General features: G+C 63.9%; 218 protein-coding genes, 2 tRNA genes and 1 riboswitch (2 of these 221 only partly in view). Of the genes, 89 read left to right on the top strand and 131 right to left on the bottom strand.

Annotated elements, in window-relative coordinates; translation table 11 throughout:
- The 15 genes from argH to AC1C2Q_RS15510 form a co-directional block, all read right to left on the bottom strand.
- Positions 1-859, bottom strand: the 5' portion of a protein-coding gene (argH, locus tag AC1C2Q_RS15580; RefSeq protein ID WP_495432158.1) for an argininosuccinate lyase. It extends 572 nt beyond the left edge of the window; only the first 859 of its 1,431 coding nucleotides appear in the window; it begins with the start codon at positions 857-859; its stop codon lies off the left edge, out of view.
- Between the two features lie 9 nt (positions 860-868).
- Positions 869-1,948 carry a DUF418 domain-containing protein gene (locus AC1C2Q_RS15575; RefSeq protein ID WP_495450843.1) on the bottom strand — a complete coding sequence of 360 codons (1,080 nt, stop codon included), beginning with the start codon at positions 1,946-1,948 and terminating at the stop codon, positions 869-871.
- A 10-nt stretch (positions 1,949-1,958) separates the two neighbouring features.
- Positions 1,959-2,882 carry an ornithine carbamoyltransferase gene (argF, locus tag AC1C2Q_RS15570; RefSeq protein ID WP_495432155.1) on the bottom strand — a complete coding sequence of 308 codons (924 nt, stop codon included), beginning with the start codon at positions 2,880-2,882 and terminating at the stop codon, positions 1,959-1,961.
- The gene (locus AC1C2Q_RS15565; RefSeq protein ID WP_495450842.1) at positions 2,879-4,096 is read right to left on the bottom strand and encodes an acetylornithine transaminase; all 1,218 of its coding nucleotides are present in this window, start codon (positions 4,094-4,096) and stop codon (positions 2,879-2,881) included. The genes argF and AC1C2Q_RS15565 overlap by 4 nt, the downstream gene beginning before the upstream one ends.
- Positions 4,093-5,010, bottom strand: a complete 918-nt coding sequence (argB, locus tag AC1C2Q_RS15560; RefSeq protein ID WP_495432153.1) for an acetylglutamate kinase — start codon at positions 5,008-5,010, stop codon at positions 4,093-4,095. Before argB ends, AC1C2Q_RS15565 begins: the two co-directional genes overlap by 4 nt.
- Entirely contained in the window at positions 5,007-6,164 is a 1,158-nt protein-coding gene (argJ, locus tag AC1C2Q_RS15555) for a bifunctional glutamate N-acetyltransferase/amino-acid acetyltransferase ArgJ (RefSeq protein ID WP_495450841.1), read from the bottom strand. Before argJ ends, argB begins: the two co-directional genes overlap by 4 nt.
- Positions 6,161-7,204: an N-acetyl-gamma-glutamyl-phosphate reductase gene (gene argC, locus AC1C2Q_RS15550; RefSeq protein ID WP_495432151.1), complete on the bottom strand. Its 1,044-nt coding sequence runs from the start codon at positions 7,202-7,204 to the stop codon at positions 6,161-6,163. Before argC ends, argJ begins: the two co-directional genes overlap by 4 nt.
- Before the next feature lie 250 nt (positions 7,205-7,454).
- Entirely contained in the window at positions 7,455-9,590 is a 2,136-nt protein-coding gene (locus AC1C2Q_RS15545) for a bifunctional hydroxymethylpyrimidine kinase/phosphomethylpyrimidine kinase (protein ID WP_495450840.1), read from the bottom strand.
- Positions 9,587-10,432: a hydroxyethylthiazole kinase gene (gene thiM, locus AC1C2Q_RS15540; protein WP_495450839.1), complete on the bottom strand. Its 846-nt coding sequence runs from the start codon at positions 10,430-10,432 to the stop codon at positions 9,587-9,589. Before thiM ends, AC1C2Q_RS15545 begins: the two co-directional genes overlap by 4 nt.
- Positions 10,423-10,518, bottom strand: a riboswitch (TPP riboswitch). Its footprint overlaps the gene before it by 10 nt.
- Before the next feature lie 75 nt (positions 10,519-10,593).
- The gene (locus AC1C2Q_RS15535) at positions 10,594-11,301 is read right to left on the bottom strand and encodes a DUF402 domain-containing protein (protein ID WP_495450838.1); all 708 of its coding nucleotides are present in this window, start codon (positions 11,299-11,301) and stop codon (positions 10,594-10,596) included.
- Positions 11,302-11,303: 2 nt separating this feature from the next.
- A complete protein-coding gene (locus AC1C2Q_RS15530) occupies positions 11,304-11,738 on the bottom strand; it encodes a cupin domain-containing protein (protein WP_495432147.1) in 435 nt (144 codons plus the stop codon).
- A gap of 42 nt (positions 11,739-11,780) precedes the next feature.
- Entirely contained in the window at positions 11,781-12,341 is a 561-nt protein-coding gene (locus AC1C2Q_RS15525; protein ID WP_495450837.1) for a pyridoxine/pyridoxamine 5'-phosphate oxidase, read from the bottom strand.
- A 69-nt stretch (positions 12,342-12,410) separates the two neighbouring features.
- Positions 12,411-13,694 carry an HNH endonuclease signature motif containing protein gene (locus AC1C2Q_RS15520; protein WP_495450836.1) on the bottom strand — a complete coding sequence of 428 codons (1,284 nt, stop codon included), beginning with the start codon at positions 13,692-13,694 and terminating at the stop codon, positions 12,411-12,413.
- A gap of 65 nt (positions 13,695-13,759) precedes the next feature.
- Positions 13,760-14,410, bottom strand: a complete 651-nt coding sequence (locus AC1C2Q_RS15515; protein ID WP_495450835.1) for a response regulator transcription factor — start codon at positions 14,408-14,410, stop codon at positions 13,760-13,762.
- Positions 14,388-15,680: a sensor histidine kinase gene (locus tag AC1C2Q_RS15510; RefSeq protein WP_495450834.1), complete on the bottom strand. Its 1,293-nt coding sequence runs from the start codon at positions 15,678-15,680 to the stop codon at positions 14,388-14,390. The genes AC1C2Q_RS15515 and AC1C2Q_RS15510 overlap by 23 nt, the downstream gene beginning before the upstream one ends.
- A gap of 124 nt (positions 15,681-15,804) precedes the next feature.
- Between AC1C2Q_RS15510 and AC1C2Q_RS15505 the strand changes: the two genes are divergently transcribed.
- From AC1C2Q_RS15505 to AC1C2Q_RS15495, 3 genes are all read left to right on the top strand, one after another.
- On the top strand, positions 15,805-16,578 hold the full coding sequence (locus AC1C2Q_RS15505) for an ABC transporter ATP-binding protein (protein WP_495450833.1): 774 nt from the start codon (positions 15,805-15,807) through the stop codon (positions 16,576-16,578).
- Positions 16,575-17,927, top strand: coding sequence for a hypothetical protein (locus AC1C2Q_RS15500; RefSeq protein ID WP_495450832.1), 1,353 nt, complete (start codon positions 16,575-16,577; stop codon positions 17,925-17,927). The genes AC1C2Q_RS15505 and AC1C2Q_RS15500 overlap by 4 nt, the downstream gene beginning before the upstream one ends.
- 100 nt (positions 17,928-18,027) lie before the next feature.
- Positions 18,028-18,675, top strand: a complete 648-nt coding sequence (locus AC1C2Q_RS15495) for a class I SAM-dependent methyltransferase (RefSeq protein WP_495450855.1) — start codon at positions 18,028-18,030, stop codon at positions 18,673-18,675.
- Between the two features lie 110 nt (positions 18,676-18,785).
- Here the strand turns inward: AC1C2Q_RS15495 and AC1C2Q_RS15490 are convergent, their stop codons facing one another.
- The 8 genes from AC1C2Q_RS15490 to AC1C2Q_RS15455 all read right to left on the bottom strand — a co-directional run bounded on the left by AC1C2Q_RS15490 (position 18,786) and on the right by AC1C2Q_RS15455 (position 27,174).
- Positions 18,786-19,169: a hypothetical protein gene (locus AC1C2Q_RS15490; protein WP_495450830.1), complete on the bottom strand. Its 384-nt coding sequence runs from the start codon at positions 19,167-19,169 to the stop codon at positions 18,786-18,788.
- A gap of 155 nt (positions 19,170-19,324) precedes the next feature.
- On the bottom strand, positions 19,325-21,823 hold the full coding sequence (gene pheT, locus AC1C2Q_RS15485) for a phenylalanine--tRNA ligase subunit beta (protein WP_495450829.1): 2,499 nt from the start codon (positions 21,821-21,823) through the stop codon (positions 19,325-19,327).
- A complete protein-coding gene (gene pheS / locus AC1C2Q_RS15480; RefSeq protein WP_495450828.1) occupies positions 21,823-22,863 on the bottom strand; it encodes a phenylalanine--tRNA ligase subunit alpha in 1,041 nt (346 codons plus the stop codon). Before pheS ends, pheT begins: the two co-directional genes overlap by 1 nt.
- A gap of 77 nt (positions 22,864-22,940) precedes the next feature.
- The gene (locus AC1C2Q_RS15475; protein WP_495432128.1) at positions 22,941-23,852 is read right to left on the bottom strand and encodes an amino acid ABC transporter permease; all 912 of its coding nucleotides are present in this window, start codon (positions 23,850-23,852) and stop codon (positions 22,941-22,943) included.
- Positions 23,849-24,505, bottom strand: a complete 657-nt coding sequence (locus tag AC1C2Q_RS15470) for an amino acid ABC transporter permease (protein ID WP_495432126.1) — start codon at positions 24,503-24,505, stop codon at positions 23,849-23,851. Before AC1C2Q_RS15470 ends, AC1C2Q_RS15475 begins: the two co-directional genes overlap by 4 nt.
- 60 nt (positions 24,506-24,565) lie before the next feature.
- A complete protein-coding gene (locus tag AC1C2Q_RS15465) occupies positions 24,566-25,474 on the bottom strand; it encodes a glutamate ABC transporter substrate-binding protein (RefSeq protein WP_495432124.1) in 909 nt (302 codons plus the stop codon).
- 35 nt (positions 25,475-25,509) lie between these two features.
- Positions 25,510-26,259: an amino acid ABC transporter ATP-binding protein gene (locus AC1C2Q_RS15460; RefSeq protein ID WP_495432123.1), complete on the bottom strand. Its 750-nt coding sequence runs from the start codon at positions 26,257-26,259 to the stop codon at positions 25,510-25,512.
- 102 nt (positions 26,260-26,361) lie between these two features.
- The gene (locus AC1C2Q_RS15455; RefSeq protein WP_495432122.1) at positions 26,362-27,174 is read right to left on the bottom strand and encodes a TrmH family RNA methyltransferase; all 813 of its coding nucleotides are present in this window, start codon (positions 27,172-27,174) and stop codon (positions 26,362-26,364) included.
- Between the two features lie 96 nt (positions 27,175-27,270).
- On the opposite strand from AC1C2Q_RS15455, the gene AC1C2Q_RS15450 reads away from it, so the two are divergent.
- Entirely contained in the window at positions 27,271-27,693 is a 423-nt protein-coding gene (locus AC1C2Q_RS15450; RefSeq protein ID WP_495450827.1) for a ribosomal maturation YjgA family protein, read from the top strand.
- A gap of 54 nt (positions 27,694-27,747) precedes the next feature.
- On the opposite strand, the gene rplT is transcribed toward AC1C2Q_RS15450, so the two are convergent.
- From rplT to infC, 3 genes are all read right to left on the bottom strand, one after another.
- The gene (gene rplT / locus AC1C2Q_RS15445; protein ID WP_495432120.1) at positions 27,748-28,134 is read right to left on the bottom strand and encodes a 50S ribosomal protein L20; all 387 of its coding nucleotides are present in this window, start codon (positions 28,132-28,134) and stop codon (positions 27,748-27,750) included.
- 33 nt (positions 28,135-28,167) lie between these two features.
- Positions 28,168-28,362 carry a 50S ribosomal protein L35 gene (gene rpmI, locus AC1C2Q_RS15440; protein ID WP_439280486.1) on the bottom strand — a complete coding sequence of 65 codons (195 nt, stop codon included), beginning with the start codon at positions 28,360-28,362 and terminating at the stop codon, positions 28,168-28,170.
- Positions 28,363-28,435: 73 nt separating this feature from the next.
- The gene (gene infC / locus AC1C2Q_RS15435) at positions 28,436-29,077 is read right to left on the bottom strand and encodes a translation initiation factor IF-3 (RefSeq protein ID WP_495432119.1); all 642 of its coding nucleotides are present in this window, start codon (positions 29,075-29,077) and stop codon (positions 28,436-28,438) included.
- A gap of 241 nt (positions 29,078-29,318) precedes the next feature.
- Here infC and AC1C2Q_RS15430 point away from each other — a divergent pair, with 241 nt between their 5' ends.
- Positions 29,319-29,705 (top strand): DUF1844 domain-containing protein, encoded by a 387-nt coding sequence (locus AC1C2Q_RS15430; protein ID WP_495432183.1) that lies wholly within the window; start codon positions 29,319-29,321, stop codon positions 29,703-29,705.
- A gap of 23 nt (positions 29,706-29,728) precedes the next feature.
- Here the strand turns inward: AC1C2Q_RS15430 and AC1C2Q_RS15425 are convergent, their stop codons facing one another.
- Both AC1C2Q_RS15425 and priA read right to left on the bottom strand, forming a co-directional pair.
- Positions 29,729-30,568: an SseB family protein gene (locus tag AC1C2Q_RS15425; protein ID WP_495450826.1), complete on the bottom strand. Its 840-nt coding sequence runs from the start codon at positions 30,566-30,568 to the stop codon at positions 29,729-29,731.
- Positions 30,552-31,298 carry a bifunctional 1-(5-phosphoribosyl)-5-((5-phosphoribosylamino)methylideneamino)imidazole-4-carboxamide isomerase/phosphoribosylanthranilate isomerase PriA gene (gene priA, locus AC1C2Q_RS15420; protein WP_495432117.1) on the bottom strand — a complete coding sequence of 249 codons (747 nt, stop codon included), beginning with the start codon at positions 31,296-31,298 and terminating at the stop codon, positions 30,552-30,554. The genes AC1C2Q_RS15425 and priA overlap by 17 nt, the downstream gene beginning before the upstream one ends.
- Before the next feature lie 162 nt (positions 31,299-31,460).
- Between priA and AC1C2Q_RS15415 the strand changes: the two genes are divergently transcribed.
- On the top strand, positions 31,461-32,633 hold the full coding sequence (locus AC1C2Q_RS15415) for a MinD/ParA family ATP-binding protein (protein WP_495450825.1): 1,173 nt from the start codon (positions 31,461-31,463) through the stop codon (positions 32,631-32,633).
- Positions 32,634-32,669: 36 nt separating this feature from the next.
- On the opposite strand, the gene hisH is transcribed toward AC1C2Q_RS15415, so the two are convergent.
- The 4 genes from hisH to AC1C2Q_RS15395 are packed head-to-tail and all read right to left on the bottom strand — an operon-like array spanning position 32,670 to position 35,386.
- The gene (hisH, locus tag AC1C2Q_RS15410; RefSeq protein ID WP_495432113.1) at positions 32,670-33,305 is read right to left on the bottom strand and encodes an imidazole glycerol phosphate synthase subunit HisH; all 636 of its coding nucleotides are present in this window, start codon (positions 33,303-33,305) and stop codon (positions 32,670-32,672) included.
- Positions 33,302-33,907 (bottom strand): imidazoleglycerol-phosphate dehydratase HisB, encoded by a 606-nt coding sequence (hisB, locus tag AC1C2Q_RS15405; RefSeq protein WP_495432111.1) that lies wholly within the window; start codon positions 33,905-33,907, stop codon positions 33,302-33,304. Before hisB ends, hisH begins: the two co-directional genes overlap by 4 nt.
- A complete protein-coding gene (locus AC1C2Q_RS15400) occupies positions 33,904-34,998 on the bottom strand; it encodes a histidinol-phosphate transaminase (protein WP_495450824.1) in 1,095 nt (364 codons plus the stop codon). Before AC1C2Q_RS15400 ends, hisB begins: the two co-directional genes overlap by 4 nt.
- A gap of 13 nt (positions 34,999-35,011) precedes the next feature.
- On the bottom strand, positions 35,012-35,386 hold the full coding sequence (locus AC1C2Q_RS15395) for a LysM peptidoglycan-binding domain-containing protein (protein ID WP_495432109.1): 375 nt from the start codon (positions 35,384-35,386) through the stop codon (positions 35,012-35,014).
- A gap of 263 nt (positions 35,387-35,649) precedes the next feature.
- Here AC1C2Q_RS15395 and lexA point away from each other — a divergent pair, with 263 nt between their 5' ends.
- On the top strand, positions 35,650-36,336 hold the full coding sequence (gene lexA / locus AC1C2Q_RS15390; RefSeq protein WP_495432108.1) for a transcriptional repressor LexA: 687 nt from the start codon (positions 35,650-35,652) through the stop codon (positions 36,334-36,336).
- Between the two features lie 123 nt (positions 36,337-36,459).
- Here the strand turns inward: lexA and metE are convergent, their stop codons facing one another.
- On the bottom strand, positions 36,460-38,775 hold the full coding sequence (gene metE, locus AC1C2Q_RS15385) for a 5-methyltetrahydropteroyltriglutamate--homocysteine S-methyltransferase (protein WP_495450823.1): 2,316 nt from the start codon (positions 38,773-38,775) through the stop codon (positions 36,460-36,462).
- A gap of 23 nt (positions 38,776-38,798) precedes the next feature.
- Positions 38,799-39,746 carry a methylenetetrahydrofolate reductase gene (locus tag AC1C2Q_RS15380; RefSeq protein WP_495450822.1) on the bottom strand — a complete coding sequence of 316 codons (948 nt, stop codon included), beginning with the start codon at positions 39,744-39,746 and terminating at the stop codon, positions 38,799-38,801.
- A gap of 198 nt (positions 39,747-39,944) precedes the next feature.
- Here AC1C2Q_RS15380 and AC1C2Q_RS15375 point away from each other — a divergent pair, with 198 nt between their 5' ends.
- On the top strand, positions 39,945-41,804 hold the full coding sequence (locus AC1C2Q_RS15375) for a S9 family peptidase (protein WP_495450821.1): 1,860 nt from the start codon (positions 39,945-39,947) through the stop codon (positions 41,802-41,804).
- Positions 41,805-41,806: 2 nt separating this feature from the next.
- Here AC1C2Q_RS15375 and smpB read toward each other — a convergent pair whose 3' ends face one another.
- From smpB to prfB, 4 genes are read right to left on the bottom strand one after another with little or no spacing between them, the layout of a single operon-like run.
- On the bottom strand, positions 41,807-42,283 hold the full coding sequence (smpB, locus tag AC1C2Q_RS15370) for an SsrA-binding protein SmpB (protein WP_495432104.1): 477 nt from the start codon (positions 42,281-42,283) through the stop codon (positions 41,807-41,809).
- A 57-nt stretch (positions 42,284-42,340) separates the two neighbouring features.
- Positions 42,341-43,258, bottom strand: a complete 918-nt coding sequence (gene ftsX, locus AC1C2Q_RS15365; protein WP_495432103.1) for a permease-like cell division protein FtsX — start codon at positions 43,256-43,258, stop codon at positions 42,341-42,343.
- Positions 43,255-44,274: a cell division ATP-binding protein FtsE gene (ftsE, locus tag AC1C2Q_RS15360; protein ID WP_495450820.1), complete on the bottom strand. Its 1,020-nt coding sequence runs from the start codon at positions 44,272-44,274 to the stop codon at positions 43,255-43,257. The genes ftsX and ftsE overlap by 4 nt, the downstream gene beginning before the upstream one ends.
- Positions 44,275-44,331: 57 nt before the next feature.
- On the bottom strand, positions 44,332-45,444 hold the full coding sequence (gene prfB / locus AC1C2Q_RS15355) for a peptide chain release factor 2 (RefSeq protein ID WP_495432101.1): 1,113 nt from the start codon (positions 45,442-45,444) through the stop codon (positions 44,332-44,334).
- A 48-nt stretch (positions 45,445-45,492) separates the two neighbouring features.
- Between prfB and AC1C2Q_RS15350 the strand changes: the two genes are divergently transcribed.
- Together AC1C2Q_RS15350 and AC1C2Q_RS15345 are read left to right on the top strand one after the other, a co-directional pair.
- Positions 45,493-46,308: an endo alpha-1,4 polygalactosaminidase gene (locus AC1C2Q_RS15350; protein WP_495450819.1), complete on the top strand. Its 816-nt coding sequence runs from the start codon at positions 45,493-45,495 to the stop codon at positions 46,306-46,308.
- A 64-nt stretch (positions 46,309-46,372) separates the two neighbouring features.
- Positions 46,373-47,602: an MFS transporter gene (locus AC1C2Q_RS15345; RefSeq protein ID WP_495450854.1), complete on the top strand. Its 1,230-nt coding sequence runs from the start codon at positions 46,373-46,375 to the stop codon at positions 47,600-47,602.
- Here AC1C2Q_RS15345 and AC1C2Q_RS15340 read toward each other — a convergent pair.
- The gene (locus AC1C2Q_RS15340; protein WP_495450818.1) at positions 47,599-48,204 is read right to left on the bottom strand and encodes a TetR/AcrR family transcriptional regulator; all 606 of its coding nucleotides are present in this window, start codon (positions 48,202-48,204) and stop codon (positions 47,599-47,601) included. The genes AC1C2Q_RS15345 and AC1C2Q_RS15340 overlap by 4 nt on opposite strands.
- A 192-nt stretch (positions 48,205-48,396) precedes the next feature.
- On the opposite strand from AC1C2Q_RS15340, the gene AC1C2Q_RS15335 reads away from it, so the two are divergent.
- Genes AC1C2Q_RS15335 through AC1C2Q_RS15325 form a run of 3 tightly spaced genes read left to right on the top strand, consistent with a single transcriptional unit; the run spans position 48,397 to position 50,720 of the window.
- Entirely contained in the window at positions 48,397-48,960 is a 564-nt protein-coding gene (locus AC1C2Q_RS15335; protein ID WP_495450817.1) for a hypothetical protein, read from the top strand.
- On the top strand, positions 48,957-50,375 hold the full coding sequence (locus AC1C2Q_RS15330; protein WP_495450816.1) for a dihydrolipoyl dehydrogenase family protein: 1,419 nt from the start codon (positions 48,957-48,959) through the stop codon (positions 50,373-50,375). The genes AC1C2Q_RS15335 and AC1C2Q_RS15330 overlap by 4 nt, the downstream gene beginning before the upstream one ends.
- A 39-nt stretch (positions 50,376-50,414) precedes the next feature.
- A complete protein-coding gene (locus tag AC1C2Q_RS15325; RefSeq protein WP_495450815.1) occupies positions 50,415-50,720 on the top strand; it encodes an EthD domain-containing protein in 306 nt (101 codons plus the stop codon).
- Between the two features lie 63 nt (positions 50,721-50,783).
- Here AC1C2Q_RS15325 and AC1C2Q_RS15320 read toward each other — a convergent pair whose 3' ends face one another.
- The 7 genes from AC1C2Q_RS15320 to AC1C2Q_RS15290 are packed head-to-tail and all read right to left on the bottom strand — an operon-like array spanning position 50,784 to position 55,220.
- On the bottom strand, positions 50,784-51,209 hold the full coding sequence (locus tag AC1C2Q_RS15320) for a pilus assembly protein TadG-related protein (RefSeq protein ID WP_495450814.1): 426 nt from the start codon (positions 51,207-51,209) through the stop codon (positions 50,784-50,786).
- On the bottom strand, positions 51,206-51,661 hold the full coding sequence (locus AC1C2Q_RS15315) for a TadE/TadG family type IV pilus assembly protein (RefSeq protein ID WP_495450812.1): 456 nt from the start codon (positions 51,659-51,661) through the stop codon (positions 51,206-51,208). Before AC1C2Q_RS15315 ends, AC1C2Q_RS15320 begins: the two co-directional genes overlap by 4 nt.
- Positions 51,633-52,031, bottom strand: coding sequence for a TadE/TadG family type IV pilus assembly protein (locus AC1C2Q_RS15310; protein WP_495450811.1), 399 nt, complete (start codon positions 52,029-52,031; stop codon positions 51,633-51,635). Before AC1C2Q_RS15310 ends, AC1C2Q_RS15315 begins: the two co-directional genes overlap by 29 nt.
- A 1-nt stretch (position 52,032) precedes the next feature.
- Positions 52,033-52,230 carry a hypothetical protein gene (locus AC1C2Q_RS15305; protein ID WP_495432180.1) on the bottom strand — a complete coding sequence of 66 codons (198 nt, stop codon included), beginning with the start codon at positions 52,228-52,230 and terminating at the stop codon, positions 52,033-52,035.
- Positions 52,231-52,279: 49 nt separating this feature from the next.
- Positions 52,280-53,224 carry a type II secretion system F family protein gene (locus AC1C2Q_RS15300; protein WP_495450809.1) on the bottom strand — a complete coding sequence of 315 codons (945 nt, stop codon included), beginning with the start codon at positions 53,222-53,224 and terminating at the stop codon, positions 52,280-52,282.
- Entirely contained in the window at positions 53,221-54,081 is an 861-nt protein-coding gene (locus AC1C2Q_RS15295; RefSeq protein WP_495450808.1) for a type II secretion system F family protein, read from the bottom strand. Before AC1C2Q_RS15295 ends, AC1C2Q_RS15300 begins: the two co-directional genes overlap by 4 nt.
- Positions 54,078-55,220, bottom strand: a complete 1,143-nt coding sequence (locus AC1C2Q_RS15290) for a TadA family conjugal transfer-associated ATPase (RefSeq protein WP_495450807.1) — start codon at positions 55,218-55,220, stop codon at positions 54,078-54,080. Before AC1C2Q_RS15290 ends, AC1C2Q_RS15295 begins: the two co-directional genes overlap by 4 nt.
- Before the next feature lie 135 nt (positions 55,221-55,355).
- Here AC1C2Q_RS15290 and AC1C2Q_RS15285 point away from each other — a divergent pair.
- Positions 55,356-55,437: transfer RNA gene (locus tag AC1C2Q_RS15285), tRNA-Leu, on the top strand.
- A gap of 36 nt (positions 55,438-55,473) precedes the next feature.
- On the top strand, positions 55,474-56,175 hold the full coding sequence (locus tag AC1C2Q_RS15280; protein ID WP_495450806.1) for a DedA family protein: 702 nt from the start codon (positions 55,474-55,476) through the stop codon (positions 56,173-56,175).
- Between the two features lie 9 nt (positions 56,176-56,184).
- Here the strand turns inward: AC1C2Q_RS15280 and ku are convergent, their stop codons facing one another.
- On the bottom strand, positions 56,185-56,991 hold the full coding sequence (gene ku, locus AC1C2Q_RS15275; protein ID WP_495432088.1) for a non-homologous end joining protein Ku: 807 nt from the start codon (positions 56,989-56,991) through the stop codon (positions 56,185-56,187).
- 60 nt (positions 56,992-57,051) lie between these two features.
- On the opposite strand from ku, the gene ligD reads away from it, so the two are divergent.
- The gene (gene ligD / locus AC1C2Q_RS15270; protein ID WP_495450804.1) at positions 57,052-59,019 is read left to right on the top strand and encodes a non-homologous end-joining DNA ligase; all 1,968 of its coding nucleotides are present in this window, start codon (positions 57,052-57,054) and stop codon (positions 59,017-59,019) included.
- 7 nt (positions 59,020-59,026) lie between these two features.
- Here the strand turns inward: ligD and AC1C2Q_RS15265 are convergent, their stop codons facing one another.
- The 5 genes from AC1C2Q_RS15265 to murI all read right to left on the bottom strand — a co-directional run bounded on the left by AC1C2Q_RS15265 (position 59,027) and on the right by murI (position 62,701).
- A complete protein-coding gene (locus AC1C2Q_RS15265) occupies positions 59,027-59,944 on the bottom strand; it encodes a cation diffusion facilitator family transporter (protein ID WP_495450803.1) in 918 nt (305 codons plus the stop codon).
- A 98-nt stretch (positions 59,945-60,042) separates the two neighbouring features.
- Positions 60,043-60,441, bottom strand: a complete 399-nt coding sequence (locus AC1C2Q_RS15260) for a hypothetical protein (protein WP_495450802.1) — start codon at positions 60,439-60,441, stop codon at positions 60,043-60,045.
- 61 nt (positions 60,442-60,502) lie between these two features.
- A complete protein-coding gene (gene rdgB / locus AC1C2Q_RS15255; protein ID WP_495450801.1) occupies positions 60,503-61,099 on the bottom strand; it encodes an RdgB/HAM1 family non-canonical purine NTP pyrophosphatase in 597 nt (198 codons plus the stop codon).
- A gap of 4 nt (positions 61,100-61,103) precedes the next feature.
- Positions 61,104-61,841: a ribonuclease PH gene (rph, locus tag AC1C2Q_RS15250; RefSeq protein ID WP_495450799.1), complete on the bottom strand. Its 738-nt coding sequence runs from the start codon at positions 61,839-61,841 to the stop codon at positions 61,104-61,106.
- Complete coding sequence (murI, locus tag AC1C2Q_RS15245) at positions 61,838-62,701, bottom strand: glutamate racemase (protein WP_495450797.1); 864 nt, start codon at positions 62,699-62,701, stop codon at positions 61,838-61,840. The genes rph and murI overlap by 4 nt, the downstream gene beginning before the upstream one ends.
- A 64-nt stretch (positions 62,702-62,765) precedes the next feature.
- On the opposite strand from murI, the gene AC1C2Q_RS15240 reads away from it, so the two are divergent.
- Positions 62,766-64,091, top strand: coding sequence for a nicotinate phosphoribosyltransferase (locus AC1C2Q_RS15240; protein WP_495450796.1), 1,326 nt, complete (start codon positions 62,766-62,768; stop codon positions 64,089-64,091).
- A 20-nt stretch (positions 64,092-64,111) separates the two neighbouring features.
- Here AC1C2Q_RS15240 and AC1C2Q_RS15235 read toward each other — a convergent pair whose 3' ends face one another.
- From AC1C2Q_RS15235 to AC1C2Q_RS15225, 3 genes are read right to left on the bottom strand one after another with little or no spacing between them, the layout of a single operon-like run.
- Positions 64,112-64,378: a DUF3039 domain-containing protein gene (locus AC1C2Q_RS15235; protein ID WP_495432080.1), complete on the bottom strand. Its 267-nt coding sequence runs from the start codon at positions 64,376-64,378 to the stop codon at positions 64,112-64,114.
- 51 nt (positions 64,379-64,429) lie between these two features.
- Complete coding sequence (locus tag AC1C2Q_RS15230) at positions 64,430-65,959, bottom strand: hypothetical protein (RefSeq protein WP_495450794.1); 1,530 nt, start codon at positions 65,957-65,959, stop codon at positions 64,430-64,432.
- Between the two features lie 11 nt (positions 65,960-65,970).
- Positions 65,971-67,599 (bottom strand): ABC transporter ATP-binding protein, encoded by a 1,629-nt coding sequence (locus AC1C2Q_RS15225; RefSeq protein ID WP_495450792.1) that lies wholly within the window; start codon positions 67,597-67,599, stop codon positions 65,971-65,973.
- Between the two features lie 208 nt (positions 67,600-67,807).
- On the opposite strand from AC1C2Q_RS15225, the gene AC1C2Q_RS15220 reads away from it, so the two are divergent.
- The 3 genes from AC1C2Q_RS15220 (at position 67,808) to AC1C2Q_RS15210 (ending at position 69,977) form a co-directional block, all read left to right on the top strand.
- Positions 67,808-68,500, top strand: a complete 693-nt coding sequence (locus AC1C2Q_RS15220) for a phosphocholine cytidylyltransferase family protein (protein ID WP_495432077.1) — start codon at positions 67,808-67,810, stop codon at positions 68,498-68,500.
- Between the two features lie 131 nt (positions 68,501-68,631).
- Complete coding sequence (locus AC1C2Q_RS15215; protein WP_495450791.1) at positions 68,632-69,597, top strand: hypothetical protein; 966 nt, start codon at positions 68,632-68,634, stop codon at positions 69,595-69,597.
- Between the two features lie 74 nt (positions 69,598-69,671).
- Positions 69,672-69,977 (top strand): hypothetical protein, encoded by a 306-nt coding sequence (locus tag AC1C2Q_RS15210; RefSeq protein WP_495432075.1) that lies wholly within the window; start codon positions 69,672-69,674, stop codon positions 69,975-69,977.
- A 34-nt stretch (positions 69,978-70,011) separates the two neighbouring features.
- Here the strand turns inward: AC1C2Q_RS15210 and AC1C2Q_RS15205 are convergent, their stop codons facing one another.
- Positions 70,012-70,317 carry a helix-turn-helix domain-containing protein gene (locus tag AC1C2Q_RS15205; protein ID WP_495450790.1) on the bottom strand — a complete coding sequence of 102 codons (306 nt, stop codon included), beginning with the start codon at positions 70,315-70,317 and terminating at the stop codon, positions 70,012-70,014.
- Between the two features lie 145 nt (positions 70,318-70,462).
- Here AC1C2Q_RS15205 and AC1C2Q_RS15200 point away from each other — a divergent pair, with 145 nt between their 5' ends.
- Both AC1C2Q_RS15200 and AC1C2Q_RS15195 read left to right on the top strand, forming a co-directional pair.
- Positions 70,463-72,220 carry a type I restriction-modification system subunit M gene (locus AC1C2Q_RS15200; RefSeq protein WP_495450789.1) on the top strand — a complete coding sequence of 586 codons (1,758 nt, stop codon included), beginning with the start codon at positions 70,463-70,465 and terminating at the stop codon, positions 72,218-72,220.
- Positions 72,217-73,410 (top strand): restriction endonuclease subunit S, encoded by a 1,194-nt coding sequence (locus AC1C2Q_RS15195; RefSeq protein WP_495450788.1) that lies wholly within the window; start codon positions 72,217-72,219, stop codon positions 73,408-73,410. The genes AC1C2Q_RS15200 and AC1C2Q_RS15195 overlap by 4 nt, the downstream gene beginning before the upstream one ends.
- 46 nt (positions 73,411-73,456) lie before the next feature.
- On the opposite strand, the gene AC1C2Q_RS15190 is transcribed toward AC1C2Q_RS15195, so the two are convergent.
- Both AC1C2Q_RS15190 and AC1C2Q_RS15185 read right to left on the bottom strand, forming a co-directional pair.
- Complete coding sequence (locus tag AC1C2Q_RS15190) at positions 73,457-73,822, bottom strand: DUF5615 family PIN-like protein (RefSeq protein ID WP_495450787.1); 366 nt, start codon at positions 73,820-73,822, stop codon at positions 73,457-73,459.
- Positions 73,819-74,241 (bottom strand): hypothetical protein, encoded by a 423-nt coding sequence (locus AC1C2Q_RS15185; protein ID WP_495450786.1) that lies wholly within the window; start codon positions 74,239-74,241, stop codon positions 73,819-73,821. Before AC1C2Q_RS15185 ends, AC1C2Q_RS15190 begins: the two co-directional genes overlap by 4 nt.
- A gap of 86 nt (positions 74,242-74,327) precedes the next feature.
- On the opposite strand from AC1C2Q_RS15185, the gene AC1C2Q_RS15180 reads away from it, so the two are divergent.
- Positions 74,328-77,453, top strand: coding sequence for a type I restriction endonuclease subunit R (locus AC1C2Q_RS15180; protein WP_495450785.1), 3,126 nt, complete (start codon positions 74,328-74,330; stop codon positions 77,451-77,453).
- Between the two features lie 78 nt (positions 77,454-77,531).
- On the opposite strand, the gene AC1C2Q_RS15175 is transcribed toward AC1C2Q_RS15180, so the two are convergent.
- Complete coding sequence (locus AC1C2Q_RS15175) at positions 77,532-79,127, bottom strand: isocitrate lyase (RefSeq protein ID WP_495450783.1); 1,596 nt, start codon at positions 79,125-79,127, stop codon at positions 77,532-77,534.
- A 208-nt stretch (positions 79,128-79,335) separates the two neighbouring features.
- Between AC1C2Q_RS15175 and AC1C2Q_RS15170 the strand changes: the two genes are divergently transcribed.
- Entirely contained in the window at positions 79,336-80,931 is a 1,596-nt protein-coding gene (locus AC1C2Q_RS15170) for an acyl-CoA carboxylase subunit beta (protein ID WP_495432072.1), read from the top strand.
- Positions 80,928-81,158 (top strand): acyl-CoA carboxylase subunit epsilon, encoded by a 231-nt coding sequence (locus AC1C2Q_RS15165; RefSeq protein WP_495450782.1) that lies wholly within the window; start codon positions 80,928-80,930, stop codon positions 81,156-81,158. The genes AC1C2Q_RS15170 and AC1C2Q_RS15165 overlap by 4 nt, the downstream gene beginning before the upstream one ends.
- A 6-nt stretch (positions 81,159-81,164) precedes the next feature.
- Here AC1C2Q_RS15165 and AC1C2Q_RS15160 read toward each other — a convergent pair whose 3' ends face one another.
- The 6 genes from AC1C2Q_RS15160 to AC1C2Q_RS15135 all read right to left on the bottom strand — a co-directional run bounded on the left by AC1C2Q_RS15160 (position 81,165) and on the right by AC1C2Q_RS15135 (position 89,909).
- Positions 81,165-84,194: an alpha-mannosidase gene (locus AC1C2Q_RS15160; RefSeq protein WP_495450781.1), complete on the bottom strand. Its 3,030-nt coding sequence runs from the start codon at positions 84,192-84,194 to the stop codon at positions 81,165-81,167.
- 99 nt (positions 84,195-84,293) lie between these two features.
- Positions 84,294-85,493 (bottom strand): ROK family transcriptional regulator, encoded by a 1,200-nt coding sequence (locus AC1C2Q_RS15155; RefSeq protein ID WP_495432069.1) that lies wholly within the window; start codon positions 85,491-85,493, stop codon positions 84,294-84,296.
- A 263-nt stretch (positions 85,494-85,756) separates the two neighbouring features.
- A complete protein-coding gene (locus AC1C2Q_RS15150) occupies positions 85,757-86,782 on the bottom strand; it encodes a hypothetical protein (protein ID WP_495432068.1) in 1,026 nt (341 codons plus the stop codon).
- Positions 86,779-88,008 (bottom strand): sensor histidine kinase, encoded by a 1,230-nt coding sequence (locus AC1C2Q_RS15145; RefSeq protein WP_495450780.1) that lies wholly within the window; start codon positions 88,006-88,008, stop codon positions 86,779-86,781. The genes AC1C2Q_RS15150 and AC1C2Q_RS15145 overlap by 4 nt, the downstream gene beginning before the upstream one ends.
- Positions 87,998-88,660 (bottom strand): response regulator transcription factor, encoded by a 663-nt coding sequence (locus AC1C2Q_RS15140; RefSeq protein WP_495432066.1) that lies wholly within the window; start codon positions 88,658-88,660, stop codon positions 87,998-88,000. Before AC1C2Q_RS15140 ends, AC1C2Q_RS15145 begins: the two co-directional genes overlap by 11 nt.
- A gap of 49 nt (positions 88,661-88,709) precedes the next feature.
- On the bottom strand, positions 88,710-89,909 hold the full coding sequence (locus AC1C2Q_RS15135; protein WP_495450779.1) for a class I SAM-dependent RNA methyltransferase: 1,200 nt from the start codon (positions 89,907-89,909) through the stop codon (positions 88,710-88,712).
- A 23-nt stretch (positions 89,910-89,932) separates the two neighbouring features.
- Here AC1C2Q_RS15135 and AC1C2Q_RS15130 point away from each other — a divergent pair, with 23 nt between their 5' ends.
- Together AC1C2Q_RS15130 and AC1C2Q_RS15125 are read left to right on the top strand one after the other, a co-directional pair.
- Positions 89,933-90,571, top strand: a complete 639-nt coding sequence (locus AC1C2Q_RS15130) for a Maf family protein (RefSeq protein ID WP_495450778.1) — start codon at positions 89,933-89,935, stop codon at positions 90,569-90,571.
- A gap of 78 nt (positions 90,572-90,649) precedes the next feature.
- Complete coding sequence (locus AC1C2Q_RS15125) at positions 90,650-92,413, top strand: acetyl/propionyl/methylcrotonyl-CoA carboxylase subunit alpha (RefSeq protein ID WP_495450777.1); 1,764 nt, start codon at positions 90,650-90,652, stop codon at positions 92,411-92,413.
- 175 nt (positions 92,414-92,588) lie between these two features.
- On the opposite strand, the gene AC1C2Q_RS15120 is transcribed toward AC1C2Q_RS15125, so the two are convergent.
- On the bottom strand, positions 92,589-94,028 hold the full coding sequence (locus tag AC1C2Q_RS15120; protein ID WP_495432062.1) for an NAD(P)H-quinone dehydrogenase: 1,440 nt from the start codon (positions 94,026-94,028) through the stop codon (positions 92,589-92,591).
- A gap of 57 nt (positions 94,029-94,085) precedes the next feature.
- On the opposite strand from AC1C2Q_RS15120, the gene AC1C2Q_RS15115 reads away from it, so the two are divergent.
- From AC1C2Q_RS15115 to AC1C2Q_RS15105, 3 genes are read left to right on the top strand one after another with little or no spacing between them, the layout of a single operon-like run.
- On the top strand, positions 94,086-94,919 hold the full coding sequence (locus AC1C2Q_RS15115; protein ID WP_495450776.1) for a purine-nucleoside phosphorylase: 834 nt from the start codon (positions 94,086-94,088) through the stop codon (positions 94,917-94,919).
- Positions 94,916-96,604 carry a phospho-sugar mutase gene (locus AC1C2Q_RS15110; RefSeq protein ID WP_495450775.1) on the top strand — a complete coding sequence of 563 codons (1,689 nt, stop codon included), beginning with the start codon at positions 94,916-94,918 and terminating at the stop codon, positions 96,602-96,604. Before AC1C2Q_RS15115 ends, AC1C2Q_RS15110 begins: the two co-directional genes overlap by 4 nt.
- 11 nt (positions 96,605-96,615) lie before the next feature.
- The gene (locus AC1C2Q_RS15105; RefSeq protein ID WP_495432059.1) at positions 96,616-96,879 is read left to right on the top strand and encodes an HPr family phosphocarrier protein; all 264 of its coding nucleotides are present in this window, start codon (positions 96,616-96,618) and stop codon (positions 96,877-96,879) included.
- A 64-nt stretch (positions 96,880-96,943) separates the two neighbouring features.
- Here the strand turns inward: AC1C2Q_RS15105 and AC1C2Q_RS15100 are convergent, their stop codons facing one another.
- Complete coding sequence (locus tag AC1C2Q_RS15100) at positions 96,944-98,863, bottom strand: BglG family transcription antiterminator (protein ID WP_495450774.1); 1,920 nt, start codon at positions 98,861-98,863, stop codon at positions 96,944-96,946.
- 153 nt (positions 98,864-99,016) lie between these two features.
- Between AC1C2Q_RS15100 and AC1C2Q_RS15095 the strand changes: the two genes are divergently transcribed.
- The 13 genes from AC1C2Q_RS15095 (at position 99,017) to AC1C2Q_RS15035 (ending at position 113,708) form a co-directional block, all read left to right on the top strand.
- Positions 99,017-99,382, top strand: a complete 366-nt coding sequence (locus tag AC1C2Q_RS15095; RefSeq protein ID WP_495432057.1) for a PTS sugar transporter subunit IIB — start codon at positions 99,017-99,019, stop codon at positions 99,380-99,382.
- Positions 99,379-99,663 carry an HPr family phosphocarrier protein gene (locus AC1C2Q_RS15090; RefSeq protein ID WP_495432056.1) on the top strand — a complete coding sequence of 95 codons (285 nt, stop codon included), beginning with the start codon at positions 99,379-99,381 and terminating at the stop codon, positions 99,661-99,663. The genes AC1C2Q_RS15095 and AC1C2Q_RS15090 overlap by 4 nt, the downstream gene beginning before the upstream one ends.
- Positions 99,660-101,345 (top strand): phosphoenolpyruvate--protein phosphotransferase, encoded by a 1,686-nt coding sequence (gene ptsP, locus AC1C2Q_RS15085; protein ID WP_495450773.1) that lies wholly within the window; start codon positions 99,660-99,662, stop codon positions 101,343-101,345. Before AC1C2Q_RS15090 ends, ptsP begins: the two co-directional genes overlap by 4 nt.
- Positions 101,342-102,967: a PTS mannitol transporter subunit IIBC gene (locus AC1C2Q_RS15080; RefSeq protein ID WP_495450772.1), complete on the top strand. Its 1,626-nt coding sequence runs from the start codon at positions 101,342-101,344 to the stop codon at positions 102,965-102,967. The genes ptsP and AC1C2Q_RS15080 overlap by 4 nt, the downstream gene beginning before the upstream one ends.
- A 59-nt stretch (positions 102,968-103,026) precedes the next feature.
- Positions 103,027-103,461, top strand: coding sequence for a PTS mannitol transporter subunit IIA (locus tag AC1C2Q_RS15075; protein WP_495432053.1), 435 nt, complete (start codon positions 103,027-103,029; stop codon positions 103,459-103,461).
- A gap of 14 nt (positions 103,462-103,475) precedes the next feature.
- Entirely contained in the window at positions 103,476-104,633 is a 1,158-nt protein-coding gene (locus AC1C2Q_RS15070; RefSeq protein ID WP_495432179.1) for a mannitol-1-phosphate 5-dehydrogenase, read from the top strand.
- 222 nt (positions 104,634-104,855) lie between these two features.
- Entirely contained in the window at positions 104,856-106,973 is a 2,118-nt protein-coding gene (locus tag AC1C2Q_RS15065) for an alpha/beta hydrolase-fold protein (protein ID WP_495450771.1), read from the top strand.
- Between the two features lie 103 nt (positions 106,974-107,076).
- Positions 107,077-108,123: a LacI family DNA-binding transcriptional regulator gene (locus tag AC1C2Q_RS15060; RefSeq protein ID WP_495450770.1), complete on the top strand. Its 1,047-nt coding sequence runs from the start codon at positions 107,077-107,079 to the stop codon at positions 108,121-108,123.
- A 96-nt stretch (positions 108,124-108,219) separates the two neighbouring features.
- Positions 108,220-109,509, top strand: a complete 1,290-nt coding sequence (locus AC1C2Q_RS15055) for a flavin-containing monooxygenase (protein WP_495450769.1) — start codon at positions 108,220-108,222, stop codon at positions 109,507-109,509.
- Positions 109,506-110,456, top strand: coding sequence for a bile acid:sodium symporter family protein (locus AC1C2Q_RS15050; RefSeq protein WP_495432051.1), 951 nt, complete (start codon positions 109,506-109,508; stop codon positions 110,454-110,456). Before AC1C2Q_RS15055 ends, AC1C2Q_RS15050 begins: the two co-directional genes overlap by 4 nt.
- Positions 110,453-111,427 (top strand): SDR family oxidoreductase, encoded by a 975-nt coding sequence (locus AC1C2Q_RS15045; RefSeq protein WP_495450768.1) that lies wholly within the window; start codon positions 110,453-110,455, stop codon positions 111,425-111,427. Before AC1C2Q_RS15050 ends, AC1C2Q_RS15045 begins: the two co-directional genes overlap by 4 nt.
- An 80-nt stretch (positions 111,428-111,507) precedes the next feature.
- Positions 111,508-112,887 (top strand): MFS transporter, encoded by a 1,380-nt coding sequence (locus tag AC1C2Q_RS15040; RefSeq protein ID WP_495450767.1) that lies wholly within the window; start codon positions 111,508-111,510, stop codon positions 112,885-112,887.
- A 20-nt stretch (positions 112,888-112,907) separates the two neighbouring features.
- Positions 112,908-113,708, top strand: coding sequence for an HAD hydrolase family protein (locus AC1C2Q_RS15035; protein ID WP_495450766.1), 801 nt, complete (start codon positions 112,908-112,910; stop codon positions 113,706-113,708).
- A 30-nt stretch (positions 113,709-113,738) separates the two neighbouring features.
- On the opposite strand, the gene AC1C2Q_RS15030 is transcribed toward AC1C2Q_RS15035, so the two are convergent.
- Positions 113,739-116,510 carry an AfsR/SARP family transcriptional regulator gene (locus AC1C2Q_RS15030; RefSeq protein WP_495450765.1) on the bottom strand — a complete coding sequence of 924 codons (2,772 nt, stop codon included), beginning with the start codon at positions 116,508-116,510 and terminating at the stop codon, positions 113,739-113,741.
- A 77-nt stretch (positions 116,511-116,587) separates the two neighbouring features.
- On the opposite strand from AC1C2Q_RS15030, the gene AC1C2Q_RS15025 reads away from it, so the two are divergent.
- The gene (locus AC1C2Q_RS15025; RefSeq protein WP_495432046.1) at positions 116,588-117,325 is read left to right on the top strand and encodes an alpha/beta hydrolase; all 738 of its coding nucleotides are present in this window, start codon (positions 116,588-116,590) and stop codon (positions 117,323-117,325) included.
- Here AC1C2Q_RS15025 and AC1C2Q_RS15020 read toward each other — a convergent pair.
- The 10 genes from AC1C2Q_RS15020 to AC1C2Q_RS14975 all read right to left on the bottom strand — a co-directional run bounded on the left by AC1C2Q_RS15020 (position 117,322) and on the right by AC1C2Q_RS14975 (position 128,827).
- Positions 117,322-118,176, bottom strand: coding sequence for a carbohydrate kinase family protein (locus AC1C2Q_RS15020; RefSeq protein WP_495450764.1), 855 nt, complete (start codon positions 118,174-118,176; stop codon positions 117,322-117,324). The genes AC1C2Q_RS15025 and AC1C2Q_RS15020 overlap by 4 nt on opposite strands.
- A gap of 39 nt (positions 118,177-118,215) precedes the next feature.
- Complete coding sequence (locus tag AC1C2Q_RS15015; RefSeq protein WP_495450763.1) at positions 118,216-119,364, bottom strand: polysaccharide deacetylase family protein; 1,149 nt, start codon at positions 119,362-119,364, stop codon at positions 118,216-118,218.
- A 24-nt stretch (positions 119,365-119,388) separates the two neighbouring features.
- A complete protein-coding gene (locus tag AC1C2Q_RS15010) occupies positions 119,389-120,507 on the bottom strand; it encodes an adenosine deaminase (protein WP_495450762.1) in 1,119 nt (372 codons plus the stop codon).
- Between the two features lie 58 nt (positions 120,508-120,565).
- Complete coding sequence (locus AC1C2Q_RS15005) at positions 120,566-121,858, bottom strand: thymidine phosphorylase (protein WP_495450761.1); 1,293 nt, start codon at positions 121,856-121,858, stop codon at positions 120,566-120,568.
- On the bottom strand, positions 121,855-122,253 hold the full coding sequence (locus tag AC1C2Q_RS15000; RefSeq protein WP_495432041.1) for a cytidine deaminase: 399 nt from the start codon (positions 122,251-122,253) through the stop codon (positions 121,855-121,857). Before AC1C2Q_RS15000 ends, AC1C2Q_RS15005 begins: the two co-directional genes overlap by 4 nt.
- Positions 122,254-122,260: 7 nt before the next feature.
- Positions 122,261-123,541 (bottom strand): ABC transporter permease, encoded by a 1,281-nt coding sequence (locus tag AC1C2Q_RS14995; protein ID WP_495450760.1) that lies wholly within the window; start codon positions 123,539-123,541, stop codon positions 122,261-122,263.
- Positions 123,538-124,824 (bottom strand): ABC transporter permease, encoded by a 1,287-nt coding sequence (locus AC1C2Q_RS14990; protein ID WP_495450759.1) that lies wholly within the window; start codon positions 124,822-124,824, stop codon positions 123,538-123,540. The genes AC1C2Q_RS14995 and AC1C2Q_RS14990 overlap by 4 nt, the downstream gene beginning before the upstream one ends.
- Positions 124,821-126,374, bottom strand: coding sequence for an ABC transporter ATP-binding protein (locus AC1C2Q_RS14985; protein WP_495450758.1), 1,554 nt, complete (start codon positions 126,372-126,374; stop codon positions 124,821-124,823). The genes AC1C2Q_RS14990 and AC1C2Q_RS14985 overlap by 4 nt, the downstream gene beginning before the upstream one ends.
- A 111-nt stretch (positions 126,375-126,485) precedes the next feature.
- Positions 126,486-127,583 (bottom strand): BMP family lipoprotein, encoded by a 1,098-nt coding sequence (locus AC1C2Q_RS14980; protein WP_495450757.1) that lies wholly within the window; start codon positions 127,581-127,583, stop codon positions 126,486-126,488.
- Between the two features lie 128 nt (positions 127,584-127,711).
- Positions 127,712-128,827 carry a mannose-1-phosphate guanylyltransferase gene (locus tag AC1C2Q_RS14975; RefSeq protein ID WP_495432036.1) on the bottom strand — a complete coding sequence of 372 codons (1,116 nt, stop codon included), beginning with the start codon at positions 128,825-128,827 and terminating at the stop codon, positions 127,712-127,714.
- A gap of 167 nt (positions 128,828-128,994) precedes the next feature.
- Between AC1C2Q_RS14975 and sdhC the strand changes: the two genes are divergently transcribed.
- From sdhC to AC1C2Q_RS14930, 9 genes are all read left to right on the top strand, one after another.
- Entirely contained in the window at positions 128,995-129,429 is a 435-nt protein-coding gene (gene sdhC, locus AC1C2Q_RS14970) for a succinate dehydrogenase, cytochrome b556 subunit (RefSeq protein WP_495450756.1), read from the top strand.
- A complete protein-coding gene (locus AC1C2Q_RS14965; RefSeq protein ID WP_495450755.1) occupies positions 129,429-129,881 on the top strand; it encodes a succinate dehydrogenase hydrophobic membrane anchor subunit in 453 nt (150 codons plus the stop codon). Before sdhC ends, AC1C2Q_RS14965 begins: the two co-directional genes overlap by 1 nt.
- Before the next feature lie 17 nt (positions 129,882-129,898).
- Positions 129,899-131,704 (top strand): succinate dehydrogenase flavoprotein subunit, encoded by a 1,806-nt coding sequence (gene sdhA, locus AC1C2Q_RS14960; RefSeq protein ID WP_495450754.1) that lies wholly within the window; start codon positions 129,899-129,901, stop codon positions 131,702-131,704.
- Between the two features lie 2 nt (positions 131,705-131,706).
- Positions 131,707-132,468, top strand: a complete 762-nt coding sequence (locus tag AC1C2Q_RS14955) for a succinate dehydrogenase iron-sulfur subunit (RefSeq protein ID WP_495432032.1) — start codon at positions 131,707-131,709, stop codon at positions 132,466-132,468.
- 55 nt (positions 132,469-132,523) lie between these two features.
- The gene (locus tag AC1C2Q_RS14950; RefSeq protein WP_495450753.1) at positions 132,524-133,735 is read left to right on the top strand and encodes a YihY/virulence factor BrkB family protein; all 1,212 of its coding nucleotides are present in this window, start codon (positions 132,524-132,526) and stop codon (positions 133,733-133,735) included.
- Positions 133,736-133,744: 9 nt separating this feature from the next.
- Positions 133,745-134,584 carry an exodeoxyribonuclease III gene (locus tag AC1C2Q_RS14945; protein ID WP_495450752.1) on the top strand — a complete coding sequence of 280 codons (840 nt, stop codon included), beginning with the start codon at positions 133,745-133,747 and terminating at the stop codon, positions 134,582-134,584.
- 80 nt (positions 134,585-134,664) lie between these two features.
- A complete protein-coding gene (locus AC1C2Q_RS14940) occupies positions 134,665-135,192 on the top strand; it encodes a hypothetical protein (protein WP_495450751.1) in 528 nt (175 codons plus the stop codon).
- 51 nt (positions 135,193-135,243) lie between these two features.
- Entirely contained in the window at positions 135,244-136,248 is a 1,005-nt protein-coding gene (gene trpS, locus AC1C2Q_RS14935; RefSeq protein ID WP_495450750.1) for a tryptophan--tRNA ligase, read from the top strand.
- 34 nt (positions 136,249-136,282) lie between these two features.
- Positions 136,283-136,915, top strand: a complete 633-nt coding sequence (locus tag AC1C2Q_RS14930; RefSeq protein ID WP_495450749.1) for a hypothetical protein — start codon at positions 136,283-136,285, stop codon at positions 136,913-136,915.
- Between the two features lie 23 nt (positions 136,916-136,938).
- Here AC1C2Q_RS14930 and pth read toward each other — a convergent pair whose 3' ends face one another.
- Complete coding sequence (gene pth, locus AC1C2Q_RS14925) at positions 136,939-137,520, bottom strand: aminoacyl-tRNA hydrolase (RefSeq protein ID WP_495432026.1); 582 nt, start codon at positions 137,518-137,520, stop codon at positions 136,939-136,941.
- A gap of 87 nt (positions 137,521-137,607) precedes the next feature.
- On the bottom strand, positions 137,608-138,213 hold the full coding sequence (locus AC1C2Q_RS14920; protein ID WP_495432025.1) for a 50S ribosomal protein L25/general stress protein Ctc: 606 nt from the start codon (positions 138,211-138,213) through the stop codon (positions 137,608-137,610).
- Between the two features lie 224 nt (positions 138,214-138,437).
- On the opposite strand from AC1C2Q_RS14920, the gene AC1C2Q_RS14915 reads away from it, so the two are divergent.
- Together AC1C2Q_RS14915 and gnd are read left to right on the top strand one after the other, a co-directional pair.
- Positions 138,438-138,563, top strand: coding sequence for a hypothetical protein (locus AC1C2Q_RS14915; RefSeq protein WP_495432024.1), 126 nt, complete (start codon positions 138,438-138,440; stop codon positions 138,561-138,563).
- A gap of 138 nt (positions 138,564-138,701) precedes the next feature.
- Positions 138,702-140,150 carry an NADP-dependent phosphogluconate dehydrogenase gene (gnd, locus tag AC1C2Q_RS14910; RefSeq protein WP_495450748.1) on the top strand — a complete coding sequence of 483 codons (1,449 nt, stop codon included), beginning with the start codon at positions 138,702-138,704 and terminating at the stop codon, positions 140,148-140,150.
- A gap of 119 nt (positions 140,151-140,269) precedes the next feature.
- Here the strand turns inward: gnd and AC1C2Q_RS14905 are convergent, their stop codons facing one another.
- The 7 genes from AC1C2Q_RS14905 to AC1C2Q_RS14875 all read right to left on the bottom strand — a co-directional run bounded on the left by AC1C2Q_RS14905 (position 140,270) and on the right by AC1C2Q_RS14875 (position 147,659).
- Positions 140,270-141,508: an FAD-binding oxidoreductase gene (locus tag AC1C2Q_RS14905; protein WP_495450747.1), complete on the bottom strand. Its 1,239-nt coding sequence runs from the start codon at positions 141,506-141,508 to the stop codon at positions 140,270-140,272.
- A gap of 62 nt (positions 141,509-141,570) precedes the next feature.
- A complete protein-coding gene (locus tag AC1C2Q_RS14900) occupies positions 141,571-142,587 on the bottom strand; it encodes an alcohol dehydrogenase catalytic domain-containing protein (RefSeq protein WP_495450746.1) in 1,017 nt (338 codons plus the stop codon).
- A gap of 51 nt (positions 142,588-142,638) precedes the next feature.
- Complete coding sequence (locus tag AC1C2Q_RS14895; protein ID WP_495450745.1) at positions 142,639-143,286, bottom strand: bifunctional 4-hydroxy-2-oxoglutarate aldolase/2-dehydro-3-deoxy-phosphogluconate aldolase; 648 nt, start codon at positions 143,284-143,286, stop codon at positions 142,639-142,641.
- A 10-nt stretch (positions 143,287-143,296) separates the two neighbouring features.
- Positions 143,297-144,448 carry a galactonate dehydratase gene (gene dgoD, locus AC1C2Q_RS14890; protein ID WP_495450744.1) on the bottom strand — a complete coding sequence of 384 codons (1,152 nt, stop codon included), beginning with the start codon at positions 144,446-144,448 and terminating at the stop codon, positions 143,297-143,299.
- Positions 144,449-144,456: 8 nt separating this feature from the next.
- Complete coding sequence (locus AC1C2Q_RS14885; RefSeq protein ID WP_495432018.1) at positions 144,457-145,356, bottom strand: carbohydrate ABC transporter permease; 900 nt, start codon at positions 145,354-145,356, stop codon at positions 144,457-144,459.
- Entirely contained in the window at positions 145,353-146,279 is a 927-nt protein-coding gene (locus tag AC1C2Q_RS14880; RefSeq protein WP_495450743.1) for a carbohydrate ABC transporter permease, read from the bottom strand. The genes AC1C2Q_RS14885 and AC1C2Q_RS14880 overlap by 4 nt, the downstream gene beginning before the upstream one ends.
- A 69-nt stretch (positions 146,280-146,348) precedes the next feature.
- Entirely contained in the window at positions 146,349-147,659 is a 1,311-nt protein-coding gene (locus AC1C2Q_RS14875) for an ABC transporter substrate-binding protein (protein ID WP_495432016.1), read from the bottom strand.
- A 135-nt stretch (positions 147,660-147,794) separates the two neighbouring features.
- Between AC1C2Q_RS14875 and AC1C2Q_RS14870 the strand changes: the two genes are divergently transcribed.
- Complete coding sequence (locus tag AC1C2Q_RS14870) at positions 147,795-148,553, top strand: FadR/GntR family transcriptional regulator (RefSeq protein WP_495432015.1); 759 nt, start codon at positions 147,795-147,797, stop codon at positions 148,551-148,553.
- Between the two features lie 27 nt (positions 148,554-148,580).
- Here the strand turns inward: AC1C2Q_RS14870 and AC1C2Q_RS14865 are convergent, their stop codons facing one another.
- Both AC1C2Q_RS14865 and AC1C2Q_RS14860 read right to left on the bottom strand, forming a co-directional pair.
- Positions 148,581-149,309: an ABC transporter ATP-binding protein gene (locus tag AC1C2Q_RS14865; RefSeq protein WP_495450742.1), complete on the bottom strand. Its 729-nt coding sequence runs from the start codon at positions 149,307-149,309 to the stop codon at positions 148,581-148,583.
- A 26-nt stretch (positions 149,310-149,335) separates the two neighbouring features.
- The gene (locus AC1C2Q_RS14860; RefSeq protein ID WP_495450741.1) at positions 149,336-150,823 is read right to left on the bottom strand and encodes an ABC transporter permease; all 1,488 of its coding nucleotides are present in this window, start codon (positions 150,821-150,823) and stop codon (positions 149,336-149,338) included.
- A 180-nt stretch (positions 150,824-151,003) separates the two neighbouring features.
- On the opposite strand from AC1C2Q_RS14860, the gene AC1C2Q_RS14855 reads away from it, so the two are divergent.
- Positions 151,004-151,732, top strand: a complete 729-nt coding sequence (locus AC1C2Q_RS14855) for a response regulator transcription factor (RefSeq protein ID WP_495432012.1) — start codon at positions 151,004-151,006, stop codon at positions 151,730-151,732.
- A gap of 5 nt (positions 151,733-151,737) precedes the next feature.
- A complete protein-coding gene (locus AC1C2Q_RS14850; RefSeq protein ID WP_495450853.1) occupies positions 151,738-153,231 on the top strand; it encodes a sensor histidine kinase in 1,494 nt (497 codons plus the stop codon).
- A 76-nt stretch (positions 153,232-153,307) separates the two neighbouring features.
- Here the strand turns inward: AC1C2Q_RS14850 and AC1C2Q_RS14845 are convergent, their stop codons facing one another.
- The 6 genes from AC1C2Q_RS14845 to AC1C2Q_RS14820 all read right to left on the bottom strand — a co-directional run bounded on the left by AC1C2Q_RS14845 (position 153,308) and on the right by AC1C2Q_RS14820 (position 158,800).
- Positions 153,308-154,882 carry an FAD-dependent oxidoreductase gene (locus AC1C2Q_RS14845; protein ID WP_495450740.1) on the bottom strand — a complete coding sequence of 525 codons (1,575 nt, stop codon included), beginning with the start codon at positions 154,880-154,882 and terminating at the stop codon, positions 153,308-153,310.
- Positions 154,883-154,896: 14 nt separating this feature from the next.
- Positions 154,897-155,766 carry an FAD:protein FMN transferase gene (locus AC1C2Q_RS14840; RefSeq protein WP_495450739.1) on the bottom strand — a complete coding sequence of 290 codons (870 nt, stop codon included), beginning with the start codon at positions 155,764-155,766 and terminating at the stop codon, positions 154,897-154,899.
- Positions 155,767-155,772: 6 nt separating this feature from the next.
- Positions 155,773-156,195, bottom strand: coding sequence for an FMN-binding protein (locus AC1C2Q_RS14835; RefSeq protein WP_495450738.1), 423 nt, complete (start codon positions 156,193-156,195; stop codon positions 155,773-155,775).
- Between the two features lie 55 nt (positions 156,196-156,250).
- Positions 156,251-157,285 (bottom strand): ribose-phosphate diphosphokinase, encoded by a 1,035-nt coding sequence (locus AC1C2Q_RS14830; protein WP_495432008.1) that lies wholly within the window; start codon positions 157,283-157,285, stop codon positions 156,251-156,253.
- A gap of 8 nt (positions 157,286-157,293) precedes the next feature.
- Positions 157,294-158,727 carry a bifunctional UDP-N-acetylglucosamine diphosphorylase/glucosamine-1-phosphate N-acetyltransferase GlmU gene (glmU, locus tag AC1C2Q_RS14825; RefSeq protein ID WP_495450737.1) on the bottom strand — a complete coding sequence of 478 codons (1,434 nt, stop codon included), beginning with the start codon at positions 158,725-158,727 and terminating at the stop codon, positions 157,294-157,296.
- 1 nt (position 158,728) lies between these two features.
- Positions 158,729-158,800, bottom strand: a tRNA-Gln gene (locus tag AC1C2Q_RS14820).
- Between the two features lie 150 nt (positions 158,801-158,950).
- Between AC1C2Q_RS14820 and AC1C2Q_RS14815 the strand changes: the two genes are divergently transcribed.
- Genes AC1C2Q_RS14815 through AC1C2Q_RS14800 form a run of 4 tightly spaced genes read left to right on the top strand, consistent with a single transcriptional unit; the run spans position 158,951 to position 162,535 of the window.
- Entirely contained in the window at positions 158,951-160,195 is a 1,245-nt protein-coding gene (locus AC1C2Q_RS14815) for an HNH endonuclease signature motif containing protein (RefSeq protein ID WP_495450736.1), read from the top strand.
- A gap of 35 nt (positions 160,196-160,230) precedes the next feature.
- A complete protein-coding gene (locus AC1C2Q_RS14810) occupies positions 160,231-160,725 on the top strand; it encodes a MarR family winged helix-turn-helix transcriptional regulator (RefSeq protein ID WP_495432005.1) in 495 nt (164 codons plus the stop codon).
- Between the two features lie 5 nt (positions 160,726-160,730).
- On the top strand, positions 160,731-161,639 hold the full coding sequence (locus AC1C2Q_RS14805) for a pseudouridine synthase (protein WP_495450852.1): 909 nt from the start codon (positions 160,731-160,733) through the stop codon (positions 161,637-161,639).
- Entirely contained in the window at positions 161,636-162,535 is a 900-nt protein-coding gene (locus AC1C2Q_RS14800) for a L,D-transpeptidase (protein WP_495450735.1), read from the top strand. Before AC1C2Q_RS14805 ends, AC1C2Q_RS14800 begins: the two co-directional genes overlap by 4 nt.
- Before the next feature lie 34 nt (positions 162,536-162,569).
- Here the strand turns inward: AC1C2Q_RS14800 and AC1C2Q_RS14795 are convergent, their stop codons facing one another.
- The 9 genes from AC1C2Q_RS14795 to rsmA form a co-directional block, all read right to left on the bottom strand.
- Positions 162,570-164,387, bottom strand: a complete 1,818-nt coding sequence (locus AC1C2Q_RS14795) for an ABC-F family ATP-binding cassette domain-containing protein (RefSeq protein WP_495450734.1) — start codon at positions 164,385-164,387, stop codon at positions 162,570-162,572.
- Positions 164,388-164,472: 85 nt separating this feature from the next.
- A complete protein-coding gene (locus tag AC1C2Q_RS14790; RefSeq protein WP_495432002.1) occupies positions 164,473-165,594 on the bottom strand; it encodes a substrate-binding domain-containing protein in 1,122 nt (373 codons plus the stop codon).
- 37 nt (positions 165,595-165,631) lie between these two features.
- Entirely contained in the window at positions 165,632-166,984 is a 1,353-nt protein-coding gene (gene mmsB, locus AC1C2Q_RS14785) for a multiple monosaccharide ABC transporter permease (protein ID WP_495432001.1), read from the bottom strand.
- Positions 166,981-168,531 (bottom strand): multiple monosaccharide ABC transporter ATP-binding protein, encoded by a 1,551-nt coding sequence (mmsA, locus tag AC1C2Q_RS14780; RefSeq protein WP_495432176.1) that lies wholly within the window; start codon positions 168,529-168,531, stop codon positions 166,981-166,983. Before mmsA ends, mmsB begins: the two co-directional genes overlap by 4 nt.
- 161 nt (positions 168,532-168,692) lie before the next feature.
- Positions 168,693-169,706: a LacI family DNA-binding transcriptional regulator gene (locus tag AC1C2Q_RS14775; protein WP_495432000.1), complete on the bottom strand. Its 1,014-nt coding sequence runs from the start codon at positions 169,704-169,706 to the stop codon at positions 168,693-168,695.
- 128 nt (positions 169,707-169,834) lie between these two features.
- Positions 169,835-170,254 carry a hypothetical protein gene (locus AC1C2Q_RS14770; RefSeq protein WP_495450733.1) on the bottom strand — a complete coding sequence of 140 codons (420 nt, stop codon included), beginning with the start codon at positions 170,252-170,254 and terminating at the stop codon, positions 169,835-169,837.
- 110 nt (positions 170,255-170,364) lie between these two features.
- Entirely contained in the window at positions 170,365-171,300 is a 936-nt protein-coding gene (locus AC1C2Q_RS14765; protein WP_495450732.1) for a 4-(cytidine 5'-diphospho)-2-C-methyl-D-erythritol kinase, read from the bottom strand.
- A 7-nt stretch (positions 171,301-171,307) separates the two neighbouring features.
- Complete coding sequence (gene mgrA, locus AC1C2Q_RS14760; RefSeq protein ID WP_495431997.1) at positions 171,308-172,375, bottom strand: L-glyceraldehyde 3-phosphate reductase; 1,068 nt, start codon at positions 172,373-172,375, stop codon at positions 171,308-171,310.
- Between the two features lie 9 nt (positions 172,376-172,384).
- Complete coding sequence (rsmA, locus tag AC1C2Q_RS14755) at positions 172,385-173,233, bottom strand: 16S rRNA (adenine(1518)-N(6)/adenine(1519)-N(6))-dimethyltransferase RsmA (RefSeq protein ID WP_495450731.1); 849 nt, start codon at positions 173,231-173,233, stop codon at positions 172,385-172,387.
- Positions 173,234-173,268: 35 nt separating this feature from the next.
- On the opposite strand from rsmA, the gene AC1C2Q_RS14750 reads away from it, so the two are divergent.
- On the top strand, positions 173,269-174,525 hold the full coding sequence (locus AC1C2Q_RS14750) for an MFS transporter (RefSeq protein ID WP_495450730.1): 1,257 nt from the start codon (positions 173,269-173,271) through the stop codon (positions 174,523-174,525).
- A gap of 99 nt (positions 174,526-174,624) precedes the next feature.
- Here the strand turns inward: AC1C2Q_RS14750 and AC1C2Q_RS14745 are convergent, their stop codons facing one another.
- From AC1C2Q_RS14745 to rsmI, 4 genes are all read right to left on the bottom strand, one after another.
- Positions 174,625-175,521, bottom strand: a complete 897-nt coding sequence (locus AC1C2Q_RS14745; protein ID WP_495450729.1) for a TatD family hydrolase — start codon at positions 175,519-175,521, stop codon at positions 174,625-174,627.
- Between the two features lie 16 nt (positions 175,522-175,537).
- Positions 175,538-177,115 (bottom strand): methionine--tRNA ligase, encoded by a 1,578-nt coding sequence (gene metG / locus AC1C2Q_RS14740; RefSeq protein ID WP_495450728.1) that lies wholly within the window; start codon positions 177,113-177,115, stop codon positions 175,538-175,540.
- Positions 177,116-177,160: 45 nt separating this feature from the next.
- On the bottom strand, positions 177,161-177,796 hold the full coding sequence (locus AC1C2Q_RS14735; protein ID WP_495450727.1) for a class I SAM-dependent methyltransferase: 636 nt from the start codon (positions 177,794-177,796) through the stop codon (positions 177,161-177,163).
- Positions 177,797-177,864: 68 nt separating this feature from the next.
- On the bottom strand, positions 177,865-178,683 hold the full coding sequence (gene rsmI / locus AC1C2Q_RS14730; RefSeq protein ID WP_495431991.1) for a 16S rRNA (cytidine(1402)-2'-O)-methyltransferase: 819 nt from the start codon (positions 178,681-178,683) through the stop codon (positions 177,865-177,867).
- Between the two features lie 36 nt (positions 178,684-178,719).
- Between rsmI and AC1C2Q_RS14725 the strand changes: the two genes are divergently transcribed.
- The gene (locus AC1C2Q_RS14725) at positions 178,720-180,270 is read left to right on the top strand and encodes a dolichyl-phosphate-mannose--protein mannosyltransferase (protein WP_495450726.1); all 1,551 of its coding nucleotides are present in this window, start codon (positions 178,720-178,722) and stop codon (positions 180,268-180,270) included.
- A gap of 13 nt (positions 180,271-180,283) precedes the next feature.
- Positions 180,284-180,874 carry an HAD family hydrolase gene (locus tag AC1C2Q_RS14720; RefSeq protein WP_495450725.1) on the top strand — a complete coding sequence of 197 codons (591 nt, stop codon included), beginning with the start codon at positions 180,284-180,286 and terminating at the stop codon, positions 180,872-180,874.
- Here AC1C2Q_RS14720 and AC1C2Q_RS14715 read toward each other — a convergent pair.
- Positions 180,864-181,619 (bottom strand): phosphotransferase, encoded by a 756-nt coding sequence (locus tag AC1C2Q_RS14715; protein ID WP_495450724.1) that lies wholly within the window; start codon positions 181,617-181,619, stop codon positions 180,864-180,866. The two genes, AC1C2Q_RS14720 and AC1C2Q_RS14715, sit on opposite strands and share 11 nt — an antisense overlap.
- 213 nt (positions 181,620-181,832) lie before the next feature.
- Positions 181,833-182,576: a hypothetical protein gene (locus AC1C2Q_RS14710; protein ID WP_495450723.1), complete on the bottom strand. Its 744-nt coding sequence runs from the start codon at positions 182,574-182,576 to the stop codon at positions 181,833-181,835.
- An 855-nt stretch (positions 182,577-183,431) separates the two neighbouring features.
- Here AC1C2Q_RS14710 and mpaB point away from each other — a divergent pair.
- From mpaB to AC1C2Q_RS14655, 11 genes are all read left to right on the top strand, one after another.
- Positions 183,432-184,514: a daptide biosynthesis RiPP recognition protein gene (gene mpaB / locus AC1C2Q_RS14705; protein ID WP_495450722.1), complete on the top strand. Its 1,083-nt coding sequence runs from the start codon at positions 183,432-183,434 to the stop codon at positions 184,512-184,514.
- A complete protein-coding gene (gene mpaD, locus AC1C2Q_RS14700; protein ID WP_495450721.1) occupies positions 184,511-185,770 on the top strand; it encodes a daptide-type RiPP biosynthesis aminotransferase in 1,260 nt (419 codons plus the stop codon). The genes mpaB and mpaD overlap by 4 nt, the downstream gene beginning before the upstream one ends.
- Positions 185,767-186,960 (top strand): daptide-type RiPP biosynthesis dehydogenase, encoded by a 1,194-nt coding sequence (gene mpaC / locus AC1C2Q_RS14695; RefSeq protein WP_495450720.1) that lies wholly within the window; start codon positions 185,767-185,769, stop codon positions 186,958-186,960. Before mpaD ends, mpaC begins: the two co-directional genes overlap by 4 nt.
- A complete protein-coding gene (mpaA1, locus tag AC1C2Q_RS14690; protein WP_495450719.1) occupies positions 186,957-187,079 on the top strand; it encodes an MpaA1 family daptide-type RiPP in 123 nt (40 codons plus the stop codon). Before mpaC ends, mpaA1 begins: the two co-directional genes overlap by 4 nt.
- A gap of 37 nt (positions 187,080-187,116) precedes the next feature.
- Positions 187,117-187,242 (top strand): MpaA2 family daptide-type RiPP, encoded by a 126-nt coding sequence (mpaA2, locus tag AC1C2Q_RS14685; protein WP_495450718.1) that lies wholly within the window; start codon positions 187,117-187,119, stop codon positions 187,240-187,242.
- A gap of 43 nt (positions 187,243-187,285) precedes the next feature.
- On the top strand, positions 187,286-187,405 hold the full coding sequence (gene mpaA3, locus AC1C2Q_RS14680; protein ID WP_495450717.1) for an MpaA3 family daptide-type RiPP: 120 nt from the start codon (positions 187,286-187,288) through the stop codon (positions 187,403-187,405).
- A gap of 64 nt (positions 187,406-187,469) precedes the next feature.
- Complete coding sequence (gene mpaM / locus AC1C2Q_RS14675) at positions 187,470-188,279, top strand: daptide-type RiPP biosynthesis methyltransferase (RefSeq protein WP_495450716.1); 810 nt, start codon at positions 187,470-187,472, stop codon at positions 188,277-188,279.
- A 26-nt stretch (positions 188,280-188,305) separates the two neighbouring features.
- Positions 188,306-189,952, top strand: coding sequence for a daptide biosynthesis intramembrane metalloprotease (gene mpaP, locus AC1C2Q_RS14670; RefSeq protein WP_495450715.1), 1,647 nt, complete (start codon positions 188,306-188,308; stop codon positions 189,950-189,952).
- Between the two features lie 23 nt (positions 189,953-189,975).
- Positions 189,976-190,692: an ATP-binding cassette domain-containing protein gene (locus tag AC1C2Q_RS14665; RefSeq protein ID WP_495450714.1), complete on the top strand. Its 717-nt coding sequence runs from the start codon at positions 189,976-189,978 to the stop codon at positions 190,690-190,692.
- A complete protein-coding gene (locus AC1C2Q_RS14660) occupies positions 190,689-191,417 on the top strand; it encodes an ABC transporter permease (protein WP_495450713.1) in 729 nt (242 codons plus the stop codon). The genes AC1C2Q_RS14665 and AC1C2Q_RS14660 overlap by 4 nt, the downstream gene beginning before the upstream one ends.
- The gene (locus AC1C2Q_RS14655; RefSeq protein ID WP_495450712.1) at positions 191,414-192,151 is read left to right on the top strand and encodes a hypothetical protein; all 738 of its coding nucleotides are present in this window, start codon (positions 191,414-191,416) and stop codon (positions 192,149-192,151) included. The genes AC1C2Q_RS14660 and AC1C2Q_RS14655 overlap by 4 nt, the downstream gene beginning before the upstream one ends.
- 358 nt (positions 192,152-192,509) lie before the next feature.
- On the opposite strand, the gene AC1C2Q_RS14650 is transcribed toward AC1C2Q_RS14655, so the two are convergent.
- The 8 genes from AC1C2Q_RS14650 to AC1C2Q_RS14615 all read right to left on the bottom strand — a co-directional run bounded on the left by AC1C2Q_RS14650 (position 192,510) and on the right by AC1C2Q_RS14615 (position 199,306).
- Complete coding sequence (locus AC1C2Q_RS14650) at positions 192,510-194,321, bottom strand: thioredoxin domain-containing protein (protein ID WP_495450711.1); 1,812 nt, start codon at positions 194,319-194,321, stop codon at positions 192,510-192,512.
- A gap of 19 nt (positions 194,322-194,340) precedes the next feature.
- Positions 194,341-194,910: an FMN reductase gene (gene msuE, locus AC1C2Q_RS14645; protein WP_495431985.1), complete on the bottom strand. Its 570-nt coding sequence runs from the start codon at positions 194,908-194,910 to the stop codon at positions 194,341-194,343.
- Between the two features lie 76 nt (positions 194,911-194,986).
- A complete protein-coding gene (locus AC1C2Q_RS14640; RefSeq protein WP_495450710.1) occupies positions 194,987-195,823 on the bottom strand; it encodes an aldo/keto reductase in 837 nt (278 codons plus the stop codon).
- Between the two features lie 47 nt (positions 195,824-195,870).
- A complete protein-coding gene (locus AC1C2Q_RS14635; protein WP_495450709.1) occupies positions 195,871-196,656 on the bottom strand; it encodes an ABC transporter permease in 786 nt (261 codons plus the stop codon).
- The gene (locus AC1C2Q_RS14630) at positions 196,653-197,534 is read right to left on the bottom strand and encodes an ABC transporter ATP-binding protein (protein WP_495450708.1); all 882 of its coding nucleotides are present in this window, start codon (positions 197,532-197,534) and stop codon (positions 196,653-196,655) included. The genes AC1C2Q_RS14635 and AC1C2Q_RS14630 overlap by 4 nt, the downstream gene beginning before the upstream one ends.
- Positions 197,531-197,827 (bottom strand): transcriptional regulator, encoded by a 297-nt coding sequence (locus tag AC1C2Q_RS14625; protein WP_495431981.1) that lies wholly within the window; start codon positions 197,825-197,827, stop codon positions 197,531-197,533. Before AC1C2Q_RS14625 ends, AC1C2Q_RS14630 begins: the two co-directional genes overlap by 4 nt.
- A gap of 1 nt (position 197,828) precedes the next feature.
- Entirely contained in the window at positions 197,829-198,482 is a 654-nt protein-coding gene (locus tag AC1C2Q_RS14620) for a hypothetical protein (protein ID WP_495431980.1), read from the bottom strand.
- Between the two features lie 2 nt (positions 198,483-198,484).
- A complete protein-coding gene (locus AC1C2Q_RS14615; RefSeq protein WP_495450707.1) occupies positions 198,485-199,306 on the bottom strand; it encodes a CPBP family intramembrane glutamic endopeptidase in 822 nt (273 codons plus the stop codon).
- A 69-nt stretch (positions 199,307-199,375) separates the two neighbouring features.
- On the opposite strand from AC1C2Q_RS14615, the gene hrpA reads away from it, so the two are divergent.
- The 8 genes from hrpA (at position 199,376) to AC1C2Q_RS14575 (ending at position 209,585) form a co-directional block, all read left to right on the top strand.
- Complete coding sequence (gene hrpA, locus AC1C2Q_RS14610) at positions 199,376-203,329, top strand: ATP-dependent RNA helicase HrpA (protein ID WP_495450706.1); 3,954 nt, start codon at positions 199,376-199,378, stop codon at positions 203,327-203,329.
- Between the two features lie 106 nt (positions 203,330-203,435).
- Positions 203,436-204,410 (top strand): methionine ABC transporter ATP-binding protein, encoded by a 975-nt coding sequence (locus AC1C2Q_RS14605; protein WP_495450705.1) that lies wholly within the window; start codon positions 203,436-203,438, stop codon positions 204,408-204,410.
- The gene (locus AC1C2Q_RS14600; RefSeq protein ID WP_495450704.1) at positions 204,407-205,150 is read left to right on the top strand and encodes a methionine ABC transporter permease; all 744 of its coding nucleotides are present in this window, start codon (positions 204,407-204,409) and stop codon (positions 205,148-205,150) included. Before AC1C2Q_RS14605 ends, AC1C2Q_RS14600 begins: the two co-directional genes overlap by 4 nt.
- Before the next feature lie 71 nt (positions 205,151-205,221).
- A complete protein-coding gene (locus AC1C2Q_RS14595) occupies positions 205,222-206,049 on the top strand; it encodes a MetQ/NlpA family ABC transporter substrate-binding protein (RefSeq protein ID WP_495450703.1) in 828 nt (275 codons plus the stop codon).
- Positions 206,050-206,119: 70 nt separating this feature from the next.
- Positions 206,120-207,064, top strand: coding sequence for a quinone oxidoreductase family protein (locus AC1C2Q_RS14590; protein WP_495450702.1), 945 nt, complete (start codon positions 206,120-206,122; stop codon positions 207,062-207,064).
- 57 nt (positions 207,065-207,121) lie between these two features.
- Positions 207,122-208,123, top strand: a complete 1,002-nt coding sequence (locus AC1C2Q_RS14585; RefSeq protein ID WP_495450701.1) for a Gfo/Idh/MocA family protein — start codon at positions 207,122-207,124, stop codon at positions 208,121-208,123.
- Complete coding sequence (locus tag AC1C2Q_RS14580) at positions 208,116-209,096, top strand: NYN domain-containing protein (RefSeq protein WP_495450700.1); 981 nt, start codon at positions 208,116-208,118, stop codon at positions 209,094-209,096. The genes AC1C2Q_RS14585 and AC1C2Q_RS14580 overlap by 8 nt, the downstream gene beginning before the upstream one ends.
- 12 nt (positions 209,097-209,108) lie before the next feature.
- The gene (locus AC1C2Q_RS14575) at positions 209,109-209,585 is read left to right on the top strand and encodes a heme-degrading domain-containing protein (RefSeq protein WP_495450699.1); all 477 of its coding nucleotides are present in this window, start codon (positions 209,109-209,111) and stop codon (positions 209,583-209,585) included.
- A 29-nt stretch (positions 209,586-209,614) separates the two neighbouring features.
- Here AC1C2Q_RS14575 and AC1C2Q_RS14570 read toward each other — a convergent pair whose 3' ends face one another.
- On the bottom strand, positions 209,615-210,655 hold the full coding sequence (locus AC1C2Q_RS14570; RefSeq protein WP_495450698.1) for a Gfo/Idh/MocA family protein: 1,041 nt from the start codon (positions 210,653-210,655) through the stop codon (positions 209,615-209,617).
- A 67-nt stretch (positions 210,656-210,722) separates the two neighbouring features.
- Between AC1C2Q_RS14570 and AC1C2Q_RS14565 the strand changes: the two genes are divergently transcribed.
- Both AC1C2Q_RS14565 and AC1C2Q_RS14560 read left to right on the top strand, forming a co-directional pair.
- On the top strand, positions 210,723-211,343 hold the full coding sequence (locus AC1C2Q_RS14565; RefSeq protein ID WP_495450697.1) for a DUF4166 domain-containing protein: 621 nt from the start codon (positions 210,723-210,725) through the stop codon (positions 211,341-211,343).
- A complete protein-coding gene (locus AC1C2Q_RS14560; protein WP_495450696.1) occupies positions 211,340-212,320 on the top strand; it encodes an epimerase in 981 nt (326 codons plus the stop codon). The genes AC1C2Q_RS14565 and AC1C2Q_RS14560 overlap by 4 nt, the downstream gene beginning before the upstream one ends.
- Here AC1C2Q_RS14560 and AC1C2Q_RS14555 read toward each other — a convergent pair.
- Together AC1C2Q_RS14555 and AC1C2Q_RS14550 are read right to left on the bottom strand one after the other, a co-directional pair.
- Positions 212,306-212,689 carry a PLD nuclease N-terminal domain-containing protein gene (locus AC1C2Q_RS14555; RefSeq protein ID WP_495450695.1) on the bottom strand — a complete coding sequence of 128 codons (384 nt, stop codon included), beginning with the start codon at positions 212,687-212,689 and terminating at the stop codon, positions 212,306-212,308. The two genes, AC1C2Q_RS14560 and AC1C2Q_RS14555, sit on opposite strands and share 15 nt — an antisense overlap.
- Before the next feature lie 37 nt (positions 212,690-212,726).
- Entirely contained in the window at positions 212,727-213,656 is a 930-nt protein-coding gene (locus AC1C2Q_RS14550; RefSeq protein ID WP_495450694.1) for an aldo/keto reductase, read from the bottom strand.
- A gap of 33 nt (positions 213,657-213,689) precedes the next feature.
- On the opposite strand from AC1C2Q_RS14550, the gene AC1C2Q_RS14545 reads away from it, so the two are divergent.
- A complete protein-coding gene (locus AC1C2Q_RS14545) occupies positions 213,690-214,292 on the top strand; it encodes a GNAT family N-acetyltransferase (protein ID WP_495450693.1) in 603 nt (200 codons plus the stop codon).
- Positions 214,293-214,349: 57 nt separating this feature from the next.
- Here the strand turns inward: AC1C2Q_RS14545 and AC1C2Q_RS14540 are convergent, their stop codons facing one another.
- From AC1C2Q_RS14540 to AC1C2Q_RS14530, 3 genes are all read right to left on the bottom strand, one after another.
- A complete protein-coding gene (locus tag AC1C2Q_RS14540) occupies positions 214,350-216,695 on the bottom strand; it encodes a glycoside hydrolase family 3 protein (RefSeq protein ID WP_495450692.1) in 2,346 nt (781 codons plus the stop codon).
- Positions 216,696-216,831: 136 nt separating this feature from the next.
- On the bottom strand, positions 216,832-217,041 hold the full coding sequence (locus AC1C2Q_RS14535) for a hypothetical protein (protein WP_495450691.1): 210 nt from the start codon (positions 217,039-217,041) through the stop codon (positions 216,832-216,834).
- Positions 217,042-217,138: 97 nt separating this feature from the next.
- Positions 217,139-217,777, bottom strand: a complete 639-nt coding sequence (locus AC1C2Q_RS14530) for an HD domain-containing protein (RefSeq protein ID WP_495450690.1) — start codon at positions 217,775-217,777, stop codon at positions 217,139-217,141.
- 116 nt (positions 217,778-217,893) lie between these two features.
- On the opposite strand from AC1C2Q_RS14530, the gene AC1C2Q_RS14525 reads away from it, so the two are divergent.
- Complete coding sequence (locus AC1C2Q_RS14525) at positions 217,894-218,847, top strand: GlxA family transcriptional regulator (protein ID WP_495450689.1); 954 nt, start codon at positions 217,894-217,896, stop codon at positions 218,845-218,847.
- Between the two features lie 51 nt (positions 218,848-218,898).
- Here the strand turns inward: AC1C2Q_RS14525 and AC1C2Q_RS14520 are convergent, their stop codons facing one another.
- Positions 218,899-219,480 (bottom strand): TetR/AcrR family transcriptional regulator, encoded by a 582-nt coding sequence (locus AC1C2Q_RS14520; protein ID WP_495431960.1) that lies wholly within the window; start codon positions 219,478-219,480, stop codon positions 218,899-218,901.
- A gap of 76 nt (positions 219,481-219,556) precedes the next feature.
- Here AC1C2Q_RS14520 and AC1C2Q_RS14515 point away from each other — a divergent pair, with 76 nt between their 5' ends.
- Positions 219,557-220,480 (top strand): NADP-dependent oxidoreductase, encoded by a 924-nt coding sequence (locus tag AC1C2Q_RS14515; RefSeq protein WP_495450688.1) that lies wholly within the window; start codon positions 219,557-219,559, stop codon positions 220,478-220,480.
- Positions 220,481-220,565: 85 nt separating this feature from the next.
- On the opposite strand, the gene nrdF is transcribed toward AC1C2Q_RS14515, so the two are convergent.
- The 6 genes from nrdF to AC1C2Q_RS14485 form a co-directional block, all read right to left on the bottom strand.
- Positions 220,566-221,546: a class 1b ribonucleoside-diphosphate reductase subunit beta gene (nrdF, locus tag AC1C2Q_RS14510; RefSeq protein ID WP_495432175.1), complete on the bottom strand. Its 981-nt coding sequence runs from the start codon at positions 221,544-221,546 to the stop codon at positions 220,566-220,568.
- Between the two features lie 40 nt (positions 221,547-221,586).
- Positions 221,587-223,773 (bottom strand): class 1b ribonucleoside-diphosphate reductase subunit alpha, encoded by a 2,187-nt coding sequence (nrdE, locus tag AC1C2Q_RS14505; protein WP_495450687.1) that lies wholly within the window; start codon positions 223,771-223,773, stop codon positions 221,587-221,589.
- A complete protein-coding gene (gene nrdI, locus AC1C2Q_RS14500; protein ID WP_495450686.1) occupies positions 223,728-224,189 on the bottom strand; it encodes a class Ib ribonucleoside-diphosphate reductase assembly flavoprotein NrdI in 462 nt (153 codons plus the stop codon). The genes nrdE and nrdI overlap by 46 nt, the downstream gene beginning before the upstream one ends.
- A 9-nt stretch (positions 224,190-224,198) precedes the next feature.
- On the bottom strand, positions 224,199-224,432 hold the full coding sequence (gene nrdH, locus AC1C2Q_RS14495; RefSeq protein ID WP_495431937.1) for a glutaredoxin-like protein NrdH: 234 nt from the start codon (positions 224,430-224,432) through the stop codon (positions 224,199-224,201).
- Between the two features lie 332 nt (positions 224,433-224,764).
- On the bottom strand, positions 224,765-225,505 hold the full coding sequence (locus tag AC1C2Q_RS14490; protein ID WP_495431936.1) for a TetR/AcrR family transcriptional regulator: 741 nt from the start codon (positions 225,503-225,505) through the stop codon (positions 224,765-224,767).
- 83 nt (positions 225,506-225,588) lie between these two features.
- A protein-coding gene (locus AC1C2Q_RS14485; RefSeq protein WP_495450685.1) for an SDR family NAD(P)-dependent oxidoreductase crosses the window boundary here: on the bottom strand, positions 225,589-226,190 show its 3' portion. The gene runs 154 nt beyond the window's last position; the window shows 602 of its 756 coding nt (coding positions 155-756); its start codon lies beyond the right edge, outside the window; its stop codon occupies positions 225,589-225,591.

Raw genomic sequence — 226,190 nt, 5'->3', positions numbered from 1 at the left:
CGGTCGAGTAGCTGTCGTGCAGTGTGACGAATCCGAACTCGCGCGTGTTCCAGAGGATGATCTCCTCAGCGAAGCGCGACAGGTCGACACCGATCATCGCCGTGATGAACGCGAACTCCGCCACCACATCACGCGCCGAGGTGCCGTCGAGCGAGTTCTCCGCCGGGCGGTCAAGCCCGAGTTCGCGAGCGACCAGCTCAGGGTCAAGGCCCAACGTTGAGCCAGCGAGCGCTCCCCCGCCGTAGGGCGAGACTCCGGCGCGCACGCGCCAGTCGACGAGGCGTTCAAGTTCGCGCACGAGCGGCCAGGCATGTGCCTGCAGATGGTGCGCGAGCAGCACGGGCTGCGCGTGCTGAAGGTGGGTGCGACCGGGGAGGATAGCACCGGGGTGCGCCTCAGCCTGCGCTACAAGAGCATCGATGACGCGCAGGATGTCGCGGGCGATGACCTTGGCGTGATCGATCAGATACATCCGTACGAGCGTCGCGATCTGATCGTTGCGGCTGCGGCCGGCACGAAGGCGACCACCAAGTTCAGGTCCGAGTTCGACGATCAGCGCCTGCTCGAGGGCGCCGTGCACATCCTCGTCAGAGGGTGCCGGGCGCAGTGTGCCGTCGGCTACCTTTCGTGCGACGGCATCCAGGCCCGCGTGCATCCGCTGCTCTTCGTCTGCCTCAAGGTAACCGGCTGCGGCAAGCGCCTTAGCGTGTGCGTGCGAGCCGGCGATGTCGTAGGGCGCGAGGATCCAGTCGAAGTGCGTGGAGCGGCTGAGCTCCACCAACTCGGGCGACGGCCCACTTGCGAATCGTGCACCCCAGAGTGCGCCCTCGTTCGTGCCGTCGTTCTTCGCCTCGCTCATGGTTCCAGCCTAGCGGCGCACCGGGCTGGGCCCGACGGCTCTGGTCGCTCTCTCGAGCAACCACTCCAGCGGACCACGGCCGATCAGCAGCGCCCACGCCGTGCATCCCAGAATCGTTCCGATCGTGAGCGGCCAGAACGGCTCGAGCGCCACGAACCCGAAGAAGTCGCTCGTGTCACCCAGCGTCGCCAGCGCCACCACTGCCCAGACGAGCAGTTGAACCGTATAGGCGGTCAGCGGCATAGCCCCGGTCGCGCGCAGCGGCAAAGTGACCGCCTTCACCACACGCAGGCGACACAGCAGAAGGCACCCGCCGATCACCGCGATGACGAAGCCGCCCGAGCCGATGACCTCGAACAAGCCGGAGGAGTGTGGATCGGCCGTCCACACCGCTGACCAGTACGTGTCGTCCTGCGGCGCCGGCAGGGCCGCCAGTGTGTAGCCAACCGCTGCCAGTGCCGCTCCCCCGAACAGCATCCGCACCTGCACGACGAGTCGCGTCACTCCCGCTCGCGCGACACCGAGGCCCGCAAGCACGAACGCGATCCATACCGTGAACGGGTAGTGCCACCCCAGCATGGCGTCGACTTCGCCGTCGATCGGCAGCCCAGCAAGCACCGGCTGCACGAACGACATCACGATGCCCGACCCCGCTGCGATCCACAGAGGCGTGCGCGCGGATAGGCCGGTGAACGGCAGCGCGATCAGGAACAGGATCGCGTAGGCGGGCAGGATCATGTACACCGGCACACCGGTGAGGATCAGCAGCACGCCGAGCACCCAGAGCATGAGCGCGCGCAACACAAGCTTCCAGCGTGCGACAGTCATCGTTTTGGTGGGCAGCGGCGTGCGCCCACCGGTCACCAATCCGATGGAGACACCAGCGAGAGTCGCGAACAAGATCGACGACCGACCGTCGACGACCGCCATCCAGGTGGAGGGATCGGTCCAGACGAATCCATCGGCGATCAGCAACAGGTGTGCTGCGAACATCCCGACGACGGCAAGACCGCGCGCCAGATCGATGCCCGCGATGCGAGCAGGACCGTTCAGACGACGCCAGTGCTTTGCTGGCCATCCCGCTCGCATAGTTGGGGGATCAGCTCTGCCGAAGCAGCCAGACCAGAAGTGCCTTCTGGGCGTGCAGACGGTTCTCTGCCTCGTCCCAGACGACGCTCTGCGGGCCGTCGATGATTTCGGAGTCGACCTCGTAGCCGCGGTCGGCCGGGAGGCAGTGAATGAAGATCGCCTCCGGGTCAGCGAGACTCATCGTCTCCGCGGTGACCTTGTACGCACCGAGATCGCGGATGCGCGCGAGCTTCTCCTCTTCCTTGCCCATCGACACCCAGGTGTCGGTGACGATGACGTCCGCACCGGCGGCAGCCTCGACGGGATCGGTGAACAGGGTGATCGAACCGCCGGTCTCGGCAGCGCGGCGGTCGGCGTCCGCAATGACATCGGCGCGCGGAGCGTACGACTCCGGCGATGCGATCCGCACGTGCATGCCGGCCGTTACGCAGGCAAGCGCATAGGAGTGCGCCATGTTGCTCTCGCCATCGCCGAAGAACGTCAGGGTCAGGCCCTTGAGCTCACCCTTGTGCTCACGGATCGTCAGCAGGTCGGCGAGCAGCTGGCACGGGTGGAAGTCATCAGAGAGCGCATTGACCACTGGCACGCGGGTGCCCTTGGCCATCTCCTCAAGCCCAGCCTGCGCATAGGTGCGCCACACGATAGCGGCGACCTGACGCTCGAGCACGCGAGCAGTGTCGGACGGGGTCTCCTTACCGCCGAGCTGACTGCTCGCGGTCGAAATGATCAGGGGCGTTCCACCGAGGTCGGCGATACCGACGGCGAACGAGACACGGGTGCGAGTGGATGACTTGTCGAAGATGACCGCGACGGTCTGCGGGCCTGCGAGCGTTTTGTCAGCCCAGCGGTCCTTCTTCAGTTCGACAGCGAGGTCGATGATCTCGGCCTGCTCGGCCGAGGTCAGGTCATCGTCACGCAACAGGTGGCGGGTCATGCGGGTACCTTTCCGGTTTCGGATGCCGCAAGGCTCGCCTGAACGTCGGCGAGGGCTGCGGAGAACAGCGTCTGGAATTCTTCGATCTCGGCGTCGCCGATGTTGAGGGCTGGTGCGAGGCGCACCGTGCTCGAGTTCGCGGCGTTGATGATGAGGCCGCGCTCCTGGGCTGCGGCGACGATGGCACCGGCGACGGGAGCATTAAACGCCACACCGATCAGCAGTCCGCGTCCGCGGACCTCGTCGACCAACTCAGAGCCGAGGCCCTCGATCACAGCACGCAGCTGCGCACCGCGCACGGCGGCGTTCTTCACAAGCCCCGCGTTCTCAATCTCGGCGAGAACCGCGTTCGCGACGGCGGCACCCAAGGGATTGCCGCCAAAGGTCGACCCGTGGGACCCGGGCGTGAACAGGGCGCTTGCCCCACCGTAGGTGACGAGCGCACCGATCGGGAAGCCGCCACCGATGCCCTTGGCGAGGGTGATCACGTCTGGAGTGATGCCCTCGTGATTGAACCCGAACCAGTCTCCGGTGCGTCCGGCACCGGTCTGAATCTCGTCAACGATCAGCAGCGCGCCGTGCTTCAACGTGAGCGAACGTGCTGCGGCGAGGTAACCCGCCGGCAGTTCGACGACGCCGGCCTCTCCCTGAATGGGCTCGACGAAGACAGCTGCGACACGTTCATCCAGCGCAGCCTCTAGCGCCTCGATCGTGGCGGGGATGTGCTCGACGCCTCCGGGCATCGGCTCGAAGGGCTCTCGATACGCCTTCTTCGCGGTGAGCGCGAGCGAGCCCATGGTGCGTCCGTGGAACGCGCTCTCGAGGGCGATGATGCGGGGGCGCTCGGCGCCGCCGTGCAGGCGGGCAAGCTTGAAAGCCGCTTCGTTTGCCTCAGCGCCCGAGTTCGAGAAGTACACCCGCCCGTCGATGCCAGCGCCCGCCAAGCGTTTCAGGCGCGCAGCGAGTTCGAGCTGCGGCGGCGTGGCGAAGTAGTTTGACACGTGCGTGAGGATTGCGGCCTGCTTCGAGATCGCCTCGACAAACACCGGATGTGCGTGGCCGAGCGAAGTCACCGCGATGCCAGCGAGGAAGTCAAGGTGTCGCTTGCCGTCACCGTCCCACAGATAAGAGCCTTCGCCGCGGGTCAGCAACGCCAACCGGTCGCCCGCATTGAGCACCAGATCTCGTGCTGCTTCTTCCTGCCAGACGGTCATGCCGTCACCCCCGAATTTCCGAGTACCACTTGTGTTCCGATTCCCTTGCTTGTGAAGAGCTCTACGAGCACCGAGTGCGGCACGCGTCCATCGATGATGGCCGCCGCATCCACTCCGCCTTCGACGGCATCCAGGCATGCGCGCATCTTCGGGATCATTCCCGATTCCAGCGTCGGCAGCATCTCGGTGAGTTGCGCGGACGTCAAGTGCGAGACGAGTGAGTCCCGGTTGGGCCAGTCCGCATACAGCCCAGCCACGTCGGTGAGGACGACCAGTTTGCGTGCATTCAGTGCGATAGCCAGAGCGGATGCCGCGGCATCCGCGTTCACGTTCAACGACTGACCTGGGTGATCAAGGTCGGGCGCGATGCTGGAGATCACCGGAATACGGCCCGCCGCCAGGTGATCGAGCACCGCGGTCGGATCGACCTGCACCACGTCTCCGACGCGACCGAGGTCGACCGTCTCACCGTCGATCACGACGCCGCGGCGACGTCCACCGAATAGGCCGGCGTCCTCACCACTCAGACCGGTCGCGATCGGACCGTGCGAGTTGATCTTCGCAACGAGCTGCGGGTTCACCTGGCCGGTGAGCACCATACGCACAACGCTGATCGCCTCGGTGTTGGTGACCCGGTATCCGCCCTTGAACTCGCTGGGGATCGCAAGGCGATCGAGCATGCTCGAAATCTGCGGCCCACCGCCGTGTACGACGACCGGCTGCACGCCGACGTAGCGCAGATACGCGATGTCCTGCGCGAACGCCTCTTGCAGTGCATCCGAGACCATCGCGTTGCCGCCGTACTTGACGACGACGATCTGATCGCGGAACTTTTTCAGCCACGGCAGCGACTCAATGAGCGTCGTGGCCTTCTCGGCAGCGACGTCGGGCGGTGTGTCCTGAATGTCGGTCATGAGGCGTACGCACTGTTCTCATGCACGTAATCGTGCGTGAGGTCGTTGGTGCGGATCGTGGCCTCGGCCTCGCCCACCTGGAGGTCAATCAGCAGGTCGGTGGCGCGCGGGGTGAGGTCGACTTCCTCACGGGGCCGGTCAGGTCCGCCCTCGCTGCAGACCCGCACGCCGTTCATCCAGACGTCGACGTTGTACGGGTCGAACTGGGCATTGGTCGTGCCGATCGCGGCAAGCACGCGGCCCCAGTTCGGGTCGTTGCCGAAGATCGCCGCCTTGAAGAGGTTGTTTCGAGCGACGGAGCGGCCAACTTCCACGGCCTCCTGCTCGCTGATCGCGTTGGTGACACGGATCGTGATGTCGTGGCTCGCGCCCTCGGCATCACCCTGCAGTTTGATCGCGAGCTGATCGCTGAGCTCGGTCAGCGCTGCCGCGAAATCGTCGAGATCAGGGCGGATGCCGCTCGCGCCGTTGGCAAGCAGCGTCACCTGGTCATTGGTCGACATGCAGCCGTCAGAGTCGAGCCGGTCGAAGGTCTGGCCAGTGGCGCGGCGAAGCGCGGTGTCGGCTTCGAGCGCTTCGAGGTCGGCGTCGGTCGTGATGACGACGAGCATCGTCGCAAGGCCCGGTGCCAGCATCCCCGCGCCCTTCGCCATGCCGCCGATCGTCCAACCGTCACGCGAGACCACGGCGGTCTTGACGACGGTATCTGTCGTCATGATCGCCTGGGCGGCAAGGTCTCCACCCTCGGCGCTGAGCTCGGCAATCGCCTGCTCGGTGCCGGAGAGGACCCTGGAACGGAAGACGTCATCGCCGGTGCCGATGAGACCAGTGGAGCAGACCAGGATGTCGCCGGCGCTGACGTCCAACAACTCGGCGGCCTTCTCGGCGGTCTGATGCGTGGTCTGGAAGCCGAAGCTACCGGTGAAGCAGTTCGCGCCGCCGGAGTTCAGCACAATCGCTTCCACTGTGCGGTCGGCGATCACCTGCTGTGACCAGATGATGGGGTTCGCCTTGGCGCGGTTGCTGGTGAAGACAGCGGCGCCGATCTTGCGCGGACCACGATTCACGACGACAGCGAGGTCGGGCTTCCCTGTCGATTTGAGCCCTGCGACCACGCCGGCCGCTTCGAATCCTTGAGGTGCAGTGACGCTCACGGGGCGACTCCGTTCAGTGAAAGGGCACGGTCTTCGGGAAGACCAAGCGCGAGGTTCATGGATTGGATAGCCGCACCGGCGGTACCCTTGACGAGGTTGTCGACCGCTGTGACGACGGTGACGCGGTTCGCGCCGCGGTCGATGGCGAGTCCGATGAGGGCTGTGTTGGCGCCGATGACGTCGGCGGTGCGAGGGAACTGACCTTCCGGCAGCAGCTGCACGAAGGTCTCGTCGCCGTATGCGTTCTCCCACGCTGCGCGAATCTCGGCGTCGGAGACGCCCGGCATGATCGGCGCCGTGGACGTGGCGAGGATGCCCCGCGCCATCGGCACAAGAACGGGCGTGAAGGAGATGCGCACGCTGTCGGCACCTGCTGCGGCGAGCGCCTGCTGAATCTCGGGGATGTGCCGGTGCGTGCCGCCGACCGCATAGGGGTTGGCGGAGCCCAGGACCTCACTCGCCAACAGGTTGGTCTTCAGGCTCTTGCCTGCACCCGAAGGCCCGACCGCGAGCACCGAGACGATGTCGCTCGGGTCGATGACACCTGCAGCGACTCCCGGTGCGAGGCTCAAGCTCACCGTGGATGCGTTACAGCCAGGGGCGGCGATGCGCTTCGCATCACGTAGGTGCTCACGCTGCTTCACACCATTGTCGATCAGCTCCGGCACGCCATAGGCCCATGGCTCATGGAAGTGCCCACCATAGAAGGCGTCCCAGGAAGCCTGCGAGGTCAGGCGGTGATCTGCACCCGCGTCGATGATGAGCGGCACATCGTCCAGGGCATCCGTGTACTGGCCGGACTGGCCGTGCGGAAGCGCGAGGAAGACGATGTCGTGGCCAGCAAGGATCTCGGGGGTGGTGTCCTGCAGAGTCAGGTGCGCGAGTGAACGCAAGTGCGGTTGGTGCTGGATGAGCGGCTGGCCGGCGTTGGAATGCGCGGTCACGGTGCGGATCTCAATGTCAGGGTGACTCGCGAGCAGGCGCAGGATCTCGCCGCCCGCATAGCCGGATGCGCCGGAGACGGCGACGGTATACGTCATTCTTCTACCTTAACGGTCTGGAGTGGTGGGCCGAAGGCGGCGACACCGGTGCTCGACCCGCAAAGCCGAAGATCGGCGTTCGGGGAACACGGGGTCGCCTAGAGTCGGCGGCCGCCCAGACGGCTGCGGCGTCGGCGCACCACGACGACGCTCGGAGCGAGCGTCGGTGAAGCGGATGCAGCCGAAGACATGTGGCGAGAATAGACCCGCGGCTATGGCATCCGCAAATCGCACATGCGCCAGGTAGGCCTCACGATCCGGTCGGCGCGGCGAAGAAAGCCAGCTCATGCCGAGCCGAAGCCTCGAAAGCCGTCCGCATCCGAGCGCGGGTGTCAGAAGTGACCGTCGTCGCCGCAGCAGCCACATATGCGATCGCCTGACCAGTGGCATCCTCGAACGCGGGATCGGCGTACGTGGCCAGCCAGGACGCGTATGGATGCTCCGCGCTCTGCGCGTACGCGCCGAACTCCCCCGCGTGCAAGCGCTGGCCGAGGTCGGTGTACAGCCAGAAGCACGGAAGCGCCGCCGCGATGAGTTCTGAATAGTTCCCGGAGTGGGCGGCCGCCCGCAGATGATCGAGATACGCGATGGTCGCCGCCGCTGGTTCGGCAACGAATGTGTCGTGTGTGACACCCTGCGCTGGGGTGAGCCAGGACACGTGTAGTTCGAGTTCACCAGCGATGGCGCCGTGTGCGGACTGCGCCCAGAACGCCTGCTCCGCGGAGGTGGGCGCCAGCCGCGCGGCCTCGGCGAGGATCCTGGCGTATTCACGCAGATACAGAGCATCCTGCGCGAGATAGAACAGGAACACGTCCTGCCTGAGGGTGCCGTCAGCGAGTGCGCGGATGAACGGCAACTCGTCGATGTCGGCACGCACCTGAGCGGTGGCGTCCCACCATTCGGCGGTGAGTTCTTGCACTGTGGGGCGAGTCTGCAGACCGCCGCGCTTCCAGAGCCCGGCGAAGTGGTGCACAGGACCGTGTCCTCTCCCGACGTCGAGCTCAGCACCAGCCCTGAGCGATTCACGCAGCCAGGAGCGAGCGGATGCCACGGCCTCCGGCCACTCTTCACCAAGACCACGCCTGGTGGCGAGCGCTGCGGAAAGCGAGCATCCGGTGCCGTGTGTACTCGTGGTGTCGATGCGCGTGCCGGGGAACTCGTGCACGGTACCGGCGCCGACGAGCGCGTCTGGTGCCTCGTCTCCTGTCAGGTGACCGCCCTTCACAAGCACCGCCGCCCCGGTGCGCTCGGCCAGTTCGCGTGCGACGGCGATGCCTTCTGCCCAGTCGTCGATGCTGTCTCGGCCCGTGAGTGTGGCCAGTTCGGGAAGGTTCGGAGTGATCACATCCGCATATCGCAGCAGATCGTCAAGCGCGGCTTCCGCCTCGGCGTCCAGCAAACGATCTCCGCTGGTGGCGACCATGACCGGGTCGAGAACGACGACAGGCGGGCGCACCTCCACGAGCCAGGAGATGACGGTGCGGATGACCTCTGCGCCCGCAAGCATCCCGATCTTCACAGCATCGATCTCGATGTCGTCCGATATCGCGTCCAGCTGCGCGCGCAGGAAGTCCGTCGGGGGCACGTGCACTGCTCGCACTCCCTGCGTGTTCTGCGCGGTGAGCGCGGTGATCACCGCCATCCCGTAGCCACCGTTGGCTGCGATGGACTTGAGATCGGCCTGGATGCCTGCACCGCCGGAGGGGTCGCTGCCCGCGATGCTGAGCACACGCGGCACTGTCTTTCCCCGCCACCGCTGGCGGAAGATCTGCGCCGCTGCGCGCGGATCATCGGCTGCACACAGCGCCGAGACCACGGCGACTCCGACTGCTCCGGCTTCGCGCAGCGCCGCGACGTCGTCGAGGCCGACGCCACCGATCGCGACGCACGGCAGCGGACTCGCCGCTGCGAAGGCCCGGAAGCCGTCGATGCCCAGTGCCGGTGGATGATCAGGTTTCGTGCTGGTCGGGTGGATGACCCCGACGCCGAGGTGGTCGACCGTGCCAGCAGGGAGGGCGCGCACGGCGTCGAGGTGTTCAAGGGTGTTCGCGGTGAGACCGATGATCGCATCGGGCCCGAGGAGCTCGCGGGCACGCAGTACCGAGGCGTCCGCCTGCCCGAGGTGGACGCCGTCTACCCGTGCTCCCCTCTCCCTCGCCGCAACTGCAGCGTCCAGCCGGTCGTTGACGACGAGCAACGCGCGCCCATCGATCACGCGGGAAAGCTCTAGCAGTTGCTCGACGATGTCGGAATCCGTTGCCGTCTTGTCGCGCAACTGCACGAAGCGCACACCGCCGGCGACCGCGCGTCTCACGGTCTCCGCGACCCCGCGCGAGCCGCACAGGTCGGGGTCAGTGACGAGGTAGACCGAAAGGTCGACGTTCATCGCTCATCCGTTCCGAGTCGCGCCGCGGACGCGATGTCTTCGGGTGTGAGCGCGGCGAGCGCGTCGAGCAGTGCCACCGCGAAGCTCCCTGGTCCGTGAGACTTCTCCGCCGCGTGTTCTGCGGCAATCGTGTATACGAGGCTCGCCGAGGCGACGGCCCTGAGCATAGACACGTCGGCGGTGCGGGCAGCGCCGAGGAAGGCTGCCATGACGGCGCCGAGGGCGCAGCCACCGCCGGTCACCTTCGTGAGCAGCTCGTGACCGTTCGCGATGCGGATGATCTCGTCACCATCGGTGATGAGATCGACGGGTCCCGATACTGCGACGACGCTCCCGAAGCGCTGGGCGAGGGCACGAGCGGCGTCGGATGCAGCATCCGTCGTGTCGGTGGCATCCACTCCCCGGCCTCCGGCTGTCATGCCAGCCAAGGCGAGGATCTCCGAGGCGTTTCCACGGATCGCCGACGGGCGCCGTTCTGCGAGTTCATGAGCCAGCGCCGTGCGCACCGGCAGTGCGCCGATCGCAACGGGGTCGAGCACCCATGGCGTGCCGGCGGCCACGGCTCCGGCCGCCGCCTCGCGGCACGCGTCTCGTTGCTCTGGCGTCGGGGTGCCGAGATTCAGCAGTACGCCAGAGGCGATGCCGGCGAACATCTCGCTCTCCCCCACGATGTCGACCATCGCGGGCGCTGCGCCGATTGCCAGCAGCACGTTTGCGGTGAATCCGGTCACGACGGTGTTCGTGATGCAGTGGGTGAGTGGAGGTTCAGCCCGCAGGGACGTCAGCAGGCGAGCTGCGTCATCGACGAGGGTGGTGGACGGTGGACGCAGAAGATCGCTCAATGCGACATCCCTTCGCTAGTACGAACTAGATCAGGTTCGACGGGTGTGCTCTCAGCCGCCCTGTGGCGGCACCCCGTGTCACTGCTCGGAGTCTAGCGGAGCGCACCCGGCGTGGTCGGGGAGCGATGGTCCTGGTCTAGTGCCGCGATCAGGAAGCTCGATTAAGAAATTTCGCCGATCCACGAGAGCGTGGGCGTCGTCCACTCGGCATCCGGTCGCCATGTCGTCCAGGATCGCTCGAATGGCCAGTTGCCCGCGTGGAAGGATGCGATCGCCGCATCCGCATGCTTTTCGATCTGCGCAGCATCCGCGGCCGATAGGCGTCCCTGGATGACGGCTTCGATGAGCTCATCCTCGTCTTTCAACCCGATCTCGCCGTCGAAGCCAATCTCGACGTCGAGGACGTGGTCCGATGAGTAGGTCGCCGCGTCGGTGCGCTGGTGTGCGTTCTCGAGGTTCACGTACCAGCCTGCGAACGTCCACTCGTCTCCGCTTGCCTCACTCCAAAACAGCCAGACCGACCACGGCATGCCAGCGGGCGCGATCCGCAGCACGCCGTTTCCCCACCACTCCTCGACGATTCGGGTGCGTTCAACGAGCCAGCGCTCGGCCAGCGGCACGGTGCGGATGCGTTGCCCGTCTGGCGCTCCCATTCCCTCGAGCTTCGCTCCGGGAGCGAGCCAGGCGACGAGCCCTCGTTCGTCATCACGCACCACCCGCATCGGTGCGACGTTCGAGACGTCACCCTTCTGCCAGAGAGGCTTGCGGTAGTGCCAGTCAATCTGCGCGCCCGGCGCGAGGAAGGGCTGGTCGCCAAGCTCGCGGGCCTCGGCTGGAGCCGTGGGCGCGGTGGCGCGCGGAACCGTCACGATCAGTCGGTCCAGGGCATCGGGCGCTCAGGATCGCGAGTGGCATCATCCGGAAGGTGCGGAAGCTCTTCGCCCGCCGCACGGATGCAGAGCCAGCGCAGTTCACCTGGGCTGTCGGGACGAGCACGCCAGGTGCGCCATACTCCCTGGCCGACGCGGATGGTGGAACCAGGGCCGACGTCGACGACATCGTCGTCGAGCCCCATCTGGCCGAGGCCCTCAAGGAATACGTAGAGCTCCTCGGCTGTGCTGTGCGTGTGCCAGTAGCCGGCTTCCTCCCCAGGAACGAGGGCATTGGCGGTCATGCCGATGTACTGCATCGCCAGTTCGTGGTCGACGACACGTCTGCCGTCACGTGAACGTGCCGGCACAAAACCACCGAAGTGGTCGCGCCACTGGTCCGGGGCACCGATCTCGGTCACTTCGTAGTCACTCATGGGGCGGCCTTCCGCTGATTCTCGTCGTGGGTGTACTGGGCTTCACGCGACTGGGGTTCGCGACCATTTGCCACCCGCGCGCTCATAGACGATGCGTGTGTGATTGCGATCCACTGAACCCTGCCAGAACTCAATGCGGGTGGGGACGATACGCCACAGCACCCACTCGCCGGGGAGGATGCCTTCGCGCGCACCAGGCGAGCGGGCTGCGAGATCGGCCGCACTATCCTGCTCTGATGCCTCGACGACTGTGCCGCGCACGCGTACTGCCCGAAGCACTGGCTGCCACCAGAAGTTCATCGCCGCCACCGGCCGCGCTGCCAACTGGGCGGCTTTTCGTGAGTCTCGAGATCCGGCGAAGCCCCATCCCTTTTCGCTGACGTCCTTCAGGCTGAGTGCGCGCGCATCGGGAATGCCCTCGGCGTCGACGGTCGCCAATGTGGCCGCCTGCGGTTCGGGAACGCCGCGCGCTGCGGCGTCGTGAATCCACGCCAGAAACATCGCCGCAGGATCGTCACCGAAAGAGTCTTCGTCGAGTGGTGGAGCAGTTCCGGTCAGCGCAGGCTGGGCGCGCAACCATTCGGCGACAGAGTTTTGTGACATGCCGTCATCCTTTCGGATCATTCAGCGTCCGCCGATAAGGACACGCGTACACCGCGCTAAGAACCGCGCTTAGAAGGGTGGAGTTGCAGGAGTTGGTGGTCTGGTGCGATGACCAGTCGGTGTGGTGACTTCGACTGTACGATCGGGCCGGCTTCGGTAGACGGCCCGGGTGAGATGTCGATTCACATGATCGCGTGGGCACAATGGGCGCAGCTCTTCGATATTGGTTCTGCCGCCCTGCGCCCATGGGATCTCGTGATCGATGTCTGACTGCTGCGCCAGTCGTGTGCATCCGTCTCGGGAGCAAGTACCATGTTGCAGGATCAGCCATTCTTTCTGCGCCGACGTTGCTCGGCGGCTACGTCGTTCCATATCGAGCACGATGCTGTCGATCGGGTCAATGATCACTCTGCGGAACACCCCAGTGTCGAGGAAGATCTGCTTCGCCGTCAACGCGTCGAGCGGCCCATAGCCGACGAGCTCGGCCTGCGGCTCAGGAAGCGATGCGATCTCGGTCGCATCGCCGGAGAGCAACTGGACAGGGATCGTGACAAACACCTTGGTCTGCACCGCCGTATCGGTGCCGATCCCGCACAGCCACTCCGCGCACAGATCTGCCCGAATCTGCGCCCGAGTACGGCACTCGTTCGGATGCATCTGCAGCTTCTTCGCTTTCGTATCCGCACGCTGGTACGCAGCGACGGCATCCTCGGTGGACATCAGCACACCAAACCAGGTCATGCCCTCATCCCGGTGACCTAGGCTCACCCTCCGGTCACGCAACGCCCTGGTATGGCGGACGCTCGGGTCTTCGGGTGTGAGTTTGTCGACCAACCTTCGCAACCGCTGCATGAAAAGGGCGGGGGCACAGGTCAATGCCCATTCCGCGGTCGCCTCATCGATCCGACGGCAGGCGTCTCGTTCGGCCTCGCGTTCGAACTCTGTGCTGTGCGCCGGAGCACGCACCTTCAACAGCGCACCGACAGTATGCGAGACGAGATACATCGAAGCGAACCCGTCACGCGCATTGCGCCACAGCGTCGGCAGATGTGCCTGCGCCTGCTCTGCAACATGCAACTGCCCGCGCACATAGTCGTCTGAACTCTTCAGTCTCAACGCGATATCGAAGATCGCTCCTCGCTCGGCGACCGCCACTGCATCACGGTCCGTTGTCAGCGCATACAACTCAGGGTTGCGACGTGCGAGAGCAACGGCATCCGCAATACGCGCAGCCCGACTCGCCGCCTGACGATTCAGGTCGATGTCAGCACACTGCAGATCATCAAGCACAGACTCGACGATGAACGCGGCGTCGTGGGGCCGGTCATCCACATCGTCGAACCAGGAGTCCATAACTCCAGTTTAGAATATACGAACCCATTCTGGCAAGGCTAGTTTCGAATATAAATTCGAATCTCTCAGACCCGATTCTGCAGGAACAACAAGATCGCACGCACGCGGCGATTCTCATCCGCCGGGCTCAGACCCAGCCCGGCGAAGATGTTGCCGACGTGCTTACGCACTGCCGCGTCGCTGAGGAACAGCGTCGATGCGATCTCACCGTTCGAGAAACCTTCCGCCATCAGCGCCAACACCTCGCGCTCGCGCGGAGTGAGGGCATCCAGCGGTCCCGATGACCCTGTGCGCAGGAGATGCCTGGTGACCTCCGGGTCGATGACCGTTCCGCCACCGGCAATGGTTCTCAGCGTCCGATCGAAGTCTGCGACACGGTTCACACGCTCCTTGAGCAGATACCCGACCGCACCCTCAGGGAGCATGAGCAGTTCCCTGGCGTAGCGGTCGGCGACGTACTGTGATAGCACGAGCACGGGCTGCGCAGGATGCGCGGCTCTGATCTGAAGGGACGCGCGCAGGCCATCGTCTGTGCCATCCGGAGGCATCCGCACGTCGGTGATGACGAGCTCGGGTGGAGTCACGAGGGCGGCGTATGCGCGCAGTAGTTCCGGAGCATCGGATGCCGTCGCCACGATCTCGTGCCCGAGTCGTTCCAGCAGTGCACCCAGCGCCTCCCGCAGCAGCGTTGCGTCATCGGCGAGGAGGATTCGCATTGGCTTCCCCTTCCTGGCTGCCCAGCTCCGCAGAACCGACAATCGGCAGTTCCATGCGCAGCACAGTCGGGCCGCCTGTTGGACTGGTCAGCGTCAGTGTTCCTCCGAGAGACTCCGCCCGTCCCTCGAGCCCGGAGATCCCCGATCCGCGCTCCGCATCCGCACCTCCGTGCCCGTCATCCATCGCTGAGACATACGCAATGCCGTCGTCGGCGCCGAGCTCGACTGTGACCCTCGATGCGACAGTGTGTTTCGAGGCGTTGGTCAGCGCTTCTGACACCAGGAAGTACCCCGCGGCCTCGGCTGCGGGCGACAGCCGAGGAAATCCGTTGTCCGTGATCTGTAGCAGCAGGGTGCTGCGCCCAGCCAGTTCTTCGAGCGCACTCGGAAGCCCGTGGTCGGTGAGCACGGCGGGGTGAATCCCACGTACTGTCTCTCGCAGAGTCGCAAGCGCGCGCTCGGTCTGGTCCTGTGCTGTGCGCAGCGCCCGGTTCGCAGCATCTAGGTCGTGGGAGGCGAGCTCCAACTCGAGCAGGCCGAGCCGCGCCGCAATGCCGACGAGTTCCTGCTGGACTCCGTCGTGCAGATCGCGCTCGATACGCCGACGCTCGGTTTCATGCGCTACCACGATGGCCTCACGCGAACGGGTGAGCTGAGCGACGCGGAGGTCGATCTCCGCCGAACGTGGTGCGATGAGCCACCCGATTGCACTCGCATGCAATGCGGCGAGCGCGGCGTTCGCATACGCCATGATCAGCATGATCAGCGGTATCCACGGCAGCGGATGCCACCAGTTGTCCGCGCCGACCGAGAGCCAGACATCCTCGAACAGGTTCACCTCAGCGGGCGGACGAGTGTAGCCCAACACGGCGAGCGCGATCGGCACAGTGACAGCGACCACCTGCACGACCAGCAACGCCAATGCAAGCGCCCCGATCATGAGTCCGGCCACCAGCGCCGCCGTCTCCCGCCAGGTGGCGGGTTCTGTGAGCCGGACGTTCAGCCAGTTGTGTCGCTCTTCGCGTGGGATGCGCACATGGCCGCTGGTGCGACGTGGGGCGCCCAGCATCCTGAGGCGACGTCTTTCGAGAGCAGCGAGCAGGATCGCCCACAGCGGCAATGCGATCACCGTCACTGCGACGACGGGCAGCGTAATCAGAAACAATGCGGCGGTGAGTATGACGTGCACGAGCGCCAACCACGGCCAGCGCGAGATGACGAAGCGCCATGGCGGCAGCATGAGTCCCTGCCAGATCGTCGATGCGCGCATGCTTTCAGCCTATGCATCCGCAAGGTTCTTTCCGCACGTTGCGGCACGAAGGTAGCGCCAGGTCTACCCCGTTCAGGGGCCGCAGGCGGGTGTGCTCATGCCGGGCATGGAATGGACTGGATGCATGACACAGACGCACCAGCCACTACCCGCTGCCCCTGCTCTGCATGCCCACGGCGTGACCAAGAGCTTCGCCGTCCGTGGCGGTCCCGATGTGCCGGTACTGCGTGGCATCGACGTCGATGTCGCACCCGGCGAGATGCTGAGCATCGTCGGCCAAAGCGGATCCGGCAAGTCGACACTGCTCTACTGTCTGGCAGGGCTCGAGCGCATCGACAGTGGCGAGATCACTGTCGGTGGACAACGTATCGACGACCTCTCTTCTGCGCATCTGGCGCGGATGCGCCGCGACCGGATCGGCTTTGTCTTCCAGAGCTACAACCTCATCGCTTCTCTGTCTGTGCGCGAGAACGTGGCGTTGCCTGCACGGTTGGCGCGTCGTCGAACACCGGATGTGGAGGCAGCGCTGGCCGCCGTCGGGCTGGCGGATCATGGCAGGAAGCTGCCCGGGGCGCTTTCCGGCGGTCAGCAGCAGCGGGTTGCCATCGCACGCGTGCTCGCCGCACAGCCGGATGTCGTGTTCGCGGATGAGCCCACCGGGGCTTTGGACACGGCGACGGGTGCGCAGGTGCTGGATCTGCTGCGCGAGCACGCGAGCGGTGATCGCAGCGTCGTTCTTGTGACTCACGATCTGGATGCCGCTGCTCGCGCCGACCGCACTCTCGTATTGCGCGATGGGGTGATCGTAGCGCAGCTGGTCCGGGCGACGGCATCAGAGATCCTCTCCGTCATGCAGGCTCCGATCGACGTAGCTCGTGTCACCGAGGCCGTCGCGTGACCCGGCTGCTGTGGGCGGAGCTGCGACGCGGATGGGCCAGCTGGGCGGGACTCATCGCCGTGACTGCCATCGCCGCGCTGGCGTTCTCCGTCGCGATCGCAATGTTGGAACGCGGGCTGCGCGAAGGTGGCGAGATTCTCGAGGCATCGACAAGCTTCCTGTCTGTGCTGCTCATGTTCAACATCCCCGGCGGCGCGATCGTAGTCGCCGCAGTCGCACGCCTAGCCGTCGACCTGCATCGCCCCGTGTACGCGCGCTGGCAGCTGAGCGGTGTCGGGCCAGCGCAGACGTCGAGCGTTGTGCTCGTGCAGTTGGCGTGCACGGGCCTGGTCGGCGGAGTCCTCGGTTTTGCCGTGTCGATTCCGATCGTTCCCGCGTTTCTGCATGCAGTCTTCACTCAGGACGACAGCTGGTGGGCGGATGCCATGATCACCCCGGGTGCCTTCACCGCCTGCGTCGTCATCCCGCTCACCGTCATCGTCACGCTCGTGGGAGGAATGCGCGCCGCGGTTTCCGCCGGACGCACGCCCCCGTTGGCGGCACTGCGCGATCCCGAACCGCTGGCGAAGCGGATGCGGTGGTGGCGATGGGCATTCTTCCTCATCGTGCTCTTCGCCGCAGGAGCCGGGGTCATCGCTCCGCTTCGGGCTGAGGCGCGCAGCACCGTGATCTCGCAGTTCCCGCTGCTGCCTGCGTTTCTGATGATGATCGTCGCGGCCGCGGGCCCTGTGCTTTATCCGCTCGTTCTGAGGGGCTGGACTGCGGTCGTCCCCGCGCGCGTCTCGACGTCGTGGTATCTCGCTCGCCATCAGGCGCGGTACCACCTGAGCCGCAGCACCGCGTCGATCACTCCGCTGTTCGTCGGCGTTTCATTGCTGGGCGGTCTCATGACGATGTCTGCTACGACGAACGCCGCTATGGATGCCGCGGGCCTCGGCGGCAACTTCGATCTGGACATCATGCAGGTGATGCTGCTGGTCGGCGGTCCGGTGCTGCTCGGAACGGTCGGGGCGGCCGTGGTGATCTTCATGAGCAACCGCACTCAGGGCTCTGAGCAGGCATTGTTGCGCGCGAGCGGGGCGACCGAGCGAACCGTGCTTGCCTCGGCGCTGTGGCAGGGCGTGATCCACGTCGTGACAGCATGTTTGCTCGCAGGTCTCGTCCTCGTCGGCACCGCTGTTGTGGCTGCAGCGGCTCTTGCGCGGTTCATCCCCGCGGTGCCAGTGGTCGATCTCGGTGGCGCATCGCTGCTGGCTGCGCTCGGGCTGGTTCTCACGGCCTCCGCGACTGTGTTGCCTGGGCTTGCGCGCCTCAGGGAACCCGTCGCGAGCCAGCTGGCCGCGGCGTGATTTGGCGGTGGAATTTCAGAGCTGCCTGGCGACCTAAATAGCGGATTTTGCCCAGCAGTGTCCAGCTCCTCCAGGCTTGCTCTCCCGGTACGCTGACACGGTGAAAGTCCTTGTTTGGCTTAATCGCCTAAATTCCAATCATCCTTGGAGCCACAACGACTTCTACGGCCCATGGGTCGCACGTCAGGTGAGGTCAAGCGAAGCTCACAATGTTCTTGACGTCGGGTGCGGAACCGGGAACCTCATGGCTCGATTGATGCCCTGGGTAGATACGATCACGGGCTTGGAACCAGACGAAGCAACAGCGAAGATCGCAGCCGGACGATTCGCAAGCAACGGTGCCGTCGCAATCAGGCAGGAGCCCTTCGAACAACTCGACTCAAGCGAAAGGTATGGAGCGATCACGCTTGTCGCCGTGCTGCACCATATGCCACTTCAGGACACGTTGAGGAAACTCGCCTCGACGCTCAACCCCGGTGGTCGCCTCGTAATCCTGGGGTGCTACCGCGAAGCAACGCGAACTGATCATCTGGTCTCGTTCGGCGCCCTCGTGCTCAACCCTGTATTGGGCTTGATTAGGCATCCCCGACGCGCACGTGTCATTCCGGGAGGGATGACCGCTCCAACCGCGCCCGCACAAGAATCACTTGCAGAGATATCTGCTGAATCTGCACGATTCCTACCCGGATCACGAATCCGCCGCAGGCTTTTCTGGCGGTACTCGTTGGTCTACGACGCGCCCCGCTGAGGGTTCGGCATCCGGGTCGCCCTGCGACGAGATATCGCCCAGAGCGGCCTGAATACTCCGAATGATTGACCCCAGGATGCCCGACGCGAGAAGAGCCGACCTGGGCAGTGCTACCAGGCGTAGACGTTCTCGGAGACTTGCGTTGCACCCTCTGGTGCTATTGCACCGTCGGGCAGAACCTCGAATTTGCCAGCGATGCCTTCGGATCCGATGGGTGGAACGCCGCATGCCATGATCCAGTCGCCGTCACCGGGATCGGCAACAAGACATACTTCCGACCGCTCATTCCCCCGAGCGAGCCAGAGCGACGTCCCATCGTGCTCTCCGACGAATCGACTTGATGAAACGTCAACGGAGTCGTACGCACTATCTTCCAGCTGCGGTAGCTCATCGCGCGTCTCACGATCGCCTTGGAGATCCGTGAATGGTTCATGCTGGGCACCGCAACCGGCGAGAAGAATGACGGATACCACGGCCAGAGCAGGTGCGGACATGTAGCGAGGGCAACCCATGGCTACATCTTGGCCCACAGCGGGCTGCGAGCGCCACCCTTCACGAGTTGGCGACTCCGGTCTCGTCCGATGTTCTGCAAACGAAGAGCGCCGGCATCCCTCACGGGACACCGGCGCTCATCACCTCAAAACGAGGGTCACTCGCGCAGGGTCGCACCGAATCGCTTGGTCGCCACAGCCACACCGGCGAGCTTCGCCTCGGTGGCCTCGGCAGCAGTCAGCGTGCGGTCGGCGCGGAAGCGCAGCGCGAATGTCAGGCTCTTCTGCCCGTCATCGACTCCCTGCCCGCGGTAATCATCGACCAGACGCAGCGATTCAAGCAGTTCACCTGCGCCCTCCACGAGGGCGGCGCGCAGTTCGCCCGCAGTCACTGCAGTCGGAACGACGAGCGACACGTCCTGCGTTGCCGCGGGATACGTCGACAGTGACTCGGCGACTACCCGAGAGCCCGCAAGCTCGAGGATGCCATCGAGATCGATCTCGAGCACGACAGCACGACCGGGAAGATCAGCGTCAGCCGCGACGTCCGGGTGCAGTTCGCCGATGTAGCCAACTTCCGTGCCACCGACGCTCAACACACCGGTGCGTCCCGGATGCAGCGCCACACGCTGCGCCTGAACGACGTCAATCTCAACGCCGGCAGCAACAGCGATCACGCGGACAGCATCCAGCGCATCAGACAGCCCAGCCGGCTCGGCATCGCGACCCGGCTGACGTGCAGACACATTGCCGGCGAAGAGCGCGGCCACGTGACGGTGCTGCGGCGGAATGGAGGCATTTAGCGCTGCAAGCGTGGCATCCGAGGGACGCTGCCCCAGGGGCGGCACTTCATCGGTGCCGTAGACGACTCCCGGCTCTGGCAGGAACACCAGACCGGTCTCGTAGATCGCAAGATCTGTCAGACCACGCGCGATGTTGCGATGCGCGATCTGAAGCAGCCCGAGAACCAGCGAACGGCGCAGGAACGGCGACTGTCCATCGAGAGGGTTCGCTAGACGGATGCTCGGAAGGTGCTCCCCCGATGCCGATCCGTGCAGGTCGTTGTGCTGCTCAGTCGTGAACGGGAACGACGGCGTCTCGACGAGACCCGCCGCGGCCAGCGCATTCGCGACACGACGACGGCCCTGCTGCAGCACAGTGAGGCCACGACCGGATGGCGGCGTCGGCAACACGGACGGGATGCGGTCGAGGCCATGGATGCGCGCGACCTCTTCGGCCAGCGTCCACTTATCGGTGAGATCAGGACGCCAGCTCGGCGGGATAACCTGCCAGCCGTCGGCGGTCTCGGTGACCTCTGCGCCAATCGTCTCCAGCGCGCCGACGATCTCCTCATCGGTGTAGTCGACGCCGATGAGGTCGGGGACGAACTCTGCGGGAAGCTCAATGCCATCGATGGAGACGTCAGAGAACAGCGCCCCACCGACCTCATCGATGCGCCCGCCGGCGAGAGAGACCATGAGGTCGGCCACGCGGCGAGCCGCGACGAAAGGCACCAGCGGGTCGACACCACGCTCGAAGCGCTTGGATGCTTCGCTGGGCAGCTTGTGACGACGGGCACTGCGCGCGATCGAGACCGGGTCGAAGATCGCAGCTTCGATGAGCACGTTGCGGGTCTCATCGCCCATCTCAGTCGTGCCGCCGCCCATGACGCCGGCAAGACCGATCGGGCCCGAGTCGTCGGTGATGAGCAGGTCCTCGACGTGGAGCGTGCGTTCCTGGCCATCGAGCGTCTTCATCGTCTCGCCATGCTGCGCGCGACGCACGGTGATGCCGCCGGAGAGCTTGTCGAGATCGTAGCCGTGGATCGGGTTACCGAGCTCGAGCATCACGTAGTTGGTGATGTCGATGAGCACACCGAGCGACCGGATGCCGGCGAGCGACAGCCGCGCGATCATCCACGGTGGCGTCGGACGGGACGGATCGACATCGCGCACGACGCGCACGACGAACTCCTGCACAGCAGGGTTCTCGCGCAGCGGCTCTGCGTCGACCGAAAGTGGGAAGCCGGTACCGGGCTCGACGTCAGACCATTCGTGCTCGGCCGGATCGCGGAAGTCCGCGCCGGTGGCATGGGAGTACTCACGCGCGACACCGCGGATGGAGAATGCGTAGCCGCGGTCCGGCGTGACGTTGATCTCGACTGCGACGTCATCAAGACCGAGAAGCTCGATCGCGTCAGCGCCGACAGGAGCGTCGACACCCAGCGTTGACAGGATCAGGATGCCATCGTGCTCATCCCCGAGTCCCAGCTCGCGCGCAGAGGCGATCATCCCGTCGGAAACATGACCGTAGGTCTTGCGAGCCGCGATCGGGAACGGCCCTGGCAGCACCGAACCTGGCAGCGTCGCGACGATCTTGTCGCCGACGGCGAAGTTGCTCGCGCCGCAGACGATGCCGCGGACGCCTCCGTTGTCGGGGCCGACGTCGACCTGGCACCAACGGATCGTCTTGCCGTTGGACTGCGGCTCTTCTTCGAAGGAGAGCACCTGACCGACGACGACGGGACCGGAGATCTCGAAACCGTGGATCTCCTCCTCTTCGAAGCCGACCGACACCAGCGCCTCGAGGACATCTTCAGGGGTGGCATCCGCTGCCACATCCACGTACTCACGCAACCACGAAAGCGGGACGCGCATCACACCACCATCCCGAACTGTTCGCTGAAACGGACATCGCCCTCGGCCATGTCGCGCATGTCTTGTACATCGCTGCGGAACATCAGCGCGCGCTCGACGCCGATGCCGAATGCGAAGCCGCTGTAGATCTCTGGGTCAATTCCCGCCGCGCGCAGCACATTGGGGTTGACCATGCCGCAACCACCCCACTCGATCCAGCGGGCGCCGCCCTTGAACGTCGGGTGCCACAGATCAAACTCGGCAGAGGGTTCGGTGAACGGGAAGAAGTTCGTGCGAAGACGGGTCTTCGCATCCTCTCCGAACAGCTGCTTGGCGAGATGATCGAGCGTGCCCTTGAGATGGGCCATCGTGATGCCCTTGTCTACGACCAGGCCTTCGACCTGTGTGAACACCGGCAGGTGCGTGGCGTCGAACTCGTCTGTGCGGTAAACCCGTCCAGGGCAGAGCACATAGATCGGCACCTCACGGTCGAGCATCGAACGCACCTGCACAGGGCTCGTGTGCGTGCGCATGACCAGATGACGATCAACCGGATCGACGAAAAAAGTGTCCTGCATCTGACGCGCGGGGTGGTCGACATCGAAGTTCAGCGCGTCGAAGTTGAACCACTCGTGCTCGAGCTCCGGTCCTTCCGCGACCTCCCAGCCCATGCTGACGAAGATGTCGGAGATGTCATCCTGCAACTGCATGAGCGGATGCCGCGCTCCGACGCGTGTGCGCGAGGAGACAGCGGTGATATCGACGCGCTCCGCCTCCAGCCGTTCGGCAGTCTCGGCCTCGGCTAGCTCGCCTTCTTTCGAGGCGAGAGCCTTGGTCACCTGACCCCGGCCTTGGCCGACGAGCTTGCCGAAGGTGGCTTTGTGCTCGGGCGCTACCTGGCGCATCGAAGCATTCAGCACCGCCAGCGGCGACCCCTCAGCGACGTGCGCGGCGCGAGCCGCTTTCAGCTCGGTGGTATTGGCAGCGGCACCGATCGCAGCGAGTGCGGCAGCGACGGCGGATTCCACCGCCTCGGGCGTGATCTCTGGAGCATCTGACACGAGACATGAGTCTACCGGCGGTCGCTGGTCCTCCCCTACGGGCATCCGCCGCGACGGTCAGAGCGGACGAGGCTGGGTCAAAGACCCAGACCGGAGTCGGGTTTCCCCGTGCCCCTTTGCAAGGTGATGAGCTCGGTGTCGGTCCCGTCGTGCATGAGTGCCGCGGCATCCGCCTGGAGTGCCTTGACCTTCGGCGAGCGCCGAGTACGAATCTCGACCCACTTCGCGATTCCGGCAAGGATCAGACACATGAGGATGTAAATGCCACCGATCACGAATGCCGACTGCAGAATCGGGCGCCCCTGCTGAGACGTGAGCTGCTTGGCGTAGTACAACAGTTCGGGGTAGGTGATGATGAATCCGAGGGCGGTGTCCTTCATCGTCACGACGAGCTGCGCCACGATCACTGGCAGCATCGCTCGAATCGCCTGCGGCAGCAGGACCAAGCGCATGACGCCGCTCTTGCGCAGCCCGATCGCGTAACCGGCCTCCTTCTGACCGCGGGGTAGCGATTCGATGCCAGCGCGAAGCACCTCTGCGAGCACGGAACCGTTGTACATCATCAACGCGATCACGACGGCCCAGTACGGATCCATCTTGATTCCGATCACAGGCAACCCAAAGTAGAGCAGCATCATGAACACGAGAACGGGAACGGCCCGGAAGAGTTCAGTAATCACCGTGACGGGAACGCGCACCCAGGCGTGCTCGGAAAGCCGTCCGATCGCGAGGGTGAAGCCAAGCACGATACTGAGCACCGCAGCGAGCGCGAACGCTGCAAGAGTGTTCCCCAGCGCCTTGAAAATGCCCGTCCACACGTTGGAGAACGTGAAGACGTACCACTTCTGCGCGGAGAACTGACCGGTAACGACCATGCGGTAGATGACGAAGCCGATCGCAGCAAGTACCACGATGATCGTGACGACCGCCAGAAGACGATTGCGCAGGATCGCCTTGGGTCCGGGGACGTCGTACAGTACGGAAGTCATCGGATGATCCTCCATCGGTTCTCGAGATATCGCTGAAGCCAGCTGAGCAGCATGACCAATGCCACGAAAAGCACGGCGACCCACAGCAGGACCTCCATCGGGTTTCCTGGCCGGTCGGCTGCGTCGTTGACGGTGGCGCGCAGTGCACCGAGTTCTGCGATGGAGAATCCTGCCGCCACTGTGGTGTTCTTCAACAGCGCGATGAAGACGCTCATCATGGGTGGCACCACAGAGCGGAAGGCCTGCGGGAGGATGACGTTCGTCATTACCTGCCCGAACGGGAGGCCGATCGCCCGAGCTGCCTCGGCCTGACCGACAGGCACCGTGTTGATACCGGCGCGGAGCACCTCTGCAACGTAGGTGGCGGTGTAGATACCGATCGCGAGGATGCCGAGGACCGTGTTGGAAAGCTCTGGGAGGCCCAATTGCGGATACCCGAACACGAAGAAGAAGAAGACAAGAGTCAACGGCGTGTTTCGCACGAGGTTCACATACACCGTGCCAACTGAGCGCGCGATCGGCACCGGCGACACGCGCATCGCGCCGACGATGATGCCCAGCACGAGGGCGATGATCCCGCCGATGAAGAACACGAGCAGCGTATTGCCGATCGCTTCGCCCCACAGGTCGAGGTTGCCGAAGATGACGTCCATGCCGTCCTCCCCTTCTGAAATCAGGAGGGGACGGCCCTCATAGGCCGCCCCCTGGGTCAATCAGTCGACGGTGGGCTGCTCGACCTCGATGCCCGAGGAACCGAGGTTCTCGTCGAAGATCGCCTGCCAGATGTCGCCACCATCAGTGAAGAGTGTGTTGATGTGCTCCTGAAGCACGGTGTCTCCCTTAGTGAGGCCAACACCGTAGCGCTCCTCCGTGAAGAGATCGCCGACGACCTTGATCTCATCCGGGTACTGCGCGGCATAGCCGATCAGGATGGCCTGGTCTGTTGTGACAGCGTCGACCTTGCCGTTGAGGAGATCCTCGACACACGCGGAATACAGGTCGTACTCCTGCGTCTTGATGTCCGGGAAGTTCGCCTTGATGTTCTGGATCGGCGTTGAGCCGGTAGCAGAACAGACGGTCTTGCCACTCAGATCCTCGAGCGTCTCGATGCCTTCGGTGTCGGTCGCGACGAGGAGGCCCTGTCCGGTGATGAAGTATGGGCCAGCGAAGTCAATGAGCTCTTTGCGCTTGTCGTTGATCGAGTAGGTACCGACGTAGTAGTCGATGTCACCGTTCACGATCGACTGCTCGCGGTTCGCCGAGGCGATCGGCTTGAACTCGATCTGCTCCTCATCAAAGCCGAGTGATGCCGCGATCCAGCGGGCGATGTCGATGTCGAAGCCACTTCGCTCGCCAGTCGTGACATCGAGGAACCCGAGCCCAGGCTGGTCTTCCTTCACTCCGACGACCACGCCGTCCCGCTCGACCATCGCGTCGAAGGTGGGGCTACCCTCGAGCGTCACGTCGGTTGCCACCTCGAACCAGGTCGATGGCTCTTCGCCGGCGTCTCCATCAGCGTCGCCGCCACCGGGCGTGCTGGGTGTGCCGCTGTTACAGGCAGTCAGTGCGAGCAGTGCAACTGCCGCGATTCCGATTCCTGCCAATGTCCGTGTGCGTCGCATGAGCGTCTCCTTGTGTGCTGTGTGTACGGAAAAGGTCAGTGGGTGAGGAGCTTGGACAGAAAGTCCTTCGCGCGGTCACTCTTCGGGTGCAGGAAGAATTCCTCGGGAGTCGCCTCTTCGACGATCTGTCCGTCCGCCATGAAGACCACTCTGTTGGCGGCCTTGCGCGCGAAGCCCATCTCGTGCGTGACGACGATCATCGTCATGCCGTCCTTGGCGAGGCCGACCATGACGTCGAGCACCTCGTTGATCATCTCGGGGTCGAGGGCGCTAGTGGGCTCATCGAAGAGCATCACCTTCGGGCGCATCGCCAGCGCCCTGGCGATCGCAACACGCTGCTGCTGCCCGCCTGACAACTGCGCCGGAAGCTTCGAGGCCTGTTGTGCAACGCCGACGCGCTCGAGAAGCTGCATTGCTTCCTTGTCGGCATCCGCCTTCTTGAGACCTCGCACCTTGATCGGGCCCAGCGTCACATTCTCGAGGATCGTGAGGTGCGCGAACAGGTTGAACGATTGGAAGACCATGCCGACGTCGGCACGAAGGTTCGCCAGTCCCTTGCCCTCTGCAGGAAGCGGCTTGCCGTCGATGCTGATCGTGCCGCTCGTGATCGTCTCGAGGCGATTGATCGTACGGCAGAGCGTCGACTTACCAGAGCCGGACGGCCCGATCACGACCACGACCTCGCCCTTGTTGACGGTGAGGTTGATATCGGTCAGCGCCTGGAACTCGCCGTAATGCTTTTGAACGTTATCCACCACGACAAGGGGTGCACCAGTCTCGGTCATGTCCCCACACTAGGAGTACAGAGGCGTGGGAACCAGCATCCATGTCGGCGGGTTATCGAGTTGTAACCGACACGAAACAACCCACGAGGAGAAGTAGGACTGTCAGTGACCGTCCGCGGCCCGCTGGGCGAAGGCACTTTCGTACAGGCAGACGCTCGCGGCGGTCGCGAGATTGAGTGACTCTGCGCGTCCGAAGATCGGCAGTTTGAGCACGTGATCTGCCAACTCCAGAGCAGATTCCTCAAGACCATGGGCCTCGTTACCGAACAGCCAGGCCGTGGGCTGGGCGAGCACGCCATCAGCGCGTGCCTGCAGCAGGTCATCGCCCTTCACATCGGCCGCTAAAACCAAGAGCCCCGCCGCATGAGCGCGCTGCACGACGTCTTCAAGTGCACCGCCGACCGAGATCGGCAGGTGAAACAGTGACCCGGTAGTAGCGCGCACGACCTTGGGATTGTATGGGTCGACCGTGCGGCCGGTCAGCACCACAGCATCCGCTCCCGCGGCATCCGCAGCGCGAATGATCGTGCCGAGGTTTCCGGGGTCTCGTATTTCCTCGCAGATCGCGACGAGACGGGGGGATGCCGCGAACACGTCGCGCACAGACGTCGGGGTCTGCTGTACGACAGCGACCACCCCCTGAGGCGTGACGGTGTCAGCCATGGCGTTGAGCACGTACTCGGTGACGTACTCGACCTCGACGTTGTGCTCGGCGGCAGCAGCACGCAGATCAGGGTGTTTCTCCCATCCGTTGTGCGTCGCGAAGAGTTCGATGATCGACTCGGGTTGGTACGCAAGAGCCTCACGAACGGCCTGCGGCCCTTCCAGAAGGAAAAGTCCAGTTTCCGTACGCGCGCCGCGCTTGGTCAGCTTCGCGACGGCTCGTACACGGGGGGACCGGGGATTCTCGAGCACGCTCCCAGTTTAGGGACACCGGACCGCTCACGCGCACACTGCCAGCGGCCAGTCTTCGTTCGGCTACCACGCAGGCTGCCGGATTAGAGTTTCCGCGTGTCACCTGCCGCTCAACGCTCGTCGATGCGGCGCTGTCTCATCGTCGCGTCGGCCGCTGTGCTGACTCTTTGCACGGGTCTCCTCGTGCATCGGTTCGGCACCGGCATCCGAGGCGACATCGTGGGCGACGCACTGTACGCCGTGCTGATCTACCTCGTTCTCGCCCTGCTGATGCCCCGCGCGCCGAGAACCGTGCCCGCAGCGCTCGCGATCATCTTCTGCACCAGCATTGAGCTCCTGCAACTCACGGCCGTGCCGTCAACCATCGCCGAGGATTTCCCACCGGCCGCGCTCGTGTTCGGAGCATCCTTCGATCATCGCGACCTCCTTGTGTACGCGTTCGCCGTCATCGCGGTGATGTTGTTGGATATCGCCATCTCGCGCATCGCAGGCCGCAGCGCACGCCGTCAGACGCGCTGATAACGCAGAAACGGGCGCTTCCCCTGAGGGAAGCGCCCGTTTCGTGAAAGATGCTTACGCAGCCGACCTCGGAGCGTTGACATCCGAAGGCAGAGCCTTCTTGGCCGTCTCGACGAGCGAGACGAACGTGGCCGGCTCGTTCACCGCGAGCTCAGCGAGCATGCGACGGTCCACCTGGACGCCAGCAAGACCGAGGCCCTGGATGAAACGGTTGTACGTCATGCCGTTCTGGCGAGCAGCGGCGTTGATGCGCTGGATCCAGAGACGGCGGAAGTCGCCCTTGCGCTTGCGGCGGTCGCGGTACGAGTAGACCAGGGAGTGAATAACCTGCTCTTTGGCCTTGCGGTAGAGGCGCGAACGCTGACCGCGGTAGCCGGAGGCGCGCTCAAGGATGACGCGACGCTTCTTGTGGGCGTTTACCGCCCGCTTGACTCTTGCCATTTTCCTGTGTTCCTATTCCTGCGATCGGACGCGTCAGCGGCCGAGAAGCTTCTTCGCGGTCTTGGTGTCAGCCTTCGACAGCAGCTGGTCCTGGTTCAGGCGACGGGTGCGACGGCTCGACTTGTGCTCGAGGTTGTGGCGCATCCCGGCCTGCTGCTTCTTCAGCTTGCCGCTGCCGGTGATCTTGAAGCGCTTCTTAGCACCCGAGTGGGTCTTCTGCTTCGGCATCTTCTCTTCCTTCGTATGGCGCCTTCTCAGGCGACGGTGTCAAACCCGCGGTGCGGGAGCGTGGGGGCGGGAATTACTCCGCGGTTGCTTCAGCCGGCTCATCCGTCTCATGGGCGGAATGCTTGTTGGCGGCGCGCTGCGCGTCGCGCTGTGCGTTCTGCTCGGCCTTCGCGTCGGACTTGTTCTTCAGTGGTGCCACGACCATGACCATGTTGCGACCGTCAATTGTCGGGTTTGACTCGACAGTGCCGAGTTCGGCGACGTCCTCCGCGAACTTGCGGAGCAGTCGAACACCCTGCTCCGGTCGCTGCTGCTCGCGGCCGCGGAACAGAATCATGGCCTTGACCTTGTCTCCGGCCTTGAGGAAGCCCTCAGCGCGCTTGAGCTTGGTCGTGTAGTCGTGAGCTTCGATCTTCAGTCGGAAACGGACTTCCTTGAGGATCGTGTTCGCCTGGTTGCGACGAGCTTCCTTCGCCTTCTGGGCGGCCTCGTACTTGAACTTGCCAAAATCCATGATCTTGACCACGGGTGGCTTCGAGTTGGGGGCAACCTCGACGAGGTCAAGATCGGCTTCCTGCGCAAGGCGCAGCGCTGCCTCGATGCGGACGACGCCGATTTGTTCACCCGCGGGGCCGACGAGGCGGACCTCGGGGACGCGAATGCGCTCATTGGTACGGGGATCGCTGATGCGGAACTCCTTAGACGATGGGATCAAGCCACCGTGACGCAGTCTGCGTCACGGGCGAAATCAGAATCGTCTCCCACCCACCGGCATCCAGACGCCGGCTCCGCACCCTTAACATCAGACTGTGTCCGATCTGCCGACGTGAGCCGGTGGAGTGCAAGACCCGGTAGCCTGGAACGGCAAGCGCGGGTGGGAAGTGAATCCTCTTTCGTTTCAGAGCGTACAGCTCTGAAGCCCGACAAAGTCTAACAGAAGGCAAGGCATAGTGACGATTCCGGTTCAGAGTGATGGCCACGACGAGCGCCACGAGCGCTGGCAGCAACAGGAAGACGCCGCAGCAGCGGCCACCCGAGACATTGCGGATGTGCCCGCCATCGAGGTGATCACCACCGCGGCCGTGCACCTCATGAGTGCAGCAGCAGTCAAAACAGGCCTCGCAGATGACCCGGACCACGAACTCGACCTCGACGAGGCCCGCAAGCTGATCAACGCCCTCGCCGGGCTCATCACTGCCGGTGCCCCGGAGATCAGCGACATGCACGCCCGCTCGCTGCGCGACGGACTGCGCTCACTGCAGCTCGCATTCCGCGAAGCATCCGTCATCCCCGACCCGATCGGCAAGGGACCAGGCGAGAAGTGGACCGGACCGGTCAACTAGTCTCGGTTGGCTCCGCCGGAGCGCTATGCGCTGCGGCGGAGCTTGACGGTCAACGAGTCGGCAAGGACGGCGATGCGATCGTCGGCGGCCCAGCGTTGTGCGAGGCGTGCCAGCACGGCATCCAGAACTTCGCGCTCGAGCCCATCGATGAGCTCGAGGATCACGATCAGCTCGGCGCCGTGTAGCCGCGCTTCGGGGTCTCCTGGCGCCACCGCAACATCGATCACCGCAAGCTCGTGGGCGATGCTCTCCTGAAGCCCGGTGAACACCTCGGGTGACAGAAAACTCGGCTCCCAGGCGTGCCCCTGCGCGATGGCCCACACGGCGGGGCGACGGATCACGAACTCGGTCTCCGACGTCGGGTCCAAGACGATGAGATCGGTCTGCTCCGATGACGCAGCCAGAGCCGCGCGTACTGCCTCGACCGGGATCGGCCGCGCCGTGGCATCCCACTTCTGCATTGCGGTGACAGACGAGAACACCGGCTGCACCGTCCGACCGTCAGGGGCGGCGACCGTCACGATCGACAGCTCCTGCGTTTTGTCTACGGCGAGGCCACTGGGCGCGACACCTTCTTCGCCCTTCTCAGCGATGAGGGGAATCAGAACCCTTGCCGAGCGGAACGCGTCAATGACCTCGGTCTGACTGCCCTCTCCCGCGCGAAAGCGCAGCAGGGCTGAGAGCAGTGCGGGGTCGGCGGAGCCGTCGTCCCCTGCGCGCGAGTTCGACTCGAAGCTACGGCCTTCCCACGGGACGCCCGCTGAATCGCCGGCTCCACCTAGAGGCGCTGAAGCACCTGCTCCGTCTGGAGACGTTGAATCGCCGCCGTCGTGTTCGCCGGCGTCGTCAGTCCCCTGCGACATCCAGTGCCTCTGCCAGCGTGAACGCGCCGGCGTAGAGCGCCTTGCCCACGATCGCACCCTCGACACCGAGGTGCACGAGTTCGCGGAGAGCGGCGATGTCATCGAGGCTGGAAACGCCACCGGAGGCGACAACGGGCTTCGGGGTACGCGAGGTGACTTCGCGCAGAAGTTCGAGGTTCGGGCCGCGCAGCGTGCCGTCCTTCGTGACGTCGGTGACGACGTAGCGACTGCAGCCTGCGTCTTCGAGGCGCTCGAGCACCTCCCAGAGGTCTCCGCCTTCCTTGGTCCAGCCGCGTGCGGCGAGCGTGGTGCCGCGCACGTCCAATCCGACAGCGACCGCCTCGCCGTAACGACCGATCACATCGGCTGCCCACTCTGGGTTCTCTAGTGCGGCCGTGCCGAGGTTGATGCGAGTCGCCCCGCTCTCCAGCGCCGCCTCGATGCTGGCGTCATCGCGGATACCGCCGGACAGCTCGATGTTCACGCCGCGGAACTGCTTGATGACCTTGCGAATGATCGCGGTGTTGTTTCCACGACCGAAGGCGGCATCAAGGTCGACAAGGTGGATCCACTCGGCACCCTGATCAACCCACTCACCCGCTGCATCCAGCGGATCGCCGTAGCTGGTCTCAGTGCCGGCCTCGCCCTGCGTCAGACGGACGGCCTTGCCACCGGCAACGTCGACTGCGGGAAGAAGTGTGAGCTTGGGTGTGGACGCGAAGTCGTTCATGTCATCCTCGGGTGGGGCGAAGGGCGCCGTAGACGGGCACGAGAACTGAGGGTACCCCGCGGTCGGGCGCTCCTCAAATGCGAGTCGACTCATATGGCGACGTGGCGTGGCCTCCCGGTCGACAGAGAAGAACATCAGGTCGGGACGCTAGGCTCACAGGAAATGTCTGATTCACCTGAATTCGCCACGCCCACGCGCGCAGAGATCGCGCGAGCGAACGGCGGCGAGCATCCAGTCATCCAGTCGGTTCCGCTGTTGGGTTCTGCCGTTCCGTCGGCTCCATCACGGCGCCGTTCAGACGCAGACGCGGACGCAGACTCGATGCCGCAGTATCGCAGGAACGGCAACATCGCCGACCAAATCGACGCGCCCGCTCCGGAAGCAGAGCAGTCCTCGCGAAAGCAGCAGCGCGAGGCACGCGAACGGCAATCGTTCCTGCAGACCGATCGACCGGAAGAACCCGCTCGCCAGGGCGCCCGCGGCACCTTGAACAAGCTGGGCCTCAAATTGTCCCCCAGCGCGGCCGAGCAGTCGTCGCGAGACGATGAGCTGTCGGTGAGTCAGCACTGGCCGGGTCCGCGGACGATCGCGGTGGTCAACGGCAAGGGCGGAGCGGGCAAGACTCCGACGACAATCCTCCTCTCCGCGGTGTTCGCACGCTACGGCGGCGCTGGTGTTCTCGCCTGGGACAACAACCAGACGCGCGGAACGCTCGGCTGGCGGACCGAGACCGGCGCGCATGATCGCACACTGCTGGAGATGCTGCCCGAAGCGGAGCGACTGCTCGGCACCGGAGCACAGTCGGCAGATCTGGCGCACTTCGTGCACCACCAGCCCCGCGAGAAGTATGACGTTCTGCGTTCCAAGCCGATCAGGCTTGCGCACGAGAACCGCCTGAACCCCGAGGACGTGGATGCTATCCACGCCGTGGCCGCGAAGTTCTATCGGCTGATCATCATCGACTCAGGCAACGACGAGTCCGATCCCATGTGGCTCCGAATGATCGATCGCGCCGATCAGATCGTCGTCGCGACGACGACCCGCGACGATCACGCCGAAGCAGGAGCATTGCTGCTCGAGGCTCTCGAAGACCGCGATGAGCGCTCGGCAAAGCTCGCCGAGCAGTCGGTGGTCGTGGTCTCGCAAGCAGATCCGAAGGCGACAGCGGCGGATGTGAATCATGTCGTCGACGGGTACCAATCACTCGCTCGCGACGTCGTCACTATCCCCTTCGACCACGAAATGGTAGATGGCCATCTCCACTATGGAGGACTGGCCAAGCACACTCAGCGCGCCTGGCTCGCGGCCGCTGCATCGGTCGCCCGCGGATTCTGAGTCGAATCTAAGTTCGGCGCCGACGGCGCGGGCGCATCAGAGGCTCTGAACCCAGTTCTTCAGCAGGCGGATGCCGGCATCGCCGGACTTCTCCGGATGGAACTGCGTAGCCGACAGTGGACCGTTTTCCACAGCCGCGAGGAATGGATTCCCGTACGTCGTCCAGGTCAGTTTCGGCTTTGGGAACGGCGGGATGACATCAAGCTCCCAGTGCTGCGCGGCGAACGAGTGCACGAAGTAGAAACGTTCATCTTCGATGCCGTCGAAGAGCACGCTGCCCTCGTCTGGTGTGACCGTGTTCCAGCCCATGTGCGGCAGTACCGGCGCGTCGAGTTCTGTCACGGTTCCTGGCCACTCGCCGAGGCCTTCGACATTCTGTCCGCGCTCGACACCGTGAGAGAACAGCACCTGCATGCCGACGCATACGCCGAGCACCGGTCGCCCACCGGACAACCGTCGATCGATGATCTGGTCACCACCCTTGGCGATCAATGCCTCGCGTACAGCAGCGAACGCACCGACACCGGGCACGAACAGCCCGTCTGCTTCGTACGCCTCCGTGCGATCGCCAGTGAGCTTCGCGTCGGCGCCCGCAGCGATCAGTGCCTTGACCGCAGAGTGGACGTTGCCGGACCCGTAGTCGTAGACCGCGACAGTGGGAGTGCGGGTCACAGCGCACCCTTAGTGGATGGGATGCCAATCACCAGAGGGTCAAGAGCCTTGGCCTGGCGGAACGCTCTCGCAAAGGCCTTGAACTCTGCCTCGGCGATGTGGTGTGGGTCGCGACCGCCCAATACACGCACGTGCACGGTGAGCGCGGCGTTGAAGGTGATCGCCTCGAAGACGTGGCGAACGAGCGAGCCAGTAAAGTGCCCGCCGATGAGGTGGTGTTCAAACCCTGCGGGCTCACCAGTGTGCACAAGGTACGGACGACCGCTGATGTCGACCACTGCTTGCGCGAGCGCCTCATCGAGCGGCACCAGGGCATCACCGTAGCGAGAGATCCCGGCCTTGTCGCCGAGTGCCTCGCCGATCGCCTGGCCGAGCACGATCGAGATGTCTTCCACAGTGTGGTGAGCATCGATGTTTGTGTCACCCGAGGCACGCACGGTCAGGTCGGTGAGCGAGTGCTTCGCGAAAGCCGTAAGCATGTGGTCGAAGAACGGCACCGAGGTATCGATGTGACTCTGCCCAGTGCCGTCGAGGTTCACCTGGAGTTCAACTGTCGACTCAGATGTGCTGCGGGTACGGGTCGCGGTACGAGAAGCGCTCATGAATCTGATTCTATCGAGGCCAGCGCATCGAGGAATGCCGTGGTCTCGGACTCAGTACCGGCCGTGACCCGCAGGTGGTTCGGGATTCCGACATCGCGCACCAGAACCCCGCGATCATACAGAGCCTGGAAGGTGGCCTGCGGATCAGCCACTCCCCCGAACAGAACGAAGTTCGACCACGATTCGTGTGGCAGGTAACCGAGCGCTTCCAGCGTCGCTGTGATGCGATCGCGCTGCTCGACGATGTCGTCGACCATCGCCAGCATCGTGGACGAGTTGCGGAGAGCCGCGACGGCCGCAGCCTGCGTGAGCGCACTCAGGTGATACGGCAGACGCACCAGCCGCAGCGCATCGATAAACGCTGGGTCTGCTGCGAGGTAGCCAACTCTGGCACCCGCGAACGCGAACGCTTTACTCATCGTGCGCGACACCGCGAGACGCGGACGCCCCTCGAGGAGAGTCAAAGCAGAGACGGCGTCTCGTGGTGCGAACTCCCAGTAGGCCTCATCGACAACCACGACACCCGGTGCAGCTTCGTAGACGGCCTCGATGACATCGATGCCGAGCGGCGTGCCCGTCGGGTTGTTCGGCCTACACAGCATGACGACATCGGGGGCTGCCTCTCTGACCTGGGCAGCAGCGTCATCGGCAGTGATCGTGTAGTCCGGCTGACGAGCGCCGACCTGCCACCGTGCGCCCGTGCCCTGCGCAAGAAGCGGGTACATCGAGTAGGTGGGAGCAAACCCGTAGGCGGTGCGCGCCGGGCCTGCGAATGCCTGCAGGATGTGCTGCAGCACCTCGTTGGATCCGTTGCCCGCCCAGATCTGCGATGCGTCGAGACCGTGCCCGAGATAGCGGGCGAAGCCTTCGCGGAGGGCAGTGAACTCACGGTCGGGGTATCGGTTCACATCGCGCAGTGCGACGGCGATGTCATCGAGGATGTCGCTGGCCACCTCGTCCGGAACGGGATGAGTGTTCTCATTCACGTTCAGCGCGACAGGAAGTGGAACCTGCGGAGCACCATAGGGGGTAAGCCCACGAAGATCGTCGCGGAGGGGTAAGTCGCCAAGTGAAGAAGTCACCCTCCCCATGTTAACGGTGAGATCAGTTGCTGTACTGCGCAGGAATGGCCAACTGCTGGCCGACCTGGAGCGAACCGTTGCTGAGGACATTGAGCCGTTCGATATCACCAATCACGGTGCGCGGGTCAGTCGACGGTGCGAGCGACTCTGCGATCGACCACAGCGTGTCACCAGGCAGGACCGTCACAGTGTCGAAGGTTACCGTGCTCGCCGATTCGCCCGATGCGATGGCCGAGCCGCCGCTGATCGCTGCGAAGCCGATACCCGCAGCCAGCGGGAGTGCCGCAACGGCAAGCAACACGCGACGCCCACGAGTTGTCATTCGCAGCCGCGTCATTCGAGGCCGCGTGGTGCCAGTCGAAACAGCGGCGCCTGCGGTGATACTGATGGTGCTCATGGGATTCTCCTCTGCGTCTTTGGCGTAGCGTTCGCATTCATCACTCGGCCGGGAGCAGTGAATGCGAAGCTACGTACCGAATGTATCTTCGAATTCGAACATCTGTCAAGAATTATTCGAAACCGAACCGCTGAAATCACCGACACGCTCGAACAGATCTTCCTAATCAAGGTGTTTCTCGGATACGGTTTCGATAGACACACCTCATCACGGACCTCAGACATTCGAAGAGCCGCACCGGAATCGCGTACAAAGGAGCACCCATGAGCGACATCTCCGCACCCGACCCAGAGGCTCCGCGCACTCGCCGGCGTAAAAGCCTCAGCCCGAAGCAGATGGCGATTCTCGAGGTCATTCAGACTTCCATCGCCACGCACGGCTACCCGCCGAGCATGCGCGAGATCGGCGATGCCGTGAACCTCAAGTCGCTATCGAGCGTGACGCATCAGCTGGGTCAGCTCGAGCTCAGCGGTTATCTACGACGCGATCCTGGCAAGACACGTGCAATGGAGGTGCTGATCGATCTGCCGGGCTCCAGCGGTGAGAACCCTGCCGATTCCAGCACTCCCGTGGGCGACGCAGCCATGGTGCCGTTGGTCGGTCAGATCGCAGCCGGCGTCCCGATCACGGCGGAGCAGCAGGTCGAAGAGATCTTCCCTCTCCCCCGTCAACTCGTCGGCAAGGGCGATCTGTTCATGCTCAAGGTCACTGGCGAGTCGATGATCGACGCGGCGATCTGCGACGGCGACTGGGTCGTTATCCGTACGCAGAACACCGCAGAAAACGGTGAGATCGTAGCGGCGATGCTTGATGGCGAAGCCACGGTGAAGACGTTCCGCCAGCGCGATGGCCACACCTGGCTGCTGCCTCGCAACTCCGCCTTCGAGCCCATCCTCGGCGATGACGCCACGGTGCTCGGCAAGGTCGTTGCTGTGCTGCGGGCTGTCTGACCGAACACCCATACATACGTACGCACATCGAGAACACAGAAACCGTCCTTCCCATGCTTCGGGAAGGACGGTTTGTGCGTTCTCGGCGGCGCCCAGCGCGCAGCGCCCAGCGCCGCCAGAGGGTCAGACCGTGACTGAGATGTCTTCGCGCACGCGACGGGTGGCTTCGACGATGTTGCGCAGCGACTCTGTGGTCTCGTCGTAGCCGCGGGTCTTCAGTCCGCAGTCCGGGTTCACCCAGAGCTGACGCGTCGGGATCTCATCGACTGCACGACGCAGAAGCGACTCGATCTCCTCGACCGTGGGAACGCGCGGCGAGTGAATGTCGTAGACGCCAGGTCCGATGCCGTGGTCGAAGCCGACCTCTGCGATGTCCGTTACGACGTCCATGCGGCTACGCGCTGCCTCGATCGAGGTCACGTCGGCATCCAGTGCACGGATCGCGTCGATGACGACGCCGAATTCCGAGTAACACAGGTGGGTGTGCACCTGCGTTGCGGCTGCCGCTCCACCCGTGGACAAGCGGAAGGAACCCACCGACCACTCCAGGTACGCAGGCTGGTCGGCCTTCTTCAGCGGCAGCAACTCGCGCAGCGCGGGCTCGTCGACCTGGATGATGGCGATGCCGGCAGCCTCGAGATCCGTGATCTCATCGCGCAACGCGAGGGCGACCTGGTTCGCCGTCTCTCCCAGCGGCTGGTCATCACGCACGAACGACCACGCGAGGATCGTCACGGGCCCAGTGAGCATGCCCTTCATGTGCTTGGCGGTCTTGGACTGCGCGTAGGTCGACCATCCGACCGTGATCGGAGCAGGACGTGAGACATCGCCCCACAGGATCGACGGGCGCGTGGCGCGCGAGCCGTATGACTGCACCCAGCCGTTCTCCGTCACCGAGAAACCGTCGAGGTTCTCGGCGAAGTACTGCACCATGTCGTTGCGCTCTGGTTCGCCGTGCACGAGCACATCAAGACCCAGATCTTCTTGCAGTTCGATGACGGTGTCCACCTCGCGGCGAAGGAACTCGTCGTAGTCATCCTGCGACAGCTCGCCACGAATGTACTGAGCGCGGGCACGGCGGATGTCGCCGGTCTGCGGGAATGAGCCGATCGTGGTGAGCGGCAGCACTGGCAGTCCGAGTGCCGTTTCCTGAGCCGCTTCACGCTCGGCATACGAGACGCGCGAAAAATCGCCGTCGGCAAGTGCACGCGAGCGCACAGAACCATCACGCACACCTGGTGCGTTGCTGCGGTCGGCGAGTGCCGCGGATGCCGCATCCAGCTCTGCCTGGATCGCCTTACGGCCCGAGCCGAGGCCACGAGCAAGGGCGACGACCTGCTCGACCTTCTGGTCGGCGAATGCGAGCCAGCTGGCGAGGCGCTCGTCGAGCTGCGACTCGTCGGTCACGTCGTGTGGGACGTGCAGCAGCGAGGTAGAGGTGGATGCCGCGACCTGAGCCGCACCGAGCGACCCCAGCGCCTCCAGCGTTTCGAACGCGGCGGCGAGGTCGCCGCGCCAAATGTTGTGACCGTCGATCACTCCGCCGACGAGCACCTTGTCGGAAAGCCCCTCGACCGCCGTCGGGACGCTGCCGCGCACGAGGTCGACCGCGATGGCCTCGATGGGAGCCGCGGCCAGCACGGCGAACGTGGCGTCCAACGACGCGTACGGAGCCGCAACGAGGATTGACGGACGCTCAGTCGCACCACCGATGATTGCCAGCGCGCGTGCCGCGGCATCCGCCAACTGCTCAGCGGACGCGGGAAGTGACTCGCTGACGAGCGCCGGCTCATCCAGCTGCACCCACTCTGCGCCAGCGGCCTTCAGACGAGCAAGCAGCTCGACGTAGACGGGGACAAGGTCATCGAGACGCGACAGCGGGTCGAAGCCCTCGGGCGCGGCATCCGATGCCTTCGCCAGCGCCAGCAGGGTGACAGGGCCGACGACGACGGGGCGCGTGACGAACCCGGCGGCGACAGCCTCTTCGACCTGACGCACGACGCGGTCGCTGGACAGCGAGAACGTCGTCTCAGGGCCGATCTCGGGAACGAGGTAGTGGTAGTTCGAGTCGAACCACTTGGTCATCTCGAGTGCGGCGCGCTCGCCCTCGCCGCGCGCGATGGTGAAGTACGCCGGTAGCCCGATCGAGCCGTCCGCCTCGCGAAGGTTGTCGAAGCGGGTGGGGATTGCGCCGACAGTGACGGCGGCATCGTGCACCTGGTCGTAGTACGAGAACGACTCCGGGATCGCCGAATCGGTGCGGCCGAGGCCGAGGGATGCGAGGCGCTCACGGCTCGCTGCACGCAGTTCGGCAGCAGTCTGCTCCAGCGCTGCGAGGTCTGAGCGGCCGGCCCAGAACGCCTCGACGGCCTTCTTCAGCTCGCGGCGGCGGCCGATGCGCGGGTAGCCGAGGATAGTCCCCTGGGGGAATGCGGTCATGATGTTTCCTTTCGGGGAGGGATCTAGTGACGCAGGGCAGGAAGAACGCCTGCCTCGGCGAGAACGGTGAGAACGGTTTCGTGTTGGTTGAACGCGTACAAATGCACTCCTGGTGCGCCGCCGGCCACCACCTCGCGGGTCAGACGTGATGCCCACTGGGTGCCGATTTCGCGACGACCTTCGGCCGTCGGCTCGACCTCCAGCGCGATCGAAAGTTCGCTGGGCAGGTCTTCGCCGGTGAGCTCGAGCACACGGCCCAGACGGGCGGGCGAGGTGATCGGCATGATGCCGGGAAGGATCGGGATCGTGACTCCAGCGGCCCGCGCACGCTCGACAAACGCGAGGTAGTCGTCGGCGTGGAAGAACAGCTGTGTGATCGCGAAAGTCGCCCCGGCGGCCTGCTTGGCAAGCAACGCCTCGACGTCCTGCGTGCGGTGGGCAGAGCGCGGATGCCCCTTGGGAAAGGCAGCCACCGCGATGTTGACATCGCGCCCCCGGGTGACGCGAGCGGCCCCTGGAAAACCAGGAATCGGCGTCTCCTCGTACGGAGCACGCTCGGCCTGCACACGGCCGATCAGCTGCACGAGCTGCGCGGAACTTTCCAGATCGCCGAGGAAGGTTTCGACCTGACCGGTGGGTGGGTCACCGCGAAGGGCGAGGAAGCTGAGGATGCCAGCATCCAGGAATTCACGAATGAGCGCAGCCGCACCCGCATAGGTATTGCCGACGCATGTCAGGTGCGCGAGCGGCTCGACGTCGGTGTTCTCGCGGATGAAGCGCAGCACGTCGAGTGAGCGTCCACCAGTGGAGCCGCCGGCGCCGTACGTGACGGAGATGAATTCAGGCCCCGCCGCCGCTAGCTGACGGACCGTCTCGCGCAGCGCCTCGTCGCTCGAAGCCGAACGCGGCGGGTAGAGCTCGAAGGAGAAAGGGACACGTGGGGTCCCGAGCGTCAAAGACTCGGAAGACATCATTCTCCTGGGGTGACAGAGTGGGCAGGGCAGCCGCGGACGACCCCAGACACTGGATCGTTCGCGGGCGGGTGCCGGGCTCGGCTGTCGCTCCACGTCCGGATAAACCGGCCGTTTCCAGAAACTTATGGCACTCATGCCACCTCGCGCACAGTGTGTGACGCCGTGTGTCAGAACGTCACCGCATAGGGTCGAAGCATGCAGCCGTACGGTACCTGGCCTTCTCCATTTCGCGCAGTCGATATCGCCTCATCCGCGCCCCGTATAGACGGTGCGCGGTTCGTCGGCGATGAGATCTGGTGGGGCGAGTCGGTGCCGGCCGAAGGTGCGCGTGTCACAGTGCGCAGCTCGAACGGCAATGTGCTGCTGCCTGAGCCATGGAACGCTCGTTCGCGGGTGCACGAGTACGGTGGCGGCGCATGGACCGCGGATACCGACGGCACGTTGTTCTTCGTCGATGCGAACGACCAGAGGGTGTACCGGATGCTCCGGGGCGGCTCGCCGCAGCCACTCACGCCCGTTGGGCCGAACGGCATTGGCCCGAACCACGGCGGCCTACGACTGCAGCACGGTCGCCTCTTCGCGGTACGCGAGGACCTCACCGACGATCGGCACCGCCGCGCGATCGTCGAGATCCCGACCGACGGCAGCGACGTTCAGCAGATCATTGCGACCTCCGGGTTCGTCGCACATCCTGCCCTCTCCCCCGACGGCACGCGCATCGCATGGGTGCAGTGGAGCGACCACCACATGCCATGGCAGCTGGCCCAGCTGCACGTCGCCCAGCTCGGGGGCGACACGTTTGCCAGCACCCCCACACGCGCCGCACTGCAACCCGAATGGATCAGTGACACCGAACTCACCTACGCCGATGATCCCACCGGACGCTGGCAGTTGCAGCGGATCACCCTCGACGGCCTGGAGCGCACCTCCGGCCCAGACTCCATCGCGCCAGCCGATGCCGACACAGGGTACGGCTTGTGGGTGCTGGGCAATCGCTGGTACCAACCGCTATCGGACGGCCGTATCGTCGCCGTGCGCACCAACGGCTCAGATGAGATCGTCCTGATCGAGCCCGATGGATCGGAGAAGCGCCTCGATGTGCCGGCTACCGCACACGTGAGCGTCGACGATACCGCGGGCGTCCGTGTGCTGCTTTCCGGTGGGGGCGCGGGCGTCAATGCCGGGCTGTGGTGCGTAGATGTCGATTCCGGCGCGGTCGAACGCGTCCGCGGAGGCATACCTGTCGATGAAGAATGGATGCCTCCGGCCACGCGTGTCACATTCGATGGGGCCAACGGACCTGTGCACGCATTCGACTATCCGCCGGCGAACCCGAACGCCGATGCACCCGCTGGCGAACTGCCGCCGTACATCGTGTTCGTGCATGGCGGCCCCACCGCGCACGTGTCAGGCGGAGCATCCACAGCCATCGCGTACTATACGAGCCGAGGGATCGGCGTGCTGGATGTGAACTACGGCGGCTCCACCGGCTACGGCCGCGCCTACCGCGAGCGCCTCGACGGGCAGTGGGGTATCGCCGAGGTCGACGACGTGCTCGCCGCCGCGCGTGGCCTTGCCGAGGCTGGCAAGGCCGACCCTGCGCGCATCGCGATCCGCGGTGGCTCGGCGGGCGGATGGACGGTGCTCTCAGCGCTCGTGCGCGGTGGCGTGTTCGCCGCCGGAATCAGCCGCTATGGCGTCACCGATCTGCGGATGCTCGCACAGGACACCCACGACTTCGAGAAGTACTACCTCGACGGCCTGGTGGGCCCGCTACCCGAGGCCGAGCAGGTGTACATCGAGCGCTCGCCACTCACTCATGTCGACGACATCGACGTGCCGGTGCTGCTGTTGCAGGGTGCGGACGATCGCGTCGTTCCGCCGTCGCAGTCCGAGGCGATCCGCGATGCTCTCGCTGCACGCGGCGTCGACCACGAGTACGTGCTGTACCCAGGAGAAGGACACGGCTTCCGACGCGCAGAAACCATCATCGACGCCCTGGAACGTGAACTGACGTTCCTCGGCAGGGTGTTCCGGTTCGACCCGAAGCTGTAGGGCTACTCGCCCGTGCGGTTGCGCAGCCGCATTGCGCGCTCTGCCTCGCGAGTGTCCTGACGCTCGCGCAGAGTCTGACGCTTGTCAAACTCGCGCTTGCCCTTGGCCAGCGCGATCTCGACCTTGGCGCGGCCATCCAAGAAGTACAGCTTCATGGGGACGAGCGTGTAGCCGCCGGCGGAGACCGCGTGTTCCAGCTTGTCGATCTCGTCGCGGTGCATCAGCAGCTTGCGGATGCGCTTGGCGGAGTGGTTCGTCCAGTGGCCCTGCGAGTACTCCGGGATGTGCACGGAATCGAGGAAGAGCTCGTGGCCTTTGATGAAGGCGTAGCCGTCGGAGAGGTTCGCACGACCCTGCCGGAGCGACTTCACTTCGGTGCCGGAGAGCACCATTCCCGCCTCGTACGACTTTTCGATGTTGTAGTCGTGACGTGCGCGACGATTGGTCGCGATGACCTTCTCCCCGCGTTCCCTGGGCATGATGGTTCCTCTTCTTTCGGTGGCCAGCTCTTTCTGTGGCCAGCCCCTCAGCCTATATCAGGTGCGCAGCCAACGACGGATCGCGAAGCCCGCCGAGAGCGCGGCCAACAGCACGCCGATGCCGATGAGCACCGGCACCACGAGCACGGCATCCTGCATCGACACCCATGTCGTGATGAAAGGCACACGACCCTTCAGATAGCCGTTCACGCCGAAATGCATTCCGGCGATGACTGCGGCGCTGGCAAGAGCCGACCCAAGGAAGGCCGCGAACACGCCCTCCAGGATGAACGGCGTCTGGATGAACCTGTTCGATGCGCCCACCAGCCGCATGATCCCGATCTCTTTGCGGCGAGCATAGGCAGAAAGACGAATCGTTGTCGCAATGAGCAAGATGGCAGCAATCAGCATCAGCACCGCGATGCCCACCGCAATATAGGTCGCGACAGTGAGTGCCGAGAACAGCGGATCGAGGTACTGCAGCTGGTCACGCACCTCTTCGACGCCGTTGATTCCTGCGAACGCCTCGACGATCACTTGCGATTGGCTGGGGTCCTTGAGGGTGATGTAGAAGCTCTCCGACATCTGCTCCTCGGTGAGCACGCTCGCCTGCTCTTCGCCGAGCAGTTCAGTGAGGTTGGCATACGCCTCGGCCTTGTCTTCGAAGCGCACGCTACTGATGAGCGCCCCGAGAGCATCGCCGGCCAGTTCTATACGCACCTGGTTGACCTGCTCTTCGGTGGCGGCGCCATCCAGGCAGGTCTCCTGACCGCCCGAGACCGGCGAGCACATCGAGACCGAGACCTGCGCACGCTCGGTCCAGTACCCGCGCATCGTACTGATCTGACCTTGCATGAGGATCGCTGCGCCGACGAACGTCAGCGAGACGAAGGTCACGAGCACGACGGAGATCACCATCGAGATGTTGCGCCTCAGGCCCCCGAGGGCCTCCATGAGGATAAGTCCCACTCTCACGAGGTCGGCCCTACTTCCTCGTCATCGTCGGTATCCGACAGGCCAAGGCGGTCGGCGACGCCGAGCTCGGCGACGTCAACCTCCGGCAGCACCATCGGGTGCGTCCGCGGGCCGACCTGGGCCGGGGCTGGCGTTGCTGGGGACTGCGTCGGGGCAGGAACATCCTGAGGAGCGACTGCCGGAGCGTTGCCTGCTGCCCTCATCGACGCGATCAATTCGGCGGTGAGTGGTTCAAGCCCCTCGGTCTCGCGCTGTACCTCCTGCATCGCGGTGCGCGCAGCGGTCGTCGCTGCGCCACGCTGCTCCTCAGGGCCCAGCTGCGGAATCATCGAGCGGTCGCCGTAGCCACCGCGCACCTCGTCGCGCACCATCTCACCGTCGCGGAGCTCGATCACGCGGCGCTGCATCTGATCTACGAACGCTGCCTCGTGCGTGGCCATCACGACCGTGGTGCCGCCGGCGTTGATCCGAGCGAGCAGCTGCATGATGTCGACCGAGGTCGCAGGGTCAAGGTTTCCGGTCGGTTCATCCGCGAGCAGAATCTGCGGACGGTTGACCAACGCACGAGCGATCGCCACGCGCTGCTGCTCACCGCCGGACAGCTCATGAGGCATCCGCTTCTCTTTGCCCTCAAGCCCGACCAGGGCGAGTGCTTCCGGCACTGCCTGGTGGATGAATCCACGCGACGACCCAGTGACCTGCAGAGTAAAGGCAACGTTCTGGAACACCGTCTTGGACGACAGCAGACGGAAGTCTTGAAAGACCGAGCCGATGTGACGACGGAAGTACGGCACCTTGCCGTTCGCAAGCGAACGCAGGTCGCGTCCGAGGACCGCGACACGGCCGGTGGTGGGGACATCCTCACGCAAGATGAGTCTGAGACAGGTGGATTTACCCGAACCTGATGCTCCGACAAGGAAGATGAATTCGCCCCGCTGGACTTCGAAGTCGACCCCGGCAAGGGCCGGTCGCTTCGTCCCGCGGTAGCGCTTAGTGACGTTCTCGAACCGAATCATGGCGTTACGAGCCTAAGCGCGCGTTCCGGCCTGACAGCGAGCGACACCCGGTGCAGGTCAGTCGTCGTCGTCCCTGCGCTTGCGCCATCGGATGCCAGCCGAGATGAAGCCATCGAGATCACCATCGAAAACCGCTGCGGGGTTGCCTGATTCGTGGCCGGTGCGCAGATCTTTGACGAGTTGCTGACCGTAGAGGAAGTACGAGCGCATCTGGTCGCCCCAACTCGCCGTGATGTTGCCGGCGAGCTCTTTCTTCTTGGCTGCTTCCTGCGCCTTCTGCAACAGCAGGAGTCTGGTCTGTAGCACGCGCATTGCTGCGGCGCGGTTCTGGATCTGCGACTTCTCGTTCTGCATCGACACGACAATGCCGGTGGGAAGGTGAGTCAGGCGCACGGCCGAGTCGGTCGTGTTGACCGACTGTCCACCAGGACCGGACGAGCGGAACACATCCACCCGGATGTCGTTCTCGGGAATCTCGACCGCGGTGGCCTCCTCCATCAGAGGGATGACCTCGACCGCGGCGAAGCTGGTCTGGCGCTTGTCGGCAGAGCCGAACGGGCTGATGCGTGCGAGTCGGTGCGTGCCAGCCTCAACCGACAGCGTGCCGAAGGCGTAGGGAGCCGTGATCTCGAAGGTGGCGGACTTGATGCCTGCACCCTCCGCGTAGGAAGTGTCCATGACCTTGGCGGGGTAATTGTGCTGCTCGGCCCAGCGCAGGTACATGCGCATGAGCATCTCGGCGAAGTCGGTGGCGTCGTCGCCGCCGGCGCCGGAGCGGATGGTGATGATCGCGTTGCGCTCGTCATATTCGCCGTCGAGCAGGGTCTGCACCTCGAGCTGACTGATGACCGCGCTCAGTGCCTCAAGCTCACGCTGGGCCTCCTGAGCGGAGTCTTCGTCTTCCATCTCGTTGGCGAGCTCCACCAGCACTTCGAGATCGTCGAGGCGACTGCCAATGCCGGTGATGCGAGCAAGCTCGGACTGTCGGTGGCTGAGTGCGCTGGTGACCTTCTGCGCGTGCTCGGTGTCTTCCCAGAGGTCGGGTGCGCCCGCTTCCTCACTGAGGCGGACGATATCCTCGCGGATTCGGTTGACATCGACGACCTCGCTGATGTCACTGAAGGTGTGCTTGAGCGCCTGAATTTCGGCGGCGATATCGAGTTCGAGCATGGCACCTCAGCCTATCGTGCGTGGTTACCCTGATATGTGCATATCTCTGTGAGCCGTTTTGCCGCCGTCGGCGTGGCCCTTGTCGTGGCATCCACTCTCGTCTCGTGCGCGGCATCCACTCCCGATGCGCAGGGCGCTGCGCGAGCATCTCTTCCCGACGGCGTCGCGTTCGATTACCAGCTCGGTGGAGGGTATCCACCAGCGGAAGGTGTCGGGATCATCGTGCGCGACCGCACAGATGAGCCGCAACCCGGCGTCTATTCAATTTGCTATATCAACGCCTTCCAGACGCAGCCTGGAGAGCTCTCGGACTGGCCCGATCAGAGCGTGCTGATGGATGCCGATGGGCAGCCGGTGCGGGATCCGGACTGGCCGGATGAGGCCCTTCTGGACATCTCCTCCGCTACTGCGCAGGACGTGATCGCCGCGCGGGTCGGCGAGTGGATCCGCGGCTGCGCATCGGACGGGTTCGACGCGGTGGAGCTGGACAACCTCGACTCGTTCACCCGATCCAACGGGGCCCTGTCGGCCGAGGATGCGTCCGCTCTCGCCGGCCGGCTCGTTGTCATTGCACACGAAGCCGATCTCGCGGTGGGCCAGAAGAACGCCGCCGAGCACACCCAGATGTTCCGCAAGGAGAGCGGCTTCGACTTCGCCATCAGTGAAGAGTGCGCTGCTTACCGCGAGTGCGCGGCGTATACGGACGTCTACGGCACCGCAGTGTTGAACGTCGAGTACACCGACACGCTCCCCCGTACTTTTCAGGAGATGTGCGCCGATGCGGAGACACCGACGACGACGATACTGCGCGACCGCGACCTCACCACCCCCACCGACGACACGTACGTGCGCGAAACCTGCTGAACCGCGAGCAGAGTAGCGTGGCACCGTGAGCAGCGCGTCGTCAGTCCTGAAGCAGTTCGGGCCGATGGTGTACCTGCCCACCATTCTGTTCTCGCTCGGCGAGGGTGCAGTGCTCCCGCTGATTCCGATCATCGCCGCGAGCATGGGCGCCGATGTCGCCTTCGCTGCCCTTGTCGCCTCGGCGCTCGTCGTCGGCCAACTGTGCGGGAATCTACCGGCCGGGTGGGCCGTGGCCCGCATCGGCGAGCGTTACACGATGGTGATCGCCGGCCTCATCGCGATGGTCGCCGTACTCGGGATGCTCCTTGCCCCGGCTCTCGGAGTGTTCGCGGCATCCGTGTTCGTACTCGGATTCTGCGCTGCGGCATTCGGCCTCGCACGACACGCGTTCATGACGACGCGCGTTCCAATCGCCTTCCGCGCCCGTGCGCTATCGCTGCTCGGCGGCAGTTTCCGCCTTGGCATCTTCATCGGGCCGTTCGTCACCGCAGCCCTCCTGCAGGTTTTCGGACGCGAGCAGGCGTCGATCTGGTTCTTCCTCGCGTGCTTACTCGGCATGGTCGTGCTCGTGACTTTCGGGCCCGACCCGGAGAAGACGATCCCCCCGGTGCGCGCTGCCTCATCCTTCACCATCTCGGAGGACACCGGCGAGGCGGTGACCGGATCGATCCCGACACTGGAACGGGCCGGGATCTTCCGTACCATGTGGCACTACCGTGGGGTGCTTGGCCGTCTCGGACTGGCCGCAGCATCACTGTCGGCGGTGCGCTCCGCTCGACAGGTGGTGCTGCCGCTGTGGGGCCTCTCACTCGGGCTCGACGCGCAGACGATCGCCCTCGTCGTTGGCATCTCTGGCGCGATCGATTTTGCGCTGTTCTATGCCAGCGGGCAGGTGATGGATCGTTTCGGCAGGCTGTGGGCGGCGATGCCAGCGATGGTGCTGATGGGCGCAGGCTTCCTCGCACTCTCCTTCACTCACGATGGTGATACCGCCGTTCTGTGGTTCGGGATGCTCGCCGCGGTGCTCGGTGTCGGAAATGGCCTCTCTAGCGGCATCCTGCTGACGCTCGGCGCCGATATCGCACCGCAGCAGGAGCCGGCCACATTCCTCGGCTCGTGGCGAACATTGACGGATGCCGGCGGCGCAGTCGCTCCGCTCATCGTGGCGGGCGTGACTGCCATCGCCTCGTTGTCGTTCGCGAGCGGGGTCATGGGCATCGTCGGACTTCTCGGCGCGCTCGGATTCATCCGCTGGATTCCCCGCTTCAGTCCGCGACGACCAGACGCCCGTTAACGCCCGTTGTCGTCAGCGGTCCCGAGAATTGAGGAGAATCCCGCCTCGAGAGAACCTGCGAGCGTGAGCGAGTCGCCGAGGTAGCCGTTGACCATGGCGCCGTCGCGAAGGATCATGAGCTGATTCGCCACGGAACCGGCATCGCGCACGCCCGACTGGTCCGCGATCCCGGCGAAGAAATCAATCATCCAGCCTCGGTGCGCATCGACGGCGAGGCGAACCGGATCCTGAGGGTCGGGATACTCCGCGGCCGCATTGATGAACGCGCATCCGCGGAACCCCGGGCTGCAACTGGCTGCACCGATGCCGGCAGCGATCGTACGCGCCGTGGCGAGCGGGTCCCCCTCGTGGACCGTGCTTCTCATCCAAGCCTGCTCGGCAGCCGACTGCTGCTCGAGGTACGCGACGATGAGGTCGCTCTTAGTGCGGAAATGTCGGTAGAAGGTGACCTTGGTGATGCCGACCTGCTCGATGATCCGGTCGGCGCTCGTCGCGCGGATGCCGTGGTTGTAGAACAACTCGTTGGCAGCGTCGAGAATCCGCTGTCGTGTGCTCGCACCCTTCGATGACTTCGCCGCGGGGGTGGTTATCTCATCTTGCACTTCGGGCTCCGGTCTGGGTCGGGCAGGTCGCATCAGAGCTTCCAGGATTTCACGGTTTCTTACCTAGTCGTACTAGTCAGTCTCGATGGTGGTGATGGTGTCGCTTGCGTTCGAGGCCGAGACGGGTTATCTTTCTATGTAGACGTACTAGTAACTCTACCAGTCGATCTCTATCAGAAAGAAATGTCGAGAATGTCAGAAACCACTTCCTCTTCCAGCTTGAGCGGCGCGTTGCGCCGCCTCTACTTCATCCGCTTCGGCTTCACCGTGGTCTGGGCAGCGTTGCTGTTTCTGACCGGCGGTACCGCGGGGCTCGCCCTCACGATCCTGCTGATCGTGTACCCGTTGTTCGACGCGGCATCCGTCTTCTGGCAGATCCGCTCTGCAGGCGACAGCCACCGGGCGAAGGCCTCGGAATGGATCAACGTCGTCGTCAGCGTGCTCGTCGCGATCGCGCTGGGTTGGGCATCGACGGTGTCCGCAGCCGCTGCGCTGATCGTGTGGGGCGTGTGGGCCATCGGCGCGGGTCTCCCCCAGCTGATCACCGCCATCCGCAACCGCCGCAACGGCGGGCAGGTTCCGCAGATGCTGTCCGGCGGCATCTCGCTATTCGCCGGTGGGGCATTCGTCGCGCAGGGCCTTCAGGGCAACGGGATGATCACCGGAGTCGCCGGCTACGCCCTTCTGGGCGCGATCTTCTTCCTGATCTCCGCCATCCGCCTGTCCATCGTGCTGCGCAAGAAGGTCGCAGCATGACCGCCTCCGCTGCATACGACTACGACCTGATCGTCATCGGCGGCGGGGCGGTCGGCGAGAACGTCGCCGACTACGCCAAGAAGCGCGGCATCCATGTCGCGATCGTCGAATCCGAGCTCGTCGGAGGCGAGTGCTCCTACTGGGCATGCATGCCCTCCAAGGCGCTCCTGCGCAGCGGACACGCGATCCGCGCCGCCCGCCGCCTGGCCGGAGCGCGGGAGGCGGTCGCCGACCACATCGACGCCGCCGCTGTCCTCGCACGACGCACGTCGTTCACCGACGGCTGGAAAGACGACGGACAGGTCTCCTGGCTCGAGTCCGCCGGGATCGACCTCATCCGCGGGCACGGCCATATCACCGGCCGCGGGCAGGTCCTGGTGGGCGATCGTGTCTACGCAGCCAGGGCGGTGGCAATCGCGACGGGCTCAGTTCCCGTCCTCCCTCCGATTCCCGGCCTCGCCGATGCCTCGGTATGGGGCACTCGGGAAGCCACCTCTGCAGATCACGTGCCTGCCCGACTCGCCATCATCGGTGGCGGAGTCGCCGGCACCGAACTCGCCTTCGCGTTCTCCTCGCTCGGCTCTCAGGTCACGCTGCTCTCCCGCACCCGCCTGCTGGAGCGCGAAGAACCGTTCGTGGGCGAGCATGTCGCGGCAGCATTGCTCGCAGAAGGCGTGCACGTCGACACCGCGGCCACCCCCACCAGAGTCGACCGCGACGCCGACGGCATCGTCACCATCGCTCTCGCTGACGGCACCACCATCAGCGCGGACGAGCTCCTCGTGTCGACGGGGCGCCGCCCCGCTACCGACAATCTGGGTCTCGAAGCCCTGGGGCTGGACGTCAGCGGCGGAATCGCCGTGGATGACACCATGCTCGTGGGCGGCACCGATTGGCTCTACGCCGTCGGCGACGTCAACAGGCGTGCGATGCTCACTCATCAAGGCAAGTACCAGGCACGAGCCGCCGGCGAAGCAATCGCGGCACGCCTGAATGGCTCGCCGATCTCGGACGAGGCGTGGGGACAACACGTCGCCACCGCAGATCACACAGCGGTGCCGCGCGTCGTGTTCACCGACCCGGAGGTCGCCGCCGTCGGACTCACCGAAGAAGGCGCCAAGCAGAAGCAGCTCAACTACCGGGCCGTCGAGTACAACCTCGGCTGGGTCGCCGGAGCGAAGCTCCATGCCGACGGCTACACCGGGCACGCGAAGCTCATCGTCGACGAAGATCGGCACCTGATCGTCGGCGCCACCTTCGTCGGACAAGACGTCGCGGAACTCGTCCACGCCGCCACCATCGCCATCGTCGGAGAAGTCCCCATCGAACGCCTCTGGCACGCCGTGCCCGCATACCCGACCATCAGCGAGATCTGGCTCCGGCTCCTGGAGACCTACGGCCGACCGGCCGCATAGCAAGTGACGTAGTAATAACCAGAAAAGGAAAGTGAAATCATGCCCACGAAGATCACCATCGTCATCGAGAACCCCAGCGACCCAGACCAGTTCGAAATCGCCTACCCGGAGATCGCCGCTCTCGCCGAACAGCTCCCGGCGCTGCAACGATTCGAGGCAGCAAAAGTCTGGCCCAAAGAAGACGGGACACCCACGCCGGCGCATCGGACCCTCGACCTGTACTTCGAGACGTATGAAGCGGCCTCGGCTGCTGTCGCCACACCGGTCGCGGGAGAGTTCTTCCAGCGGTTGATCGGCACCGGGGTGCCGTTCATCGGCTTGTTCTCCGACATCGAACGAGCCTGAACGTCGTCGGGGGCGCAGTAATGCGAACTGCGCCCCCAATGGCAGTGCCGTTCTTCCGGCAGGTCACCGCAACGCCGTACGACTAGTCGCGGTCGATTCGAGCTGGATGCCGTCCGGGACGAACGGTGAGAACAGGGGCGGATGCCACGCGGCGGCGACCGTGACCTGCGCAGACACGCCATCGGGCGCGGATGCCGACACCAGAGTCGCCTCCGTCGAGATGGCCGTCACGATGACCTCTGCCTGCTCGCGGACGCCGTCATCGGTGAGCACGGCACGCACGGATTCCCCGTCGATGACGAGCGTGAAGCCGTCGGCTCCGGCCAGCGCAGCGGAATCAGCGAGGGAATCGAGTCGCTTCTGCGTGATGTGCAGGTCAGTAGCGCAGACGCACACTGAAATCACGGCGAGCGCGAGCACGACGTAGCCGAGCAGGAGCGGCAAGATACTGCCGCCTTCATCATCCGCCTGCCCGCACTGCCAAGTCATTCCGTGCTCCACAGCCGCGACAGCTTCTGCGCTGCCTCTGCCTGCAGCGGGATGCGCGTCGCGCTGTCGAGTCCGAAGATCGGCGGAACGAACGGCAAGGATACCCACGTGTCCACCGTGACCAGCACCGTCACACCGGAAGACGGGCAGGGCACGCCTGCCGGAAGACAAGAGATGGAGACTCCGGTGTTGTCGGAGTCCAAGCCATACTCGTCGATGATGTTAGCCAGCACCGCGGCGCTGCTGCGCGCAGCGGATTCGGCGTCGTGTGACTGGCCGATCACGCGGGCAGTGTGGCGGGCTGCGGCCTCCGCACCCAACGTGCTCTGCTGGATCACCCCCAGTGTGATGATCAGGTAGGCCAGCGGCACGAGGAAGATGACCCCCGCGGTGAGGAACTCCAGCGCGGCTGAGCCCTCGTCGTTATGGCCCCAGCGACTCCATCGGCGCATCGGCATCCACCTCCAGCGCGAACGGAACACCCAGCAATCCGATGAGCGGAAGGGTCGTTCGCACGGTGACGACCGCGGTGGGATGCCCCAGACTGCCGCTCTCAGCGATGCTGACGTCCTCCGCAAACGAGCCGCCCACGGCGCGCGTGATGAAGAGGCGAGCGTGCTCGGCGCCCTCCTCAAGAGAGGTATCCGCGAGCGCCGCGTAGTGTGCGCCCTCGACTGCCGCGTCATGCACGACATTGCGCACGTAGACGGCGAGCCCCAATTGCAGAACGGCGAGCGTCAGGACAGTCAGCAGCGAGCCGACGAGCACGAAATCGACGGGACTAGACCCGCGATCATCCACCGCCTCTGCTCGCCACCGCATGTCAGATTCCGGACACGCTCGAGATCGCCTGCTCGAACAGCCCGAGCAGCGCGGGGCCCGCGACAGCCCAAATCACCACGACAAGGCCAGCCGTCATCAACGTGACGAGCACCCAGCCGGGAACGTCGCCGTTCTCATCCTCGCCGAATGCTCGCGCCTCGGCCGTTGCCGTCGTCCACCAGCTTTGAATTCGATTCATCATCGGTCCTTTCGTCGGTAAATCACAGATCTTCGGTAGCGCAGAGGCCTCAGCCGATGCCGATACCAAGGCGCAGAATGAACATTCCGGGGAACACAGCAAACAGCACAGACAGCGGCAGGATCAGGAACACCAGAGGCACCATCATCAAAATCTCGCGCCGCCCCGCCTGCTCGATCAGCATCCGCTTCGCATCTTCACGGGCATCAGACGCCTGCGCGTGCAGTACTCCGGCCAGCGGTGCACCGTGCTCAAGCGCGGCGATGATCTGATCGGTCGCACGCGACACCCCTGGCAGGCGCAACCGCGCCGCCATCTCGCCGAGCGCGTCGGCCAACGATGACCCGGTTCCGACCGCCAGCACGACCTGCCGCAACTCTCCCGTTAGCTCCCCCGAGCCGATCGCGGCAACTCTGCGCAGCGCATCCAGAAACCCTTCGCCTGCAGACAAGCACAGTGCCAAAAACTCCAGCGTGGTCGGCAGTTCGTCGCTGAGTCGACTGAGCCGCGCTTTCACTCGTGCCGAGAGCAGCATGTCAAGCGCCATCGCCGTGCCGGCACCGAGCACCACCGGCAGGGCCGCCGCAGGCGGCGTCATCCGCCCAGTCAGCGCGAGGATGATGACCAGCACGCTCCCGCCGCCGAAACCTGCCAGCGCCCACCCCAACTGTCGTCCGCGGAACGCCGCGGGGCCCTCGTTGATTCCGGCTTGGTCGAGGCGTTGTGCCAATGCTTCACTGTCTCCGAACCCGCGCAGCAACAGTGCCTTCAGCCTCGCCACACCACCGGCGGCGTGCGCGGGAAGCACCCCTACCCTCGGCAGCATCCCGATCGGAAGCACCGCATCATCGACGGCATCCCGCACATAGGGTGCGATGCGCATGGTCAGCGATGCGGCACGCCATCGCGGTGCCGCCGCAAGGATGCAGAGGACGCCAGCGGCCAGCAACCCGCCCAGCAGAATCGCCATCGCGGCATCCGTGATCCCGGTCATGCGAACCACCTCCGAGGCTCGGGCAGGCGGCCGATGCGCACCATGATGCGGAACGCGATCACTGATACGGCGGCACCACCGCAGATCACGAGCACGCCCTCCGGGCTGGCATAGGCCTGCGCGCCCTCTGGGCGCATCGCGAGGAGCACCAGGATCACCCAGGGCGCGACGACACCCAGCACCGCTGCACCGCGGACCCACGACTGTTTCGCCTCGACTTCACCTCGGAGCGTGGCATCCGCACGTACGGACGATGACAGCGCGCGCAGCACACCAGTGAGCTCGGTGCCGCCGACCTGTCGTGCCATCTTCAGCGACTCGATGATGCGGTCGGCGATGGGATCGGCGAGCGCTGTCTTGAGCCGATCGATACTGCTTTCGAACCGCCCAGTGCCGCGCAGATCTCTGGCGAAGACGACGAAAGCCGGCCGCACCATCGACGGGGCGGAATCCGCCAGGCTCGCCACCGCATCCGGCAACGAGAGTCCCACTCTGATCGACGCGATGAGGAGATCGCAGACATCGGGCCACAACTGTCTGCGTGCCTTCAGCAGGCGCAGCTTGCGCGAGCGTAGGAAGGCTATCGGTGCGCTCGCAGCAGCCGCGCCGCCGAGCACTGCCAGCACCGCGATGCCCGTGATCAGCCACACCACAGAGGCTGCAAGAAGTCCGACGGCGACGACGACCGCGACCACGGTTCGCTGTTCGACCGACGCAAACCCTGCCTCGTCGATGAGCCGAGCCAGCCATCCGGAGTCCGGAGTTCGACGCGCCTCCCGCTCACGACGTGGCCAGAGCCACGGTGAAACGCACAACAGCATCCCTGCAGCGAGCATCGCGCCGACGAACAGCGTCATGAACGCGGCTCCGCGCGATACAGCGATCGAGTGATGATCCGCCCCTCGACGACCTCGCCAGTCGGCGCAACCACCTCAGCGACGAAGCGCGCGCCTGCGCCATCGCGCGCGCAGTGCACAATGAGCGAGACAGCTGACGCGAGAGCGGGCGCGATGAACGAGCGATCGATGTTGCGCCCAGCGAGCAGCGGCAGGATCGTGAGCTTCTCGAGTGCCTCGACTGCAGAGTTCGCATGGACGGTTCCTGCGCCAGGCACACCGGTGTTCAGTGCCAGCACGAGATCCAGCGCTTCGGCGTCACGCACCTCTCCGACCACGAGCCGGTCAGGTCGCATGCGCAGCGCCTCCTTCACCAGCCGGCGCAGCGTGATCTCACCGGTCCCCTCGAGACTCGCCTGCCTGCCCTGGAGGGCGACAAGGTCGGGGCCGTCCACGGCGAGCTCAAACGTCTCCTCGACCGTGATGATTCGCTGTGATTCGGCGCACGACGCCAGCAGCGCCCCCAGCAGCGTCGTTTTTCCGGTGTGTGTCGCGCCGGACACGATGACGCTGGCCCCATCGTTCATCGCCGTGCGCAACGTAGCGGCGATGTGCTCGGGCATCGACCCGACCGCCACCAGGGCATCCAGAGTGCGGTGATGCGGGAGGAACTTGCGAATATTGACGGCCCACGAACCGCGAACGACATCCGCGATCGCAACGTGCAGGCGTGATCCATCCGGCAGCGAGGCATCAACGAATGGCTGACTGATATCCACCCGGCGGCCAGTGGACTGCAGCATCCTCTCGACGAGATCACGCACCATTGCATCAGTGAGTCGCAGCGGAACCCGCTCCGATACCCCGCCACGCGCGATGTAGACCTGACCTGGGCCATTCAGCCAGATCTCTTCAATGCTGTCATCGTCGAGAAGCGGCTGCAGGGCTCCGAATCCGCTGACGGAGGCCAGCACATCCTGCACGCAGGCAGATTCGTCATCGATCATCGCGTCCCCACGCGATAGTGCGAGGTCGTTGTGCCGCCGGACTTCTGACTGCGCGATCCGCCTGGCTTCCTCAGGCGCAAGCGAAGGATCCGTGCGCTCCGCGCGCAGGCGCCTGCGCACACGTTCGGCAACGAGGAGGGACGGCTGGCTCACTCCGGCATCCTCGCAAGAATTCGCGGTCAGCCTCGGAAGTTATCCACAGGGCAATGTTTCGGGATATCCAGAAGTATTCGGCCGGGCTGCCCCGCTGCCAGCAGATCCGGCATTCCCCTAGACTGAAATCACCACGCGGGAGTGGTGAAATTGGTATACACGCAGGATTTAGGTTCCTGTGCCTTAGGGCGTGTGGGTTCAAGTCCCACCTTCCGCACGATCAACACAATTCCATCCCCTATGACGGGACACCATGCATCAGATCGCCTTCCTTCCGGATTGGCTGAGCCCCGAGAGCATCATCAGCTCTGCGGGTGGCTGGGCATTGCTCGTCGTATGCCTGATCATTTTCTCCGAAACCGGTCTGCTGGTGGGGTTCCTGCTGCCCGGTGACACTCTCCTGGTGATCGCGGGTCTACTCACCCACACCAATGACGTATTCCACGTGAACATCTGGATCGTCGGACTCTGCATCGCCTTCGCCGCGTTCCTCGGTGGCGAAGTGGGGTACTTGATCGGCCACAAAGCGGGCCCTGCCATCTTTGAGCGCAAGGACTCCGGCATCTTCTCGCGCACGAACGTCGAACGGACCAACGCCTACTTCGAGCGTTTCGGCGGTCTGACGGTCGTGCTCGCCCGCTTCGTTCCGATCGTGCGCACCTTCACTCCGGTCGCGGCCGGCGTCGGTCATATGCCGTGGCGGCGATACTCGCTGTACAACCTCATCGGCGCTGTGCTGTGGGGCTTCGGACTCACCATGCTCGGCTATCTCATCGCGTATATCGATTGGATCGCCCATCTGGTTACCGAGTACATCGACCTGATCCTGCTGGCCGTCGTCCTCGGCACCGTGATCATCACCGTCTGGCACTACCTTGCAGAGCGCCGCAAGGTCGCAAAAGCGATCGCCGCCGGTGGAACCAGCAATGCGGATGCTGTCGGCACTCAGGACTGAGCCTGCCGATCACCCGGCGTCGCGCTTCTGCTCGCGAGACCGCTCCACACTGGCGCGCAGCGCCTCCATCAGATCGATGACCTCGCCGCCCTTGCTCTCGACCTGATCGTCCTTGAAGGTCTCGGTGACATCGAAGCTCTCGCCCGCCTCGATCTTCGCGTCGATAAGCGTCTTGAGTTCCTTCTGGTATTCGTCGACGAAAGCCTCAGGATCGAAGTCGCTGGAGTAGCTCTCGACCAGGCTCGCCGACAGCTCCATCTCCTTCTTGGAGATCTTTACCTCTGCACTGAGCGACTCGAACGCGGCTTCGCGCACCTCGTCCGCCCACAGCAGCGTCTGCAGCACGAGCACATCGCCGCGTACGCGAAGCGCCGCTAGCCGCGTCTTCTGCCGCAGTGTGAAGCGCACGATCGCGGTGCGCTCGGTCTGCTCCAGGGTCTTGCGCAACAGCACATAGGCTTTCGGAGACGTCGAGTCCGGCTCGAGATAGTACGCCTTGTCGAGGGTCAGCAGATCGACCTGGTCACTCGGAACGAATTCGACGACGTCGATCTCGCGGCTGCGCTCAGCGGGGAGCGCGTCGAGGTCCTCCTTGGTGAGCACGACCATCTGGCCGTCATCCTCGTAGGCACGGTCGATGTTCGAATACGCCACCACCTCACCACAGACCTCGCAGGTGCGCTTGTAGCGGATGCGGCCGCCATCTTCATCGTGCACCTGATGCAGCGACACGTCGTGGTCTTCGGTGGCGGAATACACCTTCACCGGCACGTTCACCAGCCCGAACGTCAAGGCGCCTTTCCAGATCGTCCTCATACACACCAGTAGACACCGTCTACTCCCCCGAATGCCACCTCTTGCGGTTACTCTTTCGACATGCCAGGCGACGCGCAGGTGGTCGAAGTCGATGGCAGGCGCCTGCGCCTGACGAACCTCGACAAAGTGCTCTATCCCGAGACGGGCACGACCAAGGGCGAGGTGATCGCCTATTACACGCGAGTGGCTCCGCGGATGCTGCCGCTTCTCGCCGACCGGCCAGTCACTCGCAAACGCTGGGTTCACGGCGTCGGCACCGCGGATGCTCCGGCAGAGCCGTTCTTCGCGAAACAGGTGGAGCCTGGCACCCCAGAGTGGGTGGAGCGCCTGCCGATCGACCACTCCGGCGGCGCGAAAGACTATCCCCTGGTGCATGATCTGCCGACGCTCGTGTGGCTCGCTCAGGTGGCGAGTATCGAGCTACACGTACCGCAATGGCGCTTCGCGAGCGACGGAACTCAGAGCAACCCGGACCGGCTCGTGCTGGATCTCGACCCTGGCCCAGGAGCCGATCTGACGCTGTGCGCCCACATCGCAGGTCTCGCCAGAGTGATCCTGAGCGATATCGGCCTGAAACCTGTCCCCGTGACGAGCGGCAGTAAAGGGCTACATCTGTACGCGCAGTTGGATGGCACCTACACGAGCGACCAGGCCTCAGCGATCGCGAAAGAGCTCGCCAGAGCGATCGAATCCGATCATCCGGATATCGCAACCAGCACCATGGCGAAGGCCGCACGCGGTGGAAAGGTCTTTCTCGACTGGAGTCAGAACAACGGCTCGAAGACCACCATCTCGCCGTACTCATTGCGCGGGCGCGCACAGCCAACTGCGGCCGCGCCGCGCATGTGGGAGGAACTCGACGACCCCGAGCTGCGACAGCTGACATTCGAAGAGGTTGCGTCGCGGGTTGAGGCAGGCATCGATCCTTTTTCGGTGCCTGCGCACAAGCGCACCTCTCGTCACGCTCAAGCGGCGGAAGCCAGGCCAGTCGTCACAGCGGCACCAACGGCGCGCGCGACGGCGGCATCCGGACCGATCACGCCCATGCTCGCGGAGCCTGGCACGCCCGGTCTCGCTCGAGCGCTGCGCGAGCCGTGGAGCGAGATCAAGTGGGACGGCATCCGCGCGATCGGAACATGGCGTGATGGCCGGATGCAATTGCATGCCCGCAGCGGTATAGACATCACGGCGCGCTACCCAGAACTCACCGCCGATGGGGCACCGCGCTTCGCCTCAGCTGAAGCGATAGTTGACGGCGAGATCGTTGCACTGGATGCTTCGGGGCGGCCCAGCTTCAGCCTCTTGCAGCGCCGAATGCACCTCACCCGGGGTCGCGAAATCGAGCGCGAGGTGGTGCGAACTCCCGTTGCGTATTATCTGTTCGATCTGCTTCGCCTCGACGGGCACGACCTGACCAGACTCCCGCTCCGCGAGAGGCGCGCGCTCTTAGAGACTCTCGTGGAAAGTGCGGATGCGCCGGTGGCAGCGCCACCCGTGTTCGATGATTTGGATGCTGCCCTGACGATGAGTCGCGAGTTCGGCTTGGAGGGGATCGTCGTCAAGGAGTCGGGCTCACCGTATCGGTCCGGCGTGCGCTCCGGCTCGTGGGTGAAGATCAAGCACACCCGCACGCAAGAGGTCGTCATTGCTGGCATCCGCCCCGGCAAGGGGAATCGCGGAGGGAGCATCGGATCGCTGCTGTTGGGCGTGCCGGATGCTTCGACCGACTCAGCGGCAGGTTCTGCGGCAGGTTCTGCGACCGGGCAACTGCGCTATGTCGGGCGTGTGGGAACCGGCTTCGATGATCGCGCCCTCCGTGATCTCACCGCACGCCTGGAACCGTTGCGCACCGACACGAATCCGCTTGTGGGTGTCCCGGATGCCGATGCGCGCGACGCCCTGTGGGTGCAGCCGGTACTCGTCGGCGAGGTGGAGTTCGCGAACTGGACGCCGGATGGCTCGCTGCGACACGCCAGCTGGCGAGGGCTCCGACCGGACAAGGAGGCCGGCGAGATCGTCATTGAATGACGGATGCTCAGGCGTGAGCGTCTTGGCAGTCCGGGGCGCTGGCGGACTCGATCTGGAACGTGGAATGCGCGACGTCGAAGTGGTCTGCAAGGCAGCCTTGCAGGTGCTCCAGCAGTTCTACGGAACGGCCTGACTCCATAAAGTCAGGAGCGACCTCGACGTGCGCGGTAAAGACGGGCGCACCTCTGGTGAGCTGCCACACGTGCACGTCATGCACGTTGGTGACACCGTCGAATGCGAGCAGGTGATCACGGATCTCGCTGACGTGCGTGTCCTTCGGTGCAGATTCGGCGAGCACCGAAAACACCTCGCGCAGCAACACGATCGCCCGAGGGATGATCATGACGGCGATGAGCAGCGAGGCGATGGCATCCGCCGGCATCCATCCGGTCGTGACGATGATGACGGCGGCGACGATCACAGCGGCAGAACCGATCAGGTCGCCGAGGACCTCAAGGTAAGCGCCGCGCACGTTGATACTGGTCTTCTGTGCGGAGCTGAGCAGCCACATCGCAATCGCGTTCGCGATCAGACCAATGACGGCGACCACGAGCATGAGCGGTCCGGCAATCTCAGTCTCGGCAGGCTCCAGCAGACGTCTGACGCCCTCGATCCCGATCGACACCGACAGAACAATGAGGATGATCGCGTTGATCAGCGCGCCGAACACCTCCGCCCGCTGATAGCCGAACGTGCGTCTGTCATCTGCGGGGCGCGCTGCCACGGCGCTGGCGATCAGCGCGATCACCAGTGCCGATGCATCCGTGAACATGTGGGCAGCATCCGCAAGCAGGGCGAGCGATCCGGTGAGGATCGCACCGACGACCTGCACAAGCATCACCGTGGCCGTCAGGCACAGCGAGATGGTCAGCAGCCGACGGTTGCTGGAACCGCGGAGCCCTCCCCCATGTGCGTGATCATGCATGTCACCAGGCTAGCCCGGGGCGGCACCCCGAAAGGTCTGTTGCGGCTAGTCGGGAAGGGTAACGAGAACCAGTCTCACCATCTTGCCAGCACCCGCGTCTAGCGATCTCGCTCGAGCGGTGGGGCCGGCGGGGTCGGCACGGCCGATCTCGCGGAGTATCGGGCGTTTCGCCGCATCAGCAATACTGCGACAACCACCACGATCACGAACGCGGTGGACAGTGACGTGAAGGCGAACCAATTCGAATCCAGCGCGAGGACCAGCGCTGCAGAAGTCACGGCGATCGCGGCTGCCGCGAGCTTGCCACCGATTTTCAGCCCGTGTGCAGGGGCGAGGCCGCGTGCGGCACCTGCGCGGGCGAGCAGCATGTCGGCGAACGAATCCAGCGCCGCCAGCAATGCGGCGGCGTACGCCATTGCGCACCCGAGCGCTCCCCACAAGTTCGGCGCCTTTGGTGCCTGTTCGACCGCGGAGAACACCAGATCCCAAGGATTCACGGCGTCAGCTTACTGCGGCACCCCTCGCCACGGTATAGGTAGACGTTGAATCGGATGCGCGTCAGAGCGTCTTCAACAGCGGGACAAACGCCTCGAAGGCACGCGCCCGGTGTGACTGCGACTGCTTCTCTTCGCTACTGAAATCTGCCGTAGTGCGCTCGGCGCCAGCGGGCTGACCGTCCGGGATGAAAATCGGGTCGTAACCGAAGCCGTTCGCTCCGGAGGGCTTGTGCGCGAGACGCCCTGGCCAGACGCCCTCCACCGTATGCTCTGTGCCGTTCGGCGTCACAAGCGCGATCGTGGAGATGAACTGTGCAGTGCGGTGCGGGTCGGTGATGTCGGAGAGCTGGTCTAGCAGCAACTCGAGGTTCGACTGCGCATCCTTCTTCTGTCCTGCCCAATATGCGGAGAAGATGCCGGGCGATCCTCCCAGCACATCTACGCAGATGCCGGAGTCGTCAGCGAACGCGGTGAGCCCCGTGAGTTCTGCCGCGGCGCGTGCCTTGATCAGCGCGTTCTCCGCGAAAGTCACGCCATCCTCGACAGGTTCGGGACCGTCGTAGCCGATGACCTCAAGGTCGGGTCTCGTCATCGCGATGATCTGCTGGAACTCAGCGATCTTGTGCGGGTTGTGCGTCGCGAGGACGACCTTGGTCATGCGTTCACTCCCCCGCGAGGGCTGCGAGCTGGCGTGCCTTCAGGTCTACGCAACCGTTGACACCGAGCTCGAGCAGTGCGTCGAGCTCGCGTTTGTCAAAGGGAGCGCCCTCGGCGGTGCCCTGCACCTCGACGAACAGTCCGCGGCCGGTGACGACGATGTTCATGTCGGTCTCGGCACGCACGTCCTCGGTGTATGCCAGATCGAGCATCGGTTCACCGTCGATGATCCCGACCGACACGGCGGCGACCGAGTCCAGCAGCGGCGTGGCGTTCTTTCCGATGAACTTCTTCTCGCGACCCCACTCGATGGCGTCAGCGAGCGCGACGTATGCACCGGTGATCGCGGCGGTGCGGGTGCCACCGTCGGCCTGCAGCACATCGCAGTCGATGACGATGGTGTTCTCGCCCAACGCCTTGGTGTCGACGACTGCGCGCAGGGCCCGGCCGATCAGGCGCGAGATCTCGTGCGTGCGGCCACCGATCTTGCCTCTGACGCTCTCGCGGTCGTTGCGGCTGTTCGTGGCGCGGGGCAGCATCGCGTATTCGGCGGTCACCCAGCCCTTGCCCTTGCCCGTGAGCCAGCGCGGCACACCATTCGTGAACGACGCCGTGCACAGCACCTTGGTGCCGCCGAAGCTGATCAGCGCAGATCCCTCGGCCTGGGCGCTCCACCCACGCTCGATCGTGATCTCGCGGAGCTGGTCTACGGAGCGGCCGTCGACGCGAACGATGTCAGTCATGAAGTTCCTTCTGGTTGGATGCCGGCTTCAGCCAGCTCGGAGAGGTCGGGAAGAGTGATGACACCGGTCTGCACGTGCTGCACGTTGCGCACCTCGGCGCCCATCAGCCGGTTGGCGAGAGCCGTGAATTCCTCGGTGGATTCTCCGGTCGCCTCGTATGTGTAGCTCGATACCGCATCCGGCGGTGCGAGAAGATCGCCGCGCGTCAACTGCCGGTAGACGTCGCCCGCGGTCTCATCGTCACTGGAGACGAGAGAGACGCCCTCACCCATGACGTAGCTGATCGCGCCCCGCAGGAACGGATAGTGCGTGCATCCGAGCACAAGCGTGTCGACGTCGGCGTCACGCAGGGGTGCAAGGTATGCCTCAGCCTCGGCGAGAACCTCAGGAGTGCCGGTGATGCCAGCCTCAACGAACTCGACGAACCGTGGGCAGGCTGCGGTGAACACCTGTAGGCGCTCGTCGACCTCGAGCATGTCCTGGTATGCGCGAGACCCGATGGTTCCAACGGTGCCGATGACGCCGATCCGGTTGTTTCGAGTCGTGGAGACGGCGCGACGAACGGCGGGCCCGATGACCTCGACGACAGGAACGTCGTAGCGCTCTCGGGCATCACGGAGCATCGCGGCGGATGCCGTATTGCACGCGATCACGAGCATCTTCACGCCCTGATCGACCAACGTGTCCAGCACTTCGAGCGAATAGCGCCGCACCTCGGCGATGGGCTTCGGGCCATAGGGCGAATGTGCGGTGTCGCCGATATAGACGAAAGATTCACGAGGCAACTGGGCCCGGATCGCGCGAGCCACAGTGAGCCCGCCGACACCGGAGTCGAAGATTCCGATCGGCGCGTCGTTCATGACTACCCAGCCTACCCGCGCGCTGAAGTCACCGGCGTGCCGCCACGCTCACTAAGCTGAGCGCATGAACTCGTCGACGGCTCTGCTGACGGACCGATACGAACTCACGATGCTCTCAGCGGCGCTGCGCGATGGCACGGCAGCACGCCCGAGTGTGTTCGAGGTATTCTCCAGGCGTCTCTCCGGCGGGCGCCGTTTCGGCGTCGTCGCGGGCACAGGACGCCTGCTCTCTCTGCTCAGAGACTTCCGTTTCGGCGATGAGGAGCTGCGCTTCCTTCGCGATGGCGGAGTAGTGGATGCCTCGACCCTGACGTATCTGGAGAACTATCGATTCACCGGATCTATCGACGGATACCGCGAGGGTGAGCTCTACTTCCCCGGCTCCCCCATTCTTACTGTCGAGGGCACCTTTGCGGATGCGGTGGTGCTGGAGACGCTCGCGCTGAGCGTGCTCAATCACGACTCCGCAGTCGCAACCGCAGCCTCACGCATGAGCATCGCCGCTGGGGAGCGGCCGTTGGCGGAGATGGGTTCACGTCGAGCGGCCGAACATTCCGCAGTGGCGGCGGCTCGGGCGGCATATATTGCCGGTTTCGCTGCAACCAGCAACCTCGAAGCAGGCCGAACGTGGGACATCCCGACCATGGGCACGGCAGCTCACTCGTGGACGCTGCTGCACGACACTGAGGAAGACGCCTTCCGCGCCCAGATCGAGAGCCTCGGTGTCGACACGACGCTGCTCGTCGACACCTATGACATCCGAACAGGCGTGGAAACCGCCATCCGAGTGGCGGGCACAGGGCTCGGCGGCGTGCGACTGGATTCCGGCGACCTGCCGACCGTCGCCGCAGTCGTGCGCGCTCAACTCGACGAACTCGGCGCGACGGAGACGAAGATCACCGTGACCAGCGACCTCGATGAATACGCGATCGCTGCCCTCGCGGCATCCCCTGTCGATTTCTACGGTGTCGGCACTTCCGTAGTCACCGGATCCGGGTATCCGACAGCCGGCATGGTCTACAAACTGGTCGCCCGGCAGGATCCGTCTGGCGGCTGGGTATCGGTGACGAAGACCGCCACCGACAAGGGCTCAAAGGGCGGCCGCAAGGCCGCGTTCCGCACGCTGCGCGACGGCGTGGCGACAGCTGAGACGGTGGTCGTATCCGACGGGTTCGAAGCGTTGGGGACCGCTGGCGAATATCCAGACTCGCGGCCGTTGCAGGTTCTGCTCGTCGACGGCGGCGAGATCAACAGCGCGTACGAAGGCGCCGTGGGCACGGCATCCGCGAGGGAGCATCACCTGCGCGTTCGCGAAGAAATGCCCGTGCGTGCGCTGGCGCTCAGCAAATCAGATCCTGCGATCCCGACAGTGTTCGTCGATGCCGGCTGACCTCTGAAGCTGTCGAACCGTCAGCGAATCATCGATTCGTAGATCTCTTTGCACGTCGGGCAGATCGGGAACTTCTCCGGGTCACGACCCGGAGTCCACTTCTTGCCGCACAGCGCACGCACCGGCTTGCCGGAGAGCGCGGACTCCATGATCTTGTCTTTCTTCACGTAGTGCGAGAAGCGCTCGTGGTCGCCCGGCTCGAGGTTCTCTTCTTTGAGAAGTTCTTCCAGTTCGCGATCAAGCGTGGCGACACCGCCCTGATCGGGGCTGTCAAGCGGAGTACTCATAGCGCTGATTCTAACCGTCTTGGCGACGCGACGGGCGCGAATCGGCTTCGCTCATGCCGTCTCGACGAACTCCATGAGTCGTTCGCCCCCGCGATCATAGATTCGCCCGCCGATAACGGCACCGAGCACGAGGACGACCAGTCCCGATCCGATGCCGATCCAGAAGGTCATCGGGTTGTAAATGCCGTCCGCGACCACTGTCATGATGAACAGCCAGATCGTGGGCACGCTCATAATAATTGCGCCGATGAAGGCGACGGCGGGTCCGAAGCCGCCACGGGATGCCGATCGCTGAGGCTGCTGGAACGGGCTGTCCCCTGGGCGTGAGACCGCGTACGGCGAGACCACCGAGGAGACACTGGAGAGCCCGAGACCCGAGAGGAACAGACTCGACGCGAGTCCGATCATCGGGAGGAGCAGATACCAACTCTCGACCAGGGCCAAGGTCAGCGAGATCGCGACGGCAAGGGTTGGAACTGCGACCAGGGCGACCGGGATGAGTCGTCCAAGGCGATCGGGCAGCCCTCGCACCCCGCTGGCGACGTGAGTCCAGAGCGCCGTGGAATCATAGGCGACGTCGTTGTGCGGCAGCCAGCCGAAGAACAGCGCCATGAGTGGGACAGGCACGAGTGCGGCGATGTACAGCGGCACTCCGGCGACGAGCAGCGGGAAGACCGTCAGCACGCCAGCGATGGGCACGATGGCGAAGTTCACGATGTAACGGCGATCACGCAGCCAGTAGACGAGGCTGCGAGCAGCGATGGCGCCGAATGCGTTTGCTGGCAGTAGCCCGAACCAGCCGAGGCCAGAGCGTTCGCGAGATGTCGCAGGGCGCGGGGTAGTGGTAAGCAGTCGACGAGCGAGCCAGGACCACAGCATCCAAAGAGCAACGAGCGCGACAACCCCGACGATCCCGGTGATCCACATGTCCATGCCGTCTCCGGCCGCGATCGCAAGCGGGAAGGCCGCGGCCGCTGCGAACGGCGTGAATCCTGCCACGGTCGCCACAACGGCGACAGCTTCTGGCACCTGCCCGTCCCATTCCAGCGAGGCGAAGAAGACCGCGACGGGGAACGCCACGACGACGATAGCCAGCCCAAACAGCGCGGTTAGCTCTCGAGAGCGTCGTTCGGGGAGCAGAAACGCGCTGAACGCCATCCCGATCCGCGCCGCAATGGTCGATGCGAGCAGCCGGACGAACGCAGCCAAAACAGCAGCGGGCCACGGCGACCCGAGTTCAATGGTGACGATCGTTGAGCAGACGATGATCGCGAGCAACGCGAACGACGGCACGCTGATCAGCGACGCGAGCGCGAGGATCCACGGCAGCTGTCGGCCGTCGAGACCGAAGACACCGAACCGTCGCGGATCGAGCTGATCCGTTGCGCCAGTGAAAATGGGCCCGAGCAGGAAACCGAGGAAGGTCGCGGCGCCTCCCAGCACGAGCACGGTACGTGCGACAGGCAGCGGAGCATCCGCAAGGCTCAGGATGGCAACGCAGACCGCGCCCGTGATGACGATGAGCACGGCAAGGCCCACGAGCGAACGCGCTGCTCGTCCACCCCGGAGGGCGCCGAACATCAACGCAAACCTCAGTCGGAGAACGTGTGCAACCACTCGAGACCCTCCACCTCGCCGATGCCGCCGGAGAGCTCGACGAAACGAGACTCCAACGTCTGACCGGCACGCACTTCTTCAATGGTTCCCTCAGCCAGCACATCGCCACCGACGATGATCGCCACGCGAGAGCAGACCCGTTCGACGAGGTCCATTCCGTGGCTGGACAGGATGACAGTGCCGCCGTGGGCGACATAGGCACGGAGGATGTCGAGGATCACCGCTGATGACACCGGATCGACAGCTTCGAATGGCTCATCGAGCACCAGCACGCGCGGCGAGTGAATCATGGCCCCAGCGAGCATGATCTTCTTGGTCATGCCGGCTGAGTAGTCGGAGACGACACGGCCGACGGCGTCAGCGAGGTCGAAGGCACGAACCAGGTCGGCGGACCGCTTCTCGATCACATCAGCGGAGAGCCCACGCAGCAGCCCGTAGTAATGCAGCAGTTGGCGGCCGGTCAATCGGTCGAAGGTGCGAAGACGATCGGGCAGCACGCCCATGACACGCTTGGCTCCGAGAGAATCGGTCGCCTGATCGATGCCGCAGACGACGACCTGACCGGCATCGGCGCGAAGAAGCCCGGCAAGGATCGACAGGGTTGTCGTCTTTCCCGCGCCGTTCGGTCCGACGATTCCGTAGAAGGATCCGGCAGGAATATTCAAGTCGATGCCGTTGACTGCGCGATGGTCGCCGAAGTCTTTGACAAGACCGCGAATCACGACAGCGTCGGGGGCGGGGGTGGCGTCGACGGCGTCCGACGCTGCCGCTTCATCCGCTTCATCCGCTTCATCCGTGGATGCGCTGGCGGGCTCGGGCGCGGTCTCAGAGTCAGGCTCGGTCGTTTCCTGCTCCAACTCGATTGATTCCGGCCCGGACTCGACGGGTTCAGACTCGACCGGAACAGCCTCGACGGGTTCAGGCTCGACGGGAGCAGCCTCGACCGGAACAGCCTCGACCGGTTCAGGCTCGACAGCTGCCCCCTCAGCGGGCGACGCATCGACCAATACGGTTCCGGTGAGCGCCGGCTCAACAGGTACCGGAGCGCTGACCGCCTCGGCGGTGGGCGCCGCGTCGTCGGCGGCGACGGCAGACTTGGTTCGTGGCTTACGCTTCACCGGAGGTGCGGCGATCTCGACGATGTCTACGGATGATTCGTTCGCCGCGGCGTCCTTGGCCGCGGCAGCAGCCTCTGCAGCCGCGCGCTTGGCGGCCGCACTCTTTGCTGCGGCGGTCTTCGCTGCCGATGTTCTTGCCGAGGCTGTCTTAGCTGCTGCCCTCTGTGCGGCCGTCTTGGTTGTCGCGGCGCGCGACGCAGCATCCTTTGCTGCCGCGGTCCTGGCCGTGCTGGTCTTCTTCGCTGCCGACGTGCTCCCCGCAGTCTTGGCAGCGCCGGCCTTTGCCGTAGAAGCGGCGCTATTGATCGCTGGCTTCTTCGCGGCGGTCGTGGAGCGTGCGGCCGCCGTCTTCACTGCCGCCGCTTTCGTCGTGCGTGCGGGGGGCTTCTCGGCAGCAGGACGCGTGGCGCGCGGTGCGGAGGTGTCGGCAGACGCGTCCGTCACGTCTTCCGTCTGATCGGCACGGTCATCAAGGGGAGAAGTCACCGTCTTACGCTATCAATGGGGATGGACTTTCTCTGGGTCGAGCGAAATAATTGACACCTGTGCATCCGGTGTGTACCTGATCACGAAATGGCAACGGCGGCCACATACCCCGAGGGTTCCCAGCAGTCGTCGCTAGCATGAACTCGGCACGAAGGGGTGTCTGGCCGATGAACCGGCCGTGAACACAGATTCTTTTTTAGGAGTATTCGTGACTCTTCAGACCGTCATTCTCGCCGCTGGCATGGGCTCACGCCTCGGCCGCGCCCTGCCGAAGCCGCTGACCGAGCTCGGCGATGGCCGCTCGATCATGCAGCAGCAGCACGAGAACATCCGTACGGCCTTCGGCAGCGATGCCCGCATCACCGCAGTCGTCGGCTACCGCGCCGAGACGATCATCGAGGCGTTTCCGAACGTCAACTACGTCCACAACGAGCGCTACGACGAGACCAACACCTCCAAGAGCCTGCTGCGTGCACTAGGTGCGACAGGCAAGAACGGCGTGCTCTGGATGAACGGTGACGTCGTCTTCGACCCGCTCATCCTCGGCCGCGCAATCGAGTTCATCGAGCGCGACCAGTCGTTCGTCACGGTCAACACCTCCAGGGTGAGCGACGAAGAGGTGAAGTACACGGTCACGGCCGAGGGCTTCATCAACGAGCTGTCGAAGACCGTCAAGGGTGGCCTCGGCGAAGCGGTCGGCATCAACTACATCTCGTCGACACACAAGAAGGCGTTCATGCGTCAACTGCAGCGCGTCGAGGATCAGGACTACTTCGAGCGCGGGCTTGAACTCGCGATCGCCGAAGACGGACTGCTGTTGGAGCCGATGGACGTCTCTGATCTGTACGCCGTCGAGGTCGACTTCGCAGAAGACCTCGAGCGCGCGAACCTGTACGTTTGACACACGCCGGTCTGACACGCGTTTCCGAGAGCCGCCCCTTCCCCGCTTCCTGAGCGTGAGGACGGGGCGGCTCTCTGCTTTCTCCCTGATCTCTCTGCTTTCTCCCTGCAGACGAACCTAAGATCGTCGTGATGGCCAAGAAAGTGCACAAGATCCACTCCCTCCCCGGCGATTCTCCGTGGGACAGGGGTGTTGCTCCCGTGGGTTCGGATGAGCACCCGTTCGCCGTGCGCGGGCTCGATCGAGTGCTGGCCATTCAGCGCCCTCTCGTACTCGCTCATATCCGCAGCATCCGTCTGCGCAATCCGGATGCCACACCGGATCTGCTCGTGCGAATTCTTGAGCGCCGCTACCTCGCAGCGGTGACGACCGGGGGCGCAGCCGTCGGAGCAACTGCCGTCGTTCCTGGTATCGGCACCGGAATCACCCTGGCGCTGTCGGGTGTGGAGACGATCGGGTTCGTCGAGTCGACGGCTCTGTTCGCGCAGTCCGTTGCGGAGGTTCACGGCATCGCGATCGAGAACCCTGATCGGGCGCGCGCGCTGGTGATGACGCTGATGCTCGGCAAAGAGGGCGTGGATCTGGTCAGCCAGCTGGCTAATCAGGCGACCGGTCGTGGGGGCGCCCGGTCGTCGTACTGGGGTGAGCTTGTGACGAAATCGCTCCCCCGCGCGGCCGTCGGGCCGGTCGTTGACCAGCTCAAGACAGTGTTCGTGCGGCACTTCGCCGCGGCAGGCGGTGCATCCATTCTTGGCAAGGCGTTGCCGTTCGGCGTCGGGGCTGCAGTCGGCGGAGCGGGGAATCATCTGCTGGGCAGGCGCGTGCTGACGACATCGCGCCGCGCGTTCGGTGCGGCGCCCGTGGTGCTGCCGGCCGAGTTGGAACCGGTCGCCGGCGCCGAGAAACTCGAATTGCGGATGCTGCGCGGTGCGCGCTTCGCCGGATCGGCCGTTTCCGGGGCTGCGGGAACGGTGGTGCGAGGCGCGGGCTGGGTCGGGCACAAAGTCAATGACGTGACCCGTGGCAAGCGCAAGCAGCGCAGCCTGGAGCGTGAGGTGGATACCGGCGACTCGGTGCCCACAGATACGGATTCTTAGGGGTTCTCCCCCGTTCCTGCGGTGCGCCCTTCTGGGGTCGCTCGCGCGTCGGCGGCCACTCCTACCGTGGCCACATGTTGAGAGCCATCGATCCGACCGAACAACCGCCGACGCCTGCGTACCGAGTGCCGTGGCTCATCCGCCGCGATGATCCTGTGCATCCTGTGGTGATCAATCAGGGCCGGGAGGCCGTCGATTTCGTGCGAGTGTTCCGCGACGACAGCGCGGGCCAAGAGCGCACTCAACTGTGGGGACAGGTGCTTCCGTCAGAGGACATCGAGCTGTGCCTCTGCACGGCCGATCTCGAGGAGGTAGTCGTGACGCTGGCCTGGTTCCGGCCCAGCGACGGCCTGGAATACGTGTGGCGGTTCGTGGTGTGATGCGCGGGTCTCTGTCTGAGACGCACGCGCGATCTCACATGCCTTCGCGGCGGCGAAGCTCTCGACGAAAATCGGCCTCTGAGTAGGGCTTGAGATTTTCGGGCAGATCAGCAGCGGTCAATCCGTCAAGGAATACCGTCGGCTTCACCTGAAGTGCGGTGGCGAGCTGGATGAGCACGAACAGGGTCGGGTTTCCGACCCCCTTCTCTATGCGCGCCAAGTGAGACACATCCATGTCGGCGCGCTCGGCGAGCTTGGCGCGGCTCATCGTCGTCTTACTCCGCAGTTCCGCGACCCGCAGTCCGACCTGCTCGGATGCTCGAGATCGCGGTTCCTTCATTCCTCCAGCATCCAAGCGAACCGCCCAGTCGCCACTTGCTTAAATGCATGGGCTTGTATGCCATGGTTAACGAGCCGTTGTTTGGCTCGGTATTTGCCGCGCCCTGATTCCTTCCGACGGCGTCGTCAGCGTCAGGAGCACCCGCTTGAGCAGTCTCGGATCATTCGTCTGGCAAATCGCGGATCAGCTCCGGGGCCCTTTCAAACCCCATCAATACGGCGACGTCATCCTGCCGATGACGATCCTGCGCCGGCTCGACGGCATCATGTCTGTGCACCGCGACACGATCGCCGAGGTGCTGGCGAGCACGGACAACGAGGATTTGCGTGAGGTGCGGATCCGGCAGAAGACCAATCTGGGGTTTTACAACACGACCTCGTGGACGTTCCCGCGTCTGCTCGGCGACCCGGAGGGTCTGCAGGCGAACCTCGTCGACTACATCTCCGGCTTTTCGAAGAGCATCGACGTGTTCGACCGATTCAAGTTCGAAGACCAGATCGAATCGATGGCTGAGAGCAACCGGCTCCTGCTCGTCGTGCAGCGATTCGCCGATGTCGATCTGACCCCGGATGCACTTCCGAACGCCGCGATGGGCGACCTGTTCGAAGAGCTGATCCGTAAGTTCGCCGAGGCATCGAACGAGACAGCTGGTGAGCACTTCACCCCACGCGACGCGATTCGCCTCATCGTCGACCTGCTGTTCGCTGGCGATGACAGCGGCCTGAGCGTTCCGGGAGTCGTGCGCTCGATCTACGATCCGACAGCAGGCACGGGCGGAATGCTCTCCGTCGCCGAGGAACACCTGGTCGGATCCAGCGAGCACGCAGGCATGAACCCCGAGGCGCGTCTGCGCCTGTACGGCCAGGAGATAAACCCGCAGTCGTATGCCATCTGCAAGAGCGACATGATCGCGAAGGGGCAGGATGCCACGAACATTCGCCTTGGCAATACGCTCTCCGATGACCTGTTCGCCGGGCAGACGTTTGACTACGCGCTGTCGAACCCGCCGTACGGAGTGGATTGGAAGGCATCGCAAGCGGCGGTGAAGGCGCATATTCAGGATGCCGGAGAGAGCAGCCGCTTCCCTGGCGGGCTGCCCCCGATCAGTGACGGCCAGATGTTGTTCCTGCAGCACCTGGCGACAAAGATGCGTCCGGTACACGAGGGTGGCGGTCGCGCCGGGATCGTCCTGAATGGGTCGCCACTGTTCACGGGGGCTGCGGAGTCGGGGCCGAGCCAGATCCGCAGGTGGCTGCTGGAGAACGATTTGGTGGATGCGATCGTCGCGCTGCCGACGAACATGTTCTACAACACCGGTATCGCCACCTACGTGTGGCTGCTCGACAACAAGAAGCCGGCGGACCGCATCGGCACGGTGCAGCTGATCGACGGCGCAGGGTTCTGGACGAAGCTGCGCAAGAACCTCGGCCAGAAGAACCGCGAAGTGTCGGAGAAGGATCGTGCCGAGATCGTGCGCCTGTATGACGAGCACGTCGAGCAGAAGCACTCGAAGATCTTCCCCACTCACGCGTTCGGATACTGGACGATCACCGTCGAGCGCCCCCTGCGCGACGAGGACGGCAAGATCGTCACCGACCGCAAGGGCGATGCGAAGGCAGACGCGAAGCTACGCGACACCGAGAATGTGCCGTTCAACTGGGGCGGTAATGCTGAGGGTGAGGATGCCCAGGACGTGGTGATCCAGGCGTACTTCGACGCCGAGGTACTCCCCCACGTTCCGGACGCATGGGTGGACGCTGCGAAGACCAAAGTCGGATACGAGATCCCGTTCACTCGGCACTTCTATGAGTACGTGCCGCCGCGGCCGTTGGAAGAGATCGACGCAGAGCTGAACCAGCTCGTCGGCGAGATCATGGAGCTGCTCAAGGAAGTGGAGCGGTGAGGGCTCGCCGCTCTCGTTTGTATGCCCCTTGGACCGAACAGACGCCGTCACATTGGGATACCATCCAGCTTCGCCGAGTGGCCACGTTCAAGAACGGCTCCGACTACAAAAACGTCGAGGTCGCATCTGGTGGCTATCCGGTTTACGGTTCAGGCGGAGAATTTCGCCGGGCATCGCAGTACCTGCATGATGGCACGAGCGTTCTCTTCGGCAGGAAGGGCACCGTCAACAAGCCCCTGCTCGTGCAAGGTCGCTTCTGGACTGTCGACACCATGTTTTACACGGAGCTCAAAGAGAACGTGGATGCGAGATTCCTGCACTACTACGCGACGACGATGCCATTCGGCTATTACCAGACGAACACCGCTCTACCCAGCATGACCCAGGGTGACCTCGCAGCGCATGTATTGCCGGCACCACCGTTGGATGTTCAGCAAGCGATCGCCGACTACCTCGACCGCGAGACCGCCCAGATCGACACGCTGATCGCGAAGCAGGAACAGCTCATCGCGACCCTGAGGGAGCGGCGGTCAGGCGCGATTGACGCTACCGCCGTAACACCCGATGGCAGAAGCGCACGGATGAAGCACGCCGTTCAGTCGATCCGTCAAGGCGTGAGTCCGCAATGCTACTCATGGCCGGCTGACGGCGTCGAGACGTGGGCAGTCTTGAAGGCTGGCTGTGCGAACGGCGGCCGCTTCCGCGCCGATGAGAACAAGGAGCTTCCTCGCGATGAACAACCAACCCAAGGTGCGGTAGTTCGCGCTAGCGACCTCATCGTGTCCCGTGCCAATACTCGTGAATTAGTCGGCAGCGCGGCGGTAGTCGAAGGACACTTTCCAAAGCTGATGTTGAGCGACAAACTGTACGCACTCACGTTCAAACCGAATGCCTTGCCGCAGTATGTCGCGCTCTTGATGGGATCGCGTCGCTGGCGTGACCTTATCGAAATCGAGGCGAATGGGTCGAGCCCCTCAATGCAGAACATCAGCCTGAAAGTTATTCTGAGCTTGCCGCTTCCATTGCCTTCCGTGAGCGATCAGCACTCGATCATTTCTGAAGTCTCTTCTGCCCTCGCGAAAATCGACACTCTCATCGCGAAGGCCGAGCAGTTCATCAAGCTCTCGAAGGAACGGCGGGCGGCGCTGATCACCGCCGCGGTCACCGGACAGCTCGATATCGCGGCATAGCGCGCCTTGATCGGCCTTCAGCTCGCTCGAGAACCGGTCGGCGGGATCAGATCAACCAATCCTCGATGGGACGACGCCCAGCATCCGGAGCACTGAGCCAGGCATCCAGCGCTCTAACGATCACAGCCGCCTTACTTCCGTCACCACGAGAAAAGCGGCGCGCCGATACCAACAACAGGCTTGCAGCAGGAGCCCCTTCTGCCATGGCGCTCAGCAACAATGGCCGAAAGTCCCTGATGTTCTCCGTGACGACTCGTCGCCCGTCCGCAGCGGCGACTGTGAAAACGACGGCGTCACTAGCGGCGCGCAACTCGTCATCGATCACCACCGAAATGACGTCGTGACCGCGTTGCCTCAACGCGACGGCGATCACGTCACTGTAGTGCTCGTCTAGCAGCAGCCGCTCGCTCATGAAACGAGCCGCTGCTGTGCCTCCCACGACCTGAACGCTTCATCCGCGGCGCGATCATTGTCAGCCACTTCCGCGTCGATCTCGTCTGCGAACGCGCCGTAATACGCCATCGCAAGACGCACATTTCCGATACTGAGTGTGAAGTCGGCCGCGACCGTTTCGATTGCTGCATCGCCGCGACTTTCGACATCCCTCAACGTGGACGCGATCTCCCAGATGTCCGGACCAACGGCGAGAGCGGCCCGGCGCCCTGCGGGGCCATCACGAAACACGATGCCCGGGTACTCCTCTGCGCGCAGCCCTTCATCCACGAAACGCTGAATCAGTCCTGATGCTGTGGCGTCGCGGCTCAGAGCTCGACGGCGAAGACGATCGAGCAATTCATCATCGAATCGAATCGAAAGAGGCGTGGATGACATGTATTACATTGTAGCATCGCTCGATTGACGTCGATCGGGTGGGCGCTTCCCGCGTGACTGCTCATATATACGCCATGCTTGCATGCATGGGCATCGAGCATGAGAAGGCTTTCGAAGACGAGATCTGCGAACACCTCGCCGCCAACGGCTGGATCTACGAACCGCACAATGATGGTTACGACAAGGTCCGCGCGCTCTTCCCTGAAGACATCTTCGCCTGGCTGCAGCAGACGCAGCCGGATGAGTGGTCGAAGGCCATAAAGTCGACGGCATCCGCTGCAGAGCAGAACAAGGCCAAGGAACAGCTCCTCGACCGGCTCGTGAAGTCGCTCGACGGGCCGCTCGACGCCGGAGGCGGCACGCTCAATGTGCTGCGCCGCGGCTTCAAGAAGACCCCCGCATCCTTCCAGATGTGCGCCTTCAAGCCCGCTACTACCCGCAACGCGCAGGCGATCGCGAACTACGAAGCGGTGCGGCTGCGCGTCGTGCGTCAGGTCTACTACTCCACGAAGCACACTGCCTCAATCGACCTGGTGCTTTTCGTCAACGGCATCCCCGTCGCAACTCTCGAGCTCAAGACCGACAACACTCAGTCGATCGACGATGCGACCGCCCAGTATCGCAATGCCCGCGACCCCAAGGGCGAGTCGCTGCTCGGCTTTGCGAACCGCGCACTCGTGCACTTCGCCGTCTCTACCGACGAGGTCGCGATGACGACCCGCCTTGCTGGAAAGAGCACTCACTTCCTGCCCTTCAACCTCGGCAACGATCAGGGGGCAGGAAACCCTGTGAACCCCACAGGTGCAGCATCCTCCTATCTCTGGGAACGCGTGCTGCAGCGGGATGCCTGGCTGCACATCATCGGACGCCTCCTGCATGTCGAGAAGTCCAGCTCGACCGATCCGATCACCGGCGAGATCACGAAGCGTACAGCATTGCTCTTCCCGCGATACCACCAATGGGAGCTCGTCACAAAGCTGATCGCGACCGCACGCGAGGAAGGCCCGGGCCAGCGCTATCTCGTTCAGCATTCTGCGGGATCTGGCAAGACGAACTCCATCGCGTGGCTCGCACATGGACTAGCGAACCTGCATGACGACGACAATCACAAAGTCTTCGACTCGGTCATCGTGATCACCGACCGTACGGTGCTCGACGACCAGCTACAAAAGGCGATCAAGCAGATCGAAGGTGTCGACGGTACGGTCGCCACGATCAACGCCGACGAAGTGCGCAAGGCTGGCGAAGGATCAAAATCGGGCCTACTCGCGCAGACGCTTCTGTCTGGCAAGCTCATCATCATCGTCACGTTGCAGACCTTCCCCCACGCGCTGGAAGCGATCCGGGAGAATGCCGGACTCGCCGGGCGCAAGTTCGCGATCATCGCAGACGAGGCGCACTCGTCACAGACCGGCAGCGCGTCGCAGAAGCTGCGCGAGGTACTCACCTCCAGTGAGCAGGCCGCCCTCGATGATGGTGGCGAAGTGGATGCCGAGGCGCTTCTCTCCGCTCAGATGACAGCCCGCGCAGCATCCCCCAACCTCTCATTCTTCGCCTTCACTGCCACGCCGAAACCCAAAACCCTCGAGCTGTTCGGACGCCCAGATGCGGACGGCATCCCGCAGGCATTCCATGTCTATTCGATGCGTCAGGCGATCGAAGAGGGCTACATCCTCGATGTCCTGCGCAATTACACCACTTACGACACCGCTTTCCAGCTTGCCGAGAGGACCAAGCGTCACCTTCAGTTAGTGGACGAAGTTGATGAAGCCGAAGCCACAAAGGGCCTCATGCGCTGGGTGTCACTGCATCCGACGAATATCGCGCAGAAGGTGCAGATCATCGTCGAGCACTATCGATCGAACGTGCGACACCTGCTCGACGGCCATGCGAAAGCGATGGTTGTCACGAGTTCGCGTGAGCATGCGATCCGCTATAAGGAAGCGATCGATGCCTATATCTCCGAGCGGAAGTACCCTATCGCGACGCTGATCGCCTTCTCCGGAACGATGGCTGCGGAACAGGTGCCCGGCATCGCGTTCGCCGGCGTCGAGCCGCCGTACTCAGAGGCGAATCTCAACAAGGGAGTGCGCGGACGCACTCTGCCTGCCGCGTTCGCATCGGACGACTTTCAAGTGCTCATCGTCGCGAATAAGTATCAGACAGGGTTCGATCAACCTTTGCTTTGCGCGATGTACGTCGACAAACGGCTCGACAACGTCACCGCGGTGCAGACGCTGTCGCGGCTGAACCGCACCTACCCTGCTCGAGGCAAAGACACCACGTTCATTCTTGATTTTGTCAACGACCCAGACGAGATACTCGAGACGTTCCGGCAGTTCCACCGCACCGCCGAGCTGAGCACCACGAGCGATCCTGACCAGATACACGACCTGCAGGCAAAGCTCGATGGCGCATTGATCTTCACCGATGCCGAGATCGAAGCGTTCGCCACGGCATTCCTCGCTACCGCGACCCGTCCGAAGCATGGCGCGCACACTGCGCCGCTGAAAGCTGCATCGGACCGGTTCAATCAGCGGTACACCGCGGCAGTGGCATCCGAGGACAAAGCCACACAGGATGAACTTGACCTGTTCCGCAAGGACGTCGGCACGTTCATCCGCATGTACGATTTCCTCTCTCAGATCTTCGACTACGAAGACACAGCGCTCGAGAAGCGCTCACTGTATCTGAGGTTGCTGTTGCCTCGTCTCACCGGGCGGGTCTCGAAGGATCCGATCGATTTCTCGGCAGTCGAACTCACCCATATCAAGCAGACGCGCAGCGGCGATCACGCGCTGGATCTGGATGCTGGCGTCGCTGATCCGATGGACCCGCCAGGTTCTGGCGGCACTGGCACTGCGCGCGACCCACGCCTGGCGCGACTGGCTGAGATCCTCGGACGCCTCAACGAACTGTTCTCAGACGAGGACTTTTCTACGTCAGGCATCGAAACGTGGGCGCAGGGTGTCGTGACCGTGCTGGTCGATGACGAGCGCATCAAGACGCAGGCGAACGCGAACTCGCAGAAGCAGTTCCTGGAGTCGCCGGATCTGACGGATGCCGTCGCCGGAGCCGTGTTGGGTAATCAGGACACGAACAATCGCCTGGTCGACCACCTTTTTGCGAGAGAAGATCGTCGCAACGAGTTCGTCCGGTTGCTGGGGACTCTCGCTTATGAGGAGTTCGCTGCGCAGCGGGCGGCAGAGTAGGCACGGGTTCGACCCGCTACGCACAAACAGGTGCGGGCCCCGGCAGCGCCGGGACCCGCACCCATGTACAAATCAAATTCAGCCGAACTGGTTCATCGTGTTGTCCTTGCCACCCGCCTTGAGCGCGGCGTCGCCGGCGAAGTACTCCTTGTGGTTGTCGCCGATGTCACTGCCCGCCATGTTCTGATGCTTGACGGTCGCAATCTCTTCGCGAATCTCACGACGCTGGACACCCGTCACGTAGGCGAGCATGCCCTGGTCGCCGAAGTAGCCCTTTGCGAGATCATCCGTCGACAGAGCCGCCGTGTGGTAGGTGGGCAGCGTAATGAGGTGGTGGAAAATCCCGGCCTGCTCGGAGCTGTCCCGCTGGAATGTGCGGATCATCTCGTCGGCCACCCGCGCGAGCTCGGTGTTGTCGTAATCGACGCTCATCAGTTCGCCACGGACGTAGATGGAGACATCCTTGCCCTGCTCGGCGAACAGGTCGTAGGCCTGCTGACGGAAGTTGAGGGTCCAGTTGAACGACGGGCTGTTGTTGTAGACGAGCTTCGCGTTCGGGATGACCTTACGCACCTCGTTCATCATGCCGGCGATCTGCGCGACGTGCGGCTTCTCCGTCTCGATCCACAGTAGGTCGGCACCATTCTGCAGCGAAGTGATGCTGTCGAGCACGCAGCGCGCCTCACCGGTACCAGCACGGAACTGGAACAGGTTGCTCGCGAGCCGCTTCGGACGCAAGAGCTTGCCATCGCGCTTGATGACGACATCACCGTTGCCCAACTCCGACTCCGAGATCTCTTCGACTTCGAGGAAGGAGTTGTACTGGTCACCGAGGTCACCAGGCTCATGCGTGACAGCGAGCTTCTGCGTGAGGCCAGCGCCGAGCGAGTCGGTGCGGGCGACGATCACGCCGTTGTCGATGCCGAGTTCGAGAAACGCGTAACGGACTGCGGCGAGCTTCGCGATGAAATCCTCGTGCGGAACCGTGACCTTGCCGTCCTGGTGACCGCACTGCTTCTCATCGGAGACCTGGTTCTCGATCTGGATGGCGCAGGCCCCCGCCTCGATCATCTTCTTGGCGAGAAGGTAAGTCGCCTCGGGGTTGCCAAAACCGGCGTCGATGTCGGCGATGATCGGCACGACGTGGGTCTCGTAGTTGTCAATCTGTGACTGGATGAACTCGACCGCCGTCTCATCGCCAGCCGACCGAGCCCCGTCGAGCTTTGTGAAGAGAAGATCGAGCTCGCGGGCGTCGGCCTGGCGGAGGAAGGTGTAGAGCTCCTCGATGAGCGCCGGCACGGCGGTCTTCTCGTGCATCGACTGATCGGGAAGAGGCCCGAAATCGGAGCGGAGCGCTGCAACCATCCACCCCGACAGGTAGAGGTAGCGCTTGTTGGTGGTCTTCAGATGCTTCTTGATCGAGATGAGCTTCTGCTGCCCGATGAATCCATGCCACACACCGAGCGACTGCGTGTACAGCGACGAGTCGCCGTCGTACTCCGTCATGTCGCGGCGCATGATGTCAGCCGTGTACTGGGCGATCTCGAGTCCGGTCCTGAACCGGTTCTGCGCCCGCATGCGGGCGATGTACTCGGGGTTGATGGCATCCCAGCTGGATCCGTTGTGCTCCTTGAGAGCCTCAACAGCGTCAATGTCGTCTTGGTACGCAGTCATCTTGTTTCCTTCGCGGTGGTGGCTGAGTCGCATTAACTCCACCTTGCGTCAAAAAAACAACGTCTTCCCGTGAACCAGCTATAGAAGATTCATCAATTTTCTGCAACCGGGAAGAAGGGTGTCCATAGGGACTCGTGCCTGATCTGCCAAAGGATCCTGCGACCTGTTGTGCGAGGCATCCAACGCGTCTTGGCATCCCCCTACTAGTGTGGAATCCGTGACGGACACCCCTGACCTTTCTACGACCGCCGGCAAAATCGCCGATCTCCGCGCGCGCTACAGCGACGCGGTGCTCGACGCCGAGAAAAAGGCGAAGGAGAAGCAGCACGCCAAGGGCAAGATGACCGCCCGCGAGCGCATTGAACTCCTCGTCGATGCTGGCAGCTTCGTCGAATTCGACGAGTACGTGCGCCACCGCAGCACCGCCTTCGGCATGGACCGCAACCGCCCTTACGGCGACTCGGTCGTCACCGGCTTCGGCACCATCCACGGCCGCACCGTGGCTGTGTATTCGCAGGACTTCACCACGTTCGGCGGCTCGCTCGGCGAAGTATCGGGCGACAAGATCATCAAGATCATGGAATACGCCCTCACCGGCGGGATGCCCATCATCGGCATCCTCGACTCCGGCGGCGCCCGCATCCAGGAAGGCGTGCTCGCCCTCAGCAAGTACGGCGAGATCTTCCGGCTGAACACCCGCTCGTCCGGCGTCATCCCACAGATCTCGATCATCATGGGCCCCGCAGCCGGCGGCGCGGTTTACGGCCCCGCGCTCACCGACTTCGTCATCATGGTCGACAAGACCAGCCAGATGTTCGTCACCGGCCCCGACGTCATCAAGACCGTCACCGGCGAAGACGTCGGCATGGAAGAGCTCGGCGGCGCGTACACGCACAACACCCGCTCCGGCGTCGCGCACTACCTCGCCGAGGACGAAGACGACGCCCTCGACTACGCGCGCACTCTCCTCGGGTTCCTCCCCGACAACAACATGGCCGAGATCCCTACGTACGAGAGCGCCTTCGAGTTCGAGACGACGGATGCCGATCGCACACTGAACACAATCATCCCCGACTCAGCGAACCAGCCCTACGACATCCACACCGTCATCGACCACGTGATCGACGACGACTTCCTCGAGGTTCAGCCGCTGTTCGCTCCGAACATCGTCATCGGCTTCGGTCGGATCGAAGGTCGCTCGGTCGGCATCATCGCCAACCAGCCCTCTCAGATGGCGGGCACATTGAACATCGAAGCCGGTGAAAAAGCCAGCCGCTTCGTGCGCTTCTGCGACGCCTTCTCGGTTCCGATCGTCACCCTCGTCGACGTTCCCGGCTACCTGCCCGGCACCGACCAGGAATGGACCGGCGTCATCCGCCGCGGCGCGAAGCTCATCTATGCCTACGCCGAAGCCACCGTTCCGATGGTCACAGTGATCCTGCGCAAGGCATACGGAGGCGCGTACATCGTGATGGGCTCCAAGCAGCTCGGAGCCGACGTCAACCTCGCCTGGCCGACCGCCGAGATCGCCGTCATGGGCGGCCAGGGCGCCGTCAACATCCTCTACCGCGGCGAAATCAAGAAGGCGGAAGAAGCAGGCGAAGACGTCGCGGCTGTCCGCACCCGCCTCGCCAACGAGTACACCTACAGCGTCACCTCACCGTTCCTTGCCGCAGAGCGTGGCGAGATCGACGGCGTCATCGAACCCGCGAACACTCGAGTCTCGATTGCCAAGGCATTGCGATCCCTCCGCGGCAAGCGCAGCGAGCTGCCCCCGAAGAAGCACGGGAACATTCCGCTGTGACAGATCCCGACGCCAGCCTCAACCGGGCAGCAGACCTCCGCTTCGTCCGCGGCACCGCAAACGAAGAAGAACTTGCCGCGCTCATCGCCGTCGTCACCGACGCATACGAGCGAGAGGCCGCGGGTGCTGTCGCCGAAGAATCGTCCGTGTCAGCATGGCAGCGCACCCAGCGTTCGCTGCGCGCGCCGCTGCACCGCGATATTCCGTGGGGCCGATTCTCGGGCTGAACCAGCTCAGGCGCGCAAGGCCGGATTCGCGAAGCGCAATGTCACCAACTGGAACGGGCGCAGCGTCAGCTCCACCCGACCGCCGGCTGCCGCAGTCACCGCCGCAGCATCCACCTCACGCTCCAACAGATCCGTCTCACTCACACTGTCGAACTCGAAAGCCGTCGTCAGCGTCGCCGAGGCACGCCCACCGTGTGCCTCATACAGTCGCACGATCACGTCCCCGCTGCGGTCCTCCGCAAGCTTCACTGCCTCCACCACTACGGCATCTGAGGACACCGCACCCGACGACACCGCGACCAATGAAGCCGCAGGCCTCGCGCCCGCGAGAGCGCGCGTCGGCATATTGAGCCGATACCCCTCGCGCACGGCATCCGCGATCTCGGCATCCGGTCGAATGCTCACCCGGAACGTGTGCTCGCCCTGATCTGCCTCTGGATCGGGATACAACGGCGCCCGCAACAATGACAGCCGAACGTTCGTGATCGTGCCGCCGCCTGAACGCGGCGCACGCGTGATGTCGTGCCCATAGGTGGAATCATTCGCGACAGCTACGCCGAAACCGTTCTCACCGACATGCACCCAGCGATGCGCAACTGTCTCGAACCGCGCCATATCCCACGAAGTGTTCGCGTGCGTGGGCCTCTGCACATGCCCGAACTGGATCTCCGAGCTCGCACGATCGGCATGCACATCCAGGGGGAACGCGAGCTTGAGCAGCTTCTGTCGCTCATGCCAATCCACCGTCGTCTCGATCTCCAGCGATTGAGAATTCACCGCCAGAGTCAACGTCTGCGTGATCCGCGTAGCCCCCCGGCTGCGGATCACGCAGACAACCGCCGCAGTCGGATGCGGAACCTGATCGATCGACACCACATCAGTCAGGTCGACGACGTGACGACGATAGTGCTCATCGATGTCCCAGGCATCCCACTGGGTAGGCGTATCGCGATGCAACTGCAGGAGATTTCCCCGCTCTCCCGGCGCAATCGTTTCGCGCCCCGTCGCGCGGACGATGAGTGACGTTAAAAGACCCGACTCGTCGATGCGCACGGCAAGGTGCTCATTCGACAGGTCGAATCCGCCCATCGTCCGCACGACTGTTGCGGGTGGCTCCTCGACGCGTGGTGCGATAGCGATCCCCATCGCCGTCGCTCCCTCCCGCGCATAGGGTCCCGCGTTCGCAACGAGCTCCGTCGTACCTTCTCCGACGACGGCCCCCAGAGCCTGCGCGATTATGCGCTCCGTCGAGGTCAAGACCTCGGCGTAGCGACGTTCTGCTTCCCGGTGCACCCAGCCGATAGATGTGCCAGGAAGAATGTCATGGAACTGCTGCAGCAGCACGGTCTCCCACAGGCCGTCCAACTCGTCATAGGGATACTCTGCACCGCGCAAGGCCGCAGCCGTCGCCCACAGTTCCGCCTCGCGCAGGGCATGCTCACTGCGGCGATTGCCGCGCTTCGTGCGCGCCTGCGACGTGTACGTGCCGCGGTGGAATTCGAGGTACATCTCCCCCGACCACACCGGCGGATTCGGATACTCTGCCTCTGCCGCCTCAAAGAACTGCACCGGGCTCGACAACGTGACCGTCGGCGAACCTTCCAACGACCGCAGCCGCGCCGCAGCGGCCACCATCTCCCGATTCGGACCACCGCCACCATCGCCATATCCGAACGGCACCAGCGACGTGTTGGCGAGCCCCTTCTCGTTGTACTGACGCTCAGCCCGGGCAAGCTCTGCCCCGGTCAGCTGTGCGTTGTACGTGTCCACCGGAGGAAAATGCGTGAAGATGCGCGATCCGTCGATGCCCTCCCACTGAAAGGTGTGATGCGGCATGACGTTCGTCTCATTCCACGACATCTTCTGCGTCAGCATCCACCGAGAACCCGCCGCGCGTGCAATCTGCGGCAGCGCTGCGGAGTACCCGAACGAATCCGGCAGCCAGACATCCAACGGCTCGACCCCGAATTCCTCCATGAAGAATCGCTTGCCCCGCACGAATTGACGCGCCAGCGCCTCGCCACCCGGCATATTCGTATCGGATTCGACCCACATGCCCCCGGCAGGGACGAAACGACCGGAGGCGACGGCATCGCGCAATCGTGAGAACAGCTCTGGTTGGAACCGCTTCATCCAGGCGTACTGCTGCGCCGAGGAAGCCGCGAAAGTGAAGTCAGTCTCCTGCTGCAGCGACAGCACGTTCGAGAACGTTCGCGCGACTTTGCGCTGGGTCTCGCGCACGGGCCACAGCCACGCCGAGTCGATGTGTGCATGCCCAATGGCGTGCAGACGGTGTGCCGATGCGGATGCAGGCCGCGCGAGCACCTCGGTCAGCTCCGCCCGCGCGTTCGCCGCCGTTCCAGCGATGTCGTCTGGATCGGCAGCATCGACCATGTGCTCCAGAGCCCGCAGGATCTCTGCCCGACGCGGTGTGTCAGAAAGCTCAGCCATCAGTTGCAACAGCACCGTCGCATCCTGCAACAGCTCCCACACGACGACATCGCGCACCGCGATATCCGCCTGCCGGAAGACGTACAGCAGATCGTCTCCTGCCGTCTCCAGGTCTCCCAGCGGCGTCGGCCGGAAGTCGCGGAAACCGTCTGCCACGTCCGGGTTCGCTGCAGCTTCCAGATAGAGCTCGAACTGGTCGCCGGCGTTGCCCTCCAGCGGCACGTAGGAATTGCGCGGTTCAACCGCCTTCACGATCGAACCGTCCAGTCGATAGACGGTGCCTTCGGCTTGAAAGCCGGGTTCCGCGGCGTTGAAGCCGAGGTCGAAAAGCAGCTCAGTTCCCGGTGTGCCCGGTACCGTTCCTGTCACTCTCAGCCACGTCGTTCCCCATGGGCGCCCCCAGCGCGTCCCGACGACGAATGGTTCATAAACCTGCCCGACAGCTTCAGCGAACGGCACCGGCTCCCCCGGCACGTCCCAACTCGCCAAGGTCAGCGGCGCGAGATCCACATACACATTCGGCCGCAGTCGCTCATCAACGAAACGACGAACTCGAGCTTCGATGAGCGAGGATGTGTCATGCATTCGGCAGCAGACTCCAAGACGAGGGGTTGAGAGATAGTAAATCGATTAGATTTACTCTTGTCAAGGGGTGGATGCCAAACGCTGGCCAGATCCGCGTCCTCAGTGGCCTAAGAAAAGTGTGGATGCGCGAGGCGACAGCACCTCGTCGAGCACCACACAGCCGGCGCCCACCGCGACGACATCGTCACCGACGATCGTGCCGAACACAGGCAGATGGCGAACCGCACGCGTGGCGCTGTGTCGATCGAGCAGCCCGGGCAAGCGTCGCAGATACAGCTCTTCAACGCGCGACCAGAATGGCCCGCCCAGCACGACGCGATCGACGTCGAGCATGTTCGTCAGACTCGAAATCAACACCGACAGGTGCTGCGCTGCCTGATCAAGCACGGTGGCCGCCTCAGCATCCCCCGCGGCGACGCGCGCGCACAGTTCGGTGAATCGCTCGTCTACCGACCCGGCATCGCTGCTCACACGATCATCCGCGAGTATGCCAGCACTCTCGGCGCGCTCCACGATCGCCTGAGGCGTGCACACGACCTCGACGCAGCCGCGCTGTCCGCATGCGCAGAGCGGACCATCCGGGTCGACGATGATGTGGCCGACTTCACCGACGTTGCGCGAGGAGCCATGCACGACCTCGCCGTCGAGCACGAGCGCAGTGCCGATTCCGATACCGAGGTAGACGAACAGAAACGAGCCGTCCGTCGGATTGACTCCCGTCCACAGCTCGGCGACCGCAGCCGCAGTTGTGTCCTTCTCCAAAGTGACGGGAAACCCGGTCTCCTCAGCAAGAGCGTCACGCAGCGGCACGCGGTGCCAGGTATTGAGCTTGGGCGGATCGATCACGGTGCCCCGAGCTGAATCCAGCGGCCCCGGTGTCGCGACGCCGATCCCCGCGATGCGCTCACGTTCGACCCCGGAGCGGACGATCAATTCGTCGACTGTCTTGGCCATCGCCTTGATGATTCGCCGCGGATCGTTCGCGGGGGTACGCCTCTTGGTGCGTTCGATCACCGAGCCGGCAAGGTCCAGCAGCACGAACGTCATGACCGCCGGATCAAGATGCACACCGATCGATAGCCTGCTGTTGGCATTCAGCCGCAACGTCGTGCGCGGCTTTCCTGGACCAGTGATGGTTCGACCGGCCTCTTCGATGATCCCGTCGTCCAGCAGCCTGCGGGTGATGTTCGTCACCGTCTGCGCCGAAAGTCCGGTCGCATCCACCAGTTCGATCCGACTCAGACCCTCGCCTGATCGTCGGATGGTTTCCAGGATGACGGACTGATTGAAGTCGCCCATCTTCGGAAGATTTGTTCCACGGCGCCGTACACTCACGGCTCCATCATGTCCCATGGGAACGGATTCTTGTCCCCCAAAGTACCTACAGACAAGTTCCTTGCGTTCCCGCAGACTTGAATCGACGCTTCGCGTTCGTTCGGTCTCTCTGCCCCAGGGTAGGCAGACGTAGATCGACCACCGCGGTCAGTTTTCGGGTAACTGCACCGCAACTGGCGAGGGGCTGGCGGAAACGCCGCCCCTCGCCCATCTCAATCACGCGCCCATCAATCGCTGTCTGGCGCAGCATCCTCGTGCTCCCGGGGAATCTCGTGCCAGAGGCCGACAGAATCCTCATCCGAGGAACCGCCCGCTCCAGAGCGCCCCACAACCGTGACCGCCGTGTGCGAATCGCGCGCCGCGCGGATGATCACTCGACCAGTGTCGGCTCGAGTGAGAACATCGGCTAGCTCGTCACGAATCTCCGCACGACGTTGCTCATCCAGCTCGTCCAGCCCGCCCTCGTCGAACACCGTCACGGCAGCTCCTCGCAGCCGAGCAGCCTGGATCGCGTCCCGAACAGCATCGTTCAGCAGGCTCGCGCCGCGAAGCTCATCGCGTAGCCGCCCCTCGGCGAGTCGCGCATCCAGCCGTTCTTCGTCGGTGAGATGCCCGCGCGACGCAACCGTGCGAGTGAGCACCGGTCCCGCCGTTCCGAGCGCGTACTGCACGCGAACCCGACGTTCTCGCTGCCTGACCAGTTGGGTCGCATGCCAGGCGGAGACCGCCTGCTGAATGTCGGCAAGATGCTCTGTGTCACGCACCGCACGATCCCAGAACAACACCAGCAGCTGCGCCACGAGGGTCCACATGATCGAGCCGACCAGCCCCAGCTCCAGCGCGACAAACACCCCGAGATGCACGGCGGATGAGATCGTCAGTGCCAGCAGCACCAGCCACCCCGCGAGGGCACGCCGCCTGACGATGCACACCACCGCTAGCAGCCCCAGCGCGCCGATGTACCAGGTCGCGAACGGCGCCGTCTTGTGAATCGGCAGCAGTGACACGCTCACCATCGTGGGGATGACAGCGCTCGTCACGACGGCGACCACTCCCCACCACAACGGCATCTGCATTCCGTTGGGGGCTTCCACGAGCACGGTCGCCATCATCACAATCAAATACAGCAGGATCGCGGCCACCATGATCAGCGGAGCCGTCGGCTGCACGATCCACCAGACAGCACGCGCCGCGAAATAGACCGCGAATCCGACCGCGAGCGCCGTGGCGATGCTGCGCACCGAGCGGTTCATGCCCGCTCCCATCCGAGCGCGACGGTGGTCCCTGCGGATCCGGCGACGATCGTCGCTGAGCCTGCCACTCCCGCCATTCGCGCAATGATGGAGGCCCTTATTCCGAGACGGTCCTCGCCGATGGCATCCACATCGAATCCGGGACCGGTGTCGACAACAGTGACGGAGACGTCCTCATCACCGTTTCCCTGGACAATGAGGTGAAGGCCACGGCCGTGCGCGTGAGTGACGGCATTGCCGATCGCCTGGCGCGCGGCAAGAACGAGCGCGCGTGCCACTCGTCCCGGAATCAATCCGGAGCTACCCCGCTCTTCGACGACGGCATCGGCGCCGATTTCAGAGAGTGCCCTGCGAAGCTCAATGACGATCTGTGCAGTGGCAACGGGCGCATCACTGCCCTCCTGATCCACACCTGCATCGGTGTTCGCAAGGCGCGTGAGCGCTTCTCGTGCCATTGAGACAGCCAGATCCCTCGCCCGGTCGGTGTCTGCGCGCTCCGCGGCGATCAGCGCCGCGAGCACACTGTCGTGCATCAGGGCGGCGATGGCCACGCGCTCCTCCTCTGCGGCTGCAGCGGCCGCCGCGGCCGCGTATGAGGCGACAGTCTGGCCGCGCGCTTCGTCAACGCCCGCTGCGACGGAGCGGAACATCCACCCGAGCGACACGATGACGATGCCGAGAATGATGGTGAACGACACATCAAAGGCAGTGCTGGTCCAGAATCTGCTCGTGAACTCGCCCTCCACGAGGCGAACGTAACCGTAGACGAGGGGGACTCCGAAGGCCCAAGCAAGCTGGACCTTCATCGGGAACGCGAGCATCGCAGCCACGACGCCGACGTTCACCAGGAAGAAGATCCATGGCTGGCTGGCAGCACTGTTGGTGTCCACGACCAGGGGCCATGCCGCGAGGGCGACCACGTAGACGATGGCGAAGCAGCCCGTCGCAACGCGCACTCCGCGAGCGGTCACACACGCGACCAGCATGGCCAGCAATGGCACGTAGACGACGAAGACGAGCGCGATGTAACCGGCCGATGCACCATGCGAGATGCCGCCGATGGCCACCAACAGCGCCTGGACACCCAAAAGAGTCGATCCGATGGCCACTACGGTGGCGAGGATGCGCTCCATCCGCTTGCCGGTGAATCGTTCGAACTCGGTCTCCGCTGTGCCCGGGGACGGAATCTGACTCCAGGCGTCACGAAGAGCGGTCTCAGTTGGCACTCGCGGCCCCATCGCCGGCGACGATGCCATCCTCCATCGCGCGACGAAGCAGATCGATCTTGGTTCGCGCGGGCCTGCCGACTTCGACGTACTTCACTCGCACACGAGTGATGTTCTCCTTGGCTGTGGAATATGCGACGCCCAGCCGCTCTGCGACGACCTTCAACGGAAGCCCGGCAGCGTACAGTCGCAGCACCTCGCGCTCACGAGTCGACAGCTGCGCATCGGCGAACTCCCGATCTCCCTCGACGGCGCTGGCCCACTCGACGTTGTTGAGAGCTTCACCGCGAGCGACTGTGCGGATGGCATCAAGCACGTCATCGAGGGCCGATGACTTGCTCACGATACCGACTGCCCCGGCGGCGAGCGCTTCACGCACGGCCGCAGGACGATCAGCAACACTGTGAATGACGACACTGGCACCGTCAGCTACCAGAGTGGCCACGTTCTCGGTCACGGTTGTGCCGTCACCGAGCGTGAGATCGAGAACAACCACATCGGCGGGAGCAGACCCGGTCGACCGCCGCCAACCGAGATACGACCCCACTGTGCTGCCGGAAAAGACGACGGACTGCGCCCCGTCCCGCTCGCACGCCAGTTCAAGCCCGAGGCGGACGGACTCGTGATCGTCGATGAGTGCGACCCTGCTCATGCACCCAGCCTATCGATTCGCTGAGTACCCACCGAGCGGGGCCAAGTACTCACCGTGTGAGGAGCGCGACAACCTCGAAGTGATGCGAGTGCGGGAACAGATCGAAAGCCTCAAGCGATTCCGTCTGCCAGCCGAGTGCACGGAATGTACCAAGGTCGCGTGCGAGCGCAACCGGGTCACACGCCACATAGACGATCGCATCAGGGTTCAGCGCGTGCACGCCTTCTACGACGGCGCGACCGGCGCCAGCGCGAGGCGGATCCAGAACGACCGCGCCGACGCGCTCATCCGCAGGGAAACCCTCAAGGTACTTGTCCACACGTGCCGTGACCGCATGGACGTCGAAAGCCTCGAGGTTCTGCTGCGCGAGCTCGGTGGCACGCTTGCTCGATTCCACTGTGACGATGTTGGTCGCGCCGAGTTCGCCCAACGAGGCACCGAACAAGCCGACGCCGCCGTACAGGTCGAGATGCGTTGCCTCAGGGTCGACCCGGCCGGCAAGCGCCGAACGCACGGCCGTGTCGAGAATGTCGGCCGCGCGGGGGTGCACCTGCCAGAAGCCATCGGCATCCACGTGGAATGTGCGCTCGCCTACCTGCTCACGGATGATCTGCGGGGCTGGGCGCTTGCCCTTCGCCGGACGACGGATGACATGCACCTGACCATCGCCAGACTCAACGAGATCGATGCGTCCGGGCTTCGCGTTTTTCTGCGAGAGCGCCTCGGCCGCGACGCGGCGACGCGCGAGCGGGTGTGACTGCACCGGGATCACTCGGTGGCTGCGTGCCGCATACGGACCGACGATGCCGTCATCATCGACGTGCAGTGACACGCGCGTGCGCCAGCCAGTGCCGTCTCCGTCGCCAACGGGCTTGATCTCTGGGGCCACGAGGCCTGCACCCGCAAACTTGTCGAGTGCTTCCTGCAGCACCTGGCGCTTCAGCGTGCGCTGGTGCGACAACTCAATGTGTCCGAGGTCGGCGCCGCCTGCTCGATCTGCCGGGTCACGCGATACATCGGCCTCCCGCCACACGTGCGGCTGGCGGTGCGGTGACGCTTCCAGCACCTCGACGGTCTCACCACGCCAGAACGATGACTTGGCAGCGTCAGTGATGCGCACGCGCACGCGCTCTCCCGGAATCGCGTCGGAAACGAATACGACACGCCCCTCATGACGGGCGATGAAAGTGCCACCGTGCGCGATGCCGGTGATGTCAAGGTCGAGCAGGTGGCCCGCAGAGGAAGTCATCCCTCCAGGATACGGTGGGCAGCATGCATGTTTGCCTGGCCTCGACCTCCCCCGCTCGCCTCATGCTGCTTCGCCAGGTCGGCATCGAGCCGATCACGCGTGCGCCGGAGACAGACGAGGATGCCGTGACCGCGCAAGCGGTAGCCGAACGCGGTGCTGACATACCGCCGGCAGAACTTGTGCTTTTGTTGGCGCGGGCCAAAGCTGCGGATGTCGCGCACCGACTCGCCGAGGAAGACCCATCGTTCGACGGCCTGGTGATCGGGGGCGACTCGATGTTCGCGCTCGGAGGCCGCGTCTACGGCAAACCGTACACGGCCGAGGAAGCCACCCGGCGGTGGCAGGAGATGCGGGGGAAGACCGGCATCCTGCACTCTGGCCACTCTGTGTTCCGGTTGACGCCCGGCAGCGCTCCCGCAGAGGCGACTGCGGTCGCCGAAGCAGCTGTCACCTTCGCTGACGTGACCGATGAGGAGATCGCCGCGTATGTCGCCACCGGGGAACCGTTGCACGTTGCCGGCGCCTTCACCGTCGACAGCCTTGGCGGTGCCTTCATCACGCGCGTCGACGGTGACCCATCCACCGTGGTCGGCATGTCACTCTCGACCATCCGCGCACTCGCCATCGAGCTCGGCGTCTCGTGGACAGATCTGTGGTCGTAGACATCCCGCCACGTTTTCACGAATTTCTTGTGGAGAGTTGTCAAAAGGATCGGGCTCGATCTCGCTAGGCTGGCACTCATGCCAATCGACAAGGTGCTCATCGCCAACCGCGGTGAGATCGCCGTACGCATTATCCGCGCCGCACGCGATTCCGGGATATCCTCGGTCGCCGTCTACGCAGACCAGGACCGTGATGCCCTGCACTCGCGGCTCGCAGACGAGGCCTACGCCCTGGACGGAGAGACGAGCGCCACCACCTACCTGCAGATCGACAAGATCCTCTCGATCGCTCGTCGAGCAGGCGCTGACGCCGTTCACCCCGGCTACGGCTTCCTCGCCGAGAACGCCGAGTTCGCGCGCGCTGTGATCGGCGCCGGCATGATCTGGATCGGCCCCTCCCCCGAAGCCATCGAGTCTCTCGGCGACAAGGTGACTGCCCGTCACGTCGCGGACAAGGTCGGTGCGCCGCTCGCGCCAGGAACACCCGGCCCGGTCGAGACTGCTGACGAGGTCATCGCTTTCGCGAAGGAGTTCGGCCTGCCGATCGCCATCAAGGCGGCATACGGCGGCGGCGGACGCGGACTCAAGGTCGCCCGCGAGTTGGACGAGGTCGCCGAGCTCTTCGAATCCGCCACCCGTGAGGCCGTCGCCGCATTCGGCCGCGGTGAGTGCTTCGTGGAGAAGTACCTTGACAAGCCGCGTCACGTCGAGACGCAGTGTTTGGCGGATGCCGAGGGCAATGTCGTCGTGATCTCCACACGTGACTGCTCGCTGCAGCGCCGTCACCAGAAGCTTGTTGAAGAGGCACCGGCGCCCTTCCTCACCGAAGAGCAGAATCGCCAGCTGTACGAATCATCGAAGGCCATCCTCCGAGAGGTCGGCTACGTCGGTGCTGGCACCTGCGAGTTCCTGATCGGCGCCGACGGCACCGTGTCCTTCCTCGAGGTGAACACGCGTCTGCAAGTCGAGCATCCGGTCTCAGAAGAGGTCACCGGCATCGACCTCGTACGCGAGCAGTTCCGCATCGCGGCCGGCGGCACCATCGACTATGACGACCCGATCCCGCAGGGACACTCCTTCGAGTTCCGGATCAACGGCGAGGACCCGGGCCGCGGGTTCCTCCCCCAGCCCGGCCCCATCCACGTCTTCAAGACGTTCGGCGGTCCCGGCATCCGTCTCGACTCGGGTGTAACCGCTGGCGACGCTGTCTCCGGTGCGTTCGACTCACTGCTGGCGAAGATCATCGTGACCGGACGCACCCGTGAGGAGGCGCTCGAACGCGCCCGACGCGCACTGGACGAGTTCGAGGTCGCAGGTCTGCCCACTGTTCTCCCGTTCCATCGCAAGGTCGTCCGCGACCCCGCCTTCACCGCGGAGAACGGTGAGTTCGGCATCTTCACACGCTGGATCGAGACCGAGTTCGACAACGACATCCCCGCCTGGGATGGCGAGATGGAAGAGTCTGCTGCCACTTCAAGCCGCCACACGGTCGTTGTCGAGGTCGCGGGCAAGCGCCTCGAGGTGAGCCTGCCCGACCGCGTCACTGTCGCCGCTGGCACCTCCGGTCGCCCCGCAGCTGTCCCCCCGTCTCGGCGCAGTCACACCATGTCGGCCTCGTCCGGCGCATCAGGTGATGCCGTCAAGTCGCCGATGCAGGCCACCGTCGTCAAGATCGCTGTCGAAGAGGGCCAAGAAGTCGTCAAGGGCGATCTGGTCATCGTTCTCGAGGCGATGAAGATGGAGCAGCCGCTACAAGCGCACAAGGACGGCGTGATCGGCAGCATCAACGCGGTAGCAGGCGGCACGGTGTCCTCCGGCCATCAGCTGCTGACGATCAACTGACCTGAGTCCAACGAGAAAGGCCCCGCCGCGGCGGGGCCTTTCTCGTATTCGCACCAGTTTGCCGTGCACCTGCCTCGGAGATGTGCGCCATCTTCGGATGAATTGCGCGAATCTCTCCGAAGAAGCTGCACATCTCCGAAGTTGGTGCACGCCGAGCTCACACCAACGAGGCGGCCTAGGAGATGTTCACCAGGTGCATCGCGCGGGATGCGTCCGTGATGCTGCTGGAGAGCGACGGGTACGCGGCGAAGACGCGCGACAACTGGTCCACCGTCAAGCGACGTTCGACAGCGACGGCGATCGGATAAATCAGCTCGGATGCCTTCGGCGCCACGATCACACCGCCGATCACCGTGCCTGAGCCCTTGCGGGCGATGATCTTCACGAAGCCGTCCTTGATGCCCATCATCTTCGCGCGCGGGTTCGCGGCGAGCGGCAGCTTGTAGACGAGACCGTCAGCCACACCATCCTCGACATCCTTCTCGCCCCAACCGACCGTCGCGATCTCGGGAGCGGTGAAGATGTTCGAGGTGATCTTGATCTTCTCCAGCGGGATGACGATGTCACCGAGCGCGTGAAACACCGCGGTGCGGCCCTGCATAGAGGCGACGGATGCCAGCGGGAAGAAGTTCGTGCAGTCGCCGACCGCGTAGATGTTCGGTACCGAGGTGCGCGCCACCTTGTTCACCCGCACATGGCCGGACTCCGCGAGTTCGATCCCGGCAGCTTCGAGTCCGATGTCAGCGGTGTTCGGAATCGAGCCGACCGCCATCAGGCAGTGGCTGCCCTCGACCGTTCGGCCGTCAGAGAGCGTCACCGTCACGCCGTCGCCATTGCGCTCGACCGTATCGGCACGACACTTCGACAGCACGGTCATGCCTCCGCGCTTGAAGACCTTTTCAAGCACGCGTGCGGCATCCTGGTCTTCGCCAGGAAGCACCTGCTCGCGGCTGGAGATGAGCGTCACCTTCGCCCCGAGGTTCATGTACGCCGAAGCGAACTCTGCACCCGTGACACCTGAGCCGACGACGATCAGGTGCTCGGGAAGCGCCTTCATGCCGTAGAGCTGCGTCCAGGTCAAAATGCGCTCACCGTCTGGCTTGGCGCTGTCCAGCTCACGCGGAGACGAACCGACTGAGACGACGATCGTGTCGGCCTCGATGCGGTCGAAGTCGGTGCCGCCTGGGCCCGTCGACACGATGATCGCGTTCGACCCCTCCAGACGGCCGTGCCCGGAGAGGATGCTCACGCCCGATTCCAGCAGCGTCGAGCGCATGTCTTCGGATTGCTGTCCGGCAAGCGCCAGCAGGCGCTTGTTGACCGCAGCGAGGTTGATCGCAATCTCCGGCTTCAACGGCTTGCCATTTCCACCCTTCGCGTAAAACTGCACCCCGAGGTCACTCGCCTCGGAAATCGCGACAGCAGCATCGGCTGTAGCGATGAGGCTCTTCGACGGCACGACGTCAGTGAGCACGGCAGATCCGCCTACTCCCACACGTTCGACGAGGGTCACCTCCGCGCCGAGCTGAGCCGCGGCTAGCGCCGCTTCATAACCGCCGGGGCCGCCACCGAGGACGGCGACGCGCTGAGTGCGCTCGAAAGGAGTGGAAGACATGTCTTCTATTCTTCCGCAATCTTCCGGACTCGCCGTCACCTTCCTTAGAGTGGAGCCATGACCGACTTTCACGACAACCCTCTCGACGCCCCGAACGCTGACCCGTTCGAGGTGGCAGCCCTCGCCGCCGCAGACATCGCGCGACTGAGCGGCGTCGAGAAGCATGACATCGCCCTTACGCTTGGCAGCGGCTGGGGCAAGGCCGCAGACCTCATCGGCGAGACCATTGCCACGATCCCTGCGACCGAGGTGACCGGCTTTTCGAAGCCCGCTCTGGAGGGCCACGTCGGCACGCTCCGCAGCGTCCGAACACCCGACGGCAAGAATGTTCTGGTGATCGGTGCACGCACCCACTACTACGAGGGCCACGGCGTCCGACGCGTCGTCCACAGTGTCCGCACCGCCGCCGCCACCGGAGCGAAGATCATGGTGCTCACCAACGGCGCCGGCGGCATCCGCGAAACCTGGACACCTGGCCAGCCCGTACTCATCAGCGACCACATCAACCTCACCGCAGACTCACCGCTCGAGGGTGCGAATTTCGTCGACCTGACCGACCTCTACTCGCAGCGTCTTCGTGTCATCGCATGCTCCGTGGATGCTTCTTTGGATGAGGGTATCTACACACAGTTCCGCGGGCCGCACTACGAGACGCCGGCTGAGGTGCAGATGGCCAAAAACATCGGCGGACACATCGTCGGCATGTCCACCGCGCTCGAGGCGATCGCCGCCCGGGAGTCCGGGATGGAGATCCTGGGCTTCTCCCTGATCACGAACCTCGCCGCCGGCATCCAGAAGACGCCACTCAGCCACACCGAGGTCATCGAAGCAGGCAAGGAAGCAGAGCCTGTGATCTCGGCGCTGCTCGCCCGTGTGATCGAGGCACTATGAGCGACATCGACGACCAGACCGCAGACCGCCTCGCACAGGCGCGTGCCTGGTTGCGTCAGGATCCGGATGCGGAAACGCGCGACGAACTGGCCGGCATCATCACCCGTGCCTCTGCCGGAGATGCGGCGGCGCGTGCCGACCTGGACGATCGCTTCGCCACGCGTCTCACCTTCGGCACTGCGGGGCTCCGCGGCGCGATCGGCGCCGGCAGCAACCGGATGAACCGTGTACTGATCGCACAGGCGGCGGCAGGCTTCGCTTCGTATCTCCTCTCTCATGCGAACGGCGCCACGCCTACTGTCGTCGTCGGCTACGACGGCCGCCGGAACTCCCGCCGGTTCGCGCTCGACTCCGCCGAGATCTTCGCGGGCGCTGGCCTGCGCGCGATCCTGCTGCCCCGCCTGCTGCCGACTCCCGTGCTCGCCTTCGCGGTACGTCATCTCCGTGCGGATGCCGGTGTCATGGTCACCGCAAGTCACAACCCGCCGAACGACAACGGCTACAAGGTCTACCTCGGTGGCGCAGAGAATGGCGCGCAGATCGTGTCACCCGGTGATGCAGAGATCGAGGCACACATCCAGCGGGTGGCGGATGCCGGAAGTGGGTCGTTGCTTCCCCGATCGATCGGGTACGAGGATGCAGGCGAGGACGTCGTTGAGGCGTACATCGCTGCGACCGCAGCGGTCGCTCCTGCACCGGCCGCAGCCCGGGATCTCACCTGGGTCTACACGGCCATGCACGGTGTCGGTTGGGAGACGTTCTCGCGGATCCTGCGCGCGGCGGGCTATCCCCATCCGAAGACCGTCGGCGAACAGCTGCATCCCGATCCGACATTCCGTACAGTCGCGTTCCCGAATCCGGAAGAACCCGGCGCGATGGATCTCGCGATCGCGGCGGCGCGCCGCACCAGGGCCGACTTCATCATCGCCAACGACCCGGACGCAGATCGTCTAGGCGTCGCGATCCCCGACAGGTCAGCGAACGGTGGCTGGCGCAGGCTCAGCGGCAACGAGGTCGGGCTGCTGCTCGGCGCTCGTGCGGCACGCGCCGCCGAGGGACAGCCCGGCGCATCCCTTGCCTGCTCGCTGGTCTCCTCCCCCGGGCTCGGTGCGATCGCCGCCCACCACGGGCTCGACTTCCACGAAACTCTCACCGGATTCAAGTGGATCTCGCGTGCACCCGGCGCGGTCTTCGGCTTCGAGGAAGCTCTCGGCTACCTCGTGAACCCCGACACTGTCCGGGACAAGGACGGCATCTCCGCAGCGATCGCTGTACTCGGCCTTGCGGCTGAGGCGCACGAGCGCGGCGAGACACTGGGCGACCTGCTGACCCAGCTCGGCGAGACATACGGACACTTCGCCAGCGGCCAAGTGTCGCTGCGGGTCGATGACCTTTCGATCATCGACAAGCTGATGCTGTCGCTGCGCACACTGCCACCTGCCCGAATCGGCGACGTCGCCATCAAGTCTGCGGAGGACCTACTCCAGGCACCCGCAGGCCAGCCAGCAGGCGATGTGCTGCGCTACCACCTCGATGGAGGGTCGCGGGTGATCGTTCGCCCCAGCGGCACCGAGCCGAAGCTCAAGGTGTACCTGGATACGCAGGGCGCATCAGATGACGAGGCGAAGGCCATCGTAACTGCCCTCGAGGCAGGCGTGCGGACCCTGTTGGAGGAGCGCTCCTGAGCGCCGGAGAGATGCCCACTCGACGTGTGAGAATCACCACTGCTCACGGAGCCCACGCTCGCCCCGTGGCTGAGCTTGCACGGCTGGCGCTCGAACATTCCGCCCCAGTGACGCTCACGACGCGGGACGGCGCCAGCGTCGACCTGTCCAGCGTGCTCGCCGTCATGGAACTCGGACTTGGGCACGGCGACGAGGTCGTGCTCGACACGACACCTTCTGCCGATGCTCTCGTAGTGCTCGACGCCATGGCCGCGGTACTGGATCCACAACGCTGAATTGGATCCGCAACACTGAATTGGACCCGAACGACTGAACTGATTCTGTGCGGCCGAGACGAAATCAGCCGTCGATGACAGCTACAAGCTCGTCGAGCAGCGCCTCGAACGTGGTGCCGCGGCGAACGATCCGCTGCACGCTGTCGCGCTCGCTGAATACTTCGACGAGCTGCTCGAAGACCGTCTGGAATGCCGTGCGATCGCTCTCGCTGAATGCGGCGAGCGCGACCACTTGCACGCGTCCCTCACCCCACGCGACTGACCCGTCGGCGACACCGATCGCGATAGCGGTGCGCTGAGCGGTCATCTGCAAGGCGTGCGGCACTGCCAGTGCATCAGTGAACGCCGTCGACGACATTCGTTCTCTGATGATCGTGTTCTCGACGTAGTCGTCGCCGATGAGCCCGGTACCTACGAGCAGCCCGCCCAGGCGGCGGATGATGGCCTCGTCGCCCTCATCTGGCAGCGGGCAGATGTAGGCATCCGCGACGAAATAACGTGACAGCTCTTCGCGCAGGCGCATCAGCCGTCGTCCCCGGCGCATCCGTGCCGCGGTCTGCGACACCCGCTCAACATCGGCGTCAGTGAGGAACGGTTGAATGCGCACGTAGCGCTCGCCACTCGTCCCAGGGTCGATCGTCGTGAGCACCAGATCGGTGTCGATGCTCGCCCAGTCCGGGTCGACGGTTGTCACGACGCTGGTGACTTCGACCGAGGAACCCAGCGACCTGTCGACACTCGAGCGCAGCAACTCATGCAGCTCGTAGTAGCCAGGGCAGACGATCGTCGCGGTGAGGATCGTTTCTGCCTTGCGGCTGCGTTCGAGCCTGCCGCCGATGTGCATGGCAATATATGCGATCTCATCGTCGTGGATCGGCGCACCCAGGCGGTCGTGCAGGCCGCTGGCGATCGACACTGCCACCTCGAAGATCATCGGATACGAAGACTTCAGCGAACGGGTCAGCGGATTACGGGTCCACGCCTGCTCCTGAGCCCGGCGCAGCAGGTTCTGCACGTGCAGTGCGAGTCGCAAGATGAAGGCCTCATCGACAAGATCGACCTGATAGTCAGCGGCGGCCTGCACGATCTCGGCGCGGACTGCGGCTTCGATGCCAGGATCGACACCGCTGCGCACCGCCTCGGATGCCGCGTTCTGCCCTGGCGCGATTGCTCGTGTCAGCACCAGCGTCGCCAGATGTGCGCTGTCTCCATCACCGAGAGCAACGCCGAAGTGCTCCCCCGCGAGTCGGCTGATCACTGCGCCGAGCTTAGGAATCTCCTCCCACGTGCCGGAGATCGGGGTTTCAAGCGCACGCCCGGCCGAGACGCGGTCTGCGGCGATCGCAATGTGCAGCAGCACGTCAGAGATCGCGAGTTCGTTGACGTAGTACCCGAGTTCGCCGAGTTCTCGTACCAGTGCGGTCTTGAAGGGGCCCACGGCGTGCGCGGCGACCGCCGTCCCAGTCAGTGCGCGCCGGATGCTTTCCGGATGGAATGATCCGGCATCCATCTCGTCATGGGCCAACCTGCTCAGCAGGCGCCGCTGCGCGACCTCGGTCCCCTGCAGGCGAACCACCTCACGGTCGCGTTCGATCCGCAGCTCAGCACCCAGCAAGCCCCGCACCCGAGCGAGATCCGATTCCACGGTCGCCTCGCTGACGTGCATCCGCTCTGCGGTGTCGTAGACGTCGATGCCGTCAGACGCGTCGAGCAGCATCCGCACCAGCGAGTGCAGTCGATCGCGTGGGGCGGATTCCCCCGTCATGCGCGTGCGCAGCGCCGCATGCGCCCCTGCACCGGCGCGGTAGCCGGCCGGACCGGATTCGACTGCGTCGCCGTCGGTCGTGCGCACGTTCAGCGCGGCAACATATGAGCGGATGCTACGCGGTGTCACACCGAGCACATCGGCGAGACTCGCTGCTGTCGCCCATTCGTCCTGACGAAGCAGAGCCTGCAGAAGCTGGTCTTGACGCTGTCGCGACATGATCCTCCCCAGAGCTCGGTCCGTTGCATTCCCATGATGTCAGTACTGCGGCCGCCATGGGCCAGAGCGGCAGGTTCCGCAGGGGCGGAAAGGAACGTGGTGGCATCCCTCTCAGCCTTTTCCCAGAATGGAGAGTAGGAAGAGGTGGCATCAATGAGGATTCTGGTGGTGTGCGGCGCTGGCGCGTCCAGCACCTTCGTCGCCCAGCGGCTTCGGCGTGCCGCATCCGCCGTCGGTCTCGACTGGGAAACCTCCGCCGGCACCGAGCAGACCATCTCCACCGCCTTCGCGGACCTCGTGCTCGTCGGCCCTCACCTCTCCGACCATCTCGACGCGATCCATGCCGCAGCTCGCGGACCGGTCGCTGTGCTTCCGGACGATGTGTTCACCGACCTCGACGGCACGCGCACGCTCACGATCGCCCAGACCGCGATCTCAGATTCTTCATCCGCCGCGAACTCGACCGCGACGTCCACTGCGAACTCCACCGCGAAGCCCACTGCGAAAGGAACATCATGACTGCTGTCTCACGGACCGTACGGATCGGCTCCACCCACGGGCTGCATGCCCGCCCGGCGAAGCTGTTCGCTCAGGCCGCCAAAGAGTCCGGCATCGCGGTGACGATCGCCAAGGACTCCGGCAAGCCGGTCAACGCGGCCAGCATCCTGGGCATCATCGCCCTGGGCCTCGATCACGGTGACTACGTGACGCTCTCTGCAGAGGGAGACGGCGCCGAGGGCATCATCGACACACTGACCGAGCTGCTGACCACTGACCACGACCAGGACGCAGCGGGATGACCGAGTTGCGAGGAGTCGGCATCGGGCGGGGCGTCGCACAGGGGCCCGTCGTCCGCATGGCCGAAGCCCTCCCGGCACCAGAGAACACGTCCAGCACACTGGGCGCCGATGCCGAGCGCACGCGTGCCCGCGAAGCAGTCGCAGCTGTAGCCACCGAGCTGCAGCAGCGCGCTGATGTCGCAGGCGGATCAGCGCAGGAGGTGCTCGAGGCCCAGGCGATGATTGCCGAGGACCCGACACTCCAGGATGAGGTCGACGCCCGCATCGACAATGGCGGCACCGCGGAATGGGCCGTGCACGACGCCTTCGCCGGTTTCCGCGCGACGCTGGAAGCTCTCGGCGGATACCTCGGCGAGCGCGCAGCCGACCTCGATGACATCGCCCAGCGCATCCTCGCCCATCTGCGCGGCGTCGCCGCTCCCGGTGTGCCCGACCCCGGGCATCCATTCGTGCTGGTGGCGCGAGATCTCGCGCCGGCAGACACTGCACTGCTCAATCTCGAGCAGGTGTTGGCTCTCATCACCAGCGATGGCGGCCCCACCTCGCACACTGCGATCCTCGCTCGTGAGAAGGGCATCGTCGCCATCGTCGGCGCCGCGGATGCTTCTTCCTTGGAAACCGGAACGATCGTGATAGTGGATGCTGCGGCGAGCACGGTCACCACCGACCCAAGCGCCGAACAGCTCGACCGCGCCACACAGCGGGCCGCCGCACTGGACGCAGCCCAGACGGCACCGCCCACTCCAGGTGCACTCGCCGATGGCACTGCGATCGCACTGCTGGCGAATCTCGGCAAGCCAGCCGATGCTGCAGATGCGGTGGCACGTGGCGCCGAGGGTGTCGGACTCTTCCGCACCGAGTTCCTGTTCCTTTCCTCAGCGCAGGCTCCGACGGTCGCCGAGCAGCGTGAGTCGTATCGAGCACTACTGGCGGCGTTCCCCGGCAAAAAAGTCGTGGTTCGGATGCTGGATGCCGGCGCTGACAAGCCACTGGCGTTCCTCAACGACGCGCACGAGGAGAACCCGGCGCTCGGCCTGCGCGGGCTTCGGTCACTGCGCGCGAGCGAGGACATCCTCCGCGAGCAGCTCACCGCGCTCGCCGAAGCGGATGCTGCCACCGACGCCGATCTGTGGGTGATGGCACCGATGGTGGCCACCGTCGAGGAGACGCGGTATTTCACCGCCCTTGCACGTGAGTATGGAGTAAAGACAGCAGGAGTGATGGTGGAAATCCCCGCCGCCGCGCTGCTGGCCGACCGAGTGCTCGCGCACGCGGACTTCGCCTCCATCGGCACGAACGACCTCACCCAGTACACGATGGCCGCTGACCGCATGCTCGGCTCCGTGGCGAGCTTCCAGGACCCATGGCATCCCGCTGTGCTGCGCCTGGTCGGCGAGGTCGGCGCGGCCGGTCTCAGAACCGGCAAGCCCGTCGGCATCTGCGGTGAGGCCGCGGCCGACCCACTGCTCGCCGTCGTGCTGGTAGGTCTCGGCGCCACGAGCCTGTCGATGGCTCCTGCTGCCCTCGCAGATGTTCGACTCGCGCTCTCTGAGCGCACCCTCGACGAAGCCAAGCGCCTCGCCGAGTTGGCACTGGCGGCGGACGACGCCGCCGGTGCTCGCAATGCCGTGACTGACGCAGCCGCGGCCCTCCCCTCACATCAGAAAGAGACGACATCATGACGACGACGTCACCAGCCGCCCCGAAACAGGGCGGGCTCCGTGTAGGCGTGCAGAGACTCGGCACGTTCCTCTCCGGCATGATCATGCCGAACATCGCGGCCTTCATTGCCTGGGGCTTCATCACGATGCTCTTCATTCCCGCCGGGTTCTTCGGCGCGGACACCCCCTTCAAGGGCTGGCACTGGTATCCGGTCGCCGAGATCATCGGCGGTGGCGGCGACTCGGCCATCGTCGGGTGGTCGGGCGCCATGACAGCGCTGGCCGAAGGCGACGGCGGCAACATCCAGGCATACGTCGGTCTCGTTGGCGCGATGGTGACTTACTTGCTCCCGCTACTCATCGCGAACACGGCTGGCCGTATGGTCTACGGCGAGCGCGGCGGGGTCGTCGCAACGATCGCCACTATGGGCGTCATCGTCGGCACCAACATCCCGATGTTCCTCGGCGCGATGATCATGGGCCCGCTGGCCGCATGGATCACCAAGCAGATGGACAGGCTCTGGGACGGCAAGATCAAGCCAGGCTTCGAGATGCTGGTGAACAACTTCTCCGCTGGCATCCTGGGCATGCTCCTCGCCATCGCCGGTTTCTTCGCGTTCGGCCCTGTGATGCTCGGCATCAGCACCGTGCTCGGAGCCGCCGTCGACTGGCTCGTGTCGTTGCAGCTGCTGCCGATCGTGTCGATCATCGTCGAGCCGGCCAAGGTGCTGTTCTTGAACAACGCCATCAATCACGGTGTGTTCACACCGCTCGGCATCGAACAGGCCGCAGAGACAGGAAAGTCGATCCTGTTCCTCATCGAGGCCAACCCCGGCCCTGGCCTCGGTCTGCTGCTCGCGTTCACGTTCTTCGGCGTCGGCGCTGCCAAGGCCTCCGCACCCGGTGCGGCGATCATCCAGTTCTTCGGTGGCATCCACGAGATCTACTTCCCGTACGCGCTCAGCAAGCCGACCACGATTCTCGCCCTGATCGCCGGAGGAGCGTCGGGGGTTGCCACGAACATGCTCCTCAACGGCGGGCTGGCCTTCCCGGCAGCTCCCGGAAGCATCATCGCCGTGACCGCCGCCGCCATCGGCTCCGGTATCGGCAATCTGCTGGTCGTCTATCTGTCGGTCATCATCGCCGCCACTGTGACGTTCCTGATTACCGGTGTCATTCTGCGAGCCTCGCGCAAGCGTGATCTGGCAGCCGAAGGCGACACGTTCGGCGCGGCGATCGCGCAGACCGCGGCGAACAAGGGCAAGGAATCCGCACATCTGTCGAACCTGGCTGCCTCCGCGGCGGCCGGCACAGCGGCAGGAGCGGCCACCGCGACCGTCACCGCTCCGATTCAGAACATCGTGTTCGCGTGCGACGCCGGCATGGGCTCATCTGCCATGGGCGCGAGCGTGCTGCGCAACAAGCTGAAGAAGGCCGGTATCGAAGGTGTCACAGTCACCAACCAGGCGATTGCGAACCTGGACGGCACCGCCGACCTCGTGATCACCCAGCAGCAACTGACAGATCGGGCGAAGGACAAATCCCCGAACTCGGTTCACGTTTCGGTGGACAACTTCATGAATTCCCCGAAGTATGAAGAGGTCGTCGAAATGGTGCGCGACCAGAAGGAATCCGGCGAGTAATCCCATCTGGTGGGGCGGATGCTGCGGCATCCGCCCCACCACTGAAAGAAGGAGACATCATGGGCGTTCTGACAATCGGACAGGTCCGTATCCACTCAGGGTCTGTCACCCAGGATGAGGCGCTGCAGGAGGCCACCGACATCCTCGTCGCGGCTGGCGCAGTCACCCCCGCCTACGTCGACGCGATGCGCCAGCGTGAAGAGACGGTGTCGACCTTCATGGGTAACGGCCTGGCGATCCCGCATGGCACGAATGAGACGAAGGCCGCGATCCTCGACTCAGGTCTGTCCGTCGTACGGTATGACGGCGGCGTGGACTGGGCAGGAGATGAGGCCACATTCGTGATCGGTATCGCCGGTCGAGGAGACGAGCATCTCGAGATCCTCTCCCAGATCGCGATCCTGTTCTCCGAGGAGGATGACGTCGCGAAGCTCAACGCCGCGCAGACACCGGATGAGTTGTTCGCGCTGCTGTCTGACGTCAATGAATCATGAGCGGTGAACGAGCGATGAAGGCTGTCCACTTCGGCGCCGGCAACATCGGCCGGGGCTTCGTCGGTCTGCTGCTGCGCGAGGGCGGTTACGACCTCGTCTTCTCTGACGTCGCCGATGCGCTGGTGAATGCCATCAACGACGTCGACTCGTACACCGTGCACGAGGCTGGTCCCGGCGGCGCCGATCGCGTCGTCACCGGCTTCCGTGCGGTGAATAGCAAGAACGATCCGGATGCGGTAGCCCACGAGGTCGCGACCGCCGATGTCGTCACCTGCGCTGTCGGACCGACCGTGCTGCGATTCATCGCACCGGCGATCGTCGCAGGGCTCGCGCTGCGCTCCCCCGACCTCGCGCCGCTGAAGATCATGGCGTGCGAGAACGCGATCGGTGCGACCGATCAACTGCGCGCCGAGATCGAGAAGGCCGCGGGTGCAGAGGCTGAAGAGCTCACCGCGCGAGCGGTGTTCGCGAACACCGCGGTCGACCGCATCGTTCCCGCGCAACCGGAGGGCGGCGGAGTCGATGTCACCGTCGAGCCATACTTCGAGTGGGCGATCGAGTCGGGTCCATTCAACGGTGACCTACCGAACATTCCCGGCGCGCACTTCGTCGACGATCTCGGTCCTTACATCGAGCGCAAGCTCTTCACTGTGAACACCGGGCACGCGGCCACCGCATACTTCGGCGCGCAGGCCGGACACGAGCGAATCTCGGACGCGCTCGCCGACCCGAAGATCGCTGACAAGGTCGGCGCCGCACTCGAGGAGACTTCGGCCGTCCTCGTCGCCGTGCACGGCTTGGACCCGGCCGAACTCGCCCAGTACCGCGCGAAGATTCTGGAACGGTTCCGCAATCCGTCCCTCATCGACACCGTGCAGCGGGTGGGACGCCAACCGCTGCGCAAGCTCTCACGCAACGAGCGGTTCATCGGCCCTGCCGTGCAGGCCGCAGAGCGTGGTCTGCAGACGACAGCGCTGGTGGAAGCTGTCGCCGCTGCCGTCGCCTTCGATGATCCCACCGATGAGCAGTCCGTCGAATTGCAGCGGATGCTGCACAGCGAAGACGCCGATGTGCTCACCTCGACCGTCACGGGGCTGGAGCCGGAGCATCCGCTCTTCGCCGCAGTGCACGAGGTGTTCGCGGCACGACAGCAGGAGCTGCGCACGTTCTGAGCTAGAACAGGCGGCTGGGTGTGTCGCTGACCACGTTCCGTGGCCAGCGATACACCCATTGTCAGACGCTTCTACACCGGTGTAGCGTGCACGTAGTACACCGGTGTACTACGTCAAACAACGAAAGGCTATTCAATGAAGAATGAGCTCCCGACTCGCAAGCCTCGCGTAAGTCGAGCACGTGCGACAACTGGTCTCGCTTTGGCCGCATCGATTGCAATCGTGTCCGTGTCTCCTGCGGCCGCCGCTGTAGATCCGTGGGCATCACAGAGCGGGATCTATCACTACTTCTCGGTCCCCCAGTCGGATGTCCCGTCCAATACTTGTGGCAACTCCACTGGAGCTGGCGCAGAGCTAGAGGGAAACATCGGTCCGGCGGGAACATGGGCAGCTGTCGGGATGGATGCCAGCGGTGCGAACTGCAGCGCGAATATCGGTCCCCTGAATCCTGGGCTGTATTACTACCAGTACGTAGCGACCATGCCCGACCGCTCCAAAGTGGTGTTCCGCAACCACGACAGCCCGGTCGAAGTCACGTCGCACCCCGACTGGAACACGCTGTTCGTTCCTGGGGACGAAGTCGCGTGGATGGACGACGTGGCCACCGGTGGCGGGGCCGTATCCGAACTCCCCTACAACTCCTCGGTCACCAACACAGACCGCTCGGTGATGGTGTGGACACCTCCGAACTACACCACCAAGCGCGCCAAGGCCTATCCCGTGCTCTATCTGCTCGCCGACGAAGGACAGTCCTCCCGTGAATGGCTCGAGCTCGGCCGCGCAGCCCAGATCCTCGACAACCTCGCGGTCGACGGCGACCTCGCATCTATGGTCGTCGTGATGGCCGACGTTAGCGATACCGACTTCCGCGCCGAACTGATGAACAACATCGTCCCCGCCGTTCACTCCGAATACAACGTATCCAGCAAAGTCAAGGACAACGGGATTGCCGGAATCGGCCGGGGCGCTTCCCAGGCCCTCGAACTTGCGGCAAGTCAGCCGGGTGTGTTCGGATCGGTCGGCTCGCTGTCGGGATACCAGTCTGAAAACACCGCTGTCACGCCCGCGCAGGCCCGAAAACTCAATGCCAAGACCGACCTGATCCGTTTCTATGTCGGCAACACCCTCGACCCGAGCTACAACGGGACTTACGAGGCCATGCACGCGCTGGATCAGGTGGGTGTGCGCTTCGAGTTCGACGGCGTCCACCCTGAGAACGGCGGCGTGTGGGACACCTGGCGGGAGAACCTGCGCGACTTTGCGGTCAGGGCCTTCAAGCCGAGCGTCAAAGACCACGGCCCGAGCGCCGGCCACCTCGCACAGCCCCAGCCGTATGTCGCCCCGGTTGTGGGGAGCATCACAACCCCGCACATCGACCCCCAAGGCATGGTCACGTTCGAGACTGGCACCCAGTGGGCCGATGCCAAGGATGTCGTGTTGTGGGGCAACTGGGCCCCGAACGGACAGTGGTTCCGCATTCCCCTGACCAAGGAGGGCGACCGCTGGCGTGCCACAGTCGGCCCGATCGACGGCTACTACTACTGGCGCTACGAGGTCGACGGTGTCGGCATGCACGACCCCCAGGACACGACCAATACCGAGAGTGTAGAGAGCCAGCTATTCGTCCCAGGCGGCGAGCGCACACCGCTGCTGGCCGACCTACCCGCTGACCAGACAGGTGAGGTCGCGACGATGGAGTACACCGGTGAGTTCGGAGCATCGAATCTGAAGGTTTGGACCCCCGTGGACTACGACCCGAACCGCGCAGAAGCATATCCCGTCTTGTATCTATACCACGGGTTCGGACAGAACTACGCCAGCTGGACCGAGATCGGCAGGGCCACCCAGATCCTCGACAATCTCTATGCACAAGGAGACATCGCACCCATGGTCGTGGTGATGCCCGGCTACACCGCGGCTCCATCCGACATCTGGGGTGATCTGGCGGGCAATGTGATGCCGCTGGTGAGTTCCCAGTACAACGTCTCCGGCGAGCCGTCGAAGAGGGCGCTGGCTGGCCTGTCGTGGGGTGGGTTCCTCACCCACAACACGATGGTCAACCACCCCGGAAACTTTGCCCACTTCGGCATCTTCTCTCCGCCTTTCGCCTTCGCTAGCGTCGATCCGTCGACACCGGAAGGACAAAGCGCCATCGCCACGACCGAGTCCGTCTCACTCTTCGTGGGCGACCTCGACACAGGCGCTATCTCGGCCATCAATGGCATGGAGGCGAACCTGACAGAGAACGGCATTCCCACGGTGAAGACGGTTGTTCCCGGCCCGCACGGCTTCGATGTTTGGTGGCAGGGACTGTCCGACTTCCTGCCTCGAATCTTCTAACCGTCGAATCGCTCATGAGGCGGGCGGGGCCGGCCGAAGTCGCCCCGTCCGCATCGGGGCGGTGTTATAGGCTGACGACTGGTTCGAGAGGGGCGGAGGGTCCGTGGCACGCAAGGCGAGCGGATCCGCGACGATTCGAGACGTCGCGCAGCTCGCCGGTGTGTCGATCAAGACCGTCTCGAATGTTCTCAACGGCTATCCATACATCCGGCCGGAGACCCGCGAACGGGTCGAGAACGCGTTCCGCACGCTGGATTACCACGTGAATGTCTCGGCACGGAACCTCAGCCGCGGACGCACCGGTGTGATCGCTCTGGTCCTGCCCGCCGTGCGCGGCGTGTACTTTGCCGAACTCGCCGACGCAGTGATGCGTGAAGCAGCGAAAGTCGGCCTGACCGTATTCATCCAACAGACCAACGATGAGCGCGATCGCGAGCTCAGGGTCCTGGATGGCAGCTACCGGTCCATGGTCGACGGTGTCATCTTCTCACCGTTGGCTCTAGGTCCAGAAGACGTCGAGTTGTTCGACGTCGACTTCCCCTTGGTCCTTCTCGGAGAGAGGGTCTTCGGCGCGGGCGTCGATCACGTCACCATGGAAAACGTCAAGGCCGCCCGCGCCGCGACTGAACATGCGATCAGCCAGGGCGCGAGGAACATCGTGCCTCTCGGAGCCAAGGACGACGAATCTACGAGCAGCGGCACACTGCGAATGCAGGGTTTCCGGCAGGCGCTCGAAGCGCACGGGCTTGAGGTCGACGCCCGAGCCGTTATCGGAGTGGGTGATTACTACCACTCCACGGGCGCCGCGACCATGGCAGAGATTCTGGACCGCGGCGTGGTTCCCGACGCCGTGGTGGCGTTCGCCGACACACTCGCGCTCGGCGCGCTGTCGACACTGACCGACCGGGGCCTGCGCGTACCTGAGGACGTCCGCCTTCTCGGCTTCGACAACATCGAGGAGACGGAATATTCCCGTCCACCGCTCACGACAATCGACCCCGGCCGTGACGTTATCGCAGCCAAAGCCGTTGCCCTGTTGGAGGAGCGGATCCAGCTACGCCTCGACGGCGTTGCCAGACGAGACCAACCTCTGCCGCGAAACGTCGTCGTCGGGTTCGACCTCATCGAGCGAGAGTCAACGCGGAGCTGACGGCCTCTGACCCCGCCCATGCCACTTCAACGGCGGCGGCGGCGCTACGATCGACTCGGGGACACAGATCGAGCACACCGTCGTGCGGGGAGCAGAATGAGCAGATACGCCGTTATCGGCGCGGGCCCATCAGGGTTGGCCGCAACGCGCGCCTTGCAGAAGCAGGGCATTGAGGTCGATGGCTACGAAGCCTCCCACGGCGTCGGTGGGCTGTGGGACATCACGAACCCACGCAGCACGATGTACGAGTCGGCGCACCTGATCTCATCGCGCACAACGACCGAGTTCACCGAGTTCCCGATGGGGACCAATGTCGACTATCCGAACCACCGTGTGCTGCGTGAGTACTTCCAGGCGTACGCGGATCATTTCAAGTTGACCGCGCTGTTCCGTTTCGACACTCGCGTCACACGTCTAGAGCCCCGCGATGGCGGATGGGACCTCACCGCAGAATCTTCTGAAGACGAGAGCACCCAATGGTATGCGGGTGTCATCCTCGCGAACGGAACGCTCGCCGAGTCCAACATCCCCACCTTTGCCGGCGACTTCAGCGGCGAGCTCATGCACACAAGTGCATATAAGGATGCCAAGCAGCTTGATGGCAAGCGTGTACTGATCATTGGCGCGGGAAACTCCGGCTGTGACATCGCCGTGGATGCCGTGCACCACGCGGAGTCCATCGACATGAGCGTGCGGCGCGGCTACTACTTCGTGCCGCGTTATCTGTTCGGCCGCCCGAGCGACACGTTGAATCAGGGCCGCCCGCTGCCTGCGCGAATCAAGCAGGCCGTCGATTCCCGTGTACTCAAGGCATTCACCGGAGATCCGGTGAGGTTCGGCTTTCCGAGGCCAAATTACCGCATCTACGAGTCGCATCCGATCGTCAACACCATGGTGCTGAACCATCTCGGCCAGGGAGACCTGCGTGTACGGGCCGACATCGCCCGCTTCGACGGACAGACCGTGCATTTCCGCGATGGCAGCAGCGATGATTACGACCTGGTGATGCTGGCGACCGGATACCACCTCGATTACCCCTTCGTGGATCGCGAACATCTCTCCTGGCGCACAGCCGCCCCGCGGCTGTTCCTGAACATCTTCCCCGCCTCGTTCAACGGGCTATACGTGATGGGCATGATCGAGGCATCCGGCATCGGATGGCAGGGGCGTTTCGAGCAGGCAGAGCTCCTGGCCAGTTACCTTGCCGCGGCAGAGAGGGCGCCCGAAAGCGCAGCACATTTCCGGCAGCGCGTCACCGGCGTACCATGGCCCGATCTCACCGGCGGCTACCATTATCTCGGGCTGGATCGGATGTCGTACTACGTCAATAAGGATGCCTATCGCGCGGCCATGCGTGCCGAGCGCAAGTTGCTGGATCCGGCATGAACGTCGATGATGTCGTCCTGAGCTTCACTCCCGGCTCGCTGACCATTCTCAACGTCGTGCTCGGGCTGATCATGCTTGGCATCGCGTTGGATACCGCACCGGAGGACTTTCGTGTGGTGGCGAAGCATCCGAAGCCGTTCGTCATCGCAATCCTCGCGCAACTGCTGTTACTTCCCGCCGTGACGTTCCTGCTGACGCTCGTACTGCCAGTGACGGCATCCATGGCCATGGGAATGATCCTGGTGGCCTGCTGCCCACCGGGGAACATTTCACAGGTGCTCACGCACCGCTCCGGCGGCAATGTCGCCCTGTCGGTGTCGATGACAGCCGTCGGCAACCTGCTGTACATCGTCGCCATGCCGCTGAGCATCGCCTTCTGGGGATCGCTACACCCGACGGCGAGCGCGGTGCTGCGCCAGGTGGCGCTGGACCCGATGAAAATGCTGCTGGAGATTGTCCTGATCATCGGCTTGCCCTTCGCCGTCGGCCTGCTGGTGCGTGCGAAGCTCCCCCGGGTTGCGGCGAAGGTGCACCCGTTCGTGAAGTGGTTCAGTCTGATCGCGCTGGTCGGATTCATCGTTGTGGCGCTGGTCGGAAACTGGGCGGTATTTGTACAGGTGCTGGGGATCATCGTTCTCGTCGTCACGATCCACGATGCCGTCGCACTGTTCCTCGGCTATGGCACGGCGGTTCTGGGCGGCCTCGGCACCCGTGAGCGCAAGGCGATGACGTTCGAAGTCGGTATCCGCAATGCCGGACTCGGACTCGGACTCGTGTTCGCGTTCTTCGATGGCCTCGGCGGCATGGCGATCGTGGCCGGATGGTGGGGAATCTGGGACATCATCGCCGGACTCGTGGTGGCAAGCCTATGGGCGCGTCATACCCGTAAGCGCACCGGATCCGCGTCGGGTGATGCGAGCGCCCACCGCACGGCGGCCGACATATGAGCCGGATACTCATCACCGGCGGCAGCGGATTTCTCGGGACGCATGTGGCTGCGATGCTCTCGGCGCGCGCGGATGTGGAGATCGTCATCTCGTCAGATCTGCGCGTCGGCACCACGCACGACAGCATCACCCAGGTGGTGCTGGATGTGACGGATGCCGCGAGCATCGCTCCCGTCCTGCGTGAACACCGCATCGACACGGTCGTGCATCTCGCCGCCATCGTCAACCCCGGCGCCGATGTCGGCCTCGAGTACCGCGTCGATGTAACCGGTTCCGCGAATGTGCTGGCGGCATGTGTAGAGACCGGCGTATCGCGCGTTGTGGTGTCGAGTTCTGGGGCCGCCTACGGCTATCACGCCAACAACCCGGACTGGATCGACGAGTCCCAACCGGTGCGCGGCAACGACGCGTTCCCGTACTCGAAGCACAAGCGGTTGGTCGAGGAGATGCTCGCGGAATACCGCGGTACGCATCCGGAATTGGAACAGGTCATCTTCCGCATCGGCACCATCCTCGGCCCCGATGTACGCAACCAGATCACCGCGCTCTGGGACGGTCGGCGCATCCTGAGCATCACCGGCTCCGACTCCCCCTTCGTGTTCATCTGGGTCGATGATGTCGCCTCTGCCATGGTGCGCGCAGCGACGGACGGCCCAGCCGGCATCTTCAACGTCGCAGGTGACGGGCGTCTCACCGTGTCTGAGATCGCAGCGCGGCTGGGCAAGCCACTGCTGACGATCCCGGCGTGGGTGCTCGTCGCTGCGCTCGGCATTGGGCGGATGCTGCGACTGACGCCCCACGGACCGGAGAAGGTGCCGTTCCTGCGCTACCGTCCGGTGCTGGCGAACGACCGTTTGAAGAACGAATTCGGCTTCACCCCGACCCGAACCAGCCGCGAGGCTTTCGAGGAATACCTGACGACACACCCGCACGTCGCTGCGTCTTCGCGACTTAATCCATCGTCTCGATGAAAGCCTGAAGAAAGTCGCTTCCCGCACACTTCCTCTCGAACCGGACACTCCGGTTCCGGAGGGGATTGGGGATGGCCGGTATGGGTCGATTCAGGATGATCATCATCTGCCTTGCACTGTTGCTGGAGGGCATGAGCACGTCGGGAATCAATGTGCAACTGGGGGCTCTGCGCACGGAACTCTCGCTCTCGGACGGCGAGCTTCAACTCGTCGCGAGTGCGTTTCTCATCGCCTATGCAGGCCTACTTCCGATCGCGGGGGCACTCGCCGACCGGCTTGACCGGCGGCGGGTGTTCCTCGCGGGCATCGCCCTGTTCGGCCTCGGCTGCGTCGTGTGCGCCATGTCGCCCTCATCGGCGCTGCTGATCGTTGGCCGCGTCATCCAGGGCGCGGGCGCTGCGCTCAGCGCTCCCGCTGCCCTCGCACTGATCACCGCCGGGCTCCCTGAGGGCGCAAGCCGCAACCGCGCAGTGGCGATCTACGGGGCGATGGGAGCAGTCGGCTTCTCACTCGGCCTGGTCGTTCCGGGGGCTGCGGTGACGTGGTTCGGATGGCGCTGGAGCTTTCTCATCTCGGTGCCGGCCGTTGTGCTGGTATTCGCTGCCACTTACGGCATCCGCTCGGCCAGCGCCCGCACACAGGGCCGCCCCGATATCGTCGGCGCCGTGCTGCTCACCGTCTGCCTGATGCTCGCCGTGCACCTCGTCGGTGCCCTCACCACGCTCGCGCCGATCCTGATCGCGGTCGAAGGCATCGTCATCATTCTGCTCACCGCTTGGCTGATCACGCGGCGCGGCGTCCGCGACATCCCGAGGTCGGTCGTGTCGTCTCCTCGCGTGCGCGCAGCCTGCCTCGGTCTGGGCAGCCTCTTCGCCGGCGTCGTCGGATCAATGTATGCGCTCAGCCTCGGACTCAGCGACGGACAGGGCGCATCGGCACTCGCTGTCGCACTGCTGATCGTGCCGCAACCCATCCTGTTCAGTCTCTCCGCCGGTGTCGGCGCACGCCTGGTCACCGCGTGGGGTGCTCCGCGGGTATTCGCGCTGGGATCGGGCATCTTCGTCCTCAGTCTCCTCTGGCTGGGAACCGCTCACGATGCTGAGATCTGGGCCGGCATCCTGCCTTCGATGGCGGGTGTGGGTGTCTCACTCGGTCTGTGCTTTCCTGCCGCCTCCGTCGGCGCGGTGGATGCCACTCCTTCCGAAACGAGAGCGACGACGGCTGGCCTGCTCACCACAGCGCAGAACATCGGTGGCGCGATGGGAATCGCCACGCTCACAGCCCTTAGTGTCGTGCCGACTGCGGCGTCTGGGCTGAGTATCGCTGCGGCGATGTTCTGGTCTGCGGGGTTCGCGGCCACCGGACTTCTCGCCGCAGCGATCGTGCTGCTGCTCGCCAGACGCTCTGCCGACCCCGTCAGCGTCACCGATCTTGCCACGCCCTCGGAGACGCGGCGATGACAGTGCACGTCACTCCTCTGATGCACACCAGTTCGCGACTGCATATCGCCACCGACCTGGACGGCACGATCGCCTTCGATGGTCGACGTCCGCACCGGCTCATTCACGCGGCGCTGGCGAAGCTCACGGCCCGAGAAGATGTAGCGCTCTCCGTCGCGACAGCCCGCTCTCCTCGTGTCCTCGACGAATGGTTCGGGCACCTGGCCGGCAGCCTCGGACGAGTATGTTGCAACGGCGCGATCGTCGCGACGCCGACGGCGGAGGTGCATCGGAAGAGCCTCGATCCGGTGCTCGTTCGCAACTTGGTGGAACGGCTGCGTGCGCGCGACGAACAATTCTGTCTCGAGTACGGCGACCGGTTCGCAGCCAGCCACTCCGATGCTCTGCCATGGATGGGCACCCGGGCACGCGTTCCCCTTTCAACGGCTGCTCCGCTCCTGGACGGCGTCGTAAAGTTCAGCATCGCCACCGGCGCGAACTGGTCCGACGCACTCGCCCAACTCGTGGGTTCGGCCGGTGCGGTGTACCCGCACGCGACCGGTGATGCTGACGTCGTCGCTGCTGACGCGAACAAGGCCGCGGGGCTCCGCCTGCTGCGCCGCGATGGAGAGCCGTTACTCGCGCTCGGCAATGACCGTAACGACCTGCGCATGCTGCGAACCGCCGATCGCGCAATCGTGGTCGGCGATCTGCTTCCCGAACTGGACAGTCTCGATCATGTGACGAGGGTTCCCGCGCAGCCCGGACGTATTCTTCAGGCACTTCGTCTTCACGCCCGGGATCTATTGAGCTCGAGCGCTCGAGCGCTCGCTTCCGCCTGACTGCTTATCCTTCACACGCCACAACGATCCCTACGAAGCCCCGTCACGTAATCGCGACAGCACACGATCGGCCTCGATCTGCGCCTTCTCGGCGCCTTCCGGATTTCCTCGCAACCGGTGCACGTCCGCCAGCCCCAGCCAGCCCACCCGAAGTTCCGGGAGACCACCACCGTCGCGCGAGAATCGCACGATCTCGTTGAACCGTGCGACGGCAGCATCCAGATCTCCTTCCGCAATATGCAGACGTGCATCGACGAGCATCACCATCGCTGTGAGTTCCTTCACCTCCACGATCGCCACGTCGACGGCGGCATCGCCCCGTGCGCGGCGGGCTTCCTCGATCCGGCCGAGACCGATCAGAGCCATAGCGAGGCAGGCATACGCCTCGCTACGGATGACCTTGTTCGTGCCGCGTTCGGCAAACCGCACGGATCGCCTCGCAGCAGCTTCGCCACGTGCGTAGTCACCACGCGCGATGTACACAAGCGCTGCACTCGAATTGCTTGAGGCTGCAGGACTCCACGCCTCGATCCGCTCATGGATCGTCGTCACCTCTGCGAACAGACCCAGCGCCTCGTCGTACTCTTCGACGTACCGCGCGAATTCACCGAGGTTGTTCAACGCAAGCCCTACGCTCAGTTCGTCTCCGTCCGCGCGACTCATGTCGACGGCCTCAGCCGTCCAGCCGCGTGCAGCGGAAACCCCCTCGTGTATGAATCCGATCGCTCCGAGCAGCCTCAGCGCGGCCGCCTCGACGATCCGATCGCCCAGGCGTCCGGCCCGACTGCGCAGCTGATGAAAGAGCGAGAGCTGCGTCCTGGGCAGTTGCCCCACAGACATCGCATATACGCGTAGCCGAAGCACCATCCGTAAGATCTGCTCGTCGTCAGATGAACCCGCAGCAGAGATCACCTCCGTCATCAACGGCAACTCGCGGCCCACCCACTCTCGCGCCTGGACGACGTCGAGGAACGCTGGCGGCCGTGCATCAGACGCAAGAGTCACAGGCAGCGTTTCGGGGCGGTTGTCGAGCATCGGAACAGGTGTCTGGCCGAGGAGCGGGTACACGTGGTCTGTGAAATCGCGAACGCCATGTTCCAAGTGCGTCAACAGTCTCGTGCGTGCTTCCCCTATCTCATCCGCGGATCTCTCCTCTGCACAGAGGCCAGCGGCAAGCTCCCGCAGCAGATCATGCATCGTGAGTCGCGTCGAGTCGACTCTGGATATGAGGTTCGCGCGTTGCAATCGGCGTATCGTCGAGCGCACGCGACTCGGTTCGCCGCCGTCGAGGGCGATGATCGTGTGCGCTGTGGTCGGCGACGACACCAGGCCGAGCAGACAGAACAGCCGTCGTGAAACCGCATCCAGGTCATCGAGAGACCACGACAGCACCGTTGCCAGGTCGGATTCCGCATCGCCGGTCTCCAGGGCATCCAGTGCTCGGCTCCGACTGAGATCATCGAACAGATCATCCTGCCCTGCGGCTGCGGCCGCCCGCGACGCCACCATGATCGCAAGCGGCAGTCGTGCACACTTCTCTGCCAGGCGCGTACACAAGTCGGTGCCCAGCCCTGGGAGCTGCGCTCGAACGAGTGCGGTGGCGGCCGAAGCAGCAAGCGGTTCAAGCCGCAGGTCGAGTGCCGGGGCGCGCACACCGACGCCTGGCAGCTCCTCACGGCTCGTCACAACCACGACGGGTCCCTCTGCCGCCGGCAGCAGAGGTCGCACCTGCGCCTCATCATGGGCGTTGTCCAGAAGGATCAGCAGCGACAGCCGATCGGTGACGCTGCGCAGCGTTGCGGAAAGCTCATCCACGCCGAGCGCAGAAGACACCGGCCGCCCCAGAGCTCGCAGGAACGCGACGAGCACGACCACGGGCTCGACAGGATCGGCGGTTCCGAATCCGTGCAGATCGACGTACAGGATGCCGTCCGAAAAGCGCTCGCGGGCACGCGCTGCCCATGCCATCGCGACAGAGGTCTTCCCGACCCCGCCCATCCCTGTGACGACAGCGATTCGCGTACCACTCTCGAGCATCGTGTCCAGTGCACTGAAGGTCTCTTCTCTACCGAACAGATCCACCGAGTGCGGGGGAAGCTGGTTCGGCACTGCTCGAATACCGTCAACAGACCCGGACACGAGTCGCATGTGCAACTCTCGCAGGGCAGGTCCCGGATCGACGCCGAGTTCATCCGCGAGCCGGCTGCGAAGCGCGTCATAGATTTCCAAGGCGTCGGAGCTCCGTCCTCCGCGCGCCAGCGTCGCCATATGAATCTCGGCGAGTTCCTCGTCGTACGGCTCCCGGTTGCGCGCGTCGCCTGCACTCTGCAGCACGACATCATCATCTCCACTATCAAAAGCTGTGCGAAGCGCGCGTTTGCGCACAGCGGCGAGTCGCTCGCTCAGCCCTTCACGTAACGTGTCGAAGAACTCGCCATCACAATCGCGGAAGGCGTCGGCAGCAACCAGCGTGAGCGCCTCTGCCGGCTGCTTATCGGCGCGCAGATCGAGTCCGTCGAGATCCAACTCCCCCTGCGTAAGGGCGAGCCGATAGCCGTCGACGGTGCGCTCCAACCGATCGGCACGATCGAGCAGTCCGCGCGTGCGGTGCACGAGCAGATGCAATCGGGCGTCGAGGTCGCCATGCCCCCAGAGCAGGTCGCACAGCTCGGCATTGCTGAGTCCGGTCGGTGTACCCAGGAGAGCGGCGAGCAATCTCCGCTGCAACCGTCCTGGTGGCGTGATCTCCTCGCCATCTGCCCAGACTTCGATCGGCCCGAGCACGTGGAACTGTGTGCTCATGGCTGCGGCCTTGCGAACCCGGGGGACGCCATCTGCGTGAGTCTAGTCACTCTCGCACGCGGATATACGCTGGGTTCGTGCACAACAAGCGTCGCCGCCGGATCATCGCCAGAGTGGGATGGGGCATCCTCATCCTCCTTGTTCTGCTTGTCGGAGGCGTCCTCGCGTGGACGCAGATCGGCGTGATGGCTGCCGAGAAGACCCCGCTCGCGAGCGCGCAGGACAACCCGAACATCACGATCGAGGATGCTCCGGAGGGCATCGTGCTTGCCCCTGCCGACGGTGATTCCGAGATCGGCTTGGTGTTCATTCCCGGCGCCAAGGTCGATCCATGGGCGTATGTCGCCATTCTTCAGGGCGTCGCCGAGGAGGGCACCACCGTAGTAATCACCCGGCCCTGGCTGAACCTCGCATTCTTCGACCTGCGCGGGCTGGATTCCTTCACCACCGCTGCGCCGGAGATCGACTCCTGGGGTGTCGGCGGGCATTCTCTCGGCGGGGTGCGTGCCTGCCAGTTGGCGACGGATGCCGATGCGCTCGTGCTGTTCGGCTCGTATTGCGCGACCGACCTCTCTGACACTGATCTCGACGTGCTGAGCCTGTCCGGAAGTGAAGACGCTCTGTCCACCCCCGCGAAGATCGCCGGTGCTCGCCCGCTGCTCCCAGACACCGCCGAACTCGTCGAGATCGCGGGTGCGTCTCACGCCTCCTTCGGCGACTACGGCCCACAGAGCGGCGATGGTATCCCGACGATCTCCGGCGAGGAGATGCACTCGACCGTCACGGAGCTGGTCGGGTCGTTCCTGAATCGCTAACCGAGCACCGAATCCAGCAACGGATGCAGGTGTGCGCTCCGAAGCACCAACGCCGCGGATCGCGCACCGGCCTCGAGCGACTGCGGCACAGAATGCCCGGCGAGATGCGCGTCCAGAACGCCGGCGAAGAACGCATCGCCGGCGCCGTTCGTATCGATGACCTCGACCGGTACTGCATTCACGCGGTGTTCGTTGCCTCCAGCATCCACTGCAACAGCGCCGGCGGCACCCAGCGTGCACACCGCCAGACTCGCCCCGGCAGCGATGCGCGATCGCAGAAAGGCCACCGGATCCTCAAGGTTGTCGGCATTGCAGAACACCGCGTCGGCCGCCTCAAGGAACGGACGATGATACTCGGCGACACCGTCGTAATCGTGCACGTCGATCCAGATGGGCCGCCCGGCCTGCTTTGCCGCTGGCAGCAGCCGCAGCGGCTCTGCAGCGAGATCCAGCACGATCACGGCAGCTGTGGCCATGCCTGCGTGGATGAGCCCATCATCAGGCTCGACTGGCGCTGAAGGACTCGACAGATAGAGCGATACTCGTCCACCCTCGCGATTCATCAGGTTCAGATGGCGCTCCGTGGCGGTGCTGCGACCCCAGCGCGCGTCAGCGCCCGTGGCATCCAGCGCCCGACGCAACAGCTCACCCTGCGCGTCATCGCCGACCAACGCGTGCAGCACAGCGGAGCGGCCGAGCGCCGTCAGGCTCAGCACCTTGCCCGCACTCGTCCCGCCGACCGTTTCCCAACTCGCTTCGGCGAACTGCATGTGCGGTACGGGCTCAGGGAGCCGGTCGAGCACGACGATGGAGTTCCACGAGGCGGGCCCCGCGATGAATACCGAACTCATGATGTCTCCCCTGGTTCCTCAGACAAACCCCGGGCGCCCTCAGCCGATGCGTGAGATCAGCGTATCCAGACCCATCCCATAGTCGATCCGCACCACAGGCAGTGCGTACTTGTCTGTGCCAACGACGACCTTGCCAGGCTCGATCGTGCGCGCCATCTCATAGCCCGCCTGCGCAACACCCTGTTTTGCGGTGTCGTTGTAGTGGCCATACGGGTAGGCGACCACTTCGCGCACCCCCAACAGATCGCCGGAGGCGTTCAGATCGGCAGCAATCTCGTCGGCAGTCCAGTTCACCATCCGGCCGTCGCCATTGGCGCCAGCTTCGTGCATGTCATGGGTGTGCGAGCGCCGCAGCACGTACGGCGACGGTGGCGGGTCGGAGCGGTATGCCGTGACCATGAACGACGTGGCGAGCACCTTCTGCTGCTCCACGATCGGAGCCGCCAGATCGAACCAGGTCTGGTCGGCATCATCGTCTGTCACGATCACCGATCGCGGAGGAAGATACAGACGCCCGTCGATGAAGGCACTCAACTCATCCCAGGTGGGCAGGTAGAAGCCGGTCGAGGCGATGTGACCCATGTGCGCTTCGAAGTCACCGATGTACGCGTAATTGCCGCGCAACCACCCGTCCTCACCCTCCGGGCGCGTGGTGAACTGGTGGTACATCAGGATCGGCACCTCGGTGCCGGCGGCCGCGTTCTGCTCGGCCGGCATCCACGAGCCGTGCAATTCGAGCTGCTGGTCGACGCATGTCACGGCATCCGCGCCATTGACTCGAGCGTCGGCCTGGAACGCAGCCGCCGTCTCCGCACTCGTGTACCAACCCCCGAACGCCATCCCGTCCTGCGCGGGAATCGGTAGCGCGGCGTACAGCGTCCCTTGCACCTGCAGCATCGGTGCGTCGACGATGCCATCACCGGCGAATGTCACGGCGCAGGCGAGCTCGTCATCGGCATCAGCGAGCAGCTGCTGCACCGGCGTGAGCGGTGTCTGCTCCGGTGCCGGCGTCTGGGTTCCTGGCGCTGCTTCGGCTTCGGCCGGAGCCCGCAGGCTCGCGAGAACGATGGTCAGGCTCACACCGAGCACGGCGATCACGGCACCGGCACTGACGAGCCAGATCCGTCGGTTTCGACGGATGCGTGCACGCCGCGCAGTGCGGTCACTCCGGCGCTCAACATTCCCCATAGACAGAATCCTATGGGTACTTCGTCAGTCGCTCTGGAACCCCTCCGCGATCATTTCGACGAGTTCTTCACGTTCTTCGACCGGCAGGAATGCAGCGGATGCGGCATTGAACTGGAAAGCCTCAAGATCTTCGAGGTCGTAGCCGAAGGCGTCCACCAGAACGGCAAGCTCACGAGTCAGCGAAGTGCTGCTCATGGTGCGGTTGTCGACATTCACGGTGACGGCGAAACCGAGCTGGTACAGAAGGTCGAAGGGGTGATCCGCGATCTCGGTACCCCACGCCTCGATCGCGGCGGTGTGCAGGTTCGATGACGGCGATAGCTCCAGTGGAATCTCTCGGTCGCGCACCCACCGGGCCAAGTCGCCGAACTTCACCTGCACCTCGTCGCCCTCTCGGGTGATGACATCGAGATCAGACACGAGACGCACCCCGTGACCCAGACGCACGGCTCGCCCGTCGAGTAGCGCACTGCGGATCGATGCGAGTCCTGCTGCCTCGCCCGCGTGCACGGTGACGGGCATAAAGTTCGCAGCCAGCAGCTCAAACGCCTCACGGTGCTGCGAGGCGGGATAGCCCTCTTCTGGACCAGCGATGTCGAACCCGACTACACCGTTCTCGCGGTGAGCGATGGTGAGTTCCGCGATCTCGAGCGAGCGATCGCTGTGTCGCAGAGCGCTCAGAATCTGACCGACCCGGATGCTGTTACCGGCGCGGTCTGCGGCATCTTCCCCCTCTTCGATGCCCTGTTGCACGGCTTCGACCGCGTCGTCCAGAGAAAGACCGCCGACCAGATGCTGCTCCGGCGCCCAACGCATCTCGCCGTAGATCACCCCGTCTTCGACCAGATCCTCAACGAATTCCCGCGCCACACGCGTGAGGGCGGATGCCGTCTGCATCACACCGACGGTGAGTTCGAAGGACTTCAGGTAGTCCACGAGCGAGCCGGAGTCGCTCTGCTTCGAAAACCATGCGCCGAGACCGCGTGCATCATCGGCAGGCAGATCGAGCCCGATCTCCGCGGCCAGCTCTACGATCGTCGCGGGGCGCACAGCACCGTCGAGATGATCATGCAACGAGATCTTCGGCAGCGAGCGTAGCGAGACGCCCTGGATCTTGATGTCACCGTCGGAGGCGATCGACATGGGTTTTCCTCTCAGAGACCGACGCATCGAAATGGGCAGCGAGCGGCGGATACCCAGCCTACGCGGTGATGTGCTCGCGAACGAGCGGTCCGATCTCCGGTGCAGAGTCCCCGAGCTCCCACGCACCTTCAAGAGCTTCCAGTGCGCGCGGGAAGCGTGCCTCATCCTCCGCCGACAGCCTGAACAACGGCTGACCCGCCGAGACACGATCGCCAGGCTTGGCGTGCAGATCAATGCCGGCCGCATGCACGACCTGGTCTTCTGCACGGGCACGCCCAGCCCCCAGGCGCCACGCTGAAATGCCGAACGGCAGCGCATCCATCCGCGTCATAATGCCGTCTGTAGGAGCCGTCACGACGTGGGTCTCACGCGCGGTCGGCAGTGCAGCATCCGGATCGCCGTCCTGCGCGCGGATCATCGCGTTCCAGGTGTCCATCGCGCGTCCGCCATCGAGTGCCGATTCGACATCAGCGTCCGGGTGTCCGGCGAGCGCGAGCATCTCACGAGCGAGTGCCAGAGTGAGCTCGCGCACATCGGCTGGTCCGCCACCGGCGAGGATCTCCACCGATTCGCGCACCTCGTTCGCGTTGCCGATGGCGAAGCCGAGCGGCACGTTCATGTCGGTCAGCAGCGCAGTGGTGGCCACTCCTGAGTCAGTGCCGAGCGCAACCATCGTCTGTGCGAGTTCACGGGCGCGATCGATGTCCTGCATGAATGCGCCAGAGCCGAACTTTACGTCGAGCACCAGCGCATCAGTGCCTTCGGCGATCTTCTTCGACATGATGCTGGACGCGATCAGCGGAATCGCCTCGACGGTGCCGGTGACATCACGCAGCGCGTAGAGCTTCTTGTCAGCGGGCGCGAGACCAGACCCGGCAGCGCAGATCACGGCTCCGACATCGCCCTGCATCTGGGCGAACATCTCCTCGTTGCTGAGCGCTGCGCGCCAGCCGGGGATCGCCTCGAGCTTGTCGAGCGTGCCTCCGGTGTGGCCGAGGCCTCGCCCGCTCAGCTGCGGCACCGCGACGCCGAATGATGCCACGAGCGGAGCCAGCGGCAGAGTGATCTTGTCACCGACGCCGCCGGTGGAGTGCTTGTCGACCGTCTTCTTGCCGAGCGAGGCGAAGCTCATCCGCTCCCCCGAGGAGATCATCGCGTCGGTGAGCACACGGATCTCGTCCCGGCTCATCCCTCGTTGGAAGATCGCCATCGCGAAGGATGCCATCTGGGCATCCGACACGTAGCCGCGCGTGTACGCGTCGACCATCCAGCGCAGCGCCGGCTCCGGCACTGCGCCGCCATCACGCTTGGCGCGGATGACGTCGATCGCGTCAAATGCTTCTACAGTCATCGGACTTCTTCCAGATCTCGGGGGCCGAATGCATCCGGCAGAACTTCATCAATGGTGCGGATGCCACTCACTGTCTCCAACAGCATCTCCGGCATTGCGTGCTCGAAGAGCAATTGGCGGCAGCGACCGCACGGCATGATCGTCTCGCCGTCGTTGTTCACGCAGACGAAGGCAACGAGCTTCCCGCCGCCGGACATGTGCAGATCGCCCACGAGTGCGCACTCGGCGCACAGCGTCACCCCGTAGGAGGCATTCTCGACGTTGCACCCGGCGATGATCCGCCCGTCAGAGACGAGTGCAGCCGCCCCCACCCTGTACCGGGAGTACGGTGCGTACGCCTTGTGCATTGCGTCGGTTGCGACCTGGCGAAGTTCGTCCCAGTCGATATCAGTCATTGTTCCTCTAGCTCTTGATGTATGGCTCGCCGGAAGCAGCAGGCGGACGAGATCGTCCGACCAGGCCAGCCACAGCGAAGATCGTCACGACATACGGCAGCATCAGCATGAACTGGCTCGGCACCGGGGATCCGATCACCGACAAGACGCCCTGCAGGTTGGTGGCGAACCCGAACAGCAGCGCCGCGAGAGTTGCCCGGATCGGATCCCACTTGCCGAAGATGACTGCGGCGAGTGCGATATAACCGGCGCCTGCGGTCATCTCGCGACCGAACTGCGGATTGGTGACCAGGGTGTAGAACGCTCCGCCCATGCCAGCGATGGCGCCGGCGAGCATCATGTTCCAATACCTGGTTGGCACCACCTTGATACCCACGGTGTCAGCCGCCTGGGGGTGTTCGCCGACTGCGCGCAGTCGCAGGCCCCAGCGTGTGCGGTACAGACCGAACCAGACCAGGAACACCGTGACGTACATCAGGTAGACGATGATCGTCTGGCGAAACAGCACCGGGCCGAGCACTGGAATCTCGCTGAGCACCGGGATGGAAAGCACCGGGAACAGCGGCGGTGAGTTGAGCTCGGCCGCGTTCGGGTTCAACACCTGGCGGTAGAGGAACGTCGTGAGCCCTGCGACGAGCACGTTGAGCACGACTCCGACGATGACCTGGTTGACGTAGTACGTGATCGCGAACACGGCGAGCACCAGTGAAACCAGCGCACCGGCGAACATTGCAGCGATCAGGCCAGCCCACGGGCTGCCGGTCGCCGAGCCGACCACCGCTGCCAAGAAGGCACCGGCGAGCAGCTGCGCTTCGATCGCGATGTTGACGACACCGACCCGCTCGCCGATCACGCCTCCGAGAGCTCCGAAGATCAACGGTGTGGCGAGCGCGAGCGCTCCCCCCAGCAGTCCGATCATGGGCAGCGTCCCGCCGGCCGATGCCCACGCGAGGAACCCGATCATCAGGATCACGACATAGACCACCGTCAGCCAGAGCGGCAGCCGGCGATGCGCACGCGTCCACACAACAGAGAGCACGGTGGCCGCAGCGAGCAACGCCACGCACACCCAGGCTGTCGCGTTTGCCGGGAGCACCAGTTCGGGGAGCTGAATGGCCGCGTTCGCGGAACGGACCAGACGGAACGTGCTCACGCCTTCCCGCGGAACGAGCAACGGCAGCAGCGCGAACAGAACAGTGAACAGACCGAAGATGATCGGTGTCTTCCACGAGGTGATAGTGACGCGACGCTGCTCGTCACTGACGACCGTTTCAGCGATGATGGTCATGCGGACACCTCCTCGGCGATCTGTGCGGCGTTCTTCTTCGGTGTCTTCGGTTTCTTCGGCTTCTTGCGGGCCCCCGGCTGCGGCAGACCGAAGATCGCACGCACGAGCGGCGGTGCGGCGATGAACAGCACGATCAGCGACTGCACGACGAGCACAATCTCGATCGGGACGTTCTCCGACGCCTGCATCGCGAATCCGCCAGCCTTGAACGCGCCGAACAGGATGCCTGCGGCAAGGATGCCCAGCGGCGTGGATCGACCGAGCAACGCGACCGTGATGGCGTCAAAGCCGATGCCGGCGTCGATGTCACCACCGAAACCGCTGGTGACAGTGCCGAGCATCTGGCTGACTCCAGCGATGCCGACCAGGCCACCTGCGATCACCATGACGAGGAAGTACATCTTGCCGACGCTGATGCCGGCGACCCGCGCGGCCGCGGGGTTCTCCCCCACCGCCCGGAACCGGAACCCGAGGCTGGAACGTTCCAGCAGCCACCACGTGAACGCGACGGCGATCAGCGCAAGGATGAAGCCAGCGTGCAGCTTGTACTGCGAACCGAGGATGCCCGGGAGGAGCGCCGACTCCGCCATCGCAGCGGTCTTCGGGTTGTTGGAGCCAGGGGCCTGCAGGATGCCAGGGGTGGCCAGCATCCAGGCCAGCAAATAAAAGGCGATGTGATTGAGCATGATCGTGACGATCACCTCGTGTGCGCCAGTGCGTGCCTTCAGCAAGCCAGCGATACCAGCCCACAGTGCCCCCGCGAGGACTCCGGCGATGATGGCGACGAGCATATGCATCGGCCACGGCAGATTCATGCTCGTGCCCACCCAGCCGGCGGCAGCGGCGGCCATCAGCATCTGGCCCTGACCACCGATGTTGAACAGGCCGGCGCGAAACGCGAGCCCGACGCCGAGACCGGCTGCGATCAGTGGTGTTGCGAACTTCAGCGTCTCGGTGAGCGGCTTGATTCCGGCAGCGAACCCATCAACGCGGAAGTTGTAGATCGCGCCCTGGAAGAGCGCGACGTACGCCCCGGAGACGGATTCCCACACGGCGGCGAGCATGTCCTGCGGACGCGAGAAGAAGTAGCCGGCGGTGCGCTGCACATCGGCGTCGGTGAAGGCGATCATGATCGCGCCGGCGACCAGCGCGAGAATCACGGAGAGCACGGAGATCATGCCGTTGCCGGTGGAGACGCGCTGCAACGCAGTGGTCCACCGTGAAGGCACGGCGGCGAATTCTGCCGGCGGTGCCTTGATCGGAGCCGGTGTGGGAGCACTCATGCGCCTGCCTCCTCGGACGGTGAGGCGGGATCGACGGCGACGGTCGTGTCAGTCTCGACCATGCCCGCCATCATGAGGCCGAGCTGCTCGCGAGAGGTATCACCAGGCACGATGCCGACCACCTTTCCTCGGTACATCACCATGATGCGATCGGCGAGTGCGGCCGCCTCATCGAGTTCAGTGGAAATGACGATGACGGGGATGCCGGAGTCCCGCGTCTCGACGATGCGTGTGTGAATGAACTCGATCGAGCCGACATCAACGCCACGAGTCGGCTGCGCAGCGACGAACAGCGAGAGGTCTCGGCTGAGCTCGCGCGCCAATACGACCTTCTGCTGGTTTCCGCCCGACAGGCGCCCTGCCTGCTGCGTCGGACCCTGCGTGCGGATGTCGAATTCGGCGATCTTCTCCTTGGCGAAGGTGTCGAGTGCCTGCAACTGCAGGGTTCCGGCCTTCACGAACGGGGCACCGACCGAACGGTCGAGCATGAGGTTCTCCGCGATGGAGAACTCCTTGACGAGCCCGTCGACGCTGCGATCTTCGGGAACGAAGCCGACACCGTCATCGAGGATCTCGCGGACGGAGCGTCCGATCAGCTCCGCGCCGTTCAAGCGGATGCTGCCCTCGATCCGCGGCTGCAGACCGACGATGGCTTCGGTGAGCTCGGTCTGGCCGTTGCCCTGCACACCGGCGACCACGAGCACCTCTCCGGCGCGCACCGAGAATGACACGTCGTCGACGAGTACGACGCCGAACGGATCGGTGACCGTGAGCTCTTTCACGACGAGGGCTTCATTGCCGAGCTTGGGCGCATTCTTGTGCACCTTGAGTTCGACCGCGCGCCCCACCATGAGGGAGGCGAGTTCCTGGTTACTGGCGGTCGGCGACGCTTCACCGACGACCTTTCCCAAACGGATGACCGTGATGCGATCTGCGACCTCGCGGACCTCACGGAGTTTGTGGGTGATGAAGACGATCGACGTACCGGACTGCTGGAGCGTGCGCATCGTCGCCATGAGTTCGTCGGTCTCCTGCGGCGTGAGCACTGCAGTGGGCTCATCGAACACCAGTACCCTCGCATTACGCGAAAGCGCCTTGATGATCTCCACTCGCTGCTGCACACCGACGGGCAGATCCTCAACGATGGCATCCGGGTCGACCTGGAATCCGAAGCGATCGGAGATCTCGCGAACCATCTGGCGGGCAGCGGCCAAATCCAGACGTCCGCCGAAGCGTGTCTTCTCATGGCCGAGCATCACGTTCTCGGCGACGGTGAAGACAGGGATCAGCATGAAGTGCTGGTGCACCATGCCGATGCCGGCTGCCATCGCGTCGCCGGGGCCCGCGAAGTGCTGCTCGACGCCATCCAGCAGGATCTCGCCATCGTCGGCCTGGTACAGGCCATACAGCACGTTCATCAGCGTCGACTTGCCAGCGCCGTTCTCGCCGAGGAGACAGTGAATCTCCCCCGGCTCGATCGTGAGATCGATGTGGTCGTTGGCCGTCAGCGCGCCGAACCTCTTTGTGATGCCGCGCAGTTCAAGCTTCATGTGTCAGATCCTAATCAGCAAATGGTGCTTCGTCCCAAGCTCTTGTGGGCGCCTGGGATCGGCAAGGGGAGGCCGGCAGTTGGCCGGCCTCCCCTTGTAGGTCGTACTCGATCAGTCGAAGTACGAGGTGACGGTGACGTCGCCGCTGATGATCTGCTCCTGCAGATCCTGCACGGCCGTCCACAGCGCCGGGTCGACCTTGTCTTCGAAGTTGTGCAGCTCGGCGATGCCAACACCCTCGTTCTCGAGCGTGCCGATGTAAGGAGTCGCGTCGAACTCATCGTTCGCGCTGCTCATCGTCGCCTCGTAGGTGGAGAGCTTCATGTCCTTGAGGATCGAGGTCAGCACGAAGTCCTCGGTGGTCGGGTCAGTGACGAACAGGTCAGCATCCGCGCCGATCAGTGCGATGTCGCGACCGGACTCCTTGATGGCCTGGAGACCCGACTGGTAGATCGGACCACCGACAGGCAGCAGCACGTCGACACCCTGGTCGATGATGTTCTGCGCGACCGTCTTGGCCTCGGGGCCAGCCTCGAATCCGCCAGTGAAGGAACCGGTCGTGCCATCCCAGCCGACGACCTCGACGGCCGTGCCGTTCTCCTCGTTGTAGTAGTTGACGCCCTGGTAGAAGCCGTCCATGAAGATCGTCACGGTCGGGAACTCCATGCCGCCGTAAGTTCCGACCTTGCCCGCCTCGGAGAATCCGGCAGACAGGTAGCCGGCGAGGAATGCAGCCTCAGCCGTGTTGTACAGCAGCGGCTTGAGGTTTTCGGCATCCGTAGTGCCATCGAAGTCGGCATCAGCGGCGTCGTCGACGAGGATGTAGTCGATGCCCTCGTTGGCCAGTGCGCTCTCGACGGTGGCAGCAGAAAGCGCGAAGCCGACAGAGATGATGGCGTTGCAGCCCTCCGAGACGAGGCTCTCCAGGTTCGGGGCGAAGTCGGTCTCGCTATTGGACTCGACGTTCTTGTACTCGACGCCGAGTTCGTCTGCGGCCTGCTCCATGCCCTCGAAGGAAAGCTGGTTGAACGACTTGTCATCGAAGCCGCCCTGGTCAGAGACGATGCAGGGAAGGAAGTCGAGGGCTTCGCCACCGCCGGCAGTGCCGCCATCGGACTCTTCCGGAGCTGCGCCGCAGCCTGCCAGTGCAACGGCGACTCCGGTCGCCACGAGCGCTGCGAGTGCGCGCTTCTTGATGCTAATGGTCACGTAAGCCTCCACGACTACTGGCCTGCGCCAATCGCAAGGCCCCAGAGGCTAAGTTACCTACTATTACGCCGCCACCGAGAGCGATCGCGGTTAATGGTTACAAACTCGAAACAGATCGGACGTGCGCCTCAGAGCACGTCTCCACGCCCGGTGAGCTTCAGCGACTCGACGACGCCCTTCACTCGCTGCGCGTGCTCGATCGTCGTAACCAGCAGTGCGTCGGGAGTATCGACGACCACGATGTCTTTCACGCCGACGAGACTGATCACCCGTGACGTCTGACTGACGAGGATTCCGGTCGCAGCATCCGACAGCACTCGAGCCTTCGGACCGAGCACGGCGAGGTCGTTCTTGCGGCCGTTGCTGATGAGTTTGGTGAGGGATGCGAAATCGCCTACGTCGTCCCAGTCAAAGTGACCGGGAATCACCGCAAGGCGCCCCTTCGCGGCTGCAGGTTCTGCGACTGCATAGTCGATGGCGATCTTCTTGATCTTCGGCCAGACGCGATCGACGACCGGGCCCCGTCGCTCACGGTCATCCCAGGCTTCGGCGAGTTCGAGCAGGCCCGCGTGCATCTCTGGCTCGTTCGCGGCGAGCTCGTCCAGCAACACGCTCGCCTTCGAGATGAACATGCCTGCGTTCCACAGGAAGGAGCGGTCTGCGAAGTACTGCGTGGCGGTCTCGAGATCGGGCTTCTCCACGAAGCGAACGACGGTCGCCGCTTCCGGAGCCTTGTCGATGATGAGCTCATCGCCCTTCTCGATGTAACCAAAGCCAACCGACGGCTCCGACGGCTGAATACCGATCGTGCAGATGTAGCCGGCTCGAGCAACGGCGACGGCCTGCTCGACGGCGAACTCGAAGGTGCGGGTGCCGCGAATCACGTGATCTGCGGCGAAGGAACCGATGATGACGTCCGGGTTACGACGATGCAGGATGGCGGCGGCGAGTCCGATCGCTGCGGCCGAGTCACGCGGCTCGGACTCGAGGAAAACGTTCATGTCAGCAATGCCTGGAAGCTCCGCCTCGACAGCAGCACGGTGCGCACGCCCGGTCACCACCGCGATCCGGTCTGGCCCCGTCATCGGCTCCAGACGATCCCACGTGTCGCGAAGCAGCGAGTTTCCGGACCCGGTGAGGTCGTGCAGGAACTTCGGTGCATCCGCCCGGGAGAGAGGCCACAGTCTGCTCCCGATGCCACCGGCGGGGATAACTGCGTAAAAGTCGTCGAACGGCTCGGTCATGGCTCCAGCGTAGCCCGTGCGAAGAATCTTGATATCGAGATACTTAGGCGAGCCTTCCTCGCTCCCAGTGTTTGAACAGGAATAGGATGGGACACGATCGGGCAGCTCTGTGGTCAGTTCAGACTCAGGAGTCGCTGCCGACGTCGCATCGACCAGGGAGGACGACCGTGTCCGCAGGCACTCGCTTGACACCGTCGATTTCGGAAACCACGTCCAAAGCGCCGCGCGGCACCCTTTATCGGGGCCGCGAAGGCATGTGGTCGTGGGTGCTTCATCGCATCACCGGAGTCGCCATCTTCTTCTTCTTGCTGGTGCATGTGCTCGACACAGCACTGATCCGCGTCTCCCCCGAGGCGTACAACGCAGTGATCGGCACCTATAAGAATCCGATCATGGCACTGGGCGAGGTCGTGTTGGTCGCGGCCATCGTGTTCCACGCGATGAACGGTCTGCGCATCATCCTGGTCGACTTCTGGTCCAAGGGTGCGCGTTTCCAGAGGCAGCTGTTCTGGGGCGTCATCGCCGTGTGGGTCGTGCTCATGGCCGGCTTCTCCGGTCGTCACCTCATGCTCGCTTTCGCCGGATTCGGAGGGGGCCACTGATGTCCGCTCAGACCGTTGCTGCACCGGCGCGCCGCCGCCGTGGGATCAACCTCGAGAAGTGGGGCTGGGTGTTCATGCGAGCATCCGGAGTCGTACTGATCGTTCTGATCTTCGGACACCTGTTCGTCAACCTGATGGTCGGCGACGGGATTCATGCCCTCGACTTCGCGTTCATCGCCGGAAAGTTCGCCACCCCGTTCTGGCAGTGGTGGGACGTGCTGATGCTGTGGCTCGCACTGCTTCACGGCAGCAACGGCATGCGCACGATCGTCAACGACTACGTGACCACGCCCAAGGTTCGCAAGGTTCTGGTCTGGGCGATCGGCCTGGCTGCCGCGCTGCTGATCGTGCTTGGCACCCTGGTCGTATTCACCTTTGACCCCTGCCTCGGCGTCGACGAGGCCAGCACACTGTGGACCGAGTGTGTCGCCATCGGCGCCGTCGGGAACTGAGAAGAGAGCTACGAGAAGTGACTACTGAGACGCAGGATTCCGTCGTCCGTGACGGCATTCATTACCACCAGTTCGACGTTGTCATCGTCGGCGCCGGTGGGGCCGGCATGCGCGCTGCAATCGAAGCGGGCCCAGGGGCGAAGACGGCCGTGATCTCCAAGCTCTATCCGACTCGCTCGCACACCGGTGCGGCGCAGGGCGGCATGGCTGCGGCCCTCGCGAACGTTGAGGAAGACAACTGGGAGTGGCACACTTTCGACACCGTCAAGGGCGGCGATTATCTCGTCGATCAGGATGCTGCCGAAATCCTCGCCAAGGAGGCCATCGACGCAGTCATCGACCTCGAGAACATGGGCCTGCCCTTCAACCGCACGCCAGAGGGCAAGATCGACCAGCGTCGTTTCGGCGGTCACACGTCTGAGCACGGCAAGGCGCCAGTGCGCCGTGCGTGCTACGCCGCAGACCGCACCGGCCACATGATCCTGCAGACACTGTTCCAGAACTGCGTCCGCCTCGGCATCAACTTCTTCAACGAGTTCTATGTTCTCGACCTGATCACGGTCAAGGCCGAGGACGGCAGCACGCAGGTCGCAGGCGTCGTCGCATACGACCTCTCCACCGGCGAGTTGCACGTCTTCCAGTCGAAGGCCGTGATCTTCGCGACCGGTGGCTTCGGCAAGATCTACAAGACCACTTCCAACGCCCACACCCTCACCGGTGACGGCGTCGGCATCATCTGGCGCAAGAACCTCCCGCTCGAGGACATGGAGTTCTTCCAGTTCCACCCGACCGGCCTCGCCGGCCTCGGCATCCTCCTCACAGAGGGCGCCCGCGGTGAGGGCGCGATCCTGCGCAACGCATCCGGTGAGCGCTTCATGGAGCGCTACGCCCCCACCATCAAGGACCTCGCACCGCGTGACATCGTGGCCCGGTCCATGGTGCAAGAGGTGCTCGACGGCCGCGGCGCCGGCCCGAACAAGGACTACGTCTACCTGGACTGCACCCACCTCGGTGCCGAGGTGCTGGAGACCAAGCTTCCCGATATCACCGAGTTCGCACGCACCTACCTGGGTGTCGACCCGGTCACCGACCCTGTGCCAGTGATGCCGACCGCGCACTACGCCATGGGCGGTATCCCCACTAACAACAACGCTGAGGTGCTGGCCGATAACAACACGGTTGTTCCCGGCCTCTACGCCGCTGGCGAGTGCGCCTGCGTCTCGGTGCACGGCTCGAACCGGCTGGGCACGAACTCGCTTCTCGACATCAACGTCTTCGGAAAGCGTGCCGGTAACAACGCCGTCGCGTATGCCAAGACTGCAGAGTTCGTGCCTCTCCCCGAGAACCCCGCTGCCTTCGTCTCCGGACTGCTCGAAAACGTGCGCACCAGCAACGGCACCGAACGCGTCGCGGTCCTGCGTAAGAAGCTGCAGGACGAGATGGATCTCGGTGCTCAGGTGTTCCGCACCCACGATTCGCTCGAGCACGTGCTCGGCGTCATCAAGGAGCTGCGCGAGCGCTACAAGAACGTCTACGTCGACGACAAGGGCAAGCGGTTCAACACCGATCTGCTCGAGGCTATCGAGCTGGGCTTCCTGCTCGACATCGCCGAGGTCGTCGTCTACGCCGCGCAGAACCGCGAGGAGAGCCGTGGCGGTCACATGCGCGACGACTTCCCCAAGCGCGACGACGAGAACTACATGAAGCACACGATGGCCTATCTGACCGGTGACCCGCACTCGTCGACACCGGCCGACCACATCAAGCTCGATTGGAAGCCCGTCGTCATGACCCGCTACCAACCGATGGAGAGGAAGTACTAAGCATGTCGAACGCCGTTGCAGAAGCTCCCGCTGCCGCAGAACCTGCCATCGAATCTTTCCTGGTCACGTTTATCGTGCGCCGGTTTGACCCCGAGACCGACGAAGAGCCGCGCTGGGTGGACTACGACGTCGAGCTGTACGCGACCGACCGCGTGCTCGACGCGCTGCACAAGATCAAGTGGGAGGTCGACGGTTCGCTGTCATTCCGTCGATCCTGCGCACACGGTATCTGCGGTTCGGATGCCATGCGCATCAACGGTCGCAACCGTCTGGCCTGCAAGACGCTGATCAAGGACCTCGACATCTCCAAGCCGATCTACGTTGAGGCCATCAAGGGGCTGCCTCTGGAGAAGGACCTCATCGTCGACATGGAGCCGTTCTTCGCCTCTTTCCGCGAAGTGCAGCCGTTCCTCGTTGCAGGCTCCATCCCGGAGAAGGGCAAGGAGCGCGTGCAGTCGATCGCAGATCGCGCGATCTTCGACGACACCACCAAGTGCATCCTGTGCGCCGCGTGCACCTCTTCGTGCCCAGTGTTCTGGACCGACGGGCAGTACTTCGGCCCCGCTGCCATCGTCAACGCGCACCGCTTCATCTTCGACTCGCGTGACGACAACGCCGATGTGCGCTTGGACATCCTCAACGACAAGGAAGGCGTATGGCGCTGCCGTACGACCTTCAACTGCTCGGAGGCGTGCCCGCGTGGCATCGAGGTCACCAAGGCGATCGCGGAGGTCAAGCAGGCCGTTCTGCGCGGACGTCGCTGACTCTCAACAGGTTTTTCTGTCTTCGACACGCCCCCACCCTGGATAGGGTGGGGGCGTGTCTGATTCTGAGGCCGATGCAATCGAGGCCGGTCGCCTGGGCGTCGCGGTTGAGCGCGCGACCGCGCTGACGAAGCGCACTCTTGGACTGTTCCCTGTGCGGGTGTGGCGACACTTCCTGCAGAACAACGGCTTCCTGCTCGCCGCAGGAGTCAGCTATCAGGCACTTTTCGCAATTTTCGCGGCCGTTTATCTCGCGTTCGCGATTGCTGGTCTCTGGCTGGGCGGTAGCGCCGATGCCGTCGACGCGCTGATCGGCGTGATCAACAGCTATATCCCGAACTTGATCAGCGAGCCCCCACACGGAGTGGTCACACCCGAGCAGGCCCACGACATCGCCACGAACACTACCGGAGTACTCAGCATCACCGGTCTGATTGCACTGGGTGCGGTCATCTGGACAGCCATCGGTTGGGTGACGTTTTCTCGACGCGCTGTGCGCGACATGTTCGGGCTTCCCCCTGACCGGCGCAGTTACGTGCTGCTCAAGGCGCGCGATCTGCTCGCCGCCCTCATCTTCGGAGTGTCTCTGCTCGTGGGCTCAGCGCTCAGCTACGCCAGTGCGGCCACACTGAGCTGGCTCCTCAGGCTGCTGGGTTGGGACGCAGGCTCCGGCACTGTGAACCTGCTCATCCGCATCGGCACCATCCTCATTTCGTTCGTCCTGCTCTCGGCCGCGCTTGCCACGATGGTGCGTTTCCTCACCGGGACCTCTCTAAGGTGGCGAACAATTTGGCCGGGCGCGCTCCTCGGTGGTGGAGCCATGACCGTCCTGCAGTTCGGTGTGGGCTTCCTGCTGAGCTACACACCGACCAATCCCCTCCTCGCCACCTTCGCGATCTTCATCGGTCTACTGCTCTGGTTCCGCGTCAACGGCGTGGTCATGCTGGTGGCTTCGGCGTGGATCGCCATCTCCGCACAGGATCGCGATCTGCCTCTGCTGCAACAGAGCGAAGCCGAACGCATCGCGGCCGAGTATCAAGCTCTGCTTCTGGACGCACGCATTCGCCTGCGTGAGGCGCGCGAAGCGCAGAGCGACGCGCCCTGGTATCGCGCCTGGGGCGCGAGAAGAGCAGTGAATGCGGCGATGTCTGAGCTCGCAAATCTCGTCGCGAATCCGCCCGACCTCACGACTGCGGAGGCTCCACCGACCCGGCGGCTGCTCACAGATCCCACGCGCTCGGAAGGCGATGTCCGAGGTGCTCGATAGGCTGGATGCATGCCCCATCTGCGCGTAGCTTCGGTCAATGTCAACGGAATCCGGGCGTCGGCTCGCAACGGAATGAGCACGTGGCTCGACACGGCAGATGTCGACGTTCTGACGCTGCAAGAGGTGCGCGGGCAGGACGAACACCTGGAGGCCGCACTCCCGGGCTGGCACATCATTCACGATGAGGCCACGGCCAAGGGCCGCGCAGGCGTCGCCATCGCAAGCCGCACGCCCGCGCTAGCAAGCCGCACCGCGTTCGGCGCAGATGACTTCGATTCCAAAGGTCGCTGGATCGAGGGTGACTTCATGCTCGGCGACCGGTCGTTGACCGTCGTCAGCGCCTATGTGCACTCGGGCGAAGTAGACACGCCGAAGCAGGATGAGAAGTGGAAGTTCCTCGAAGCCTTCGGACCCCGGCTGAGTGAGCTTGGGCAGGGCGACGCTCTCGCTGTCGTCACTGGCGATCTCAATGTTGGGCACCGCGAACTCGACATCAAGAATTGGCGAGGCAATCGCAAGAAAGCCGGGTTCCTTCCCCGGGAGCGCGCGTACTTCGACCGCTTCCTCGGTGAAGCAGGCACCGAGGTCACGGGTGTCGACGGCACAGTCGGCACCGGACTCGGATGGGTAGACGTTGGCCGTCGATTCCACGGTGAGATCGAAGGGCCCTACACCTGGTGGTCGGCGCGGGGCCAGGCGTTCGACAACGACACGGGCTGGCGAATCGACTACCACCTCGTGTCGCCGACGCTTGCGGAGCGGGTGCAGGCATACAGCGTCGCGCGCGCCGCAGCCTATGCAGAGCGCTGGAGCGATCACGCACCCGTCGTCGTGGATTACTCATACTGAGCTGCGAGCAACGGGTTTCCGTAACTACTCCGAGGGTTTTCCGGGTGGGCCGAGCATTGCCGTGCCGTCACGCTGAATGCATGAACACCAGATCGTTTCTGCGCATTTGGATGGGCTGCCTCATCGGCTGCCTTCCGATCCTCGCCCTACTGCTGGTACCGCAGCTCATGCGCAGTCGGGCCGGCGATGAGCAACTACTGCTCGTCGGCACCGCTCTCCTTGCTCTTCTGCTCATCGGGGCGTTCGTGTGCGGGCCGATAATGGCTGCTTGGTTCGGTCCCGTGCGCGGATCATGGGAGCCACGGACCGCGTTGCGTTCGGCCCGCGCCGTCTGGCAGCAGCGCCGCGGCGGGGCGGTAGTCACGCTTGCGGCAGGAGCAGGGATCTACGTGGCGGGGCAGATCATCGGTTACGCCGTGGGGGCGCTCGTGCCTTACGTGAGCGACAACCCGGCTCACCTCGCAGACCAGAGCCAGTCACCGTGGATCATCCACTATCCCGCTTACGTGTTGCAGGCGAGCGTCCTCTACGCGGCGACGACTCTGGCTGTCGCGGTCTACTCGTGGCGTCTTCGCTCGCAGCTACTGCCGAGCGCCCTCACGCGGTGAAGCCTGTCAGCAGCGCAGCGCTCTCTCCAGCATCACCCTAGGATTGATACCGTGACGAGACCTCGCCTTTACTCAGGAATGCAGCCCTCCGCCGATTCTCTCCAGATCGGTAACTACATCGGTGCTCTCCTGCAGTGGCGAGATCTGCAGAACGCCTACGACGCGTACTTCTCCGTCGTAGACCTGCACGCGCTCACTCAGCCGAATGACCCGGCCGAACTTCGTGAGAAGACGCGCCGTACGGCCGCGCAGTACATCGCCGCGGGGATCGAGCCTTCGAAATCGACGCTGTACGTGCAGTCACACGTGCGCGCTCACGCCGAACTCGCCTGGATCCTCAGCACCGTCACCGGTTTCGGCGAAGCGAGCAGGATGACCCAGTTCAAGGACAAATCGGCCCGCTACGGCACGGATGCCACAAGCGTGGGTCTGTTCACCTACCCGGTGCTGATGGCAGCCGACATCCTGCTTTATCAGACCGACATCGTGCCGGTCGGTGACGACCAGAAGCAGCACGTCGAGCTCACCCGCGACCTCGCGGAGCGCTTCAACTCGCGATTCGGCGAGACGTTCGTCGTGCCGATGCCCGTGATCCAGAAGGACACCGCGCGCATCTACGACCTGCAGAACCCGACCTCGAAGATGTCAAAGTCCGCAGAGAGCGACGCAGGGGTGCTGTGGATGCTGGATGACCCAGCGAAGTCGGCGAAAAAGATCATGCGTGCCGTCACCGACAATGAGGGCAGCGTCCGCTTCGACCGCGAAAACAAGCCCGGCGTCTCGAACATGCTGACCATCTATGCTGCCCTGAGCGGCCGTCAGGTGGCTTCGATCGAAGATGAATATGCAGGTCGCGGATACGGCGACTTCAAGAAGGGCCTCGCCGAGGTCGTCGTCTCGGAATTCGAGCCGGTGCGCGCCCGCGCTCTTGAGTTGCTTGATGACCCCGCCGAGCTAGACCGCATCCTCGCCGCAAACGCCGCACGCGCGGATGCCGTCGCTGACCAAACGCTCGCCGACGTGTACGACAAGGTCGGTCTGCTCCGCCGCGTCTGAAGACTGGATCGACGGGGCACCCTAGGATTAGGGCGTGACTGATCCGCAGCTTCCGCCGTCCGCGCCTAATGGCTCAGTGCCGCCGGTACCGCCCGCGCCCGGATACCAGCCGGCCCCGGCACCTTCGCCCGGGTACCAGCCCGGACCGGCACCGGCACCCGGCTACCAGGTGCCGGCTGCACCCGGGTACCAGACGCCTCCCGGAGCGTATTCGGCTCCAGTAGGCGGCTACAGCGCCCCGGTAGGCAGTTATCAGGCACCGGAGGCTGCTCAGTCGAAGTCGGCGGTCCTCGGGATCGTTGCGCTGGTGCTGTCGCTTGTGGCCGCGGTCGTCACGCCCATCTTCGCCGGCATCGCCGGATATCAGATCGGCGTTGCACTGCCCTCGGTCATGCAGCAGGTCGATACCAGTGCCAACGACCTCTCATTCCTCGCCCCCGTGCGCGAGCATGTGCTGCTGGGCGAGATCGGGTTCTGGGTCGGCACGATCGCTGGCATCGCTGCGATCGTTCTCGGGATCATGGCCACCGTGAAGCGGCAGGGCCGAGGACCGGGCATCGCCGCGCTGGTCCTGGGTGTCCTGGCGCCCATAATCTTCTTCATCGTGCTCTTCATCGCGCTCAGCGCGGGTGCCGGCACCGGCGCTATCTCGTTGTACGGGTCTTGAAGTCGTTCAGCCATGCCTCGCGCTCAGCGCGGGGCATGGTGCTTCTGTTGAGCGGCCAGCAGCCCCTCAGCGACGAGCAGTTCAACGGCATCCGCGGCGTCGGAGACGAGAATCCCCAGAGTCTCGCGCTCGACCTTTCCGAACGGTGACAGCACCCAGTCGGCAGGGTCTTGACGCCCTGGTGGGCGACCGATGCCGACGCGTACGCGCGGGAAGTCGGCGGTACTGATCGCACGTGCGACGTCTCGCACGCCGTTGTGTCCACCATGCCCACCGCCGACCTTGAGCTTCACGGTGTCAAAGGGAATATCGAGTTCATCGTGAATGACGACCGTGCGCTCTGGTGGCACGGAATAGAAGCGGGTGAGAGCTGCCACAGGCGTGCCGGAGACGTTCATGAAGGAGTTCGGCTTGGCGAGCACGAGTTTGTCTCCCCCTGGCCGCAACCAGGTCTCGACGACGCGTGCACCACCCTTGTGCTCGCGGAAGCTCTCGCTGCGGCGTGCCGCGAGCTCATCCACGACGAGCTGGCCGACGTTGTGCCGGGTTGTCTCGTAGCGGGGGCCGGGGTTGCCCAGTCCCACGATCAGCCAGGTGTCAGCCATGCGTCTCTCGCCTTTCGAACGTCGTCAGCATACGACAGAGGGGACGCGATGCGCTCGCGTCCCCTCTGTGCACGAAGTGCGGGTGAATTACTCCGCAGCAGCCTCAGCGGCCGGAGCAGCCGGCTCGGCGGCGGCATCGTCCGCGGCCACCTCGGCTGCGGGGACGTAGACGGCGACGATCAGCAGCTCGGGGTCGTCGAGCAGAGTCGCGCCCTTGGGGAGCACAACGTCGCTTGCGGTGATGTGCGCGCCCTCTTCGAGACCCTCGACAGAAATCTCGAGGTTCTGGGGGATGTGCGTCGCCTCGACCTCAAGCTTGACCGACGTGACCTCGAGGGTGACACTCGTGCCGGCGAAGGATTCACCGGTGGTGAAGACCGGAACCTCGACCTGAACCTTCTCACCCTTCCGCACGACCAGGAGGTCGATGTGCTCGATGATCTGGCGTACCGGATCGCGCTGCACATCCTTGACAAGTGCGAGCTGACCCTTGCCTTCGATGTCGAGCTCAAGCAGTGCGTTCGCACGGCGGATGATGAGCGAGACCTGGTGGCCGGGCAGCGCCACGTGCACGGGCTCGGTGCCGTGACCGTAGATGACGGCGGGGATCTTGCCGGCGGCGCGCAGACGGCGGGCGAAGCCCTTGCCGAACTGCTCACGAACCTCAGCGTGGACCTTGGTGTCCTCAGACATGAATTCTCCTTCGGGGCACGCGACGAACTGCTCACCGCGTGGTGGTCTAATTGTCAGATTCTCGGACGCAGACGCACGAAGAAGCCACGAGACTTGCATTCGCCGCGTCGATCACGGATGCCGCGCACGCGAAGCATCCCTCGCCGAGGAACTCCTCTATCGTACCGGATGACCGGGTAGGCTGATACTCAGGTCTTTTCCCCACGCAGAACTTGGAGTCCGGCATGCTCGACGGCGCTTTCCTCTCACACGCCATCCTCTGGCTCATCGGCGCTATGACGCTCTGCGCCACTGTCTTCACGATCGGCGCGTTGTTCTCGATGGGGCGCACCAGCTACCGCAAGGACTGACCGCAGCGACTGACCCCAGCGGCAGCGCAACGCCTGCGCGTCACGCCAACAAATGGCATCTCGCGACACATGCGCGCACGCGTGCCGCCCACGGGGATAATCTGAGAGCATCCCCACTTCACGACCGAGGAGAAGTCTGTGCCCGAAGCATCAGCGAACATCGGAGTCGTCGGACTCGCCGTCATGGGTTCGAATCTCGCCCGCAACCTCGCCAGCCGCGAGGGCAACACCGTGGCGATCTTCAACCGAAGCTACGCGAAGACGCAGACCGTTCTCGATGAGCACCCGGAGGCCGGCTTCGTTGCGGCATCCACCTATCAGGAGTTCGCCGACTCCCTGCAGAAGCCGCGCACCGCGATCATCATGGTCAAGGCTGGCGGGCCGACCGATGCGGTGATCAATTCGCTGGCCTCGGTCTTCGAGCCGGGTGACATCATCGTCGATGGTGGGAACGCGTACTTCCCCGACACGATCCGTCGAGAAAAGGCCGTCCGCGAGACCGGAATCAACTTCGTCGGTGCCGGTATCTCCGGCGGCGAAGAAGGTGCTCTCCTCGGCCCGAGCATCATGCCCGGCGGATCGGATGAGTCCTGGATCACGCTCGGCCCGATCCTGAAGTCCATCGCAGCGGTCGCCGAAGGCGAACCGTGTGTCACGCACGTCGGTCACGACGGCGCCGGACACTTCGTCAAGATGGTGCACAACGGCATTGAGTACGCCGACATGCAGCTCATCGCTGAGGCGTACGACCTCATTCGCCGCGGCACCGGCAAGACCCCCGCGGAGATCGCCGATGTCTTCGCCGAGTGGAACAAGGGCGAGCTCGAGTCGTACCTGATCGAGATCACCGCCGAGGTTCTCCGCCAGGTCGACGCTGAAACGGGCAAGCCGCTCGTCGACATCATCGTCGACCAGGCTGGCGCCAAGGGCACCGGCGCCTGGACAGTGCAGACTGCACTTTCCCTCGGCGTCCCGGTCTCCGGCATTGCCGAGGCGACGTTCGCTCGTTCACTGTCTTCACACCCTGAGCAGCGCGCGGCAGCTGCCGCCCTGCCCGGCCCGGAGGAAGAGTTCGAGGTCGAGGACACCGAGGCATTCATCGAGGACGTGCGCCTGGCACTGTTCGCATCGAAGATCATCGCCTACTCGCAAGGGTTCGACGAGATCCGCGCTGGAGCTGCCGAGTACGACTGGCAGATCGACCTCGGTGCGATCAGCAAGATCTGGCGCGGCGGCTGCATCATCCGCGCACAGTTCCTCAATCCCATCGCCGACGCCTACGCCGAGAACCCGGATCTTCCGGTGCTCGCGGTGGCACCGTACTTCGCCGAAGCGCTGACCCGCGGTCAGGCCTCATGGCGCCGCGTCGTGATCGCCGCAACCGAGGCGGGTATCCCCTCGCCGGCATTCTCGTCATCGCTCGCGTACTACGACGGCATCCGCGCCGACCGACTGCCGGCAGCCCTTGTGCAGGGCCAGCGCGATTTCTTCGGCGCACACACCTACAAGCGCATCGACAAGGAAGGCACCTTCCACACGCTGTGGTCGGGCGACCGCACCGAGATCGAGGCAGAAGACACGCACTGATCGTTTGTGCACGACGAAGGGCTGGCAACCTCGCGGTTGCCAGCCCTTCGTCTTTCAGGTGAGTCGTCTTTCAGGTGAGTCGTCTATCAGGCGACTCCTCTATCAGGACGTGACACGCGTCATGCGACGATGTTGTGGTTTCGCCGGAACACATTGTGCGGATCCCATGCCGCTTTTACTGTGCGTAGCCGCTCGAAAGCCGCGGCCGAGAACATCCCCGACACTGCCGCCGGACGCTCCGTGTCGGCGAAGTTTCCGTACTCGGCCAGGCGACCGGATTCGATCTCTCGCCAGTCCGCAAGGATCGCTGCACGGGTGTCGTCATCGATCATGCCGGGAATGTCGAATCCGCCCGCCATCACGAACCACGTCGCCGACCTCGCGGGGAAAGGCGTCGCCTCCTGCGGCACGTCCGCGAATGCTCCCCCGAGTGAGCGCAAGAACACGACCGATGCCGGATACGCGCCGCGGAACGCCACCAACCGATCGATGAGGTCATCGTCGAGCTCGGCATAGAGGCCATTACCTCCCAGGAACCCGGGAGGGGCAGGCGCATCTTCCCCGGCCTCCGGCTCAGGCATCTGGAGCAGGATCTCGCGGTATGCCGGAGTTGTCACGGTGGCATCGATACCATCCAGTGCTGCCACCGGCGCGAGTGCTGATCGCAGCGCATCCGCGTCTTCCCCTGCCCAGACCGCGGCCAGACGCGCGCCAGCCGGCGCGCTCGGATCCATCGCCGGAACATCCATATAGGTGACCGTCAGCTCGCGCGCGGCCGTGCGCATCAGATCGCGCGTCGCGCGCAGCGTGGCTCCTGCATCCCCGCCGATCACATACTCCCCGTAGGCGATGCCGGAAAGCGGATGTGCCGCAAAATCGAAACGTGTGACGATGCCGAAGTTGCCGCCGCCGCCCTTCAGCGCCCAGAACAGCTCGGCGTTCTCGCCTGCTCCGACCTCGATGATCTCGCCGGCCGCCGTCACGAGTTGGGCGCCGATCAACTGATCGACTGCGAGCCCCCAGCTGCGCACCATCCAGCCGATTCCGCCGCCGAGCGTCAACCCGCCAACGCCGACGCTGGCGGTGTCACCTGAGCTGATTGCCAGCCCGGCATCCGCGAGCGTCGTGGCGACTGCGCCCCACGTCGCCCCACCACCGATATGCACGGTGGATCCTTCAACGTGAACGTCCGCGAGTCCGGTGAGATCGATCCGCATGCCGTCCGGCGCGTCATGCGACCAAGGCCCATGACCGCCGGATACGACCGTGATCGTGAGAGTTTCCTGGCGCGCACGTCGCACCAGGGCGGCGACATCCTCCGGTGTCGCCGGAAGTACTGTGAGTTGGCTTTTTGTCATGCGCTCACGCTAGCGACGGCCACCGACACAGTGGTCGAATCGGGAGAATCCGCCCTTCGCCGTCAGCGAACTGTCGCGTTCCCCGGTACCACCACGGTCTTCAAACCCTCACCGCGGGCGGCGGCATTCAGCGCATCGAAGAACTCCTTCAACGGCACCTGTTTGGTGATCAGTGGCGTCAGCACGACGTCACCCGCGGCGATCAGCCTCATCGCCGCGCGCCACGAGGTCGGCGTGGATGCGAAGCCGCTGGAAACGGTGAGCTCTTTGTACAAAACGATGTCGAACGGCAGCGTAACCTCGCGTCCGAATATCCCCACCTGCACGTAGCGTGCGCCCCGGCGCGCAGCACGCAGCGCGTTGGCTGCTCCCGGGGCAGACCCGGAGCATTCGATGACGACATCGAAGGAGTCAGTCTCCGGCGTTTCGGTCGTGGTTCCGATGCCGAGATCTGCGGCGACGGCCAGACGTGCGGCGTCGGCGGGGAGCCCGGAGAGTGTAACGATGCCCCCGGAGGCTTTCGCCACTTGTGCTGCGAGCTGTCCCATCGCCCCAGGCCCGGTGACGAGAACGCGGTCCCCCGGTTGCACGACCGGCGGATCGAGCAGACACTGGGCGACGCAGGCGAGTGGTTCGCTGAGCACTCCGTCGAGTTCTCCCGGCGTCGCCGGCATCCGGTGCAGGTTGATGACAGGCATCAGCAATTGCGTGGCAAACCCACCGTTTCGGAATGAGCCGATCGAACGGCGATCCACGCACAGATTGCGGCGCCCGGCGCGGCACATGTCACACTCCTCGCACGCAGCGAAATACGTCTCCATTGCCACTTTTGCGCCGAGCCAGGAGGCATCCACCTCGGAGCCGACCGAGGAAACAACGCCGAGAACTTCGTGGCCCATGACGACCGGCCGCTCGTGGTCGTACTCGTCATGGGCGACGTGCACGTCAGTGCCACAGATGCCGGTCGCGAGGACATCGATGACGACCTGTCCTGCACCAGCGACCGGAACATCGACCTCGCCGATCTCGATACCCTCGACGCCGGGACCACGCTTAATCACGGCAGGCATGGTGTTCATCGGTTGCGACCTTTCACCAGTCATGGACGGTGCCATCGGCGTGCCGGTTTTTCAGGAGGACGTATCGATGGCAGCGCGGAACGCGGAGGCGCGCGCGGCGAGGGCTTTGAGGTCACCGCCGGGGCGGGCAGCATCTCCAACGAGAGGGCTGCCGACACCAAACCCGAAGGCACCTGCCGCGAGGAATGACCCGATCGTCTCGACGTACACACCCCCGACGGGGATGATCCTGGCATCCGGGAAGGGATCGCGCACCGCCTGGATGAATCCGGCGCCGAGTGTAGCCGCGGGGAACAGCTTCACCGCTGCCGCCCCCAGATCCATTCCGCGCTGAATCTCGGTGGGTGTGTAGACGCCAGGGAGCACGCCGATGTTCTGCGCAATCGCGTACTCGACGGATGCTGTGAGCGTCGGCGTCACGATGAACTGAGCACCGGCCGCGACCGCACGGTCGGTGTCTGCCTCGGTGAGAACTGTTCCTGCACCGATAAGAGCTTCTGCCGGGGCATCCGACACGATCTGAGCGATCGCCTCTTCGGCATCCGCCAGCGTGAGCGTGATCTCCAGCGTCGTCACGCCCGAGGCGATCAGCGTGCGCGCAGCGGCCACGGTCGCATCCACGTCGGTACCCCGCAGAATCGCCACCAGCCGGTCAGAGGCGATCCGTTCGCGCAACTGCGCGTTATCCACTGTGCTCATGATCCTGTGCTCACCATTCCGCCACCGATCCATCCGTGTGCCGCCAGATCGGGTTCTGCCACGTCTCCCAGCGAGATGCGGCATCCCGTACGGCCTTCTCGTCGATCTCGATTCCGAGACCTGCACCAGTCAACCGCTCGAAGCTGCCATCGACGAACTTCAGCGGCGCCGTGTCGACAACATAGTCGAGCACCTCAGCGCCCTGGTTGTAGTGGATGCCGATCGACTGCTCCTGGATGAGGTAGTTCGGCGTCGCGAAACCCACCTGCAGACACGCGGCGAGCGCAAGCGGACCCAGGGGGCAATGCGGTGCGAGCGAGACGTCGAATGTCTCAGCGAGCGCGGCGATGCGACGCACCTCGGAGATTCCTCCGGCGTGCGAGAGATCTGGCTGTGCAATCGCAATTCCGGCCTGCAGCACGGGGAGAAACTCCTGCCTGCTGTACAGCCGCTCCCCCGTCGCAATCGGAATCGTCGTGGCATCCACAATCCGCGCAATGGCGTGCGAGTTCTCGGGAACAACTGGCTCCTCGAGGAAGAATGGATGCAGCGGCTCCAGCAGCGGCGCCAAGCGACGAGCGGTGGCGAGCGTGAACCGCCCGTGCAGATCGACCGCGACATCGCGATCCGGCCCGAGCACCTCCCGTGCCATGGCGACTCGCGAGACGACGCCGTCAAGCTCGGCGACCGAGCCGTTGCGGCTCATCTTGCCCGAGGCGTTCATCTTCACCGCGGTGAGTCCGACCTCGAGCTGTTCGGAGATGTGATCAGCCACTTCGGCCGGGTCATCGCCGCCGACCCAGCCGTACGCTCGGATGCGGTCGCGAACGGCACCGCCGAGCAGATCGTGCACAGGGACGCCGAGTCTCTTGCCTTTGAGGTCCCACAGCGCCTGATCGACGCCGGCGACGGCACTGGCGAGCACCGCGCCGCCACGGTAGAACTGGCTCTTGGTGAGCACCTGCCAGTGGTCCTCGATCAGTCCTGGGTCACGCCCCAAGAGGTACTCGGCGAACTGGTCGACGGCCGCACGCACGACATCGGCATAACCCTCCAGCGAAGCCTCGCCCCAGCCGACGAGGCCATCACTTGTCTCGATACGCACGAACAGCCAGCGCGGCGCAACAGGGAAGGACTCGACGCGAGCGATGGTGACGGTCATATCAGGCCTCACCCCTTGGTGGCGCCGGCGGTGAGCCCGCTGACGATGTAGCGCTGCGTGAACAGGGCGATCAGCATGATGGGCGTCGTCACCACGACGGATGCCGCCATCAGCGCACCCCAGTCGATCGACGCGTAGCCGATGAAGTCGAAGATCGCCACCGGCAGTGTCTTCGTGGAGTTGCCGGAGAGCACGAGGGCGAACATGAAGTTGTTCCACGAGAAGATGAACGACAAGATCGTGGCCGTTGCGATACCTGGCACCGAAAGCGGCAGCGTGATCCGGAAGAACGCGCCGATCGCTGTGAGCCCGTCCACCTGCGCCGACTCCTCCAACTCTTCTGGCAGCTGATCGAAGAAAGACATCATGATGTAGAGGATCAGCGGTAGTGACACGAACATGTGCGACAGGATCAGTGGTGCGTACCCGCCCGTCAGCTTCAGCTGCGCGAAGATGAAGTACCAGGGCACCAGCAGACTGACACCGGGAATGATGCGGGCCAGCAATACGACCATGGACGACTTGTTCATGATGAACCGGCTCATGGCGTACGCGGCAGGAACTGCAAGCACCAGCGAGAGCGCAGTCGCCATGAAGGCGACGAAGAACGAGTTCCAGATGTAGACCAGGTAGTTGCCGCGACGCGGGTCGAACACCGTTCCGTAGTTGTCCAGCGTCGGGTCGAAGATGAGCGCCTTGGTCGGATCGTAGATCTGCACGTTGTATTTGAAGCTCGCCAGCACCATCCATACGATCGGACCGAGGAATGCGAGCACGATGAGGGCAAGGCCGACGAACCGGCCGACTGTGCCCCAGCGGGCCTTCTTGCGCCGACGCGGCCGCGGCTTTGCGCCGCCGGTGACGAGCGTCCGGGTATCGGCCTGAGTGTCATGGTTGAGTGCGCTCATGACTCCTTGCCCTTTCTCTGCATCTGGAGAACCCAGATCACGGCCAGGATGAGCAGGAAGAACAAGATCAGCACCGCTGACGCCAGTCCGTACTCGTTGTAGTCGAAGCTCAGGCCGTAGGCGTAGACGTTGAGCGTCTCCACATCGTGGAACGCACCACCGCCCTTGCCCTTGGTGGCATAGAGGATGTCGAAGGTCTTCAACGCGTCGATACCGCGCAGCAGAACCGCCGCGATGATCACCGGACGCATCAGCGGAACGATGACGTACCAGAAGCGCTGCCAACCGTTCGCGCCGTCGACCTTCGCGGCCTCCTGAGGCTCCTCGGAGAGGCCGGTAAGCCCGGCCAACAGGATGAGCGTCACCATCGGCGTCCACTGCCAGATGTCGACGAAAGTCAGCGTCGCCAACGACGTGGCAGGATCCGCCAGCCACGGTTGAGGGGGAATTCCGACCCAGCCGAGCATCTCGTTGATGAAGCCGATGTTCGGCTCGAAGAGCAGTCGCCACATCATGCCGACCGCGACCGGTGTCGCCACTAGGGGAAGCAGGATGATCGTTCGGACGACACCCTGACCGCGGAATGGCTTCCACAGCAGGAGGGCGATGATCATTCCGAGAATCAACTCGAAGAAGAGCGCGCCACCGGTGAAGGCGAAGGTACGCCAGACCGCGGGCCAAAAGCGCTCGGTGTCGGTGAGTGCCTCGACGTAGTTGTTCACGCCGATGAAATCAAAGTCCCGGCGGACAGACCGCTTCGAATCGGTGAAGCTGAGGAAGAGTGTCCACCCCAACGGGATGGCGAGCAGGAGAACGGTGAACGCGATGGAGGGTCCAGCGAACAGCCACTTTCGGTGCCGATTGGCCCAGCGACTGAAGCGCTCCCCTGTCCCGACCTGGTCGGGAGTCTGAAGTGCAGTCATGAGTACTTCCGTGAGGATCGGCCGTCGTCGCCCCGGTGATTCACCGGGGCGACGACGGACTCGGAGTGGTTACTCGGCGTCTTCGAGGAGGAATTCGTCGAACGCCGTGTTCGCGGAATCGGCCGCAGCATCCACATCGCCTCCGGAGATGGCGATGACAATCGGATCGCCGACGATCTCGCGGGCCTGAGCGACCTGGATCACCAGCGGGCGATCCTCGCCGACGCCGTTCGCGCCGTTGATCTTGATCGCTTCGACAAGTTCGGCCGGGTAGTCAGCTGTCGCGTCGGGGTCATCCCACACCGAGGTGCGAGCGCCCATGACTCCGAGTTTCGACATCTCCAGGGTGACCTCCTTCGACGTCGCCCATTGGATGAACTGCCACGCCGCGGACTGGTTCTCGCTGGTTTCGTTGATCGCGAGTGCCCACGCCGCCACGTTGTATGGCTTGGAGCCAGCGGATCCCTCGGGGAAGGCCGCGAAGCCCACCTGGTCAGAGACCGTCGACTGAGTCGGGTCAGTCATGTTCTTGTAGAGGCTGTCCGCATCCGCGATGAAAGCGGCCTGGCCCTGCTGGAAGACGGCGAACGCCTCAGCCCAGCTCATCTCCGGGTTAATCGTGGCATCCGTGTGGTTGCGGATGAGGTCACCGTAGTACTGGTATGCACCACGTGCCTCATCGCTGTTGATCGCGGAGGTGCCGTCCTCGTTGATCCACTTGCCGCCCGAACTGAACAGGAACGCGCTGAACTGGGTCACCGCGGCTGATTTTCCCGTGCGGCCGATGTAGCCGGCGACGTCGGGGTGCAGCTCGTGGATGGCAGCTGCTGCCGCATCGAGTTCCTCGAGCGTGGCCGGGACTTCAAGTCCGGCCTCCTCCAGGAGGTCTTTGCGGTAGTACAGCACCGTGCGCTCGGTGATGATCGGAACTCCGACGACCTCGTCCTCGTAGGTGGTCAGTGACGCGGGCCCAGACTGGAAGTCTGACCAGTCCCAGTCGGCGTCGGCCTCGACCTCTTCGGTGATGTCAGAGAGATAGCCATTGCTGGCGAACAGCTTGTTCTCCTGCAGCGGGCGGTACATCAGGACGTCGATCTCATCGGTTCCTGCGTTGAGCTTGACGTTGTACTGGTCGGAGAGCTGGTCTTCGGCGAGCTGTGAGATCTCGACTGTGGCTCCGGTCTCCTCTTCGAACTCAGGGATCAGGTCCTTGAGCGATTCCGTCCACACGTGGTTCGCAAGGGTAACGCGAATGGTCTCGCCTTCGATGCCTTCACTCGCATCGATGTCCGAGCCCGAGCTGCAGCTGACGAGTGCGCCAGCGACCACTGCTGTTGTTGCCGCCGCGAGGAAGCGTGCGGTCTTGGATCCGTACTTCACTGTGACTCCATCCTGAGCCGCGCGTCATCGCGAATGCTCCTGGTGCAGGTGTTCCGTTACATCTGCTCAGTGGTCAAGATAGTTCCCACAAGTCATACTTATCAACCCATGTGACCAAAAAGATAAGATCTAGCCATGAACACCGAAATTGCACCCACCACCGACCCCAAAGGTTCAGTGGTGAAAGGCGACCTCCGCAATCTCGTTCTCGACACACTCGGTCGCGAGATCTGTTCAGGTGCGATCGGACCCGAGACAACATTCACGACCGAGTCGCTTGAAGCTCGCTTCCAGGTCTCGCGATCTGTGGTTCGCGAAGCCCTGCGTGCGCTCGAGGCTCTGGGGCTCATCACACCGAAGCGGCGTGTGGGCTTGCGCGTGCTGCCGCTGACTCAATGGAACGTCTACGACCTTCAGGTCATCCGCTGGCGCCTCGCGGGCCCCAGTCGCGTCTCACAGCTGCGTTCGCTCACCGAACTGCGCGGAGCGATCGAACCCGCCGCAGCCCGAATGGCTGCGATGCGCGCCCCGCTGAATCAGGCCAGCGACCTCATGGGTCTCGCCGGACGGCTGTGGGCTGCCGGCAAAGCAGGCGATGTCGCAGGCTTCCTGAACCTCGACAAGGAGTTCCACTCCCTCGTCCTCACGATGAGCGGCAACGAGATGTTCGCACAGCTGCATCACCTCGTCGCCGAGGTACTCACCGGGCGCTCACAGTACAACCTGATGCCGCAGTTCCCGGCATCCGAAGCTCTGCAAATGCATGTAGACATCGCTACCGCGATCCAGACCGGAAATGCGGATAAGGCAGCCGCCTCCATGGTCGCGATCATGGATCGCACGCTCACCGAGATGAGCTCCATCTGGGACAACGAGATCCCGATCATCGGCTGAGTGCCGCCGATCGGGACCTCGCCACGGTCACTTCGTGATGTCGGTCACTGTTCCCTTTGCCAAGCGCAGTCGCCGCGTGGCCCGACGAGCAACCGCAGAGTCGTGGGTCACGATGATCATCGTGATCCCTTCGGCGCACAACCCCTCCAGAAGCACCAGAATCTCGTCTCGCATGCTCTCATCGAGATTTCCGGTCGGCTCGTCCGCCAGCAGCACCTTCGGGCGCTTGATGATCGCCCGAGCGATGGCGACGCGCTGCTGCTGACCGCCGGAGAGCTCTGATGGCAGGTGGTCACCACGATCGGCGAGGCCCACGTGAACCAGAGCCTCCTCGACTCGGCGCAGCCGCTCAGCTTTGTCGAGCTTCATCATCTCCAACGCCATGTTCACGTTCTCCGACGCCGTGAGCGTCGGGATCAGGTTGAACCCCTGGAAGACGAATCCGATCTCCTCCGAGCGCAGTCGGTTCAGCTCCGTCGCGGATGCGGATGCCAGCTCAGTTTCACCCAGCCGCAGCGAACCGCTACTGGGCCGGTCTAGCGCCCCAAGCAACTGCAGCAGGGTGGACTTGCCACCTCCGGTCGGTCCTTGAATCGTGACGAACTCTCCGGCGCGAATCTCCAGATCCACACCCGCGAGCGCCTTGATCACCCGGTTCTTCTGTGTGTAGGTGCGGGTGACATCCTTCAGCCGGTAGATGGCATCGGGCCGCGGCGCAGCATCCGCTTCATGCGTGATCGTGTCAGTGACGGTCATTGCTTCTCCTCCAGACATGTCGGCGCTCACGCGACCGAACGAAGTGCTTCAGCGGGGCTCAGACGAGCAGCGCGCCAACCACCAAACGCACCGGCGAGGAGTCCTCCGAGCACAGCGATGCCCACGGCCGCCAGAATCACCACAGGCGTGAACGGCGCATTGAGCACGATGTCCACGGCCTCAGTCGTTTGGAACATGCCCCCGCCACCACCGGTCGGTCCGCCCATGCCTCCGCCGCCTGGTCCGCGCATACCCTCAGTGGTAGAGCTCGCTGCGGCAGAGATCGTGGGCTGGATGATGTTGATCACGACGATGCCCACCACCCCGAGGATGAGTCCGCCGATACCACCGATGAGGCCCTGCACCATCGATTCTCCGGCGACCTGTCGCACGACACGACTGTTGGACCAGCCGATCGACTTCAGCGTGCCGAACTCTCGTGTGCGACGCGAGACACCGGAAATCGTGAACAGCACGGCCATCAGCAGCGCGACGCCGAGCACGATGATAGACAGCCATGTGCCGAGGTTCGTGATCATCGAGGTTGCGCTGGTCAGCGAGCCGGACACAGTGGAGGCAAGCTCGGACTGCGAGCTCACCGTCGCATCCGGAAGATCGTCCGCAAGAGTGGTCTGCAGAGCGTCGATTGCCGACGAAGATTCCGCCTGGACATAGACCGTCGAGATCACGTCGTCGACTCCGGCAAGAGTCTGCGCGGTATCCAGCGGCAGGTAGACGTTGGCTGCGGTGTCCGCGGCATCCGACGTCGAAGTGATCAGGCCGACGACCTCAAGCTCAGAGCCGGCGACGTCGATGACATCGCCCACGGCGATCTCGTTCGTGGTCGCATAAGAGCCATCGACCAGAGCGACGAGCGCCCCTGAGTCGTCGGCATCGAAGCCACGACCAGCGCTGACCTCGACGGAGGCGAGCGGGCCGATTGCCGAGCCTGCCGGATCGATCCCGAGCACCGTGAACGAGTCGATGTCGAAAGAGCTTCCTCCGGCACCATCAGGGCCACCGCTCGGCGGGCTCTGTCCTTCGCCGGGCATTGCACCAAGGTCGCTTTGGTCGCCCTGCCCACCGAAACCGCCAGTGGGCAACTCGCCAGAAAATGTCGAGTTGGTCAGGCTGAGAGCTGCGGCTGCAGCGCCGACACCATCGGTCGCGCGTATGTCGTCGAGAACCGATCCTTCCAGAGTGCTGCGCATCATCTCGGTGGTGAGCTGCGACTGGCTGATCGTGGTGGTGTCGTCGGTGCTCGCTCCGGCATCCGAATCGAAGTCGAACTGGCGCCCGCCTCCCTCGCCTGGTTCGAATGCGGCACCGGTGACCGTCAGGTCTGTCCCCACCCCATATACCGACTCCAGCGCCTGTGCCTGCGCATCGCGCACACCTGCGGTCAGCGCGTTGACGACGATCACCAGCGCGATCGCCACGGCGAGACCCACAGCGACGATCACCGTCTGTTTCTTTCGTCCGGCGAGTTCTCGCCGGAGATATCTTCCGTACATCTCTCTCCTTCGTCCGCGGCCATCCACGACTGAATTCGAAGTTATGCATCGTGCATTTGGACGCGTGATGACCGGGTGATGAGATTCGTATGAGCACTGATTCACATCAGTACTGAGATTCACAGATCACGCATAGCGGATTCCATAGCAATCACATAGGAGATTGCCCAGAATGGTGTCATGCCCAACGACCAGCCTGAACTGCGCCGCCCCGACGGCTCGCCCCTGCGCATCCTCGCCGTAGACGATGAGCAGATGCTCACCGACCTGCTCGCCATGGCGCTTCGTATGGAAGGGTGGGAGGTGCGCACGGCATCCTCGGGTCTGGAAGCACTTCAGGTCGCGCGCGAATTCGAGCCCGATGCCCTCGTGCTCGACATCATGATGCCCGACCTCGACGGCATGAGCGTGCTGCGACGCCTCCGCGAATCGGGCAACTTCGTGCCAGTGCTCTTCCTCACCGCGAAGGATGCCGTCGGCGATCGCATCGCTGGTCTCACCGCCGGCGGCGACGACTACGTCACCAAGCCTTTCAGCCTGGAGGAGGTCATTGCGCGTCTGCGTGCGATCATTCGCCGCACCGGGCTTGCCACCAGCGATGACGGCCAGTCGATTCTGCGCGTTGGTGACCTCACGCTGAACGAGGACAGCCACGAAGTCGAACGCGATGGCACCGAGATCGAGCTGACCGCTACTGAGTTCGAGCTACTCCGCTACCTCATGCGCAACGAGCGCCGGGTGCTCTCCAAGGCGCAGATTCTCGACCGAGTGTGGAGTTACGACTTCGGCGGCAAGTCCTCGGTCGTCGAGCTGTACATCTCTTACCTCCGCAAGAAGATCGACGCCGGGCGCACGCCGTTGCTGCACACCGTCCGCGGCGTCGGGTACATGATCAAGGCCCCGCAGTGACTTCAATGAGGATGCCGCGACGCCCGTTGACCCTGCAGGCGCGGCTGATGGCCGCTGTGATCGGGTTCGTGTCGCTCATCCTCATCATCGTCGCGGTCATCACGAGCGCGACGCTCGGCCAGGCGTTGGAGGGTCAGCTCACGGAGCAGGTGCGCTCGCTCTCCGGTCGTACGACGAGTCTCGTCACACAGACCGCTGGCTATGCCACGGTCACGAATACTTCGCTCACGGCGCGTTCAACAATGGAGAACGTCGCTCCGCCTGCGACCGGGATGCTGCTGGCCTTCTGGATGCCGGACGGCGGCGCCAGCGGCGTCGTGGTCGACGGTTCAGGCGCCCTCACTGATCTGACGAACTCCCAACTCGGTGCCATCGACAAGGCACTGGCCGGACGCGGCACCGGCACGATTACGCTCCCCGGTGGCGAGTCCTATCAGCTCTTCGTGACGCAGACGCAAGTCACGAAGCTCTTCCCCACGATCAACGTCGTCACTGGTCTTCCTCGTGACAATATCCAGAGCACGTTGGCGCAGCTACTGACGGTCATCACGCTGGCGACCCTGGGTGGCCTGATCCTGCTCGCCATCACGACGACCGTCACGATTCGCATGAGCCTGCGCCCGTTGCGCGCGGTGGCCGCAACGGCGACCCGCGTGGCGAATCAGCCGCTCGATCGCGGCGAGGTCACCATCACCGAGCGCGTGCCCGAAACTGAGGCAGATCCGCGCACGGAGATCGGACTCGTGGGCGCGTCGCTCAACACGCTGCTCGATCACGTCAACGACTCCCTGGCGTCACGCCAGAACAACGAAGAGCGGATGCGTCGATTCGTCGCGGACGCGAGCCATGAACTGCGTACCCCTCTGGCATCCATCCGCGGGTATTCCGAGCTCTCGCTGCGGGATCGCGCGTTGCCAGAAACTGCCCAGATGGCACTGGAGCGCATTCAGGCACAGTCGCTGCGGATGACCCGACTCGTTGAGGACCTGCTGCTGCTGGCTCGCCTAGATGAGGGTCAGGAACTCGTGCACGGCACAGTCGATCTCACCCAGCTTGCCCTGGAGGGTCTGGCCGATGCACGCCCCACTGCTCCGGATCATCACTGGAGCATCGATGTTCCAGAGGAGCCGGTGACCATGCTCGGCGATGCAGGGCGACTGCATCAGGTCGTCGCGAACCTGCTCGCCAACGCCCGCACCCACACACCTGCCGGCACCGAGATCACCCTGAGCGTGGCGCGAGAGAACGACGAAGCCGTGATTCGCGTGCACGATGATGGCCCGGGCATCGATCCTCAGGTACGTGATGAGCTGTTCGCTCGTTTCGCCAGGGGAGACAGCTCACGCGCCCGCCAAACCGGTGGCACCGGCCTCGGACTCGCGATCGTCAAGGCCATCGTCGAGGGCCACCACGGAGAGATCACGGTGGAGTCCAAGCCCGGAGACACCGCCTTCACCGTCCGGTTCCCGCTGACGCCGGTGCCCTCCGCGTCGGCGTAGCCCGGCTGGCCTGGGTCTCGGTGCGGCCCCAGTCCCCTCACCGCGGGAGGCAGGGGCCGACGTGCGAAGGCTCCCCTCAGTAGCCGGCGAAGGCGTCCGTCGTCAGGGTGCGCGCCTTCTGCAGAGCAGGGGCGAGATCCGCGAGCAACCTCGGCGGACCTGAGATGAACGTGTGCCTCGTCGAGATGTCGGGAACCACTCGTTCCAGACCCTCTGCATCCAGACGCACCCCTTGCGCCCACGTCCAGTGCTCGGGCAGACGCTCTGGGGCATCCCGTGTGAACACGATCGTGCGCACGCCGGTCGCCTCGAGTTCGGCGCGGAACGCGAGCTCTGCGGCCTCGGCGGCGACATAGACCAGCACGACATCGCGGTGCACGCCATCGGCCTGCATCTGCCGCAGCTGCGAGACGAATGGTGTGACGCCGATGCCTGCGGCGACCATAAGCAACGGCACATCACCGTGCGGCAGCACGAAATCGCCCCAGGTGCCGGTGACGGCGAGGGTGGCACCCGGCTCGGCGCTCGCCAATGCTCGCTTATACGAAGACGGATGCTTCTGATCGCCATTCTTGTACGCGATCCGTAGTGTCGGGAGGTCTGCCGGCGCCGAGACGATGCTGAACTCACGGCGGGTGCCGCGAGCATCCGGGCGGTGGTGCGGCACATCGAGCTCGAGGTACTGCCCCGGCACGAACTTCAGCTTCCCCTTGGCCCGGAAGGTCAATTCCTGCGCCGTCGGGGTGATGAACTCGCGCTTCTGAAGAGTGAGCCGCACAGATCCACGCAGCGCGAAGGCCACTGCGAGCAGGTTCCCGATCAGCAACGCCCGTTCCTGGCCCAGCGTGAAAAGTCCGCCGACGAGGATCGGCCAGCCGGCGAGCACACCAACCAGCGCCGCGACCGAGAACTGCTGCCAGCGCCGGGGCGGGCTCGTCAGAGGCTCTGAGACCATGAACACGCCGAGGAACAGGTATGGCGACTGCAACAGAGCGAACTGAAGCGCGGATACAAGGTCGAAGTCGATGTCAAACTGCTGCGCCTGCACCGCTTGGCGCACGACCGCAGTGCCGACGGCGATCAGCAAGAAGACCAGTACCACACGCACCTTCTCAGTGCGCCACAGCACGACCAGCCCGAAGACTGCGACCGGGATCGCGAGAGCTGGGTTTCCGACCCACCAGGAGGCCGAAGTGCCGAGCCATTCAAATGCACCGAAAGAGCCGACAATCGTGACAACGGCTGCACCGAACGCCGCGGGGTTCAGGATGTGCCTACCCCGCCAGGCGATGACGTACTTCGACAGGCTCGCGAGGGCACCTGCCAGGGCGAGACCGAGGATGCTCGCGGGCTCGACCCCTGGCCTCATGACGAACAGCAGAATCAGCGCGGTTACCAGCGAAGACTCCACCCGCCATGGCAGATGCAGAAGTCGCTGCGCTCCCGCATCGACGGCAGAGATCACCACGGCGAGCACGAAGAACGAGACGACGAGCTCCAGCGGTGTCGGCGACACAATCACGCCGAACGCCGACAACACCAGCGCGATGAGCGCGAGCGTCGCCAGTGCGAAGAACACCAGCCGGTACATGGACACGGCACCGAGAACGGCGAGCACTCGTTGACGGATGGCGATGAATGAAGATGTCACAGAACAACTCTTCCCTATCCGTGGCCCGCTGAGGTCGTGAACAGCTCAACCGGGGCATCCGTGGAGCGCTGTGAGCGTCCGTCGGTGCTCATTCGCACCCACCGCACATCCCAGCGGTCAGCGAGCTCCGCACCTCCATCGAAGAACAGTGCGGTGGCCGCGGCATCCGCCCGCATCGCGTCGGGGGCGATCGCCCACGTCGCTGCCCACGTGCGCACCGGCCTGCCGGTGCGAGCATCCAGCACGTGGTGCAGACCGTCGCCCCACGCGCGCCGATTGATGGCGGATGCGCACAGCGCCTGATCACGGATCGTCGCGATGCCGATCGCCTTGGATGCATCAAACGGGTGCTCCAGACCGATACGCACCTCGGAGCCCCGCACGGCGAGATCGCCACCCGCATCGACGATGAGGTCGCCGTCGACGTCGGAGAGAGCGTCGACCACGAGATCGACGAGTCGTCCCTTGCCGAGCGCGCCGACATCGATCACCCCAGCGGATGCCAGCGACAGCTGCAATTCCGACCAGGTGAGGATGCTGGCCCAATCGGACGGCGCCGCCTGCGGCTCCACGGCAGCGAGGGAGTATGCAGCGTCGTAGCCGAGCGCGTTGAGACTCTCCCCCACCAACGGGTTCACGGCTCCCTCGGTTGCTGCGGACAGTTCGCGATACGTGTCGAGCATTGCCGCGGCATCCGCCGGTATCGCAGCCGTACCACCAGCCAGCGAAAGGTGTGTCACCAGCGAATCATCACGAAAGCGGGACCAGGTCAGGTCGAAGTCTTCGATGAGGGAATCGATCGCCGCGCGCTGCGCCTTCTTCAGCGGGCTTTCGGTCTCGATCTCCCACCGGGTGCCGATCGCGTCGAAGCGCCAGACGGACATCGTGGACTAGGCCGCGGCCTGCTCTTTGATGTCGGCCACTGCAGAGTTGAATCCGCCGCTGGTCAGCGACGAACCGGCGACGCGACTCACGTTCAGCTCGTCGATTGAGACGCCGACCACTTCTTCGGCGATCCCGCCGATGAATTGGCCCTGATACTGCTCGGTCTCCCGCGCCTGCGGTTCACCGGCCACCTCGACATCGGTGACGACGCCGCCTTCAAGGCTGAGCGTCACCGAGATCTGCTCCACCGTCTCTGGCGTCTGGTACGAACCCTCGGCCGTGTAGGTGCCGTCGACGTATTCGTCGCCGGCCGGTGGGCCTGCCTCTGCGTCAGCTGCACCGGAGCATCCGGCCAGAACCAGAAGTCCTGCGACGCCTGCGACGGCTGCGCTCTTGCGAACGGATGACGGGACAGTCGAGCTGATCATGGGTTCGAGATTAGAACGGCCCGCTATGCGCAGGCTGTGCCGATCGAAGCGTCGGTTACGCGTCGCCGCCGAACATGCTGGTGACAGAACCGTCCTCAAACACCTCGTGGACGGCGCGGGCCAGCAGCGGGGCGATCGGCAGCACAATGAGCCCATCCCAGCGACGCGACTCGCTTAGCGGGATGGTGTCGGTGACGACGACCTCGTCAATCGAAGCATCCTGAAGACGCTCACTCGCCGGGTCGCTGAAGATCGCGTGCGTGGCTGCGACGATGACGCGGCGCGCGCCTGCAGACTTCAGCGCCTGTGCGGCCTTGACGATGGTGCCACCGGTGTCGATCATGTCGTCGACGAGAAGGCAGGTGCGGCCTTCGACGGCGCCGACGATCTCGTGCACCGAGACCTGGTTGGCGACCTTCGGGTCGCGGCGCTTGTGGATGATCGCCAGCGGGGCGCCCAGGCTATCTGACCAGGTGTCAGCCACCCGGACCCGGCCCATATCGGGCGAGACGATCGTGAGGGTTTCACGGTCTTCGGGAGTGAGGTTCGCTTTGAAGTGCTCCAGCAGCACAGGCTTGGCGAACAGGTGGTCGACGGGGCCGTCGAAGAAGCCCTGAATCTGCGCGGCGTGCAGGTCGACGCTCATCACACGGTCGGCACCGGCAGTCTTGAGCAGGTCTGCGACGAGGCGGGCACTGATCGGCTCGCGACCGCGACCCTTCTTGTCCTGACGGGAGTACGGGTAGTACGGGGCGACGACGGTGATGCGCTTGGCAGAAGCACGCTTCGCGGCATCGATCATGATGAGCGTCTCCATGAGCCACTCATTGACCGGCGTACCGAAGGTCTGAATGAGGAACAGGTCGCATCCGCGGATCGAGACCTCGAAGCGGGCGTAAATCTCACCTGAGGCGAACGTGCGGTGTTCGACGGGTACCGGCTGGATGCCGAGTCCTTCGGCGACCGCCGCAGTCAACTCTGGGTGCGAACGACCGCCTGCGACGACGAGCCGCTTCTTGGTCTTCGCGATGAGCCCGGGGGCCACACCGTTGTCCCGATCCAGTTCAACGGTCTTCTTCTTGTGCCCCATGACCAGCCTTACTCTGCGGTTTTATTCGCTCGGGATGCCACTTCTGCGGCGCCCGTCCCGGCACGATTCTTCTCGACCCACCCCTCGACATTGCGCTGAGGGGCGACACTCAAGGCTAGGGCACCAGCGGGGACGTCCTTGCGGACGATTGCTCCCGCTCCGGTCTTCGCACCAGCACCAATCCTAACCGGCGCGACGAAGACGTTATGCGAGCCCGTGTGCACCTCGTCACCGATCTCGGTGCGGTGCTTGACGATGTCGTCGTAGTTCGCGGTGATCGCTCCGGCGCCGAGGTTGACTCGTTCACCGATCGTGGTGTCACCGACGTACGAGAGATGCGGAACCTTGCTGCCCTCACCGATCTGCGAGTTCTTCGTCTCGACGAAGGTGCCGATCTTGCCGTTCGCGCCAAGCACCGTGCCTGGGCGAACGTAGGCGAACGGTCCGACGTTGGCGCCGGCGCCGATGACGGCGAGCGTGACATCGGCCCGGCGGATGACGGCGTCCTCACCGACCTCGGTGTCGACCAGCGACGTGTCTGGTCCGATCACGGCACCGGATTCGATGACGGTCGCACCGGAGATGATCGTGTTCGGCAGGATCGTGACGTCCGCAGCGAGCTTCGCGTCGTCATCGATCCAGGTGGTCGCGGGGTCGATGATCGTGACACCCTCGCGCTGCCAGCGGCGCACGATGCGGTCGTTGAGCACGCGGCCGGCCTCAGCAAGTTGAACCCGGTCATTGATGCCGAAGGTCGCGGCGGTATCCACGGCGATCTCGGCTGCGACGATCTCCTGCGCATCACGCAGTAGCCCGATCACATCGGTGAGGTACATCTCACCCTGCGCGTTGTTCTGGTCGACCTTCGTCAGGAACGTGCGCAGCGCGGAGGCACGGAACACATAGACGCCGGAGTTGATTTCGGCGACCGCCGCCTCTTCTGCCGTGGCATCCTTCTGCTCCACGATGCGCGCCACGGTGCCGGTGGCGTCGCGGATGATGCGGCCGTAGCCGGTCGGGTCGTCCAGCAGCGCGCTGAGCACAGTGGCCGCAGCGGAGGCTCCTCGGTGCGCGTCAACAAGTGCCTGGAGGGTCTCGGCCTCCAGCAGTGGCACGTCGCCGGAGAGCACGAGAACGTCACCCACGAAGTCTTCCGGCAGCGCGTCGACAGCGATCTGCACCGCGCGCCCGGTGCCTGGAATCTCGTCCTGGTCGACGACGATGGCGTCCGGGTACTGCTCGGCGAGCACCGCGACGACGCGGTCGCGCTCGTGACGGACCACGACCTCGATGCGCTCCGCGCCGAGACGGGATGCAGTGGTCAGCACATGTCCGACGAGCGAACGTCCGCTGATCGAATGGAGCACTTTCGGCAATCGAGACTTCATGCGGGTGCCCTGCCCTGCGGCGAGCACGATGATCGCGAGCTTGTTCTCCGTCATGCTCCGCCGCCAGGATTCGAACCTAGACTTAACAGCTCCAAAGGCTGTCGTGCTGCCATTACACTACGGCGGACCGCGGCGATGAGGCCGCGAGACAATTCTGCCATGCCCGAGGGGGCACTCCCTGACCAATGAAATCCTGTATCGCTACGCACCAGAGATATATACGAGTATTCGCGCCTCATCATCTTGACTTACTCGTATTTATCTTCGATAATGGAGTATGCCCATCGCAGAGCAGCTTCGAACGGATCCTTCGGTCGCCACCGACCGTCGCGCTGATCTGCTTGATGAATGGGTCGATCTGGGTTCCCAGATCGCGTCGTTGGAAGCGCTGCGGGCCATGGCACTCGCAGAACGCGCCGAGTTGCTCGCATACGAGACCGATCCCACGATCGTCTACAGTTCGATGGCGCAGCGCTCCATGGTCGCCGAGTTCGCGGCCGCAGGACACGTCTCCCCGAACACAATGGACATTCAGTTCAGCTACGGGGTCGCGCTAGCAGCAGATTTCCCTGCAACCCTCCAGGCTCTTCGCGACGGCCGCATCAGCCGGCGGCATGCGGAAGTGATTCTGGATGCTGCGCCAGAAGGAGCGCACGACGGTGCAGATAACGGCGCGACCCTGCGCGCCGCGTACGAACGCGACGTCGTACCGTACGCATGCACGACGACGGCTGCACGCACACGCGTCCATGCCCGCGCCGTGACGGCGGCGCTCCGCCCCGTGAGCCTCGAGCAGGCTCACCGTGAGGCAAGAGAAGAACGCAAGGTTTCGGCCCGGTCCACTTCCGATGCGATGGCACAGTTCCTCTCGGTGATTCCTGAGATTATCGCGTTCGCCATCATCGACCGCCTGACCGCCATGGCCAAGACCCTGGACGACGATCGAACGATGGATCAGCGTCGAGCCGATATCTTTTGCGACCTGCTGCTCACAGCCATGCCGTCATGCCTCACAGGGTCCGATATGGAGGCGTTGCGCCCCTCTGTCCAGGTGACGATCGCCGCGAACACGCTCCTGGGCCGCGATGATCTGATGGCTGAGCTCGACGGAGTCGGACCGATCCATCCAGACATCGCTCGTACGCTGGCCGGGTATGCGCCGAGTTTCTCTCGTCTATTCCTCGACCCGAGCGGAATGGTCACGAACGTCGACACTTACGTGCCGTCGAACAGGATGAAGCGCTATCTACGGGCTCGAGATCAGCACTGCCGATTCCCCGGATGCCGAGTCAAGGCGGTCCGTTGCCAGATCGATCACAATTTTGATCGCGCATTGGGTGGGCCAACATCACTCAACAATCTCGCGGAATTCTGCACGAGTCATCACCCCCTGAAGCACCCTGATGTCGATGTCCGTCATCGATGGACCGTTCGGCAGGAACCAGAAGGAACTCTGGTGTGGACGAGTCCGCTCGGACGCGAGTACATCGATGAGCCGACGCGACGAGTGATGTTCGCCTGAGAAGACAACTGTTCGTCTGAGACGATAATGGACAGATGAGCGAGGCAGATGAAGTCGACCGGATCGTCGGCGCGTGGAACACCCAGCGCCCCGACCTCGATTTCTCGCCTCTCGAGGTGCTCTCCCGGATGGATCGCCTCTCCAAGCACCTCGACCGCGCACGCCGCGATGTGTTCCGTCGTAGTGACATCGAGACCTGGGAGTGGGATGTTCTTTCCGCGCTTCGCCGGGCGGGAACACCGTTCCAGCTCTCTCCCAAGCAGCTGCTGCAGCAGACCCTCGTCTCCAGCGGCACCATGACGAACCGGATCGACCGGTTGGTGGGGCGCCGCTTCGTGCGCCGAGAGGCCGATCCAGGAGATGGCCGCAGCGTCCTGGTCACGCTCACCGACGATGGCCTCATCAGGGTTGATGCCGCGATAACCCGCCTCGTCGACGTCGAAGCCGAATTATTGCGAGTGCTGACCAGGGGCGACCGTGACCGGATGGCATCCCTGCTGCGCAAGCTCAGCCTGAGCTACGACTCCTGATGGCGATGTCCTCCCCGCTCCCCGTCCGCGATGGCGTCGGCGCCACGCGCCTGCATCTGCCACGCACAGGCCCCTGGCCGACAGCGAGCGCGTACATGGTCGAACGCTTCTTCCATCTCGATCCGGAATGGTTACGCGAACGCTTCGATCGCGGTGAGATTGTCGCCGCTGACGGCTCAGCCTTGACCCGTCACACTCCCCTGGATGCCGAGGAGTTCGTCTGGTACTACCGTGAGCCGCCGGCGGAGACCGAGATCCCGTTCCACGCCGAGATTCTGTATCAGGACGACGATCTCGTCGTGATCGACAAACCGCATTTTCTGCCGAGCACCCCAGCCGGGAAGTATGTGCAGAACTCAGCGCTCGTGCGATTGCGGAGGCAACTCGACAATGCAGATCTCGCGCCGATCCACCGACTCGACCGCGCTACCGCCGGGCTGCTGATGTTCTCTGCCCGCGTGCAGACGCGCGGCGCTTACCAGGTGATGTTCCAGAATCGGCAGATCACGAAGGTCTACGAGGCGGTATCCGCACGGCCCGAACGCTGGGAGAACTCGTTCCCCGTGACAGTTCGCACCCATATCGAAAAGCTGCGCGGTCAGCTTTGTGTTGAGGTCGATCCGTCACGAGAGCCGAACTCGGAGACCCTCATCGAGCTGATCGATGCCAACGATCGATTCATCCACACGTTGCTGCGTCCGCACACCGGCAAGATGCATCAACTGCGGGTGCATCTTGCTTCCTTGGGCACCGGGATCCTGCACGACAATCTCTACCCGGTGCTCACCGACGAGAAGCCCGACGACCATGAACGGCCGCTCCAACTGCTCGCCAGAGAGCTGCGCTTCATCGATCCACTGACGGGCGAGCACCGTGAGTTCTTGACGCGCCGCAGGTTACGGTACGCGCCATGAAGCGGCTCGGGCCGCGTGAGTGGACCCTCATCGGCGTCATCGGTGCCCTGGTTGTCGCGCTGGTCGTTGTCCTCGCCGTAGTCTGGCCGCGCTCAGACGCCTCTCCGGACGTCGCCTCGCCCGCCACCAGTGCGCCGACCGCTACTCCGGTTCCGACGCCTACTCCCACGCCGACTCCGACAGGCTTCCCGGCGAACACCGCCGTCTACGACGCCCTTGCACTTCCAGAGGCGAATGTGTTCGCCGTGCTGCAGGATCTTCCGATCGACACCGACCCGGAGGCGCCGTTTGCCGGCTACACAGCCCGCGCCATCGCAGCTGCCGCGCCGGTCTGGGCCGATCCGCTCGGAGAGCCGGTGGCCGCGCTGCCGCGGGAGCACCGGTACGGCGGCACCACGGTCGCCGTGGTGGAGCAGCAGGAGAACTGGGTGCGCGTGCTGCTGACTGGGCGCCAGAGCATCCCGTCCGAAGGTAATTCAGCGCAGCTGACGGGATGGATGCGCACGGCTGATGTCGAACTGGCGATCATGGACACCACGGTCGAGGTGAGCTTGTCTGCGCGCACGATAGATATCGTGCGCGCCGGCGTTCCCGAGCGCATCGCGACAGACTTCGCATCGGGTGCTGAAGAATCCCCCACCCCGATCGGGCGATCCTTCATCCACCTGACCGAGGTCACCTCGTTCGATTACACGCGCGGTCACCCGATCGCCTACCTGTCGCTGCAGTCGCCCGTTCTCGACGGTTTCGGCGGCACGAACGTCGCTGTGACCGCGTTTCACTATCACGACAATCGCAGCGGGGCCATCTCGAACGGATGCATCCGCGTTGACGAAGCGGCCATCACAAGGCTCTCCGAACTGCCGGAGGGCACCGGCGTCAGCATCCATCCCTGACGAGCGACTGACGCGGGTTCGGTCCCTCTCGAGCTCAGCCGAGCTGGTCGCTGAGCTGCAACCAGCGCGCCTCGTGCTCTTCGACCTCGGCCTGCAGCGTGCTGATCCGCTTCATCTTGGCAGCGAGACCCTCATAGTCTGACTGATCGTGCTCGACGAGAGCGTGCTTCGCCTTGTCGATCTGCTGCGTCAGCTTCTGGATCTTTCGCTCTACTGCCGCGACTTCCTTCTGAGCAACGCGCAGCGCTGCACCGTCAAGGCCGGATGCCCGAGCGGTTGTCGAGGCCCCCTGCGACCGCGGAGCATTCTGTTCTGCTGTGCGGAGGCGGAGGTACTCATCCACTCCTCCTGGCAGGTGACGGAGCTTGCCGCCCATGACGGCGAACTGCTGGTCGGTGACGCGCTCGATGAAGTATCGGTCATGGCTGACCACGAGGAGTGTGCCAGGCCACGAGTCCAGCAGATCCTCGATCGCCGCGAGCATGTCGGTGTCCATGTCGTTGGTCGGCTCGTCGAGGATCAGCACGTTCGGCTGCTCAAGCAAAACGAGCAGCAACTGCAGCCGGCGCTGCTGACCACCCGAGAGATCCTTCACCGGCGTCGACAGCTGCGCGGATGAGAAGCCGAGACGCTCGAGCAGCTGGCCTGGCGTGAGCGCCTGCGCCTTCGAGCCGGTACCGAACGTGTACTCGGTGCGAAGGCCCTCGATGACCTTTCGCACCGGATCGTTCCAGACCGCAGTGAGCTCATCGATGCGCTGTGTCAGCGTCTGCACCTTGACGGTCGTGCCGCGCTTGACCCGACCGCTGGTCGGCTCGATGGTGCCAGCGACAAGCCCCAGTAGCGTCGATTTTCCCGCACCGTTCACGCCGAGGATGCCGGTGCGCTCGCCGGGCGCGATACGCCATTCCACATCGCGGAGCACTTCGCGCTCACCCTCGCCGATCCCAGACCCTCTCGAAGGGTAGGTGACGCCTGCATCCAGCAGGTCGACGACGTCTTTACCCAGCCGCGAAACGGCAAGCGACTGCAGCGATACGGCGTCACGAATCTCTGGCACGTCGGCGATGAGTTCGTTTGCCGCATCGATGCGGAACTTCGGCTTGGTGCTGCGTGCAGGTGCTCCGCGGCGCAACCACGCGAGCTCCTTGCGTGCGAGGTTCTGACGCTTGGCCTCCGTCGCCGACGACATCCGGTCGCGCTCCACACGCTGCAAGATGTACGCGGCGTACCCACCCTCGAAGGGCTCGACGATCCGGTCGTGGACCTCCCAGGTCTCATTGCAGACCTCATCGAGGAACCACCGGTCGTGTGTGACGACGAGGAAAGCGCCGGAGTTCACCGCCCAACGCCTGTTCAAGTGCCCTGCGAGCCAGGTGATCGCCTCGACGTCGAGGTGGTTGGTCGGCTCGTCGAGCGCGATGATGTCCCAGTCCTTGACCAGGAGAGTAGCGAGCGCGACACGGCGACGCTGGCCACCGCTGAGCCCCAGCACAGGCGCGTCCCAGTCGAGGTCCGCGAGCAGCCCTTGGATGACGTCGCGCACGCGCGCGTCACCTGCCCATTCGTACTCCGGCACATCGCCGACGACGCTCTGGGCGATCGTGAGCGAGTCATCGAGGGTGTCTGCCTGATCCAGCACGCCGACGGTGGTGCCTGCACGCATCGTGACGCGCCCGCCATCCGGCTCCTTGCGGCCGGCGAGCATCGCCAGCAGGCTGGACTTGCCGTCGCCGTTGCGTCCGACGATGCCGATCCGATCCCCCTCCTCGATGCCGAGGGTGATGGAGTCGAATACGACTTTGGTCGGGTATTCCAGGTGGAGGGCCTCGGCCCCAAGAAGATGTGCCATGTCCCCTCAAGGGTAGTCGTCATACATGGGAGAAGCCGCCCGGGCACCAGGCCCGGACGGCTTCCACGTCCCCAACGAGAAGTCGTTACTGGAACGACTTCACAATCTCCAGCAGGCTCGGCACGTTGGCATACGCCTCGAGAGCGTTGTCCTTCGTGACGATCAGCGGCTCAAGAAGGTATGCCGGCACGATCTTCTCGCCGTTGTCGTAGGACTCGGTGTCGTTGACGTCGACTTCCTCGCCCTTCTGCAGCTGGCCGACCATCTTGATCGACTGCTCAACGAGGAGCGCGGTGTCCTTGTTGATCGTGGAGAACTGGATGCCCTCCATGATCGACTTCACCGACTCGACTTCGGAATCCTGGCCGGTGACGACCGGAACGGTCTTTCCGGCCTGCTGCACCGAGGTGATGATGGCGCGAGCCAGCGTGTCGTTCGGCGACAGAACTCCATCGAGCTCCGCGGTGCCGTAGGTCGACGTCAGAAGCGAGTCCATCCGGCGCTGGGCATTCTCTGCCTTCCAGCCTTCGGTTGCAGTCTGTTCGATCTCGGTCTGTCCCGAGCTGACGACAAGCGTGCCATCGTCGATCTTCGGCTGCAGAACGCTCATCGCACCGTCGAAGAACACGGCCGAGTTCGCGTCATCCGGCGATCCCGAGAACAACTCGACGTTGTACGGCGCATCGTGGGCTGCTCGCTCGTCAAGACCCTGCAGCAGCGCATTGCCCTGCAGTTCGCCGACCTTGAAGTTGTCGAACGCGACGTAGAAGTCGACTGCCTTGGTGTTCTCGATGAGACGGTCGTATGCGATCACGTAGACGCCGGCATCCTGAGCTGCCTGCACCTGCGTGGCAAGCTGCTTGCCATCCTTCGCCCCGATGATGATGACCTTCGCGCCACCGGTCACCATGGCCTGGATCTGGTTCTGCTGCTCCGCGACGGTGTTGCTGGCCGGCGCGTACTGGACGTCAGCCTTGAATCCTGCGGCCTCAAGACCGTCGGTGAACAGCTGACCTGCGAGCACCCAGTTCTCACTGGTCTTGTCCGGAAGTGCGACACCGATCGTCGAACCTGCCTCGAATCCGGCGGCGGTCTCCTCTTCGGTTCCCGTTCCGGTGTCGCCGCCGCCGCGCTCGGAGGAGCATCCGGTGAGGGCGAGAGCTGTCACGGCGACCAACGCTGTCGCCGTCCATGCCATTCTCTTCATGCGATCTCTTTCTCTCTGGTGTGTGGGGACTACCGTCTCAGTTCGACGGCGTCTCCTTCTTGCCGCTCGCGGTGCCCGCGGCGGAGGTTGAATAGTCGGTGAGGTTTGACGCGTCCTGACGATTGCGGTTGCGCGTCATGAACCCGATCAGCGAGGGCCGACCCTGCTGCTTGTTCCACACGTCAATGCCGACGGCGAACAACAACACGAGGCCCTTGATCATCGAGACGACGTCGGCGCCTGCGCCGAGGAGCTGGAGTCCGTTGTTCAGGAACGCCATGACGAGGCCACCGATGATCGAGCCGATCACCGTGCCGATACCGCCCGAGACGGCAGCGCCTCCGATGAAGACCGAGGCGATGGCGTCCAGCTCCCAGCCGTTTCCGTCCTGAGGACCGGATGCCGTGGCGCGGGCGACATAGATCATTCCGGCGACAGCGGCGAGCAACGACATGTTCATCATCACGAAGAAGTCGACCTTGCGATCCTTCACACCCGACAGGCGGGCAGCCTGACGGTTGCCACCGACCGCGTAGATGTGGCGACCGAACACAGTGCTCTGAGTGATGAAGGAGTACAGGATGACGAGAGCAAGCAGGATGAGGCCCGAGATCGGGAAACTCGTGCCGGGGCGCCCGTTGGCGAACAACCAGCCGGCGACAAGGATGACCACCGACAGGATGACGACCTTGGTCACGCTCACCCAGACCGGCGCGCGATCCGAGCCCATCTTCGCCTGCACCCGACGGGTGCGCAGCTCCCAGACGATTACCCATGCCGCGCCGATGATGGCGAGGACCATGGTCCACACGTTGAAGTTCAGCGGAACTCCCAGCTCAGGGAGATATCCGGCGCCGATCTTCTGGAATCCGGCGGGTACGGGAATGGACTGCGAGTCGCCGACCCACTGGTTGGCGCCACGGAACAGCAACATACCTGCAAGCGTCACGATGAACGCCGGCACCCCGACGTAGGCGACCCAGAATCCTTGCCAGGCACCGACCAGCGCACCGACGACCAGGCCGAGCACGATCGCCAGCGGCCAGGGGATGTTCCATTCGGCCATCGACTTCGCCACGATGATGCCCGTGAACGCTGCGACCGAGCCGACCGAGAGATCGATGTGTCCCATGATGATGACCATCACCATGCCGATCGCGAGGATCAGGATGTACGAGTACTGGTTGATGACGTTGATCAGGTTGCCGGAGGACAGCGTCAGCCCCTGGCCCTTGATCACGAAGGTCAGCACCTGGAAGATGATGATGATCGCGATGAGGCTTCCGAGGATGCCGAACTGGCGCAGCGACGACGTGCCGCCGCCGAAAATCTTCTTGATATCGCCGAAGTGGAAGCCCTGCTTCTCGGTCTCGGTGGTCGTGGTGCTCATGCGCTCGCCTTCTGGTTCGTGGAGGTCATGCTGCGCATGAGCGCCTCCGGGGTTGCTTGATCGGCGGGGATGCAGTCGGTGACGCGTCCCTCGAAGATCGTGTAGATACGGTCGGAGATGCCCATCAGCTCTGGCAGCTCGCTGGAGATCACGATGACGCCCTTGCCGGAGGCTGCGAGCTCGTTGATGATCGAGTAGATCTCATACTTCGCGCCGACGTCGATGCCGCGGGTCGGCTCATCGAGGATCAGCAGGTCGGGGTCGGTGAACATCCACTTCGCCAGCACGACCTTCTGCTGATTTCCGCCGGACAACTTGCCTACACCCTCGTCGACAGTTGGCGTCTTGATGCGCAGCGCCTTGCGGTAGCGTTCAGCGATCGCGAACTCCTCGCGGTTATCGACGACGCCGCGTTTGGCGATCTTCGACAGCTTCGCGGAGACGATGGAGCGCTTGATCGTGTCGAGCAGGTTCAGCCCCAGGCTCTTGCGGTCCTCGCTGACATACGCGAGTCCATGACGAATGGCGCTGGACACGTCGCGAAGCTCGATCTGCTCGCCGTCCTTGAACATCTGCCCGCTGAGGAACGTGCCGTACGAGCGGCCGAAGATGCTGCGGGCGAACTCGGTGCGACCGGCGCCCATGAGCCCGGCGATTCCGACGACCTCGCCACGGCGGACGTTCAGGCTGGATCCCTTGACGACCATGCGCTCGGAGACTGTCGGATGCTGGACCCACCAGTCCTTGACCTCGAAGAACACCTCGCCGATCTCTGGCGTGCGGTCAGGATACCGGCTCTCGAGTGACCGACCCACCATGCCGCGGATGATGCGGTCCTCGTTAATCTCGCCCTTGGAGATGTCGAGCGTCTCGACGGTGCGACCATCACGAATGATCGTGATCTCATCGGCGATCTGCTCGATCTCGTTCAGCTTGTGGCTGATCATGATCGAGGCGATCCCCTTGGCCTTGAGACCGAGGATCAGATCCAGCAGGTGCTGGGAGTCGTTCTCGTTCAGCGCGGCCGTCGGCTCGTCGAGGATGAGGAGACGGACGTCCTTGTTGAGCGCCTTCGCGATTTCGATGAGCTGCTGTTTGCCGACGCCGAGGTGTTTGATCGCCAGGTCGGGGTCTTCGCTGAGACCGACACGGGCAAGCAGCTCGATGGCGCGGGTCTTGGCAGCGCGCCAGTCGATCACTCCAGCGCTGGAGATCTCATTGCCGAGGAAGATGTTCTCCGTGATCGACAGTTCTGGGATCAGTGCGAGCTCCTGGTGGATGATCGCGATACCCGCCTGCTCGCTGGCCGCGATGTCCTTGAAGCGCTGTTCCTCGCCGTAGAGCAGGATGTCGCCGTCGTAGGTGCCGTACGGGTAGACCCCGGAGAGCACCTTCATGAGAGTCGACTTGCCTGCGCCGTTCTCACCGCAGATGGCGTGGATCTCGCCCGCTCGCACGGAGATGGACACCTCTGAGAGGGCTTTCACTCCGGGAAACTCCTTGGTGATGCTGCGCATCTCCAAGATCGGCCCGGATACGGCCGGCATCGTTGCTGTGTTGCTCACGAATCTTCCTCGATACTCGGCGGCCACTCTAATGTGACCGTTCACATGAGACACAATATTGCGCTCACTGAACGCTGGTGTCAAGTGGACACCGATTCTCGTTGCGTTATCGAGATGCGTTATTGCGATGCGCTAGCGGAGAGCTAGTGGGATGCGCTGGAGGCGCGCATCCGCAACTGAGGCACAACAGGGCCGAATTCCGGCACAACCTCGCCACGAATCTCGGCGAGCAGGATCTGCACGGCGCGCTGCCCAATCATGGGGAAGTCCTGATGCACGGTTGTCAGCGGAGGCCAGACGTGTGCCGCGACCGGAATGTCATCAAAGCCTACGACGCTGACCTGGCGCGGCACCTCGATCCCGGCATCCCGGAAGCCGTGCATAAGGCCGATGGCCATGAGGTCATTCGCGGCGAAGACCGCGGTGAAGTCTGGGCGTCGCGCCAGCTCCGTCCCGGCAAAATAGCCGAAATCCGCGGTCCAGTCCCCGCGAATCGGCGGGAAGGTCGGCAGGTCCGCCTCGCGCAAAGCATCGAGATAGCCACGCATGCGCGACTCCGCCTCGATCCAGTCCTGGGGGCCCGCAAGGTGCAGGATTTCGGTGTGACCGAGGGAAATCAGATGCTCTGTCACCGCGCGTGCGCCGGCCACCTGATCGGCGGAAAGAGTGAAACCGTCAGACCCCGACGCCGTCTGCAGACTGACGAACGGCACGCCCACCGCCATACCTCGCAGCACGTTGAACACGCGCACCTGCGGCGCGAGCGCGACGATGCCACTGACCTGCTCACGGCCGAGCTGACGGATTGCATCGCCGATTGCCTCGGGCGTGGTCTCCGGCAGGTTCACCGTGGTGACCGAGTATCCCTGCGCACGCGCGGCATCTTCGATGCTCGCGATCGATGACGTCGGACCAAACTCACCGATGGTGGCTGACAGAATGCCGATCGTGCGCGACTGGCTCGTGACGAGCGCGCGCGCCGCGAGGTTCGGCTTGTAGTCGAGAACGGCGATCGCATCCTGCACGCGCTTCTTTGTCTCGGGGCGAATGCTTGGATGATCGTTCAGCACACGAGAGACGGTCTGATGCGACACCCCAGCCAACCGGGCGACGTCGCGGATGCTGGGAACGCGCGCACGGTCGCCGGAGGCTGCCATCACAACGCCTCCTCTGCATGTGCACGGTCACATGGATCACTCCATTATGTCCCTCACACACAATCGGCGCATCCGACGGGCCGTCGGCGTTGTCACATTCGTACGATCAGACGGCTTCCTGGCAACGGTCAGACGCGCGGCGCAAGCCCTGCGTAAAGCAGGTTTCCCGTCTGCGCGTCACGCATCACGAGCACCTGCTCCCCCACTCGAGGAATCTCCAGGCGCGACACCAGCGTCGCCAGCGCCACCGGGTGACCGGCAAGGTCGAGCGTGAGCACGATGTTCGGATTGTCGTTGATGGTCTGCCCGGTGTCCTGCATCGCAGTCACGGTCGCCGTCTCTGTGGGAAAGCCAGCTGCTCGCAGCCCTGCGACGTGCTCCGCCTGATGCATCGATGCGGTGGCCTGTTGCACTGATTCAGTGAACTCACCGCCCATGATGGTCTTGGTCATCTTTCCGACGAAACCGCGTCCCTGGCCGATGTCATCGGCCATCTTCATCGCGTCTTCCTGACGCTCCTGCATCGACTTGCGGTTGAACAGACCCATGATCACTCCTGATTTCGGCGAGCTTCGTTGCCCACAACGCTAGGCCGCGGCTACCACTCCCGATCACAGATTCGGGTGAAGACTGAGTGAATTCAGAAGCGCAAGTGAACTCAGGCCGACATGATCCGTGCGCCCGGCACCGGTCCGTGCACGTGCAGAGCCACGCGGCCGGAGGCCTGCAGCTCTCCCTGCACATACCGCGCGCTCTCCGGTGTCTCGCAGAGGAAGGCGATGGTAGGACCGGAGCCGGAGACGATGCCGCTGAGAGCGCCGGCATCCAGTCCCGCTTTGATGACCTCATCCAGGCTGGGTCGTGCCAGCAGAGCCGGCACCTCCAGATCGTTGTACATCGACGCCGCCAGCGAGTGCGGATCCCCCGCACGTAGTGCCTGCAGCACCGGAATCGGCACGTCCAACGAGAGCGGCGGGTCATCGCTCAGGGCGCCGTGCTGCGCTCGGTGTTCGTCAAGTCGTCCATAGATCGCCGGCGTCGACAGCCCCTCTTCACTGGTCACGAGCACCCAGTCAAAACGGCCACGTGCAAGTGCCGGATTGAGCTGGTCACCGCGCCCGGTGCCCACCGCGGTGCCGCCGTGGAGCGCAAAGGGCACATCGGCCCCCAGACGGGCGGCAAGCTCGTGCAGACGCTGTGGCGAGAGCCCGGTGCCCCACAGTGCATCGCACGCGACGAGAGCGGCCGCAGCATCCGCTGATCCGCCGCCCATTCCACCCGCGACCGGCACGCTCTTTCGCAGCTCGAGGTGCACGCCACCGGTGTATCCGGTTGCCGCGGCGAGCATTTTCGCCGCGCGCATTGCGAGGTTTCTGTCGTCCACCGGAACGGTACTGGGGTCATCAACTCCAGACACACTCAACGAGAAGCCATCGTCCGGATAGGCGATGACGTCCTCGTAAAGCGACACCGCCTGGAACACCGTCGCCAGGGCGTGGTAGCCGTCGTCGTGACGGCCGCCCACGCCCAGGTAGACGTTGATCTTCCCCGGCGCACGCACGTGCACTGCTTCAGGGACTGCGGCGAGGGTCATGAAGATCTCACAGAGTGGACGAAGAAGCCCAGAGGTCGACGTCGATACCGTTGGAGAGCGCATCGATGCGCGCCAACTCGTCGCTCGAGAACGCCGGACCGTTGATCGCGGCGATGTTCTCATCGAGCTGCTCGGTGCGCGAAGCGCCGATCAGTGCCGAGACGACCACCGGATCGCGCAGCGTCCACTGCAGCGACATCTGCGCGAGCGACTGCCCACGCTCCTTGGCGACCTCGTTCAGGCCGCGGAGGATTGCGAGTCCCTCAACCGAGAGGGGCCGGTCAGAGATCGAGCCACGCTTCTGGGCCCGATCCGCCGTGCCGTCGCCGAGGTACTTGTCGGTGAGCAACCCCTGCGCGAGCGGTGTGAACGCGATCGCGCCCAGTCCAGCGGTGCGGAGGGTGTCGTTGAGCTCGGCCTCGGTCCAGCGGTTGAGGATCGAGTACGAAGGCTGGTGGATCACCAGTGGCGTGCCCAGCTCGCGGGCGACCTCGACGGCTTTCGCCGTGCGCTCGGCGCTGTACGAGGAGATTCCGACGTAGAGTGCCTTGCCCTGGCGCACCAGCGTGTCCAGCGCACCGACAGTCTCCTCGATCGGTGTGACGGGGTCGACGCGGTGCGAGTAGAAGATGTCGACGTAGTCGAGGTTCATCGAGGTCAGCGACTTTTCGGCGCTCGCGAGGACGTACTTTCGGCTGCCGAAGTTGCCGTACGGGCCCGGCCACATGTCGTAGCCAGCCTTCGACGAGATGATCAGTTCATCACGATAGGGACGGAAGTCTTCGGCGAAGATGCGGCCGAAGTTCTTCTCCGCCGAACCGTAGGGCGGGCCGTAGTTGTTGGCGAGATCGAAGTGTGTAATGCCGCGATCGAACGCGTGGCGCAGCAATGCGCGCTGGTTATTCAGTGGGATGTTGTCGCCGAAGTTCCACCACAGGCCGAGTGAAATTGGCGGCAGGTAGAGCCCGGAAGTACCGACCTGGCGGTATTCGAACTGCTGATAGCGATCCTCCTTCGCCACGTACGGGCGGTGGAGCTCGGCGATGTTTGTGGGGAAGCGCGGAGATTCAGTCACGCCTCCAGGTTAGCCGTCCAGCGCCTCGGCGATTCGCACGAAATCATCAATCGTCAACTGCTCACCACGTGCGGTGGGTGCAACGCCGGCTTTCTCTAGAACTGCGGATGCCTCGGCAGCTGTGCCACCGAGAACGACGGAGAGCGCCTGACGCAGCATCTTGCGACGCTGTTGGAAGGCGGCGTCGATGATGCGGAAGGTCGTCCGTCGGAGCTCCTCGCTGCCGCGCACAACCTCCGAGCGTTCGAAGACGACCAGGATGCTGTCCACGTTAGGCACTGGCCAGAACACCTGCCGAGATACGGTGCCACCGACACGCCAATTGCCGTACCAGGCGGCTTTCACGCTCGGTGTGCCATAGATCTTGCTTCCGGGAGGGGCAGCGAGACGCTCGCCGACCTCTGCCTGCACCATCACGACGCCGCGCTGCAAGTTCGGGAAAGTTTCCATGAAGTGCAGCAGCACCGGCACCGAAATGTTGTACGGCAGGTTCGCGACCAGCACGGTCGGATCCCCTGGGAGCTCGGTGATGCGCAGTGCATCCGCATCAACCACGGTCAGTGCATCCGCAGGCGCTCCGTGCGCGATGGCGGTCTCCGGGAGACGTGCGGCAAGCCGATGGTCGATCTCGACGGCGGTGACGGATGCTCCGGCCTCCAGGATCGCAAGCGTCAGAGACCCGAGCCCCGGACCCACCTCGACGACGCGCTCACCCGCCTTGACCGCACCGACCTGAACAATCTTGCGCACCGTGTTGGCGTCGACGACGAAGTTCTGGCCGAGCTTCTTGGTGGGGGTCACGTCAAGTTCGGCAGCGAGGCGGCGGATCTCGGTGGCGCCGAGCAGCGTGACAGTCATCCTGCCATTCTCCCCTACGCGAGTACTCTGTTCGAGTGCCCACTCTCGGAGAGCTCATCGCGCCTCGTCGCATGGGCCATGATTTCCGCTGGCTACTCGCATCCTCATGGACGAGCAACGTCGGCGACGGGATCGCCCTGGCGGCAGCTCCCCTGCTGATCGCCTCGATGACGTCATCACCGATCCTGGTCGCCTCAGGGGCCGTGCTGCAGTTCCTGCCGTGGCTGATCTTCGGGTTGCACGCGGGCGCCATCGCCGACCGGTTCGACAGGCGGCGGATGGTGATGTTCGCGAACGCGGCGCGTGCGCTCGTGCTGGTCGCGCTGTGCGTGTTCCTGTTCACTGGCATGGCGAACATCTGGATCGTGCTCGCCGTCGCCTTCCTCTATGGCACGGCAGAGGTGTTCGTCGACACCGCGGGCAGCACCCTGCTGCCCATGCTCGTAAAACCCGCTGACCTCGGTATCGGCAACGCCCGACTGCAGGCGGGATACCTGGTCGCCAACCAGTTCGCTGGTCCACCGATCGGTGCGTTTCTGTTCGCAGCCGGTTCCGCATGGCCGTTCCTCGTCGAGGTCGTGTGCGTCTCTCTGGCAGTCGTTCTGATCTCCCGGATGGCGCACACACCAGTGCCACCGCGCGATGTGGAGAAGCCGGCGCCGGTGCACACAGACATCGCCGAGGGCGTGCGATGGATGTGGCGGAACCCGCCAGTGCGGATGCTCGTGCTGATCATCCTCACCTTCAACATCACGTGGGCCGCGCCCTGGGGCGTACTCGTCCTCTACGCAACCGAGCATCTGCACATGGGCGCCATCGGCTACGGCGCCCTCACAACGGCATCCGCAACAGGTGGCATCCTCGCCACGCTGACGTTCGGATGGCTAGAGCGACACGTCTCCTTCGCCACGCTCATGCGGGTCGCGCTGTCGCTGGAGGTGGTCATGCATCTCGCGTTCGCCCTCACCACGCTCGCTTGGGTGGCGCTTGTGATCATGTTCGTGTTCGGCAGTTATGCGTTCGTCTGGGGCACAATCTCGACGACTGTGCGCCAGCGGCTCGTACCGCACGCGTTGCAGGGCCGAGTCGCCTCGGTGAACATGGTCGGTGTGTTCGGCGGCATGGTGATCGGCCAGGCGCTCGGCGGTGTTATCGCTCAAGTCTGGGGGCTGACTGCGCCCTGGTGGTTCGCGTTCGTTGGTTCGGCGATCACCCTGCTGATCGTCTGGAAGCCGATCTCGCACATTGTGAACGCCAAACCCGTGCTCGACGATGTGGATGCCGCCTGCTGACGTTCGCACACGGATGTCGGTTCGGGGCACAACTGTCCGCCGATATCCCTGATCTCGACCTGCAAGTGTTCCGATCGACCTACGGGCGTACCTCTGCGATCAGTCCGCGAAGGAGCCGTAGACCGCGAGGGTGTTCGCCGCGATCTGGGTCGCAAGTTCGTCGACGTCTAGTTCCAGCTCCGCGGCCATGAATCGCAGGGTGTGCGGGATCAGGTACGGGGCGTTCGGCCGGCCGCGCAGCGGCACAGGAGTGAGGAACGGCGCATCCGTTTCGACCAGGATGCGATCGAGCGGGGTGACTTTCAGGGCATCGCGCAGGTTCTGCGCATTCTTGAACGTGACGTTGCCGGCGAAGGATAGGTAATACCCGGCATCCTCGCAGATCCTCGCCATCGCGTCGTCGCCAGAGAAGCAGTGAAACACGGTCGTGTCTGGGGCACCGACGCGGGTCAGGGTCTCGAGCACCGCGTCGTGCGCGTCACGGTCATGGATCTGCAACGCGATGCCGTGCTTCTTAGCGAGGGCGATATGCGCTTCGAACGAGGTGAACTGCGGACCGCGACGGTCCTCCTCGGTGCGGAAAAAATCCAGTCCGGTCTCACCTATTGCGCGTACACGCGGGTGAGCGGCGAGCTCGTCGATCACGCTGATCGCGTGATCGAGCTGGCCTGCCTCGGCGTACGTCGGGGCGTCGTTCGGATGAATCGCGACGGCGGCGAGCACACGTAGATCGGATGCCGCGGCATCCACCGCCCACTGCGATGACTCGATGTCACCGGATGCCTGCACGACGCCGAGCACGCCGACGGCCTGTGCGCGATCGAGCTGCTCACTCAGGCTGAGCGCTTCAACGCCATCCGTGATCTCCAGGTGCGCGTGATTGTCATACACGCCCACCATGAGCGGTTCGGGTGCCGCCGGATACCTGAGTTCCTTGCGCCCTTCCTGGCTGCGAGCCTTCACGTATGTCACCGTTTCGGGCTGTTCTGAAGTCATACGTGAAGTCTCGCGATCAGGCCTGGGACTCTACACGCGGGAACAAAGGCGCCAGCGCGGATACCTTCGTACCGGCGGGGAGGATGCCCCATGTGCCGGCCTCGCGCAGCGGCTGGTCCTGCAGCACGCCGAGCGCCTCGGCAGCACCGAGTGCCGACCAGAGCTTTTCCGTCGACTGCGGCATGACCGGCGACAACAGCACGCTGAGCGCGCGGAGTCCCTCAGCGCAGGTGTAGAGCACGGCGCCAAGGCGCGCGCGCTTGTCCTCATCGCGGGCCAGCGCCCACGGCTCGTTCTCGGTGATGTAACCGTTCAGAGCATCGACGATCGTCCAGATCGCGGAGATCGCCTCGTCGATGCGGAACTGCTCGATGGCCGCATCCGCATTGCTCGCAGCATCCGCCACGATCTTCTGGATCGCGAGATCCTGCTCGGTGTACTCGGCAGCCTCAGGAACGACACCGTCGAAGTACTTCTCGATCATCGCGATCGTGCGCGAGGCGAGGTTGCCGAAGCCGTTCGCGAGCTCTGACTGGTAACGGGCAGAGAGGTCTTCCCAGCTGAAGGAGCCGTCCTGTCCGAAGGCGATCGCAGAGAGGAAGTAGTAGCGGTAGGCGTCAGAACCGAACACGTCGGTGATCTCGGTCGGCGCGATGCCGGTGAGCTTCGACTTCGACATCTTCTCGCCGCCGACGAGCAGCCAGCCGTGCGCGAAGACGCCCTTGGGAACGTCGAGGCCAGCGGCCATCAGCAGTGCTGGCCAGATGACGGCGTGGAAGCGCAGGATGTCCTTGCCGACCACGTGGTAGGCAGGCCAGCGCTTTTCGAACAGCGCCTCATCGGAGCCGTAGCCAACCGCAGTGGCATAGTTCAGCAGTGCATCGACCCACACATAGATGACGTGCGAGGTGTCCCACGGCAACGGGATGCCCCAGTCGAAGGTGGAGCGCGAGATCGAGAGGTCCTTCAAACCCTGGCTCACGAAGGAGACGACCTCGTTGCGCGCAGAATGCGGGCGCACGAAGTCGGGCTCGGTCTTGTAGAGCTCAAGCAGGCGGTCTTGGAACTCGCTGAGCTTGAAGAAGTAGTTCTTCTCCTGCAGCAACTCGAGCGGCTTGGAGTGGATCGCGCAGACCTTCAGGCCCTCGAAGGGTCCGGTGCCATCGACGATCTCGCTCTCGGGCTTGAATTCCTCACAGCCCACGCAGTAGAGCGCTTCGTACTCGCCCGCATAGATGTACCCGGCGTCGTACAGACGCTGGAAGAACACCTGCACGTTGGTCTCGTGCCGCTCCTGCGTGGTGCGGATGAAGTCGTCGTTGGCGACGTCGAGCGTCTCCAACAGCGGGAACCATGCCTCGGTGACGAGCTTGTCCACCCACTCCTGCGGGGTGACATTGTTCGCCGCGGCAGCACGCAACATCTTCTGGCCGTGCTCATCGGTGCCGGTAAGCATCCAGGTGTCATCGCCGCCCTGGCGGTGCCAACGGGCGAGCGTGTCGACCGCCACTGACGTGTACCCGTGGCCGATGTGCGGGACATCGGAGGGGTAGTAGATGGGCGTGGTGATATAGAAAGATTCGCCTGCGGGCATGCGGTCAATTCTAGGCCGGATGTGCGAGGTGGTTACGCCGGTTACTCAGAGACGGCGGGCAGCGATGGCACCGTGCGGGCGACGGCTGATTTCCCCGGGCTCTCGGGCGCGCACTTCTGCCTGAGTAACCGCGAAACCGGCGTGGGCGAGGAGATCAGTGAGCGCATCCGCCGACCAGAAGTACGCCGGAGCGACGGCGTGCGCGAACGGCTCTCGCGGGGTGCCGTCAAAGTACCCGATCAACAGCGAGCCACCTGGCGCCAGCACCCGTGCGAACTCTGCCACGATCGCGGGGATATCCTCCGGTGGAGTATGGATCAAGGAATACCAGGCGAGGATGCCGCCGAGCGAAGCGTCTGCGAACGGAAGGGTTCGCAGCGACCCGGCGCGAAAGTCGAGGTGCGTGTAGCGGGCACGAGCAGCGGAGAGAAACTCCTCCGAGATATCGATGCCTGTGACATCGCGGTGGCCATCATGCAGAAACTCAGTCCAGAGCCCTGGTCCGCATCCGGCATCCAGAAGCGGTCCAGAGGTGGCGTCTCGCCAGGTGGCAATCTGCTCGCGGTCACGGGCATCCATCTGCGAGATGTCGCCGGCGAGCTCGATGTACTCCGCCGCGCGGGAATTGTAGGCTGCGGCGATCGAGGCTTCGCGTGCTGCTCGTTCGGAGTTGTGGGACATCTTCGGAGCAATCCCGGTATTCGCTCCGAGCGAAGCGCACATCTCCGAGGGAAGCGCTCGCGGAGTGCTCACTTGCGGGCCGCCAGCACCTGCTGGTAGAGGTCACGGGAACTCAGGCCGGTCGCGGCGGCGACCTCGGCGCAGGCTTCCTTCAGCCGCATGCCCGACGCCACGAGCGCCTGCACTTGCGCGACTGCATCCTCTGCGGATGCCACGACGGGAGCCGCGCCTTCGACGACCACGACGATCTCGCCTTTAACCCCGTTGTTCGCCCATTCGACAAGTTCGGGTGCCGTGCCGCGGCGCACCTCTTCGTAGAACTTGGTCAGCTCACGGCACACGGCGATACGCCGGGTCTCGCCGAACACTGTTCCCATGTCAGTGAGCGAGGAAGCCAGCCGTGCCGCGGACTCGAAGAAGATCATCGTCCGGGGCTCGGTGGCAAGCTTCTTGAGGGCCGTGCGCCGGTCCCCCGGTTTCCGCGGCAGGAAGCCCTCGAACGTGAATCGGTCCGTCGGCAATCCTGAGATCGCCAGCGCCATCAGTACGGCGCTGGGCCCCGGAATCGCGGTGACCGTGACCCCCTGCGCGACAGCTTCGGCGACCAGTCCGTAACCGGGGTCGCTGACCGCCGGCATCCCCGCGTCGCTGACGACGACGATGTCCTGGTCTGCGGCGAGCGCGGCAAGCTCCGCCGCCTTGTGCTTCTCGTTGTGATCGTGCAGCGCGATCAATCGCGGACGATTCTCGATCTGCAACGCGCGGAGCAGGTGAGCGGTGGTGCGCGTGTCTTCCGCTGCGACGATCTCAGCGTTCTCGAGCACCTCGATGAGGCGACGGGAGGCGTCACCGAGGTTTCCGATCGGGGTCGCAGCGAGGATGATCACGCGTTCAGCCTAAGCGGGAAGTCATAGGCTTATGCCGTGACCGCGCCCGTGCCTCTGCTCCCGCCACCCGCGGAGCGTCTGACGCGCTGGGGACAACTGCGCGATCGCCTGCTCCGTGATCCCGAGTGGAGAGGCGTGATCCGCTGGCTCGCACCGCTCGTCATCACCGCGCTCGCCGCCGTCCTGAGACTGGCGAACCTCGCTCATCCGCACACGCTCGCGTTCGATGAGACCTACTACGTCAAGGATGCCTGGTCGCTGTGGACACTCGGGTACGAGGGCACGTGGGGTGAGGGTGCGAACGAAGACTTCCTCACCGGCGATACCGGCACGCTCAGCAAGACGGGCAGCTATGTTGTGCATCCACCGCTCGGCAAGTGGATCATCGCGCTCGGCATGGGCATGTTCGGGCCCGGAAGCAGTGCAGCCTGGCGTCTGACGACGGCAATCATCGGCACGCTAACAGTCCTGTTGGTCTACATCGTCGCCAAAGAATTGACACGCTCGACGGTCGCCGCCACCGTCGCTGGCCTTCTGCTGGCGATCGACGGGCTCAGCATCGTCATGAGCCGTATCGCGCTGCTCGACGGCACGCTGACTTTCTTCGTCCTGCTCGCGTTCCTGTTCATCCTCTACGACCGCAGGCGAAGCATTCCGCTCGTGGAATATGCCGCTGCTGATGGATCGGAACCGCTGTGGGGCCGCGTCATCTGGCGGCGACCGTGGGTCATCGCCGCTGGCGTCACACTGGGTGCAGCGTCTGCCGTGAAGTGGTCGGGACTCTACGCGCTGGCCGGCTTCGGCCTCTACCTCGTGATCGCCGATGCACTGGCCCGTCGCCGCGCCGGGGTGGTCTTCTGGCCAATGGATGCCGCATTCCGGCAGGGCCCTGTCTCGTTCCTGTTGCTGGTGCCCGCGGCTTTGCTCACGTATCTCGTCTCCTGGACAAGCTGGCTCGTCACGGCCGGCGGCTACGACAGGCAGAGCTCAGACAACCCGCTCGTCGCACTGTGGAAGTACCACGAGTCGATCTATGGATTCCACGTCGGACTCAGCACCGGGCATCCATATGCCAGCGCGGCATGGCAATGGCCGTTCCTTGTTCGCCCCACAGCGGTCTGGGTGGGAGATGACCAGAGCTGCGGCACCGATCATTGCATCTCGGTGGTCTCTGCCATCCCGAATCCGCTGATCTGGTACGCCGGCGTCGCTGCGGCGATCTTCTTGCTGTACCGGCTCGTCCGAGGGCTCATCCGGCGGCAGCCGATGCCGTGGACCTACGCGATGCCTCTCATCGGACTCGCCGTCACCTATGTGCCGTGGCTGCTGTACCCCGAGCGCACGATCTTCCAGTTCTACACGGTGGTGATGATGCCGTTCCTCGTGCTGGCGCTGGTGCTCGCGTTGCGCGAGATTGCGGGGCGACGCGAAGATCCGCTGCATCGACGGCAGTCGGGCGAGCGAACCGTCATTATCTTCCTCGTCATCACGATGCTCGTCTCCGCATTCTTCTATCCCGTGTGGACCGGCATGAACGTGCCTTACGACTTCTGGCTCGTCCACAACTGGCTGCCGACCTGGGTTTAGCGGAGAGCATGCCATGATCCACACCGTGCTGTTCGACCTCGATGGCGTGATCCGGCATTTCGATCCGCGCGACGCCTCCTCCATCGAAATTACCCACGGGCTCGCGCCTGGAGCCATTGCGGATGCTGCGTTCTCGAGTCCATTGCTCGAGCAGGTCACGACCGGGCGAATCACGCGACGCGAATGGATCGACGAAGTCGGCGCGCTCCTGGCGAGCATGGCGGCTGCTGACGAGTGGGGCCGACTCAAGGCATCCGTCGATCCGGAGATGATCGAACTTGTCGCAGAGATCCGCAGGCTCGGCCATGCGACCGCGATCCTCACGAACGGGACTGACACCGTCCCCGATGAGCTTATGAAGCTCGGCGTGACGGAGTACTTCGATCACATCTTCAACTCCGCCGAGATCGGGTTCTCAAAGCCGGATACACGCGCCTTCAAACACGTGCTGTTCGAAATCGGCATCAGCGCCTCGGAGGTGTTCTTCACCGATGATTCCGAAGACAAGCTCACTGGAGCGCATGCGTTGGGAATGGCTACGCACCATTTCCGCGGTGCACCAGGACTGCGTGCTGCCCTGCGCGAGCACGGGGTCAGCGTCTGACGGCGCTGCCCGCGGCGCGAGCGCGCATCCGCGCCGCATCACGCTCGTACATCGCGGCGTGTGCCGCGAGTTCGGGCCTCGCGTCCGCTCCCTTCCACGAGTGCAGCGCAAGCTCGTCAAGTCGAAGTGCGATCATTCCCCAAATCGATTCCGCTGACACCTCCGTGCCATACGCCGACAACAGCGCTGTCAAGCGCGCAGGCTCCGCCGCTTGCACGCTGAGTGGTGCTTCGGCGTCCTCGACATACGGGACCAATCGGTAGGCAAGGTAGGCAAGGTCCCACAAGCGCGGACCCGGTGCAGCCATATCGAAATCAATGACGCCGACGAGCGCTCGTCCTTCGAACACAAGATTGTAGGGCGCGAAATCGTTGTGGCACACCACTTCGATCGGCTCTCGCGCCGGCATCCGCCACCCCGTCGTCGTGCGCACGCTCTCCGTTCCGGCATCGTGAATTCGTCGAAGAAGGTGCGCGGTGCTCACCAAGATGCTTGCGTCCCAGAGCCACTCCGGAAGTGGATAGTGCGCGACCTCGCCTTCTACAAAAGACAACCGTTCGCGCCCATCGGCCATCATCCCGAGCACACGAGGGACCCCTTCAATGCCCGCCCCCTGAAGCTCGTTAAGAAGCGTGTGAACGTTGGGCGTCCATGCTCCCGACAGGCGGCGCACTTCCTGGCCAACCCGCGTTACTTCATTCGTGTTGCCGCCCGGGAGCGCCTGCTCCGCCTGATCGTCGCGCATGCGTCGAGCCTATGACCTGGCCTCACCAGCGTTGTGGGGACTTTCAGGTCGCCAAGCCGCGCGACGGTCCCTAAGGCGAACACACGGCCAGCTGGCCGCGACTTCCCCATCACTCCGTCGAGCCGCGCCCAGTGCATGCGCCTCCTCCCGTCCATATGGCGAACACCATACGAGAAGCAAGAGCCATCATTGTCCTCGTGATCCCGCTGGTGTTCATACGCGGATGGACTTATTCCGGCCGGTGAGGATGCTTTTGTCGAACTCGTAGTGCGCCTTGGCCCACTCAATGATGACGGAGCTCAGGAACTCACCCTCGAGCGGCACCATGCACAGTTCGACCATCCCATGACGATGCTCCGTGTTGGGGCAAAAGAGGAAGCCGAGCACCTGCAGCGCCTTCTCGTTCACCGGTTCGAACGCCCACTCCGTGAAGGCCGACCCCGCGCGCCGGAGTGCGGCCTCGAATACGGTCACGAGCGCGTCCGGCAGTGGGGCCGCCTCGACCGCGTCCATCACGGCCTCGACGAGGCTGTCGACGAGTACATCGACAGCGTCATCCACGTGAGTGCCGAGTTCCTTCTTCGCCTCAAGGATTAGCACGCAGAGCGTGCACAACAAGTGCGACTCCGAGACGAGCGCCTTGAGCTGCGCACGATCGTCGTCGGAAAGGGCGGCGTTTGCTATCTTGTCGACGAACGGGCCGACGATCAGGGCGACGCCATGCTCGACGCGCTTCGCTTCATCCGGCTCATCGAGCAGTAGGGCCGCTTCGATCGCCAGCGTGACCAGGAAATCCGTTCCTCTGGCGGAGCGCTCCTTCTCGGCGGCGTTCCGTGCCCGCCAAGTGTGCGGTCCGCCGTGGAACGCACCTGCGCAACCGCATTCGCAATCCTTGACCGGCGTGATGACGGCCTCTGCACAATTCTTGACGTGCCCGGTAATTCTCGTTCCTGCCATACCGACTCCTTCGTCGCGAAACTCCCGGCCATTCAAGCAGACCTCTTCAGATCAGTCGAGGTGTGTCTCCGGGACGGAGTGTTCCTTGCCCCCGCGATCGAGACCGTGCTCCAGGGCTCGAGTTGGCAGCGTCGTCGGGTGCGTCTCATGCGCAACTTACGCTCGAACGTTCCGAAAGCGTCTGACCGATGGTCGCGTCGATCAGCGCCTGACCGGGCGCGTCCTGATCGAGCAGCACGGACCCGCACGGTGCCGAGAAACTCCACCAGCCAGCGGGACGTCGCCCTCCTCAGTGATGGAGGTCGTTCCTACGTTCTTCGTCCCGAGCCTTGAGTCGATCTCGTCGGCGACCAGCGAGCTCACGCGCGCCGGTGATCAACAAGACCAGACCTAACACGACAACAACAGCGGCCGTGACGAGCTGCCACCACGGGCCACCAGCGAATGCGTATGACACGCCAAGGATCAGCCCACCTACGCCTAGGAGAGCTTTACCCAGGGCGAGGCCGCCTGTTTCGTTCGGACCCGGCATCGACATAGTCCAACAGTACAGTGCGGAAAGCGACGCGATGTACGTCAATTCGAAGTTTTAGCCACTCGACCGGGGAGCTGGAGTTTAGCACCGACATTTCGAGGGCTCGCGAGATAACCCGGACGCGAAGACACGAAGGTATACCTTCTTCTATTTGAATATATACCTTTTTCTATTCTAATGATTTACCTTCGTCTATCTATTGACGTTGTTCATCTACAGTGCGCGAAAACTTGTACATTTGTCCCCCAAAAGGTGGACAGACTTTAGTGAACCAATCCTTATACACTCGAAAACTGTGCTGAGATACGAATATTTCTGGGTTGTTCAACCGTCTGAATCTCTGCGGTTCAAAGGCGGGCCTTTTGAACTCTGACGCGAATGACGCCATTGCAGTACGCACAATTCGCGAGTGGATCAGTGGAGAGCGAACTGACTTTAAGCGCATCTTCTTCGTAGCCGCTGGGGCAAATCCTGCCGGACTTGAGTATGTGCTCGGCCGCGGTGACGCCGTCCTGCTTCCCGCGGACTGCAATTGGTCGTCGGCCCATGCGCGGGTGATGACGTATATGGGACAAATGCTGGACGCGGGAGATGAACTCTTCATCGGTGATCTAGGCATCGAGCTTCAGGACTACTTGTCCGCAGGATTTGTTGACATTGTCGGGCCTACCGCCGTGCGCTTCTTTGACCACGCCGGTTGGCGAGCGTTCCTGGACGACGCGGATCTCGCCCGACGGACCGGCGTGTTCCCGTCCTCGCTGATCGACCCGCGCGTGGTACTTGCAGACCGCAACATGTTCACGGCTGCCCGTGCGGAGGCGCTTCCCCAAGCTATCCGGCTGGAAGCAGATGGAACTATCGGCCTGGGTATGCAAGGCATTCTCCTCGGGAGCACGGATAACTTGAATGCTGCGCTCAGCAGCCCCGTGTCCAGAACAGAAGTTCTAGGAGCTGCACTCCCCCCCGCGGGAGTAGACGCCGACGTAGCAACACATCCGTGGCTGCCCCGCTACTTGAACGCCACAGAACTCATCAAGATGCTGCGGTTCGAGAACGGGACCGCGAAGATCGACGGCTTTGGGTGGTCGAGTTTCGAGGACAAACGCGCGAACGCAGAACCTTTGGCGACGGACCCGTTTTTGCTCGAAGCCTCGAGCGAGCTTGTCCTGGCCGACATCACAAGTCGACGACGTCAGCTGCTGACCAGACCCACCGCCGAGGTTGTCTCAGCGCTCCAGAGTTCCGGTTCGCTGGAACTGGCGCGCGACCGCGTGGCCGCGCGACGCGACGTCGACGAAACCACTGCTGCGAGGCTTTGCAGCGAAGCCATGGAACTCCTGAACGTGAATCTCGGCAGTCAGACAAATGCGCCACTCATCGGTTCGTCGGAGACCGTGAGATGAGCGCTTCGCAGGCTCTATGGACCTCGCTACTCCCCGCAGACGCCAGCTTTACAGATGAGCAAATTGCCGTGGGCGCTCAAGGCCACCGTGTCGAGTACTTAGACGGATCAACTCGGCTATGTGCGACGAGCGGACTCTGGAACGTACCGCTCGGGTATGGTAATCCGACCGTGGCAGAGGCAGTCGCGAAAGCCATGCGTGACGCGTCCTACCTTTCGCTGTTCAGAGCGCCACACCGATACGCAGCGGACGCAGCCGATGCGCTGATCGAGCTGGCGGGCGCGACGCGATACAAGCGAGTGGTCTATTCCACGTCAGGCGGCGCTGCCAACGACATCGCCATGAAGCTCGTGCGCCAGTACTGGGCGCAGAAGGGCTCGGCTTCGCGCAACATCGTGATTGGACTCACCGGCAGCTATCACGGCACCATGTACGGCAGCCATGCGCTAAGTGGTGACGATCTGATGCAAGCATCATATGCCGTGGATCGGCGGTCCATTCGCCACGTCCCGTACGACGACGGTGGCGAACGACTCGAGGCGCTACTGAATAGGGAAGGCACGCGAGTCGCTGCTGTCTTCGTGGAACCGGTCCTCGGAAGCGGCGCATATCCCATCCCTGACGAATTCATCGAGCGTCTCCTGGTGTTGCGCGAACGCTATGGATTCCTGGTCATCGCAGATGAGGTCGCAACCGGCTTCGGACGAACAGGGCGCATGTTTGCGACCGACGAATGGCTCATCGCGCCGGACCTCATGATCGTGTCCAAAGCCCTCACCAATGGTGCGATGGGCGCCGCTGCCGTGCTCGTCGGACCACGAGTGAGCGGTGAGTTCGTTCGCGGGGGATGGACGTTCGTCCACGGAGAAACGCAAGCCGGGACGCCGGCATGCGCCGCTGCAATCCTGGCGGTGATCGGTGAGCTGCACGCAATCGACGTCGAATCGACGACGCGCGCTCTCGCTAGAGAACTCCTGAGCATCGCAACGACGCTGAAAGCGGAGGGCTGGATAGCCAATATCACAGGTAGAGGGTGCTTCCTTGGGGTCGGGCTTCGGCACGACGACGGGACCGAGTACTCCGGGGCGGAGGTCCTCGCAGTGGTCTCAGCTATCGCCGATGCTGGAGTAATCGTCCAGCCTGGTCCGAGCTCAATCGAACTGATACCGGCGTACGGGTACAGCAGCGACGAACTACATGAGCTCGAATCCGCGCTGCGATCTGGTCTGCGGCGGTTTCAGGACGAACGCCCATGAGTAGCCGCTTCACAGGACGTGTGCCGACGCTGTCATCGGGTAGTGGGATCACCGCTGACACTGTCCGACGGATTGTAGGAGATCGCGAGGCTGTTGCCATCGTCGATCGCGATGTCGCGAGCGCCAAGGCCCTCGCGAGGTGCGGACGAACCTTAGAGCTTGACGCATCCCGAGTGGATGTCGACACTGTGATCAGCGTCGCCAATGAGCTCGCCAGACAACAACCGAAGGTCGTCATCGCCGTAGGCGGAGGGGCCATCATCGATGCTGGAAAGATCGCAGCGCTGGGCGTCCGTTCCGGAAGCACTTTCACGTACATGATTGAGCACGCAGTCAGGTCAGGGCTCACCGTTCTGCCACCCGGCGAGCCCACGACCGAGCTGATTGCGATCCCCACCACGATTGGCACGTCATCAGAGACCAACAGTGTTGGCATCCTCAGAACACATGGCGGATATCGACTCATTGTCGGACGCTCGCTACGTCCGCGGCACGCCATCATCGATTCCGAAAATCTGATGTCTCTCCCAGACGGAGCGATACGAACGGGAGCCCTTGAGGCGCTATTGCGACTCGCCGGAATCAGCACAAGCTCGAGAGGCAACGACCGCGCGCGTCGTGACGCCGTGAGCATAGGGCGAGCAATCATCGCAGCGGCGAACAGTGATCGAGGCAGCAACGCCACCCGGCTGCGGATCGCTCGATTGAGCGCGGCCACCCAAAGGACCGCAGCGCTACGCGGTCGCGACCCCTACGCTGCACGCCACTGGTATGTCGCCAATGAGGTGGCGTTCGGCCTGGCCGTGACGAAAATGGCCGCCACCGCCGCAACCGTGGGTGCAATCTGGCAGCGAATACGCACAGGAGACCAGCGGTGGGGAACAAGAGAGAGCCTTGACGGATTCTGGCGTGCGGTCGCCGAAGACACAATACTGTCGCGCGATCCGGTCGAGGGGATCGAAAGCCTCATTGCTTTGTGGGGTGTTCCGCGGCCGGCACGGCCCGATGGAAGCCACATACGAGCGATAGCGACAGCCACGGAGATCGCGTGGGGCAACCGTCACCCAATGCTGAGGGGCATCAGCGAACAAGACGTCCGCGAGATTCTTGAGGCGTCCCTCTGGGATGCGGATGGACCGGTACAACAGTCCGGTTGGAGTCGTCTTACAAATGAGGAGGTGAATACATGAACACGATCAGCAACCAGATTCAATTCGAAGAACTCGACGAGATGGAAGCGCCCAGCTGGGAAAGCTTCTACCAGGGGGTGATTGTTGGCCTCGGGCTCGTCGCCATTGTCGCCACGTGAGAGCCAGGAGACCAGATGGTTGGGAGGGAGGTGAAATTTGGACAGCACTCAGCAGAAACTTGAATATGTCGAGCTCGACGCGATGGAGGCACCGGATGACATGAACGACTGGACTCGCGGCGTCGCGATCGGTGTGATCATCGGCATTATCGCCTTGACGTGATCCCGGACTGGGACACGAAGGACAGCTCTGAGGAGGTGAAGAAATGGGAGAACAGCGACTTGAGTTCGTCGAACTGGACGCGCTCGACGCACCGCTCGAAATTTGGGAGCACATCGGTTACATCGTCGCGATCATCGGTGGCGCCGTAGCAATCGCAACCTGACAGGCGGGGTGCGGGTGGGAGATTTCGACCGCCCGCACCTTATGGGAGAAGAGAGGACACCCCAATGGCAAGTGGGATCACCGAATCCGTAGCGCGACAGCTCGCGGAACATAACGCGACCCCGAAACCGCAGGACCTGTACTCGGGTTCGGGAGCAGACTTCTACGAACGCCTCGTAGGACCTGATCGGTCCGAGGTGCGAGAGGTTCTGGCGCTGGCGCGTAGCGTCGAGGGCAATATTCTTGACGTTGCGGCCGGCAGCGGGAGGCTCACGATACCGCTTGTTCGCTGCGGAAAAAGAGTAACCGCGGTTGACCTGTCAGCCGATATGCTCGCTCTCCTTCAGCGTGCTGTCCCTGACAATCCGCTCCTGGACTGCGTGGTGGCAGATATGCGTTCATTCGCCCTTGGACGCCGCTTCGACCTCGTCGTGATCGGGGCGACATCGATCACGCTTCTCGACCGACAGGGAAGGAGAGACTTCTACGCGAACGTGCGCGCCCACCTCTCCGAGCGCGGCATTTTTGCACTCACTATTGCGGGGGCGGCTGCGAGTCCTGCCCTGACCAACACCGAAGATCAAATCTTCACGGTCGACGGCCCCGAAGGACCCGAAGACTACCTCTGCTCCCAGCAGATGATCGAGGGCGGTGCCGCTCGCTTAGTGAACTGGGCGCGCTGCTCCGAGTTCACGTCGGGCACGGCGGTCACAATCCTGACAAGCCGTCTCCGCGTGCTCAGCGAGGAGATCTTGCGAGCTGAGCTCATTGGGGCAGGATTCGCCGAGCCGCGCATCCGTCCTGTGCGCACACATGCCGGCGCAGACCTTCTCTTACTGGAGACATCGTTGCTCGATGCGAACGGCTCCCAGTGAGCGCGGCGTCACAAAGAGAGCAAGCCATGCGTCGAGTCGCGCATAATGCCCTCACGCTGGAAAGCAGACCTGCGCTCGCCGCCGGCGTCTCGTTCGAAGAACCGAGCGCCGATGGCACCCAGTGGATCGTGGCCGTCGATGGGGTGCCTACCTCGCGCGTGTCAGAGGCGGTCGTGGCGTTGCTATCTTCGTTGGATGGGGGGTCGGCAATTCGCGACCTCCACTTGCGTATCGCGCCCGACGAACACGAGGACCAGTTCCTCGCTCTCGTTGACCGTTTCCGGAGAAGTGGGCTCCTTGAAGGTGCTGCACGTAAGAGCGCTGGGCGGTTCGTGTTCCGCGCGCCACTCACCCTGCAGATCGCTACTCTCCGTGCGCCGGCAATGTTCGGAAGACTGGACCGCGTTGTCCGTCCGTTCCCAGGCCGGCCAGGGCTGATCACCCTCGCAAGCATCGCGATTCTCGGGGTCATCGCAACTATCGTCCAGGCAACCGAAGTGGTGAGACTGCTGGTCTCGCCCATGCCGCTACTAGGGCTCATCGTCCTGATCGTCGTGCTGTCAATCTTGACGCTGGTCCACGAAAGCGCCCATGGTCTTACGCTCACGAGGTTCGGAGGACGCCCTCGTCGCGCCGGCTTCATGATTTTCTACCTGACACCCGCGTTCTTTGTCGACGTCACCGACGGCTGGCGGCTCCGTCACCGGTGGCAGAGGGTTTCGATCGCACTGGCTGGCCCCGCGGTTCACGCCGTCTTTGGCTCGAGCTTCGCTATCGTAGCGTTGCTAGTGACCAACCCAGACCTAAGGCAGCTGCTGCTGCTTCTCGCGGTCGCGTGCTACGGGATGGTCCTCGTGAACCTCGTGCCGTTTGTGCGGTTCGACGGGTATATCGCTCTGATGAGCGCCCTTGACGAGCCGAACCTTCGAGAACGAACAAAGCACGACGGCGCAAACTGGTTGGCCCATCTGCTGTATGGCGGTCCTGTCACTTCGAGGCGTCTGGATCGCTGGTGGAGCGTGCCGTTCGGGATCGCAAGCATTCTTGCCCCAGTGTGTTTGGTTGTGTTCGCGCTTGTGCGCATCGCTCATGCCCTTGCTGGCGGTGGCCCCGTTTTTGGACTCATCGTGCTCGGGATCGAGGTTACTGTCGCTGTTATCGGCGTCGTCATAGTCGCTCGCAATTTGCGGACGGTGTGGCGCGCTCGTGTAGCGGTATGGCGGTTCGCTCTGGTGAACAGCGTCATAGTGGCTTTTGTCGCCCTTGCTGGATCGTTAATCATCGTCCCCGTCACCGCGACCGCCGGATACATCTCTGGCGGGGGCAACAGCGTTGTCATCGTAAGAGGGGGCGGCGGGGAAATCTCCATCCCCACCGGGGCACATGTATCTCTCGTAACCAACGGGCTAATGGGCAATCTTCCCGTGGGAGAGGGAACCTTCGAACCCCAATCTCTCGAGCGTGTCCACGTCCCACTCCAGGCACTGTTCCCGGTGAAGATGAACGGCGTCGAAGTGCCTGCCTCAGTTCTCGGCACCGTTCAGATTGAGGCTGGGTCTCACCAGTTGCCTCCGTCAGGTCAGGCCCGGATCGACCTGGGCACCATGAATCTCTGGCAAAAGCTTTGGAACTCGGCCGTCGAGCGGCCCCTGGCTGACCTTCTCAGCACCTGACACGACTTTACGTAAGGAATGACATGAACGACAACGCCATCGAAGTGCGAGAGCTCACCAAGAAGTACGGATATACGACAGCGGTGCAAGACCTGTCCTTCGCCGTACCTAGGGGAGCCATCGTCGGTCTTCTGGGCCCCAATGGTGCAGGCAAGTCAACGACGCTTCGGACGATCGTGGGGCTACTGCGACCGACTAGCGGCACAGCCACGATTGACGGAGCACCATTCTCCGCACTGAAGAACCCTGCGTCACACGTCGGTGTGCACATGGATGGATTCGGCTTCGAGGTGGGCATCACTGCACGTCGGCACCTCGAGATCGCGCGGCTCGCCGCAGGTGCACGCCGTCAACGGGTAGATGAGGTACTGGAAGAGGTTGGACTTTCGTCGGTCGCCCGACGGCGCGTGAAAACGTTCTCCACAGGGATGGTTCAGCGGCTGGGGTTGGCCGCAGCTCTGATCGGCTCCCCGCAGACGCTGATCTTGGACGAGCCTGCCAACGGACTGGATCCCGACGGCATTCGCTGGCTTCGTCGACACCTCCGCGACTACGCGGAGAGCGGGGGAACTGTCCTGCTCTCTAGCCACCAGCTCGCGGAGCTCGAACAGGTCGTCGACGAAGTCGTCGTTATCAAACGACGAGCACTGTTCGCGGGAAAGCTTGGAGACCTCGTGTCGAGCGACGGCGACTCTCTGGAGAACAAGTACTTCGACCTCGTGGAAGGAGCAGTCGCATGATCGCCGCAATCCGAAGCGAATCGTTGCGCTCTATCAGCGGGCTCTCCCTCTGGGCCGTGTACGTGCTCGCGATCTTCGTTCCAGTCGTGGTGCTCACGTCCGACCCCTCCCAGATCGACCTAGTCGGTTTGGACGCAGGTGCAGCGACAGCCAGACTGCTGCAGCCGCTGGCGTGGTCGTTCATCACCGCTGCGTTCGTAGGTGCTTATGCCGTCACTCGCGAGTACTACTACGCATCAATGGACCGCACCCTTACTGAACTTGGATATCGCCGAGCCTTTTGGGGCAAGATGGTTGCCGGGCTGATCACAGCGGTGGCTCTCGCTCTGTGCATATTCGCAATCTGGACCGTCGTCGTGTTCTTCATCCTCAAGCAACAAGGACTCGCACTCAGCATCGATGAGGCAGGGCTGCGGATCTATGCTGGAGCGCTGCTTGGTGTGATCTTGGGTGCTTTCGTGGGCGGTGCAGTGGGATGGATCTCACGAAACTATTACGTCGGCGCCGCGGTCGTCCTCGCATTTCCGATTGCGGTGGAGTTTGCACTCCTGGGGACGTCACCCGAGGTCGCACGCTTCTCCCCAGGCCTGACAATCGCCGCGCTGAGCGTCCCGGAGTACAGGGACCGCCTCCTTGAGTTCGCTCCCGCCGCGGGCATCGCAGCGGCCTGGACTGTCGGACTGGTACTGATCGCTTGGCTTGTCGGACGTCGGCGCGTCGGATGATCGTGAGCCAAGCGTTTAGGGCTCAGGCGCGAAGCCTTGCCGGAGATGTGGTGCTCCTAGCCGTAGCTGCCGCAGCGTTCGCAGTGGCGCTGTCGTTGGCGACGAGCGTACCGCCGGAGTTTGCTGACGCTCCGGATAGTGTGCGCCAAGAGTTCCTTGCTCCATTCGGCACCGTCATGGCAACCTACGGAGCGGTCCTCGCAGCCATCTATGGTTCCTTCCGCTACACGGTCGACAGACGCGATGGGGTCGTAGCTCAGCGGCTCACATTGCAGCCGCGTTGGGTCAGCTTTGTGACGAGAGCGCCAGCTGCAGCGCTCGGTGGAGCGATAGTTTCCTTGACTGCAGTCGTCGGTGGTCATGTGGCACTCACAGTCTCGGCGGGCGGTACCACTGTTGACTGGGTCTCGGCTGCAGCGTCAGCTGCTGTCGGTGCCACCGCCGGCCTCTGGGGGCTCGGAGTAGGGCTCGTGGTTCAACAGCATCTTGTGGCTTTGTTCGTCGCCCCCGCAACTCTAGGAGTCGCCATGGTAGTCGCGATCTTCTGGACGGCCGGCGCCGTGTGGTTTCCTCTGCCCGCGATGCTGTCCGCCTTCGAATTCGACATCCGTGAGATTGGATTCCAGGACGCGGCCGTGTTGGACCGTCCGATTGCGGTGGCCATCGCTGTCGCGTGGATGGTCTTGATCTTGACGGCTGGTGCGATTTCATTCGTTCGTCGCGACGTGAAGTAGTGTCGTCGGCACTGTAGGGCATCGGGGCCAAACCAATGGCTACCTCTATCGGGTGACGGTGGCCGCATTCGTTGTGGCGGCCGTCACCAGGTAATCGCCGACAAAGGGTCCATTTAGCGCGTTCGCCGGGGTGCGCGATGCTCCCCCACCCGTGGCCCGCCGCCAGATCGGTGCCCGTCGCAGCGACGACCAGTGTCGGCGCAGCAAAGATTTCGTCGCGCTGCAGAAATCTGCTCGCGCGACTCTTTTCGGCATCCAACTCACCCGAATCGCCAACTAACCCCGTCGCTCCCACGCCGCACGAACTGCACTCAACGTCTCTTCAAGAGAGAGGCCCTCAGCGTCTCCGATACACCGATCAGATGAGCGATTCCCTGCTCCGCACCATTGCCGCCGCATCCCCCGTCGGCAACCGGCATACGAACGCCCGGCAGTCGTACACGAGATCCTCAACCGCGTCTTTCCCGAGGAACAGCTCGAATCCGGCATCCGCAAAAGCACCCGCCTGCTCGGGCGTCACGACGGCGATCACGTCGGCGTCGACACGACGGGATGCCGTCGCAAGCCCACCGGCAGGATCACGCGTCACCACGACGACCTGGCGTGGCGGTTCGACGAGCCCCGCCGCGACCGCGAGAAGCGAACCATGTCCGAAGGGGTGTTGCAGGGCGGATGCCGCGTGTCCGCGGACCTGCGAATCGGCAGCCTCCCGATACTTCTCCCCCGCACCCAGCCGCCATGCTGTCAGCGCTGCCGACGCCAGCGCCGCGACGCCGGACGGCAGATCACCATCAGTCTGATCAGGAGCCAATGCCACGCCCTGCGCCGCAAGCACCGGGTCGCCCGCAGCGCCGCCGGCGAGCATGTCATCCAGCAGCTCACGCGCCGCCACCGCCCACGAGGCCTCGCCGGTCGCCACCGCGAGCGCGAACAATCCATCCGCGTAAAGACCCACATCGGCGAGCGTTGCCACCGCGGTCGAGGCCACGCCGTCCAACGACGCCCGCACGAGTCGACCCTCTGACGAACGGTTCACCAACGATACGAAAGATGCCGCCTCAGCCGCGGCATCCACCCACTCCCGCTCACCGAGCGCAGCACCTGCCCGCGCGAGCGCGCCGATCGCAAGCCCATTCCACCCGGTGATGACCTTGCCGTCGACCGCAGGCGACTCCAGTCCCTCACGAGAAGCGGCGAGGTAATACCCGCCTTCACTTCGCGCGCCGTCGATCCATGATTCCGAGTCCTGTGCGGCGCCGAACGCCCCACCGCCCTGCTGCAGCACCTCGAGCAGGAATCTCGCGATTCCGCGCGCGGTCGCATCGTCGCCAACACGCACAGAGATGTCCAGCAGCTGGGCGTTGTCCGTCAGCATCCGCTCGTAGTGCGGCACGGTCCAATCGCGCTGCGTGGCGTATCGGAAGAACCCGCCGTCTACAGGGTCGCGAAGATCGGATGCCGCCATTGCTGCCAACGCACGCTCAGCCGAGGCTGCCACCTCCGACGCCCCTCGTCGCACGAGCGGATGCTGCAGAAAACTCAATGTCGTCGCGACCGGAAACTTGGGGGCGCCCCCGAATCCGCCGAACATGGTGTCTTCGCGGGAGGCGACCGTCGCGGCTGCTGCGGCCAGCTCCGATGCAGACGGCAGGTCGGACGGCGTGATGACGGCGGCCTGCGCAAGCGCTTCAGCGACGGCATCCGCCGATTCCACTGCCTGCTCGCGGCGCAACGTCCACGCTTCCTGCACCGCACCCAACACAGTGCGGAATGCGGGCAGCGGCGCACGGGCTTCCGGCGGCCAATACGTGCCTGCATAGAATGTGCGCCCCTGTGGGGTCGCGAACACCGTCAACGGCCAGCCGAGATTCTGCGTGAACGCGGATGCCGCCGCCATAAGGGCGCCATCGACATCCGGATGCTCCTCCCGATCAACCTTGACCGCCACGAAATCCCGGTTGATGAGACCCGCGATCTCCGGAGAAGAGAACGATTCCCGCGCCATCACATGGCACCAGTGGCAGGTGGAGTAGCCGATCGATATCAACAGCGGCACGTCGCGACGCTGTGCTTCGGCGAAGGCCTCCGCACCCCACGGATACCAATCGACCGGGTTGTCGGCGTGCGCACGCAAATAGGGGCTGAGTGTCTCCGCGAGGCGATTGCTCATGCCCTCACGCTACGCCGAGTCAGCCGACGAGAGCCACGGGAGCGCGCGATGCCGCATAGCCAACCAGCGGCAGGGCGCGGTCTGCTGCGAGCGCGATGCGCCCCGCGAGCACCTCAGAGCCGATCTTGTAACCATCGAAGTCAGTGTCGCTCGCGTACACGCCGAGCGGCAGCGTGAGCGCCTGGAAGAACGCGAACAGCGGACGCAACTGGTGCTCGATCATGAGCGCGTGTCGTTCGCCGCCACCGGTCGCGGCGAGCAGCACCGGCTTGCCGACCAGCTCGTACTGGCCGACGAAATCGAACAGGTGCTTGAACAGCCCAGTGAACGATGCCCGATACACAGGGCTGCCGACGATGAGCAAATCAGCCTGCTCGATCGCAATCAACTGCTCCTCAATGTGCACCGGCAGATCCTCACGCCGCAGGGCACCTGCAAGCGACGGCCCGATCTCGGTGAGTTCTATCAACTGCACCTCAGCCTCCGCGCGATCGGCGATTGCAGCCGCGATCGCCGTAAGCAGAGCCGTCGTCTTGCTGGGCTCGTGAAGCGAGCCAGACACGGCGACGATGCGGTAAGGAGCAGTCATGATCTGACGCTAGCGACGCACGACGCCCTGTGACGCAAAGTGCGACACAGGGCGTCATTCAACGACGTGAAGCGTCTCAGTTGTTTTCGTTGGGGTGCGCTCCGACGCGGCCGGACCCGTCGAGCGGGTCGAGTGCGTTGATCGCCGCGATCTCTGCGACGCTCAACGTGAAGTCGAAGACGTCCAGGTTCTCGCGCAGACGCTCGGCGCGCACCGACTTCGGGAACACGATGGTGCCCTTCTGCAGGTGCCAGCCCAGCACGACCTGCGCCGGAGTCTTGCCGTGCGCTGCGGCCGCATCTGCGACAGCAGGAGTGCCGAACAGGTCGTACTTGCCCTGACCGAGCGGACCCCAGGATTCGATGTGCATGCCATGATCCGCACCCCACTCGACAACCTCACGCTGCTGGTACGCCGGGTGCAGCTCGATCTGATCGACTGCCGGCACGACTCCGGTCTCTGCGACGACGCGCTCAAGGTGCTCGACGAGGAAGTTCGAGACGCCGATGCTGCGTGTCAGTCCCTGTTCGCGCAGCTCGATCAGCTTCGCGAATGCATGGACGTAGTTGTCCTTCGCAGGCGTCGGCCAGTGCACGAGGTACAAGTCGACCTGGTCGAGCCCGAGCTTCTCGAGGCTCTCCGCGATCGCGGAGTTCGGCTCGTCACCCTCGTGGCGGTCGTTCCACAGCTTGGTCGTGATGAACAGCTCGTCGCGAGCGATGCCACTCTTCGCGATCGCAGCGCCGACGCCGGATTCATTGCCGTAGATCGCGGCTGTGTCGATGTGGCGGTAGCCGATCTCGAGCGCCTCGCTGACCGTACGCTCGGTGTCTGCCGGCGGCACCTTGAACACGCCGTAGCCGAGCTGCGGGATCGAAATACCGTCGTTGAGAGTCACATTGGGGATCGTCATGCGTTCAGCATACGGCTTGTCATGACAGGCGCCATGCTCGTCCGCGCTCACCGATAGCGTCTTCCCTGGTCGCGACGGAACAGCAGCAGCGCGAGCGCCAGCGTGATGGCGGTCCAGACCAGGATTCCGGCCCACGCCCACCATGGAAGGTCGCCGCCCTGTACCGCCCAGATCACGAACTCGCGCGCCTGCCTCGACGGCGTGAACGCCGAAACTGCGTTGAGCCACGGTGCGAACATCACTGGCGGCAGGAACAGCCCACCGAGGAATGCGAAGCCGAACATGACGATCTGGATCACGGCGATTGCGGCTTTGAACGGCATCGCGTATCCGATGACGGTTCCCAGCAGCATGAAGGGCAAAGCGGCGAGGGCAAGCGCAAGGACGCCCGCAAGAATCCGAAGCGGAGAGGCCTCCGCGGCAGTGAGCAAGCCGCCGACCGCTATGACGGGAAGAATCGCGACGATCCCCATCGTCCCGGTGGAGAGCACCTGCGCGAACACGCGGGCAAGACCAGGCGCAGGGAGCGTCCGCAGATACGGATCCCACGGCTTCTCCCGGCTCTCCGCGATGGTCAGGCCAAAACTGAACAGCGCGTTCGTCATGACGGCGAAGACCGACAGCGAGATCACCGCTTGGGTGGCGTACTCAGGATTCGCCGCGACCACCTCCTGCGGTACGACGAAGAACAGCAGTGCCAGTGCCGGAAACACCACCGAGCCGATGACGGCGATCGGGACGCGCAGTGTCTCGATGAGACCGTATTTCGCGTGCAGGAGAGTCAGCCTGGCGGTGGATGGCGGGGTGGTGGATACTGCGGCTGTGGCGGTCATGCGGTCACCTTTTCAGTCAGTGCGAGGAAGGCTTCTTCGAGTGTCGCGCCGCGAACGCTGAGTCCGCGGAAATCGATGCCTGCTGCAACCAGAGCGCGAACGAAAGCGTCGGCATCCGACACCGTCAACACTTCGCGCCCGTCATGATGCTCATGCCGGACGACGCCGGGGAGGGATGCCACGGCTGCGGCGTCAGCTGTGGTGAGCTGCACCTGGCTGGCCTCCACCCTGGCAAGGACGTTCTGCACAGTGTCATCCGCGAGCACCCTGCCACCCCCGAGAACAACGACCCGCTCCGCGAGTGCTTCGATCTCTTCCAGGTAGTGGCTGGTGACGACCACCGTGGCTCCAGCGTCATGCTGGCGGCGGATCGCTTCCCACAGGGCGCGGCGACCGTCGACGTCCAGACCGGTCGTTGGCTCATCGAGCAATACCAACTGCGGACGGCCGACGAAGGCAAGCGCAACAGCGACCCTGCGCTTCTGCCCACCAGAGAGCGACCCGCACTGACGGCGCAGGAACTCAGCGAGCCCGAATTCATCGGCAAGCTGTGCGGTCGGAACCCGGTCGCTGAAGTGACCACCGACGTAGTCGATCACCTCTCCGACCCGCAGCGTTTCCGGCAGCGCCGTCTCCTGCGGCGTCGTGCCCAGCGCGCGGCGAGACCTGGCATCCAGCGGGTTGCCGCCGAACAGCGTCACCGTGCCGCTGGTCGGACGACGCAGTCCCTGCAGCAGGGAGAGCAGCGTGGTCTTTCCTGCACCGTTCGGACCGAGCAGGCCGACGATCGCACCCGCTCCGATCTCCAGGGTGACATCGTCAACGGCAGTCTGTTCGCCGTAAGTGCGGGTCACATGTTCGAATCGCGCCAGTGTCATGTTCCTGCTCCCAGTACGGCACGAAGTGCCTCGGTGTAGTCCTCGAATGCACGTCGCCCCTGCTTGGTCAGAGCGACGTAGGTGACCGGTGTCCGGCCCTTGTGCGTCTTCTCGACAGCGACGTAACCGGCATCCTCCAGCTTGCGTAGGTGCGTCGACAGGTTGCCCGCCGTCATGTCGAGCAGTTCTTGCAGTCGCGGGAAGGCGATGCTCTCAGTCGCTTCCAAAGTCGCGAGTGCTGCGGTGATGCGCAGCCGGGCTGCGGCGTGGATGACGGGATCGAGCTCAGTCATGTCACACCCCCTTCGCAGCCTGACGTAGCCGCGACAGATGAGCGAAGGAGACGACCCCGAGGATGAGGAAGCCGGCGCCCCCGCCGATCGCGAGCACGAGATAGTGGGTCGGGTAGCCGAAGAACGGGGCGATCACCGCCACGATCACCGTCCAGACTCCGACGATGAGCATCGGCACGGCCTGCCAGATCGCGGCACCCACGATGTACATGATCCCGGCGAAAAGGACGAAGGCGACCGGATAGAAGATGTTCGCGAGTTCTCTGGTCATTCCGTTCACAGCCAGCCCCTGCGCGAAGACGAAGATCGCGAGGCTGCCGACCGTCCACGTGGATCCGTAGACGATGCCGGAGAAGGCGGATGCCGCGTTGCCGCGGATACCGCGCCCTGAACGACTTCCCAACACAGCCGACACCACGATGGCGACGACCAACAGGCAGACAAAGATACTCGCGGCCACGGGCAGCGGAAGGCTGAAGTTCGGCTTCAGGCCGTCGATGAGCCAGAGAGCACCGAATCCCAGCAACCAGACGACACCCCACATCGTCACGAGGGCGGGGACGAACGACGCCACCTGGCCCTCTATGCTCCGCTGTTGATTGCTCGCCAGCGCGAGCATCTCCGCTGGCGAGAGAACCTCATCATCATTGGTCATGTTCAGAATCCGTTCTGTGTCAAGAGGAAGGGCATCGCGAGTGCAGGAAGGGTGAAGAGGAGATTGACCAGCCCGTGCGCGAAGACGAGCGGCATGAGCCGGCGTTGGCGCAGGTAGATCAGTCCGGAGCAGACACCCCACACGAAGAACGCGCAGACGAACGCGACGGTCGCTCCGGGAGTCGGCGCGTACCAGACGTGCTGCAGCGCGAACAGGATCGACGGCACGATGATCGCGAGAGCGGTCGGCCAGCGGCGGGCGAGCATTCCCTGTGAGTATCCGCGGTAGACGAGCTCTTCGGCGGGCGCATTCAGCGGCGCGAAGGTCAGCGCTCCGACGACTCCGATAATGCTCCAGGCGATGGGATTCAGTGTGGGGATAGCCGACGGATCGACGAACACCGTCTCCATCTGGATGAACAGCTCATCGCCGTGCTGCGCCCAAACCACCAGCATGATCGTGCCGCTGAACGGGAGGTACATCACGACGAGCCACAGTAGGCCCCAGAGTAGATCCTTCAGGATCCGGCGCGGCTCGAATCCGAGGACGTCGCGGATGCTGCGACCTTCTCTGCGTAGCAGCCGGGCGACCAGCAACAGACAGATGACGTTGACCGGCAGCATCGCCACCACTGCGATCATCGGCGGAGGCGGGAACGTTACGCCGCTCTCGAATGCGCTGACGATGAGCCAGGTCAGTGTGGACGCCGCGGCGACGAGCCCGATGCGCAACACGGGGAGCCCGATCGCCCATCTCTTCGCAGACGCGCGGCGGACGGTGGCAGCATCCGCCGCCAATTCCTGTGTCGCGTTGTGTGAACTCATAAACAACTTTGTACCGCAAACTGGTTTGTGTGTCAAGACTCGGTGCCGTCCGTCATACGATGAAGTGCCATGCCTGTACCAGATCTCGTGATCACCTATCCCCCGGAACTGCCCGTCAGCGCCGCCAGGGAGGAGATCGCCGACGCCATCCGCGACAATCAGGTCGTCGTCGTCGCCGGCGCCACCGGATCCGGCAAGACGACGCAGCTACCGAAGATCTGCCTGGAGCTTGGCCGCACGAAGATCGCGCACACTCAGCCTCGACGCCTCGCCGCTCGCACGATCGCCGAGCGGATCGCAGAAGAGTTGCAGGTCGAGCTCGGCACCACGGTCGGCTACAAGGTGCGCTTCACCGACAAGGTGTCAGAATCTACCCTCGTCGCTCTGATGACCGACGGCATCCTGCTCAACGAGATCCACCGCGACCGACTCCTGCGCCGCTACGACACGATCATCATCGATGAGGCCCACGAGCGCTCCCTCAACGTCGACTTCCTGCTCGGCTACCTCACCCGCATCCTGCCGGAGCGACCGGATCTCAAGGTCATCATCACCTCGGCGACAATCGATCCGGTCAGCTTCGCGAAGCACTTCGCGACCCCTGCTGGCATCCCTGCTCCCGTCATAGAGGTGTCCGGCCGCACCTACCCGGTCGAGATCCGGTATCGGGCGCCCGCGGAAGACGAGACAGAGGACGAAGTCTCCGCGATCGTCACCGCACTCCGCGAACTCGATCGCGAGGCCCCCGGCGACGTGCTCGTGTTCCTGCCAGGCGAGGCCGAGATTCGGGATGCCGCGGATGCCGTGCGCGCGGCCTACACGTCGGCATCCGCGCCCGTCGAGGTGCTCCCCCTATACGGCCGCCTGTCCGCTGCTGAGCAGCACCGCGTATTCGAGAAGAGCCGCGTCGCCGGAGTCCGGCGCCGAGTCATCCTCGCCACGAACGTCGCCGAGACGAGCCTGACCGTCCCCGGCATCAAGTACGTCATCGACACCGGCACCGCACGCATCTCGCGCTACAGCAACCGTTCGAAGGTGCAGCGACTGCCAATCGAGGCGATCTCGCAGGCCTCGGCGAATCAACGCTCGGGTCGCGCGGGCCGCACCAGCGATGGCATCGCGATCCGTCTCTACAGCGAAGAGGACTTCGACAAGCGAGCGGAGTTCACTGAGCCTGAGATCCTGCGTACTTCGCTCGCATCCGTGGTGTTGCAGATGCTGTCGCTCGGCTTCGGCGACATCACTGCCTTCCCTTTCCTCACACCCCCCGATTCCCGCGGAATCAAGGCGGCGTTCGATCTGCTTACCGAGTTGGGCGCCGTTGACCTCGGTCGCGATACGCCACGGCTCACCAACACCGGACGCGAAATCTCGCGAATGCCGATCGACCCGCGCTTCGCACGAATGCTGGTCGAGGCGCAGAAGACTGGCGGTGTGGACGCCGTACTCGCGATCGTCTCCGGTCTCACGATCCAAGACGTCCGTGAACGCCCATCACAGGATGCACCGCAAGCCGTTCGAGATTCCGCCGAGAGGATGCACGCGCGCTTTGCCGATCCGACCAGCGACTTCCTCGCGATCCTGAATCTGTGGAACCATCTGCGAGAGCAGCAGCGTGAGCTCGGATCAAGCGCCTTCCGGCGACTGTGCCGCTCGGAGCATCTGAACTATGTGCGTGTGCGGGAGTGGTTCGATGTGCACCGCCAACTGCGGTCACTAGTAAAGACACCAAAGTCGACTGACTCGTCATCGACGAGCAACGGCGGCGCCGCGGCCGACCCCGATGCGATCCACCGCGCTCTGCTGTCAGGACTGCTGTCTCAGATCGGCATTCTCGACGAGCGAAACACCAAGACGCCGCCCAAGGGCCAGGCGAAGAGCCAGAAGGATCCGAAGCGTCGCATCGCTGAGTATCGCGGCGCCCGTGGCATCCGATTCTCGATCTTCCCTGGATCCGGCTTGCGCAAACAGAGCCCCCGCGCTGTCATGTCCGCCGAGATCGTCGAGACCTCGCGCACCTTCGCGCGCACTGTGGCTGCGATCGACCCAGCGTGGGCAGAATCGCTCGCGGGCGACCTCGCCAAGCGGTCGGTGTCAGAGCCGCACTGGTCCAAGGATGCCGGAGCCGCAGTCGCCTTCGAGAAGGTGACGCTGTTCGGAGTGGAGATCATTCCACGCCGACGCATCCAGTTCGCGCGCGTCGATCGCGCGGCATCTCGCGAATTGTTCGTCCGGCACGCGCTGGTCGATGGCGAGTGGGATCCGAGCCGGATCGACAAGCGTGTCAGCGCGTTCTGGCGCAGCAACGGTGAGCTGCGCAAGCGGCTCGAGAAGCTCGAAGAGCGTGAGCGTCGTCGCGACATCCTCGCCGGCGATGAAGAGGTGTTCCGCTTCTACGATGAGCGCATCCCCGCCGAGGTGTTCGATGTGCGCTCATTCGAGCAGTGGTGGGGCGAAGCGTTGCAGACGACGCCCAAGTTGCTCGTCATGCGCGAAAGCGACCTCATCGACGACGACGAGCGGGCTGACCAGAACGAGTTCCCCACCCGCTGGACGCAGGGCGATCAGGTGCTGGGCCTCGCCTACCGTTTCGAGCCGGGAGCTGCCGATGATGGCGTCAGCGTCGTGGTGCCGTTGGCACTGCTGGCGCAGATCGAGGATCGCGGCTTCGACTGGCAGGTTCCAGGACTCCGCGCAGACCTTGTCACAGCACTTTTGCGCGCTCTGCCGAAGTCGATCCGCCGACACGTCGTTCCCGCGGCCGACTGGGCAGAGAAGTTCGGCGAGACGCTGGCAGAAGAAGGGCCGGAGCGACACGGCGGCTTCCCGCAGCGGTCGCTGAAGGAAGCACTGGCACGGATGATTCAACCGCTGGCGAATCAGCCCGTCTTGGCATCCGATTTCGATGATGAGCGTGTGCCTGGCCACCTGCGCATGAACTTCCGCGCCGTCGATGAACGTGGCCGGGTCGCAGGTTCCGCGCGTGATCTCAGCGAATTGCAGAGCTCGCTATCGGATCGCGCCAGGGCGAGCGTCGCTCGCTCGATCGCCCGTCCAGAGAAGACCGACGGCAGAGCAAATCACGGCCGGGCAGATCACGGCGGGGCGAAGCCCGATGCAAGCGCCGTCGCTGCAGCATCCGCGCGCGGTCCGATCGAACAGGACCGCCTCACAAACTGGACATTCGGTGACCTGCCGGGGGTTCTCGACACCAAGGTCGCCGGCGGCGTCGTTCGCGGATACCCAGCGATCGTCGACCAGGGCAAGACGGTTTCCGTGCGCGTCGAGGCGACAGCGGACGCTGCTTTGGCAGCGACCCGTGACGGGGTGCTGCGACTGGTGCTGTTGAACGTTCCGTCTCCTGCGTCATATGTGCAGGAGCACCTCACCTCTCAGGAGAAGCTCGCGCTGGCCGCATCGCCGTACTCGTCGGCTGCGGCGCTGATCGAGGATGCCAGGGCCGCCGTTGTGCGCGCGGCCCTTCAGCAGCACGGTGCCGACGGCGTGATCCGCACCGAGGCCGAGTTCATCCAGGCGCGGGATGCAGTGAACGCCACCCTGGTAGATGCGCTGTTCGCGACCGTCTCACTCGTTGCCCGCATTCTCACGAAGTCGCGCGAAGTCGAGCGCGGTATCAAGTCGCAGAACTCGCTCGCCCTGCTCGGACCGCTGAACGATATCCGCACGCAACTCAGTGGGCTGCTGCATCCGGGGTTCATCTCAGCGTCCGGCATTGATCATCTGGCGCATTTTCCCCGCTACCTCGACGGAATGCTCGACAGAATCAAGACCCTGGCCAGCGAGCCTGGTAAGGATCGCACCCGGATGACAGAGTACGAACGCGTGGCGAAGGTGTTTGAGGATGCCGGGGGCACGATCCCCCTCGCACCCACAGCCTCCGCCGCGCTCGTCGAGGTCCGCTGGTTGCTCGAAGAGTTCCGCATCAGCGTCTTCGCACAGCGACTGGGCACCGCCCAGGCGGTCTCCCCGCAGCGCATAGCAAAGGTTCTGCGAGACATCTGATTTCTCGTCATACGACGTCACGTCAATTTGGCGTTTGCCCTCACGATCAGGTGGAATTGTCTCCTACCCTCACTTCTACTCCCCGAAAGGGGCGTTTGGCATTCCCATGATCACCATTGAGCACGTCAGCCGGTCCTTCGGCGGCACCCTCGCACTCGACGACGTGTCGCTCGAGATTCCGCGCGGTCAGATTTTCGGCGTCGTCGGCCAGTCCGGCGCAGGCAAGTCGACGCTGCTGCGCACCGTAAATGCGCTGGAGCGCCCGGATTCGGGCAGCATCGTCGTTGACGGTGTGAAGATCTCGCACCTGGCCGGCAATGAGTTGCGGGCGCGCCACGGCATCGGCATGGTCTTTCAGCACTTCAACCTGGTCGGCAACCGCACGATCGCCCAAAACGTCGAGTTCGCGCTCGAAGCCGTCGGACGCAGTCGCGGCGACCGCACGAAGGAAGCGCTCGAGATGCTCGATCTGGTGGGCCTTTCCGCACGCGCCGGAGCCTATCCGTCGCAGCTCTCCGGCGGTCAGCGTCAACGCGTCGGTATTGCCCGCGCCCTCGCATCCCGTCCGAGCGTGCTGCTCTCCGATGAGGCCACCAGCGCGCTCGACCCTGACACCACCCGACAGATTCTGGCGCTGCTACGCCGCCTCTCCGGGGAGCTCGGGCTCACGATCATGCTCATCACCCACGAGATGGCCGTCGTGAAGCAGATCTGCGATGCCGCCGCTCTTCTCGAACACGGCAAGGTCATCGAGCAGGGTGCGCTGACCGAGCTCATCCGCACACCAGGCAGCCGGCTCGCGCACGATCTGTTCCCTCTCGGTGACGTGCCAGATATGCCGGCATCCGCGATCATCGACCTCACGTTCGCCGGCGAAGAGGCGCAGAAGCCGACCATCACGATGCTCGCCCGCGCGCTCGATCTGGATGTGTCGATTCTCGGCGCCACGATCGAAACGATCAACGGGGCTCAGGCGGGACGCACCCGTCTCGCTTTCCCCGCGGATCCGGAAGTCCTCGCTCGTGCACAGGCGTTCCTCGCAGAGCACAGCGTCGCGTTTGAAGTGGTGAAGGCAGCATGATCGACTACACATCCCCCGACTTCTGGCCCGATCTGTTCGAGGTCATGCTCAAGGGCACACTCGAAACGCTCTGGATGACCAGCGTCGCGATCCTCATCACGATCCTCGTCGGGCTCCCCCTCGGCATCGTGCTCGTCGGCACCGAGAAGGGCCGCTTCCTCGCGACGCCCTTCGGTTCCGCTGCGGCCGGCCTCTTCATCAACCGGCTGCTCGGATTCATCGTGAACCTTGGCCGATCGGTCCCGTTCATCGTGCTGATGATCGCCCTGATCCCGCTGACGCGCCTGCTTCTCGGCTCGTTCATCGGCACAGGACCGGCGATCTTCCCCCTCACTCTCGTTGCGATCCCGTTCTTCGCCCGGGTGGTGGAGATCGCGGTCAAGGAGGTCGATTCGGGTCTGCTGGAAGCATCCGACTCGCTCGGCGCGACGCGTTGGCAGCTCGTGCGGCGCGTCATCCTTCCCGAGACCGGGCCAGCGCTCGTGCTCGGCATCGCGACGACGATCACCTCGATCATCAACTTCTCGGCCATGGTCGGCGTCGTCGGCGGTGGCGGGCTCGGAAACGTCGCGCTCACCTACGGCTTCCAGCGCTACAGCTGGGTGCACATCGTCGCCGTCGTGATCGTGCTGTTCGTGATCGTGCTGCTCGTGCAGTGGGCGTGCAACGTGATTGCCCGCCGCCTCGACCACGCCAACCGCGCATCGCACTCCGCCGACGTCATCGCCGTTGGGGCCTGAGCCCGCGGCATCCCGCATCACAACATCCCTTCAGCATCCCTTCACCCCTGACAATCACTAGGAGCATCTCCATGTCCTTCTCCTCTCTCACGCGCGGCATCGCGATCGCCGCGGCCGGCGCCCTCGCGCTCGGTCTCACCGCCTGTGCCAGCTCTGAGCCCACTCCTGCGGCCGACGGCTCCGAAGGCCTCGGGACGCTGAAGGTCGGCGCACTGCCCGTGCCCGCCGGCGACATGCTGAAGTGGATCTCAGAGAACCTCGCCGAGGAAAAGGGCCTCACGATCGAGTGGCAGGAGTTCACCGACTACAACACGCCGAACCCGGCGCTGTCTGATGGTTCGGTCGATGCCAACCTGTTCCAGAACTCGACCTTCCTCGACACCTACAACGAGCAGTCCGGCGACGATCTGATCTCGCTCGGCGACATCTACCTGCCCGCTGCCGCGTACTACAGCGACAAGATCGACAGCCTCGACGAGCTGAAGGACGGCGCGAGTGTCGCGATCCCCAACGACCCCACGAACGAGGGTCGTGCGCTCGAGTTGCTTGCGGCCGAGGGCATCATCGAAATCGAGGATGGCGCGACCACGCTCGGCGAGATCAGCGAGAACCCCAAGGACCTGAAGTTCGTCGAGATCGAGAACGCCTCGCTCGCCCTCGCACTGCCCGACAACGACGCCGCCTTCGTCACGGCGTCGTTCGCGATCCCAGCCGGCCTCTCGGACGAGCAGGCGATTCTTCTCGAGGGCAACGACAGCAAGTACTACAACGTGCTCGCCACTCGCCCAGAGTTGAAGGACGACCCCCGTATCGAGGCTCTCATTGAACTGTTGAACGACGAGCGCACCCAGGAGTACATCCTGGAGACGTGGAAGGGTCTGATCGTTCCGGTCAGCTGAGCACCGACCCTCGTGAAGCCCTCGCACCGTCCGGTGCGGGGGCTTCGCTCGTTGCGGGTAACCTGGCGGCATGGCTCGCGCGATCGTCTACACAGAACTCGGCACCCCTGACGTCCTCCACCTCGTGGAGGTCCCAGACCCAGTGGCTGGCCCTGGCCAGGTCGTGGTGCGGATCGAAGCGGCGGGTGTCAACCCGCTCGATGCGAAGCGGCGCAGCGGACTACGTCCGATGCCGCCTATCACCGAACCGCGTCGTATCGGTTTCGACGGTGCCGGCGTCGTCGACTCGCTCGGCGAAGGCGTGACTGGCTTCAGCATCGGTGACCGTGTCGCGATCCGCGATGGCGACGGCACGTATGCGACGCACCTCGCGATAGCGGCGAAGAACCTCACTCCATTGACAGACGCCGTGACCGCTGCCGAAGGCGCAGCTCTCGGGATCCCGATCGGCACCGCATACCAGTGCGTGCGATCGCTCGACGTCTCCGCGGGCGACACACTGCTCGTGCACGCAGGTTCCGGCGCGGTCGGGCAAGCTACGATCCAGTTCGCCGTCGCTGCCGGCGCTACGGTGATCGCGACCGGGAGCCCGGCCCGCCACGACCAGCTGCGAGAGCTGGGTGCGATTCCCGTCGCCTACGGTGAAGGCCTCGCCGACCGCGTGCGCGCCGCAGCGGACGGCGCCGTCACGGTGGCATTGGATTGCATCGGCACCGACGAGGCGATCGAGACCTCGCTTGAGCTAGTTGCCGACCCGAGCCGCATCGCGACGATCGTGCGCGGTCCGGATGCCGCGAGCTTCGGCATCCGCGCCTTCAGCGGCGGCTCGCCTGAGCCGCTCACCGCGCAGGAGCTCGCCTGGCGGGCCGAGGCCAGCAGCGTCGCAATCGGCCTCATCGCAACAGGAGACTTCCAGGTCGAGCTCGGCCCCGAGCTGCCGCTCGCCGATGCCGCCCAGGCCCACGAGCTGATCGAGACGCATGCCGCCCGCGGCAAGATCACGCTGGTGCCGTAACTCGCCACGCTGACGTTCGGCGAAACCGGGGAGCGCACGCGCCGCTACGCTGAGAACATGACTGGTCTTCGCTGGGGAATCCTCGCCACTGGTGGCATCGCCACCTCCTTCGCCTCCGATCTGCGCACCGCGGGGCTCGATCTTGTCGCGGTGGGATCCCGCTCGGGGGCCTCCGCCGATGCGTTCGCGGCGAAATTCGACATCCCTCGCGCACACGCCTCGTACGAGGCGCTCGTTGCCGATCCCGACGTCGATATCATCTACGTCTCCACCCCCCACCCGATGCATCATGCAGGTGCGAAGCTCGCCCTAGAAAACGGCAAGCACGTCCTCGTGGAGAAGTCGTTTACGGTCAATCGCGCCGAAGCCGAAGATCTGCAGCGCATCGCCACCGAACGCGGTCTGCTGGCGATGGAGGCCATGTGGACCCGCTATCTGCCACACATGGTGCGCATTCGGGAGATCCTCGCAGAGGGCACCCTGGGCGAGGTCCGCGCGATGAGCGCAGACCACACGCAGCGGATCACCGCTGACCCCGAGCACCGTCTCAACGCACTTGCACTCGGCGGCGGTGCGCTGCTCGATCTCGGCATCTACCCCATCTCCTTCATCTGGGACATCCTGGGCGCACCGACTTCGATCCAGGCCACCGCGCGCCTCATGGAGACCGGCGCGGATTCCGAGGTCGCCACGATCATGACGCACGAGGGCGGCGCCGTCTCGACCAGCCTGTCCTCTTCCCGGGCCTCGGGCCCCAACACCGCCGCGATCATCGGCACCGAAGCGCGAATCGAGATCGACCGGGTCTGGTACACGCCGACATCGTTCCGAGTCGTCGGTCCTGACGGCACCGTGATCGAAAGCTACGCCTCCGAGACTGACGGCCGTGGCATGCAGTACCAGGCATTCGCTGCAGAGGGCGCAGTAGCCGCCGGGGATACCGCGGGTACGCTGCTGCCGCTCCCCGTCGCAGAGAGCGTCGCAATCATGGGAACGCTCGATGAAATCCGCGCCCAGATCGGCGTCCGTTACCCGAACGAGGAGAGCGCAATTGGCTGACTCACAGGACACCCGCGTCGCCGTCTACTTGGACTTCGACAACATCGTCATCTCCTGGTACGACCGCGTTCACGGTCGAAATTCGTACGGCAAAGATCGGCAGCGCATCGCCGAGAATCCGCACGACCCAGAGGTCGCCGAGCGACTGAAGAGCGCGATGATTGAGGTCGGCGCGATCATCGACTACGCCGCTTCCTTCGGCACGTTGGTCCTCACCCGCGCGTACGCCGACTGGTCGTCGCCGGTGAACGCCGAGTATCGCTCGCAGCTCGTCGCGCGTGCGGTCGATCTCGTGCAGCTCTTCCCCGCCGCCGCCTACGCGAAGAACGGTGCCGACATCCGCCTCGCTGTGGATGCCGTCGAAGACATGTTCCGCCTGCCCGATCTCACCCACGTCGTAATCGTCGGCGGCGACAGCGACTACGTGCCGCTCGCACAGCGCTGCAAGCGTCTCGGACGCTATGTGATCGGCGTCGGTGTGGCCAACTCCACCGCGAAGTCGCTGGCCGCAGCGTGCGACGAGTTCGAGTCATACGACTCCCTGCCTGGTGTCGTGCGCCCGGCTCCCAAGCAGACTGCTCCGCCTGCTGCGCCACAGGCTGCCGAGCCTGTTGCACTGCAGCCGACAGCGGATGCTGAGCCCGAAGCCCCGGTGAAGCCCAAGTCGACGCGAACGCGCGCGAAGAAAGTGGCCAAGCCTGCCGAGCCCGAGGTAGAGACTCCTCAGCTCACCGAGCAGGAGGAGTCCACCCTGCTGCTCGAGCGCGCCCTGCGCCTCGGCCATGACAAGGCCGGCGCGGATGAGTGGTTGCACAGCTCTGCCGTGAAGACGCACATGCGCCGGATGGATCCGTCGTTCAGCGAGAAGGCACTCGGCTACCGTTCGTTCTCCGATTTCCTGAAGTCGCGCGATAAAATCGCCGAACTCGAAGAGACCGGGCACGAGCGGCTGGTCCGCTTGCGCGAAGGTTGAGATGAGGAACGCATGAATACTGAAGAGCTCAGCGACCAGATCGCGCAGATCCACGCGCAAGAGAAGCGTCTCGTGCTGCCACATTTCTCCTTTGAGGATGCCTGGGCCATCGGCACTACGCTCGTCGATTGGGCGCACGAGCGCACGCTGGCGATCACCATCCGCATCGTTCGCGGCGAGCAGGTGCTGTTCCACGCGGCCCTGCCAGGAACCTCACTCGACAATGACCTGTGGGCGCAGCGCAAGGCGCGCACCGTGCAGCGCTTTGGACAAAGCTCCTACCTCGTCGGCCTCTCGCACAAACGGTCAGGCACCGACTTCCTGGCGCAGCCATGGAACGACGGCGCACTGTATGCCGCCCACGGCGGCTCGTTTCCCGCCATCGTCGCCGGCACCGGAGTGGTCGGCAGCATAACGGTGTCGGGCCTCGCCCAGGCGGACGATCACGCACTCGTCGTCGAGGCTTTGGAGCATCACCTCGGGTTGTGAGGATGCCCGCCCTGGCCGTGAATCACCGCCTAGTCAGCGGGGAGACTGCCGATCTGGCGACGTACTTCGTCGATGCTGCGCAGGACAGCAACCGAGTCATCGAGCGAATGCAACGGGGATTGCGTGCGCCCCTCGGCGACGTAAGACGCGAGCGCGGCGGCCTGCCAGGCAAGCCCGTCCCTCCCGACGAGTCCGCTCTCGTCCTCCCAGACATGCTCGTCGCCGTTCAACGTGAAGCGCAGCCGCGCCGGAAACACGAAGCTCGTCTCGAAGTTCACCGAGCCGGCAGTCCCATATACGGCAGCGAGCCCAGGCGTCGTCACCGTCGCCGACGCACTCACCATGCCGCGCGCACCGCGATCGTTCTCCAACAAGATCAGCGCTTCGGTCTCGGCACCGGTCGGGGCAAGGAGTCCCGACGCGTCAATGCGGGTGGGAACACCGAGCACAGAGTGTGCGAACCACAGGCTGTAGACGCCGGCATCGATCATCACTCCGCCGCCGACCGCCGGGTCGAAATTGGGATGATTCGGGTCATACGCCCACTGCCAGCCGAGGTGCGCGGTGACCAACCGAACGTCGCCTAGTGCGCCGCGCTCAAGAAGCTGAGCAAGAACGTCAGACTGCGGAAGGTAGCGCGACCACATCGCCTCCATCGCGAAGACGCCAGCAGCCTTGGCCGCCTCGGCGATCTCCGCTGCCTGCACCGCGGTGAGGGCAATGGGCTTCTCGACCAGCACGTGCTTGCCCGCGGCGATCGCTGCGAGAGCCAACGGATGATGCTGCGCGTGCGGCACTGAGATGTACACGACATCGACTTCCTGATCGTCAAGAAGACCTTGATAGCCCTCATAACGACGCGGGATGCCGTGGCGCTGCCCGAACGCATCCGACCGTTCCTGCGACCGCGAGGCGACCGCGTGAACGCGCTGATCTGTGTGCCGATGGACCGCACTCACCCAATCTTCGGCGATCCCCCCAGGGCCAAGAACTCCCCAGCGCAGCACTGGACCGCCGCGCAGTGGGGTCACTCGAGGCAGCGGTACGGACATCGGGTTGCGTTCGCTCACGAGCGGTCTCTTTCTTGAGATGATGTGGGGTTCACTCCCCGAGGCATTCCCACTCTAGGCTCGGAGCATGACCCACATCTCGCAGTCGCCGTATGCGCGCGCGCTGGGTGATCGGATGCGTGAGCTGCACCCCACTCTGCAGCAGTACTTCTCGTCTCTTCCCGAGGGGCACATCGGTGTCGGCGAGGGCGTCTTCAGCAGGGTCGGCACTCCTCGGCGATGGCTCTGGCCGCTGCTGCGCCCGCTCCATGACCGCGGCGTGGTCTACGCCGGCTGGCAGCTGAGCGTCCCGTTCCGTGTCACCAACAGACTTGTCGACGGCCGCGCGGTCAGCGAGCGGGAGTTTCTGCTTCCAGGTCAATCGTGGACAATGCGCGATGCGGTGGCACTGCGGGCGAACGGCAGGCTCGTCGATGAACTCGGTGAACCCGGAATCGTGGCGGCAAGCTTCGAGAGTGAGGTGCGCGACGGCGCACTGACGATGATCAGTCACGCGGTCGGGATCCGCATCGGGAAGGCCAAAGTGCGCCTTCCTCGCATCTTCTCCCCCGTCGTGAGACTCACGGAGAGCTTCGACGATGTGACCGAGCGTCAGCGTGTGGCGGTCACGATCGACGTTCCACTTCTCGGCCGGGTCTACGAGTACGTCGGCGATTTCCGCTATCGCATCGAGAAGGAGTCGCTGTGAGTTCAGACCGCATCGTAATTGGCGGATCGTCCGGGTTCATGGGACAGCACCTCCAGAAGAAGTATCGATCCGAGGGCCGCGAGGTCGTCACAATCTCCCGATCGGGTGCCGACCTGAGCTGGGGCGACCAGGCAGGCATCGACCAGGCAGTAAATAGCGCCGCCCTCGTGATCGGCCTCGCCGGCAAGAGCGTGAACTGCCGCTACACCCCCGAGAACCGGGCTGAGATATTCCGTTCGCGTCTCGACACCACGGCATCCCTCAGCACCGCGATCGCGACAGCAGCGAATCCACCCGCGCTGTGGGTGAACTCGTCTACCGCGACGATCTACCGTCATGCCGAGGACCGCCCGATGACAGAGTCGGCGGGCGATATCGGCACCGGCTTTTCCGTCGAGGTCGCGAAGGCATGGGAAAAGGCGCTGTTCGCCGAGGAGCTGCCCCACACGCGCCGAGTGGCGCTGCGCAGCACGATAGTCCTGGGCCACGGCGGTGTGCTCGGACCGCTGAAGAACCTGGCAGGGGTCGGACTCGGCGGAGCGCAGCACGACGGCTGGTGGCCGGTATCCAAGACCAGGCGCGACGCCAGCACCGGGCATTTCCCCGGCGCGAAACGTGGCGGGCAGCGCTTCAGCTGGGTGCACATCGACGACGTGGCACGCATCATCGACTTCGTCGAGCAGCATCCAGAGCTGGACGGCCCCGTGAACGCCGCAGCCCCCTACCCGGTCGACAACAAGATCTTCATGGCGACCGTGCGCCGGGTGCTGGGCGTGAAGTTCGGCCCGCCCATGCCGCGATGGATGCTGGAGCTCGGCGCCATCGGCATCCGTACTGAAACCGAGTTGATTCTCAAGAGCCGGTGGGTGGTGCCGGAGAAGCTGACAGCTGCAGGATTTGCGTTCGAGTACCCGACGCTGGAACCGGCAGTCAGAGAGTCATTCGACCGGCCCGCTGCTCACTCACTCCGCGTCTGAGCCCGTCGTCGGGTTCTGATTGCGTTTCTCGATCTCCTGACGAATACGCCACTCTTCGATCTCACGGTCGAGGTCTGCGATCTGCTGTTCAGTTGTGCGAGTCTCCGAGGGCGGCGCCCAGTGTTGCGCCGAAGGAGCCTGCGTCTTCGCGCGGGCCGCTCGACGTGTCATCCTCGGCATCGAAATACCGCCCCCGGCGTACTCGCGACCGAGTGCGAACCAGAGGATGCTGCCGATCAGCGGCAGGAAGATGACGAGGATGATCCACATCATCTTCGGCAGATGCTTCACCTGGGCGTTGTCGCGCGTGATGACATCGATCAGCGCGATAATCATCAGCGCGACGACAAGAATCGTCAGGAACGGCATGACTTCAGGTTAGACGACGGATGAGTCTCGTACCGGATCAGGGTACGAGGTGGCCGGCCGCGCGGAACAGCTCGTACCACTCTGTGCGGCTCAGCACGACATCTGAACCCTCCGCTGCGGCGACGAGTCGCTCGGGAGTGGTTGTGCCCATCACGACCTGCATCTGTGCGGGGTGACGGGTGATCCAGGCGACGGCTATTCCGGTGGCGGTGACGCCGTGCTCGGCCGCCAGTCGCTCAAGCACCGTGTTCAGCTCGGGGTACTCGGGATTGCCGACAAAGCTGCCCGCTCCCGATGCCGCTTGCATCGGCGACCACGCTTGGATCGTGATCTCGTTGATGCGGCAGTACTCCAGGATGCCACCACCATCTCGGCTGATCGCTTGATCGGTGCCGATCCTGTTTGCGGCGATCCCCTGGGCGATGATCGGCGCCTGGGTGAGCGAGAGCTGGAGCTGGTTGGCCACGAGCGGCTGCCGCACGGCGGTGCGCAACAGGTCGATCTGGCGTGGGGTGTGGTTGGAGACGCCGAAGGCGCGCACCTTGCCGGAGGCCTCGAGTTCGTCGAACGCACGAGCGACCTCTGACGGTTCGACAAGGGCATCCGGACGGTGCAGTAGGAGCACGTCGATGTAGTCGGTCTGCAGCGCGCGCAACGACCCGTCGACCTGACCGATGATGTGCTCGTAAGAGAAGTCGAAGGAGCCGTCAGCGGGAACGATCCCGCATTTGGTCTGCAGGCGGATCTCGGATCGTTCGGCATCCGACAGTTCGAGAGCCTGTGCGAAACGCTCTTCGCAGGCATGCATCCGACCACCATAGATGTCGGCGTGATCGAAGAAATCGATCCCTGCTCCGCGCGCGGATTCGTAGAGGTCACGGATCTGCGCGTCATCCTTGTCGATGATGCGCATCATTCCGGCGACGACGGCGGGGGCTGTGGCGGAGGCGAACGGCACTGTCTTCATGCCCGCAACGATACCCCGGTGTTGAATGGATTCATGGCCTTCCTCCTCTCCCCCGCCCCTGTCACCCTCACCGGCAACCTGGTCGAGCTGCGACCCCTTGATCGGACCCACCACGACGGCCTCGTCGAGGCCGTAAAGGAGGGCAACCTACAGGAGACAGCCTGGTACACATCCGTGCCGGCACCTGATGGAGTCGCCGCCGAGATCGAGCGTCGCCTCGCACTCAGCGAGAAGGGTGAGATGGTGCCGTTCACCGCATTCGATGCCGCCGGACGTGTGATCGGGCAGACGACCTTCTACGACCTGGTCGCTGACGTGCCGCGTCTGCACATCGGCTACACCTGGAACCGCCTGTCCGCCCACGGCACGGGAACGAACGCGGAGTCCAAGCTGCTGCTCCTGCGGCATGCGTTCGAAACGCTCGGGGTGTACCGGGTGGGGCTGACAACCCAGTGGGTGAACTTCCAGTCCCGTGCTGCGATCGAGCGCCTCGGGGCGAAGCAGGACGGCGTGATGCGGGCCATCTCCCGCTACCGCAACGGTGCGCTTCGCGACAGCGTGGAGTTCTCCATCATCGAGCCAGAGTGGCCGGCCGTGAGGGCGACCTTGGAAGCACGATTGGCGAAGCGGCGCTGATTCACGGAAGAAGCGCCGCCGGGGTTGACACCCCGACGGCGCTTCGCGTGCTGAGCGTCAGTCCTGTTCGTAGCTGAGGCCGAACCCGTAGGCGAAAAGCGCCCCGTCTTCGGTCTCGTCATAGCCAGGAGTGTCGCTGTTCTGCTCGATAACAGCCTCACGCGTGCCTGCCAGGGCGAACGGCAAGCGCCCCTGCGGGTTGAACTCGCCGGAGACGACGTCCATCAATGCCGCCGTGGTGTTGCCGAAGTTGGCGAGGATCGCACCAGCATCGCGCAGGCCGCTCTCCTCGTCGAGCACGAACGGCTGACGGAAGTAGATGTCCAGAACGGTGTTCTCGGCACCAACCTCGGCCATCACCTGCTGCACCGAGTCGAGCGCCGGGGTGACCTCCCACGACTCGGACTGCGCAATGCCGGTGAAGTCGAGGATGCTCGACTCCCAAGGCAGCGAACCGCCGAAACGCAGACCGGAGTCCGTGCAGGAGCCGGTACCGGTGACGACGCACGCGTCAGCCGCGCCATAAGAACTCTGCCCGTCGAGTCCAGTGACACCGTCGATCACACTCGGGTTGATGTGGTCGCTGTTGAGGCCCGTTGCCGGGTCGTTGCTGGCGTAGGCGCCAGTGTTGATGTTGCGCGCCGTCATCGAGATGAGCGCGACGTCAGCGTCGGCAGCAGTACGCGGCTCTGCCGAGTCGTTGCCGTCGATGACCTCGAAGCCGGCCGCCTCGACCTCCGCAGCGTCGATGTTGCCGAGTACGTAGACCGTCTCGCCGCCCTTGAGCGGAAGGAGCGACTCGCCATCGTTCTCCTCGTTCTGCAGGAGCACGGTGGACTTGCGCTGCAGGTCCAGAGCGCTCGCTTGGTGCTCTTCACTGCCCACCGTGGCATCCGCGAGAGCCGGGTCGACATATGGGTTCTCGAACAATCCCATCTCGAACATCGGCGCCAGCATGCGCTCAGCGGCAAGCGTCACACGCTCTTCGCTGACCAGACCGGTATCCACCAGATCAGTGATCGTCGACACGTCGTGGAATCCGGACAGGGTGTCGGTTCCGCCGTTGATCGCCGCTGCGACGCGCTCAGGCACGGTGGCCTCTTCCAGTCCCCACGCACGATCATTGATGATGCCGGTGTCGGAGTTCACGTAGCCGTCGAACCCCATCTGGTCACGCAGCAGGCCGTTGACGATCTGATCGGAGAACGCCATGCCGACCTCGTCGTAGTCCACACCTTCGTAGGTGACGTCGACGGGCACGCCGTAGTACGGCATGATCGAGGAGACGCCCGCCTCAATGGCGGCTTCGAACGGCTTGAGGTGGTAGCCGAATGCGTTACCGGGATAGACCTGCGCCTTGCCGAAGGAGTAGTGCGGGTCAAGACCCAGTTCCTGCGGGCCACCGCCCGGGAAGTGCTTCATGGTCAGAGCGACGTTGCTGTCCGCGCTCAGCGAGTTGCCATCCTTGCCAACCTCGCCCTGAAGCGACTCGACGAGCTGCCTGGCGATGTTCGCGCCGAGATCAGCATCCTCGGTGAATGTTTCGTGCGTGCGGTACCAGCGCGGTTCGGTGGAGAGATCTGCCATGTAGCCGTACATGCCACGCAGGCCGATCGATGACCATTCGTCTCCCATCACGGTGGCGAACTCATCGACGACGGACATTTCTCCGTCGGTCGCTTCGCCGGTCTGCAGAGCCTGTTCGCCGAGCGCCGCCGCGGCGATGCCCGCCTCCTTCGGGAACGGCGAGAAGGCGCCGGCCGACTCGTTGATGCCCGCTCTTGCCTGCGGATCGATGTGGTTGCGTGCGTTGGATTTGTACAGCACGGGGATGCCGAGACGAGTCGCTTCGCTCTGCTCCTGGATCGCGTTCATGAATTCTGCGGCTTCGGCAGGCGTCACGGTGACGTTGGTGGAAAATCCGCCACCCGCGGGGGCGCATTCCGCCCGGTCACCGGCATCCACCACGTTGCGGAAGATGAAACGGTGCATCTGCTGCTCACCGATGTAGTCGGCCGCGAGCGCGGGCACAGTGCCGAACTCACCGGTTGCGATGTCACATGACGCGTTGAGCGTGTCGATCAGCATGAGGCCGGCCTTCTCCTCAAGCGTCATCTGGCCGATGAGATCGGCCACACGATCGTCGACGGGCTTTCGCCAGTCCTCGTAGACGTCCAGCGCACCATTTGCGTTGAGGTCCTTGAAGTATCGGCCCTTGACCTTGATGGTGTCCTTGTCTCTGGACTCCAGCACCGGCGGCTTGCCATGATTGCCCTCATTGCCGGTGGCGACGGGCTGCGGTGCGGCGGCGACTCCACCGATGCCGACAGCCAGGGTCAGGGGTACGGCAAGGACGAGCGAAATGAGTCCTCGCCGCCGGGTGCCACGTGAAAATGCGTGCATGGAACAGTTCTCCTTCGAACAGGGGGCTCTCGGAATTGGGGTCCGAGAGCACTCAGCCTGCCGGGGCTGTTCAGTTGCGGCTAGCGATTGCCGCCAGTTGCACGCGTGGGGTCAACAGGACGACCCTGTTGCCACCTCAGTTGGCGGCGGGGCCACCATCCCAGTTGTTCGAACGACGCGTAGCGCCGCTCTTGCCCTCGCGCATGATCCACGCCATCGAAAGGCTGAAGACGAGCACGCCCGCGCAGAAGACGATCGCCTGGAAGTCTGGCAGACCGTGCGAGATGCCCATCAGCACGATCCCGCCGAGGAACAGGACCAGGAAGATGATGAAGCTGAGAATCACGGGGTGCCTCCTATAGTGAATGCTCTGTCCAGGATACCCGGGTGGGTGCTCTGGAATGACGAAACAGGCGGATGCCGGAGCATCCGCCCCGTGCGATTCACTCTGGCCACGAGTTCGAGCGGATGACTTCCACGAAGTCGCCCCTCACGTACCCCGGCATGTAGTGCGCGAGCACGTCTGCGTTCACATTGCCGAAGGTGCTATCCGGACGCCGACGGTTGCCTTCCGCAAAGGCGTTGAGGATCTGATTCTTGAAATCCACTCTCGGGTGGATCGTGGTCACGGCTTCGATCTCGGCGGCGGTGAGGTCTTGGTACCAAATGCCCAGGACGTCTGTCTCGACTCCGGCCGTGACAAGCGCGACTTCCGGAGCCATGAACTCGGGGACCCCAGGCGTGGTGTGCAGCGCGATTCCGGTCCACACGGCTGCCGTGCGCTCGTCGTCCACACCGCGTGAGGCGAGGAAGTCACGAGCGGCGTTGGCACCGTCGACCTCGAATCGGAGGAGCGAGTCGTGGAATGCGCTCGTCAGGCCGAGGTCATGGAACATCGCTCCGGCGTAGAGCAGTTCGAGGTCGACGTCGACGCCCCGGCGTTGCCCCATGAGCGCCCCGAACACGTACACGCGGCGGGAGTGGTGATAAAGCAGATCGTCTTCGTGCTCACGGATGTACTCGGTAATGTCGCGGACAAGCTCGGTGTCGGGGATGGTGATCCCCGCGATCGTCTCGGTCATGTCTTCCTCCAACTCGGTCCCGCTCGACGCGGGGTAAGACAAGCATCGTCGCAGACAGCTCGGTTCGTGAGTGTCAGAATTGACAACTTTCCCTGATCTTTGGACATACTGGTGGGATGGCTGATCACATCGTCGTCTTCCTCGTCTACCCCGGCGCCAAGCATCTCGACGTCGCCGGGCCGGCGGAGGTCTTCGCAGAAGCGACGCGGCTGGGCGCCGAATATGAGCTGGAATACTGCTCCCCCACCGGGGGATCGATCCCCACCTCGATCGGGGCTTCGATCAACACCGTCGCTGGGAGCCAAGTGGTTCGGGCCGATACGGTTGTGGTCGTCGGAGGCGATGCGCTGCCCGTCGAACCAATCCCGCTTGAACTCCTGGAGGCCACCGCGCACCTCGTCGAGGTTGCCGAGCGGGTCGCATCCGTGTGCACGGGGGCTCTGCTCTTGGCCCAGGTAGGAGCCTTGGATGGACGACGGGCGACTACCCACTGGGCCCATGCGGCACTGCTCGCCCGGATCCACCCGAAGGTCGACGTCATCCCGGACGCCCTTTTCGTGCACGACGGAAGATTCCATACGTCGGCTGGTGTGTCGGCGGGCATCGACCTCGCGCTCACCCTGATCGAAGCGGATCACGGTCCTGAACTCGCCAGAGCCGTTGCCCAGCAACTCGTGGTCTACGTGCAGCGCCCGGGAGGTCAGTCGCAGTTCTCCTCACTGCTGGATATCTCTCGCGGAGCGCAGGCGGGCGTGAGGCTGGTCGCCGAGAAGGTCATGGCCTCGCCAGCCGAGTCGCACGAGATGACGGACCTCGCCGCGATCGCAGGCGTCAGCCCTCGACATCTCACCAGGATCTTCGTCGCCGAGATCGGCATGACGCCGGTCAAGTTCGTTCAGCATGTGCGCGTGGAGACGGCGAAGTCCATGCTGCTCCGCGGGGAGTCTGTCACCGCCACGGCCCGACGCGCCGGATTTTCGAACGCGGAGACCATGCGGCGCGCGTTCACGAGCAGGCTTGGGATACCGCCGAACCTGTACAAGCAACACTTCCAGGGCGTCGGCGACTGACGGAAGTCCTCAGCCTTATCCTGACTACTTGTTGCAATGGCGCTAAAGCAGCTACAGGGCGAGAACTCTTTCTCGCACGTCATCGAGGACACGATCCCCTATCGCCACGAAACTTTCCCCGAGGCTGACGGCACTGCCATCTACAGCCCAACGCGCGTAAGTCTCAGCGATGACAAACAGACACAGCTGTGCTGCAAGTCGCGTGCCAGCGCTGGATTCGCAATGCAGTTCGAATGCGCGAGCAGCGCCTTCGGCTAGGTGCGCCGACTTCAGCGCCTCCCGCTCACGGAGGTCGGGGTGCGCTTCGATGACCGCGCGTCTGCGGACCGCGACGTCGCGATAGTCCGATGAGAACACAGACTCATCGAGGACTCGGATCACCTGCGCGATGACATCGAAGGGCCGTGTACCCGCGGAGGCAGAGGTGATCGTCTCGATGAGCGCCTTCGACATCGTTTCCTCACCGAACAGCACCTCGCGCTTGCTCGCAAAATGCCGGAAGAACGTGCTCTTCGCGAGCCCCGCCCGCCGGACAATGTCGATCACGCTCGTCTCGTCGTAGCCGTGCTCGGCGAACAGCTCGATGGCGGCTTGAGCGAGACGCTGCGGTGCGTCGGGTTCCCATCGTGACATCACTCCAGTGTACGGGACTTGGTCTCATCGAATGTAGAGTGATGAGACTAAGTCCCGTCACTGATTTGGAGACAACATGAGCAGAGCCGTCATCTACAACGCCTTCGGGGGCCCCGAGGTCCTTGAGATCCAGGAAGTAACCGAGCCACACTCAGGCCCGGGTGAGGTGCGCGTGCGCACCACGTTCGTGGGTCTGAATCCGATGGACTGGTTGTTCTCGTCATCGCCCGAAACAGCGGCGATGTTCGGGATATCGCTCCCCGCGCGCTTCGCAACCGACTTCGCGGGCGTCATTGATGAAGTCGGGGACGGTATCACCGGCTTCGTCGTGGGCGACCGCGTGTACGGATCCGCCATCGGCCGGGCCGCCGCAGACCACATCGTCATCGATCCGGTGGGCGCCGACGTCTTACGCCATACTCCGGAGGGGATCAGCGATGCGACGGCGAGCACACTCGCCGTCGCGGGTATGACGGCTTCGGCCGCGATCGATGCGGCTGGCGTCGCCGGGGGCGACACGGTGCTGATCGGCGGCGCCGCCGGCGGCGTGGGAATCTTCGCGGGGCAACTCGCGAGGCTCGCGGGCGCCCGCGTCATCGGGACGTGCTCGACGGGCACATTCGGGTTTCTTGAGGAGCTCGGCGTTGAGCCCATCGCCTACGGGGTAGGGCTCGAGGAGCGGGTTCGTCTGCTCGCCCCGAGCGGCATCACCGCAGCTGCAGACCTGTTCGGCACCGAGGTCGCCGAAGTCGCGCTCGCCCTCGGCGTTCCTGCATCGAGGATATCGACCGTCGCAGCCGGCGGCGAGGCCCCGGACGGCGTGCACACCACAGGCGCATTCAATGCCCCCGGCGGCGCGCTTGAACACATCACCGACGCGATCGTCGCGGGTGAGCTGACGGTGCCGATCTCCCGCATCTTCGAGCTTGACGAGATCCGAGAGGCCGTCGCGCTGCAGTCGAGCAGGAATATCCACGGCAAGATCACCGTCCGCATGTGAGGAGACACAGGGGGCCCGGAACTGCAGAAATCTGCGGTTCCGGGCCTCCCGTCAGCCCCTACAGAGTCTGAGCTGAGTCAGCGACTCAGAAGTCCCAGTCGTCGTCCTCGGTGGCCTCAGCCTTGCCGATGACGTACGACGAGCCAGACCCCGAGAAGAAGTCGTGGTTCTCATCGCCGTTGGGCGAAAGCGCCGACAGAATCGCCGGGTTCACGTTCGTCACTGTGGAGGGGAACATCGCCTCGTAGCCGAGGTTCATCAGCGCCTTGTTGGCGTTGTAGTGCAGGAACTTCTTGACGTCTTCAGTCAGACCGACGCCATCGTAGAGGTCCTGCGTGTACTGCACCTCGTTGTCGTAGAGCTCGTACATGAGGTTGAAGGTGTACTCCTTCAGCTCATCGCGGCGCTCCTGGGTCTCCTTTTCGAGGCCCTTCTGGAACTTGTAGCCGATGTAGTAACCGTGCACGGCCTCGTCACGGATGATGAGGCGGATGAGGTCGGCTGTGTTCGTCAGCTTCGCCTTGGACGACCAGTAGATCGGCAGGTAGAAGCCCGAGTAGAACAGGAATGACTCCAGCAGGGTCGAAGCGACCTTGCGCTTGAGTGGGTCATCACCGGTGTAGTAATCCATGATGATCTGAGCCTTCTTCTGAAGGTTCACATTCTCCGTGGACCACCGGAACGCCTCGTCGATCTCCTTCGTCGACGCAAGGGTCGAGAAGATCGAAGAGTAGCTCTTGGCGTGCACCGACTCCATGAACGCGATGTTGGTGTACACCGCTTCCTCATGCTGAGTGATCGCATCAGGGATCAGCGAGACAGCGCCAACCGTGCCCTGAATCGTGTCTAGCAGCGTGAGACCGGTGAAGACCCGCATCGTGAGGAGCTGCTCTTCGGGCGTCAGGGTGTTCCACGACTGGATGTCGTTGGACAGCGGCACCTTTTCAGGCAACCAGAAGTTGTTCACCAGACGGTTCCAGACCTCGAGGTCCTTATCGTCCTCGATGCGGTTCCAGTTGATCGCCTGTACGTGGTCGACCAGCTTGAGCTTCGGTGAGGGGGTCATCATGCTTCTCTCTGTTCTAAAAATCCATGATCAGCGCACATCAAAGCATGCAGCTAACGCATTCAGCCATGTCGGTGCCCTCGAGCGCCATCTGGCGGAGACGGATGTAGTAGATCGTCTTGATGCCCTTGCGCCATGCGTAGATCTGAGCCCGGTTGATGTCGCGCGTGGTCGCGGTGTCCTTGAAGAACAGCGTCAGCGAGAGGCCCTGGTCGACGTGCTGCGTTGCCGCGGCGTAGGTGTCGATGACCTTCTCGTAGCCGATCTCGTATGCGTCTTCGTAGTACTCCAGGTTGTCGTTCGTCATGAACGGCGCCGGGTAGTAGACGCGGCCGAGCTTGCCTTCCTTGCGGATCTCGACCTTCGAGGCGATCGGGTGGATCGAGCTCGTGGAGTTGTTGATGTACGAGATCGAGCCGGTCGGTGGCACCGCCTGCAGGTTCTGGTTGTAGATGCCGTGCTTCTGGATGCTGTCCTTCAGCGCGGTCCAGTCAGCCTGGGTCGGGATGTGCATACCAGCGAAAAGCTCCTTGACCTTGTCGGTCTCGGGCTCCCAAACGCGCTCGATGTACTTGTCGAAGAACTCACCCGACGCGTACGTGGAGTCCTCGAACCCGTCGAAGGACACGCCGCGCTCGATGGACAGCGCATTCGATGCGCGCAGCGCGTGGAACAGCACCGTGTAGAAGTAGATGTTCGTGAAGTCGATACCCGCCGCTGACCCGTAGTGCACGTGCTCACGAGCCAGGTAGCCGTGCAGGTTCATCTGGCCGAGGCCGATGGCGTGCGAGCGGTCGTTACCCACTTCGATCGAGCGCACCGAAGCGATGTGGCTCTGGTTGCTGACTGCGGTCAGACCGCGGATCGCCGTCTCTACCGTCTTACCCAGGTCACCGGCATCCATCGCCAGCGCGATGTTCATCGAGCCGAGGTTGCACGAGATGTCCTTGCCGATCTGATCGTACGAGAGGTCCTCGTTGTACGTGGTCGGCGTGTTCACCTGCAGGATCTCGCTGCAGAGGTTCGACATGTTGATGCGGCCCTTGATCGGGTTCGCCTTGTTGACCGTGTCCTCGAACATGATGTACGGGTAGCCGGACTCGAACTGGATCTCAGCGATGGTCTGGAAGAACTCACGCGCGTTGATCTTGGTCTTCTTGATGCGAGGGTCATCAACCATCTCGCGGTACTTCTCGGTGACCGAGATGTCACCGAAAGGCACTCCATAGACCTTCTCGACGTCATACGGCGAGAACAGGTACATGTCTTCGCCGTTCTTGGCCAGTTCGAACGTGATGTCCGGAACGACAACGCCCAGGGAAAGTGTCTTGATGCGGATCTTCTCGTCAGCGTTCTCACGCTTGGTGTCGAGGAAGCGCATGATGTCGGGGTGGTGCGCGTTCAGGTACACCGCACCTGCGCCCTGACGGGCACCGAGCTGGTTGGCGTAGCTGAAGCTGTCTTCGAGCAGCTTCATGACGGGGATGATTCCGCTGGACTGGTTCTCGATCTGCTTGATCGGCGCACCGGACTCGCGGATGTTCGACAGCAGCAGCGCTACGCCGCCGCCGCGCTTGGACAACTGCAGCGAGGAGTTGATGCCGCGTGAAATCGACTCCATGTTGTCTTCGATACGCAGCAGGAAACAGCTGACGAGTTCGCCGCGCTGAGCCTTGCCCGAGTTGAGGAAGGTGGGAGTCGCAGGCTGGAAGCGGCCGGAGATGATCTCCTCGACCAGGTCGATCGCGACCTGCTCTTCGCCGTCGGCGAGGCCCAGGGCGGTCATCACGACGCGGTCTTCGAAGCGTTCGAGGTAGCGCTTGCCGTCGAAGGTCTTCAGCGTGTAGCTCGTGTAGTACTTGAAAGCGCCGAGGAACGTCTCGAACCGGAACTTCTTCGAGTAGGCGAGGTCGTTGAGCTTCTGGATGAACTCGAGCGAGTACTTCTCGATGAGCGCACCCTCGTAGTACTCCTTCTCGACCAGATAGTCCAGTCGCTCCTTGAGGGAGTGGAAGAACACCGTGTTCTGGTTCACGTGCTGCAGGAAGTACTCCTGCGCAGCGCGCTTGTCGGCGCCGAACTGGATCTTGCCGTTCGCGTCGTAGAGATTCAGCATCGCGTTGAGCGAGTGATAGTCAAGTCCGTCGTAAGCGGGGTTGACCTTGAACTGCACCTGCTCGGTCACTGTGTCATGCCCTGCATGCTCTTCAACTGCAATACCCACCATCGTTCCAATCCGTCGCTCACGCGATCAACATCGTCTGGTGTGCCGAATACTTCAAGCCGATACAAGTGCGGCACACGACACTTGCGACTGATGATTTCTCCGGCAAGGCAGAACGCCTCGCCGAAGTTGGTATTGCCTGCGGAGATCACTCCGCGAATATGACGCCGGTTTTTCTCATCGTTGAGGAACCGGATCACTTGTTTGGGCACGGCGCCCTTCTCCTCGCCGTGACCCTGGCCACCGCCATACGTCGGTGTGACAAGCACGAAGGGTTCGTCGATGAGAAGAGGCTCTTCATTGCGGTGCAACGGGATGCGCTGCGCCGGAAGGCCGAGCTTCTCAACGAATCTGGCCGTGTTGCCCGAGGTACTGGAGAAATAGACCAGGAGCGGCGCGGCTGTCGCGACGACGCTCATGACAGATCCTTATGCCAAGCGTGAAGCGAGTTCGCTGATCTTGTCGGGACGAAAGCCCGACCAGTGGTCCTCGTCAGTGACGACGACGGGCGCCTGCATGTAGCCGAGCGCCTTGACCCGCTCGAGCGCCGCAGCGTCTTCCGAGAGGTCGTGAATTTCATACTCGATGCCCTGTGCATCCAGCGCGCGATACGTCGCGTTGCACTGAACGCAGGAAGGCTTCGTGTAGACCGTGATCGACATCTTTTTTCCCTCAAATCTAGATTCTCCGGCAGACCCCCCGCCGGGACTTTAATACTACATATAGGTACGGACATTGAGAGTGACCACAAGGGCTAGTAGTTACATCCGTGTAGTTTTCCACCGCTCTCCACTGATACAACACAGGTTGTCCACCGTTTCATCCACAGACGCCGGACGAGTTTCTGACCCCGCGAAGCGCATGATCTCGCGGTTCTCCGAAGCCGTTCAGAAATCCATCCACAGGCGGCACGCTACGCGGGGGTTCAGACATTACTCAGCCTGTGGAAACTGCGATTCGGCGTGTCGCGGCGTGTCGTCCGAACGGCCGATCATCACCGAACCAGGTAGTGCCCAACTCCGTCGAGGATCCTTGCAAGACCGAAGTCGAAGTTGTCGAAGTTCTCATCTTTGAGAGCTCCCATCGCAAGCGTCGCGTGCAGTTCGGGGAAACGATCACTGGTGACGAGATCGCCGATCAGTTGGACTTCATCAAGAGCGACAGCGCTCACCGACGCATCGATCTCGGTGGCTCGCTCGTCATAGCCGCGCTCGATGAGCGCACGAAACCGCGCGTGCCCTACCACCTGCAGCACGACCGCAACACGTTCCCGACGACTCAGTGATGTCGCCTCAAGTGCCGCGAGTCCGGCTTCCAACCATGCGAGATTGTTCGGAGTTGTCGCGATGCCTGTGATCGTGATGTCCAGCATCCACGGGTGGAGGCGATAGACGGCGGCAGCTGCCGCAGCGTGCGCCTCGAGCCCGGCTCGCCAGCCCTCCGCCTGAGTGATCGAACTCGGCGGCACCCCCATCCCTCGCTCCTGCAGCAGAAGCAGGAGGGTGTCCTTGGATGACACATATCGGTAGAGCGACATCGCTGTGAGGCCGAGCGCGGCGGCGACCGAAGGCATGGTTACCGCTTCGAGACCGTCCGCGTCGGCGATGGAGAGTGCTGCATCCAGCACCTGGTCCAGCGTGAATTCACGCTTGGGGCCTCGTCGTGCGGAAGGCACGGCTCCCCACGCGAGCGCAAGACCACGCGGCCACTCGGGCTTTGCCACATCGTCGACCACTGCCTACCTCCTATCCGCGCGTTCCAGCATAGGTCTCGGGACCGACGCACCAACGCCGACCCCGAAACCTCCGACCAGTCGGGTCAGGCCACGGACCAGCCGCCGTCGGATGCCAGAATGACGCCGTTGATGTTGGTGGCGGCGTCGCTCGCTAGCCAGACGACGGTGCTCGCGATCTGCTCGGCCGTAGCCGGAGGTGACATCGTCGCCTGAAGAACGGGGCCGCCACGGCCCGCGCCGTACTCGGATTTCAACGACATGTCCAGACCCGTCATCACCGCACCGGGCGCGACGGCATTTGTGCGAATGCCCTGTGGCCCGTACATGAAAGCGCAGCTCTTAGTGAGGCCGACCACCGCGTGCTTGGAGGCCGTATATGCGGCGCCGCCCACCGACCCACGGAAGGCAGCTTCGGACGCGATGTTCACGATCGCACCGGATCCGTGTGCGCGCATCAACGGAATGACCGCGCGCGTCATACGCATGACTGCAGTGACGTTGACCTCGAAGACGCGCTGCCACGTCGCGTCATCGACTTCGTCCGCAGGAAGAACGCCGTCCATGATGCCCGCGACGTTCGCGAGTATGTCGGCTCTCCCACCTGCAGCGTCGATGACCTTGTGCACGGTCTCCTCCTGAGTGATGTCGCCCGCGACCACCTGCAGGTCGAAACCGGAGAGGTCTG

The organism is Microbacterium sp. Y356, assembly GCF_059445355.1.
The sequence above is the reverse complement of the archived record's forward strand: the minus strand, read 5'-3'. Positions and strand labels throughout refer to the sequence as shown.

Bases quoted from the DNA above. Each gene is read 5' to 3' on its own strand.
- AC1C2Q_RS14585 (WP_495450701.1), top strand. From the start codon at position 207,122: ATGACTGGTCTTCGCTGGGGAATCCTCGCCACTGGTGGCATCGCCACC.
- AC1C2Q_RS15235 (WP_495432080.1), bottom strand. From the start codon at position 64,378: ATGAGTACTCCGCTTGACAGCCCCGATCAGGGCGGTGTCGCCACGCTT.
- AC1C2Q_RS15120 (WP_495432062.1), bottom strand. From the start codon at position 94,028: ATGTCTTCCACTCCTTTCGAGCGCACTCAGCGCGTCGCCGTCCTCGGT.
- AC1C2Q_RS15010 (WP_495450762.1), bottom strand. From the start codon at position 120,507: ATGTCGATCGCCTCCGACGGTGACATCAAGATCCAGGGCGTCTCGCTA.
- AC1C2Q_RS15215 (WP_495450791.1), top strand. From the start codon at position 68,632: ATGGCCAAGAAAGTGCACAAGATCCACTCCCTCCCCGGCGATTCTCCG.
- AC1C2Q_RS15130 (WP_495450778.1), top strand. From the start codon at position 89,933: ATGCATGTTTGCCTGGCCTCGACCTCCCCCGCTCGCCTCATGCTGCTT.
- AC1C2Q_RS14625 (WP_495431981.1), bottom strand. From the start codon at position 197,827: ATGACTGAGCTCGATCCCGTCATCCACGCCGCAGCCCGGCTGCGCATC.
- AC1C2Q_RS15315 (WP_495450812.1), bottom strand. From the start codon at position 51,661: ATGCGCCGATGGAGTCGCTGGGGCCATAACGACGAGGGCTCAGCCGCG.
- AC1C2Q_RS15545 (WP_495450840.1), bottom strand. From the start codon at position 9,590: ATGAACGTCGACCTTTCGGTCTACCTCGTCACTGACCCCGACCTGTGC.
- AC1C2Q_RS14620 (WP_495431980.1), bottom strand. From the start codon at position 198,482: ATGACCAATGATGATGAGGTTCTCTCGCCAGCGGAGATGCTCGCGCTG.
- ku (WP_495432088.1), bottom strand. From the start codon at position 56,991: ATGAGGACGATCTGGAAAGGCGCCTTGACGTTCGGGCTGGTGAACGTG.
- AC1C2Q_RS14515 (WP_495450688.1), top strand. From the start codon at position 219,557: ATGAGCAGAGCCGTCATCTACAACGCCTTCGGGGGCCCCGAGGTCCTT.
- AC1C2Q_RS15210 (WP_495432075.1), top strand. From the start codon at position 69,672: ATGTTGAGAGCCATCGATCCGACCGAACAACCGCCGACGCCTGCGTAC.
- AC1C2Q_RS14990 (WP_495450759.1), bottom strand. From the start codon at position 124,824: ATGAGTGCTCCCACACCGGCTCCGATCAAGGCACCGCCGGCAGAATTC.
- AC1C2Q_RS15080 (WP_495450772.1), top strand. From the start codon at position 101,342: ATGACGACGACGTCACCAGCCGCCCCGAAACAGGGCGGGCTCCGTGTA.
- AC1C2Q_RS15140 (WP_495432066.1), bottom strand. From the start codon at position 88,660: ATGAGCAGGGTCGCACTCATCGACGATCACGAGTCCGTCCGCCTCGGG.
- pheT (WP_495450829.1), bottom strand. From the start codon at position 21,823: ATGCGCGTCCCGCTTTCGTGGTTGCGTGAGTACGTGGATGTGGCAGCG.
- AC1C2Q_RS14735 (WP_495450727.1), bottom strand. From the start codon at position 177,796: ATGTCCCACAACTCCGAACGAGCAGCACGCGAAGCCTCGATCGCCGCA.
- AC1C2Q_RS14900 (WP_495450746.1), bottom strand. From the start codon at position 142,587: ATGAACACCATGCCTGCCGTGATTAAGCGTGGTCCCGGCGTCGAGGGT.
- AC1C2Q_RS15530 (WP_495432147.1), bottom strand. From the start codon at position 11,738: ATGAGTGACTACGAAGTGACCGAGATCGGTGCCCCGGACCAGTGGCGC.
- ftsE (WP_495450820.1), bottom strand. From the start codon at position 44,274: ATGATTCGGTTCGAGAACGTCACTAAGCGCTACCGCGGGACGAAGCGA.
- AC1C2Q_RS15330 (WP_495450816.1), top strand. From the start codon at position 48,957: ATGACCGCCTCCGCTGCATACGACTACGACCTGATCGTCATCGGCGGC.
- AC1C2Q_RS14905 (WP_495450747.1), bottom strand. From the start codon at position 141,508: ATGACAAAAAGCCAACTCACAGTACTTCCGGCGACACCGGAGGATGTC.
- msuE (WP_495431985.1), bottom strand. From the start codon at position 194,910: ATGACTGCTCCTTACCGCATCGTCGCCGTGTCTGGCTCGCTTCACGAG.
- AC1C2Q_RS14880 (WP_495450743.1), bottom strand. From the start codon at position 146,279: ATGACTGCACTTCAGACTCCCGACCAGGTCGGGACAGGGGAGCGCTTC.
- AC1C2Q_RS14795 (WP_495450734.1), bottom strand. From the start codon at position 164,387: ATGGCACATCTTCTTGGGGCCGAGGCCCTCCACCTGGAATACCCGACC.
- mmsA (WP_495432176.1), bottom strand. From the start codon at position 168,531: ATGCCGGCCGTATCCGGGCCGATCTTGGAGATGCGCAGCATCACCAAG.
- AC1C2Q_RS15230 (WP_495450794.1), bottom strand. From the start codon at position 65,959: ATGTTCGGCGCCCTCCGGGGTGGACGAGCAGCGCGTTCGCTCGTGGGC.
- AC1C2Q_RS15505 (WP_495450833.1), top strand. From the start codon at position 15,805: ATGACACAGACGCACCAGCCACTACCCGCTGCCCCTGCTCTGCATGCC.
- AC1C2Q_RS14895 (WP_495450745.1), bottom strand. From the start codon at position 143,286: ATGAGCACAGTGGATAACGCGCAGTTGCGCGAACGGATCGCCTCTGAC.
- AC1C2Q_RS14805 (WP_495450852.1), top strand. From the start codon at position 160,731: ATGTCCTCCCCGCTCCCCGTCCGCGATGGCGTCGGCGCCACGCGCCTG.
- AC1C2Q_RS15090 (WP_495432056.1), top strand. From the start codon at position 99,379: ATGACTGCTGTCTCACGGACCGTACGGATCGGCTCCACCCACGGGCTG.
- argF (WP_495432155.1), bottom strand. From the start codon at position 2,882: ATGACCCGCCACCTGTTGCGTGACGATGACCTGACCTCGGCCGAGCAG.
- AC1C2Q_RS15180 (WP_495450785.1), top strand. From the start codon at position 74,328: ATGGGCATCGAGCATGAGAAGGCTTTCGAAGACGAGATCTGCGAACAC.
- mpaC (WP_495450720.1), top strand. From the start codon at position 185,767: ATGAGTAGCCGCTTCACAGGACGTGTGCCGACGCTGTCATCGGGTAGT.
- AC1C2Q_RS15205 (WP_495450790.1), bottom strand. From the start codon at position 70,317: ATGAAGGAACCGCGATCTCGAGCATCCGAGCAGGTCGGACTGCGGGTC.
- mpaP (WP_495450715.1), top strand. From the start codon at position 188,306: ATGCGTCGAGTCGCGCATAATGCCCTCACGCTGGAAAGCAGACCTGCG.
- AC1C2Q_RS14985 (WP_495450758.1), bottom strand. From the start codon at position 126,374: ATGAAGCTTGAACTGCGCGGCATCACAAAGAGGTTCGGCGCGCTGACG.
- rsmA (WP_495450731.1), bottom strand. From the start codon at position 173,233: ATGACTGTCACGCTGCTCGGCGCCACCGAGATCCGCCGCCTCGCTGCC.
- AC1C2Q_RS14545 (WP_495450693.1), top strand. From the start codon at position 213,690: ATGGCCTTCCTCCTCTCCCCCGCCCCTGTCACCCTCACCGGCAACCTG.
- AC1C2Q_RS15335 (WP_495450817.1), top strand. From the start codon at position 48,397: ATGTCAGAAACCACTTCCTCTTCCAGCTTGAGCGGCGCGTTGCGCCGC.
- AC1C2Q_RS15175 (WP_495450783.1), bottom strand. From the start codon at position 79,127: ATGACTGCGTACCAAGACGACATTGACGCTGTTGAGGCTCTCAAGGAG.
- AC1C2Q_RS15035 (WP_495450766.1), top strand. From the start codon at position 112,908: ATGCACACCAGTTCGCGACTGCATATCGCCACCGACCTGGACGGCACG.
- AC1C2Q_RS14655 (WP_495450712.1), top strand. From the start codon at position 191,414: ATGATCGTGAGCCAAGCGTTTAGGGCTCAGGCGCGAAGCCTTGCCGGA.
- AC1C2Q_RS15240 (WP_495450796.1), top strand. From the start codon at position 62,766: ATGAACTCGTCGACGGCTCTGCTGACGGACCGATACGAACTCACGATG.
- AC1C2Q_RS14870 (WP_495432015.1), top strand. From the start codon at position 147,795: ATGAACACCGAAATTGCACCCACCACCGACCCCAAAGGTTCAGTGGTG.
- AC1C2Q_RS14815 (WP_495450736.1), top strand. From the start codon at position 158,951: ATGCCCATCGCAGAGCAGCTTCGAACGGATCCTTCGGTCGCCACCGAC.
- rpmI (WP_439280486.1), bottom strand. From the start codon at position 28,362: ATGCCGAAGCAGAAGACCCACTCGGGTGCTAAGAAGCGCTTCAAGATC.
- AC1C2Q_RS15415 (WP_495450825.1), top strand. From the start codon at position 31,461: ATGTCTGATTCACCTGAATTCGCCACGCCCACGCGCGCAGAGATCGCG.
- AC1C2Q_RS15110 (WP_495450775.1), top strand. From the start codon at position 94,916: ATGAGCGACATCGACGACCAGACCGCAGACCGCCTCGCACAGGCGCGT.
- AC1C2Q_RS14810 (WP_495432005.1), top strand. From the start codon at position 160,231: ATGAGCGAGGCAGATGAAGTCGACCGGATCGTCGGCGCGTGGAACACC.
- AC1C2Q_RS14660 (WP_495450713.1), top strand. From the start codon at position 190,689: ATGATCGCCGCAATCCGAAGCGAATCGTTGCGCTCTATCAGCGGGCTC.
- AC1C2Q_RS15075 (WP_495432053.1), top strand. From the start codon at position 103,027: ATGGGCGTTCTGACAATCGGACAGGTCCGTATCCACTCAGGGTCTGTC.
- pth (WP_495432026.1), bottom strand. From the start codon at position 137,520: ATGGCTGACACCTGGCTGATCGTGGGACTGGGCAACCCCGGCCCCCGC.
- AC1C2Q_RS15115 (WP_495450776.1), top strand. From the start codon at position 94,086: ATGACCGACTTTCACGACAACCCTCTCGACGCCCCGAACGCTGACCCG.
- AC1C2Q_RS15295 (WP_495450808.1), bottom strand. From the start codon at position 54,081: ATGACGCTGTTCGTCGGCGCGATGCTCGCTGCAGGGATGCTGTTGTGC.
- rplT (WP_495432120.1), bottom strand. From the start codon at position 28,134: ATGGCAAGAGTCAAGCGGGCGGTAAACGCCCACAAGAAGCGTCGCGTC.
- AC1C2Q_RS14710 (WP_495450723.1), bottom strand. From the start codon at position 182,576: ATGGCAGGAACGAGAATTACCGGGCACGTCAAGAATTGTGCAGAGGCC.
- hrpA (WP_495450706.1), top strand. From the start codon at position 199,376: ATGCCTGTACCAGATCTCGTGATCACCTATCCCCCGGAACTGCCCGTC.
- AC1C2Q_RS15150 (WP_495432068.1), bottom strand. From the start codon at position 86,782: ATGAACCGCTCGGTGCGCAGCATCGCCACGGCGCTCGCGGTCGGATTC.
- AC1C2Q_RS14550 (WP_495450694.1), bottom strand. From the start codon at position 213,656: ATGAAGACAGTGCCGTTCGCCTCCGCCACAGCCCCCGCCGTCGTCGCC.
- AC1C2Q_RS15020 (WP_495450764.1), bottom strand. From the start codon at position 118,176: ATGAGTTCGGTATTCATCGCGGGGCCCGCCTCGTGGAACTCCATCGTC.
- AC1C2Q_RS14530 (WP_495450690.1), bottom strand. From the start codon at position 217,777: ATGACCGAGACGATCGCGGGGATCACCATCCCCGACACCGAGCTTGTC.
- AC1C2Q_RS15490 (WP_495450830.1), bottom strand. From the start codon at position 19,169: ATGTCCGCACCTGCTCTGGCCGTGGTATCCGTCATTCTTCTCGCCGGT.
- AC1C2Q_RS15100 (WP_495450774.1), bottom strand. From the start codon at position 98,863: ATGTCGCGACAGCGTCAAGACCAGCTTCTGCAGGCTCTGCTTCGTCAG.
- AC1C2Q_RS15425 (WP_495450826.1), bottom strand. From the start codon at position 30,568: ATGTCGCAGGGGACTGACGACGCCGGCGAACACGACGGCGGCGATTCA.
- nrdH (WP_495431937.1), bottom strand. From the start codon at position 224,432: ATGTCGATCACGGTCTACACGAAGCCTTCCTGCGTTCAGTGCAACGCG.
- AC1C2Q_RS14665 (WP_495450714.1), top strand. From the start codon at position 189,976: ATGAACGACAACGCCATCGAAGTGCGAGAGCTCACCAAGAAGTACGGA.
- AC1C2Q_RS14975 (WP_495432036.1), bottom strand. From the start codon at position 128,827: ATGACCGAGCCGTTCGACGACTTTTACGCAGTTATCCCCGCCGGTGGC.
- nrdF (WP_495432175.1), bottom strand. From the start codon at position 221,546: ATGACCCCCTCACCGAAGCTCAAGCTGGTCGACCACGTACAGGCGATC.
- AC1C2Q_RS15375 (WP_495450821.1), top strand. From the start codon at position 39,945: ATGCAGCCGTACGGTACCTGGCCTTCTCCATTTCGCGCAGTCGATATC.
- AC1C2Q_RS15125 (WP_495450777.1), top strand. From the start codon at position 90,650: ATGCCAATCGACAAGGTGCTCATCGCCAACCGCGGTGAGATCGCCGTA.
- nrdE (WP_495450687.1), bottom strand. From the start codon at position 223,773: ATGGTGGGTATTGCAGTTGAAGAGCATGCAGGGCATGACACAGTGACC.
- AC1C2Q_RS15475 (WP_495432128.1), bottom strand. From the start codon at position 23,852: ATGACTTCCGTACTGTACGACGTCCCCGGACCCAAGGCGATCCTGCGC.
- AC1C2Q_RS14850 (WP_495450853.1), top strand. From the start codon at position 151,738: ATGAGGATGCCGCGACGCCCGTTGACCCTGCAGGCGCGGCTGATGGCC.
- AC1C2Q_RS14855 (WP_495432012.1), top strand. From the start codon at position 151,004: ATGCCCAACGACCAGCCTGAACTGCGCCGCCCCGACGGCTCGCCCCTG.
- AC1C2Q_RS14765 (WP_495450732.1), bottom strand. From the start codon at position 171,300: ATGACCCTCGCCGCAGTCCCTGAAGCAGTGCACGTGCGTGCGCCGGGG.
- AC1C2Q_RS15000 (WP_495432041.1), bottom strand. From the start codon at position 122,253: ATGACTGATATCGACTGGGACGAACTTCGCCAGGTCGCAACCGACGCA.
- AC1C2Q_RS15310 (WP_495450811.1), bottom strand. From the start codon at position 52,031: ATGCGGTGGCGAGCAGAGGCGGTGGATGATCGCGGGTCTAGTCCCGTC.
- AC1C2Q_RS14955 (WP_495432032.1), top strand. From the start codon at position 131,707: ATGTCGAACGCCGTTGCAGAAGCTCCCGCTGCCGCAGAACCTGCCATC.
- metG (WP_495450728.1), bottom strand. From the start codon at position 177,115: ATGCCCGCAGGCGAATCTTTCTATATCACCACGCCCATCTACTACCCC.
- AC1C2Q_RS14790 (WP_495432002.1), bottom strand. From the start codon at position 165,594: ATGAAGAGAATGGCATGGACGGCGACAGCGTTGGTCGCCGTGACAGCT.
- AC1C2Q_RS14865 (WP_495450742.1), bottom strand. From the start codon at position 149,309: ATGACCGTCACTGACACGATCACGCATGAAGCGGATGCTGCGCCGCGG.
- AC1C2Q_RS14555 (WP_495450695.1), bottom strand. From the start codon at position 212,689: ATGCCGTTCCTGACGATTCTTGTCGTCGCGCTGATGATTATCGCGCTG.
- AC1C2Q_RS15380 (WP_495450822.1), bottom strand. From the start codon at position 39,746: ATGTCTTCCGAGTCTTTGACGCTCGGGACCCCACGTGTCCCTTTCTCC.
- glmU (WP_495450737.1), bottom strand. From the start codon at position 158,727: ATGACGGAGAACAAGCTCGCGATCATCGTGCTCGCCGCAGGGCAGGGC.
- AC1C2Q_RS15155 (WP_495432069.1), bottom strand. From the start codon at position 85,493: ATGGGCGACTTCAATCAGTCCGTCATCCTGGAAACCATCCGACGATCA.
- AC1C2Q_RS15265 (WP_495450803.1), bottom strand. From the start codon at position 59,944: ATGCATGATCACGCACATGGGGGAGGGCTCCGCGGTTCCAGCAACCGT.
- AC1C2Q_RS15185 (WP_495450786.1), bottom strand. From the start codon at position 74,241: ATGTCATCCACGCCTCTTTCGATTCGATTCGATGATGAATTGCTCGAT.
- AC1C2Q_RS14635 (WP_495450709.1), bottom strand. From the start codon at position 196,656: ATGACCGCCACAGCCGCAGTATCCACCACCCCGCCATCCACCGCCAGG.
- AC1C2Q_RS15280 (WP_495450806.1), top strand. From the start codon at position 55,474: ATGCATCAGATCGCCTTCCTTCCGGATTGGCTGAGCCCCGAGAGCATC.
- AC1C2Q_RS14605 (WP_495450705.1), top strand. From the start codon at position 203,436: ATGATCACCATTGAGCACGTCAGCCGGTCCTTCGGCGGCACCCTCGCA.
- dgoD (WP_495450744.1), bottom strand. From the start codon at position 144,448: ATGACCGTCACCATCGCTCGCGTCGAGTCCTTCCCTGTTGCGCCGCGC.
- lexA (WP_495432108.1), top strand. From the start codon at position 35,650: ATGAGCGACATCTCCGCACCCGACCCAGAGGCTCCGCGCACTCGCCGG.
- AC1C2Q_RS15325 (WP_495450815.1), top strand. From the start codon at position 50,415: ATGCCCACGAAGATCACCATCGTCATCGAGAACCCCAGCGACCCAGAC.
- AC1C2Q_RS15055 (WP_495450769.1), top strand. From the start codon at position 108,220: ATGAGCAGATACGCCGTTATCGGCGCGGGCCCATCAGGGTTGGCCGCA.
- AC1C2Q_RS15395 (WP_495432109.1), bottom strand. From the start codon at position 35,386: ATGAGCACCATCAGTATCACCGCAGGCGCCGCTGTTTCGACTGGCACC.
- AC1C2Q_RS15525 (WP_495450837.1), bottom strand. From the start codon at position 12,341: ATGTCACAAAACTCTGTCGCCGAATGGTTGCGCGCCCAGCCTGCGCTG.
- AC1C2Q_RS15095 (WP_495432057.1), top strand. From the start codon at position 99,017: ATGAGGATTCTGGTGGTGTGCGGCGCTGGCGCGTCCAGCACCTTCGTC.
- AC1C2Q_RS14920 (WP_495432025.1), bottom strand. From the start codon at position 138,213: ATGTCTGAGGACACCAAGGTCCACGCTGAGGTTCGTGAGCAGTTCGGC.
- AC1C2Q_RS14885 (WP_495432018.1), bottom strand. From the start codon at position 145,356: ATGAGCGCACTCAACCATGACACTCAGGCCGATACCCGGACGCTCGTC.
- AC1C2Q_RS15515 (WP_495450835.1), bottom strand. From the start codon at position 14,410: ATGCGAATCCTCCTCGCCGATGACGCAACGCTGCTGCGGGAGGCGCTG.
- AC1C2Q_RS14600 (WP_495450704.1), top strand. From the start codon at position 204,407: ATGATCGACTACACATCCCCCGACTTCTGGCCCGATCTGTTCGAGGTC.
- AC1C2Q_RS15135 (WP_495450779.1), bottom strand. From the start codon at position 89,909: ATGACTTCCTCTGCGGGCCACCTGCTCGACCTTGACATCACCGGCATC.
- AC1C2Q_RS14595 (WP_495450703.1), top strand. From the start codon at position 205,222: ATGTCCTTCTCCTCTCTCACGCGCGGCATCGCGATCGCCGCGGCCGGC.
- AC1C2Q_RS15300 (WP_495450809.1), bottom strand. From the start codon at position 53,224: ATGACCGGGATCACGGATGCCGCGATGGCGATTCTGCTGGGCGGGTTG.
- AC1C2Q_RS15030 (WP_495450765.1), bottom strand. From the start codon at position 116,510: ATGAGCACACAGTTCCACGTGCTCGGGCCGATCGAAGTCTGGGCAGAT.
- AC1C2Q_RS14770 (WP_495450733.1), bottom strand. From the start codon at position 170,254: ATGGGTCTGTTCAACCGCAAGTCGATGCAGGAGCGTCAGGAAGACGCG.
- AC1C2Q_RS15575 (WP_495450843.1), bottom strand. From the start codon at position 1,948: ATGCGAGCGGGATGGCCAGCAAAGCACTGGCGTCGTCTGAACGGTCCT.
- ptsP (WP_495450773.1), top strand. From the start codon at position 99,660: ATGACCGAGTTGCGAGGAGTCGGCATCGGGCGGGGCGTCGCACAGGGG.
- AC1C2Q_RS14840 (WP_495450739.1), bottom strand. From the start codon at position 155,766: ATGTCCGTCTGGCGCTTCGACGCGATCGGCACCCGGTGGGAGATCGAG.
- nrdI (WP_495450686.1), bottom strand. From the start codon at position 224,189: ATGAGCGTCGTCGCGACAGCCGCGCCGCTCCTGGTCTATTTCTCCAGT.
- AC1C2Q_RS14940 (WP_495450751.1), top strand. From the start codon at position 134,665: ATGAACACCAGATCGTTTCTGCGCATTTGGATGGGCTGCCTCATCGGC.
- AC1C2Q_RS14830 (WP_495432008.1), bottom strand. From the start codon at position 157,285: ATGGGGCACAAGAAGAAGACCGTTGAACTGGATCGGGACAACGGTGTG.
- AC1C2Q_RS15345 (WP_495450854.1), top strand. From the start codon at position 46,373: ATGGTGTACCTGCCCACCATTCTGTTCTCGCTCGGCGAGGGTGCAGTG.
- AC1C2Q_RS15040 (WP_495450767.1), top strand. From the start codon at position 111,508: ATGGGTCGATTCAGGATGATCATCATCTGCCTTGCACTGTTGCTGGAG.
- mpaD (WP_495450721.1), top strand. From the start codon at position 184,511: ATGAGCGCTTCGCAGGCTCTATGGACCTCGCTACTCCCCGCAGACGCC.
- AC1C2Q_RS15400 (WP_495450824.1), bottom strand. From the start codon at position 34,998: ATGGGGAGGGTGACTTCTTCACTTGGCGACTTACCCCTCCGCGACGAT.
- AC1C2Q_RS15070 (WP_495432179.1), top strand. From the start codon at position 103,476: ATGAAGGCTGTCCACTTCGGCGCCGGCAACATCGGCCGGGGCTTCGTC.
- prfB (WP_495432101.1), bottom strand. From the start codon at position 45,444: ATGCTCGAACTCGATATCGCCGCCGAAATTCAGGCGCTCAAGCACACC.
- AC1C2Q_RS14575 (WP_495450699.1), top strand. From the start codon at position 209,109: ATGAATACTGAAGAGCTCAGCGACCAGATCGCGCAGATCCACGCGCAA.
- mpaM (WP_495450716.1), top strand. From the start codon at position 187,470: ATGGCAAGTGGGATCACCGAATCCGTAGCGCGACAGCTCGCGGAACAT.
- AC1C2Q_RS15305 (WP_495432180.1), bottom strand. From the start codon at position 52,230: ATGAATCGAATTCAAAGCTGGTGGACGACGGCAACGGCCGAGGCGCGA.
- rph (WP_495450799.1), bottom strand. From the start codon at position 61,841: ATGACTGACATCGTTCGCGTCGACGGCCGCTCCGTAGACCAGCTCCGC.
- AC1C2Q_RS14590 (WP_495450702.1), top strand. From the start codon at position 206,120: ATGGCTCGCGCGATCGTCTACACAGAACTCGGCACCCCTGACGTCCTC.
- AC1C2Q_RS14615 (WP_495450707.1), bottom strand. From the start codon at position 199,306: ATGAGTTCACACAACGCGACACAGGAATTGGCGGCGGATGCTGCCACC.
- AC1C2Q_RS14715 (WP_495450724.1), bottom strand. From the start codon at position 181,619: ATGCGCGACGATCAGGCGGAGCAGGCGCTCCCGGGCGGCAACACGAAT.
- AC1C2Q_RS15050 (WP_495432051.1), top strand. From the start codon at position 109,506: ATGAACGTCGATGATGTCGTCCTGAGCTTCACTCCCGGCTCGCTGACC.
- AC1C2Q_RS14860 (WP_495450741.1), bottom strand. From the start codon at position 150,823: ATGTACGGAAGATATCTCCGGCGAGAACTCGCCGGACGAAAGAAACAG.
- argC (WP_495432151.1), bottom strand. From the start codon at position 7,204: ATGACGTATACCGTCGCCGTCTCCGGCGCATCCGGCTATGCGGGCGGC.
- AC1C2Q_RS15045 (WP_495450768.1), top strand. From the start codon at position 110,453: ATGAGCCGGATACTCATCACCGGCGGCAGCGGATTTCTCGGGACGCAT.
- AC1C2Q_RS15460 (WP_495432123.1), bottom strand. From the start codon at position 26,259: ATGACCGAGACTGGTGCACCCCTTGTCGTGGTGGATAACGTTCAAAAG.
- AC1C2Q_RS15320 (WP_495450814.1), bottom strand. From the start codon at position 51,209: ATGACTTGGCAGTGCGGGCAGGCGGATGATGAAGGCGGCAGTATCTTG.
- AC1C2Q_RS15465 (WP_495432124.1), bottom strand. From the start codon at position 25,474: ATGCGACGCACACGGACATTGGCAGGAATCGGAATCGCGGCAGTTGCA.
- AC1C2Q_RS14630 (WP_495450708.1), bottom strand. From the start codon at position 197,534: ATGACACTGGCGCGATTCGAACATGTGACCCGCACTTACGGCGAACAG.
- hisB (WP_495432111.1), bottom strand. From the start codon at position 33,907: ATGAGCGCTTCTCGTACCGCGACCCGTACCCGCAGCACATCTGAGTCG.
- AC1C2Q_RS14835 (WP_495450738.1), bottom strand. From the start codon at position 156,195: ATGATCAGCTCGACTGTCCCGTCATCCGTTCGCAAGAGCGCAGCCGTC.
- AC1C2Q_RS14525 (WP_495450689.1), top strand. From the start codon at position 217,894: ATGGCTGATCACATCGTCGTCTTCCTCGTCTACCCCGGCGCCAAGCAT.
- AC1C2Q_RS14720 (WP_495450725.1), top strand. From the start codon at position 180,284: ATGATCCACACCGTGCTGTTCGACCTCGATGGCGTGATCCGGCATTTC.
- mpaA1 (WP_495450719.1), top strand. From the start codon at position 186,957: ATGAACACGATCAGCAACCAGATTCAATTCGAAGAACTCGACGAGATG.
- AC1C2Q_RS14775 (WP_495432000.1), bottom strand. From the start codon at position 169,706: ATGGCAGCCTCCGGCGACCGTGCGCGCGTTCCCAGCATCCGCGACGTC.
- AC1C2Q_RS15510 (WP_495450834.1), bottom strand. From the start codon at position 15,680: ATGCGCGCATCGACGATCTGGCAGGGACTCATGCTGCCGCCATGGCGC.
- AC1C2Q_RS14565 (WP_495450697.1), top strand. From the start codon at position 210,723: ATGACCCACATCTCGCAGTCGCCGTATGCGCGCGCGCTGGGTGATCGG.
- AC1C2Q_RS15520 (WP_495450836.1), bottom strand. From the start codon at position 13,694: ATGGACTCCTGGTTCGACGATGTGGATGACCGGCCCCACGACGCCGCG.
- AC1C2Q_RS14945 (WP_495450752.1), top strand. From the start codon at position 133,745: ATGCCCCATCTGCGCGTAGCTTCGGTCAATGTCAACGGAATCCGGGCG.
- AC1C2Q_RS14540 (WP_495450692.1), bottom strand. From the start codon at position 216,695: ATGCACGCATTTTCACGTGGCACCCGGCGGCGAGGACTCATTTCGCTC.
- AC1C2Q_RS14995 (WP_495450760.1), bottom strand. From the start codon at position 123,541: ATGACCATCATCGCTGAAACGGTCGTCAGTGACGAGCAGCGTCGCGTC.
- rdgB (WP_495450801.1), bottom strand. From the start codon at position 61,099: ATGACCAAGGTCGTCCTCGCGACGCACAACCCGCACAAGATCGCTGAG.
- smpB (WP_495432104.1), bottom strand. From the start codon at position 42,283: ATGCCCAGGGAACGCGGGGAGAAGGTCATCGCGACCAATCGTCGCGCA.
- AC1C2Q_RS14915 (WP_495432024.1), top strand. From the start codon at position 138,438: ATGCTCGACGGCGCTTTCCTCTCACACGCCATCCTCTGGCTCATCGGC.
- AC1C2Q_RS14745 (WP_495450729.1), bottom strand. From the start codon at position 175,521: ATGACTTCAGAACAGCCCGAAACGGTGACATACGTGAAGGCTCGCAGC.
- metE (WP_495450823.1), bottom strand. From the start codon at position 38,775: ATGACCGCATTCCCCCAGGGGACTATCCTCGGCTACCCGCGCATCGGC.
- AC1C2Q_RS15470 (WP_495432126.1), bottom strand. From the start codon at position 24,505: ATGGACGTCATCTTCGGCAACCTCGACCTGTGGGGCGAAGCGATCGGC.
- AC1C2Q_RS15160 (WP_495450781.1), bottom strand. From the start codon at position 84,194: ATGCATGACACATCCTCGCTCATCGAAGCTCGAGTTCGTCGTTTCGTT.
- mpaA3 (WP_495450717.1), top strand. From the start codon at position 187,286: ATGGGAGAACAGCGACTTGAGTTCGTCGAACTGGACGCGCTCGACGCA.
- priA (WP_495432117.1), bottom strand. From the start codon at position 31,298: ATGAACGACTTCGCGTCCACACCCAAGCTCACACTTCTTCCCGCAGTC.
- AC1C2Q_RS15190 (WP_495450787.1), bottom strand. From the start codon at position 73,822: ATGAGCGAGCGGCTGCTGCTAGACGAGCACTACAGTGACGTGATCGCC.
- AC1C2Q_RS14800 (WP_495450735.1), top strand. From the start codon at position 161,636: ATGAAGCGGCTCGGGCCGCGTGAGTGGACCCTCATCGGCGTCATCGGT.
- AC1C2Q_RS14520 (WP_495431960.1), bottom strand. From the start codon at position 219,480: ATGTCACGATGGGAACCCGACGCACCGCAGCGTCTCGCTCAAGCCGCC.
- murI (WP_495450797.1), bottom strand. From the start codon at position 62,701: ATGAACGACGCGCCGATCGGAATCTTCGACTCCGGTGTCGGCGGGCTC.
- ligD (WP_495450804.1), top strand. From the start codon at position 57,052: ATGCCAGGCGACGCGCAGGTGGTCGAAGTCGATGGCAGGCGCCTGCGC.
- mmsB (WP_495432001.1), bottom strand. From the start codon at position 166,984: ATGAGCACCACGACCACCGAGACCGAGAAGCAGGGCTTCCACTTCGGC.
- AC1C2Q_RS14650 (WP_495450711.1), bottom strand. From the start codon at position 194,321: ATGAGCAATCGCCTCGCGGAGACACTCAGCCCCTATTTGCGTGCGCAC.
- AC1C2Q_RS15005 (WP_495450761.1), bottom strand. From the start codon at position 121,858: ATGACTGTAGAAGCATTTGACGCGATCGACGTCATCCGCGCCAAGCGT.
- AC1C2Q_RS14965 (WP_495450755.1), top strand. From the start codon at position 129,429: ATGTCCGCTCAGACCGTTGCTGCACCGGCGCGCCGCCGCCGTGGGATC.
- argB (WP_495432153.1), bottom strand. From the start codon at position 5,010: ATGACCGACATTCAGGACACACCGCCCGACGTCGCTGCCGAGAAGGCC.
- AC1C2Q_RS15565 (WP_495450842.1), bottom strand. From the start codon at position 4,096: ATGACCGTCTGGCAGGAAGAAGCAGCACGAGATCTGGTGCTCAATGCG.
- AC1C2Q_RS15015 (WP_495450763.1), bottom strand. From the start codon at position 119,364: ATGGGGAATGTTGAGCGCCGGAGTGACCGCACTGCGCGGCGTGCACGC.
- AC1C2Q_RS15105 (WP_495432059.1), top strand. From the start codon at position 96,616: ATGCCCACTCGACGTGTGAGAATCACCACTGCTCACGGAGCCCACGCT.
- AC1C2Q_RS14640 (WP_495450710.1), bottom strand. From the start codon at position 195,823: ATGACGATCCCCAATGTGACTCTCAACGACGGTATTTCGATCCCGCAG.